This window comes from Streptomyces sp. CB02400 (assembly GCF_001905725.1).
GTDB classification, from domain to species: Bacteria; Actinomycetota; Actinomycetes; order Streptomycetales; family Streptomycetaceae; genus Streptomyces; species Streptomyces atrovirens.
In genome coordinates, this window is sequence record NZ_LIWB01000003.1 from 204,499 (window position 1) to 433,584 (window position 229,086).

Genomic DNA, 229,086 nt, shown 5'->3' on the forward strand with positions numbered 1-229,086 from the left:
ACTCCTCCACGACCTGCACCTCCTCACGACGAAGCCCTTCCTCTACGTCTTCAACGTCGACGAGGACGAGCTGACCGACGAGGACTTCAAGAACGAGCAGCGCGCCCTGGTCGCCCCCGCCGAGGCGATCTTCCTCAACGCCAAGCTGGAGGCGGACCTCGCCGAGCTGGACGAGGAGGACGCGATGGAGCTGCTGGAGTCCGTCGGCGCCGAGGAGCCCGGCCTCGCCACCCTCGCCCACGTCGGCTTCCGCACCCTCGGCCTGCAGACCTACCTCACGGCCGGCCCGAAGGAATCCCGCGCCTGGACCATCAAGAAGGGCGCCACCGCCCCCGAGGCCGCCGGTGTCATCCACACCGACTTCCAGAAGGGCTTCATCAAGGCGGAGGTCATCTCCTTCGACGACCTGGTCGAAACCGGCTCGGTCACCGAGGCCCGCGCCAAGGGCAAGGCCCGCATGGAGGGCAAGGACTACGTGATGCAGGACGGGGACGTGGTGGAGTTCCGCTTCAACGTCTGACGTCCCGTCAAGAGGTGTGCCCGGCCAGCTCGCCGGCGTCCGGGCGTGAGCTTCTGTTCGCAGGGAGACGTAGCCCCGTGACGAGGGGGCGGTGGCAAGCCGGGCCGGCGGAGCCGGCGTGACAGTGACGCCGCCTCGGTCCTTGACGACCTCCGCAGAAGGGTCGCACAGGAGTGTCAGATCCTCGGGGTCGGACGTGCCGGTGGTCGTGAACCTTTGGTGGTGGACAGCTCCTACGGCCCCGGCTGTTCCGCGCCGCCTTCTCCCGCATCCGGGAAATCCGCGCACAGGGGCGCCTGACCTGCGGCAGCGCAGGCCAGGCGCCCCGTCCGATGGGACATCGGCACCTTGCCAGGACTGGACGGGCACCCCCTCCGGGGCCGGAGCGGGGTGGCAGGATGCGGGGACTGCGGGAGAGGGGCGGGACGCGTGGGGCGTGGCGAGCGTGGCACGGTCGCGAGGGGAGCGCGGCTGTACGAGGCGGCGCAGGCGTTGGCCGGTGATCACGGCAGGGCGGTCGGGACGGTACGGGCGGCGCTCAAGCCGATTCACGACGCGGCGGTCGCGCGGGAGCTCGACGCCATCCCCGTCGCCCGGCTGCAGGACGTGACCGAAGGACGCCTGCGGCTGGGAAGCGTCGAGAAGAACGGCCTTGGCACGGTGGGCCGTGTTCTCGAAGCGGGTCCCTATCGGTTGCGGCAGATTCCCGGTGTCGGGCAGCGCACTGTCGACCAGGTCCTCGCCGCCGCTCGCCGGCTGTCCGAAGCGGTGCACGAGACGGTGGCCGTCCACATCGACGTGGACCGGCCGGAGCCGAGCACCACCGCGCTCGTCATGGCTCTGCACGTACTGGTGGAAGCCGGCCCGGACGCCCGGCGCGCGGTCGACCGAGCCGCAGCCCTGTCGGAACGGCTCGGCCCGTTGCTGGCCGACGCGAGGCCCGCCACCGGGCGTTTCAGAATGCTGCTGGCCGGCCGGGAGAAGAAGGCACGTGCCCTGGCGGCGGTCACCGAGATCCGCTCACTGGTGGACGAAGCGGAGCAGGCCGGTCTGCCCGAGCTGCTCGCCCAGGCCTCGGTGGACCTGCTGCGTGGGCCTTCGTCCGACATCGCGGCATGGGTGGACTTCGAACTCCGCTCCGCGGAGTACTACAGCCTGCTCGCCGAGATCTCCGGGCGGCTGCCGGATGCGGCAGCCGCCGAGGGGTTCCTGCCGGAGGAGATCGCCGAGCGGGTACGGACGCAACAGCTCGACGACTCGCGCCGGAGGGTCTCCCTGCGCGGTTACCAGGCGTTCGGCGCGCGATTCGTCCTTGCGCAGCGCAAGGTGATACTCGGCGACGAGATGGGTCTCGGGAAGACCATCCAGGCGATTGCCGTGCTGGCACACCTGGCCGCCGAGGGGCAGAGCCATTTCATGGTCGTCTGCCCGGCGAGCGTTCTCGTGAACTGGACCCGGGAGATCGAGGCCCGCAGCGCGCTTCGAGTCATGGTGCTCCACGGCCCCGACCGGCACCACGCGTTCGCCGACTGGAAGGGGCGGGGCGGGGTGGGGGTGACCACGTTCGACGCCCTGCGCGGCTTTCCGGCGCCGGGCGGTGGGGAGGTCGGACTGCTCGTCGTCGACGAGGCGCACTCCGTGAAGAACCCGAAGACCAAGCGGTCCCAGACGGTCGCCCTGTGGACGGAGCGTTGTGAGCGCGGCCTCTTCATGACCGGAACCCCGATGGAAAACCGGGTCGCGGAGTTCCGCAACTTGGTCCGGATGCTCGACGAAGAGGTGGCGGACTCCCTCGGCGAGCGGGACGCCCTGGCCGGATCGGTCGCCTTCCGCAAGGCCGTCGCCCCGGTCTACCTGAGGCGCAATCAGGAAGACGTGCTGACGGAACTCCCGAGTCTTCAGCAGACCGACGAGTGGGAGGAACTGAGCGCGTCGGACGAGGAGGCATACCGCGAAGCCGTGCGTGCGGGCAACTTCATGGCGATGCGCAGGGCCGCGTACACGCGCCCCGAGAAGTCGGCCAAGCTGGACCGGCTCCGCGAGCTCGTTCAGGAGGCGGGTGAGAACGGGCAGAAGACAGTGGTCTTCTCCAATTTCAAGGACGTGCTGGGCGTGGTGCGGGCGGCGCTCGCTGTGGGCCCCACTGCCGGTGTCCCGGTGCTCGGTCCGCTCACCGGCAGCGTCCCGGCCGGGCGGAGGCAGCAGATCGTCGACGACTTCACCGGGGTCTCGGGGCCGGCGGTGCTCTTGGCACAGATCCAGGCGGCCGGCGTCGGCCTCAATATGCAGGCTGCCTCCGTCGTCATCATCTGTGAACCGCAGATCAAGCCGACCATCGAACACCAGGCGGTGGCCCGGGCCCACCGCATGGGCCAGGTCAGGTCGGTCCACGTGCATCGTCTTCTCGCCACCGGGGGAGTGGACGAACGCATGGTGAGGATGCTGGAGGAGAAGACCCGCCTGTTCGATGCCTACGCCCGCCGCAGCGCCGTGGCCGAAGCCACCCCGGACGCGGTCGACGTGTCGGACACCGAGCTGGCCCGCCGGATCGTCGAGGAGGAGCAGGCGCGTCTGGGGATGACTAACGGGAGGTCCACGGCAGCCGAGTGAGGGGCCCTCCGGTCCGCGACCAGTCCACAGGTCGGGTTCAGGCCGCGGGCGTTCCGTTTCGACGTGTGGCGGGCGCTCTGTCCCCTCCCGTCGATCACCGATGATCAGGAAAGGGCTTCCTTGCCGTGATGTGAGGTGAAGGAAAGCCCGGAGAGCCGACCGCCTGACGGATCAGCTCGCGTACTCGTCGTCCCCATCCCATGCGGGAGGCGCGGCGGGCCGGCGCCCACCCGGGACGGATGGCACGCGGGCCCTGCCCAGCCGCAGGTGATGACGTAGAGGCGGTGGAGAACGGCCGTACGGCCATGCGCTGCCCACCAGCAGGTTCCAGAGCTTCGTCGGCGGCAGCGGGTGCCTGACCGCTGAGTTTCAGGCCGAGGTCGATCAGCGCTCCTGTGCCCGCCGAGAGAACTGCCCGGCGCCCGACGAGCCAGATGGTCGGGGTGGCGGGGGTTTCGGCGGTGTCCGAGTCGCTCCCAGGGCGGACGGCCAGGCGCCACAGCTCGCCGTTCGCGCCGAGGAAGGCGTTGTACCGCCGGGCCAGTTCGGGGGACGCGGAGCGCTCCCCGCGCTCGACCTTGCTCATCATCACCCTCCCCCTTGAACAGTGACCGTGAGAACCGCGTGCCCTCACGGGAACTCTCGTTCAGCGGTCATCGGCTGACGCGAAGACCGATGACAGGCACCCGTTGTGAAGGGCCCGTTTCGCTTCGCGTCCGAGAGAGTCTGGCGCGAGGTGCGCCTCGGGAATCGGGGTTCGGCGGGGTTGCCTGTCGCCTCTTCCTTTCTCCGTCCGTTCCTCCTCACAAGCCGCTTCGGCCACGCTCGGGAGAGGGTGATCGAGAACGGCAGGGTGAGACTTTGCCGACCGCACCTGGAGTGATGGCCTCCTGTTGCTCGACGAGGTCATTCACTAACATGCATGTTGCTAACATTCTGGTTAGTTACATACGTGGAGGTGGGGGCATGGTGGACTTCGTGGGTCGTCGGCAGGAACTGGCGGCGTTGGAGCGAGAGCTGCGGAAGGTGGCGGCAGGGGTCGGCGGGGAGCGGCCCGGTCGGTGCGTGATGTTGCGTGGGCGGCGCCGGGTGGGCAAGTCGCGGCTGGTCGAGCGGTTCGCGGAGCGCTCTGGGGCCCCGTTCTTGTTTTATGCGGCGACCGGTGCGTCCCCTGATGATGATCTTGCACGGCTCGCCCGGGACGCCCAGGCATCGACGCTGCCGATGGCGCGGCTCGTGGCCGCCGCGCGGCCGGAGAGCTGGGACGCCGCGTTCGATGTGCTGGCAGCGGCGCTGCCCGCCGACCGGGCGAGCGTGCTGGTCATCGACGAGGTGCCGTACCTGATGGACACCGGCGGTGCCTTTGAGGGGATGCTGCAACGGGCCTGGGACCGGGTGCTGGAGGCCAAGCCGGTGCTGCTGGTCCTCATCGGTTCCGATCTGTCGATGATGGAGGCCCTGAACAGCTACGGGCGTCCCTTCCATCAGCGCGGCCGGGAGATGGTGCTGGGACCCCTGAACCCCGCCGAGGTGGGGCAGATGCTCGGGTTGGAACCGGCGGAAGCCTTCGATGCCGCGCTGGTCACCGGCGGGCTGCCGCTGGTCTGCGCGGAGTGGCCGCGAGGCGCGGGACTGTGGGACTTCCTCGGAGAGGCGCTGAGCGACCCGGTCTCGGCCCTGCTGGTGTCGGCCGAGCGCTCGCTGGCTGCCGAATTCCCCCCGCAGGCTCAGGCACGTACGGTGCTGGCGGCCATCGGCAGTGGCGAGCGGACTTTCACCAACATCGCCCGTGCGGCCGGGGGAATCGGGGCCACGCCGCTGCAGCGAGCCCTGGAACTGCTCACGAACAAGCGGATCATCGCTGCGGAGCTGCCCGTGTCGCCGCGTCCGTCGAAGGATCGCCGCTACCGGGTGGCAGATCCCTACCTGCGCTTCTGGCTGCACCTGCTCGGCCCGTCCATGGAAGAGATCGAGCGTGGGCGGGGCGACCTGGCCTTGGCCCGCATCCGGGAGAACTGGACCAGTTGGCGCGGTCGGGCCGTCGAGCCCCTTGTCCGCGAGGCCCTGGCGCGGATGCTGCCCGATGACAGGCTGCCCGCGGCCCCCGCAGTGGGCGGCTACTGGACCCGCACCAACGACGTCGAGATCGACATCGTCGGGGCGGACCGCGCCCCCATCGCCAAGGAACTGCTTTTCGTCGGCTCCATCAAGTGGCTGGAGCAGTCGCCCTTCGACCGGCATGACCTGGCAGCCCTCCATCGGCACCGGGCCGCCCTCACCGGCGAACCCGTTCCAGTCGTGGCGGTCTCGCGCAGCGGTGTCGACTGTCCGGGGCTCGACACCTCCTACGGCCCCGGCGATTTGCTGACCGCCTGGCCGCTGTGAGCGGCGAACGGCAGGTGAGGAGCGGGAACTGGTGAGTGCGATCAGGCTGCGAAAGCCGGAGACGCCTCGCGGACCTCGGCCCGTAGCCGGCGTTCCTGAGGCCTCTCGTACTTCGTCGCGGATCCCCTTCCGGGAAGACTTCGTGTTTCCGCAGGTCACATGAGTCATGGTGGAGCGGTCTTCTCGCTACTGCTTCCTTCCGCTCGAGGTCGTGATGTCCGTCGACGTATGTACGCCGGGCTTCTCCTCTCGGCAGGACCCGCAGTGGTTCTTTCACCGCGGTGACGGCACGGCGTTCATGGGGGTGGTCTGCCGAGGCGGTGGAGAGCTTTCTGGGTGCTCTGGACAGGTACGGCCAGCCCACCGGCTACCTCTTCATGTGCCGCGTGTGCGGTCGATGTGCGGCCGCCCCGGCCGTAGGACGCGCTGTTCAGTTCGCGACAGCGCGGGTGGCCCGAGTCCTTCCTCGTCACGTAGCGCTCGATTACGTAGCCGTAGCCGATCTCCTCGGGGTGCTGGAACGCCATCGGTCACCTCTCCGAGTACAGGTCGGTACGGTCGATCCAGGTGGGGGCGACGAAGATGCTGTCGCCGGCGGGGGCTTCGGAGGCTTCCAGCAGGGACCAGGTGCGGGACTCTTCGACCAGGTGCTCCCAGGGCGCGGTCCAGTCGAGTTCCCAGTCCAGGTTGGGGCCGGAGACGCCGTATGTGCCGCTGGCGTCCACCCGCCAGAACTGGGAGTAGAGGATCACCTGGGCGTGGTCGGCCAGGTCGTCGATGATCTCGGTGAAGTGGGCCGAGGGCCAGCCAGGGGCGTTGTCCGCGGCGGTGGCTCGTAGGCGCGCGGTGAGCGGTGGGACGACGGGGGTGCGTGCGCCGAGTTCGGTCAGGGCCCAGCGGATGCCGCCCGGCTCGCTCCAGTCCGGTGGCGTCGCCCGTTCCAGGCAGGCGCGGTAGGCGCGGCGCAAGGGCTCGACCGCGCCGTCGATCTTCAGGCTCGCCAGGGTCATCGCCGCCCATTCCCGGACGGTGGACTCGTCGCTGTCCAGGAGGGCGATCAGGGCGGGGCCGCAGCGTGGGTCCGCCACCTCTTCGAAGATCTCGATGGCGGTCAGCTGCCCGAAGCCGCCGAGGGAGGGCAGTCCGTCGATGATGGCGGGGATGGCCTCGGAGCCGATGTCGATCAGTTCTGCGCGGGCGTCGTACGACGGGCCGGTCGAGTCGTCGAGCTGCTGGATGAGTCTCTCGATGTGGGTGGTCATGGGTGGTCCCGGCGCCAGCATGCAGGTCAGAAGGGGCCCAGCTCTTCGGAATCGGGCCCCTGGGTTTTCCCGTGCCGGATCGGTGCCGGGTCTCCCACGGTGGGCTCCGGCGGGCCTGCCGAGTGCCTGACGATGCGTCGGGAACGGATCTGCTTCACTTCCTGGTCGAGGGCCCAGGCGTCGGCGACCGGGCCGAGGTGGCCGAGCTTGTCGGGATTGATGACGGAGGGCATCGGCGTCGATCATCATACGGACGACCCTAGAAGGTGACCTGAGCCGGAAAACGGGAACGAGCTCCTGCCGAAGAGCCTCCGGCTCAGGTCACCGGGACGTGTCCGGGCGATCCTCGACGGCACGTGCTACGAGGTCGTGGATCATGAAATCCCCTGGTCCGCAGTTCTCCTTGAGGCGGGCGAGATCGCCGGGGCCGAACCAGTCGTAGGCGGAATGCCTGGACCATTCCAGCCTGGGGTGGTCCAGGTCGCCGTCGACCTCGACCAGGTAGTCGGCCTCGTGCCGCAGGCCACCGCCGTCGTTCCCCGTCCAGGTCGTGGTGCCGAGCAACCGCCGCACGTGGGTCGGGCGCCAGCCGGTCTCCTCCTCGATTTCGCGTGCGAGAGCCGCCAGGAGCGTTTCCCCCTCCTCGACATGACCGCCCACGATGTCCCAGGCACCGGGAAACAGGCGACGGTCCGAACTCCGCTTCTGGGCGAAGGCGTGACCCTCCCGGTTGAGGATGACAGCACCGACGGTCCAGACCTCGTCCGCGCCGGGGGCGGGCACCTCGACATCATCGCTGACGGTGAACGACCGTTTGTGAGTGGGCATGACCGGTAGCGTAGAGCCGGCCCTTGCGCGGCTTGCCGGTTTCGGCGTGGTCGGTGGCAGCGAGCAGCCGCCGGAGAGCGGGCCGCCAACGACGCGGACGTCAGCCGCCGCACCGCACCAACCGATCACGAACCAGGAGCGACACCATGGGGTGGGACAACCGCCGCGTCGTCATCACGGCCGCCGGACGGGACTTCGGGCGAACCCTGGCCATCCGCCTCGCGGACCTCGGCGCCGAGGTCTTCCTCTCGGCACGCCACCTCGCCGCCGCCCGACGAGTCCGCGACGAGATCCGCGACCGCGGCCATCAGCGGGTGCACGCCTTCGCCTGCGACCTGACGGACCCCGCCTCCATCCGCGACTTCGCTACCGGCGTCGCGGAACACACGGACCGTATCGACGTACTCGTCAACAACGGCTCGCGCTACCTCGAAGGGCCGGACCTGCTGTCCGCGACCGACGCCGACGTCGTCGACACCATCGCCTCCGGCGCCACCGGCACCGTCCTGACCACGAAGAGCTTCCTCCCCCTCCTGCTCAACTCGGAGACACCGGATGTCGTGACGATGGTCTCCGCATGCGGAACACCGGGCCACCACCGGTCGGACGCGCACGACGCCTTCTACGCGGCCAAGAGCGCCCAGGCAGGGTTCACCGACATCCTCTCCAAGCGCCTGCGTCCTCAAGGAGTCCGGGTGATCTCGCTCTACCCGCCCGACTTCGTCAACCCCGACCCGCTCTCCGAGGAGTGGGAGACCACACCACGCGAGGCCGAGAGCGCCCTCACCGCGCACTCGCTCGTGGAGTGCGTCCTCTTCGCCGTCGCCCAGCCCCGCGACTGCTTCATCAAGGCGTTCCACTTCGAACAGGTCTGACCCGTGCACCCGCATGCCGACGCACGACAACCGGCGTCAGGTCCGAAAAGTCCACCGCCGATGGCTTCCGGCCACGAGGGCGTGCTCTTCTGCCTCCTCCTGCCGCCGGGCGCCGGCCCACCCGAGTCGTTTCAGCGTAGGTGAAGGCGCCGGCCGACCGCCTCGACCAGTGTGTGATGGTTGCCGTCGGCGGCCGGTCCCATGACCCGGCAGCGCAGTTCCAGTTCCCGTACGCCGTCGAGCTGTCCGGTCCCGACGCGCAGGCGGACCTCGAAGGTGCGACTCGAGCCCGGCGGGAGAGTCCCCGTCGGTACGTTCATCTCTCGGGACGTGTCCAGCGCATGCCATGTGCCGCTGTCGCGCCACTGGGCCCGGAATGCCGACAGGACGTGCCGGAGGCCGGTTCCGGCGGGACAGCGCTCCGGATCCGGCTCGCACGTGAGTTCCAGTCGCATGCGGGTGGCGGGGACATCACTGCGCGCGTGATTGGTGATCGTGTACTTGACCGACTTCCACTCGCCGTCGCGCCGCATCGTGGGAACGTCGTCCGCCGGCTGGTCGGCAGCGGTCGCCACGATGGTGAGAGCGGTCATGCCGACGCGCAGGTGCTCGCGGCCGAGGGTGTGGCTGCCGTCGCGCACTGTGATGTCCACGGGGATGGCGGTGCCCTGCTCGGCAGGGCGTGCGTGCGGATCCATCCGCAGCGACGCCAGATTTTGACCAGGGAGGACATCCAGGGGGAAGGAGCCGGTGGCGTCGTGTGCGTGTGTGGTCAGCGTGACCGGACGCCAGGTGTGGATGCCGGACCTCTGCTCCAGTGTCGGCGGAGGGTCTTGGGGATCGGCGCGGCCGACACGGACGTGCACCACGACGTCGCGTTCTGCCCGGCTGGTGATGTCCAGGCTCACCGTGGGGCGGGTTTCGGCGTCGTTGGACAGTGAGCTGTCGGGGCCGGCCGAGAACCGCCATGAGGGTGTGGCCGTCACGTTCTCCGGCACGGCAGGGCCGCCTCCCTGACCGGTGCAGGCCGCTGTGCAGATGAGTGCGGTGGTGACGCCCGCCCAACGCCGACTTCTCACTGTTCCCCCTTCGGCACGCCCTTGCAGGAACGAGTCTCCGACACTGTCCGGGGGCGCGTTGCGCCACCCGACCGGCACAGGGCTCCCCGCGCCCCTCGCCATGCCCTCGGCCGAACGCGAGTTGACCCTCCCCCTACGTCAGGCTTGAGGCTGTGTACCGGCGAAAGGGCAGGTGGATGAGCTACTCCGTGGGGCAGGTCGCGGCCATGGCCGGTGTGACGGTGCGGACGCTGCACCACTACGACAAGGCGGGACTGCTCTCACCCGGCGAGCGCAGCCACGCCGGTTACCGGCTCTACAGTGAGGCCGACCTGGTCCGTCTCCAGCAGATCCTCTTCTACCGTGAGCTCGGCTTCCCGCTTGAGGAGATCGCCGCGATCTTCGAGGATCCGCAGGCCAACGCCCTGGAGCGGCTGCTTGCCCGGCAGCGGCAGCTGAACCAGGAGATCGCCAGACTGCAGCGGCTGGCCAAGGTGGCGGAACGGGCGATAGAGGTCCAGAAGACCGGGGTGCCCCTGACACCCGAGGAACGCTCCGAGGTCTTCGGTGAGGTCGCCTTCGACCTGAGCTATGCCACCGAGGCAGAGCTGAAGTGGGCGCACTCGCAAGGACAGCGCGAGGCGATGGCGCGCGCGACCGCCCACACCAAGGAGGACTGGCGCCGGCTCATGGGCGAGGCCGCTGCCTGGCGCGCGGAGTTGCTCGCGGCCTTCGACGAGGGGGAGCCGAGCGATGGCGAGCGGGCCATGGACCTCGCCGAGGAACACCGCTTGCACATCACACGCTGGTTCACCTCCTGCCCGCCCGACATGCACCGGCGCATCGCGGACGATTTCGTCGCCGACTCGCGCGCGTTCGCTCTGGTCGTTCCGCCCTCGCAGCAACGGCCGGGCCTGGCCGCCTACACGCGTGACGCCGTCTACGCCAACGCGGCCCGTCACGTAGGTGACGGCACCGATTCCGGGGAGGACCGATGAGGATCATGATCGCCGCGGCCGGATCGCGCGGCGACGTCGCGCCCTACACCGGCCTGGGCGCCGAACTGCGCCGGGCCGGGTACGACGTCGCCCTCGCCGCCACCGACACCTTCGCGCCCCTCGCACGCGACGCGGGGCTGGAATTCCGCAGCCTGCCCGCCGACACACGCATGCGCGGCGGCGGCACCGGCAGGCGTGAACTGATGCGCACCGCCGCCGCGTTCATCACCGAACTGGGTCAGGGCTTCGCCGACATGGTGGACAAAGGCACGGACCTGCTCCTGCTGTCGACCACCACGGCCCCGCTCGGCTGGCACCTCGCCGAGGCCACAGGCACACCGAGCCTCGGCGTGTACCTCCAGCCCACCGCGCCGACAGGCGACTTCCCACCCGTCGTGACCGGTTCTCGCTCACTGGGCCGACTCGCCAACCGGGCAACCGGACGCTTCGCACTGCGGATGGCCGACCGCGTCTACGAACAGGCGGTCGCACAGCTGCGCCACCGCCTCCAGCTGCCCCCGGCCTCCCCCTCCGAGACGCGCCGACGACAGGAACAGGCGAACTGGCCCATCCTGCACGGCTTCAGCACGGCCCTGGTGCCCCGTCCCTCCGACTGGCGCCCCGGCCTGGAGGTCGTGGGCAACTGGTGGCCCCATCACGATCCGGCCGAGCGGCTGCCGTCCGGCCTCGAGGACTTCCTGTCCGCCGGACCCCGGCCCGTCCTCGTCGGCTTCGGGAGCATGGCGTCCGGCGACGGGGAACGGCTGAGCGAGATCGCTGTGCGAGCCCTGCGCCGTGCCGGGCTGCGCGGCATCCTCCAGGCCGGCAGCGCCGGACTCACCGCCGACGGGGACGACGTGCTCACCATCGGGGACGTACCGCACGCCCTGCTGTTTCCACGGCTGGCCGCGGTGGTCCACCATGGCGGGGCCGGCACCTCCGCCGCCGCGCTGCGTGCCGGAGTGCCCGCGGTCCCCGTGCCGGTCACCGCGGACCAGCCGTTCTGGGCGAGGCGACTCGCCGCCCTCGGAGCCGCCACCGCCCCCATCCCCTTCCGGTCCCTCACCGCCGAACGGCTGGCCGACTCCCTCGGCCAAGCGGTGAAGCAGCAGGCACACAGCCGAGCCGCCGCAAGAGCGTCACAACATCTGGCGACCGAGAACGGAGCACGGCAGACACTCGACGCCGTCCGGCGACTGACCGAGGGATGACACCCCGGGCTTCCGGACCGCCCGACGCCGGCGGGCAGGAACCGGCGGTGCCGGGCGACCTACCGTACGCGCAGCTCACGAGGGAGGCCGACCCGTTCAGGGTCGACCCCCCTTGCCGCGGCGGTGCTGACCTGTGAGCACCTCTCAGCACCTCTTGCCGCCCGTGCGCCGGACGGATGTCAGCCGCTGACGGTGATGTTCGAGCTGCCGCTGCTCTGGTAGCCCTCGGTCGCCATGACCATGTAGTACCTGAACTGGCCGAGGTTCATGCCCGCGCGGGCCCAGGCGTCGAAGTGGTTGCCGGTGGTGATGGTGCCGGAGCCGCTGGTCACCTTCGACTGGCGGACGCTCCAGTACTGGTCGAAGGTGCGGGTGCCCTCGACGGAGGGGGCGTTGTACCGCGTCGTCTTGTAGATGTCGTACGTGCCGCCGTCGCTGCGGACGGTGCCCCTGTGCTCGCCGGTGGGCCGGTAGCTGCCCCAGTTGTCGACGATGTAGTACTCGACCAGCGGGTTCGAGGTCCAGCCGTAGAGACAGCCGTAGCCGTTGCCCGACGGGTTGAAGTACCCGGTGTAACGGACCGTCCTGCGCCCGCCGTTGGCCCAGCCCTTGCCCGCGACGAAGTTGCCGCAGTTGGTCCACCTGGTGCTGTAGCTGCCGCCGCCGTTGAGGGTCATGGAGACCGAGCCGCCGCCGTCGGTCCAGAACGTGTAGTACATCCCGTCGGTACCGGTCTGGTTGGTGGTGATGGTGGTGGCGGCGTGGGCGGTGCCGGGCAGCAGGAGCCCGGACGCGGTGGCCAGCGTGGCGGCGCCGGCGCCACCGAGGAAGCCCCGACGGCTCAGGCCGGGGGGAATGATCGCCTGCTGGGTCTGGTCCTGCTGCGTGCCGTCCTGGTGCATGCTGTTTCCTTCCGATCAAGGCAGGTGGGGGCCGCGCGGCCTTCTGCCGCCCGGCGGCCTTGCATGGAACGCGGCGGGGGGCGCCCACCGTTGTGCGGTACCGAGCGACCAGGCCCTCGTCGCGGGACGCGAGGGGAACGCGGTCTTCTGCTTCGGCGGCCTCAGTTTTCTGAGAGCTTCATGTTCCTGTCAATACTTTCGGCGTTCTTTCGGAAACATGTTCGCGCTCGAAGAGATGCTTGATGAATGCGTCTTACCTGTTCAAGTCGCCGATACCGTGAATCGACGGGCAGGGTGGAGAAGGGTTCGAGTGGGGATGGGGCGCAAGCGCGTGAGGTCGATCCGAAAGTTTCGAAGGTGAGGGGGAAGCTCCGGCGCTCCGTCGGCGTGCCGGCGTCGGCAGGTGGCGGCGTTGTCGTGGACGGTTCCGCTTCCGTAGTTCCGTCAGACGGAGACCCCGAGGTCTCGACGGGAGCGGATGTCCCGGAGACACGCCATCGGCGTGCCGTTCCACCGGGACATCCGCTCCCGTCGACGTCCTGGAGCCGGATTCGCCGACCGCATCCCTGAAGGGGCGGGCCCCACCGCCGTGCCCGTGCCGCCCCGGTGCTAACCCGCGACCGCCCGCAGGGCCGCCTCCCGCACACGGGCGGTCGCGTGTTCGGGCAGGTACCGGCCGGCGTGCAGCCGGCTCGCGGCGATGGTCGTCGCGTCCCTGCGGGCCCGGTCGGTGAGCAGGTCCGCGCAGTGCCGGGCCAGGTCCTCGGCGGTGTCGGCGAGGGCCAGGTGCTCACCGGGGACCACGTCGAGGCCCTCGGCGCCGATCGTGGTGCTGACCACCGGCACGCCGTGCGCGAACGCCTCGAGGATCTTGATGCGGGTGCCGCTGCCCACGCGCAGCGGGACCACGACCAGGTCGGCGGCGCGCAGGTGGGGCGCCATGCTCGGGACCGCGCCGGTGACCTCGACGTGCGGGCCCGCCAGCGCGGCGACGTCCGGGGTGGACGCGCCCACCAGCACGACCGTCGCGTCCGGCACCCGCTCGCGGATCAGCGGCAGGATCTCACCGGTCAGCCAGGCGGCGGCGTCCGCGTTGGGCGCCCAGTCGAAGGAACCCTGGAACAGGATGGTCGCGCCGCGGCCGGTGCGCGGCGGCCCCGGCGGGCGGGCGGGGTAGGTGTTCGGCACCACCACCGTCCGCCCCGTGCCCAGCCGGGCGGCGTCGGGGGCGCAGGCGACCACGGCCACGTCCGCCTCCCGCGCCACCCGCCGGTGGACGCGGCCCCACCAGGCGATCGAACGCCGTGCCTGCACGCGCTGCCACGGCGTCAGCGGCACGCCCCACACGCCCTGACCGAGCCGCGACCAGCGGCGGATCAGCACGTCCTCGAAGTCGTCCACGTCGACGACGGTGCGGCCGGTGAACCGTCCGCGCAGCGGCAGCCAGGCGCGTTCCCGGTTGAACCACACCAGGTCGTAGCGGGTGCCGGTCGACCAGCCGGGCAGGACGGGCGCGAGCGTGCGCCGCTGGTGACCGGCGTAGGCGGCGGACGGCCCGCGCGCGGCGATCTCCAGGAAGGCGCGGGCGCCCGTGTACGGCGGTACGGCGGCGACCCCGGTGCGGGCGAAGCGGACGGTCTCGTCCGGCGGCGGTACGGTGTCCGGCGGCGCGAGGAAGAGCGCGTCCACGGGACCCAGTGCGGCCAGCGCCCCGGTGACCAGGTCCATCCGCTGCACCGCGCCGCCGGCGGGGCGGCGGGGCAGGACGTCGCTGACGAACAACGACCGGATCACCGGACGGCCCTCCCGTCCGGCCGCGCCACCGGGCCGGCGTCCCCGTCGGGGCCGGCCCGCGGCGCGGTCACCGCGTGCCGGGTGGCCAGCAGCGTGTAGCCCAGTCCCACGGCCCAGCCGATCACCGTCGCCCACATGATGCCGTCGACCCCCCACGCGTGGCCCAGCGCGTACGACAACGGCAGCCGGACCGCGCCCAGCGACGCCACCGTGCAGATCAGCGGCACGACGGTGCGGGCGATGCCGTTGAACCAGCCGTGCAGCACGACCGTCAGCGTGTAGCACAGGAAGAACGGCGCCGTGATGAGGATGTACCGCTCGGTCACCAGCCGGGTCTCGGCGCTGCCGGAGAACAGCGCGGCGATCGGCCCGCGTCCGACGAGCAGCAGCAGGGACACCGCCGCGGTGAGCGCGACGCCCAGCCACACGGAGCGACGGACCCCCTCGCGGACCCGCGCGGCCCGGCCGGCGCCGGTGTTCTGCGCGGTGAACACCATCAGCGCGCCGGACAGGTTGAGGAAGAGCACGCTGGTCAGCAGCTCCAGCCGGGCGACGACGGTCAGCGCCGCGAGGGCCTCCTCGCCGAACGGCGTGATGATCCACACCAGCACCAGCACGCCGACGCCGATCAGCAGGTACTGCACGGCCATCGGGGTGCCGATCCGCAGACCGCGCCGCACCTCGGCGCGCACCGAGGCGGCCGTGACCGCGGTCGGCCCGGCTGTCCCGTCCGCCCCGGCCGGCCGCGGCCGGCGCTGCTCGCGCACCAGGCGGGTCAGGCCGACCACCGCGGTCAGCGCGTTGGAGGCCACCACGGCCAGCGCCGCACCCGCCATCCCGAGCCGCCAGGGACCCACGAACAGCCAGGCGAACACCGCGTTCAGCACGCTCGCGGCGATCATCAAGGCGGTGGCCCGGCGGACGTCGCCACGGCCGGTCAGCACCGCGCACACCGCGCCGAGCGCGTAGACCGCGACCATGCCCGAGCACAGCGTCACCACGAAGGCGCGGGCCTCGGCGGCGACCTCGCCGGTCACGCCCGTCAGCGCCAGCAGCGGCTCCGCGGCCAGGACCGCGACCGCGGCGCAGAGCGCCGACCACACCGCGGTGCAGGCCGCCAGCGCCAGCAGCGCGCTCGGATCGTCGCGCCGCCCGGCGCCGGCGAGGTGCCCGAGCCGTACGGTGAACGCGCCGGAGACACCGGTGAACAGCGAGGTCAGGATCGCGTACAGCGGCTGTGCCGCGCCCAGCGCGGCCAGCCCGGTGACGCCCACGTACCGGCCGACGACCGCGCTGTCGACCAGCAGGTAGCCCTGCTGGAGCAGATTGGCCAGGGCCAGCGGGGCCGCGATGCCGACGATGCCGGTCAGGACCGGGCCCCGCGTCAGGTCCGGCACGTCAGTCTCCGGGCGCGGTCAGCAGCTCGTCGAGCCACGCGTCGTCGTCGCCGTCGTCGTCGTCCGGCGTGCCCGTGTCGTACTTGTTCTCGATGAGCCGGGCGACGGCGGCCACGGTGCGCTCGCTCATCAGGTCGACGGCGTCGAACTGACGGCCCAGGCAGGCGGAGATGCTGTTGCCGACGGTCAGCGCCATGATCGAGTCGGCGCCCAGGTCCCGGAAGTCGGCGTGGACGTCGATCACCGGGTGACCGAGGGTGTGCGCCAGGCAGCGGCCCACCATCCGTTCCCGGTCGGTGTACCCGTCGTCCGGACGCCCGGTGAGCCGCACCTCGGTGGACTCCACGGCCTCGCGTACGCGGGCGAGGCTCTGCCTGGACCGCTCCTCGAGCGCCGCCAGCCCCGTCTCGATCTTGCCCTCGATGTCCGCGGACAGGGCGACGTGGTACGTCGGCAGTACGCTCATCAGGTCGCTGCCGTAGTTGATCTCACCGGCGAAGAACCCCGTCCGGTCCCCGCGCAGCGCCGCGTCGATCAGGCCGAGGCCGGTACGGGTGCGCAGCGACCGGAACACCAGGTCCTCGCTGACGCCGGTGGCGACCGCCATGCCGACCTCCCGCCAGGCCACCCAGTCGACGCTGACCACGCGGTGCTCCGGTGTGTTCAGCGTGCGGGCCAGGTGGTCCAGGTAGAAGTTGGCGGCCGCGTAGTCGGCCTGCCCGAGGGCCGGGAACACCGCGGCCACCGAGGACATGTGCAGCACGAAGTCGGGCCGGTCGTCCCGGGTCAGGTGGTGCAGCAGGAACGCGCCGCGCAGCTTCGGCCGCAGGACGGACGCGAACCCGTCGGCGTCCCGGTACGCGATGAGGTTGTCGCCGGGCACGCCGGCGGCGTGCACGATGCCGTCCACCCGGCCGTGCGCGGCGCGGATCGTGGCCAGCACGTCCGCCAGCGCGGCCTCGTCGGCGACGTCGGCGGCCACCGGGTGCACGCCGGCGCCGAGCGCGGCGATCTCGCGGACCGCCGTGACGCGCGCCGCGGCGGGGTGCTGCGGGTCGGCGGCGACCGCGTCCCACTCGGCCTCGGGCGGCAGGGCGGTGCGGCCGAGGAGGTACAGGTGGACGCCGGGGGCGCCGGCCGCGAAGTGCCGGGCCGTCTCCAGGCCGATGCCGCCGAGACCGCCGGTGATCAGGTACGCGCCGCCGGGCCGCAGGTACGCGTCGCGGACCGCCGGGATCTCCGGCAGCTCGGCGAAGGACTCGCGGTACTTGTCCGTGCCGCGCAGCGCGTACACGCCGGCCTGCGCGGCGAGGATCTCCGTGCGCAGCAGCGCGGCCGGCACCGCGTCGTCGACGTCGAGCAGCCGGACGGTCACGTACGGGTACTCCCGGCCGATCGCCTTGGCCAGTCCGGCGAGCGCCGCGTGTTCCGCGACCGCACCCGTCTCGCCGGGCACGACCGCCAGCGCCCGCCGGGTCAGCACCACGAGGTCGACCGCCGCGCTCGCGTGCATCAGCGCCTTCGCCAGCCGGAAGAGGCCGGTCAGGTGCTCGTCGACGCGGCGGTCCAGTTCCGCGGGACCGTCCGCCGGTTCGGCGTCGAAGGCGAGCGCGTACACCAGGTGGGTGTAGCCCTCGTCGACGAGCTCCTCGGCGAGCCGGTCCGGGTCGGCGTCCGCGGCGCCCGGCGTGCGCAGCACCGCGTCCGGCGGCAGGGCGGCGGCCACGGTGCCGGCCGCGTCCGGACCCACCAGCGCCATCACGCGGGCCGACGGGTCGCCGGACCCGGCGAGCGGCGCCGGCGCGAATCCCACCTCGTGCGTCAGCGGGTGCTCGGTCCGCGGCGCGGCCAGCGCGAACCGGTCGCGCCAGGTGTCGGGGAAGTCGACCCAGGCGCGGGTCTCGTCGAACTCGTACGGCGGCAGGTGCACGGTCCGCGGACCCGGCCCGTGGTACTGCGCCCGCAGGTCGAGGTCGGCGCCGGCGGTCCAGGCGCGGGCGGCGTCGGTGCCGGCGGCGTCCGGCACCTCGCCGGCCTCGGTGGCCGCCAGCGCCGCCCGCAGCGCGGCCAGGTCGGCGACCGTGTAGGCGAGCCGGTGCCGGTGTCCGGCGCGGGAGACGTTCGACGTCCAGCACACGTCCCGGACGCTCCCGTCGATCCGGCCGTCGTCGATCGCCTCGCGGTAGCGGGTGACCAGCCGGCCGAGCGACGCCGGGCTCTGCGCGCTGAGCGTGAACAGGTAGGGCGGCCGGCCCTCGCCGGACTGGGCCGGCGCCGCGGTGAACTCCTCCAGCACGACGTGCGCGTTGGTCCCGCCGAGGCCGAAGGCGCTGACCCCGGCGCGGCGGGGCCCGTCCCCTTCCGGCCACGCGTGTGCTTCCCGCGGTACGTACACCGGGCCGTCGTCGAGGTCGATCGCGGTGTTCGGCCGTTCGTAGTTGGCCAGGGGCGGGATCACGCGGTGCCGCAGCGCGAGCGCGGCCTTGATCACGCCCATCACGCCCGAGCCCTCGAAGAGGTGGCCGATGTTCGCCTTCACCGTGCCCACAGCGCAGAAGCGCCGGTCGTCGGTCCGGGCGGCGAACGCCCGCCGCAGCCCCTCGAACTCGATCGGGTCGCCGACCTTGGTGGCGGTGCCGTGCACCTCCAGGTAGCCGATCGTGCGGGGATCCACGCCCGCGTCCCGCCACGCGGCCTCCAGCAGGTCGGCCTGGGCGCGGGAGTCCGGCGCGGTCATCATCTCGGACCTGCCGTCGTGGTTGACCGCGCTGCCCTTGACGACCGCGTACACCTGGTCGCCGTCGGCCAGCGCCCGGTCCAGCCGCTTGAGCACGACCGCCCCGGACCCCTCGCCGAAGCCGGTGCCGTCCGCGCCCTCGTCGAACGTACGGGTCACGCCGTCGGACGACTCGATGCCGATCCGGGTGTGCGGGTGCCGCACCGGCGCCATCACGATCCGGGTGCCGGCGACCACGGCCATCTCGCAGTCGCCCAGCAGCAGCGCGGACCTGGCCTGGTGCAGCGCCAGCAGCGACGCCGAGCAGGCACTGTCGATCACCATGCTGGGGCCGCGCAGGTCGAGCAGGTACGAGAGCCGGTTGGCCAGCATCGTGACGATGTTGCCGGTGATGCCGAGCTGTCCCAGCGCGGGGTCGATGCGGCAGAAGTAGTCCAGGTACGACCCGCCGGGGTTGCCGGCGTAGCCGACGTACACGCCGGTGCGGCTGCCGGCCAGCCGCTCGCCGGTGTAGCCGGCGTCCTCCAGCGCGCGGTACATCGTGCGCAGGACCAGCCGCTGGTGCGGGTCGGTGACCGCGGCCTGCTTCGGGGTCATGCCGAAGAAGGCGTGGTCGAACAGGTCCACCCGGTCCAGGAAGCTGCCGTCGTGGAACTCGACCCGCTCCTCGGCGTCCGGCACCAGCGCCGACTCCCAGTGGTAGCGCAGGTACTCCTCGATCTCCCGGCGCCGGTGCGCCGGGAACGGCCGGGTGAGGCTGCGGCCGGTGCGGACGATGTCCCAGAACGCGTGCTGGTCCGGTGCGTCCGGCACTTCGACGGACAGTCCGACGACAGCGATGTCCGTGGTCATACGAGTTCCTCCGTCGGCTGTGCGGCGATCCGTGCGATGAAGGCGGTGAGGGTGGTGCCGTTGACCTCGTCGAAGTGGTCGACGCCGGCCGCGCGCAGGGCCCGGACCGTGCGCACCCACTCCACCGGGCGGTGGATCTGCCCGCTGAGCAGCCGGACCGCCTGGTCCGGGGCGAACTCCGTGCCGGTGACGCTGGACATCACCGGCGTGTGCCCGGCGCGGAATTCGTACTCGCGCAGGACCGTCGCGAACGCCCGGCCGGCCGAGGCCATGAGGGGCGTGTGGAACGGGCCGCTGACGGACACCGGCAGGACCCGGGCGCCCTGGCCGCGCAGTGCCTTGACCGCGAGCGCCAGCTGCGGCCGGTCCCCGGCCACCGTCACCTGCCGGTCGCTGTTGCGGTTGGCGACGTGCACCAGGTTGAGCCCGGCGCCGTGCAGGGTCGCCTCGACCCGCGCCGGGCTCGGCCCGACCACCGCGACCATCGCGCCGCGGGTGACGCCGGCCATCAGCTCGGCGCGGCGCCGGACCAGCGCCAGGCCGTCCATCAGGTCGATGACGCCGGCGGCCACCAGCGCGTTGAGCTCGCCCAGGCTGTGCCCGGCGAAGTAGCCGTACCGCCGGCCGGCGCGTTCGAGGTCCATCCAGGACAGCGCGTTGACGAGGAAGACGGCCGGCTGCGCGTAGCGGGTGTCGGCGAGCCGGTCGTCGGGGTCGTCGCGGCACAGGTCCGCCACGGAGTAGCCGAGTAACTCGGTCGCGGCCGCGGTCTCCCGCGGATATCGCTCGAACAGTTCCCCTCCCATCCCTCTGCGCTGTACGCCTTGGCCGGGGAAGACCAGACAGTGCATGCGTGGACGCTCCTTCACTCAAGCGGTCGGTGCGGGGACGCTGCGGTAGCGCAGGCCGTGGTGGCCGCCGCGCAGGGTCTCCCGGGTGAACACCCGGGCCGACGGGCCCGGTCCGAAGTCGACGATCTGGTCGGGCCGGCAGTCCTCGATCGCGGCGCGGACCGTGCCGGGCCAGTCCAGCGGGCGGCACACCGCGTGGGCGAGGACGTCCGGCAACAGGTCACCGCGGTGCTGGAGGTTGACCGGCGCGTCGGCGACGTACACCGGTACGGCCAGCCGGTCGCCGGTGAGCGGGAACGTCATGAAGTGCCGCTCCTCCAGCGTCGCGCGCACCGCCGGCTCCAGGAGCGGAGTGTGGAACGGCGCGGTGCTGCGCAGGTGGGTCCACCGCACCCCCGGCTCGGCCAGTCGCCGCGCGTGCCTCGCCCGGAAGCCGGCGAGGTCGGCCGGGTCCCCGGCCAGCACGTGCGAGCGGCCGGAGTTCGCGAGGGCCAGGTGCACCGGGGAGTCCGTCACCAGCGCGCGCAGCTCCTCGGCCGGCACGCCCGTCACGGCCGCCATCGGTGTGGCCGCACCCTTCCGCGGCGGTGTCAGCTGATGGCAGCGGATCAGCGTCAGCGCGGTCATCGCGATCACGTCGTGGCAGAGCGCCGTGTACTGCCGGCGGTCGGTCACCCTCAGTCCCGCGACCATCGCGCCGATCAGGCCCAGGCTGTGGCCGATGGCGGCCACCGGCGCGGACCGGTCGCCGTCCGCGCGGCCGACGGCGGGTTGCAGCAGGCACAGTTGGTAGATGTGGGCGCACAGACCGTCCACGATGGAGTGTTCCAGGGCGCCCGCGTCCGGTGGGTCGCCGCGCAGCCAGGCGGTCAGCGGGATGCCGCCGGGCAGCTCCCGGCGGCAGGTGTCCGGGCCGACGTGGTCGAGCACGCGCGCCACCGCCTCGGCCGCGGCGGTGAAGTATCGCGCGTTCTCCGGCCGCGCGTACAGCGCCCGCAGTGCGGCGAGCGGCGGGCCCTGCACGCCCGCCATGCCGCTGAACAGGTATAACCGTCGCACTTCTCTTCCCCGTGTGAGGCGATTACCGGCCACTGGCCGGGACCGGCAGGATCTGCGGGAGGGCGGCCGCCTCGTCGACGAGGAGCCGCGCCGCCCGCTGTTCGTGCAGTCGCAGCTGCGTGAGGCCGCGGCGGATCCGGTCCGCCGGCAGGGCGGGCAGCCCGGCCTGGAAGGCGGTGACCCGGTCCGACAGCACGGTGGCCAGTTGCGCGACGCGGGCGTAGGCGGCGCGGACCCGCTCGCTGTGCTCGGTGAGCGCCAGGAACCGGCAGAACAGGGTCCGCGAACCGGCCAGCAGCGCCATGCTGTTGACGCCGGGCGCGCGATAGGTGGCGGCGACCGACGTGCGTTCCACGACGAGGTTGTCACCGATGACGTCGTAGAGCTCGAAGCCGTCGCGGAAGCCGGCCAGGAACGCGCGGTAGGCGTCCTCGAACCCGTCCCGGTCGGGCTCGGCCACCTGCCGGACGGTGGCGCAGCCGGTGAACCAGCGTTCGGGTTCCCGGGCGTAGCCGTCGCGCAGCACGTCCCATCCCACGGTCAGCGGGAAGTACTCGTGGTCGTCGGCGGTGTTGTCGACCAGCAGGACGTCGGTGCCGCTCGCCCCGCAGACGAGGAACGAGTGCAGGAGCCGGTACTCCTCGGGGAGCGTGCCGGCCCGGCGCATGAACTCCACCCAGTGGGGGAAGTGGTGCCGGGGCGCGTAGAAGAACACCGGCTGTCCCGCGGCGAGGAGGTCGGTCAGGCCGGACTCGAAGCGGGCCAGGTCCACGGTCCCGGCCGAGAGCACCTCGAACCCGAGCAGGCGCAGGTCGTCGTCGTTCACGTACGGAGTGTCGAACGCCCAGCGGTCCCCGCCGCGCAGGTGGCAGTGGCGGTGGACGGCCGAAGTGGAGCCCAGGGCCCGGTACATCAGAAGGTCGGACCAGGGGGTGCGGCCGCCGACATACGCGAGGAGCTGGGTCTTGCGGCAGTGCAGGTGGTTGTTGGGGTCCCGGGTGCGGATCCGGTCCAGGCCCGGTAACTCGATCATCTGGTCGACGGACAACAGCGTAAACCTCCGTTCGGCGACGCCTTCGCCGCGGATGCCGGAGCGAGGAGTGCCGTACTCCGGCGGGTTCGATCCGTCACGCGGGACGGCGGCGCCGTGGTGGGCGATGGGCTCAGTTGGGCCGTGCACGACGATGTGCGGATGCCCTTCGCGGCGCGCGCCGGGGATTCCCGCCATTGGGCGATCTCCGGCGAGGCGCGCGGAAACAACGAGCAGACGGGTCCTGCGGGACCCGGTAGGCGAAACATTCGAGGTCGATGCGGATGACATTCGACTGTTCGCCTGGCATTCAGCATCATGCCAGTCCCCCCGGTACCGGTCAATAAAAGTCATATGATTTGGCTTGTACCGGAGTTGAGCCCAGGTCAACCTGGTGGAGATGTCGATGCGGGTGCCGCGCCGGAGGGTGAGGGATGGCCATCTCCCCGGACGTGCGCCCGGGTGGAGCGGGAACTCGCGCGCCGTTTCAATCGAAAGTTTTGTTGGTCCTTACGAATGTGTCGAGTCGTCCTCGGTTCCACCGAGCCGCAGGCGCTCTCCGTCCGGTCGGCCACCTGACGGACGGCCCGCTCCACGAGGGCCGAGCGGCCCGGTCGGAAACAGAGAAGCCAGGACGTGGATTCCGGGGCCGGGGTCCTCCCCGTACAGGGCGTCGAACGTGCCGTACTGGACCGGGACGCGGAGTTCGTCGGCGGACGTCGCGAGAGGTACGGCGAGTTCGGGGAGGCCGTGGGTCAACCGGCCCCGGCTGCCGCCCGCTTCGACGTCGTGCGGGGAGCACTGGAGGAACGGCCGTACTTCGTCGGTTCGACGCCCTCGCTCGGCGCGGTGCCGTCCGGGTCCAGGCACAGGATGAAGTCCCGGATGACGAGGGCGGGGTCGGTCGCCGGGGACGGCCGGTCGCCGCGTGCCACCTGCTCCGCCGGCGCCGGCGCGGTCACGGCGCCGACCGGTTCGTCGGGGTGCGGGCGGGCGACCACCAGGACGTGGCGCGGCCCGTGTCCCACGGACGGCGTCCGGATCGGGCGGCCCGCGCGGGACGTCCGATCCGGCGCAGGCGGCAGGTCTTTGGGAACCGGGCAGTCAGCCGTCGCGCCGACCCGGTGACCTCCGGGACCGTGAGGCAGCGGTCCGTCATGCGCGTCGGCGTTCGCTCACCGGGCCAGTGCTGTCGACGCCGACCGGTGTCCGACGTCACGTCACGCCGCTCAGGCGAGTTCCGGTTGTGGTTTCCGTTGCCGCTCCGGTGCGGTCGTCGCCTCCCACAGCGCGGTGGTGCGCGCATAGCCGTAGACCACCGAGGTCATCGCCAGGACGAGAAGGGGGCCGAACGCCCACGGGTACTCGGCCATCCGCTGCGGCAGCCAGCGGTACGACACCAGGAGCACGGTGAAGACCGTCGTGCCGTAGGCGACCAGCCAGGTGGCCGACCGGTCCCAGCCGCGTGCGAGCGAGCGCATCGCCGCCTCGATCGTGAGGGCGAACACCACACCGGCGACGAGGTCCACGCCGTAGTGGTAGCCGAAGCCCAGCGTCGCCGAGAGGGTGGCGACCAGCCAGAACGTGCCCGCGTACCGCATCGCCCGCGAGCCCTTGCGGGTATGGACGAAGAGGGTGACGGCCCACGCGGTGTGCAGGCTGGGCATGCAGTTGCGCGGGGTGATCTCGTCGAACGGGATCGGGTGCGGGGTGCCGATGGACGGCAGGGTGTCCGGCCACAGGTGCCCCACCGCCCACTGGCCGCCGTCGGCGCCGTAGGCGTAGACCGGCCCGACGACCGGGAAGATCATGTAGATGGCCGGTCCGAGCAGGCCGATGACCAGGAAGGTGCGCACCAGGTGGTGGGCCGGGAAGCGGCGCTCCACCGCCACGTGGCGCAGCTGGTACAGCCCGACGAGCGCCGCCGCCAGCGGGAGCTGGCCGTAGACCACGTGGAGAAGGAAGGGGCCGATCGGTTCCGTCGCCTCGACGATCCGGCCGGCCAGCCACGACGGGTCGCCCAGCGCGCGGTCGGCGAGCGCGACGTACGGGTCGAGCACCGTCGGGCGGGTCTTCGAGGTGATGAGCAGCCAGGTGTCGCCCGTCTTGTGGCCGGCCACCAGGAGCAGGCCGAGACCGGTGCCCTTCAGCAGCAGCAGGCGTTCCGGCCCGGTACGGCGGGTGACGGCGACGACCGCGATGCCCAGGACCACCCACAGCGCGCCGTTGCCGAAGTTCATCTCGGCGTCGGCCGCCCACCGCACCAGGAAGAAGACGACGTCGATGCCGATCGCCGCTGCCGCCGCGACGAGCCGCTGCCGCCAGGTGAGCACCACCATCGCCAGCGCGAGACCGGCGTACAGCAGCGGTCCCGAATCGGGGGCGAAGATCACCTCGCGTGCGTGGTGGGTGATCGGCCCCGGCAGGCCGTAGCGGCGCGCGGTGAATTCCAGCGCTATGAGGAATCCGAGGGTCGCGACACCCGCGGCCGCCCACAGCATCGCCCGCGGCTGACGTATGTGCGCCGGTATTCGGCTTGGTTCCGTTTTCACTGCCTGGTCTATGGGTGAAGATCGGGTGATCGTGTGATCGTCCTGAGTCCGCACATGCTAACGGCACCCTGTGGGCTCGATGTGGGTCAGGGCCGTCCTCGCCCGGACCGCGGCTGCCCCGTCGCCCGGCGGCACGCCTCCGCGTACCCCCGGACCAGGGGACGGGAGCCGTCCTCCACCCGCCAGGCCAGGACGTACCGGCTCGGGGAGAGGCCGTGGACCGGGCGGGTCGTGACGCCGCCGAGGGAGATCAGGGGGGCGTTGCCCGCGGCCACCAGGCAGATGCCGAGGCCGGCCACCAGGGCCTCGTAGGTCTCCTCCGTGCCGGCGATCTCCGCGCCGACGCGGGGCGGGCCGCCGGGGCGTTCGTCGAGGGCGAGCCAGTGGTCGCGCAGGACGCCCGCGCTCGGGGGCAACGCCAGGAACGGTTCGCCGGCGAGGTCCGCGAGCGTGAGGTCCGTACGGGCGGCCAGGGGGTGCGTCTCGGGGAGGGCGACCAGGCGCGGCTCCTCGGCGACCACCGTCCAGCCGTAGCGGCCGGCGTCGGGCAGCGGCAGCCAGACGAACGCCACGTCCGCCTCGCCGCCCGCGAGCCCCGCCGTCGGGTCCTCCCAGCCGACCTGCCGCAGCCGGACCGCGGCGTCCGGGTGCGCGGCGGTGAAGCGGGAGCGGATCGCCGGGAGCAGGCCACCGCGGCCGGGGCTGGTGCTCATGCCCACGACCAGCGTGCTGCGCTGGGCCGCCCGCGCCCGCTCCACCGCCGTGGCCGCCTCCTCCCAGCCCTCCAGTACGCGCCGGGCGTGCGGCAGCAGTGCCGTACCGGCGGTGGTGAGCGCCACGCCCCGCCGGTCGCGCCGGAACAGCTCGACGCCCAGTTGCCGCTCCAGCGCGCGTATCTGCTTGCTCAGCGCGGGCTGTGACACGTACATGCGCTCGGCCGCACGGGTGAAGTGCAGCTCCTCCGCCACGGCCAGGAAGTAGCGCAGATCCCGCAGGTGAACGTCCGTCCTCATAACCATCGGTTGTCAGCGTAGGTCTTGGACGGGCAACCCGCCCCGGCGGCAGGGTGGTTCACACAAACCGAAGGGCAGTCGAGGCACGAGGAGCCGGGATGAACAAGGTGTGGCTGATCACGGGGGCCAGCAGCGGGTTCGGGCGGGCGATCGCCGAGGCGGCCCTCGCCGACGGCGATGTGGTGATCGGCGCGGTCCGCCGGCCCGAGCTGCTGGACGACCTCGTCGCCGCCCACCCCGACCAGGTGGAGTCGCTGCGCCTGGACGTCGCCGACGTCGAGGACGCCGAGGCCGCGGTGCGGGACGTGGTGGCGCGGCACGGCCGGATCGACGTCCTGGTCAACAACGCGGGCCGGACCCATGTCGGGGCGTTCGAGGAGACCGCCGACGACGAGCTGCGCGAGCTGTTCGACGTGCACGTCCTCGGCCCCGCCGCGCTGGTGCGGGCCGTGCTGCCGAGCATGCGGGAGCGGCGCTCGGGGGTGATCGTGCAGATGAGCAGCATGGGCGGGCAGTTGTCCTTCGCCGGTTTCGCGGCGTACAGCGGGACCAAGTTCGCGCTGGAGGGCATGTCGGAGGCGCTCGCGGACGAGGTGCGGGAGTTCGGCATCAAGGTGCTGATCGTCGAGCCGGGGTCGTTCCGGACCGGTCTGTTCGAGACGAGCCGGGCCGGGGTCAGCCCGGACAGTGGCCTTTACGCCAAGGTCGGCGAGACCCGTTCCGCCGTCGCCGGCGGTGACGGCACCCAGCCCGGCGATCCCGCGAGGGCGGCGGACGTGATCCTGGCCGCCCTGGAGGCGCCGGACACCCCCCTGCGGCTGCCGCTCGGCGCCGACGGCGTCGACGGGGTCCTCGCGCACCTCGACCAGGTCCGCGCGGAGGTCCTGGCCTGGGAGAAGCTCGCCCGCGCCACGGCCTTCGACGGCTGACGGAAGCCCGCGCGGAACCGGGCGGCCCGCCCGCGGGAGGCGGGCCGCCCGTCGCCGTGCCGTCGGGGGCGCGGCCATGACGTCGGTGCAGGGCCCTTGTGTTATTCCTGTGGAACCCTCAATCTTTCGGCTGACGCACGGACTTGGCCACCACGTTTGACATGATCCTGTCAGTGGCTGGTTTGCTTCGCCACCCGCGCGGCAGTGCGTCGACCGCACGACACCCCCACAGCACACGCACCACCGACTGAGGAGGAACCCTCACATGGCAGTGATGCGTCACCCCCGGCGAAGACTGGCCGCCCTCGGCGCCGCGACCACCGCGGCCCTCGTCACGAGTCTCGTCTCCGCCCTCCCCGCGGGCGCGGCCCCGGCCGCCCCCGAAGGCCGCATCCAGTACGCGGGCGCCGCGAACGCCGTCGCCGGCAGCTACATCGTGACCCTGAAGGCGGACGAGGCCCGCTCCGGCTCCGCCGAGGGCCGCGCCCTGGCGAAGAAGTACGGCGCCGACATCGAGCGCACGTACACCAAGGCCCTGAACGGCTACGAGGTCGAGGCGTCCGAGACCGAGGCGAAACGTCTCGCCGCCGACCCGGCCGTCGCCTCCGTGGTCCAGAACCGCACCTTCCACATCACCGGCACCCAGCCGAACCCGCCGTCCTGGGGCCTGGACCGGATCGACCAGCGGAACCTCCCGCTGAACGGCTCGTACACCTACCCCGACTCCGCCGGGGAGGGCGTGACCGCGTACGTCATCGACACCGGCGTCCGCATCACCCACGACGACTTCGGCGGCCGCGCCTCCTACGGCTACGACGCCATCGACGACGACAACACCGCCCAGGACGGCCACGGCCACGGCACCCACGTCGCCGGCACGGTCGCGGGCGGCTCCTACGGCGTGGCCAAGCAGGCGGAGATCGTCGCCGTCCGGGTGCTGAACAACTCCGGCTCGGGCACCACCGCCCAGGTCGTCGCCGGCATCGACTGGGTGACGCAGAACGCGGTCAAGCCGGCCGTCGCCAACATGTCCCTCGGCGGCGGCGCCGACAGCGCCCTCGACGCGGCCGTGCGCAATGCCGTCGCCTCCGGCATCACCTTCGTCGTCGCGGCCGGCAACGAGTCCACCAACGCCTCCACCAAGTCCCCGGCCCGGGTGACCGAGGCGATCACCGTCGGCGCCACCACGTCCGGCGACTCGCGCGCCAGCTACTCCAACTACGGCTCCGTCCTGGACATCTTCGCGCCGGGCTCCTCCATCACCTCCGCCTGGCGCACCAGCGACACGGCCACCAACACCATCTCCGGCACGTCCATGGCGAGCCCGCACGTCGCCGGGGCCGCCGCCCTCCACCTGGCCGACAACCCCTCGGCCACCCCCGCCCAGGTCTCCTCCGCCCTGACCTCCGCCGCCACCACCGGCGTCGTCGGCAGCCCGGGCAGCGGATCACCCAACCGCCTGCTGTACGTCGGCGAGGGGGACACCACCCCGCCCCCGACCGGTGACCGTTTCGAGAACACCGATGACGTCACCATCTCCGACAACTCCACCGTCGAGTCCCCGGTGACCGTCTCCGGCGTCTCGGGCAACGCGCCCTCGAACCTGGCCGTCGACGTCGACATCACCCACACCTACATCGGCGACCTCCAGGTCCAGCTGATCGCCCCCGACGGCACGGCGTACACGCTGAAGTCGTACGGCACCGGCGGCAGCGCGAACGACATCGACACCACCTACACCGTCGACGCCTCCGCGGAGCCGGCCAACGGCACCTGGAAGCTGCGCGTCAGCGACAACGCGTGGTGGGACAGCGGGCGGCTGAACGGCTGGGCGCTGCAGTTCTAGCACCGGGCGACACCGCTCACCGCGCATGACCCTCGTCCCCGGGGAAGGGGCTCCCCGGGGACGAGGCCTGCCGTCCCGCGCCTACGATGCGGCTCGTGTCCATACCTCCGCCCTACGGGCCCCCGCAGGAACCTCAGGGCCCCCAGGGTCAGCACCCCGCTCCCCAGGGCCAGGTCCCGTATCCGCCGCCGCAGTTCACCTACGGCGGCGGGCCCGGTCTCGCGCCGTACGGGCTCTACGGGCCGTACGGTCCCCGGCCGCCGGCCGTCGTCAACGGTGTCGCCGTCGCCGCCCTGGTGTTCGGCGTGCTGTGCCTGGTGCCGGCCGTCGGGCTGGTGCTGGGGCTGGTCGCGCTGCGGCAGATCAAGCGGCGGGGGGAGCGGGGGCGGGGGATGGCGATCGCCGGAACCGCGCTGTCGTCGCTCGGGCTCGCGCTGTGGGTGGCGGCCCTCGCCTCCGGTGTCCTGACCGACGTCTGGGAGGGCATCAAGGACGGGGCGCGCGACAACAGCGTCCTCGCCCTGGCCAAGGGCGAGTGCTTCGACTCGCCCGGTGGGCTGGAGGGCTGGGCCGCCGACGCCGACCGGGTGTCCTGCGCGCGGGAGCACGACGGTGAGGTCTTCGCCGTCGTCCGCCTCCCCGGCGACCGCTATCCGGGCGACGGCGGTCTCACCGACACCGCCGACGAGCGGTGCTACGACCTCCGGGACGCCTACGTCATGGACGGCTGGGCGCTGCCCGCCACCGTGAGCGTGTACTACCTCGTCCCGTCCCGGGAGAGCTGGCGCTACGGCGACCGCGAGATCACCTGCGTCTTCGGCAATCAGGACCCGCAGAAGACCCTCACAGGGTCGCTGCGCCGGGACGGGACCACCCTCGACGCGCACCAACTGGCCTATCTGGAGGCCGAGGCGGTCCTCGACGCGGCGCTGGACGAGACCCCCGAGTCGGAGTACCCCGAGGACGACCTGCCGGAACACACGAAGTGGGCGGCGAAGGTCGCGGACGCGCTCGCCGAGGAGGCCCGGATGCTGCGTGCGCACGAGTGGCCCGCCGCCGCCGAACAGGCGGTGGGGGACCTCGCCGCCGACCTGGAGGAGGCGGAAGGGGCGTGGGCGAAGGCCGCCGAGGCCGACGACGCGGACACGTACGTCGAGCACGCCGACGCGGGCTGGGAGGTGACCGACCCTTACGTCTCGGTCACCGCGCGCCATGCCCTGGGGCTGACCTCCACGCCGCCCGAGTACGACGAGGAGGTCGAGCGCGACACCGGCGACGGCGGAATGAAGGTGTGAGAGCCGCCATAGCGGGGAGAAAGTGCCTGCGTAAAGCCCTCACCCGGCAGATGTCATCACATCGAGTGATTCTCTGGCCTTTGCTTGCCTGGGACAACCTACGGTTGCCACGCTGTTGCTGTCTGTACAAGCTGATGGGAGCGGCCCGTGACATTCGGTGAGCAGCCGGCGTACCTGCGTGTCGCGGGTGATCTCCGCAAGAAGATCGTCGACGGCCGGCTGCCGCCGCACACGCGGCTCCCCTCCCAGGCGAGGATCCGCGAGGAGTACGGCGTCTCGGACACGGTCGCGCTGGAGGCGCGCAAGGTCCTCATGGCGGAGGGGCTCGTCGAGGGCCGCTCCGGCTCGGGGACGTACGTGCGCGAGCGTCCGGTGCCCCGGCGGGTGGCCCGCTCCGGGTTCCGTCCGGAGCGGGGGGCCACGCCGTTCCGTCAGGAGCAGGCCGACGCGGGCGTCCGGGGCACCTGGGAGTCCAGCAGCGAGCAGGCCGAGGCCCCCGGCGCCGTCGCCGAGCGGCTCGGCATCGAGCCCGGCGACCGCGTGATGCGCACCAAGTACCTCTTCCGGGAGGCCGGTGAGCCGATGATGCTCTCCACCTCCTGGGAGCCGCTCGCCCTCACCGGCCGGACCCCCGTGATGCTGCCCGAGGAGGGGCCGCTCGGCGGCATGGGCGTCGTCGAGCGCATGCGCGCCATCGACGTGATCGTGGACAACGTCACCGAGGAGGTCGGCGCGCGTCCCGGCCTCGCCGAGGAACTGGTGCTGCTGGGCGGCGTCCCCGGGCATGTCGTCCTGGTCATCGAGCGCACCTACTTCGCCTCGGGCCGGCCGGTCGAGACCGCCGATGTGATCATCCCGGCCGACCGCTACCGGGCCGCCTACCACCTCCCGGTGAAGTAGCGAACCCGACGGGGACGGGGACGGGCTCGCCCGCCCCCGCCGCTTTTCCTTCTCTGGGGGCGATCCGCCGTGCCCCTGGCCCTCGGCGCCCCCGCGGAGACTCCCCGTACCCCGAGGGAGGCGGCCTACCACCACCCCGCCCCTCGGCCCTCTGCGCTCCCGGCGGGCTTTCCGAGGGGTGATCCTCGGCCGTCGGTTCTCCGTGCTTCCGGTGAAGCCCCTTACGCCCTCGGGGACCTGGTCCTCGGCCCTCCGTGCTCCTGTCGAGGCCCTCTCCGGGTGATCCTCGCGCGCCTTCGCGCGCCCTTCCGCGCCCCCGGTTCGTCTCCGCTCCGGCGTGCCGCCCGTGGCGTCGTCGCCCCCGTGCCGTAGCAATCTGGCCGTTCTCCCAGGTCGCCCCGGAGCGCGGCGTGCCGGGTGTCGTGCCGCTGACCGGACGTGTCGGCCTTCCCGCACGGCGCGTCCGCCGCCGTGCGCCCCCTGCGTTCTGGCTGGTTGCGTGCCTCTTTGTGAAAAGGCGTATTCGCTCAGTGAAGGTAAGGCGTAGGCTCGGGCATATGCGGACTGGGGTTTCCTTATCGGGCGGGGCGCGGCACCGGCCGCGGACGGGAAGTGGAGGGGAGCGATGAACGACGGCACGGTGACTCTTCCCTGGCTCGTCGTACGTCAGGACGACAACGGCAATCGCTACCGAGTGGGCAGGTACGCGACCCGCGCCGAGGCCGAGAGGATCGCGGACAGCCTCGACGGGCGCGGACACAAGCAGCTCTACTGGGTCGAGCGGATCAGTCAGAACGGAACGTCCGCCGACTGACCCGGACCGCCGGCGGGCCCCTGCCCGCACCTCCCGTAGGCTCCGGCGCATGAGCGAGCGGATCGTGGTGGTCGGTGCGGCCCTGTGGCACGAGGGGCGGCTGCTCGCCGCCCGCCGGAGCGCACCCGCCGAACTGGCCGGGCGCTGGGAGCTGCCCGGCGGCAAGGTCGAACCGGGCGAGACCCCCGAGGCGGCCGTCGTACGGGAGCTGCGCGAGGAACTCGGGATCGACGCCGAGGCCGTGGAGCGCGTCCCGGGGGAGTGGCCGCTGCGGACGCCGTACGTGATGCGGGTGTGGACCGCGCGCCTGCGCCCCGGCTCCGCCGCGCCCCGGCCCCTGGAGGACCACGACGAGCTGCGCTGGCTCACCCCCGACCGGATCTGGGACGTCGACTGGCTCGACCACGACGTGCCCGCCGTCGGCGACACCCTCACGCACCTCGGCCTCCGGGAGGGCGTGTGAAGCGTGAGTCCGGCGTGCGGAGGCAGGGGTGACGGTGCGTGGGCGCCTTTCCGCGCCGCTCGTGCCACGATGCGCCGTCGGGCGCGGTACTCCGTCCGGGATATCGGGTATGTGCCCATTAACCCCATGAAACCGGACATGGGTGGACTCCCTCGGCGGGGAAGTGATCCGCGTGAGCGACACCGACGGCGACCACGCCGCGTGGACCTTCTCCGCGGACCTGGGAACCGTACGCGCCGCCCGCCGCGCCGTCCGTGACCAACTGCGCCTCTGGGACCTCGACAGCGTCGGCGACCTCGCGGCCCTGCTGGTCAGCGAACTGGTCACCAACGCCCTGCGGCACGCCACCGCCCCCGTCGGCGTACGCCTGACACGCCCCACGGACCGCGCCGGTGTCCTCCTGGTGGAGGTCTCCGACCCCCTCCCCGAGCCCCCGCACGAACGCGCCGCCCGACCCGAGGACGAGGGCGGACGCGGGCTGCAACTGCTGGCCTCCGCCTCCCACCGCTGGGGCACCCGGCCGGGTGCCGCCGGCAAGACCGTGTGGTTCGAACTCGCGGTGCCGAGATGAGGGATCGCACGCCCGTTCACGGTGTACGCGCCCGCCACTTCCGTCGAGTGACCGGTTCGGGGCTGTGGAGGTTGTCGAAGAGGGGGGTTCGACGACGTGTCCGCTGGTTAGAAGACTGGAAGTGTTCTCACGGCGCGGACCGAAAAGCATCGGGACCGTGCTGTGATCGTGAACACCGTGTTGTGCGGCGCCGTAGTGCTGGATACTGCGGGCAGCCGCCCCCGGTGACCGGTGCCGGACGCGGTGAGCTGGAGGGGACGGTTCGCGTGAGCGAGATACCAGCGAAGGCCACGGAGTCCGAGGACTCGTCGGGCGGCGCGAGGAGCGGGGCCGCGGACGGCCCCGTCTTCGGCGATGCTCCGTCCGCCGACGCGATGTGGCAGAGCAGTCCGCCCGGCTCCATCTACGACTACATCAAGGTCGCCTCGTTCTCCATCGGCCCGGACGGGCTGGTCGACCAGTGGAGCCTGCGCGCCGAGCAGATCTTCGGCATCCCCGCCGAGCGTGCCGTCGGCACGGACCCCATCGAGGCGTTCATCGAGCCCGTCCGGCGGGAGCGCGGCCAGCGCAAGATGGCCGAGATCCTCGACGGCCGGGAGTGGACCGGAGTGGTGCCCTTCCGGCTGCCGGCCACCATGGTGGCGGACGAGCGCGACCGGGAGGGCCTCGCCGAGGTCTACGTCATGCCGACGCGGACCGAGGAGGGGGAGAAGGCCGCCGTCTGCATCGTCGTCGACGTCCGCACCCTGCGCCGTATCGAGACCGACCTCGCCGCCTCGCAGGCCATATTCGGCCAATCTCCGTTCGGCTTCCTGCTGATCGACCCCGACCTGCGGGTACGCCGCGCCAACCAGCGGTTCGCGTCCATCTTCGGCGGCACCCCCGCCGACCACCGCGGCAAGGGCGTGCACGACTACCTGCCGCGCGGGGAGGCCGAGCGGGTCGCCGCGACCCTGCGCCGGGTCCTGGAGTCCGGCGACTCCATCACGGACATGCACGTCACGGGCTTCGTGCCGGGCTCCGACGAGCGCCGCCACTGGTCCGTCAACCTCTACCGCGTGCACAGCGGCAGCGGCCGGCCCATCGGCGTCGCCTGGCTCGGAACCGACATCACCGCCCGTCGCGCGGCCGCCCGGGAGGCCGCCGCCGCACGGCGCAATCTCGCCCTCCTCAACGAGGCGGGCGCCCGGATCGGCAACTCCCTGGACCTGGAGACGACCGCCCGCGAACTCCTCGACGTCGTCGTCCCCGGCTTCTGCGACCTGGCCACCGTCGACCTGTACCAGGGCCTGCTGGCCGGTGACGAGACCCCGCCGGGGCTCGCCGACGGCAGCGCGGAGGTGCGTCGCGTCGCCTTCGCCAGCGCCGTGTCCGACGCGCCGTTCAGCGTCACCGGGGAGCCGGTGAAGCTGGGCGCCGTCCACCACTACCCGTTCAACTCGCCCTGCGCGGACGCCCTGCGCACCGCCCGACCGCAGAGCGTCCCCGGCGGGGACGGCGGCCTGGTGCAGTCCACGCTCGCCGTGCCGATGGTCGCCCACGACACGGTCGTGGGACTCGCGCAGTTCGCCCGCACCAAGGGCAGCGAGCCGTTCGGCGACCGCGACCGCGAACTCGCGGTGGAGCTGGCCGCCCGTGCCGCCGTCTGCATCGACAACGCCCGCCTCTACCGGCGTGAGCACGAACGCGCGTTGATACTGCAACGCTCGCTGCTCCCGCCCGGCGACCCGGAGGCGTCCGGCCTCGACATCGCCTGCCGCTACCTGCCCGGCAGCGTGGCCACCGGCCGGCCCAGCGAGGTCGGCGGCGACTGGTTCGACGTCATCGAACTGCCCGGCCACCGCACCGCGCTGGTCGTCGGCGACGTCATGGGGCGCGGTCTGCGCGCGGCCGTCGCGATGGGCGAACTGCGCACCGCCGTACGGACCCTGGCCCAGCTCGACCTGGAACCCGCCGAGGTGCTCTCCCAGTTGGACGAGATCGCCCGGGGCCTCGGTGCCCCCGGAGGCGTCCAGCAGGCCACCCGGGCCGCCCGCCGCCCCCGCGAGGCCGACCTCTCCGAGGTCTACCTGGCGACCTGCGTCTACGCCGTCTACGACTCGGTGACCAGGCGCTGCACCTTCGCCAACGCGGGCCATCTGCCGCCCGTCCTGGTCGAACCCGGCGAGCCCGCGCTGATGCTGGACGTGCCGCCCGGGATGCCGCTCGGCGTCGGCGGCGAACCCTTCGAGGAGGTGGAGGTCGAACTGCCCGAAGGCGCCCTTCTCGCGCTCTACACGGATGGACTGGTCGAAAGCCGCGACCACCCCCTCGACGAGGGCCTCCAGGCCTTCGTGCACGCCCTGAGGGACCCCTCCGCACCCCTGGAGGACGTCTGCGACCACGTCCTCAACACCCTCGACACCCACCACGGCGAGGACGACATCGCCCTGCTGATGGCCCGCGTCCAGGGACTGCCCGCCGAGTCCGTCGGCGACTGGACCCTGCCCCGCGAGCCCCGCAGCGTGGGCCGCGCCCGCGAGTACGCCCGCGCGCAGCTGCTCGGCTGGGACATGGAGCCCCTGGTCGACACCACGGAACTCCTGGTCAGCGAGCTGGTCACCAACGCCCTGCGGTACGGCGAGGGGGAGATCAGACTCCGTCTCCTCCTCGACCGCACCCTGGTCTGCGAGGTCTGGGACGCGGGCCTGGTCCAGCCCCGCCGCCGCCGCGCCCGCGACACCGACGAGGGCGGCCGGGGCCTCCAGCTCGTCGGCCTGCTCAGCGCGGCCTGGGGCTCCCGCCGCACCCCCCGAGGCAAGACGGTCTGGTTCGAACTCCCCCTCCCCGGCACCGACACCACCCTCACCGACCCGGCGGAGGCGCTGCTGAGCCTGTTCTGACGGCCCGTCGGCGCGGCGCGTACGCTCGCGCCATGCACATCACCCCGACCGCCCCGGTACGCCTGACGGCCGGTCCCCTCACCCTGCGCCCCTGGGCGCCCGAGGACGTGGCCGTCCTGGCCGGGCTGTACGAGGACGAGGCGATGCGCCGTTGGGCGAGCGCGCCCGTGCACGACGTGGCGAGCGCGGCGCGCTGGGTGGCCGAGCAGCGGCGCGGCTGGGAGACCGGCGAACGCCTCGCGTTCGCCGTGGAGGAGACGGAGGCGTCCGACGCCCGGCCGGCGGGCCATGTCGTACTCAAACGGCCGGCCGCGACCGCCGCCACGGCCGAGGTCGGTTACTGGACGGCGGCCCACGCGCGGGGCAGGGGAGTGGCCCCGCGAGCCCTGGCGGCCCTGGCCGACTGGGCCTTCACCACCTTCGCCCGGGAGGGCCTGACCCGCCTGGACCTGCTGCACCAGGTCGACAACACGGCCTCCTGCCGGGTCGCCGAGAAGAGCGGCTTCGTCCTGTCCGGCCTGCTCCCCGCCGCCCCGCCGGCCTTCCCCCTCGACGGCCACCAGCACATACGGCGGGCGCCCCGCGCCACATGATCGCAACCGGAACACCCGTTCCCCTCGTCCTCCCCCTCAACATCAACCACGCGGCTGCCCAACGGGAGTCGACAGTCGAAGGGGAGCCGGCATGGACCGCACAGAGCCGCAGAAACCGGCGACCACGGCGGACGACCCGTCCCAGGAACCGACCCCCGACGCCGCACCGGAAGCCACGGAGGGCGGGATTCCCTCACCGGAGCCGGTCGGCGTGAGCACCCCGGACGACGCGGGCGACGAGGCTCCCCGGCGGAACACGGCCGAGGGCGGCTCACCACCTGGCGTGCCCTCGCGTGCCGAGCCGACGGGCGCACCGGGTGAGGCTTCCCCGTCGGGGCCGGTCGGAGCGGGCGATGCGGGCTCCCCGCGGGAGTCGGCCGACGGCGACTCCGCGGCAGCCCCCGACGGGCGGACCGGTACACGCCGCAGACCCTGGGTCCGCTGGGTCAGGCGTACCGTCCTCGCGGTCGCGCTCCTCCTGATCGTCCCCCTTCTCGCCGCCGAGACCGCCCTGCGCGTCAACTACATGGGAGACCCTGCGGACGGCACGTACACCCGCGACCGGGACGCCATGTGGCTGGGGCACGCCTGGGTCGACGGGCGGAAGAAGGACGCCGACGTCACCGCGCTGGCCCGCCGCCTCGAGGACACCGGGATCCGTGACCTGTACGTCCACTCCGGGCCGTTGGAGCACGACGGAACCCTGCCGAAGTCCAAGTACCCCCGCGCCCGTTGGCTGATCGACGCCGTGCACCGCGAGCTGCCCGGTGTCCGCGTCCAGGCCTTCCTCGGGGACGTCCTCGCCAACGGGGGCCCCGACGGCCTGCACCTGGACCGTGCCGCCACCCGCGCGGAAGTCGTCCGCAGCGCCGGTCAGGTCCTGGACGTGGGCTACGACGGCGTCCACCTCGACCTGGAGCCGCTGCACTCCGACGACCGGGACTACCTCTCCCTCCTGGACGACCTGCGCGCCGTCACCCGTGCCCGGGACGCCCAACTGTCCGTGGCCGCCCACCAGATCGACCCGCTCCCCGCCCTCCACTCCGTCTTCGGCGTCTTCACCGAACACCCCAAGTGGTGGTCGCAGGAGTTCTTCGGCCAGGTAGCCCGGCGCGTCGACCAGATCGCCGTGATGACGTACGACACCGCGCAGCCCCTGGAGGGCACCTACGGCGGCTTCGTGGCCCAGCAGACCTCCCTCGCCCTGGAGGTCACCCCGCCCACCACCCACCTGCTGATCGGCCTGCCCTTCTACCACGAGAGCAACTTCGACCACTGGGGCCACGCCGAGACCGTCGCCGCCGCCGTCCGCGGCGCCCGCCTCGGCCTCTCCCGGACGGACCCCGACCGGGAGCTCTTCGGCGTCGCCCCGTACATCGACTTCGCGGCGACGGAGACGAACTGGAAGGAGTACCGGGAGGGCTGGCTGCGCCCTAACGCCTCCTGATCTTCGACCCCAGCCACACCAGCGGGTCGTACTTGCGGTCCACCGCCCGTTCCTTCAGGGGGATCAGCGCGTTGTCCGTGATCCTGATGCCCTCGGGGCAGACCTCCGTACAGCACTTGGTGATGTTGCAGTAGCCGAGGCCGTGTTCGTCCTGGGCCGTGCGGCCCCGGTCCAGGCCGATGTCCTCGGCCGCGTCCAGCGGGTGCATGTCGAGTTCCGCGACCCGCATCAGGAAGCGCGGCCCGGCGAACGCCGGTTTGTTCTCCTCGTGGTCGCGGACCACATGACAGGTGTCCTGGCACAGGAAGCACTCGATGCACTTGCGGAACTCCTGCGACCGGTCCACGTCCTCCTGCATCATCCGGTACTCGCCCGGACCGACCCCGGCCGGCGGTACGAAGGCCGGGACCTCCCTGGCCTTGGTGTAGTTGAAACCGACGTCCGTCACCAGGTCCCGGATCACCGGGAAGGCCCGCAGCGGCGTCACGGTGATCGTCTCGTCCCGCTCGAACACCGACATCCGGGTCATGCACAGCAGCCGGGGCCGCCCGTTGATCTCCGCCGAGCACGAACCGCACTTGCCGGCCTTGCAGTTCCAGCGCACGGCGAGGTCGGGGGCCTGGGTGGCCTGGAGGCGGTGGATGATGTCGAGGACCACCTCGCCGTCGTTCACCTCGACCGCGAAGTCCTCCAGGCCACCGCCCTCGACGTCCCCGCGCCACACCTTGAAGCGGGCCTCGTAGCTGCTCACTCGTAGAGCTCCTCTTCGGCGAGGTACTTGACCAGCTCCTCCTTCTCGAAGAGGGCGAGCAGGTCGGGGCGGATGGGTTCGGTGGTCTCACGGGTGAGGGCGATCCGGCCGCGCGCCGCGTCGGCGGCGTCCGTGAGACCGTCCGTGGGGTCGCTGAGCGCGCACAGCAGGTTCACGTTGCGCCAGGACCGGTCCATCCCGGAGTGGTCCTCACGGGTGTGCCCGCCGCGCGACTCGGTGCGCTCCAGCGCCGCCCGGGCCACGCACTCGCTGACCAGCAGCATGTTCCTCAGGTCCAGGGCGAGGTGCCAGCCCGGGTTGAACTGCCGGTGCCCCTCGACGCCGGCCCGGCGGGCCCGTGCCCGCAGCTCGGCGAGCTTCTCCAGGGCCTGCTCCATCTCGTGCTCGCGGCGGATGATGCCGACCAGGTCGTTCATCGTCTGCTGGAGTTCCTGGTGCAGGGTGTACGGGTTCTCCGGCGGCCCCCCGTCCGGCTCCGCGCCCTCCGCGGAGAACGGGCGCAGGGCCTCCGCGGCGGCCGCGGCGACCTGTGCGTCGTCCACGCGGGGCCGCGCGGACCCGGCCCCGCTCGCGTACTCGGCCGCGTGCAGGCCCGCCCGGCGTCCGAAGACCAGCAGGTCGGACAGGGAGTTCCCGCCGAGCCGGTTGGAGCCGTGCATCCCGCCGGCCACCTCACCGGCCGCGAACAGCCCCGGCACCCCGCGCGCCGCCGCCGAGTCGGAGTCGACGGCGATGCCGCCCATCACGTAGTGACAGGTCGGCCCGACCTCCATCGCCTCCGCCGTGATGTCGACGTCCGCCAGCTCCTTGAACTGGTGGTACATCGACGGCAGCCGCCGCTTGATGACGTCGGCCGGCATCCGCGTGGACACGTCCAGGAAGACCCCGCCGTGCGGGGAGCCGCGCCCCGCCTTCACCTCGGCGTTGATCGCGCGGGCCACCTCGTCGCGGGGGAGCAGTTCGGGCGGGCGCCGGTTGTGGTCCGGGTCGTCGTACCAGCGGTCGCCCTCGTCCTCGGACTCGGCGTACTTCTCCTTGAAGACGTCCGGGATGTAGTCGAACATGAACCGCTTGCCCTCGGAGTTGCGCAGCACCCCGCCGTCCCCGCGCACCGACTCGGTGACGAGGATGCCCTTCACCGACGGCGGCCAGACCATCCCGGTCGGGTGGAACTGCACGAACTCCATGTTCAGCAGCGGGGCCCCGGCCAGCAGCGCCAGCGCGTGCCCGTCGCCGGTGTACTCCCACGAGTTCGACGTCACCTTGAACGACTTGCCGATGCCGCCGGTCGCGATCACCACGGCGGGCGCTTCCAGGACGAAGAAGCGGCCGGACTCACGCTCGTACCCGAAGACGCCGCTGACCCTCCCCCAGCCTTCGGCCGGGGGGACCCCCATCTCGCTTCGCTCGCCGTCCTTCAGCACGCGCGTGACCGTGCACTCCTGGAAGACCTTCAGCCGGGACTCGTACTCCCCGGTCTCGCGGAAGTCCTCCTGCTGGAGGGCGACGATCTTCTGCTGGAGGGTGCGGATCAGCTCCAGGCCGGTGCGGTCGCCCACATGCGCCAGGCGCGGGTACTCGTGGCCGCCGAAGTTGCGCTGTGAGATCCGGCCGTCCTTCGTACGGTCGAACAGCGCGCCCCAGGTCTCCAGCTCCCACACCCGCTGCGGCGCCTCCTGGGCGTGCAGCTCGGCCATCCGCCACTGGTTGAGGAACTTCCCGCCGCGCATGGTGTCGCGGAAGTGGACCTGCCAGTCGTCCCCGGCGTTGGCGTTGCCCATCGCCGCCGCGATGCCGCCCTCGGCCATCACGGTGTGCGCCTTGCCGAACAGCGACTTGCAGATCACCGCCGTACGGGCGCCCCGCTCGCGCGCCTCGATGGCGGCGCGCAGGCCCGCGCCGCCGGCACCGACCACGACGACGTCCCACTCCTGTCGGTCGACCACGGACATCAGTCACAGCCCCCAGCTAGAAGAAGCGCGGATCGTCGAAGACACCGGACGCGACGAGGTAGACGTAGAAGTCGGCGAGCGCCACGCTCAGCAGCGACGCCCAGGCGAGCTGCATGTGCCGGGCGTTCAGCCGGCCCACCACCTGCCACATCCGGTAGCGCACCGGATGCTTGGAGAAGTGCTTCAGCTTCCCGCCGACGATGTGCCGGCAGGAGTGGCAGGAGATGGTGTACGCCCAGATCAGCGCGATGTTGACCAGGAACACCAGGGTGCCCAGACCCATGTGGCCCCAGTTGTAGTGCTCGTCGCGGAAGGCGAGCACGGTGTCGTAGGTCAGGATGCCGGCGACCAGGATCGCCGCGTAGAAGAAGTACCGGTGGATGTTCTGCAGGATCAGCGGGAAGCGGGTCTCCCCGGTGTACCTGGCGTGCGGTTCGGCCACCGCGCAGGCCGGCGGGGACGCCCAGAAGCCCCGGTAGTAGGCCTTGCGGTAGTAGTAGCAGGTCAGCCGGAAGCCGAGCGGGAAGATCAGGATGATGATCGCCGGCGAGATGCCCCACCAGCTTCCGAACAGTTCCCAGTTCGGCCCGGCCCTCATCGGCTCGCAGTTCTCCGCGAGGCACGGCGAGTAGAACGGCGAGACGTACGGCGCCGCGTAGTAGTCGGCGTTGGCGAAGGCCCGCCAGGTCGAGTAGACGACGAAGGCGAGCAGCCCGGCCGCGGTGGCGGCCGGGGCCAGCCACCAGCGGTCGGTCCGCAGGTGCGGTGCGGCGATCGCGGCACGCGTACCGGTTCTCACACCGCCGCTTCGGGGATGGGGTTCGGTGGCAGGAGGTTCCGTGCCAGTGGCCACTTGTCCGCTCCGGTAGGGGTCAGGGGGGCGCCGCGATCGGCGGGGGGTCAGGGGGCGCGACGATCGCGGGCGCCGAGACCCTCGTCGTCCGTGTCCACCCACAGCGAGGGGTCGTACGGCGTGTCGGAGATGGTCACGAGATCGGGGCGCTTCTGCGCGGCCGCGACGGCGGGGGCCGTCTCCCGCAGCAGCGCGACGCTCTCGCGCAGGTGATTGGTGTCGGCGCGGACGCGGCGCATCTCCAGGCCGCCGCTGCCCATTTCCTTCTCCAGGCGCCCCACCGACCGGATCAGGTCGTCGAGACAGCGCTGGACCGATGTCAGTTCGTCGTGCACGGACATGACTTGCCCTCACTTCCGCGGGTCCTTCAGGCCCAAGGCGGCAACGTTCATGCGCCTGCGAGTGTTGCGCGTCACACCTTGCGCTGTGAAGGGATGTGCATCGATTGGCCGAGGCGCACGGGTGCACTCTTCGGTGCTTTGCGCCGCACGGGTGGGCTTGACACCCGTGGCCGCCGTGTCGCCCTGAGTTGCCGAACCCTTTCCTCTTCAGTGGGCCGCGTACATCGGATGAGCTCCAAATACCACCAAAAGTGATCGTAACGCCCGCGGCTTCCCGGAGGTACCCAGAGATGTCCCACGACGGCGTCGGCCCGCGCGCGGCTCTGCGCTCGCTGGCCTTCCTCACCGTTGGCGTGCTCGCGGTGCCCGCGCTGGCCGGATGCGGCTCCGACGACCCGGCGGGCAAGCCTCTCGCGGGAGCGGACATCGCACGCGCCGACCGGTCCGGGATCGCCGACGGGGGCACCCTGCGCTGGGCCGTGGACACCGTCCCGGACACCCTGAACACCTTCCAGTCGGACGCCGACGCCACCACCACCCGGATCGCCCAGGCCGTCCTGCCCTCGATGTACCGGATGGACGGCCGGGGCCGGCCGGTGCGCAACCCCGACTACCTGGAGTCCGCCGAGGTCGTCGACACCGAGCCCAGACAGGTGGTGCTCTACCGGCTCAACCAGCAGGCCGTCTGGAGCGACGGCCGCGAGATCGGCGCCGCCGACTTCGCCGCCCAGTGGCGCGCCCTGTCCGGCAAGGACACCGCCTACTGGACCGCCCGCAACGCCGGCTACGACCGCATCGAGAAGATCGAGCGGGGCAAGAACGACCTGGAGGTCAAGGTCACCTTCAGCCGTCCCTACGCCGACTGGAAGTCGCTGTTCACGCCGCTGTACCCGAAGGAGGTCATGGGCACCCCGGACTCCTTCAACGACGGGGCCCGCAAGAAGCTGAAGGTCACCGCCGGGCCCTTCACGGTGAAGAAGGTCGACACCGAGGAGGACGAGGTCACCCTCACCCGCAGCACGCGCTGGTGGGGCGACCCGGCGAGGCTCTCCACGATCGTGCTGCGGGCCGTGCCCCGCGACGAGCGGATCTCCGCGCTCAGTGCCGGCACCGTCGACCTGGCCGAGATCGACCCGGCCGCCGTCCGCCGCATCACCGCCGCCGCGCTGCCGCGGAGCGCGAGCAGCCCCCTGATGGGCCCCGGCGCCGAACAGTCCGCCGCGGACGCGCTGCGCTCCTGGGCCATCGCCAACGGCTCCGACGAGGAGGCCGCCGACGAGGAGATCTCCGCCCGCAAGAAGCTGCGCAAGAAGGCCGCGAAGTACGCCCGTCAGCAGAAGGCCCTCACCGGCTTCGAGGTGCGCAAGTCACTGGAGCCCGCCTACACCCAGCTCGCCCTCAACGGCGCCGACGGCCCCCTCGCCGACGAGCGGGTCCGCCGTGCCGTGGCCCGCGCACTGGACCGGAAGGCCATCGCCGAGGCGGTCCTGAAACCGCTCGGCCTGCCCGCCGAGCCCCTCGGCAGCCACCTCGCGCTGTCCGGCCAGGCCGCCTACGCCGACGGCAGCGGCGCCCTCGGCGAGCAGGACGCCAAGGAGGCACGGGCACTGCTCGCGGACGCCGGCTGGGTGCCGGGCGGCCCGGTGAAGAAGGAGAAGGACGAGGAGGAGGAGGCGGCCGGCTCGGAGGGCGAGAAGGGCGGGGACTCGGAGGAGGACACCGAGTCCGAGGGCGGCGACGACGGCACGTACATCGTCGGGGAGGACAACAAGGCCCCGCGGGACTCCGGCACGGGTGCCGGGCGTCTGGAGCGGGGTGGTGGCGACGACAAGGCCCCGCAGGGCTCAGGCACCGGTGCCGGGCGCCTGGAGCGGGGCGGCGACGGGGAGGACGACAAGGCCCCGCGGGACTCCGGTACCAGTACCAAGCAGCTGAAGCAGGGCGGGGCCCCCGGCGCCTACGCCCCCAAGGGCACCGCCGCCCCGGCCCGGGCCGAGAACGTCCGTGTCGCCAAGGACGGCAAGGCGCTCACCCTCCGCTTCGTCCTGCCTTCAGGGCCGGGCTCGGACACGCTGCGCACCGTGGCCGGCCGGATCTCGGAGATGCTGGAGCGGATCGGCATCGGCACGAAGATCACCAAGGTCGACGACGAGAGCTACTTCAAGGACCACATCGCGTCCGGCGAGTACGACCTCGCCCTGTACTCCTGGCCCGCGACCGCCTACCCCGCCACCGACGCCCGCCCCGTCCACGCCAAACCGGTCCCGGCCGCCGACGGCTCCCTGAACGTGGAACAGAACTACACCCGCGTCGGCACCGACCAGGTCGACCAGCTCTTCGACCAGGCCGTCACCACGCTCGACGCCGCCGAACGCCGCGCCCTGCTCCGCAAGGCGGACTCCCGCATCTGGGCGGCGGCCGGCTCCATCCCCCTCTACCAGCGCCCCCAGCTCACCGCCGCCCGCAAGAACCTGGCCAACGCCGGCGCGTTCGGATTCCGTACACCGGTGTACGAGGACATGGGCTTCCTGAAGAAGCCGGCGCGGGGGCCGGGCGCGGAGAGCGCCGGGCCGTCGGCCGGCGACTGACGCCGCACGGACGAGAAGCGGCACACCCCGTCGGGGGTGTGCCGCTTCTCGTGTGCGTCAGGCTCAGCCGTGCTTGGCGCGGCTCGCGGCGCGGGCGCGCTCGCGGGCGTCCAGGTTCACCTTGCGGATGCGGACCGCCTCCGGGGTGACCTCCACGCACTCGTCGTCGCGGCAGAACTCCAGGGACTGCTCCAGCGACAGCTTGCGCGGCGGCACGATCGACTCGGCCACATCGGCCGTGGACGACCGCATGTTGGTGAGCTTCTTCTCCTTGGTGATGTTGACGTCCATGTCGTCGGAGCGCGAGTTCTCGCCGACGATCATGCCCTCGTACACCTCGGTGCCGGGCTCGGTGAACAGCACGCCGCGCTCCTGGAGGTTGGTCATCGCGAACGCGGTGACCGCGCCGGCGCGGTCGGCGACCAGGGAGCCGTTGTTACGGGTGGTGAGCGTGCCGAACCAGGGCTCGTGGCCCTCGTGGATGGAGTGGCCGATGCCCGTGCCACGGGTCTGGGTCAGGAACTCCGTACGGAAGCCGATCAGACCGCGGGAGGGCACCACGAACTCCATGCGCACCCAGCCCGAGCCGTGGTTGGACATGTTGTCCATCCGGCCCTTGCGGACGCCCATGAGCTGCGTGACCGCGCCCATGTGCTCCTCGGGGACGTCGATCGTCATGCGCTCGACCGGCTCGTGGACCTTGCCGTCGATCTCCTTGGTGACGACCTGCGGCTTGCCGATGGTGAGCTCGAAGCCCTCGCGGCGCATCTGCTCGACCAGGATGGCCAGCGCCAGCTCGCCGCGGCCCTGCACCTCCCAGGCGTCGGGGCGGTCGGTGTCCAGGACGCGCAGCGAGACGTTGCCGATCAGCTCGCGGTCCAGGCGGTCCTTGACCTGGCGGGCGGTGACCTTGCGGTCCTTGACGGCCGCCTTGTTGTCGGCGCCCTTGCCGGTGCCGCCGCGGCCGACCAGCGGGGAGGTGTTGGTGCCGATGGTCATGGAGATCGCCGGCTCGTCCACCGTGATCAGCGGCAGCGGGACGGGGTTCTCGGTGTCCGCGAGGGTCTCGCCGATCATGATCTCCGGGATGCCGGCGACGGCGCAGATGTCACCGGGGCCGGCCTTCTCGGCGGGCTTGCGGGTGAGCGCCTCGGTCATCATCAGCTCGGAGATGCGCACGTTGGAGACGGACCCGTCGCGCTTCATCCAGGCGACCGTCTGCCCCTTCTTCAGCTCGCCCTGGTGGACGCGGAGCAGGGCGATACGGCCGAGGAAGTTGTCGGCGTCGAGGTTGGTGACGTGGGCCTGGAGCGGGGCGCCCTCGTCGTAGGTCGGGGCCGGGATGTGCTCCAGGATCGTGGAGAAGAACGGCTCCAGCGAGTCGGAGTCCGCCGGGACCGTGCCGTCCTCGGGCTTGGTGAGGGAGGCCACACCGTCCCGGCCGCAGGCGTAGACGATCGGAAACTCGATCTGCTCCTCGTCGGCGTCCAGGTCGAGGAAGAGGTCGTAGGTCTCGTTGACCACCTCGTCGATGCGGGCGTCCGGACGGTCCGTCTTGTTGATGCAGAGGATGATCGGCAGCCGCTGCTGGAGCGCCTTGCGCAGCACGAAGCGGGTCTGCGGCAGCGGGCCCTCGGAGGCGTCCACCAGCAGCACCACACCGTCGACCATCGACAGACCGCGCTCGACCTCGCCGCCGAAGTCGGCGTGGCCGGGGGTGTCGATGATGTTGATGGTGATGGGCTCCCCGCCGTCCTTGGGGTGGTACTTCACCGCCGTGTTCTTGGCGAGGATCGTGATGCCCTTCTCACGCTCCAGGTCGTTCGAGTCCATCATGCGGTCGTCGACCGAGTCGAGCTGGTGCGCGGCGAAGGCGCCGGCCTGCTTGAGCATGCCGTCCACGATGGTGGTCTTGCCGTGGTCGACGTGGGCGACGATGGCGACGTTGCGGATGTCGTGGCGCGTGGCCATAAAAGGCGTACTCCCGGAGTGCTGAGGAATGCCCCGCACGAGCGTCTGTGGTGTGCGGGCCCTGCCGGGCTGAACACGCCTCGGCCTCACCCCATGGTACGGGGCCGCCGGAGGGTCCGCCTTCGCGAGCCCGTGGGCCCTCTGTTACTCCTGGGAGCCGGGAGGACGCGTTCGGATATCGGAGTGCGCGCGAACACGTTTCGGACATGTAAAGAAAAAGCTGTACCTAATTGTCCGAATTGCCGTTTTCTCTCCAGAGGTGTCAAGCGCGCGTAGGTGTCAATCTTTGCAATTTTCGCTCAAAATATGAACGGTAGGGAGATCCCTATGCCTTCCGCCCTTGACGCGCGTTGACTGTCTTGGCGAAAGTTCCCCCAAACCACAGAACCTGCCGGTATCTGTGCTGCGCTCGACTCTCCAACCCCCCGGGGGACGAACACGATGACCAGTCCAATCAAGGCCGAGGACTCCGGGTCCGCGGCTGTCTTGGACCCTGAGCTCGCGGCGACCACCGAAAACGCGGTCGCCAAGAGTGAAAAGCAGCCCGAGGGTCGTTCCCCCGGCCAGTTGATGTGGCAGCGCTTCAAGCGCGACCGTACCGGAGTCGTCTCCGCGTGTGTGGTGATTTTCTTCTTCGTGGCCGCCGCGTGCGCCCCGCTGATCTCGAAGGTGTACGGCAAGGACCCGTACACCCTCTACGGTCAGGAGAACCCGGAGCTCCTCGACATGTTCACCATGCCGGCGAAGCCCTTCGGCGGCATGGACGGGGAGTTCTGGTTCGGCGTCGAGCCCGGTCTGGGCCGTGACGTGTTCACGCAGCTGCTGTACGGCATCCGGACCTCGCTCGCCACGGCGCTGGCCGCGACGATCCTGATGACGGTGCTGGGTGTGCTGATCGGCCTCGCCGGCGGCTACTTCGGCGGGAAGATCGACTACTGGCTCGGCCGGATCACCGACTTCTTCATGGCCCTGCCCAGCCAGCTCTTCTTCGTCGCCGCGATGCCCGTCATCACCACGGTGTTCGTCGCCCCGGACAAGGAGACGCCCACCTATGTGCGCACCTGCGCGATCATCATCGTGCTGTCCTTCCTGGGCTGGATGAGCATGGCGCGGATCGTCCGTGGCGCCACGCTCTCCCTGCGGGACCGGGAGTTCATCGAGGCGGCGCGGATCTCCGGGGCCTCGCCCTGGCGCATCATCCGCAAGGAGCTGCTGCCCAACATCGTCACGCCGACGCTGGTGCAGGCGACGCTCATGCTGCCCGCCACCATCCTCAGTATCGCGTTCCTCTCCTTCGTGGGTGTGGGCTACGTCGAACCCACGCCCGACTGGGGGCGGATGTTCGCCATCGGCGCCAACACCGTGGAGCAGGACCCGTACTACATGCTCTTCCCCGGAGTGGCCATGGTGATCTTCGTCGTGGCCTTCAACCTCCTCGGCGACTCGGTGCGGGACGCCTTCGATCCCAAGACGGGGCGCTGAGCCCACAGGGGAAATCCCCCCACACTCTCGCCCGGCCGGTCCCCGGCGCCGTACGGCCCGGTTCCGGCCATGTACCAGCAGTGCTCACTACTACAGGCAGGTGGATCCGTCCCCATGAGCATCTTCCGTAACCGTGCCGCCACGGCCGCGATCGTCGCGGTCGCCGCCGGCGCCCTGACCCTCACCGCCTGCGGTGGCGGCGGCAGCGACAGTCCGGCCAAGGACAACAGCAAGAAGAAAGAGGACGCCAAGTCGCAGTCGAAGCCGGTGCAGATCGGTGACGTGAAGGCGTCGACCGGTCCGGCTCCCGAGGTCCCGGGCGCCCAGCCGGGCGGCACCATGGCCGTCTACCAGGAGGACGACTTCTCCCACCTGGACCCGGGGCAGATCTACGTCTCGGACGGAAAGCTGCTCAGCCGCCTCATCTTCCGCGGTCTGACCCAGTACTCCGAGGACGACCAGGGCAACCTGACCGTCGTGGGCGACCTCGCCACCGACGCGGGCAAGGTCTCGGACGGCGGCAAGACCTGGACCTACACCCTCAAGGACAACCTGAAGGACGAGAACGGCAACCCGATCAACTCGGCGGACATCCGCCACACGATCGAGCGCCTGTACGCCACCTTCATCACCGACGGTCCGACCTACCTGCAGCAGTGGCTGTCCGGCGCCGGCACCACCTACCGCGACGCGTACGAGGGTCCGTTCAAGGGCAAGCACCTGCCGAACGACGTCCTGGAGACGCCGGACGACAAGACGGTCGTCTTCCACTTCAAGGACGCGCAGCCCGACCTCCCGCAGATGCTGACCATGCCCGGTTACAGCGTCGTCCCGGAGGAGACGGACACCAAGGAGAAGTACGACTCCGACCCGGTCGCCACGGGTCCGTACAAGATCGCCGACTTCAAGCCCGGCAAGTCCATGCAGCTGGTCAAGAACGCCGAGTGGGACGCGAAGTCCGACTCCGTGCGTCACCAGTACGTCGACGGTTTCAACATCTCGATGAACCACGACGACGAGGACCAGACCAAGACGCTCCTGGCCGACCAGGGCGAGGCCAAGAACGCGATGATGTTCACGGGCCAGGTCGCCACCACCCAGCTCCAGAAGGTGGTGAGCAACAAGGAGGCCATGAAGCGCACGGTCCAGGGCTACGCGCCCTACGTGTGGCAGCTGAACTTCAACATGGACCGCGTCAAGGACAAGAAGCTCCGTGACGCCATCACCCTCGCCATGCCCTCCACCTCGGTCTTCAAGGCCGACGGCGGCGCCTACGGCGGTGAGGTCGCCAACTCCCTGATGTCGCCGACGACTCCGGGTTACGACGAGTCCTTCGACCCGTTCAACCGTTCGAAGAAGCCCAACGGTGACATCGAGGCCGCCAAGAAGCTGATCAAGGAAGGCGGCTTCGAGGGCAAGAGCCTCGTCTACGCCTACGCCAACACGCCGGTCCGCCAGCAGCAGGCCGTCCTGATCACCGACGCCCTGGAGAAGATCGGTCTCGACATCCAGAAGAAGGAGATCGACGGCGCCACCTGGTACGAGCAGGTCGGCAAGGTCAAGAACGGCTACGACCTGTACATGACCGGCTGGGGCCAGGACTGGCCGTCCGCCTCCACGGTCGTCCCGCCGCTCTACGACGGCACGCAGATCCAGGACGGTTCGTCGAACTACTCGCACATCAACGACGACCACGTCAACTCGGAGATCCAGCGCATCCTGAAGATCACCGACACCACCGAGGCCACCAAGGCGTGGACCGAGCTGAGCGAGTACATCGCCAAGGAGATCAACCCGGCCGCCCCGATCTACTACACCAAGGTCTTCCAGATCTTCGGTTCGAACGTCGGCGGCATCCGCTACAGCTCCGACTCGAGCTACGTGGACGTCACCCGGGTCTTCCTCAAGAAGTAACCGCCGGCCCGGGATCCCGGTGGTGGGCGCGCGGCGGAGCGCCCACCACCGGGCCCCGGACGTCTCCAGACTCACCCTCCGAATTGCCGCCGTCCTGAGAGCAGCTTCCTGCCATGCTTCCATTCCTCATTCGCCGGACATTCGGCGCGGCGCTGATCCTGGTGTTGATCAGTGCGTTCACCTTCTTCATGTTCTTCGCGATCCCGCAGGACCCGGCGCTGCTGGCCTGTGGCAAGAACTGCACTCCGGACGCGCTGGAGATCATCCACAAGAACCTCGGCCTCGACCAGCCGGTCACCGTCCAGTACTGGAACTTCCTGATCGGCATCTTCGCCGGCCGTGACTTCGCCGTCGGCCACTGCGACGCCCCCTGCTTCGGTGTCTCCTTCGCCAACAACCAGAACGTCTGGGACACCATCGTCGACCGCTTCCCGCTGACGCTCTCGCTGACCGTCGGCAGCCTGCTGGTCTTCCTCGTCGTCGGCCTCGGCGCCGGCATGCTCGCCGCGAAGTACCGCGGCACCTGGGTGGACAAGACCTTCAGCTCCGGCTCGCTGGTCATCAGCTCCATGCAGATCTACTTCCTCGGCCCGCTGGTGCTGCTCGCCCTGGTCTACAGCACCGGATGGCTCGACAAGCCGAAGTACGTCCCCTTCTCCGAGGACCTCGGCGGCTGGTTCATGGGCCTGCTGATCCCCTGGGTCGTCATGGCGACCATCTTCACCGCCAACTACACTCGTATGAGCCGTTCCTCGATGATCGAGCAGCTCCAGGAAGAGCACGTGAAGGCGGCCCGAGCCAAGGGCATGTCGGGCAACTTCGTCTTCTTCCGCTACGCCTGGCGCGGCTCCCTCATCCCCATCGTCACCATCCTCGGCATCGACCTGTCCGCGCTGCTGTCGGGCGGCATGGTGACGGAGCTGACGTTCGGTCTGGCCGGTCTCGGCCGGCTCGCGCTGGACTCCGTCGTCGACAAGGACCTGCCGATGCTGATGGGCGTCATGCTGGTCAGCGCCGCGCTCATCATCCTCTTCAACCTGATCGTGGACGCTCTGTACGCCGTCATCGACCCGCGCGTGCGTCTGTCCTAGGAGAACCCACCGTGACCACTCAGACCAAGCCCGAAGAGGCTCCGGCCGCCGCCGCGGGGGAAGCCTTCCTCTCGGTGCGCGACCTCAAGGTCCACTTCTCCACCGACGACGGCATCGTCAAGGCGGTGGACGGGCTCTCCTTCGACCTGGAGCGCGGCAAGACCCTCGGCATCGTGGGCGAGTCCGGCTCCGGCAAGTCGGTGACCAACCTGGCCGTGCTCGGCCTGCACAACCGCAAGAAGACCGCCGTCGACGGAACGATCACGCTGGACGGCCAGGAGCTGACCACGGCCGGCGAGAAGCAGCTCGAGACGCTGCGCGGCAAGAAGATGGCGATGATCTTCCAGGACGCGCTGACCGCGCTGTCGCCGTACTACACGGTCGGCCGGCAGATCGGTGAGCCGTTCATGAAGCACACCGGCGCCTCCAAGAGGGACGCCCGGGTGCGCGCCATCGACCTGCTGGAGAAGGTCGGCATCCCGCACCCGCAGCAGCGGGTCGACGACTACCCGCACCAGTTCTCCGGCGGTATGCGCCAGCGCGCCATGATCGCCATGGCGCTCTCCTGCGACCCGGACCTGCTCATCGCCGACGAGCCGACCACGGCGCTCGACGTGACGGTGCAGGCGCAGATCCTCGACCTGCTCAAGGACCTGCAGCAGGAGTTCGGCTCCGCGATCATCATGATCACCCACGACCTCGGCGTGGTCGCCAACATGGCCGACGACATCCTGGTGATGTACGCCGGCCGTGCCGTGGAGCGCGGCTCGGTGCGCGAGGTGCTCAAGGCGCCTCAGCACCCGTACACCTGGGGCCTGCTGAGCTCGATGCCGAGGCTCTCCGGCTCCGTCGACGAGCCGCTGACGCCGATCCCGGGATCGCCGCCCTCCCTGCTCAACCCGCCCTCGGGCTGCCCGTTCCACCCGCGGTGCGGCTTCACCGACAAGGTCTCGGGGGACCGTTGTTCGGGCGAGCGCCCGCTGCTCGCCCAGGGGCGTGCCGCCGCCTGTCACCTGACGGCGGAGCAGCGGCAGCAGGTGTTCATCGAGAAGATTCAGCCCCGGCTGGGCTGAGCGGAAACCGGCGACTGGGGCATCACCATGAGCGACAACAGCAAGACGACCACGGCGGTCGCCGACACCGTCCCGCAGCAGCGGGACGGTGACAGCGCACCGCTGCTGAAGGTCAGCGGTCTGACGAAGCACTTCCCGATCAAGGGCGGCTTCCCGATCAAGCGCACCGTCGGCGCGGTCAAGGCCGTCGACGGCCTCGACTTCGAGGTCTTCCCGGGGGAGAGCCTCGGCCTCGTCGGCGAGTCCGGCTGCGGCAAGTCGACGACCGGCCGGCTGCTGACCCGGCTGTACGAGCCGACCACGGGCAGCATCGAGTACAAGGGCAAGGACATCAGCCGGGCCGGCCGCCGGGAGCTGGCGCCGATCAGGTCCGAGATCCAGATGATCTTCCAGGACCCGTACACGGCGCTGAACCCGCGGCAGACCGTGGGCACGATCATCTCGGGCCCGATGGAGATCAACGGGATCAACCCGCCGGGCGGCCGTGAGAAGCGGGTCCGGGAGCTCCTGGAGATCGTCGGTCTCAACCCGGAGCACTACAACCGCTTCCCGCACGAGTTCTCCGGCGGCCAGCGCCAGCGCATCGGTGTCGCGCGTGCCATCGCGCTGGAGCCGAAGCTGATCATCGCCGACGAGCCGGTCTCGGCCCTCGACGTGTCGATCCAGGCCCAGGTGGTGAACCTGCTGCAGGAGGTGCAGCGGGAGATGGGGATCGCCTTCGTCTTCATCGCCCACGACCTGGCGATCGTGCGGCACTTCTCGCAGCGTGTCGCGGTGATGTACCTCGGCAAGATCGTGGAGATCGCGGACCGCGACTCGATCTACAACGGCCCCCGTCACCCGTACACGCACGCGCTGCTGTCCGCCGTCCCGGACGCCGACATCGACGCGGAGAAGAGGGAGCGCATCCGTCTCGAGGGAGACGTGCCCTCGCCGATCTCCCCGCCGTCCGGCTGCCGCTTCCGCACCCGCTGCTGGAAGGCGCAGGACAAGTGCGCGACCGAGGAGCCGCCGCTGCTCCGGATCGAGGGCAGCAAGCCGGGGCACCTGACGGCCTGCCACTTCCCGGAGGAGCCCACGACCGAGGCCCGCGCCGAGGACGTGGTGATGGACCCGGGGCTGAAGGCGCTGGAGAAGAACGACGTGGCCAAGGCCTGACGTCGGTTCCCCGAAGGGACCCGGGGCACGGGTGCGGGAGCGCAGGACTCCCGCACCCGTGCCCTTTCGGCTGCCCTACTGCTGCCTTTTTGCCGCCTCTTCGGGCGTCTCATACGTACATACGGCTGGAGTCCCCCTCGTTCAGGCGCCGTACGTGTGCGTGATGAACCTTTTGTGCCGATATTGGCGTAAAGGGTCGGCGCACGTACGAGGAGGCACCCCATGCGCGGAGCCACGCACGCCCGATGGGCCGTCTGCGCGGTGGCGGTCGCCCTCGCCGCGACCGCCTGCGGAGGCGAGAGCAGCGCCGACGACGCCGGTGCCGTACTGAGCGCCTCCTGGGGCGACCCGCAGAACCCGCTGGAGCCGGCCAACACCAACGAGGTCCAGGGCGGCAAGGTCCTCGACATGATCTTCCGGGGGCTGAAGCGGTACGACCCGGTCACCGGCGAGGCGAAGGACATGCTCGCCGAGAGGATCGAGACCTCCGACTCGCAGAACTTCACCATCACGGTCAAGGACGGCTGGACCTTCAGCAACGGCGAGAAGGTCACCGCCCGGTCCTTCGTCGACGCCTGGAACTACGGCGCGAGCCTGAGGAACAACCAGCGCAACGCGTACTTCTTCGGCTACATCGAGGGCTACGACGAGGTCCACCCGGAGGACGGCGGCAAACAGACCGCCGACACCCTGTCCGGCCTGAAGGTCACGGGCGACCGCACCTTCACCGTCGCGCTCACCCAGAAGTTCTCGACCTTCCCCGACACCCTCGGCTACAACGCCTTCGCCCCGCTGCCCCGCGCCTTCTTCGACGACCACGACGCCTGGGTGAAGAAGCCCATCGGCAACGGCCCGTACCTGGTCGACTCGTACACGCGCGGCTCGCAGATGTCCCTGCGCACCCGGTCCGACTACCCCGGCCCCGACAAGGCCCGCAACGGCGGCGTCGACCTCAAGGTCTACACCGACAGCAACACCGCCTACACCGACCTGATGGCCGGCAACCTCGACCTGGTCGACGACGTCCCCGCCGCCCAGCTCAAGAACGTGAAGAGCGACCTCGGCGACCGCTACCTCAACACCCCCGCCGGCATCCTCCAGACCCTCGCCTTCCCCTACTACGACGACGCCTGGAACAGGCCCGGCGCGGAGAAGGTCCGCAAGGGCCTGTCCATGGCCATCGACCGCGAGCAGATCACCGACACGCTCTTCCACAGGACCCGCACCCCCGCCACCGACTGGACCTCCCCGGTCCTCGGCGAGGACGGCGGCTACCAGGCCGGCCTGTGCGGGGAGTTCTGCGAGTACGACCCGGACGAGGCCAAGAAGCTCATCCGGGAGGGCGGCGGGCTGCCCGGCGGCAAGGTGACCATCACCTACAACGCGGACACCGGCTCCCACCGCGCCTGGGTCGACGCCGTCTGCAACTCCATCAACAACGCGCTGGACGACGAGCGCGCCTGCGTCGCCGCACCGGTCGGCACCTTCGCCGACTACCGCAACCGGATCACCGGCCGCAAGATGAGCGGCCCGTTCCGCGCCGGCTGGCAGATGGACTACCCGCTCATCCAGAACTTCCTCCAGCCGCTCTACTACACGGGCGCCTCCTCCAACGACGGCAAGTGGTCCGACGAGCGGTTCGACGACCTCGTCGACCAGGCCAACCGGGAGACCGACCCCGCCAAGGCCGTCGGCCTGTTCCAGCAGGCCGAGAAGGTGGTCCGCGACAACATGGCCGCCATCCCGCTCTGGTACCAGAACGGCAGCGCCGGCTGGTCCGAACGGCTCTCCGACGTCAAGCTCAACCCCTTCAGCGTCCCCGTCTACGACCAGATCAAGGTGAGCTGAACCGCCATGGGACGCTACGTCGTCCAGCGGCTGCTCCAGATGATCCCGGTCTTCGTCGGGGCCACGCTGCTGATCTTCCTGATGGTCAACGTGATGGGCGACCCCGTCGCGGGCCTCTGTGGCGAACGCCGGTGCGACCCGGCGACGGCGGGACGGCTGCGGCAGGAGTTCGGCCTCGACCGGCCGGTCTGGCAGCAGTACCTGACCTACATGGGGAACGTCTTCACCGGCGACTTCGGCACCGCCTTCAACGGCCAGGAGGTCACCGAGCTGATGTCGACGGCGTTCCCCGTCACCATCCGCCTCACCCTGATCGCGATCGTCTTCGAGGTCGTCGTCGGCGTCACCCTCGGCGTGGTCACCGGACTGCGCCGGGGCCGCCCCGTCGACACCGGCGTCCTGCTGTTCACCCTCGTCGTCATCTCCGTGCCCACCTTCGTCACCGGTCTGCTGCTCCAACTGCTGCTCGGCGTGAAGTGGGACTGGATCCGGCCCTCGGTCTCCACCGAGGCGCCCTTCGCCGAACTGCTCCTGCCCGGCCTGGTCCTGGCCTCCGTCTCCCTCGCCTACGTCACCCGGCTGACCCGCACCTCCATCGCCGAGAACCGGCGTTCCGACTACGTCCGCACCGCCGTCGCCAAGGGCCTGCCCCGCCGCCGGGTGGTCGTGAGGCACCTGCTGCGCAACTCCCTCATCCCCGTGGTCACCTTCATCGGCGCGGACATCGGCTTCCTCATGGGCGGCGCGATCGTCACCGAGCGGATCTTCAACATCCACGGCGTCGGCTACCAGCTCTACCAGGGCATCCTGCGGCAGAGCACCCAGACCGTCGTCGGCTTCGTCACCGTGCTCGTGCTGGTCTTCCTGGTCGCCAACCTCGTCGTCGACCTCCTCTACGCCGTACTGGACCCGAGGATCCGCTATGCCTGAGCAGCACTACGAACCCGAGCCCGCCGTCGCGGGCGCCGCCATCGGCGGCACCGTGGACGTGGGCGTCGAGGAGGCCGAGACCCTGGAGAAGCGGCCGAAGGGCCGGGGCGGCCCCGGACCGCGGGACAGGCCCCGCTCCCTGTGGTCCGACGCCTGGCGCGACCTGCGCCGCAACCCCGTCTTCATCATCTCGGGTCTGGTCATCCTCTTCCTGGTCCTCATCTCCCTGTGGCCCTCGGCGATCGCCTCCGGCAGCCCCCTCAAGTGCGACCTGGCCAGGGCCCAGGAGGGTTCCCGGCCGGGCCACCCCTTCGGCTTCGACGGCCAGGGCTGCGACGTCTACACCCGCACCGTCCACGGCGCCCGTACGTCCGTCACGGTCGGCGTCCTGGCCACCCTGGGCGTCGCGGTCCTGGGCAGCGTCCTGGGCGCCCTGGCGGGCTTCTTCGGGGGCGTCTGGGACTCGGTCCTCTCCCGCGTCACCGACGTCTTCTTCGCCATCCCCGTCGTCCTCGGCGGACTGGTGCTGCTGTCGGTCATCACCAGCAACACCGTCTGGCCCGTCATCGGGTTCATCGTGCTGCTGGGCTGGCCGCAGATCTTCCGCATCGCCCGCGGCTCCGTCATCACCGTCAAACAGAACGACTACGTCCAGGCCGCGCGGGCCCTCGGCGCCTCCCCCTCCCGCCTGATGCTGCGGCACATCGCGCCCAACGCCGTCGCCCCGGTCATCGTCGTCGCGACCATCGCGCTCGGCACGTACATCGCCCTGGAGGCCACCCTGTCCTACCTCGGCGTCGGCCTGAAGCCGCCCAGCGTCTCCTGGGGCATCGACATCTCCGCCGCCTCCCCGTACGTCCGCAACGCCCCGCACGCGCTGCTGTGGCCCTCCGGGGCCCTCGCGATCACCGTCCTGGCGTTCATCATGCTCGGCGACGCGGTGCGCGACGCCCTCGACCCGAAGCTGAGGTGAGCGACCGTGCTGCTCGAAGTGCGCGACCTGCACGTGGAGTTCCACACCCGCGACGGGGTCGCCAAGGCCGTCGACGGAGTCGGCTACGGCGTGGACGCGGGCGAGACCCTGGCCGTGCTCGGCGAGTCCGGCTCCGGCAAGTCCGTGACCGCGCAGGCCGTCATGGGCATCCTCGACACGCCGCCCGGCCGGATCACCGGCGGCGAGGTGCTGTTCCAGGGCCGGGACCTGCTGAAACTGAAGGAGGAGGAACGCCGCAGGGTCCGGGGTGCCGAGATGGCGATGATCTTCCAGGACGCGCTGTCCTCCCTGAACCCCGTGCTCTCCGTCGGCGACCAGCTCGCCGAGATGTTCACCGTGCACCGGGGCATGTCCCGCAGGGACGCACGGGCGAAGGCGGTCGAGCTGATGGACCGGGTGCGCATCCCCGCCGCCCGGGAGCGGGTCGGGCAGTACCCGCACCAGTTCTCCGGCGGCATGCGCCAGCGCATCATGATCGCGATGGCGCTGGCCCTGGAACCCGCCCTGATCATCGCCGACGAACCCACCACCGCCCTCGACGTCACCGTCCAGGCCCAGGTCATGGAGCTGCTCTCGGAGCTTCAGCGCGAGTACGACATGGGCCTGATCCTCATCACCCACGACCTGGGCGTGGTCGCCGACGTCGCCGACCGCATCGCCGTGATGTACGCGGGCCGGATCGTCGAATCGGCCCCCGTGCACGACATCTACAAGGCCCCGGCGCACCCGTACACGCGCGGCCTGCTGGACTCCGTCCCCCGCCTGGACCTCAAGGGCCGGGAGCTCTACGCCATCAAGGGCCTGCCGCCCAACCTCACGCACGTCCCGCCGGGCTGCGCCTTCCACCCCCGCTGCCCGCTGGCCCGCGACGTCTGCCGCACCGACGAGCCACCGCTGTACGAGGTCTCGCCGACACGGGGGAGCGCCTGCCACTTCTGGAGGGAGTGCCTGAATGGCTGAGCCGGTCCTGGAGGTCAGCGACCTGGTCAAGCACTACCCGCTGACGCGGGGCGTCGTCTTCCGCAAGCAGGTCGGCGCCGTGCGGGCGGTCGACGGCGTGGACTTCGCGCTCGGCCGGGGCGAGACGCTGGGCATCGTCGGCGAGTCCGGCTGCGGCAAGTCCACGGTCGCGAAGATGCTGGTCAACCTCGAACGTCCGACGGCCGGTTCGATCCGCTACAAGGGCGAGGACATCACCAGGCTGTCGGGCCGGGCGCTGAAGGCCGTACGCCGCAACATCCAGATGGTGTTCCAGGATCCGTACACCTCCCTCAACCCCCGCATGACGGTGGGCGACATCGTCGGGGAGCCGTACGACATCCATCCCGAGGCGGCACCGAAGGGCGACCGGCGGAGGAGGGTCCAGGACCTGCTGGACGTCGTCGGCCTCGACCCGGAGTACGTCAACCGCTATCCGCACCAGTTCTCCGGCGGCCAGCGCCAGCGCATCGGCATCGCACGGGGCCTGGCGCTGCGCCCCGAGGTGATCGTCGCCGACGAACCGGTCTCCGCGCTGGACGTGTCGGTGCAGGCCCAGGTCGTCAACCTGATGGACCGGCTGCAGAGCGAGTTCGGTCTGGCGTACGTGTTCATCGCGCACGACCTGTCGATCGTCCGGCACATCTCCGACCGGGTCGGGGTGATGTACCTGGGCCGGATCGTGGAGACCGGCACGGACACCGAGATCTACGAACACCCCACGCACCCGTACACCCAGGCCCTGCTCTCCGCCGTGCCCGTGCCGGATCCGGAGGCGAGGGAACACCGCGAGCGGATCATCCTCAGCGGTGACGTCCCGTCGCCGACGGACATCCCCTCCGGCTGCCGCTTCCGCACCCGCTGCTGGAAGGCGCGGGAACGCTGCGCGCTGGAGGTGCCGGCGCTCGCGGTGCCCGAGTGGTTCCGCCCGGCAGGGGGGCCGGTGGCGCACGACTCGGCCTGCCACTTCGCGGAGGCCGTATCGATCAGGCGCTCCGCGCCGGGGGTCTCGGTCCCCGTGGAGGGGCACGGCAACGGGCCGGGATGACATGGCGCACCCCGGCCCGCTTACGGCACCCGCACGGCCGTACGCTGATCAGCGTGCCGTGTCCGTATATCGGTACCGCTTCCGTGAAGTTGCGTGTGTGTTAACGCGGTTCGTCCCCGTTTGCGAGACCCAGCGAGCGCTTGAGGAAGCCGAGCTGGAGCCGGAGCAGGTTCTCGGCGACCTCCTCCTGCGGGGTCATGTGGGTGACGCCGGACAGGGGCAGCACCTCGTGCGGCCGGCCGGCCGCCAGCAGCGCGGAGGAGAGCCGCAGGGAGTGGGCGACCACCACGTTGTCGTCCGCGAGGCCGTGGATGATCATCATCGAGCGGTGCGGTCCGGCGGCGTCGACCAGGCCCGCGTCGTCGATCACCGAGTTGCGGCGGTAGACCTCCGGCTGTTCGTCCGGGTGGCCGATGTAGCGCTCCTGGTAGTGGGTGTCGTACAGGCGCAGATCGGTGACCGGGGCGCCCACCACGGCCGCGTGGAAGACGTCGGGCCGGCGCAGGGCGGCGAGGGCCGCCAGGTAGCCGCCGAAGGACCAGCCCCGGATGGCGACCCGGTCCAGGTCGAGCGGGAAGTCGGCGGCGAGCGCCTGGAGGGCGTCCACCTGGTCCTGGACGACGAGGGCGGCGATGTCGTCCCGGACGGACTTCTCCCAGGCGGGCGAGCGGCCCGGCGTCCCGCGCCCGTCGGCGACGATCACCGCGAACCCCTGGTCGGCGAACCACTGCGAGGTCAGATGCGGATTGTGGGCGGCGAGCACCCGCTGCCCGTGCGGACCGCCATAGGGGTCCATGAGCACCGGCAGGGCGGTGTCACCGGCGTAGTCCCGGGGCATAAGCACGGCGCACGGAATTCGGCGTGCGCCCCCCTGGGTCAGGGTCACGCGGGGGGACATACCGGGGTCTTCGGCGTACGACGGGACAGTCGCCGTCGGTTTCCCGTCACGCAGCACCTGGACCCGCGAACCTGGCCGGTCCGGGACCGCCGAGACGAGCACGGTCACGCCCCCGGCGCGTACCGCCGAGTGCACACCGGGCTCCCGCGAGACGCGCTCCACGCCGAGTTCGTTCACCCGGTAGACGTGCACCTCGCCGATCTCGGGGTCGGCCGCCTCCTCGCCCGCCGACGCCGAGACCAGCACGTCGTCGTCGGAGACGTCCAGTACGGCACGGATGTGCAACTGCGCTCCGGTGAGCGGTCGTTCACCGACGGCGAGCCGTCGCGCACCCCCCTCGTCCGCGATCCGGACGAGCTGCCCGGAGGGGCTCCAGCACGGCACTCCGGGGAACAGTTCAAGCCAAATTGGATCTTCGTCGGCGTGCACCATCCGGGTCGCCCCCGAGCCCGGGTCCACGGCCAGGATCAGCGCGGCGCGCTGGTCGCGCGCCTGGACGAGCAGCAGCGGGGCACCCGCCGCTGACCAGTGCACATGTGCCAGATACGGGTAGCGCGCCCGGTCCCAGGAGACCTCGGTGCGCGTTCCGTCGAGGCCGATCACGAACAGCCGGACGTCCGCGTTCGGGGTGCCCGCCGCCGGGTACGCCACCCGCTGCGGCTCCCGCTCCGGATGCGCCGGGTCGGAGATCCACCAGCGCCGTACCGGCGTGTCGTCCACGCGCGCCACCAGCAGCCGGTCCGACTCCGGAGCCCACCAGAAGCCCCGCGAGCGGCCCATCTCCTCGGCCGCGACGAACTCGGCCAGACCGTAGGTGACACCCTCCGACTCCGGGGTGGCGAGGGCCCGTTCGTCCGCCCCCTCGGCCCCCACGACGCGCAGCGCGCCCCGGGAGGCGTAGGCGACGTACCGCCCGTCGGGTGACGGGCGCGGGTCGATCACCGGCCCCGGCACGCGCAGTTCACGTGCCGTCCCGGCCCGCAGTTCGGCCGTGAAAAGCCGCCCTGACAAGGCGAAAGACGCCAACTCGACGGCCGCGTCGGTGGCGTAGCCGACGATGCCGGCGCCGCCTTCGCGGCTCCGCTCGCGCCGTGCGCGCTCCTCGGCGGAGAGGTTCTCCGAGGCCCCGCCCAGGAGGGCGCGCGGGTCGGCCGCCACGCGCTCCCCGCCCCCTTCCGTATCGAGGACCCAGAGCGAATTGGCCCGGTCCGTACCGGAACCGGAGCGCAGGAACACGACACGTGAGCCGTCGGGAGCCACGCTGAACGAACGCGGCGCGCCGAGCGTGAAGCGCAGGGTACGGGCGTGCCGTCGGGGGAAGGAGTCAGCCTCGGTCGTCATGCCTTGACCATATTGGCCATGCGCCCCCTTGTGCGGCCGTGCGCCGACCGATGCGCACGTACGGATAGTTATGATCGTTAGCGCATAGTGGGTATGAACCTGCTGGCTGCTGTGTCGCTTTACCTGCCCCCATGTTCCTACGTCCCCCTACCCCGCGCCCTGGGACCTTTGGAGGTGAACCGCCGTGGCACTCTCGATTTCGGCGGTGGTGCTGCTGGCGATCATCGTCTTCCTGCTGATCAAGAAGTCGGGTCTGAAGGCGGGGCATGCCGTGGTGTGCATGCTGCTCGGCTTCTACCTCGCCTCGTCGACGATCGCCCCGACCATCAGCGAGCTGACGACGAACATCGCGGGGATGATCGGCAGCATCAACTTCTGAGCGCCGCCCCCTCGCGTGTTACCCGCCGGTAGGGAATGATGGCGGGCGATCATCCACGCGTTCAGGGGCGGAGCCGACGGTGACGACTTCCGAAGAACAGAGCGAGGCACGGACCAGGGTCCACGTCTTCCGGGACGACGCCCTGGGCGACCACGACGCGGTCGGCCTCGCCGCGGCGATCCGCCGGCGCGAGGTCGGCGCCGCCGAGGCCGCCCGGGACGCGGCGGCCCGGGTCAGGGCCGTCGAGCCACGGCTCAACGCGGTCCAGACGCACCTCGACGTCCCGGCCCACGGCTCCGGTGGCCTCCTGGCCGGTGTGCCGACCTTCGTCAAGGACAACACCGACTACCAGGGGCTGCCCACGGGCCACGGAAGCGCCGCGTTCGCGCCCCGCGCCGCCCGTCGGCACGCCCCGTTCGCCCGCCAGTTGCTGAGCACCGGTGTCACGGTGCTCGGCAAGACCCGGCTGCCCGAGTTCGGGTTCAGCCCCACCACGGAGTACGAGGGCGCCGAACCGGTCCGCAACCCGTGGCACACGGACCACTCGGCGGGCGGCTCGTCCGGCGGCAGCGCGGCGCTCGTCGCCGCCGGCGCGGTACCGATCGCGCACGCCAACGACGGCGGCGGTTCGATCCGCATCCCCGCCGCCTGCTGCGGCCTCGTCGGCCTGAAGCCCACCCGCGGCCGGATGGTGGCGAACGCGCAGGGCCGCCAGTTGCCGATCGACCTCGTCGTCGACGGCGTCCTGAGCCGATCGGTACGCGACAGCGCGGCGTTCCTGGCGGCAGCGGAGAAGCACTGGCGCAACCCGAAGCTGCCGCCCGTGGGCCTGGTCGAGGGCCCTTCGGACCGCCGCCTGCGCATCGGATTCCTGGTGGACTCCCCGAACGGCGTCCGCTCCGACGCGGACACCCGGGCGGCGGTGACGGAGACGGCCGAGCGCCTGGAACGGCTCGGCCACACCGTGGAACCGGTGGAACTCTCCATCGACCCGCACTTCACGGACGACTTCCTCACCTACTGGGGCCTGCTGTCGTTCCTGATCGGCGCCACCGGCAGGACGCTGGGCACGGACTTCGACCGTCGCCGCATGGACGGGCTGAGCCGGGGCCTGCGCGAGACGTACATGAGGGCCTGGCGGACCACACCGGCCGTACTGCGCCGGCTGAAGCGCACACGCGAGGCGTACGCGGCCGGGTTCCGGGGCCTCGACCTGCTCCTCTCCCCGGTCCTGGCCCACACCACCCCGCCGATCGGCCACCTCAGCCCGACCGTCCCCTACGCCACGCTGATCGAACGGCTGCTGAACTACGTGGCGTTCACCCCGGTCGACAATGTCGTCGGCACACCGTCGATCTCCGTACCGTCCGCGAGCGCGACACCGGACGGGCTGCCCATCGGCGTCATGTTCTCGGCCCGCCCGGGAGCGGAACGCACGCTGCTGGAGCTGGCGTTCGCCCTGGAGGCGGACCGGCCGTTCCGGCGCCTCCAGGACGTCTGAGGGGGTTCGGGTCAGCCCTCGACCGCGTACGGCAGGAAGCCGACCCATGCGGCGGGGGCGAAGGCCAGGTGGGGGCCTTCGGTGACCTTCGAGTCGCGGACGTGGACCGTGCCGGGCTCAGTGGCGATCTCAACGCAGGAGTCGCCCTCGCTGCTGCTGCTGTAGCTGCTCTTGAACCACGTTCCTGCCACTTCGACACACGAGTCGCCTTCGTTACCGTCGCTGTAGCTGCTCTTGAACCACGTGAGGCCCGAAGTGTGGTGATCGAAGACCTTGCGGATCATGTTTCCCCCAGCAGTTCCTCGATGAATGCCAGCGACTCCCGAGGTGGGAGAGCCTGCGCGCGGATGCTGCCATATCGTAGTTCGGCGATGCGGAGTTGCCGGACGTCCGAGACCGGGCGGCCGTTGAACGCTCCCTCGCAGCGTGCCACTGCTGAACCGTCCTCGAACTTCAGCAACTCGATCTTCCCGTCGAGGCCGGGGTGAGCCTCGCAGCGCGTCGGCATCACTTGAAGCGTTACACAACGCAGCCTGCCTACCTCAAGCAGGTGCTCCAGCTGTCCGCGCCACACCATTGTGCCTCCGAGTGGACGTCGTAGAGGGGCCTCTTCCAGGACGAAACTGAGCGTGGGTGCCGGATTTTTCTGGAAGATGGCTTGGCGATCCACGCGGGCAGCCACCATCCGCTCGATCTCGTCCTGGCTGTAAGCGGGTTGCCGTGACTCGAATGCTGCTCGTGCGTGATCGGGTGTCTGGAGAAGCCCGCTGATGCTGTGGCACACGTAGAGGCCGATCTCAACCGCTCGCCCCTCCAACTGTGCGAGATCCCGCACCTTCTTCGGGTACCGGACCTTCTTCACGTCCTCCTTCATCGCGGCGATGAGCCCACCGGCGTTCAACACCTCGTCCGCCGTGTCCAAGTACTCGGGCCTCGGGATCCGCTTCCCCGTCTCGATCTTGTACACGAGGTCCGCGCCGTATCCGGCCGCCACCGCGAAGTCGTTGACCCGCATCCCCGCCGCTTCCCGGCGAAGCCTCAACTGCCGTCCCACCGTGGCGACCACGGCGAGTGCCCAGTCGTCATCCGGGTCCACCTCCCACCCCGGCTCGTCCGTCTGCTCCGTCTCCGTTCCGACCCGCACCGCCTCATCGCTCACCGACATGTGTGCCCCTCCGTGATGCTGCGACGTACTGTTCCGACCTGTTCGCAGGAGCTACTTCGACAGTCTGGACAGAGCCCGTTGAATCTTGGACCGTAGCTCTACGTAACAGCGCAATTACACATCTCAGTATCTCCGGTCGGCCACGCTCGGTGATGTGAATCAGCAAACTCAGGGAATTGCCGAGCACGGGTCAGGACCCGAACCCGACGGCAGTGTCCGCAACTTCAGCATGCTGCTGTCGTCCACCCCGCGCGGTGCGCGGCTCGCCCGCCTGCTCGCGGTGGACACGCTCCGGAGCTGGGGGCTTCCGCACGAACGGGCGAGCCATGTCATCGCGGAACTGGCGGCCAACGCGGCCACCCACGGCCGCCTCCCCGGCCGCAGCTTCCGGCTCACGCTCTACGTGATCGGCGCCACGCTCCGTATCGAGGTCACCGACACGCGCGGTGACCGGATGCCCGCGCCGCAAGCGCCGGACGCTGCAGCCGAGTCGGGACGTGGCCTGATGCTCGTCGACGCGCTGGCGGATCGCTGGGGAGTGACCGAGGGGCGGTTCCCGCGCAAGACCGTGTGGGCCGAACTGAGCTTCACGCCACCGGAACCCGCACCTTCGTGCTCCGGTGTCGTCGACACCTGAAAGACAAAGAATCTCGGGGGAAAGCACCCCACCAAACCCCACCCATCCCGCCCGTGGTCGCGCTCACTCGGGCGGGTGAACATATCCGGTTCGGCTGGATTTCCGGGCCGCCCAGGCCCGACGCTCAGCGCAACGCACCACCGCAACCACAGACATGAGACGGCCCCCGCCGGGAGTGCAATCCCAATGCGAGGGCCTGACCACCAAGGAAGCTGGAACCTTCCCGATGGATACGCAAAACCCTAGCGTGCCCCCGCACGCCCAGGCCCGCCCTGCGGGCAACAAGCACCCGAACCGGGCCCACCGCACCACCGGCGGGCTCCGGCACGACAACACCCGCCACACCACCCGCTTCACGGTGATCGGCAACCACCTCGCCCAGCACCGGGAGCTCTCGCTCCTCGCCATCGGGCTCGGCACGCACCTCCAGTCACTGCCCGAGGGCGCCCCGGCCGACATCAAGAGCCTCGCCGCACGCTTCCCCGAGGGAGCCGCTCGTATCGCCGCCGCCCTGCGCGAACTGGAGACTCACGGCTACCTGCGCCGCGAACGCGTCCGCACCCCCACCGGCCGCATCGTGACCCGCACGACCTCGTGCAACCAGCCGATGGCGGCCCGGCACCCCGTCGAGGTTCCCTCCCGCACGGCAGCGGAACCGCAGAAGCAGGAGACGTGCGAGGAGAGCACGCCGCACAGGACGCGCGAGAAGCGAGCGCCCCGCAAGCCCCTCCCCGCCGTGCCGAGCCCTGCCCACCCCGCCCCCGCGCTCCTCCAGGCCGCCGCCGACCTCCTCGCGGACCTCCACCGCCACGACTCCCGGCTGCTCCTCTCCGCCTGCGACACGGCCCACCTGGCCCCCGGCGTCGCCGCCTGGCTGGAGCGGGACGTCACGCCCGCCGCAGTGCGCCGCACCCTGACCGCCGACCTGCCGCCCGAGGGCGTACGACGGCCCGCCGCCCTCCTGGCCCACCGCCTCGCCGACCAGCTCCCGCCCCCACCCCCGTTCCGTGCGCCGGCCGCCCCGCCACACGTACGGCACCCCCTGCAGAACTGCGACGGCTGCGACCACGCGTTCCGCGCACCCCACCCCGGCCTTTGCCGCGCCCCTGCACCTGCGTAAACGCCTTGAGAAGGTGATGCCGGAGGAGGTCGTCGCTCACACGGGGGAGCCCGACGTCGAAGACGAGTACGAGGGCATCATGCGACGCCCTGATGTGATGGTGATCGCGTGGACGGACATGGAGGTGCCAGGCAGCTTCGATCCCCGGACCCTCATCGCCGCCATCGAGGTCGTCTCCAGGTCCAACCCGGAGAACGACTGGGTGGGCAAGATGGGCGACTATCCGTTGATGGGCGTGCCGGTCTACGCGGTCTTCGATCCCCGCACCGGCACCGGCGCCGTCCTCACCGACATCCATGCCACCCCCGAAGGCCCTCGCTACGCGGTGCGCAAGGACTTCGTCCACGGCGAGGACGTCACCATCGGTGAGTGGACCATCGCCACGAGTGGCCTCCCGCGTTACCAGGACGGCGGCGCGGACGGGACCGGGTCCTGAAGGACGTGCTCAAGAGCAGGTGATCAATTCCAGGGGGCCGGCGGACACCCGGGAAGATCCTGCGCCCGCCGGCCCGTTCCGGCCGGTCCGGGCCGGCGCCTACGCGTCGGCCCCGTACGTCCCGTACTCCGGAAGGCCCGTCGACTCGTAGACGTGCACCGCGATTCCGCTCGGCGTCGTCTCGCTGTGCAGCAGGCGCAGGCCGGCCGGGGCGCCACCGTCCGGGAACAGACGTCGTCCGCTGCCCACGACCACCGGGGCGATCGCGAGCCGCAGTTCGTCGATCAGACCGGCGGCCAGCAGGGACTGGCCGAGCCGGGCGCTGCCGTGGATCTGGAGCTCGCGGCCGGGCTGCCGCTTCACTTCGGCCACCTGGGCGGGGATGTCGCCGGACAGGATCGTGGTCGGCTCCCACCCGGCCTCGGTCAGGCTCCGGGAGGCGACGTATTTCGGCGAGCCGTTCAGAATGCGGGCGCTCGGGTGGTCGGTCATCTGCGGCCAGTCCCGGGCGAAGTTCTCGTACGTACGGCGGCCGAACAGGAACGCGTCCGCTTCGGCGAGCCAGGCGGCGGCCATCCGGTCGAATGCCTCGTCCAGGTGCGGCACGAACCAGCCGCCCCGGGCGAACCCGTCGCTGGTGTCCTCGTCCGGGGAGCCGGGCCCCTGGGAGACGCCGTCCAGGGACAGGAACTCCTGCAGTACCAACCTCATAGCACACCGCTTTCTCTCGAACGGGAAACCTCCGTCCCCGCCCTTTCGGACTTCGGGCCGGGCGGAAACTCATCGGTCGTTCCGCGGCGTGTTCCCGGACGATCAAGAGGTGTCCGCGGAGGCGCGGACGCGGGCGTCCGAGATCATTCTGTGGCGAACAGCCCGGACCACCGCCGCACCGGACGAGCCGGTGCGGCAGGACGGGCCCGCGCGCCGCCCGGGAAGCCGGGTGACGGGAGCGCCCGGGGCGCGGACGATGAGGGCCCCGCGCCTCATAGGGTGGACCCCATGACGGAACTCCCCGACCGGCGTCTGCTGCTGGTGCACGCCCACCCGGACGACGAGTCGATCAACAACGGCGCGACCATGGCGCGGTACGCCGCCGAGGGCGCCCACGTGACGCTGGTCACCTGCACGCTCGGTGAGCGGGGCGAGGTCATTCCGCCCGAGCTGGGGCATCTGGGCGGGGCCGCCCTCGGCGGGCACCGGCTCGGGGAGCTGAAGGAAGCGATGCGGGCGCTGGGGGTCGAGGACTTCCGGCTGCTCGGCGGGGCCGGGCGGTACTGCGACTCCGGGATGATGGGGCTGCCCGACAACGACGACCCCGGCTGCTTCTGGCAGGCCGACGTCGATCAGGCGGCGGGGCTGCTCGCCGAGGTGATCCTCGAGATCCGACCCCAGGTCCTCGTCACCTACGACGACAACGGCGGCTACGGCCACCCCGACCACATCCAGGCCCACCGCGTCGCCATGCGCGCCGTCGAGCTCGCCGCCGAGCAGGGCTGGGACGTCCCCAAGGTCTACTGGAACCGGGTGCCCCGGTCCGTCGCCGAGCAGGCCTTCGCCCGCCTCGACGGCGATCTGCCCGGCCTGCCCTTCGAGAAGGCGGGCGTCCTCGACGACGTACCGGGTGTCGTCGACGACGGGCAGGTCACCACCGCGATCGACGGCACCGCGTACGCCGCCGCCAAGGCCGCCGCGATGCGCGCCCACGTCACCCAGATCACCGTGGCCGAACCGTACTTCGTGCTCTCCAACGAACTCGCCCAGCCGCTCTTCACCACCGAGTACTACGAGTTGGTGCGCGGCGAACGTCCCGAGGAGCGGGAGGGCGACCTGTTCGCCGGGACCGGGGAGGCGTCGTGAGCGACCGGTCGCCCTCCGCGCTCGCCCAGCCGCTGCGGCCGCCCTCCGCCGGACGGGTCGTCGCCTGTCTGGGACTGTTCCTGCTCGGCGCCGTGGTCGGTGCGGCCGGGGCGCTGGTGCAGCCCGCGTGGTTCCCCGGCGGGCTGCTGCTCGCCCTCGCCGGTGAGGCCGGGCTGGTCCTGGGGGCCACCCGCCTCCTCCGCAGCCGGGCCGGGGGCGCCTGGGCCGCCGGTGGCTGGATGCTCGTCGTCATCCTGCTCACCACCAGCCGCCCGGAAGGCGACTTCCTGTTCGCCGCGGGCGGCGGCTCCTATCTCTTCCTCCTCGGCGGCATCGCCGTGGCTGTGATCTGCGCCACCCTCGTCTCCGGGCGGCAACCGGACGGCCCTCCCGCCCGACTTGGCAAGTGACGTACCACTTCGCCGTGTCATGGGCGTGCGGGTCCGGTGTGGGTTTCCCCGGCGGTACTGGGATACGGGCCGGACATGGCCAGTAAGGTGGTGCGCGCCGCCGAGCCTCCCTCGAACCCTCGGCTTCGCCCGAGCTGGGAGGATCCCCACCGTGAGGTCGTGACGGGCGGCGGAGCCAACCGGGAGAACCTGCCTTGAGTCGTGAAACTGACACTCCGTCCTCCGGGCCCAACGGGCGCGGCGGAGCCGCCTACCCGTCGGGCACGCCGCCCTACGGGATTCCGGCGATTCCGGACGAGGGTACGGACGCGGGCCGTTCGGCCGCGCGGCCGGAGGAACGCAAGACCGAGACCACGCTGACGACGCGGATCCGCATCAACATCCCCGGATCGCGGCCCATTCCGCCGGTCGTCGTGCGCAAGCCCGTCATGGACGCGGAGGGCAAGGGCGGTACCACCGACGCCGAGGCGGCGGCGCCGTCCCCGGCTCCGGCCGCCGACGCGGCCGAGCCTCCCGCCCAGCCCGACCGGCCCGCGCAGGCCGACCGGCCGACGGCCGAGGAGAAGCCGGCCAGCGACTGGTTCGCGCCGCGCAAGTCGGGCGGGGGCAAGGGCGGTCCGGCCGGCGGCTCCGCCAACGGGGCCGGTGCCCCGAGCGGTTCGGGTCCCGCCGCGGGCGGTGCCCCGAAGGCCCCTTCCGCGCCCGGTGGCGCGCGGCCGGGTGGCGTCGTCGGCTCCATGGGCGCGCCGGGCGGTCCCCGTCCCGGCGGCGCGCAGGGTTCCGGACCCACCGGCGCGACCGGTGCGACCGGCGGGCCCGTGGCCCCCGGGCACGGCGGCGGCACCGGCTCCTTCGACGTGACCGAGGCGCTGGCCGCCGGGCCGGCGGGCCCCGGCACGCGTCCGGGTACGGGGCACAGTGACGAGCCGCGCCGCGACGACCTGCCGTTCTTCACGGACGAGGCTCCCCGGACTCCCCAGTCCGGCCGGCCCGGTCAGCGCGGCCCGCAGGGTCCCGCGGGCCCGACCACCGGACCGGCGACCGGCTCGAGCCCGGTCGCCCGCCAGGCGGGCAAGGGCTCCGGCGCTCCCGCCGTTCCCGGTGGTCCGGGCCTCCCTGCCCTCCCGGTCCGCCCCGGTGCCCAGTCGGGACAGGCGGGTCAGTCGGGTCAGGCGGGTCAGCCGGGCCAGGGGGCCCCCGGGCGCCCCGGTGCCCAGGCGTCCCAGGGCGCCCCCGCCGGCTTCGCCGGACAGGGCGGCAGCCCCGGCGTCCCCGGCGGCGGTCTGAGCGACGACACCGCGATCCTCACCCCGCAGAAGCCGGCCGAACCCGGCACCCCGGGCTACGGCCCCCGCCACGACAACGTCTCCGGGCACACCGTCACCAGCGGCATCCCGGTCGTCCCGCCGGGCGCGGACTTCAACGCCCCCGGCGGTCCGGCCGACGGCCCGCGGCCGCACACGCCCCCGAAGCTGCCCGAGCCGGTCTCCACGCCCCCGGCGAGCTCCTCGAAGCCGGCGAAGAAGAAGGGGCGCAACAAGCTCGTCCTGCTCTGCGGCTGCGTGGTCTTCCTCGCCGGTGTCGCCTACGGCGCCGGACTGCTGATGAACCGCTCCGACGTGCCCAAGGGCACCACCGTGCTCGGCGTCGACATCGGCGGCGGCACCCGGGACGAGGCCGTGAAGAAGCTCGACGCGGCCCTCGACGACCGGCTGAACCAGCCGCTGAAGCTGTCGGTCGACGGCAAGACCGTCGAGCTGGAGCCGGACAACGCGGGCCTGCAGTTCGACACCGACGCCACCGTCGGCGGGGCCGCGGGCAGCGACTACAACCCGGTCAACGTCATCGGCTCCCTCATCGGCAACGAGCGCGTCGTCGAGCCGGTCATGCCCGTCGACGAGGAGAAGCTGCACGCCGCCCTGGAGGAGGCCGCCGGCGGCTCCGGCTCGGTGACCGAGGGCTCGATCAAGTTCGAGTCCGGCAAGGCCGTCCCGGTGTACCCCAAGGGCGGCCAGGGCATCGACGTAGCCAAGGCGACCGACGTGGTGACGGAGGCGTACCGCACCCAGGTCGAGACCGGGAAGTCCGCCACGGTGAACGTCCCGACGACCGCCCAGCAGCCGAAGGTCACCAAGGCCGAGATCGACCGGATGATGAAGGAGTTCGCCGAGCCGGCGATGTCGGCCAACGTGATCGTGCGGACGGACGCCGCCCACTCCATCGAGTTCAGCCCGGAGAACTCCCTGTGGAAGTTCCTCGGGGTGAAGGCCGTCAACGGCAAGCTGGCGGAGAAGCCCGACCTGAAGGCCCTGCAGGAGCTGTACGGCCAGACGTTCGACGGTGTGCTCATCGCCCGGGGCAACGGCGAGAAGACGGCCGTCACCCCCCAAGACGTCTACGGCGCCCTCCGCCTGGCGCTGACCAGCAAGACCGACCGCGTCGCCGTCATCGAGACGAACCCGAGCTGACGCGATGCCCGGAGGCGGGCGCCCGGTGGATCACCGGGCGCCCGCGTTCCTGGTTGAGCAGTGCCCGCGTTCCTAGTTGAGCAGAGCCCGCGCCGCCTGTGCCTGGCCCCGGATCCGTTCCGCCGCCGGCCCGTCCACCGCCGCCACCAGCTCCGCGTACGCCTCCAGCTCCCGCGCGCCGTCCCGGAAGTCACCGCGCTGCACCAGAAGCTGCGCCCGCTCGTAGCGCAGCCGCGCCGGGTGCGAGGGGAGGAGCAGGGACAGGTCCACCGCCCACAGCCCCACACCCGAGTGCTCGGGACGCGCCGCCGACCACGCCCGGATGTTGTTCAGGATCCGCAGGACGACGTCCAGCGTCCCCGCCGGCGTCAGCATCGACGCGTCCAGCGGTGCCCCCGTCGCCCCGGTGACCAGCAGCTCCGCGTCGGCGCCGGTCAGCACCCGGCCCCCGTCGAAGGGGTCGGCGAGCACCTGCCCCTCGCCCGCCCCCGCCTCCCCGAAGCCGACGACGAAGTGCCCGGGGAGTGCCACCCCGTACACCGGCGCCCCCGCCCGCCGGGCCACCTCCATCCACACCACCGACAGCAGGATCGGCAGCCCGCGCCGCCGCCGCAGCACCTCGTGCAGCAGCGAGGACTCCAGCCGCTGGTAGTCGTCCGGAACGCCGTGGAAGCCGTACCGCTCGCCCAGCAGCTCCCGCAGCGCCAGCGCCCACGCGCGCGGCGAGCCGGGCCGGTAGGGCAGCTCACCGGCCAGCCGGTCCAGCTCCACCTCCACGGCGTCCATGCCCGCCTCGTCCAGCGCGCCGTCCGCCTCCGCGCCGACCAGCAGGCACAGCGTGGACAGGTCCGGCCGCTCGCAGCGGGCCTCCTCGGCGAACCGCCGGCGCAGTTCGGCGGAGCGCTCGGGCGATGGGGGGCGTGGAGCGCGCATACCCGGTTCGTGCCCGCTCACAGCGCTCCCTCACCCGCCGGAGCCGACGATTCCGGCGCGCGGTAGTGGTGGTACGCGTGGTGCGCGGAGAAACCCATGCGGTCGTACAGCGCCCGCGCCCCCGCGTTGTCGTCCTCGACCTGGAGCCAGGCCGCCGAGGCGCCCTCGTCCAGCGCCCGCCGGGCCAGCGCGGCCATCACGGCGGTCGCCAGCCCCCGCCGCCGCTGCGCCGGGTCCACCTCGACCGCCGCGAACCCGGCCCACCGCCCGTCCACGACACACCGTCCGATGGCGGCCGGCGCGTCCGCGTCGCCCGGCACGGTGGCGAACCACACCGAGGGCCCTCCTCCCAGCACCCGCAGCGCCACCTCGCTCACCCCCTTGCGCTGATACCGGGCCAGCCACGCCTCGTCGGCCTCCCGCGACAGCACGACCCCGGACGGCTCCCCGCCCAGGTCGGCGACCGGCGCCAGCGGACCCGTCCACAGCTCGGCGGTCACCTCCCGCACCCAGCCCCGCTGCTCCAGCTCCGCGCACAGCAGCTCCTGCGCCCCCTCGGCGCCGGTCGCGGTCTGCACGTACGCGGGCAGCCCCCGCGCGGCGTACCAGCGGCGTACGGCCGTCAGCGCGTCGTCGAGCGGCACGCCCGGGTCGCCGAGCGGCAGGACGGAGTTGGCCCGCCGCGTGAACCCCTCGGCGGCCCGCAGCTCCCACTCGCCCAGCCGCTCGCTCTCCACGGGCCGCCACGCCCGCGCGGAGACCCGCGCCAACTCCTCGTACGAGGCCGCGGGACCACGCCGACGCGCCGGTGCGGACGGCACGACCTTGCCCGCGACCAGCGCGGACTCCGCGATGCGGACGCTTTCCCCGCTCTTCTTTGTGATCCGCAGCACACCGTTGTCCCATGATGTGAGAACGCCGACCGTGTCGGTGAACTTCTCACCCGGGGGACCATGTTCGATCAAGCTCCGTACGGAGACCCGTTTTCCCACGTCAGCAGTGGTGATACGGACCTCGAGGCGCCCGGCGGCAGAGATTTCCACAGGTCAGTTCACCCCTCCTGTTCGGATCATGCCCAGGAACGGAGATACTAGGGGCGGGCATCGACGACGCCGCGCTCCCGCGCGCCAGGCGGCGGAGCCTGAGGAGGCCCGCCAGCGCCCTATCGAGGAGGAACGACAGCGTGACCTACGTCATCGCGCAGCCTTGTGTCGACGTGAAGGACAAGGCGTGCATCGAGGAGTGCCCGGTCGACTGCATCTACGAGGGCCAGCGGTCCTTGTACATCCACCCGGACGAATGCGTCGACTGTGGTGCCTGTGAGCCGGTCTGCCCGGTCGAGGCGATCTTCTACGAGGACGACACTCCGGAGGAGTGGAAGGACTACTACAAGGCGAACGTCGAGTTCTTCGACGAGCTCGGCTCGCCCGGCGGCGCCAGCAAGCTGGGTCTGATCGAGCGGGACCACCCGTTCATCGCCGCGCTGCCGCCGCAGGCGTAGCCCGTCCCGGTCCCGTACGGCCCGATCCCCGCGATCGCCGTACGGGGCCGAGGTGTTCGCCGGACCAGAAAGTGAGCCCGTACCCGTGTCCGCAGTCTCCGACCGGCTGCCCACCTTCCCCTGGGACAAGCTGGAGCCGTACAAGAAGACGGCCGCCGCGCACCCCGACGGCATCGTCGACCTCTCGGTCGGCACACCCGTCGACCCGGTGCCCGAGCCGATCCAGAAGGCCCTGATCGCCGCGGCGGACTCACCGGGCTATCCCACGGTCTGGGGCACCCCGGAACTGCGCGACGCGCTCACCCGCTGGACGGAGCGCCGGCTGGGCGCCCGCGGGGTCACCCACCACCACGTCCTGCCGATCGTCGGCTCCAAGGAACTGGTCGCCTGGCTCCCCACCCAGCTCGGACTCGGCCCCGGCGACAAGGTCGCCTTCCCGCGCCTGGCCTACCCGACGTACGAGGTCGGCGCCCGCCTCGCCCGCGCGGAGCACGTGGCGTACGACGACCCGACCGAGCTGGACCCGACGGGCCTGAAGCTGCTCTGGCTGAACTCCCCGTCCAACCCGACGGGCCGGGTGCTGTCCAAGGAGGAGCTGACCCGGATCGTCGCCTGGGCCCGTGAGCACGGCGTCCTCGTCTTCTCCGACGAGTGCTACATCGAGCTGGGCTGGGAGGCGGACCCGGTCTCGGTGCTGCACCCCGACGTCAACGGCGGGTCGTACGACGGCATCGTCTCGGTCCACTCCCTGTCCAAGCGGTCCAACCTCGCCGGTTACCGCGCCGCGTTCCTGGCCGGTGACCCGGCGGTCCTCGGTCCGCTGCTGCAGATCCGCAAGCACGGCGGGATGATGACCTCCGCGCCGACCCAGGCGGCCGTGGTCGCGGCCCTGGGCGACGACGAGCACGTCCGCGTCCAGCGGGAGCGCTACGCGGCCCGCCGCACCGTCCTGCGCGAGGCCCTGCTGGGCCACGGCTTCCGCATTGAGCACAGCGAGGCCAGCCTCTACCTGTGGGCGACCCGCGACGAGTCGTGCTGGACCACGGTCGCCCACCTCGCCGACCGGGGCATCCTGGTCGCCCCCGGCGACTTCTACGGCCCGGCGGGCGAGAACTTCGTCCGCGTGGCGCTCACCGCGACGGACGAACGCGTCCAAGCAGCGGTAACCCGCCTGACCACCTGAGCCACCCCGCCCCAGGCCCGCCCGGCTTGCCAGGCCCGCCAGGCCCGCCAGGCCCGCCATGCCTGTCCGGCCCGCCCCCTGGCCTGCCATGCCTGTCCGGCTCGCCAGGCCCGCCCGGCCTGGCGAGCCTGGCGGACCGCTCCCTGGCCTGCCCGCCCCGCCCCGGTTGTGGGCCTGCTCCCCACCCGCCCCGCCCCGGCCTGGCTGTGGGCAGTCGTTCCGCAGGGCGGAACGGGTGGGCACAGCCACCAACGCCGGGTACCGGTCGACACACGGTCACCGCACCGACGTGAACGACGGGGCCTGGGAACCCCCAGACCCCGTCGTCGTGACAAGCCGGCCGCAGGCCAGGCCTCAGCCGACCGGCAGCCCCTTCACGGGCGCACCCTTGGTGAGGGACCCGGCAGCCTTCTTCACGGTCTTACCGGCAGTCGGCGCCACCTTGTCGGCGTCACCCGTGGTCTTCGTGACGTCCTGCGTCACGTTGTCCACGGTGTCGCCGGCGGCCCCGTCCACAGCGGTCAGCCCGCCGAGGTTCGGCGCGGCCGGCAGCTCCGGGGCCGCACTGGCGGAACCGGCCGCGCCGACCCCGGCGGCCGCTCCCGCAGCAACGAGCAGCGCGGCACGGGCGATCCGACGGGTCAGGGGGAGGGACATGGTGCTCCTTCGACGGGAGAGAACGCTGACGCCGTGACTACCGTCCGACCGCCGGGAAGGTTGCGGCGGGGCAACGCAAAGAGTTGGTAATGCGTCGCATTATCGGCCGTACATGACGCCTGCGGGTGACTCCCCGCACGCCTGCGCGGTCGTACTCCCGCGCGGTCGCGCTACGGCATCGTCGTGATGGTCACGACCCCCGCACCGTCCGTGGACCCCGAGCCCTCCGCGTTCTTGCCGTCCACCGGCCGCCACTGGCTGTCGGAGTGCCCGGCCGTCCACTCCCGCCCCGCGTACGACACCCGCTTTATGCGCAGCTCGGAGGCGTTGGCCACGGCCCAGTGGGCCAGCTGCCAGCCACGCGCCCCGGCATCGGCGCCCTCCTCGGCGGTGACCGGAAGCCGCACGGTCCCCCCGCCGGAGGTGCCGGAGTCCACCGGAGCGCTCTCCGAGGGCGAGGGGGAGGGCGAGGGCGCAGCCCCCACCTCCGCCCCGGCCGGCTCCAGCGCGTCCCGCCCGAAGTCCCGCGCCAGCGCCGCCCGCACCGCGTCCGCACCCGCCGCCCGCGTCGCCGCCGGACGGCCCTCGCAGGTCAGCGTCGCCGCCGAGCGCCCGGTGAGGGCGGCGGCCAGCAGCGCGGCGTCCGGCTCGTGCTTGGCGTACGCCTGCGGGAAGCCGCTGCGCTGCACCCGCTGCGCGGCGACGGTGAGCGGCAGCCGGGTGTAGCCCGGCACCTCCTCCAGGTGCTCGTAGAACTTCCCCGCCGCGTACGTCGGGTCCATGATCTCCTTCGGCGTGCCCCAGCCCTGCGAGGGACGCTGCTGGAACAGGCCCAGCGAGTCACGGTCGCCGTGGTCGATGTTGCGCAGCGCCGACTCCTGCAGCGCGGTCGCCAGCGCGATCGTCACCGCCCGCTCGGGCAGCTCGCGCGCGGTGCCCACGGCGGTGATCGTCGCGGCGTTCACCGCCTGCTCGGGCGTGAACTCGTACGTCGCCCCGTCGCCCTTGCTCGATACGACCTTGCAGCCCGGAGCGCCTGTGCGGCCGGTGTCGTACTGCACCACGACGTATCCGGCGACCGCGGACAGCACCGTGAGGCCCGCACTCCAGCGGAGAAAACGGCCGCGACGTGTGCGCTTTGAAGGAAGGGACGGCTCTGGCACGCGTACAAGGTACTGGAGAGTACGGTTTCTTGTACGCCGGGTGCGGACAGTGGGTCGAAGCCCGCCGGGTTAGGGTCGACGGCATGGCCGACACCCCGCTTGACCTCACGCTGGACGCCGCGCGCCTGACCGCGCAGCTCGTCGACTTCCCCTCCGTCAGCGGCACCGAGAAGCCGCTCGCGGACGCGATCGAGAACGCGCTGCGCGCCCTGCCGCACCTCACGGTCGACCGCTACGGCAACAACGTCGTGGCCCGTACGCGGCTGGGGCGTCCGGAGCGGGTGATCCTCGCCGGCCACATCGACACGGTCCCGATCGCGGACAACGTCCCCTCCCGGCTCGACGCCGACGGCACGCTGTGGGGCTGCGGCACCTGCGACATGAAGTCCGGCGTGGCCGTCCAGCTGCGCATCGCGGCCACGGTCCCCGCGCCCAACCGCGACCTGACCTTCGTCTTCTACGACAACGAGGAGGTCGCCGCCGACCTCAACGGCCTGAAGCACGTGGCCGAGGCGCACCCCGAGTGGCTGGAGGGCGACTTCGCGGTGCTCCTCGAACCCTCCGACGGGCAGGTGGAGGGCGGCTGCCAGGGCACGCTGCGGGTGCTGCTGAAGACCACCGGTGAGCGCGCCCACTCCGCGCGGAGCTGGATGGGCTCCAACGCGATCCACGCCGCCGCCCCGATCCTCGCCCGCCTGGCCGCCTACGAACCGCGCTACCCGGTGATCGACGGACTGGAGTACCGCGAGGGCCTGAACGCGGTCGGCATCTCCGGGGGAGTGGCCGGCAACGTCATCCCGGACGAGTGCGTGGTCACCGTGAACTTCCGCTACGCCCCCGACCGCAGCGAGGAGGAGGCCCTCGCCCATGTCCGCGAGGTCTTCGCGGACTGCGGGGTGACGGACTTCGTCGTCGACGACCACAGCGGCGCGGCGCTGCCCGGCCTGTCCCACCCGGCCGCGGCGGCCTTCATCGAGGCGGTGGGCGGCACCCCGCAGCCCAAGTACGGCTGGACGGACGTCTCCCGCTTCTCGTCGCTGGGCGTCCCGGCGGTCAACTACGGTCCCGGCAACCCCCACTTGGCGCACAAGCGGGACGAGCGCGTGGACACCGCGAAGATCCTCGCGGGGGAGGAGCGGCTGCGGTCCTGGCTGACGGCGTGACGCGGACCGGGTTTGCGCCGCTGTGTTCCGGACATGCTCAGGTCCCTCGTACGTAACCCGTGTGGATCTACGCTGAGGTGGAACGACTGGCACGACGGAGGGAGCGCACATGGCTACCGGCAACCCCGAGGGGAAGCAGCAGCCGCCGGAGGAGAAGCGTCTGGGGCCGGTCCTCCGCCGGCGGGGCCAGGTGCAGGCGAGCACCACCGACCAGCGGCTGCTGGACGAGCGGGCGCCCACGGACTGGGTCCACACCGACCCCTGGCGGGTGCTGCGCATCCAGTCGGAGTTCATCGAGGGCTTCGGCACGCTCGCCGAACTCCCGCCCGCCATCAGCGTCTTCGGCTCGGCGCGCACACCGGTGGACTCGGCGGAGTACGAGGCGGGTGTCCGGCTGGGCCGGGGCCTGGTCGACGCGGGCTTCGCGGTGATCACCGGTGGCGGTCCGGGTGCCATGGAGGCGGCCAACAAGGGCGCGTGCGACGCGAAGGGCGTCTCGGTCGGCCTGGGCATCGAACTGCCCTTCGAGCAGGGGCTGAACCCCTATGTCGACATCGGCCTGAACTTCCGGTACTTCTTCGTCCGCAAGATGATGTTCGTCAAGTACGCCCAGGGCTTCGTGGTCCTGCCCGGCGGCCTCGGCACCCTGGACGAACTCTTCGAGGCCCTGACCCTCGTCCAGACCCAGAAGGTCACCCGCTTCCCCATCGTCCTGTTCGGCACGGACTACTGGGGCGGCCTGGTCGACTGGCTCCGCCACACGGTCATCGCCCAGGGCAAGGCGGCGGAGAAGGACCTGCTGCTGTTCCACGTCACGGACGACGTGGAGGAGGCGGTGGCCCTGGTCTCGAAGGAGGCGGGCCGCTAGAGGTCTTTTGAGGGGCGTCTTTCTGACGTACCGAGTCGGGTGGCCGGGTGGGCAAGGGCCGGAGGTCCGGGGGCGGAGCCCCCGGGACGGGACGGGAAGGGGCGGCGGGGGCGAAGAACCCCTACGCCAGCCCCCTCCGAGCAACAGCCGGCTCCCGCTCCCCGGCAATCGCCGACACCATGTCCAACACCTGCCGGGTCTCGGCAACCTCATGCACCCGGTACACCTGCGCCCCCAACCACGCGGACACCGCCGTAGTGGCCAACGTCCCCACCACCCGCTCCTTCACCGGCCGGTCCAGCGTCTCCCCCACGAAGTCCTTGTTGGACAAAGAAACAAGCACCGACCACCCGGTGGAGACCATCTCCCCCAACCGACGGGTCGCCTCGAGACTGTGCCGCGTGTTCTTCCCGAAGTCGTGCCCCGGATCGATCATCACCGACTCCCGGGGCACCCCCAGCGACACCGCCCGCTCCGCCAGCCCCACGGTCACGTCGAGAATGTCGGCCATGACGTCGTCGTACGTCACCCGGTGCGGCCGGGTCCGCGGCCGAGCGCCACCCGCGTGGGTGCACACCAGCCCCGCCCCGTACCGCGCGGCGACCTCCGCGAGCCGCGGATCGACCCCGCCCCACGCGTCGTTCAGTACGTCCGCGCCCGCCTCGCACACGGCCTCGCCGACCTCGTGCCGCCAGGTGTCCACGCTGATCACGACGTCCGGGAAGCGCCGCCGCACCTCGGCGACGAAGCCGACCGTCCGCCGCGCCTCCTCCTCGGCCGTGACCTCCTCGCCCGGCCCGGCCTTCACCCCGCCGATGTCGATGATCGCGGCACCCTCCGCCACCGCCTGCTCCACCCGCATCAGCGCCGGCTCGTCGCGGAACGTGGCGCCCTGGTCGTAGAAGGAGTCCGGGGTCCGGTTCACGATCGCCATGATGACCCGCTCGTGCGGTGCGAATTCCCGCCTGCCCAGCCTGAGCATCCCCTGTGACCTCTTCCTCGTACGATCCCGTCCGGGACAGCCTCCGAACGCCCGGCGGTCCCGACTGTCAGACTCGCATGGCACGATCGGAGCCACACATCCGACTCCGACCCGATCCGACTCATCCGACCGTGGGGGCCCCGGCGATGGTTATGTTCCTGTTCCTGGTCGTCGCGCTCGCCGTCGTGGTCGCCGCGGTGACCCTCGCCGTGGTGGGCGGCGGCGACAACGCCCCGCTGCCCGAGGCGGCCCCCGAGCGCCTGCGGGACGCCCTGCCGCCCGACCGGCCGGTCAACCGCGCGGACGTGGACGGCCTGCGCTTCCCGCTCGCCGCCCGCGGCTACCGCATGGCCGACGTGGACGACGCCCTCGGCCGCCTCGGCGCGGAGCTCGCCGAGCGCGACGACCGGATCGCCGACCTGGAGTCCGCGCTGGCCGGCGCCCGCGCCGCCGCGTCCCGCGTCTCCATGGACAAACCCACCCCGCACCACGAGGACGAACAGCCTTGAGCGATGAGGCGATCGTGAGCGACGAAGCGGCCGTGAGTGAGGGGGCGGCCGCCCCCGCCGGCCCGGACGGCCTCCCGCGCTGCCCGTGGGCGCTGTCCACCGCGGACTACGTGACGTACCACGACGAGGAGTGGGGCCGCCCGGTCCACGGCGACGACGCCCTCTTCGAGCGCCTCAGCCTGGAGGCGTTCCAGTCGGGCCTGTCCTGGATCACCATCCTGCGGCGCCGCCCCGGCTTCCGCGCCGCCTTCGCCGACTTCGAGATCGCCACGGTCGCGGAGTTCACCGACACCGACCGCGAGCGCCTGCTGGCCGACACGGGCATCATCCGCAACCGCGCCAAGATCGACGCGACCCTCGCCAACGCGCGCGAGCTGGCCGGGTGGGCGCCCGGCGAGCTGGACGCCCTGATCTGGTCCCACGCCCCCGACCCGGCCGGCCGCCCGGTACCGAGGACCCTGGCCGACGTCCCCGCGGTGACCCCGGAGTCGACGGCCCTGTCCAAGGCCCTGAAGAAGAGGGGCCTGCGTTTCGTAGGCCCGACCACGGCGTACGCCCTGATGCAGGCCTGCGGCCTGGTCAACGACCACTTGGAGACATGCGTGACGAGAAGCGCCCCTCAAGGGGCGCGGGGCCCTGTCGATCAGCGGCTCCGCCGCGGGGCGCGATCAACCACAACGAAGCCGCAGCCCCCGACGCAGCTGTAGCCCCGAGCTCACCGGAAACTCACCGGCCCAGGTACCGAGGCTTCTCCTTGTTCACGAACGCCCGCACCGCGATCGCGTGGTCCTCCGAGGACCCCGCCCGCGTCTGGAGCTCGTCCTCCTTCTCCAGCGCCTCCGCCAGCGAGTGGCTCAGCCCGTACGCCACGGACTCCTTCAGCGCCGCGTACGCCACCGTCGGCCCCTCGGCCAGCGCCCGCGCCACCTTCTCCGCCTCCGCGCGCAGCTCCGCCGCCGGGACCAGCCGGTTGGCGATGCCCAGTTCGTACGCCTCCTGCGCGGAGACGCTGCGCGGGAAGAGCAGCAGGTCGGTGGCGCGCCCGGGGCCGATCACGCGCGGCAGCGTCCAGGAGATCCCGGAGTCCGCGGTCAGCGCGACCCCGGCGAACGAGGTGTTGAACGCCGCCGTGTCCGCGACGATCCGGTAGTCCGCGGCCAGCGCGAAGCCGAAGCCGGCGCCCGCCGCGACCCCGTTCACCGCCGCGACCACCGGCTTCGCGGCCCCGGCGATCGCCTTCACGATCGGGTTGTAGTGCTCGCGCACCGTGCTCATCGTCTGCCCCGAACCGGTCTCCCGGTCCTCGACCAGCAGCCCGATGTGCTCCTTGAGGTCCTGGCCGACGCAGAACGCCCGGTCCCCGGCCGCGGTCAGCAGCACGGCCCGTACGGCGTCGTCGTCCGCGGCGGACCGGACCGCGTCCCGGAGGGCGACCTTCGCCGCGACGTTCAGCGCGTTCATCGCCTCCGGACGGTTGAGCGTGATCGTCGCGAGTCCGTCGCTCACCTCGTAGAGCACGGTGTCGGCCATGGCGTATCCCTCCGTGTGGCGGCTCGGGACCTACCGGCCGGTACGTCCCCGTCTGCAGGACAGCATGACGGAGATCACCGGCCGTGGCGGGCGACCGACGTGTGACCTGCGTCAAACAATTCCTGTCCGTTTCCGATCGGTGGACGTGTGTGCGGTGGCGCAGTATCGCAGTCACATCGCCGAATTGAGTGGTTTTGCTCGCGCGCGTTGCTCAAGCGATGCCGACCGATGTTGGTCATCGGGTCCCGCCATGCGGGATAATGGCCTGGAAGCAATGTGTTCGATGCCGGTGGCGTGTGTCCTGCTTCAAGGACCGCAGGTGCCCTTCAGTGGGCCGTCGGCTCAGACGGTTTAGCTGGGTTTCAGGAAGGGGAACGAGCATGGCGGCCATGAAGCCGCGGACGGGTGATGGCCCGCTCGAGGTGACCAAGGAGGGGCGGGGCATCGTCATGCGCGTTCCGCTCGAAGGCGGCGGTCGGCTCGTCGTCGAGCTGACCCCGGACGAGGCCGACGCGCTCGGCGACGCCCTCAAGAAGGTCGTCGGCTGACGCGCAAGCGACCATACCCTTTCAGCCGCCCCGGCGCCGCACGCGGTGCCGGGGCGGCTGTTTCGCGTACGGGCGGAAGGGCGCGGACCGTGTCCGCCGGTCACCGTCCGCCGGTCACCGTTTGACGGCGCAGAGCAGCCCGTCCCCCACCGGCAGCAGCGACGACACCAGTTCCGTGCTCTCGCGTACGGTCCGCACCAGCTCCCGCAGTCGCAGCACCTCCGTGGGCTGCGGTCCGGAGTCCACCGTGCGTCCGTTCGCGAAGAGCCCTTCGAAGGCGACCAGGCCTCCCGGGCGCAGCAGACGCAACGATTCGGCGAGATAGTCCTGGTACTCCTGCCGGTCGCCGTCGCAGAAGACCAGGTCGTAACCGGCGTCCGCGAGACGGGGCAGGACGTCCAGCGCGCGGCCCGGGATGAAGCGGGCCCTGTTCCCGGCGAAACCGGCGTCGCGGAACGCCTGGCGGGCGGACTGCTGGTGCTCCGGCTCCTGGTCGACCGTGGTCAGCACCCCGTCCGGCCGCATCCCGTGCAGCAGGTGGATCCCGGAGACTCCGCAGCCGGTGCCGATCTCCGCGACCGCCTTGGCGTCCACGCTGGCGGCGAGCAACCGCAGCGCCGCGCCCGTGCCGGGCGACACCGAGCGCAGCCCCGCGTCACGGGCCCGGTCACGGGCCCAGTGCAGCGCTTCGTCCTCGGCGACATAGGCGTCGGCGAACGCCCAGCTCGTCTGCCGGTTGGCGGTAATGACCCTCTCCTGTCCCCGTGGAAGCCTCGGCGTGACTGTATCCGTTGGCGTCGGGAACCCGCAGATGGGACCGGTCGTTTAAAGGGATGAGCAAGTGGCGTGTGCCGTGACGGGGGGCAGGCAGTGGACGAGGACGCCGAGCAAGTGCTGACGCAGCCGTACGAGCCGTGGCAGCCCAGATCAAATTCTCGTAAAACCGCTTATCCGGAGCTAACGGGCGAGGTGGCTATGGTAGGGGCTCCACTGGACACCACCAGAGCCGATAGGGGAGGTGCGGCTGCGCCTGTGGATCGCGCAGGAGTGCTGCGGCGCTTCCTCGGATCGGCGGGCAGGCCGAAATCCGTGAACAACACCGCTGCTGACCACGACCGCGCCGGCGACCCGGCCCAGACCGCGACTTTCTCCACCGACGCGGACGGGCAGGCGTGGACTCCGCCCACCTGGGAGGAGATCGTCAGCATGCACAGCGGCCGGGTCTACCGGCTCGCCTACCGCCTCACCGGCAACCAGCACGACGCCGAGGACCTCACCCAGGAGGTCTTCGTCCGCGTCTTCCGCTCCCTGTCGACGTACACGCCGGGCACCTTCGAGGGCTGGCTGCACCGCATCACCACCAACCTCTTCCTGGACATGGTCCGCCGCAAGCAGCGCATCCGCTTCGACGCGCTGGGCGACGACGCGGCCGAGCGGCTGCCCAGCAAGGAGCCCACGCCGCAGCAGGTGTTCAACGACGCCCACTTCGACGCGGACGTCCAGCAGGCCCTCGACACCCTCGCCCCCGAGTTCCGCGCCGCCGTCGTCCTGTGCGACATCGAAGGACTGTCGTACGAGGAGATCGCGGCCACCCTGGGCGTCAAGCTCGGCACCGTCCGGTCCCGGATCCACCGCGGCCGTTCCCAGCTGCGCAAGGCCCTCGCGCACCGCTCGCCCAAGGCGCGCGCGGAGCGCCGCTCCTTCGTGCCGCGTGTTCCCGCACTGGGAGGAGGGGGCGCGAGCGCGTGAGCGGTTCACAGCCGAAGTCTTCCGAGGGACACCTCGCAGAGCAGCACCTGGGAGACCGACTCTCCGCCCTGGTGGACGGAGAGCTCGGTCATGACGCGCGTGAGCGCGTACTGGCGCACGTCGCCACCTGCGCGAAGTGCAAGGCGGAGGTGGACGCGCAGCGCCGTCTGAAGAACGTGTTCGCGCAGGCGGCACCCCCGCCGCCCTCCGAGAGCTTCCTGGCCCGCCTCCAGGGACTGCCGGCCGGGGGCGACCCCGGCGACGGCGGCTCGCCGCTGGGCGGCGGAGGGCTGCCGGGTGGTACGTCGGGACGGTTCGGCGGGGGCTCCGGGGTCTTCGGGACCAGGCGGGGCGAGCGCTTCGAGTTCGCCTACGAGCCCGTCCGGCGGCACGGGTCCGCGCTGCCGGCCGCCGCGGGCGGCCGGGGCTTCGCCGTCCATGACGTCAGCCGCCACGAGACCGACCGGCCGTCCTCCCGCGGGCTGCGGTTCGCGTTCGTCGCCGCCGGGGCGGTGTCGCTGGCCGCGATCGCGCTCGGCGGGGTCACCGCCACGGGCACGCCCACCGACACGGAGGCGCGCGGCGCGGGCAAGGGCAGCAACGTCACGCCGATGCGCACACAGGGCACGGGCGCGGCGGTGCCCGAGTCCCAGCGGCGCCGCGGCGTGGGACCGCTGCTGGGCCAGGTGACGGGCCAGAGCGCGCCCGCAAACACCCCGGTCGCCCCGACCGCGGTCTCCGCGCCGCTGCTGCCCGGCATCCCGGCGCCGACGGAGCGCCACCCCACGCCGGGCACGCCGATGACGGGCGGTGCGACGGCCGTGTCCCCGCTGATACGACCGCTCAGCTCGACCCCGCCGCTCACCCTGACCACGTGGGCCGTCTCCGCCGGGCTCAGGGACCCCGGCCTCCTCACCGCGGGCACGACACCGGCTCCCACGCCCACGTCCCGCTGAACCGTTCGGTGCGCGGGGGCGCGCGAACCTGGTTGAATCCAGGGGGCGCGCCCAGGCCCAGCCGGGTGCCGAGCCTGTAGTTTCGCGGCCACCGCCGTCGCGCGGTGCCGTGTCCAGCCGTGGGGAGAGCATGAACGAGGGGAAGCCGGGCCCACCGGGGGAGGAGCCGACCACGCGTCCCGAGGGACACGACGGCGACTTCGAACTGGCCCGCCCGCACCGTGAGCCGGCCGCCGCCGGCGACGACCACGAGGGCGACTACGAACTGGACCGCCCCCTACGGCCCGAGGGCTCCGAGGGCCGACCTCCCGAGCCCGCTCCCGAAGCCCCCGAGCCTGTGGCCTCCGAGTCTGTGGCCCCCGACACACCGGTCCCGGCGCCCGGTGCCTCCGCCGCCGGACCCGTTGTCCCCGACGAGCCCGTCGGGGAGACGTCCTCGGCCGCTCCGGCCCGTGGGGCGTCCGGCACTTCGGTCGGGTCCGCGTCCCCGGCCGTCCCGGCTCCCGGTGCCTCCCTCGCGGAGACCGACACCTCCGTCGGCTCCTCGTTCTCGGCCGTCCCGGCCCGTGGGGCGTCCGGCACTTCGGTCGGGTCCGCGTCCCCGGCCGTCCCGGCTCCCGGTGCCTCCCTCGCGGAGACCGACACCTCCGTCGACTCCCCGTCCTCGGCCGTCCCCGCACCCGCGGTCTCCGATCCGCCGCCGGTGGCTTTCGAGCCCTCCGCCCCCGGGCAGCAGACGCCCCTGCACGACCCCGATCCCTACAGCACTCCGCCGTACGGCGAACCGGGCCCCTGGGCACCCGCCCCGCCCGTACAGCACCCGGCGACGACACCCGCGCACGGCATGGCGCTCGCGGCGCCTCCGCCGCCCCCGGACACGACGCCCCACACCGGCCCCGTACCGCAGGGCGCACCCCCGGCACCTCCCTCGGGCCTGGGCACAGCACCACACGGCACGCCCGCACCGCAGGGCACGTCCGCACCGCAGGACGCACCCCCGGCGTCTCCTTCGGGCCTGGACACAGCGCCGTACGGCACCCCCGCGCCGCACGCTGCCCCCACCATGACGGACATGGCGCCGCACGGTGCCCCCACGGCCCCCGTCATCCCCGCGCAAGCGCACCCGGACGCCCAGGTGCCCCCGGCCCAGGACACCCCGGCCGCCGACCCCTGGGGGCGTTACGACCCCTGGGCCGCTGCCGCCGCTGCCGCGCCGTTGCAGCAGGCCGGGCCCACCGTGGTCAGTGAGAAGCAGAAGCGCCGGCGGGCCCGACGGGTGCTCATCGGGGCCGCGTTGCTGCTCGCGCTCGTGTCCGGCGGCGTCGGCGGGATCATCGGCACGTATCTGGAGCGCAACGGCGGCGTGGGCACCGTGGAGCTGCCGCAGGCCGGCAAGGAGGCGTCGGGGCGCGACCCCGGCAGCGTCGCCGGAATCGCCGCACAGGCACTGCCCAGCGTCGTCACCCTGCACGTCAGCGGCGCCGGCGAAGCGGGCACCGGCACCGGCTTCGTGCTCGACGGGCGCGGCCACATCCTCACCAACGACCACGTCGTCGAACCCGCCGGGGACGACGGCGAGATCACCGTCACCTTCCACAGCGGCGACACCGCCGAAGCCACCGTCGTGGGCCGGGACAGCGGCTACGACCTCGCCGTCGTGAAGGTGAAGGGCGTCAGCGGCCTCACCCCCCTGCCGCTGGGCAACTCCGACAACGTGCGGGTCGGCGACCCCGTCGTCGCCATCGGCGCCCCCTTCGACCTGGCCGGCACCGTCACCTCCGGCATCATCAGCGCCAGGGAGCGGCCCATCACCGCCGGCGGCGAGGAGGGCGACGGCAGCGACGTGTCGTACGTCGACGCCCTGCAGACCGACGCGCCGATCAACCCCGGCAACTCCGGCGGCCCCCTGCTCGACGCCAAGGCCCGGGTGATCGGCATCAACTCGGCCATCCGCTCCGCCGGCGGCGGCGCCGACCCGGACGCCGGTCAGGCCGGCTCCATAGGACTCGGCTTCGCCATCCCCATCAACCAGGGCAAGCGCGTCGCCGAGGAGCTGATCAACACCGGGAAGGCGACCCACCCGGTGATCGGCATCACCCTCGACATGCAGTACGGCGGCGACGGCGCCCGTGTCGCGGAGAAGGGCAGCGACGGCGGACCCCCGGTCAGCACCGGCGGCCCCGGCGCCCGGGCCGGGATCAAGGCCGGCGACGTCATCACCGAGGTCGACGGCCGGCGCGTCCACTCCGGCGAGGAACTCATCGTCAAGACCCGTGCCCACCGCCCCGGCGACCGCCTCGAACTCACCCTGGAGCGGGACGGCGAGGAGCGGACGGTCACCCTGACGCTCGGTTCCTCGGAGGGCGACTGAGGCGGATGAGCCCCGGGACGGTACCGGACGCACGGGGTGGCCGGGTACCGTGGACCCGGCCCGGACCACGGAAGACCGCAGGCCGCCCCGGGGACCGAGGACCGAAGGCATCGCGAGGAGCTTCAGGTGTTCAATGACATAGGACCGCTCGAGCTGGTGACGCTCATCGTCCTCGCCGTGCTCGTCTTCGGTCCGGACAAGCTCCCCAAGGTCATCCAGGACGTGACGCGCACGATCCGGAAGATCCGGGACTTCTCGGAGAGCGCCAAGCAGGACATCCGGCAGGAACTCGGCCCGGAGTTCAAGGACTTCGAGTTCGAGGACCTCAACCCCAAGACGTTCATCCGCAAGCAGCTGGACAACGACGACCTAGGGCTCAAGGAGATCCGTAACGGCTTCGACCTGAAGAAGGAGATGGCCGAGGTCGCGGACGCCGTCCACGGCCGCGACACCGACTCCTCGTCCTCCGCCCCGTCCTCCTCCGGTGGCCGTGTGGACATGACCAAGAAGCCCGAGACGCCGTCGGCGGACGACCGCCCGCCCTTCGACGCGGACGCCACCTGAACCGTCCGGCGCCGGGGCGTACGCCCCCGCGTACGTGACGTGTCTCATACTCCACCCGGGCTGCGCACGGCCTGATCAGGGCGTCCGCACGGCCCACGCGCCGGGCTGTTTCCCAGCCCGTGCCGTCAAGGTGGCTATGCTGCCGAGTTGTTGTGTGGAACGGACGAGTACGCCCGAAGGGGGGCGGGCCGCCCGGTCCGACGAGAGCGAGGAGGCGTCCGGCCACATGGAGACGACGAGTTCGGCAGTCGCGCAGGCGCCGGCCGCGGAGGACGGAGAACCCGTTCCCTCCGCCCGGCGTACCGTCGACGGCTACCTGCGTGCGCCCTTCCCCTGGTACGGCCTCGACGAGGCCTTCACGGGGCAGCGCTGGCTGATGCAGGTCGGACTGGCGGCCGACGGAGCCGTCGAGCACGGATCGGTCGGGCACGGCGACGAGCCCTCGGTGCGCAGCGAGTACACGGCCGGGACCGACCAGGAGACCAAGGAGAAGTTCGCGGTCGTGGTGACCGTGGCCGCCAACCCGGTGCGCCGCAGCGCCGACGGCACCGGTCTGCTGGAGGCCACCTCGGTCTCCTCCGCCGCCTGGCTCGCCGGGGTGGGGCTGCTGTCCTTCACCTGGCCCGGCCAGATGGACCACTCCCTGCGCGACGACTGGCTGGACCAGCAGACGGAGACCGCCTGGGTCCTCGCGGACGACCTGGAGGGTGAGGACTGGTCGACGCTGTCCCTGCCCGTGGACGGGGTGCCGACGCCGTTCCACTACCGGGAGTCCGAGTTCGGCTGGGTGCTCGCGGGCTCCACGCAGGCGGGGGTGCACGTGGGCGCGTACGGCAGGGGCATGAGCGCGTACGGCCTCGGCTTCGCCGTGGTCAAGGACATCACCGCGTACGACGCCTGAGCGGGTACGTGTACGGAAGGGCGCCGCCCGGTACCGGACGGCGCCCTTGCGCGTGAGAGTCCTCAGAACTTGTTGCGCGGGGTGATCCCCAGGGACATGCCCGACAGGCCCCGCTGCCGCCCGCCCAGCTTGCCGGCGATCGAGCGGAGGGCCGAGCCCGCGGGGGAGTCCGGGTCGGACAGCACCACGGGCCTGCCCTCGTCGCCGCCCTCGCGCAGCCGGACGTCGATCGGGATGGCGCCGAGCACCGGCACGGTCGCACCGGTCGTCCGGGTCAGGCCGTCGGCGACCGTCTGGCCGCCGCCCGTGCCGAACACGTCGACCATCTCGCCGCAGTGCGGGCAGGGCAGCCCGGACATGTTCTCGACCACGCCGACGATCTTCTGGTGCGTCTGCACGGCGATGGACCCGGCCCGCTCGGCCACCTCGGCCGCCGCCTGCTGGGGCGTGGTGACGACGAGGATCTCGGCGTTCGGCACGAGCTGGGCCACGGAGATCGCGATGTCACCGGTGCCGGGCGGCAGGTCCAGCAGCAGCACGTCCAGGTCGCCCCAGTACACGTCCGCCAGGAACTGCTGGAGCGCGCGGTGCAGCATCGGGCCGCGCCACACCACCGGCGCGTTGCCCGGGGTGAACATGCCGATGGAGATGACCTTCACGCCGTTCGCCGACGGCGGCATGATCATGTTCTCGACCTGGGTGGGACGCCCGTCCGCGCCCAGCATGCGCGGCACCGAGTGGCCGTAGATGTCGGCGTCCACGACACCGACCTTCAGCCCGTCGGCCGCCATCGCCGCCGCCAGGTTCACCGTCACCGAGGACTTGCCGACGCCGCCCTTGCCGGACGCGACCGCGTAGACCCGGGTCAGGCTGCCCGGCTTGGCGAAGGGCACCTCGCGCTCGGTCTGGCCGCCGCGCAGCGCGGTCGCCAGTTCCTTGCGCTGCTCGTCGCTCATGACGTCCAGCGTCACGTCGACCCGGGTGACACCCTCGACCCGGGAGACCGCGTCCGTCACGCGCTGCGTGATCGTGTCCCGCATGGGACAGCCGGAGACCGTCAGGTACACGGTGACCGCGACCGCCCCGTCCGCCCCGATCTCCACCGATTTGACCATGCCGAGTTCGGTGATGGGCCGGTTGATCTCGGGGTCGTTCACCGTCGCCAGTGCCTCGCGCACCGCGTCTTCCGTAGCCATGAGAACGATGGTACGGCGCCGGGTACACCCGTCGGTAAGTACGTCAGTGGTCGTCTGCGTCACGTCCCGGCGGGTGTTCCGCCCGCATCGCCGGGAAAGAACCCTGATGGTCCTTGTGCCCGTTCTGCCGTCCCTCCAGCTCCTTGACCATGTCCTGGAGCTCGGAGCGGATCCAGTCCCGCGTGGCCACCTCCCCGAGTCCGATCCGCAGGGCGGCGATCTCCCGGGTCAGATACTCGGTGTCCGCGATCGACCGCTCGTTCTGCTTGCGGTCCTGCTCCAGGTTGACCCGGTCCCGGTCGTCCTGCCTGTTCTGCGCGAGCAGGATCAGGGGAGCGGCGTAGGAGGCCTGCAGGGACAGCATCAGCGTCAGGAAGATGAACGGGTACTCGTCGAAGCGCAGCTCCTTCGGCGCGGACACGTTCCACACCACCCACAGGATGATGACGAACGTCATCCAGACGATGAACCGCCCGGTGCCCAGGAACCGCGCGACGCTCTCCGAGAGCCGCCCGAAGGCCTCCGGGTCCCACTCGGGCAGGATGCGGCGCCTGGGAGGGCGCGGCTGGTCCAGACGGGGCGTGCGCGGCCGACCGGCGGCCGTGGCGCCCGCCGGTACGCGCTCGCGCACGCCGTCGCGCTCAGGAGCCATCGGTCACCACCCCCTCGTCCTCGTCGAGGTGGAACTCGGTCTCCCGCCAGTCGTCGGGCAGCATGTGGTCCAGTACGTCGTCCACCGTCACCGCGCCCAGCAGCGACCCCGACTCGTCGACCACGGGCGCCGCCACCATGTCGTACGTGGCGAAGAACCCGGCGACCACGGGCAGCGCCGCGTCCGGGTCCAGGGGCTGGAGGTCGTCGTCGAGGATCGAGCCGACCAGCGTGTACGGGGGGTCGCGCAGCAGGCGCTGGAAGTGGACCGTGCCCAGGTACTTGCCGGTGGGCGTCTCCTCCGGCGGGCGGCAGACGTAGACCTGCGCGGCGTGCGCGGGGGAGAGGTCCGGCTCGCGGATCCGGGCGAGGGCGTCCGCGACGGTCGCGTCGGGCCGCAGCACGATCGGCTCGGTCGTCATCAGACCGCCCGCCGTGTGCTCCTCGTACGACATCAGGCGCCGCATGTCGGCCGCGTCGGAGGGCTGCATCAGGCTCAGCAGCCGCTCCTTGTCCGCCTCAGGCAGCTCGCCCAGCAGGTCGGCCGCGTCGTCGGGGTCCATGGCCTCCAGGACGTCGGCGGCGCGCTCCTCCTTCAGCTTGCCGAGGATCTCGATCTGGTCGTCCTCGGGCAGCTCCTCCAGTACGTCGGCGAGCCGGTCGTCGTCGAGGGCGGCGGCCACCTCCGCGCGCCGTTTGGGGGAGAGGTGGTGCAGGACGTTGGCGAGGTCGGCGGGGCGGAGCTGTTCGAAGGTGGCGAGCAGGTTCTCGGCGCCCTGCCCCTGCTCCTCCAGGGAGAACCCGGTGACCGCGGACCACTCGACGGTCAGCGCCTCGCCCTTGCCGCGCCGGAACGCGCCGCCCTTCTTCCCCTTGCGCACGAAGACCCGGTCGATCTCCCACTCGCGGCGGGCCGGGAGCTGGTGCACCGAGAGGTCGAGGACGGTGACCTCCTCGCCGCTCTCCACGAGCGTCACCCGCCGGTCGAGCAGCTCACCGAAGACGAGCCGCTCGGTGGGCCGCTGCTCGAAGCGCCGCACGTTGAGCACCCCGGTCGTGATGACCTGGCCGGACTGCACGGCGGTCACCCGGTTCATGGGCAGGAAGATGCGGCGGCGGGTGGAGAGTTCGACCACCAGGCCGAGCAGCCTCGGCGGACGCCGGCCGGGCCGCAGGATGACGACCAGATCGCGCACGCGCCCCACCTGGTCGCCGGCCGGATCGAAGACGGCGACACCGGAGACGTGCGAGACGAAGAACCGGGGGGCGCCCCCTGCCATGGCCGCCACTCCTTTCCGTGCGGGGTCTTTCGTTGCCGTGTACTGCCTGCCGCGTCTGTTATCCGGATTGCCCGCTCGGGTGGGCTTCAGGCTAGCCCGTACCGATCATCCGTGCGCCGGCGGCCGGTCCGGACGGACTGGCTCCGTTCGGCCCGTCCGGCCCCGGTACTCTGCGGTACGCCGTTCAGGTCCCCCGTCAGAGAGGCAGCCCACCTGTGATTCCGATCTACCGGGGCCGTTCCCGCAGGGCCGCGCTGGCCGGCGCCGTGTGCGCGCTGCTCGTGACGGGGACGGCGCTCACGGGATGCTCCGAGGATCCGAACGAGGGCACCAACGGTGTCGGCAGACTGCCCGCCGACCAGATCCGGAGCAGATCCCAGAAGGCCGCCGAGTCGGTCGCCGCCGTACGGCTGCACGGCACCGTGGTCACCAGCGGACGCACGTACACGCTGGACATGCGGCTGAAGGAGCAGGGCGGCGTCGGCTCGGTCACCACCGAGGGCGAGACGTTTCGCCTGCTGCGGGTCGACGACGAGCTGTACCTGAAGGCCGGTGCCGAGTTCTGGGGTCACGAGGACGGCAAGGAGGACGACGGCGAGGCGGACGCGGCGGCGGCCGACACGCTCGCCGAGAAGTACGTGAAGGTGCCGCAGGACGATCCGTCGTACAAGAAGTTCATCGGCTTCACGGACAAGAACGTCCTCCTCGACGGCCTGCTGACCCTGCACGGCGAACTGGCCACGGACGGCCACCACGAGCAGTCGGGCGTACGCACCATCCGCGTCACCGGCGACGAGGGCTCCGGCGGCACCCTGGACGTCTCACTGGAGGGCAAGCCGTACCCGGTGCGCCTGGTACGCGCCGGCAAGGCGGGCACCCTCACGTTCTCCTCCTGGGGCACCGACTTCGACCTGAAGAAACCGTCCAAGGACGAGACCCTCGACTACGGCAAGCAGCTCCCGACGTCCTGAGGGGCGTCGTCCGGATCAGGCCGGCTCCGGGCGACGGCGCCTTGTGGCCGAGCCGCGCGGGGGTGGTGGGGACCCCTCCGGGGAGTGCGTGTCAGGGCCCGCGCCCCCGGCAAGACCCGAACGACGCCCCCTAGGCCCGCCGCTTCCTCTTCTTGAGCAGCAGCCGGGGGAGTCCCGCCGGGACGGGGTGCCGGGTCGTCGCCGGGGTCGGCAGGGGGGTCTCGGCCAGGGAGCCGTCGGGGAGCGGGGCCGTCGCCCCGGTCGGTTCCAGGCGCAGGACGCGGCACTCGCGGGCCCAGCGCCCGGTCATCGCCTCGCCGTCGGGCGCGTTGAGCCGCTTGCCCTTGAGCTCGGCGACCGCCGCCTCCCACTCCTCGGAGCCCGACGGCAGTTCCACGACCGTCGCCGTCCAGGAGACCAACCGGCCGCCCTTGTCCTTGCTGCGGACCGTCACCTCGGCGGACACACCGTCGGCCAGCCCCGGCAGCGGCTGCTCCCCGGGCCCGTCGCCGACCACGCACGCGGCACCCTCGTGCCACACGTGCCACAGCGCACGGGCCGCGGCGCCGGGTCCCTTGACCCAGACGAGGCCGGACTTCTTCGTGGCCTCCTCGATGAGGGCCCGGTCGAGCAGCGCACTTGTCATGGGGCCAGCCTATCCAGGCGCTCCCGGGGTGCTCAGAGCCAGCCGTTGCGCTTCAGCGTGCGGTGGATGCCCAGACAGATGGCCACCGTGACACTGAGGATCACCGGGTAGCCGTACCTCCAGTGGGTCTCCGGCATGTAGTCGAAGTTCATCCCGTACACCCCGCACACCATCGTCGGTACGGCGATGATCGCGGCCCACGAGGTGATCTTCCGCATGTCCTCGTTCTGCGCCACGGACGCCTGGGCGAGGTTGGCCTGGAGGATGGAGTTCAGCAGTTCGTCGAAGCCGATGACCTGCTCCTGCACCCGGGCCAGGTGGTCGGCCACGTCCCGGAAGTACTTCTGGATGTCCGGGTCGATCAGCCGCATCGGCCGCTCGCTCAGCAGCTGCATCGGCCGCAGCAGCGGCGACACGGCCCGCTTGAACTCCAGTACCTCACGCTTGAGTTGGTAGATCCGCCCGGCGTCGGTGCCGCGCGGGGTGCCCTTGCGGCCCGGCGAGAACACCTCCGTCTCGACCTCGTCGATGTCGTCCTGCACCGCGTCGGCCACCGCGATGTAGCCGTCCACCACATGGTCGGCGATGGCGTGCAGCACCGCCGAGGGGCCCTTGGCCAGCAGCTCGGGGTCGTCCTGGAGGCGGTGCCGCAGGGCCCGCAGGGAGCCCTGCCCGCCGTGCCGGACGGTGATGAAGAAGTCCCGGCCGGTGAAGCACATCACCTCACCGGTCTCGACGACCTCACTGCTGGCGGAGAGCTCGTCGTGGTCGACGTAGTGGACGGTCTTGAAGACCGTGAACAGGGAGTCGTCGTAGCGCTCCAGCTTGGGCCGCTGATGGGCCTGGACGGCGTCCTCCACGGCCAGCGGGTGCAGCCCGAACTCCCGGGCGATCCCGGCGAATTCGGCCTCGTTCGGCTCGTGCAGACCGATCCACACGAAGCCTCCGTCGCGGCGCACCAGCCGCATCGCCTCGTGCGGGGTGAGCGGGCCGCCCTCGGTGATGAGGCGGCGGCCGTCGCGGTAGACGGCGCAGTCGACGACGGCGGTGGTCGTCGCGGGGTCACGGGTGGCGTCGTACGGGCCGCTCTCCTTGCGCAGCGAGACACGGGAGGAGGGACGGACCACGGCGCGCAGGTCGCGGATCATCGACATGGCGGGCTCCTTCGCATACATGCAACGAAAGGCGCCGGAACGACGGGTGGAACAACCCGGAATGAGGACGTCCTGGACTGCGGATGTTTGGCGCGTCCACAAAGCGGGGAGCACCGCACCGTCGCGGTGGCGGGCTTCGTCGCTGATACAGCTACTGGGGCAGATCAGGCAGAACGAAACAAAGTGCTCTTCCGATGAAGACGCGCGGACGAAAGGCGGGAGCCAGACAGGAGCAGCTACATCAGCGGGCGGAAGAGCGGGTGCTACTGCACGGTCGACTTCGGTCCATGCCAGCCCCACCTCCTCCGGCCGGTCCCCCGTGAGGGACGATCCACGATCCCCTTGGGGGATTCCCCCCTCTGAACGGGGAGCGTCAAGGCGTTCGGGACGATCGGACGCTTCTGCGTGCTGCCCGAACCACCGGCCAAGCGTATCAGCCGACTGCCATGTCAAGGCTCTGCTTTGCCCGGTACTGACGAGTTCTATGCTCGCCGCATGGCTGATGTTCTTCCTCTGGTCGAGGCCCGGTTGCGTACGACGCTGGGCGAACCGGACGCCCGCGCGGCGGTCACCTTCCTGGGCACGGACCGCATCGAGGTGCTGCGCTTCCACGAGGGCGACCTCGTGCGCTACGCCACCCTCGGCATGTCCGCGCAGCCCATGACCGACCCCACGGCGGTGATCGCGGACCCGGTCAAGGGGCCGCGCGTCGAGCTGGTGCTGTCCGTCCGGGGCGGTGTCGCCGACACCGACAAGGTGCTCCGACCGCTCGCCGTGCTCGCCGCGTCCCCGCAGGTCGAGGGGGTGGTCGTGGCCCCCGGCGCCTCGCTGGACGTGGGTGAACCGCTGTGGCCCGGCGCCCCGTTCACCTCGGTGCTGGTCGCCGAGCCGGGCGGCCTGGTGGAGGACCTGGAGCTCGACGAACCCCTGGACCCCGTACGGTTCCTGCCGCTGCTGCCGATGACCCCGAACGAGGCCGCCTGGAAGCGGGTGCACGGCGCCCAGGCCCTCCAGGAGCGCTGGCTGAACCAGGGCACGGACCTGCGGGATCCGTCCCGCAGGTCCGTGCCGCTGGAGTGAGCGAGGTCACCAACCCGCGCCGGAAGCCGGTCAGTTGGCGAAGACGGTGACGCCGTCCTCGGTGGCGTGGCGCGGTTGCGGTTCCTCTGCTTCATGGCTGAGCGCCCGGCGCCGTACGACGACCACCAGCGCGCCCAGCACCGCCGTGACCGCCGCGACCACGAACGGGATGTGGACGTCGGTCCACTCCTCGATCCTCGGTGCGAAGAAGGGCGCGGCGGCCGCCGCGAACCAGCGCACGAAGTTGTAGCCGGCGCTCGCCACCGGCCGGGGCGCGTCCGACACCCCGAGCGCCAGCTCGGTGTAGACCGTGTTGTTCGCACCGATGAGGGCGCCGGACAGGACGGTGCAGACGACGGCCGTGGTGTGGTCGCCGTAGCCGAGGACGAGCACGTCCACCGCGAGCAGCACCAGCGAGCCGCCCAGCACCTTCAGCGAGCCGAACCGCTTCTGCAGCCGGGGCGCCACGAGCACCGAGAAGACGGCGAGCAGCACGCCCCAGGCGAAGAACACCGCGCCCGACCGGTACGGGGACATGTTCAGCACGAACGGCGTGAAGGCCAGCACGGTGAAGAAGGTGTAGTTGTAGAAGAACGCCGAGACCGCCACGGACGCCAGTCCGCCGTGCCCGAGCGCCCTGAGCGGGTCGAGCAGCGAGGTCCTGCGGGCCGGCCTCGGCCGCTCCTTCAGGAACACCGCGATGCACAGGAAGCCGACCGCCATCAGAGCGGCCGTACCGAAGAACGGGTAGCGCCAGCTCGCGTCGCCGAGCAGCGCGCCCACCAGCGGCCCGCAGGCCATGCCGAGGCCGAGGGCGGACTCGTACAGCAGGATGGCCGCCGCGCTGCCGCCGGCCGCCGCGCCGACGATGACCGCGAGGGCCGTGGAGACGAACAGCGCGTTGCCGAGGCCCCAGCCCGCCCGGAAGCCGACCAGCTCGCCGACCGATCCCGAGGTCCCGGACAGTCCGGCGAAGACCACGACGAGCGCGAGTCCGAGCAGCAGGGTCTTCCGCCCGCCGATGCGGCTGGAGACGAAGCCGGTCACCAGCATCGCGAGCGCGGTGATGAGGAAGTACGAGGTGAAGAGCAGGGAGACCTGCCCGGCGGTGGCGTCGAGGCCCTTGGCGATGGAGGGCAGGATCGGGTCGACGAGCCCGATCCCCATGAAGGCGACGACGGACGCGCCGGCCGTCGCCCACACGGACTTCGGCTGGCGGAGGATGCCGCCCGATCCCGTGTCGAAGGGGTCGTTGGGGTCGTCCATGGGTGCTCCAATCCCGGACATGGGGCGGTTGGCTGACTCGCACACACGATAGATTAGCTAAGCTAATTAATGCAACATACATCTAGTTTCTCGCGTGGCCGGTTCCGCCCGGACGGGTGATCGTCCTTGACGTGGCGCGGCCGGGGTAGGACCGTGGGGCCCTATGAGGGGCGAACCCAGTTGCCCGAAGTGTGGTGGCCGGGTCAGGGCTCCCGGCCTCTTCTCGGATGCCTGGCAGTGCGCTGTGCACGGCACCGTGCACCCGCTGCAGCCCGTGATACCGCCGAGCGTCGAGGCCCTCGAAGTCGCCGTGCACCGCACGAAGGTGCCGGTGTGGATGCCGTGGCCGCTGCCGGTGGGCTGGCTGTTCACGGGCGTGGCCAGCGCGGGCGACGACCGAGGCGGGGGCCGGGCGACCGCCGTCGCGTGCACCGGTCCTGGACCGCTCGGCGGCATGGGTGAGCTCATCCTGGTCGCCGAGGAACTCGGCGTGGGCCTCGGCGCGCGGTACGCGGGCGTCGACGGTCCGGACCCGGGGCCGTACATGAACGTCGAGAAACCGCCCCAGGCCAAGGTGCTGGCCGCCGGCCGCCCGACCCCGCTCTGGCACGTCGCCAAGACGCCGGACGACCGCGCCGTCTTCGCGGGCGAGGCGCTCGGGATGTGGCTGTGGGCGGTGGTGTGGCCGGAGCAGTCCGGGCTGCTGATGTACGACGAGCTGGTCCTCGCCGACCTGCGGGACGCGGGAGCCGAGGTGGAACTGGTGCCCTGCGGCGCGCTGTCACCGCGCCTGCTGGAGGCATAGGTGCCTGGAGGCGCGGACGCCTGGAGGCATAGGCGCCTGGAGGCGTGGACGCCGCACAGCGGGCCGGTAGGGGGTGCACAGTGGGTTCGGGTGTGACAGGGGGCGTGCGGAAATCCGGTTATCCTGGAGCGTCCCCGTCCGCCCGTCACCGCTTGGAGTAATGCGTCGTGCGTATCGATCTGCACACCCACTCCACCGCGTCCGACGGTACGGACACGCCGGCCGAGCTGGTCCGCAAGGCGGCGGCCGCCGGTCTCGACGTCATCGCGCTGACCGACCACGACACCACCCGCGGGCACGCGGAGGCGCTCTCCGTGCTCCCGGAGGGGCTCACACTGGTCCCCGGAGCGGAACTTTCTTGCCGGCTCGACGGCATCGGCATGCACATGCTGGCCTACCTCTTCGACCCCGAGGAGCCCGCGCTGCTCGCCGAGCGCGAGCTGGTCCGGGACGACCGGGTGCCGCGGGCCCAGGGCATGATCGCCAAGCTGAACGCGCTGGGCGTGCCGGTCACCTGGGAGCAGGTGGCGCGGATCGCCGGCGACGGCTCGGTGGGCCGCCCGCACGTGGCCAGCGCACTCGTCGAGCTGGGTGTCGTGCCCACCGTGAGCGACGCGTTCACCCAGGAGTGGCTGGCCGACGGCGGCCGGGCCTACATGGAGAAGCACGAGACCGACCCCTTCGAGGCCCTGCGGCTGGTCAAGAACGCGGGCGGGGTCGCCGTCTTCGCGCACCCCGCCGCGAGCAAGCGGGGCAGGACCGTGCCGGAGTCCGCGATCGCCGAGCTGGCCGGGGCCGGCCTCGACGGCATCGAGGTCGACCACATGGACCACGACCCCGAGACCCGGGCGCGGCTGCGCGGCCTCGCCAAGGAACTGGGGCTCCTGGTGACCGGCTCCAGTGACTACCACGGCAGCCGGAAGACCTGTGTCCTCGGCGAGTTCATGACGGACCCCGAGGTGTACGGCGAGATCACGCGGCGCGCGACCGGGGCGTTCCCGGTGCCGGGGACCGGCGGAGCCTGAGGCTTCCCCCCTCCTCCCCGCACCCTTTACCCACTCGTTCCTCAGCAAGGCTGTCATGCTCGACATCGCCGTCTTCGGCTCTCTCTTCCTGACCCTTTTTGTCATCATGGATCCCCCTGGGATCACCCCGATCTTCCTCGCCCTGACCGCAGGCCGGCCGGCCAAGATGCAGAAGCGGATGGCCTTCCAGGCCGTCTGTGTGGCCGGTGGGGTGATCACCGTGTTCGGGCTGCTCGGCCACCAGATCCTCGCCTACCTGCACGTGTCGGTGCCCGCGCTGATGATCGCGGGCGGGCTGCTCCTCCTGCTGATCGCGCTGGACCTGCTCACCGGCAAGACCGACGAACCCAAGCAGACCAAGGACGTCAACGTCGCGCTGGTCCCGCTGGGCATGCCGCTGCTGGCGGGGCCCGGTGCGATCGTGTCGGTCATCCTCGCCGTGCAGAAGGCCGACGGCGTCGGCGGGCAGGTCTCGGTGTGGTCGGCGATCCTCGCCATCCACGTCGTGCTGTGGCTGGTGATGCGGTACTCGCTGCTGATCATCCGGGTCATCAAGGACGGCGGCGTGGTGCTGGTGACGCGCCTGGCCGGCATGATGCTCTCCGCGATCGCCGTGCAGCAGATCATCAACGGCGTCACCCAGGTGATCCAGGGCGGCTGAACCCGGCGCCGGACGCGCGGAGCCCCCGTACCGATGGCGGTACGGGGGCTCCGTGGCGTACGTCCTCGAGGGGCCGGCCCGTGCGGCCGGTGTCCCGTGTGCTGCGCGTTATGAGGCCGGGGTGTCGGCCGGGCGGATCCACAGGCGCTGTCCGATGGCGGCGGCCTGCTGAACGATGCGGTTGACGGAGGCGGCGTCCACGACGGTGGTGTCCACGGGCGTGCCGTCGACGTCGTCGAGTCGCATGATTTCGAAGCGCATGGGGCTTCTCCCTTCGTCTGGTCATCCTCCTGGAGGAGAACTACTCGGTGGGGCGGCGCACGGGCCGGTCGGGCCCGTGTTCCATGAAGGGTTCAACGGGATGCGTGATGCAAACATTCCCTACGCTAAAGAAATTTTTCGATCGACTAAATACTGACCGGTAAGGGTTTCGAAGGAGACCGACCGGGACCGGTTGTGTTCGTAGCGTGACCACCGGGACAATGGAGGCGATGAACGAAGACCTAGCGGCTCTGCACGCCCGTATCGACCGCACCAACGAGCTGCTCCAGCGCATGCTCGCCGAGGTGGCGAAGACGCCCTCGACCCACGCCATCTTCGTCGACGCGGGCTACCTGTACGCCGCCGCGGGACGGCTCGTGGCCGGGACGGAGGACCGCCGGGCCTTCGACCTCGACGCCGAGGGACTCATCGACGCGCTCATCGACCGCGCCCGCACCATCTTCGCGGACAGCAGGCTGCTGCGGGTCTACTGGTACGACGGGGCCAGACGCCGCATCCACACCGCCGAACAGCAGTCCATCGCCGAACTCCCGGACGTCAAGGTCCGCCTCGGCAACCTCAACGCCAACAACCAGCAGAAGGGCGTCGACTCCCTGATCCGCAGCGACCTGGAGTCACTGGCCCGGCACCGCGCCATCAGCGACGCGGCCCTGCTCGGCGGCGACGAGGACCTCGTCTCCGCGGTCGAGGCGGCCCAGGGGTACGGCGCCCGGGTGCACCTCTGGGGCATCGAGGCGCCCGAGGGCCGCAACCAGGCCGAGCCGCTGCTCTGGGAGGTCGACAGCCAGCGCACGCTCGACCTGGACTTCTTCAAGCCGTACGTCTCCCGGCGCACGGCACAGGCGTACGAACCCGCGACGGGCCGGCCCGCCCGCGAGGACGTCCGGTTCGTCGGCGCGCAGATCGCCGCGAAGTGGCTGGTCGCGCGGGGCCGGGACACGCTGGTGGAACTGCTTCCCGGCCACCCCTACCTGCCCGGATCCGTCGACCAGGACCTGCTGGTGGAGGCGGAGGGGCTGCTGCAGTACTCCCTGCGCGGCCAGGCGGACCTGCGACGCGCCCTGCGCGACGGGTTCTGGGACCACTTGCAGGCGCAGTACTGAGCAGTGCTAAGGGGTGGCCGCGAGCCCGTCCCAGAAGTCGGCGAGGGCGCGGGCGGTCGGCGCGGGACGGTCGGCGGCGGGTGAGTGCTCGGCCCCGTCGACGACGGTGCGGTGCGCCTTGAGGCGCAGGGCCATCTCGTCGAGGTCCGGCACCGGCCAGGTGTCGTCGCGCGCCCCCGAGAGGACGTGGAACGGCAGGGGCACGGCGGCCAGCTCCGCGACCCGGTCCGGTTCGGCACACAACTGGCGGCCGGTGGCGAGCAGTTGTGCGGGCTTGGTACGCAACCAGCGGCTGCGCAGGTGCTCCTGACCGCCGAGCCCGCGCGCCGGACCGCCCACCTCCTCGGGCGGGCCCATGGCCAGGATCGCCTCCCAGCACTCCTCCATCGACATCACCGCGAGCGCGTCCCGCAGCAGCTTCACGCGCTGCTCCTGGGAGACGGAGATCCGTGCGGGGCCGGAGGAGACGAGCGTGAGCGAGCGGAAGGGGGAGCGGTCGAGGAGGACGGCGGCACGGGCGATCTGGCCGCCGAACGAGTGCCCGACGAGGTGCACGGGCGCACCGACCGCGTTCGCCTGCGCGAGGACGTCCCGCGCCAACTCCTCCTGCGCGTACGCGGATTCGTCGTCCGCGGGTCCGTCCGACTCGTACTGGCCCCGTCCGTCCACGGCGACGGTGCGGTAGCCGCGCGCGGCGAGCGGCTCGTGCACCGGCGTGAAGTCCTCCTTGCTGCCGGTGTATCCGGGCAGCAGCAACGCGACCCCCCGCGCCGTGACTCCGGCGGCCGGTGGCACGTCCACGACGGCGAACTCCCCGCGTGGGGTACGGAGTCGGTGGGCGCGGGCGGAGGGGGAGTGGCTGGTCACGGGGGTGAGGGTAGCGGGTGGCGGACACGCCGACGGCCCGGCCCCACGGGTGTGGGACCGGGCCGTCGGTTCGTCGCGTCAGCCTTCCGCGGACTCCGCGGCGGCTGCCGTCTTGCGGGTCCGCCGGACCTTGGGCTTCGCCTCGTCCGCGGCCTGCGCCGGAATCTCGGCGACCTTGCGGGTACGACGCTGAGGCTTGGCCTCGGTGTCCTCGGCGACGGCCTCGGCCTTCTTGGCCGTGGCCTTCCGCGTACGGCGCGGCTCGGCCTCCGCCGCCTCGGCCTCGGCCTCCGGAACCGCCTGCGCCGGAATCCCGACGGCGACGGCCGGCTCCGACTCGGCGACCTTACGGGTCCGACGACGCGGCTTGGCCTCGACGGCTTCCACGGTGTCGACGGCGGCTTCGGCCTTCTTGGCCGCGGTCTTGCGGGTGCGGCGGGGCTTGGCCTCTTCGACTGCCTCGGTTGCCTCGGTGGTGCCCTCGGCGGTGTCGACCGCGGTCTCGGCCTTGGCTGCCGTCTTGCGCGTGCGGCGGGGCTTGGCCTCCTCGACCGTCTCGGCGCCACCCTCGACCGCGTCGACCGCGGTCTCGGCCTTCTTGGCCGCGGTCTTGCGGGTGCGGCGGGGCTTGGTTTCCGTCGCCTCGGCCGACTCGGTGCTGCCTTCGGCGGTGTCGACGGCGGCTTCGGCCTTCTTGGCCGTGGCCTTGCGGGTGCGGCGGGGCTTGGTCTCGGTCGCCTCGACCGGCTCGGTGGTGCCTTCGGCGGTGTCGACGGCGGCTTCGGCCTTCTTGGCCGCGGTCTTGCGGGTGCGGCGGGGCTTGGTTTCCGTCGCCTCGGCCGACTCGGCGCCACCCTCGACCGCGTCGACCGCGGTCTCGGCCTTCTTGGCCGCTGCCTTGCGCGTGCGGCGCGGCTTGGTCTCGGTCGCCTCGACCGGCTCGGTGGTGCCCTCGGCGGTGTCGACCGCGGTCTCGGCCTTGGCTGCCGTCTTGCGCGTGCGGCGCGGCTTGCTCTCCGTCGCCTCGGCCGGCTCGGTGGTCGCCTCCGCCGTGTCCACCGCTGCGGTGTCCGCGGTCTTGCGGGTGCGGCGGCGGCGCGGTTCGGTGGCCGGAGCCTCGGGCTCCGTGACGACCGGCGCTTCCGTGACGACCGGGGTCGCCACGGCTGCCGTGGTCTCCTCGGCCACCGGGGTGACGACGGCCGTCGCCGTGTCCGCCGCGCCTCGGCGCGTCCGGCGGCGGCGCGGCTTCGCGGGAGCCGTGTCGGCCTCCGCCGCCGTGCTCTCCGCCGTGTCGACGGCGGACCCCGCCGTCTCCACCGCGGTCGCCGCCCCGGCCGTGACCCCGCCGCGCGTACGGCGACGGCGGCGCGGGGTGCGGGCGGCCGTGTCGGCCTCCGCTGCCTCGCCGGCGCCTTCGGCGGCCGGGCCCGCAGGCTGCTGCGCCGCCTCGTCCAGCGCCGCACCGCCCCGCGTACGGCGGCGGCGTCGCGGCGTACGGGTCGAGGTCTCGCGCTCGGCGGGACGGGAGCCGTCGTGCCCGCCCCGGCCACCGCGTCCGCGCGGTGCACGCCCGCCCGGCTCGCCCAGGTCCTCCAGCTCCTCCGCGTCCAGCCCGGCGCGCGTACGCTCCGAGCGCGGCAGGATGCCCTTGGTGCCCTCGGGGATGCCGAGGTCCGCGAACAGGTGCGGGGAGGTGGAGTACGTCTCCGCCGGGTCGCCGAAGCCCAGGTCCAGCGCCTTGTTGATCAGCTGCCAGCGCGGGATGTCGTCCCAGTCGACCAGCGTGATCGCCGTACCCTTCGCCCCCGCGCGGCCGGTGCGGCCGATGCGGTGCAGATACGTCTTCTCGTCCTCGGGGGACTGGTAGTTGATGACGTGCGTCACGCCCTCGACGTCGATGCCGCGGGCGGCGACGTCGGTGCAGACCAGCACGTCCACCTTGCCGTTGCGGAACGCGCGCAGCGCCTGCTCGCGGGCGCCCTGGCCGAGGTCGCCGTGGACCGCGCCGGAGGCGAAGCCGCGCTGCTTGAGCTGGTCGGCGAGGTCGGCGGCGGTGCGCTTGGTGCGGCAGAAGACCATGGCCAGGCCGCGACCGTCGGCCTGCAGCATCCGCGCGACCATCTCGGGCTTGTCCATGTTGTGCGCGCGGTAGACGAACTGCGTGGTGTTCGCGACCGTCGCGCCCTCGTCGTCCGGCGCGGTGGCGCGGATGTGCGTCGGCTGCGACATGTAGCGCCGGGCCAGACCGATCACCGCGCCCGGCATGGTGGCCGAGAACAGCATGGTCTGGCGCTTGACCGGAAGGAAGTTGATGATCTTCTCGACGTCGGGCAGGAAGCCGAGGTCGAGCATCTCGTCGGCCTCGTCGAGGACGAGGGCCTTCACGTGCTTGAGGTCGAGCTTCTTCTGCCCGGCGAGGTCGAGCAGCCGGCCCGGGGTGCCGACGACCACGTCGACGCCCTTCTTCAGCGCCTCTACCTGCGGCTCGTAGGCCCGGCCGCCGTAGATCGCGGTGACGCGCACATTGCGCACCTTGCCGGCGGTGAGCAGGTCGTTGGTGACCTGCGTGCACAGCTCGCGCGTGGGGACGACGACCAGCGCCTGCGGCGCGTCGGTGAGGTCCTCGGGCTTCGCGCGGCCGGCCTCGACATCCGCGGGGACGGTGACGCGCTCGAGGAGCGGAAGGCCGAAGCCGAGCGTCTTTCCGGTGCCGGTCTTGGCCTGGCCGATGACGTCCGTGCCCGACAGGGCCACGGGGAGCGTCATCTCCTGGATGGGGAAGGGGGTGATGATGCCGACGGCCTCCAGGGCCTCGGCGGTCTCGGGGAGGATTCCGAGCTCTCGGAACGTCGTAGTCAGGGTGCTGCCTCTTCTGTGTGCGCGGTGCGAGGCGAGCGCGGGGGTCGTGTCGGGACCGTGCCGGGGACGTCGGCTGCCTTACGGGCGATGCCGTAGGGCACGGGACCACTGCCGACGCTCGAGCGCTCGTACCGCTGAGGGTCCCCCTCCGGAATCCGCACGCAGTGTGGCGTACGGCAAGGAGGGCTGTCGGGTCGGAGCCGATCGGGCCTCCGACCGGGCATCCTCATACATGCGGCCTGTCGAGTACGTCAGAGTGCTCAGCAGGCGCATTACCACCATACCCCGGATTCGCGCACACGCCATGGCCGATTTGGTCACGTAGTCGTCGTCACACTGATTGGGCGGGGCCCTCCGGGGCGTGGCAAGCGGGCTATTGTGCGCTTCATGACGAGCTCTGACAAGCCTGACAACGCCGCGGACACCCCCGACACCTCCGCCGCCGGACCCACCGGCGTCGCCGCCATGGACTGGGCGGCCGCCTCCGCCGACCCCCAGTACCGGGCCGCCGTCGTGGATCTGCTCGGCGCGCTCGCGTACGGCGAGCTGGCGGCGTTCGAGCGGCTCGCGGAGGACGCCAAGCTGGCGCCCACGCTGGCGGACAAGGCGGAGCTGGCGAAGATGGCGTCGGCCGAGTTCCACCACTTCGAGCGGTTGCGCGACCGGCTCGCCGGGATCGGCGAGGAGCCGACGCTCGCGATGGAGCCGTTCGTCGCCGCGTACGACGGTTTCCACAAGCAGACGGCGCCCTCCGACTGGCTGGAGGGGCTGGTCAAGGCGTACGTCGGCGACTCCATCGCCAGCGACTTCTACCGCGAGGTCGCGGCCCGCCTGGACTCCGACACCCGCGCCCTGGTGCTGGCCGTGCTCGACGACACCGGCCACGGCGGCTTCGCCGTCGAGAAGGTGCGCGCCGCGATCGACGCGGACCCGCGCGTGGGCGGACGGCTCGCGCTGTGGGCGCGGCGGCTGATGGGCGAGGCGCTGTCGCAGTCCCAGCGGGTGGTCGCCGACCGGGACGCGCTGTCGACCATGCTCGTGGGCGGCGTCGCGGACGGGTTCGACCTCGCCGAGGTCGGCAAGATGTTCTCCCGGATCACCGAGGCGCACACCAAGCGCATGGCGGCACTGGGGCTGGCGGCGTAGGCCTGACCCGACGGCGTGGGCGCCCATGAGGGACGCGGGGCCGCGTCGACATGCGGCTCCGCCGTGTGGGCGCGAAGGAGGCCTGGGCCTGAAGGGACGCGGGGAACTGCGCGAAGGGGGTCTGGGGGCGGAGCCCTCAGGAACGAAGGGGGTGCCTCCCGCTCGCGCGAAGTCGAGAGTGGGGGAGGGGAGGGGCGGCGGGGGCGAGAGAACGTTCAGCCGCCCGGGCAGCACGCGGCGCCACGGTCAAGCCGAGCGGGTTCCGGTGCCGTGCACCGCAGTGTCGGGGCTCGCGAGCCTGGCAGGGGCTGAACGACGCCTCTGGGTGCCGCACCCGGCCGGTTCACCCCCGCTGCCGCCAACGGCGGCCGGTCAGACGGTCGCCGACCGGCGCAGTCTTCCCGCCGGGCGCAGCAGCAGCGACAGGGACGCCACGGACACGATCACCGCGCCGAGCAGGACCGTCAGCATGTTCCCGGCGTCCAGCGCGGTGTGGATGAGGAAGGCGCCGAACAGCGCCCCGGCCACACCGGTCGGCAGGACCAGGGCGCGGGCGGGAAGACGATGCGGCAGGCGGCGGGTGGCCGCCCACGCCAGAGCCAGGCCGAGGATCGCGGAGCTGAGCGCTTCCAAGAGCATGTCGGGGTCCCTCCCACATGGCCGGCCTGCTCACATCGGTCGTAGCCCGGTTTACCCCTGACCTGCGGAATCCAATCCTCCCCTGTGGAGGACCTGTGCGCCGTCCGTGAACACGCGAAGGGCCCGGCGGTCTCGCACCGCCGGGCCCTTCACACGACCACTCGACTGCCGGGCACGCCTACAGCGCGCCGAAGCCCACCTTGCGCGGGGCCGGCTCGCCGATCTCGACGTAGGCGAGACGGTCGGCCGGGACCAGGATCTTGCGGCCGTGCTCGTCCACGAGGCTCAGCAGCTGCGACTTCCCGGCCAGCGCCTCGGCCACCACGCGCTCGACCTCCTCGGCGCTCTGACCGCTCTCCAGAACGATCTCGCGGGGCGCGTGCTGCACGCCGATCTTGACCTCCACGGCTATGTCCCTCCGACGGTCAGTGAAGTGCGCGACCTTCCGCGCCGTACCAGCACACATTAGCCCGGTGAGGGGACGTACACGCTGCGCCCGGCAACGCCAGGAGCGAACAGCCGACGGGAACAAACGGCCGCCGGCGTCCGCCCGCCCTCCTCAGTGGTGCTGTTCGCTGCCGTGCAGCGGGAATCCCGCGATGCCCCGCCAGGCCAGCGAGGCCAGCAGCTGCACCGCCTGGTCGCGCGGCACGCTGCGGTCGCTGTGCAGCCAGGAGCGCGCCACCACCTGGGCGAGACCGCCGAGCCCCGAGGCGAGCAGCATCGACTCCGCCCGCGACAGCCCGGTGTCCTCGGCGATCACGTCGCAGATCGCCTCCGCGCACTCGTTGGTCACCTTGTCGACGCGCTCGCGCACGGCGGGCTCGTTCGTCAGGTCCGACTCGAAGACCAGACGGAACGCGCCGCCGTCGTCCTCGACGTACGTGAAGTAGGCGTCCATGGTCGCCCGTACGCGCTGCTTGTTGTCCGACGTCGACGCCAGCGCGTGGCGCACCGACTGGATCAGGGCCTCGCAGTGCTGGTCCAGCAGGGCGAGATACAGATCGAGCTTGCCCGGGAAGTGCTGGTAGAGCACCGGCTTGCTGACGCCCGCGCGCTCGGCGATGTCGTCCATCGCGGCCGCGTGGTAGCCCTGCGCGACGAAGACTTCCTGGGCGGCGCCCAGCAGCTGGTTCCGTCGGGCACGGCGTGGCAGGCGTGTACCCCTCGGGCGTACCGCGTCTGTCTGCTCGATGGCTGTCACGCCGCCTCCCATTGTCGTCCACGTGCGGTGTGAGCCGCGCCGCCATCGTACTTTTCGGTAACCGTGGTGTGCGCGGTGAGAGCGCAGAATTTCACGGACCGGACGGCGGTGAAAGCCATACGGACGGTTTCAAAAGCTGTCAGAGCGGGCAAGAAGTTTCCTCCTCACTGCTCGACGACGGTCCTTGTCGGTGCGCTCGTCACCGGTAGTCGTCCTCGTCGAGAGAGACGACCCTGGCCTGTTCCATCAGGTCCGCCTCACTGGCGCGGCCGGGATCGACGCCGGTCATCGGGTCGTCGCGGTCCGGCTTCACCTCCGCGTGCTGCTCGGCCGCGTCGACCTCGGGTGCCTCGACGTCGAACTCCTCGCCCTCGCGGGCGTCCTCGTCCTCCGCGAACGTCTCGGGGTCGGTCGGATCTACGGCCATGCCGGGCTCCCTTCCTGCGAACATCTGCTGCGAACGCCCCCGAGGACTGCGGGGGCGATATGCGGGTGCCCTCCCTACGAGCCTAGGAGACACCCGATTCGGACGCTATGCGATCCGCGACCGGGACGTGACAGGGAGCGCACGGCGGGGCCCGCTCCTCGCGGCGGTGTGGAACCCGTCCCTCGCGACGGCTTGTGACGGCGAACACATGAACCAGTACGTGATCGTCTCGTAACATTGCCGCATGTCTTCGACCGAGCTGCCGTCCGTGCCGCCCGCAAACGTGCTTCCCGAGGCGGCGGCGGTCAGGGTCGCCGAGGGCGAGCGGCTCAGGTCGGTGGAGCTGCCCGGGGTCACCCTGTCGGTACGGTCCCGGCCGCCCGCGCGGGAGGGGCTGCCCCCCGCCCTCCACGTCCACGGACTCGGCGGTTCCTCGCTGAACTGGTCGGCGCTCATGCCGCTGCTGGACGACGTCGTCGACAGCGAGGCCGTCGACCTGCCGGGCTTCGGGGACTCACCGCCCCCGGACGACGGCGACTACTCCATCACCGCGCACGCACGCGCGGTGATCCGTTATCTCGACGCGACCGGCCGCGGCCCGGTGCACCTCTTCGGCAACTCGCTCGGCGGCGCGGTCGCGACCCGCGTCGCCGCCGTACGCCCCGATCTCGTCCGCACCCTCACGCTCGTGTCACCGGCCCTGCCGGAACTGCGGGTGCAGCGCACCGCCGTCCCCACGGGACTGCTGGCGGTGCCCGGCATCGCACCGCTGTTCACCCGGCTCACCCGTGAGTGGACGGCGGAACAGCGCGTCCGGGGCGTGCTGCGGCTCTGCTACGGCGACCCCGCGCGGGTGTCGCCGGAAGGGTTCCGCAACGCCGTACAGGAGATGGAGCGGCGGCTGCGGCTGCCGTACTTCTGGGACGCGATGGCGCGCTCCGCGCGGGGGCTCGTCAACGCGTACACGCTGGGCGGCCAGCACGGACTGTGGCGCCAGGCCGAGCGGGTGCTCGCGCCGACCCTGCTCGTCTACGGCGGCCGGGACCAGCTCGTCGGCTTCCGCATGGCCCAGCGGTCGGCACGCGCCTTCCGGGACTGCCGGCTGGTGACGATCCCGGACGCGGGGCACGTCGCGATGATGGAGTATCCCGAGACGGTGGCCCTCGCCTTCCGTGAACTCCTCGCGGACACAAAGGATTCGGCGGATCAGGTGGATACTGGTGAGCCGGGCGCGCAGGGCGCTCCGGGTTCACCCGCCGGCACCGGTGGGGGAACCACCGCCGAGAACATGAGGGGCTGAGGCGCGACGTGGGACGCCACAGCCGCCGTGGACCCGCCCCGAAGGGCGACGCCGCGGACAAGAGCGCCGTACGGGAAGGCCGTTCGGCGCCGGACGGTTCGTCAGGGCCCGGACAGGCGGGCAGACCGCGGCAGCCGAGCGGTCCGGCCCCGCGCCGAACGCCCTCGCCTCCACCGCAGCAGGGCCCGACCCAGGGTTACGGGACTCCTCCGGCGTACGGAACGGCGGGATACGGAACACCGGCCGGCGGAGCACCACGCTTCCCGGACGGGACGCCCGCGCACGGCGTCTCGGGTTTCCCGAACGGGGCACCTGCGCACGGTGCCCCGCGCTTCCCGGACGGAACGCCGGCCGGTGGTGCCCCGCGCTTCCCGGACGGGACGCCCGCACATGGCGTCCCGCGCTTCTCGGACGGCACGCCCGCGCACGGTGTCCCGAGCCTGCCGGACGGATGGCTCCCGGACGGCGCGCCCGCGCAGGGCGGCGTCCCGCGCCTGCCGGACGGAACCCCGGCGCACGGCTTTTCCCGGCTTCCCGACGGGACTCCCGCGCACGGGGTTTCCCGGCTTCCCGACGGAACCCCCGCGCACGGCGTCACCCAGGCCCGTGGTGGGCATCCGGAGCAGCGGGAACCCGGGGGCGGCTGGGGGACGTCGGACGGCCGTACGGCGGCCGGGGCCGGGTACGGCGTGCCGGCGGGGCCGGGTGCGTCCCTCCCACGGCAGCGGCAGGCGCCTCCCGGAGGACCGCGCCAGGACTACCTCGACGCCTTCGGCGAGGCCACCGACCGCTTCTCACCGAGCCCGTCCGCCTCCGCGCCCCGCACGCCGGACCCTTACGCCGCCGTCACCGACTGGAGCGCCGCCCCGGCCACCGGCATCCCCGCCGACCCCGATGACGACGACGCGCCGCCGACCGGGCAGCCCGCGCCGGCCAAGGGCGGCAAGGGGCGGACGTTCACCGGGATCGCGGCCGCCGCCGTCACGACCGTGCTGGCCGTCGTCGTGGCCGGGCAGGTCGCCGACGAACGCGACAGCACCGGCGGCGTACAGACGCAGGCCACCGGCGAACAGGCGCGCGACGTCCGGGACTCCGCCTCGCGCGGGGACGACCGGGAGACACCCTCCGCACCCAGCGCCGAACCGCTGACGTACGAGCAGAAGATGGACAAGAAGTACCCGTTGAGCGCCGCGCGCGGAGGCACGGGGAAGTTCGACGCGATCCCCGGCATCGACAAGGCTCCGGGCAAGGGGCAGAAGGTCACCTACCGCGTCGACGTGGAGCAGGGACTCGGCCTCGACGGCGAACTCTTCGCCGAGGCGGTCCAGAAGACGCTCAACGACGACCGCAGCTGGGCGCACAACGGCGCGCGCACCTTCGAGCGCGTCCACTCCGGCGAGGTCGATTTCGTGATCACCCTCGCCGGTCCCGACACGACCGCCGACTGGTGCGCCAAGTCCGGCCTGGACACCACCGTGGACAACGTCTCCTGCGACTCGGCGGCCACCGAACGCGTGATGATCAACGCGGACCGCTGGGCGCAGGGAGCGGACACCTACGGCGACGAGATCCACGCCTATCGCCAGATGCTGATCAACCACGAGATCGGCCACCGCCTGGGCTTCAACCACGTCACCTGTGACAAGGACGGCGACCTGGCCCCGGTCATGCAGCAGCAGACCAAGTTCCTCGACCACGACGGAATCAGCTGCCGCCCGAACGCATGGGCGTACCCGAAGAGCTGATCGCCTAGCGCGGCGAAACGCGCCCCGCGCGGGAAAGTTACGCCCGTTCACCCCTTTTGGTGGCGTGATGGACAACCGTCCATCACGCCACCTCCTTGTCCGCATACGTTCGTCCCGCTGCGAGCCGCCGGACCAACGTCGGCTCCTCATACGGGAGATCGGGGGTGCACACGTGCGCATCGGACTGCTTACGGAGGGTGGGTATCCGTACGTGGGCGGTGAGGGCGGACTCTGGTGCGACCGCTTGGTACGCGGACTCGACCGACACGAGTTCGACGTCTACGCGTTCAGCAGCGGCGAAGCCCAGGAGGACGCGGGCTGGGTCCCGCTGCCGCCCCAGGTCGGCCGGGTCCGCACCGCACCACTGTGGACGGCCGAGGACGACGGGGTGGTGTACGGCCGCCGCGCACGCCGGCGCTTCTCGGAGCACTACGGCGAACTGGCCGCCGCCCTCTGCGCCGCGACGGACCCCACCGCCCCCGACCCGGGGCCCGCGACACCTGAGGCGGACCGTTTCGCCACCGCTCTCCGGGGCCTCGCCGAACTCGCCCGCGACGAAGGCGGTCTGGTGGCCGCACTCCGCTCCGAGACGGCCGTACGCGCCCTGGAGCGCGCCTGTCGTGCGCCCGGCGCCCTGCGTACGGCGCGAGAGGCCCGCGTACCCGATCTGCTGGCCGTCGCCGCACACCTGGAGCGCGCCCTGCGCCCCCTCTCGCTCGACTGGTACGAGGAGGACGGGCTGGGCGCGGTGGACCTGTGCCACGCCGCCGCCGGCGGAGTGACGGCCCTTCCCGGCCTGCTCGCCCACCACTTCTTCGGCGTCCCCCTCCTCGTCACCGAGTACGGCGTACGCCTGCGGACGCACTACCTCACCCGCCCGGACGCCTCACCCGCGGTCCGCTCCCTGCTCGCCGCCTTCCACGGCAGGCTCGCCGCCGAGACCTACCGCCGGGCCGCGTTCATCACACCGGGCAACACGCACGCCCGCCGCTGGCAGGAGCGCTGCGGCGCCGACCGGGCGAAGCTCCGCACGGTGTACCCCGGCATGGACGCCGCGCCCTTCGCGGAGGCGGGGGAGTCCCCGGAGAGCGCGGACCCGCACACCCTCGTCTGGGTCGGCCGGGTGGAGCCCGCCAAGGACCTGGTCTCGCTGCTGCACGCCTTCGCGGAGATCCGCAAGAAGGAGCCGAAGACCCGGCTGCGGATCATCGGCGGTCCGGCGGACCCGGAGGGCGCCGCCTACCTCGGCCACTGCGAGGCACTGGCCGCGCAGCTCTTCCCTGACGAGGCCGAGGGTCCGCACTCCGTGGGCGCCAACCCGGTGTCCTTCGAGCGGATCGGCGGCCCGGAGCTGTCCACCCCCGCCGACGCGTACGCCTCGGGCGCCGTGACCGTCCTCTCCAGCGTCGTCGAGGGCTTCCCGGCCGGCCTCGTCGAGGCGATGCTCTGCGGGCGCGCGACGGTCTCCACGGACGTCGGCGCGGTCGTGGAGGCCATCGGCGGCACCGGTCTCGTCGTACCACCGCGCAATCCGCGGGCGCTCGCCGAGGCGTGCGTCTCCCTGCTGCGCGACCCCGAGCGCCGCGTACGCCTCGGCGCCGCCGCGCGCGCCCGCGCACTCGAGTTGTTCACCGTCGACCAGAACATCTCCGCCTTCCACGGCATCTACCTGGAGATCGTCGCGCGCACACCGGTCCGCCGTCCCCTCCTCGACGGCACCGGTGACCCCCTGCCCTTCGCCACCCCTGCCGAGGCCCACGTCCCCGGCCACTGGACCGACCCCGCCCCCCGCGCCGTCCCCACGTGGGCCATGGACACCCCGGTACCCGCGACGGAGACAGCCCGATGACCGACCTCGGCGAACTGAACCGCAGCACTCCGCCCGGCGCGGCCGACCCGGTCAAGGCGTTGTTGCACCGCCACCGCGACCTGTGCGAGCAGGCGGTGGACCCCCTGGAGATCGCGGCGGGCCTGGAGGCCCACGGCATCACCGACCGGACCGCCGCCCGCTTCCGCCACCGCGACGTCTTCTCCCTCGCGGAGGAGCTCTACGCCAGGGTCCCCCGCGACGACGCGCCACCCCGGCCCGCCCCGGCCACCACGAGTCCGAGGCCACGCGCCGGCTGGACCGTCCTCACCCTGCTCCCCGGCGCCCTGTGCGTGGCGACGGTGACCGCCCTGCGCCTCACCCACGGTCAGACCCGCCTCTACGTGGCGGCCACCGGCATCCTGGCCGTCACCCTCGCCCTGCGCGCGGCACTGCGCCGGGGCCCGCTGAGCGCCCGGTCCGACATCCCGCCCCGCTCCGCCACGGCGTCCTGGACCTGCTGGCTCCTCGGCTACGCCCTCCTGGGCGACGGACTGCTCGGTACGGCGGTCACCGGCGGCCCCGACGGCCTGCCCGACGGCACGGCGGAGGGGGACTGGCCGCTCACCGTCGCCCCGGTCGTGGCGCTCGCCCTGTCCTGCGCGCCCGCCGCCTGGACGGCCCACCTCTTCGCCGCCCGGGTCCGCCGCAGGCTGGCGTCGAGCCGTGGTCTGGAGGACTTCTCGGCTTCCGTACGGCCCGCACTCATCGGCGTGTTCGCCCTGTTCCTGGGCGCGGTGGCCGTTCTGCTCACGGTGACGTCCGAGCTCCTCGACGAGCCCCTCGCCCTGCCCCCGACGCTCGCCCTGGGCGGCCTCCTCTTCCTGGCCCGCCTCCTCACGGTCCACGGCTTCACCCACGCGCCGAGGGTGATCCTCACGGTCACGGCGACCGCTCAGGCGACGGCCCTGGCCACGCTCTTCGCGGCCCGGCTCCCCGGCTGCGACGCCCTGGCCACCCCGCTCCAGACCCTGACCACGGCCTGGAACCCCGCCGCCCTCCCCACCCTCACCTGTGGGACAGCGGCACTGACCCTGCTGATCCACGCCTCCCGCAAACTCACCCGGGCCTCGGCGCACATCAGCCCGGAGCCACGACGGTGACGTTGCGCGCGTTGATGTGGTCCGGTGCCGTACGGGGCGCCCCGTGTCGGTGTGGTCCGGGGTGGATCGCGCTGCCCGGCGCTTGCGGGGCGCCGTCGCGCCCACCAGTGCCGCCCCAGCGGCACGACTGCCCGTGGAGGGCGGGGCATGTGGCTGCCCGCGGGAACGGCGGGTGGCGGCACGACTGCCCGCGGTCCACGCGACGGGTGGCCGCGTACGGCGCGGAGGGGACGGTGCGGAGGCGGCCGCCCGCAGCGGCTGGCGCGTCCGCACCCCGCACCCCCTCCAGCAGGCCGATTCCGCGCCAGTCCGAGGACGGACACCCCCGACGCGGCCCCGCCCCACCCACCGCCCGTAGGCGCCCGCGCCGCAGCGACAACGCACTCGCGCTCACACCCGCACCCGCACCCGCACTCACACCCGCATCTGAAGGAGAACCCCACATGACCACCCCGGACGCCGAAGGAGTCGCCCGATGAGAGTCCTCCTGATCGGAGCCAACGGCTACATCGGCCGCTTCGTGGCCGACCGCCTCCTCGCCGACCCCGCCGTCCAGCTCACCGCCCTCGGCCGCGGCGACGACGCCGACGTCCGCTTCGACCTCGCCACCGGCAGTCCCGGCGCCCTCACCCGCTTCCTCGACGCCGTCCACCCCGGCGTGGTCGTCAACTGCGCCGGCACCACGAGAGGCGGCGCCCGCGAACTCACCCGGCACAACACCGTCGCCGTGGCCACCGTCTGCGAGGCCCTCCGCCGCAGCGGCTGCGGCGCACGGCTCGTACAGATCGGCTGCGGCTCGGAGTACGGCCCCAGCCAGCCCGGCTCGTCCACGGCGGAGGACGCCGTCCCCCGCCCCGGCGGCCCCTACGGCGTCAGCAAACTCGCCGCCACCGAGCTGGTCCTCGGCTCCGGCCTGGACGCCGTGGTCCTCCGGGTCTTCTCACCCGTCGGCCCCGGCACCCCCGCCGGCTCCCCCCTCGGCCGCCTCGCCGAGGCGATGCGCCGCGCCATGCAGTCCGGCGACAGCGAGCTGAAGCTCGGCGGTCTCGGCGCACAACGGGACTTCATTGACGTCCGCGACGTGGCCCGCGCCGTCCACGCCGCCTCCCTCTCCGCCGCGCAGGGCGTCATCAACATCGGCTCGGGCCGCGCCGTCCGCCTCCGCGACGCCGCCGGAATCCTCGCCAGGGTGGCCGGCTACGGCGGCGCCCTCAACGAACTGGACACCCCCCCGGGCCCGCACCCACCGCACGTACCCCACCTCACCCACACACCCCACCCCACCACCCCCATCCGCACCACGATCGGCCATCCCCGCCCCGACCCCGACCACCACACCGCCACCCCCGTCGCCTTCCCGTACCCCGACGGCTGCGGCAGCTGGCAGCAGGCCGACGTCCGCACCGCCCGCGACCGCCTCGGCTGGCGCCCCCGGATCAACCTCGAGGAGTCCCTCGCCGACATCTGGATGGAGGCGGCATGCCGTATCTGACCAGCGTCAAAGCCGGTACGGCGAGTACCGACGTCCGCACGGGCTTCGGTGTCCCCGGCCTCGCGCACCCCCTCGTCGCCCCGACCGAGTGGAGCGAACTCACCCGCCCGGGCATCCCCCTGCACTGGGTCGTCCTCGACGTGGCCGAAGGCCCCGGCACCCGACCCGACCCGCGGTGCCTGGAGGCGGCCGGCCGCCTCCGCAACGCCGGTGTCCGCGTCCTCGGCCACCTCGACACGGCGTACGGCCTCCGTACGTTCGGCGAGGTGCTCTCGGACGCCCACCGCTTCATGGACTGGTACCAGGTCGACGGCTTCCTGCTGGACCGCTGTCCCGCCGACCGAGCCGCACTCCCCGAGGTCCGGCGCACGATCACCACACTCCGGGCGCTCCATGACGCCCACATCGTCCTCGGCCACGGCACCCACCCGTACCCGGGATACGCCGAGCACGCCGACCAGCTGGTCACCTTCTCCGGCCCCTGGAACGACTACCGCTGGTCGCAGGTGGCGGAGTGGACCGCCGACCACCCGCCCGAACGCTTCTGCCACTTCGTGCACGGAGTGCCCCGCCCGCACCTGGACGAGGCCCTGCGCATCGCCCGCTGGCAGGGCGCCGCGACGATCTACTTCACGGACCACACCCACCACGCGGGTCACCGTGCCCGCGCTGCCCCCTGGGAGCCCCTGCCCGGCTACTGGGACGACATCGTCTCGCTTATCGGAACGGGTGTCTCGGAATGAAAAAGGCCATGGCACTGTTAGGCGAAGAACAACCGTAGTGATTGACCGACCAACGGAGTCCCCGTGTCGCTGCCACCCCTGGTCGAGCCGGCCCCCGAGCTCACCGTAGACGAGGTCCGCAGGTACTCCCGCCACCTGATCATCCCCGATGTGGGGATGGACGGGCAGAAGCGGCTGAAGAACGCCAAGGTGCTCTTTGTGGGCGCTGGTGGCCTGGGTTCGCCGGGTCTGATGTACATGGCCGCGGCGGGCGTGGGCACGCTCGGCATCGTGGAGTTCGACGAGGTCGACGAGTCGAACCTGCAGCGCCAGGTCATCCACAGCCAGTCCGACATCGGGCGCCCCAAGGCCGAGTCCGCGCGTGACACGATCAAGGGCATCAACCCGTACGTGAACGTGGTCCTCCACGAGGAGCGGCTCGAGGCCGACAACGTGAAGGACATCTTCAGCCAGTACGACCTGATCGTCGACGGCACGGACAACTTCGCGACCCGCTACCTGGTCAACGACGCCTGCGTGCTGCTGAACAAGCCGTACGTGTGGGGCTCGATCTACCGTTTCGACGGCCAGGCGTCGGTCTTCTGGTCCGAGCACGGCCCCTGCTACCGCTGCCTCTACCCGGAGCCCCCGCCCCCCGGCATGGTCCCCTCCTGCGCCGAGGGCGGCGTCCTGGGCGTGCTGTGCGCGTCCATCGGCTCCATCCAGGCCAACGAGGCGATCAAGCTGCTCGCCGGCATCGGTGAGCCGCTGGTCGGCCGGCTCATGATCTACGACGCCCTGGAGATGCAGTACCGCCAGGTCAAGGTCCGCAAGGACCCCGACTGCGCGATCTGCGGCGACAACCCGACCGTCACCGAGCTGATCGACTACGAAGCCTTCTGCGGCGTCGTCTCCGAGGAGGCCCAGGCGGCGGCCGCCGACTCCACGATCACTCCCAAGCAGCTCAAGGAGTGGATCGACGACGGCGAGAGCATCGAGCTCATCGACGTCCGCGAGCCGAACGAGTTCGAGATCGTGTCCATCCCGGGCGCCCGCCTGATCCCCAAGAACGAGTTCCTCATGGGCAACGCCCTGGAGAGCCTCCCGCAGGACAAGAAGATCGTCTTGAACTGCAAGACGGGTGTCCGCAGTGCGGAAGTCCTCGCCGTCCTGAAGTCCGCGGGCTTCGCCGACGCCGTCCACGTGGGCGGCGGCGTGATCGGCTGGGTCAACCAGATCGAGCCGGAGAAGCCGGTCTACTGACCGACCCCGGTACGAACACGAGCCGACGCGGGGGCTCCGGGCACCACGAGTGCGCGGAGCCCCCGTCGTCGTCATGAGCAGATCTTGCCGTCCTCGGGCACCGTGCCGTCCAGCAGGTACGCGTCCACCGTGGAGTCGACGCAGTCGCTCCCGCTGCCGTACGCGCCATGGCCCTCGCCCTTCCAGGTGAGCACCACACCGACGTCCTCGCCCAGCTCGTCCGCCATCTTCCGGGCGCCCTCGTACGGCGTGGCCGGGTCGCCGGTGTTGCCCACGACCAGGACCGGTGCCGCGCCCGGCGCGCTCACCTCCGGGGTGTCGAACTGGCCGGGAACCGGCCAGTCGTGGCACCAGCCGGCCGTGTCCCAGCCGAGGAAGGGCCCGAACACGGGCGAGAGCTCCTCGAACTCGGGCAGCAGCTCCTTCGCTTCCTCCAGGGTCGGCCGCTGCTTGTCGTCCAGGCACGATATGACCCGCTGGGAGTGGGTCGTCGTGCCGTAGCTTCCCGAGGCGTCACGTTCGTTGTAGCCGTCGGCCAGCGCCAGCAGCTCCGTGCCGTCGCCCTCCTCGGCCGCCTCCAGCGCGCTGGTCAGCACCGGCCAGCTGGTCTTGCTGTACAGGGGCAGGATGATGCCGGTCAGTGCCAGTGTCTGCGTCAGCTCGCGCCCGGACGACGACGTCGGCAGCGGGTCGGAGTCGATCCGCTCCAGCAGCTCCGCGATCTCCCGCGAACCCTCCTCGGGGTCCCGCCCGGTGGACTTCAGGTAGTTGTCGAGGGCCGTCTGGAAGCCCCGGGTCTGGTTCTTGGCGTGGCCCACGGTGTCGGCGCTCGGGTCGACCACCGCGTCGAGCGTCATCCGTCCCACCTTCTTCGGGAAGAGATGGGCGTAGACGCCGCCGAGTTCGGTGCCGTAGGAGATGCCGAAGTAGTTCAGCCGCTCGTCGCCGAGGGCCTGCCGGATGCGGTCCATGTCGCGAGCGGTGTCGGTGGTCGAGACGTGGGCCATCAGCTTCCCGGCGGTGTCCTGGCAGCCCTTGCCGAAGTCGGTGGCGTCCTGGAGGAACGTCCGCTCCTCGGCCGGTGTGTCCGGGGTGCCGTCCACCGACGACTCGGCGGCCTGGATGCTCTTGTCGTCGCGGCAGCGGATGCCCTCGCTGGCGGCGACCCCGCGCGGATCGAAGCTCACCAGGTCGTACCGCTCGCGCAGCTCGGAGGCCGTGGCGGCGTAGGACGGCATCATCGACACGCCGGACCCGCCCGGCCCGCCGAAGTTGAACAGCAGTGAGCCCAGGCGGTCGTCGCCCGTGGCCTCGGCCCGGATCAGCGCGAGCCCGATCGTGGAGCCGTCCGGCTTCGACCAGTCCAGCGGTACCCGGAGGGTGGCGCACTGCCACTCCTCGTCCGGTGCGGGGGCGTCCTCGGAGGCCTGGCAGCGCCCCCAGTCGAGTGCCGCCCCGCCGCTCTTGTTGTCGTCGTTGCCGGAGTCGTCGTCCGACGAGCCGCTGCCGCTGCAGCCGGCCGTCAGCAGCGCGGCGGCGACCGTCAGGGCCGTCCACCGTGTGAAACGGGTCATGTGCCATTTCCCCCCTCGCTGGCCGTCCGCACCGTGCCGCGGATGGCGGTCAGGCCATGGTAGGCAGATCCACCGCTCGCCGGGGCGACCTGTAGATAACGCTCTGACCTGCGGTTATGTGCTGGACCGCGGGTCCGCTCACGAACAGACGGTCCCGGACGCCGGTACCTTCCCGTCCAGGAGATAGCCGTGCACCACGTCCTGCACGCACGCGTTCTCGCTGTTGTAGGCCCCGTGCCCCTGCCCTTTGTACGTCAGCTCCACACCCACGCCCTCACCGAGCGCCCGCACCATCCTGCGCGCCCCCTCGTACGGGGTGGCCGGGTCGCCGGTGTTGCCGATCACCAGGATCGGAGCCGCGCCGGGGGCGTGGACATCCGGATGCTCGGCGGCCCCGGGCACCGCCCAGTCGGTGCAGCCGACCATTCCCCACGCCAGATACTCCCCGAACAGCGGGGACGCGGCCCGGAACTCGGACAGCCGGCGCTCCACGTCCTCAGGGGTGTAGCGGGGTTTGTCGTCGGCGCAGTTGATGGCCACGTTGGCCGGGACGAGGTTGCTGTACTCGCCGTTCTCGCCGCGCCCGTTCATCGAGTCGGAGAGCACCATCAGAATCGTCCCGTCACCGTCGTACGCCTGCTCGAGGCCGTCGGTGAGGAACTCCCAGAAGTCCTGGGAGTACAGGGCCTGCACGATCCCGTTGGTCGCGGCGGTCTGGGTCAGTTCGCGCGGGAAGACGCCGGGAATGGGCGTGCGGTCGAGGTCCTTCAGCAGTTCGGCGATACGGTCCTTCACGTCCTGCGCGCTGTCGCCGACGGGGCACTCCTCGGTCCTCGAGACGCAGTCCTCGGCGTAGTTGTCGAGTGCGAGCTGGAACCCCCGCGCCTGTGCGAGCGAGCCCTGTTCCGCGGTCTCCGTGGGGTCGACGACCGCGTCGAACACCGCGCGCCCCACCTTCTCCGGGAACAGGTGGGCGTAGACGCCGCCGAGTTCGGTGCCGTAGGAGATGCCGAAGTAGTGCAGTTTCTCGTCGCCGAGGACCTGGCGCAGCAGGTCCAGGTCGCGGGCGGCGTCCGTGGTGCGTACATGCGGCAGCACCCGCTCGGAGTTCTTCTCGCAAGCCGCGTTGAACTCCTCGGTGTCGTCCAGGAGTTCCGTGCGCTCGGCGGCGTCGTCGGGGGTGGCGTCCTGCTGGAAGTACGCGTCGAGTCGCTGGTCGTCCAGGCAGGTCACGGGTGCGCTGCGGCCGACCCCGCGGGGATCGAAGCTCACCAGGTCGTAGCGGGTGCGCAGGGTCGCGTAGTCGTCGCCGAACGCGGGCAGGGTGGTGACGCCGGAGCCGCCCGGGCCACCGAAGTTGAAGATCAGCGAGCCGATCCGTTCGCTCGCCGAGCCGCTCGACCTGACCCGGATCAGCGCGATGCCGATGGTGTCGCCCTCGGGGTCGTCCCAGTCCAGCGGCGCCTTCATGGTGGCGCAGCTCCACTCGCCCCGGCCGCCCGGCAGGGGCGACGGGGAGGAGCCCCCGCCCTGCGCCTCGGACGGAGCCGGGCAGTCCTTCCAGCTGAGCTGCTGCTCCGTCAGGTCCTCGGCCTTGTCGTCGTCCTCACCGCAGCCCGCCAGCAGCGCGGGCAGCAGTGCGGCGCAGACGGTCAGAGCGACGGCACGCAGACGGAAGGGGCGGGGCATGGTCCCATCCTGCGGTCGCCCGGAGCGGGACGCGCGGGACACGGGCCGTACGAGGTAAGGGGCCCTCGCTCACAAGGCCGCCTTGCGCGTGAGGTGGTTGAAGGCCAGCCAGCCCGGCAGCACCGGCAGCCAGAGCGTCAGGAGCCGGAAGAGCAGCACCGCCGGCGCGGCGACCTCCTTGGGAAGCCCGACCGCGATGAGACCGACCGTGAGGGTCGCCTCGACCGCGCCGACACCGCCCGGCGTCGGGGCCGCCGACCCCAGTGCGTTGCCGGCGAGGAAGACGACGGCGACACTGGCGATGCTGACCGAGGTCGTCTCGTCGCCGAACGCCCGGATCGAGGCGTCCAGGCACATCACGAAGCAGGCCGTCAGCAGCAGCATGCCGCCGATGCCGGTGATCAGCTTCTGCGGCCGCTGCAGCACGTCGAGCATGCGCGGCACGACACCCGCGAAGAGCGACCGCACGCGCGTGACGACGAATTTCCGCAGGAACGGCACCGAGGTCACCACGAGCACCAGCACCGCCACCGTCAGCAGGCCCCCGATCACCGCGCGGGACGGCGAGAGGGAGGGCGTCTTCTCGGTTCCGGTGAGATAGCCGAAGGCCAGCAGCATCAGGATGTGGCAGCCGAGCCCGAAGAGCTGCGACGCGCCGACGCTCGCCACCGCGAGCCCCGGCCGCACCCCCGCGCGCTGGAGGAACCGCGTGTTCAGGGCGACCCCGCCCACCGCGGCCGGAGCGACGATCTTCACGAACGACCCGGCGACCTGTGCCACCACGGTCCGCACGAACGGCACCCGCTCGGGTACGAACCCGAGGAGGGCCATGGCCGCCGCGACGTAACTGGCCGCCGAGAACAGCACCGCCGCGACCACCCAGCCCCATTCCGCGTTCTCGATCAGCGGGCCGAACTCGATGTGGGTGAGCTGCGTCAGCAGGAAGTACGCGCCGATCGCACCGGCGATGAAACTGATCAGGGTCCGTGGCCGGACCCGCTCCAGGCGGGCGGGTTCCACCGGGGCCTGCGGCCTGATCCGCAGCACCTCGTGCCGGATCTGGGTGAGCAGGTCCTCCTCGCGCGCCTCCTCCATGGCTTCGTCGACGGCCCGCTTCTCGGCCCGCTGCTCCGCGCGTACGGCCTTCTTGTCGGGCTTGTCGAGCACGACCTGGTGGGCGCCGTGCTCCGCGCGGGCCGGCTTGGACTGCCGGTAGGCCTCCAGGACCGCCTCGCGTTCGCGTTCCGCCCGCTCCCGGGCCAGCTGCCGCAGCGTCCCGCGCGTGGAGCGGCTCAGCGCGATGGGCTGGAGCATCGGCAGGCAGTCCGCCACGGTGTCGGGGCCGAGGACGCTCAGCGCGGAGGCCACCGCGCGTTCGGCACCCACCCTGAGACCCAGGGTCACCAGCAGCTGGGAGGTGTCCATGCGCAGCAGCAGATCGCCGGCCGCGATCTCGCCGCCGCGCAGATCGGTGAGGATCACCGTGCCGGAACGATCCACCAGGATGGCGTCGCCCACCAGCCGGCGGTGCGCGATACGGCGGGACTGCAGGGCCCGTACCTGGTGCCAGGTGTCGCGCAGCAGTTCGTCGGTGATCTCCTCGTCCGGCAGCGAGTCGAGGGTGCGCCCGCCGCTGTGCTCGTAGACGAGCATCACCGCGTCGGGGCCGAGTTCGGAGGTCGCGATCAGCTTGGGCGCGTTGGCGCCGGCCGCGATGGCCGCGTAGGCCAGCAGCGCCTCCTGCTCCAGTGCCTGGCGCAGCGACTGCAGGCTGCTGCGGGTGGCGAAGCCCCGCAGGGCCAGGTTGCGCCACGCGCGGTAGAAGAATCCCTGTGCCTGCTGTTCACGGTCGACCACCGTGACGTCCAGCGGCGGACCGTCCTCCAGGGTGACGAAGTACCGGCGCCCCCGGTCCCCGGCCTCGGAGGCGTCGCCGGACTCCACCCGGGACGCGGTCACGGGGCGGAAGCCGACGGTGCGCAGGCCCGCCATCAGGGTGCGGCCGGTGGGGCGCACATTGGGCGAACCGACCGCGTAGAGGGTGCCGTAGGCGACGGTCCAGCCGATCAGGACCGTCAGGATGATCGAGAACGGTGTGGTGTACCCGGTGACGAGCATCGAGAAGGCGTCGAGGAGCAGCACCACCCACAGCACCGCGCGCCACCGGGGTCTGCGGGACATCCCGACGGCCGTCATGTACGCGATCACCGGGGCCAGATAGCCGTGCACCGGGTCGGTCAGGGCGTGGATGTCGCCGGGGGAGGGCTGGGTGAGAGCCTCCTGGATCGAGTCCGGAGCGGCACGCGCGACCCACAGGTCGGTGGCGAGTGTCACACCGTGCGCGAGGACGGCGGCGAGCACGCCGTCGGCGATCCGCAGCCCGTCCCGTTTGATCAGCCGCTCGATGGCGAAGGCCACCGGCACCAGGAGGATCGCGATGCTGGAGGCCAGACCCGCGATCTTGATGAGCAGGTCGGGCGCCTGCCCGGTGCCCTTGTTGATGTCCTGCTCCAGGCCCGAGGTGGTGCCGTGGGCGAACGCGGCGATCGCCAGCAGCACCACGACGGCGAGCACGCCCGCCAGGAGCCGCATGAGGTCGGACGGGCGGTGCACCCGCGCGGGGAGCAGCGGCTCGTCGCCCTCCACCTCGTCGATGTGCGCCGTCTCGGGGGCCGTGGTGTCCGGGCGCGACGAGGCGTCAGGGGTGCCCTCCGTGTCCTCGGGGTGCGCGCCCTGCTGCTTCATCGTCTCTTCTCGATCTTGTATCACCAGTCACCGCCCGCACGATGGTGGCATGCCGTACCGGCACAAGGGGGCATCAGGGTCGGAACGCGGGCCGCACAGTCTGCCCGAAGCGCCGCTCCGGGGCGAGCCGTGCGCACGCGCGCGAACGCGTCACGTTGTCGGTGGGGTGGGGCAGGATGGGCCGGATGAGCCAGGAGAGCCTTCCGTCCGACGGCGGCCCGGAGCACCCGGACGCCCTGCCCGAGTACGCCGAGCGGGTCCTCGAGGTGACCGAGCTGATCCCACCGGGACGTGTCATGACATACGGGGACGTGGCCGAGTGGCTGGGGGAGGGCGGTCCCCGGCAGGTCGGGCGTGTGATGGCCCTGTACGGGGGAGCGGTGCCGTGGTGGCGTGTCGTCCGCGCGGACGGCGTGCTGCTGCCGGGCCACGAGCTGAGAGCCCTCGGCCACTACCGCGTGGAGGGCACGCCCCTGAAGGAGGCGGGCCGGGCCGCGGAGGGCCATGTGCCGCGCCTCGACATGAGGCGCGCGCGGTGGGACGGCGGCGGGTACACCGAAGGTCACACCTGACAGCTTCCGCCCTCGCGCACGCCGCCGTGCGACCTCTGATCCCTCGAGGTGATACAGGGCACATTCGTGGCATGACGTACGTTCGTGAGGCAAGGGACATGTGCGGCCGGAGTGCCCGGAGGGAAGAAGCGGAAAGCCTGCTTCCGCACTTTTCACCGGCGTAGCGTCGGCTGCGCGTGCCCCCTTCACCTCACGCCCACCGCCCCGCACGCGCGGCGAACGGCCCCCCAGCACACCCACCAGGACCGGCGAACCACGTGAGCTCCTCTTCCTCCACCAGCGGCCTGTCGCACCCCCAGGTGCGGCGGGGGAACCGTGGCGCTTATCGACTGGTGCGTACCCCGCCCGCTCGGGTGAATCCCCCTCGCATGGACGCCGCACAGCGCTCCGTGGTTGAGCACACGACCGGCCCGCTGCTCGTTCTCGCAGGTCCGGGCACCGGCAAGACCACCACCCTGGTCGAGTCCGTGGCCGCGCGGATCGCCCGTGGCGGGGACCCCGAGCGGATCCTGGTGCTGACGTTCAGCCGCAGGGCGGCCGTCGAGCTGCGCGACCGCATGGCCCTGCGCATCGGGGCCGCGCGCGCCCCGCAGGCGACCACCTTCCACTCGTTCTGCTACGCCCTGATCCGCGCCCACCAGGACAGTGACCTCTTCGTGGAGCCGCTGCGGCTGCTGTCGGGCCCCGAGCAGGACGTCACCGTCCGCGAGCTGCTCGCCGGCCAGGTGGACCTGGAGCGGCTCGGGCTCGCCCATGTGCGCTGGCCGGACGAGCTGCGCGCCTGCCTGACCACCCGCGGCTTCGCCGACGAGGTCCGCGCGGTGCTCGCCCGCAGCCGCGAGCTGGGGCTCGGCCCCGGGGCCCTGGACGCCTTCGCCCGCCGCATCGGGCGCCCCGACTGGCGCGCCGCCTCCGCCTTCCTCGCCGAGTACCTCGACGTCCTCGACCTGCAGGGCGTCCTCGACTACGCCGAACTGGTCCACCGCGCGGTGCTCCTCGCCGGCCGCCCGGAGACCGCCGGACAGCTGGCCGCGCGGTACGACGCCGTCTACGTCGACGAGTACCAGGACACCGATCCCGCCCAGGTACGGCTGCTGCGCGCCCTGGCCGGCGGACGCACCCTCGTCGCCTTCGGCGACCCCGACCAGTCGATCTACGCCTTCCGGGGCGCGGACGTGGGCGGCATCCTGGAGTTCCCGCACACCTTCCCCCGCGCGGACGGCCGCCCGGCCCCGGTCGAGGTGCTGCGCACCTCCCGGCGCTCCGGCGCCGCCCTGCTGGAGGCCACCCGGCGGGTGACCCGGCGCATGCCGCTGCCCCGCCTGCCCGCCGAGAAGGTCCGCGCCCACCGGGAGCTGACCCCGGACCGGGACGGCGGCCGGGTCGAGGTGTACACCTACCCGACGTCCGGCACGGAGCTGGACAACATCGCCGACATCCTGCGCCGGGCGCACCTGGAGGACGGCGTTCCCTGGAAGGACATGGCCGTCCTGGTCCGGGCCGGCGCCCGCACCCTCCCCGCCGTCCGCCGCGCGCTCACCTCGGCGGGCGTCCCCGTGGACGTCGACGGCAACGACCTGCCCCTGCGCCACGAACCCGCGGTGGCCCCGCTGCTGACGGCCCTGCGCGCGGTGGCGACGGCGGAGGCGGACGACCGGGAGGACGCGGGGGCCGGCCCCGAAGCGGAACCGTGCTGGCTCGACACCGAAACCGCCCTCGCCCTGCTCACCTCCCCCCTCGCCGGCATGGACGCCGCCGATCTGCGCCGCCTCGGACGGGCCCTGCGCGAGGAGGAGCGGGCCGGGGGCAACCCGCTGCCGCCGCCCTCGGACGAGCTGCTCGCGCGTGCGCTGGCCGAACCGGAGCGGCTCGCCGTGCACGACCCCGCCTACGCGCGGGGCGCCCAGCGTCTCGGCGGCCTGCTGCGCCGGGCCCGCGAGCGCCTGGCGGGCGGCGGTACGGCCGAGGAGGCCCTGTGGGACCTGTGGGACGGCACACCGTGGCCCGGGCGCCTGGAGCGCGCCGTCCGGCGCGGCGGCGCGGCCGGCCGCAACGCCGACCGGGACCTCGACGCCGTGTGCGCGCTGTTCGCGACCGCCGCCCGCGCGGAGGAACGCACCGGCGGCCGGGGCACCCTGAACTTCCTGGAGGAGATCGAGGCCCAGGACATCGCCGCCGACACCCTCACCCGGCGTGCCGCCCGCCCCGACGCCGTGCGCCTGATGACCGCGCACCGCTCCAAGGGCCTGGAGTGGCGCCTGGTCGTCGTGGCCGGCGTCCAGGAGGGCCTGTGGCCGGACCTGCGCCGCCGCGGCTCCCTGCTGGAGGCCGACCGGATCGGCCGCGACGGACTCGCCGAACCGCTCACTCCCGGCGCGCTGCTCGCCGAGGAGCGCCGCCTGTTCTACGTCGCGGCCACGCGCGCGCGTGAACGGCTCGTCGTGACGGCCGTGAAGGCGCCCGCCGACGACGGCGACCAGCCCTCCCGCTTCCTGACCGAACTCGGCGTCGAGCCCAAGGACGTCACCGGGCGCCCCCGCCGCCCCCTGGCCGTCGCCGCGCTCGTCGCCGAACTGCGCGCCACGACGGTCGACCCCCGGGTCTCCGGCACCCTGCGGGAGGCCGCCGCCCAGCGGCTGGCCCGGCTCGCCGCGCTCGCCGACGAGGACGGCCGCCCCCTGGTGCCGTCCGCGCACCCCTACCGCTGGTGGGGAATGTTCGAACCGACGGCGAGCAAGGTGCCGCTGCGCAACCGCGACCAGCCCGTCGTGCTCTCCGGCAGCGCCCTCGACCAGCTCGCCAACACCTGCGCCCTGCAGTGGTTCCTGGGCCGTGAGGTGAAGGCCGACGCGCCCGCGACCGCCGCCCAGGGCTTCGGCAACGTGGTGCACGTCCTCGCCGACGAGGTGGCCTCCGGGCACACCCCGGCCGACCTCGACGTCCTCATGGAGCGCCTCGACTCGGTGTGGAACGCGCTCGCCTTCGACGCGCCGTGGAAGTCGGCGCAGGAGAAGGAGCACGCGCGCGTGGCGCTCGAACGCTTCCTCGAGTGGCACGTCATGGACCGCGCCGGACGCACCCCGGTGGCCAGCGAGCACGACTTCGACGTCACCCTCGAAGCGGGCGACTACGAGGTCCGCATCCGCGGCCAGATGGACCGCGTCGAGACCGACGGCGAGGGACGCGCGTACGTCGTCGACTTCAAGACCGGCAAACAGGCGCCCAGCGCCAAGGAGGTGCAGCGCCACCCCCAGCTCGCCGTCTACCAGCTCGCCGTCGGGGAGGGCGCCGTCGACGACGTCTTCGACGGCGCGCGTCCCGAACCGGGCGGCGCCGAACTCGTCCAGCTGCGCCAGGGAGCCGCCAAGCGGGACGGCGGCGAGACCCTGCCCAAGGTCCAGGCCCAGGAGCCGCTCGAAGGGGAGTGGATCGGCGACCTGCTGGCCACGGCCGCCGGGAAGGTCCTCGACGAACGGTTCGGCCCGACCGCGGGCCAGCACTGCGCCCACTGCGCGTTCCGGGCCTCGTGCAGCGCCCGGCCCGAGGGCCGGCACGTGGTCGAGTGACCGGAGTGACGCATCGCACCACCCGCGCCGACCTGCGGTTCTCCGCTCCCGGAGCGCTCTGACGGCCCCCGCTGTCAGTACTCGCCGCTAGATTCTGCGTGTGCCCGCTCGAATCACCGATGCCGATCAGCTCAAGGAGCTCCTCGGCATCCCGTTCACCCCGGAGCAGACGGCCTGCATCATCGCGCCGCCCGCCCCGCAGGTGATCGTGGCCGGAGCCGGATCGGGCAAGACGACGGTGATGGCGGCCCGCGTGGTGTGGCTGGTCGGCACCGGCCAGGTCGCCCCCGAACAGGTACTCGGCCTCACCTTCACCAACAAGGCCGCCGGTGAACTCGCCGAACGCGTCCGCAAGGCACTGATCAAGGCCGGCGTCACCGACCCCGACGCCATCGACCCGGACAACCCCCCGGGCGAGCCCGTGATCTCCACGTACCACGCCTTCGCGGGCCGCCTCCTGACCGACCACGGACTGCGCGTCGGCCTCGAACCGACCTCCCGCCTCCTCGCCGACGCCACCCGTTACCAGCTCGCCGCGCGGGTCCTGCGCGAGGCCCCCGGCCTCTACCCGGCGCTCACCCGCTCCTTCCCCGACCTGGTCGGCGACCTCCTCACCCTCGACGCCGAGCTCGCCGAACACCTCGTACGGCCCGAGGACCTGCGCGCCCACGACGCCGAGCTGCTGCGCACCCTGGAGAACACCAGGCTCACCAACGCCGACCTGCGCAAGGTCCCCGAGGCGGCCGCCGCGCGGCGCGAACTCGCCGACCTCGTGCTGCGCTACCGGGCCGCCAAACGCGAACGCGACCTGCTCGACTTCGGCGACCAGATCGCCCTGTCCGCCCGGCTCGCCGCCCTCCCCGAGGTGGGCCGCGTCCTGCGCGACGAGTTCCGCGTGGTCCTCCTCGACGAGTACCAGGACACCTCCGTCGCCCAGCGCGTCCTGCTGGCCGGACTGTTCGGCGGCGGCACCGGCCACCCCGTGACCGCCGTCGGCGACCCCTGCCAGGCGATCTACGGCTGGCGCGGCGCCTCCGTCGCCAACCTCGACGACTTCCCCGAGCACTTCGCCCACGCCGACGGCCGCCCCGCCACCCGCCAGTCGCTCAGCGAGAACCGCCGCAGCGGCGGACGCCTCCTCGACCTCGCCAACGGCCTCGCCGAGCCGCTGCGCGCCATGCACGCGGGCGTGGAGGCCCTCCGCCCGGCGCCCGGCGCCGAACGCGACGGCACCGTCCGCTGCGCCCTGCTGCCCACCCACGCGGAGGAGATCGACTGGATCGCCGACTCCGTCGCCCACCTCGTGAACACCGGCAAGGCACCCGGCGAGATCGCCGTGCTGTGCCGCACGGCCGGCGACTTCGCCGAGATCCAGGGCGCCCTGGTCGCCAGGGACGTCCCCGTCGAGGTGGTCGGCCTGTCCGGGCTGCTGCACCTGCCCGAGATCGCCGACCTCGTCGCCGTCTGCGAGGTCCTCCAGGACCCCGGAGCCAACGCCTCCCTCGTACGGCTGCTGACCGGCCCGCGCTGGCGCATCGGCCCCCGTGACCTCGCCCTGCTGGGGCGGCGCGCACGACGGCTCGTCTCCCACGCGCGCGTGGACGGCGACGACGACCCCGACCGGCGGCTCGCCGAAGCCGTCGAGGGCGTCGACCCGGCCGAGGTGATCTCGCTCGCCGACGCCCTCGACACCTTCCTGGAGACACCGCTGGACGGCCGAGGGGACGACGACGGCCTGCCCTTCTCACCGGACGCCCGCGTACGCTTCGCCCGCCTGGCCACCGAACTGCGCGACCTGCGCCGCTCCCTCGCCGACCCCCTCATGGACGTCCTGCACCGCGTCCTCGCCGTCACCGGCCTGGAGGTCGAACTCTCCGCGTCCCCGCACGCCCTGGCCGCCCGCCGGCGCGAGACCCTCTCCAACTTCCTCGACATCGCCGCGTCCTTCGCCGCCGGCGACAACGAGGCCACCCTGCTCGCCTTCCTCGCCTTCCTGCGCACCGCCGCCCAGTACGAGAAGGGCCTCGACAACGCGCTGCCCGGCGGCGAGAACACCGTCAAGGTCCTCACCGCGCACAAGTCCAAGGGCCTCGAATGGGACGTCGTCGCCGTCCCCGGACTGGTCACCGGCACCTTCCCCAGCAGCCAGGGCCGCGAGAAGTGGACCGCGCAGGGCAAGGTGCTGCCGCACGGACTGCGCGGCGACGCCGACACCCTGCCCGACGTCGAGTCCTGGGACTCCCGTGGCCTGAAGGCCTTCCACGAGGCCATGAAGGAACACCAGCACACCGAGGAACTCCGCCTCGGCTACGTCACCTTCACCCGCCCCCGCTCCCTGCTCCTCGGCTCCGGCCACTGGTGGGGGCCCAGCCAGAAGAAACCGCGCGGCCCCTCCGACTTCCTCCACGCCCTCTACGCGCACTGCGCCGCCGGACACGGCGAGATCGAGGCGTGGGCCGACGAGCCCGCCGAGGGCGAGGAGAACCCCGCCCTGCACCGGGCCGGCGACGACCAGGTGTGGCCCCTGCCCCTCGACGCCGCCGCCCTCACCCGCCGCCGCGCGGCCGCCGACACCGTCCTCGCCCACCTCCACCGCCTCGCCGCCCACCCGGACGGCCCCGCCACGGCCGTACACGACCCCGACACCCACGACGACCCGGACTGGCCGCCACCGCCCGACGACGAGGACCCCCTCCCCGAGGAGGACCCCTTCGCGGACGCCGGCCCGGACGACTGGGACTCCTGGAGCACCGACCGCCCCACCGTCCCGCACCAGGCGACGGCCCCGGAACCCGCCGTACACCCCGGCCCGGCGGAGCCGGCCCACTCGCCGAGACCCCGTCTCACCCCCGAAGAGGCCCGCACCGTCGCCTCCTGGGACCGCGACCTCGACGCCCTCACCGGAGAGCTCCTGCACCTTCGTGAGAGCGTCACCGAGGTGCGGCTGCCCGCCTCGCTGACCGCCTCCGAGCTGCTGCGCCTGGCCGCCGACCCGGACGGCTTCGCCCAGGAACTGGCCCGCCCCATGCCCCGCCCACCGCGGCCCGCCGCGCGCCGCGGCACCCGCTTCCACGCCTGGGTCGAGGCACGCTTCGAGGAACTGACCCTGCCCATGCTCGACCCGGACGAGCTGCCCGGCGGCGACGCCGAGATCTCCGACGAACGCGACCTGGAGGCACTCAAGGAGGCCTTCGAACGCACCGAGTACGCCCACCGCACCCCCCACCGCGTGGAAGCCCCCTTCCAGCTGTCGATCGCCGGCCGCGTCGTCCGCGGCCGCATCGACGCCGTCTACCGGAAGGACGACGGGGACGGGACGACGTACGAGATCGTCGACTGGAAGACCGGCCGCGACCGCACCGCCGACCCGCTCCAGCTCGCCGTCTACCGGCTCGCCTGGGCCGAACAGCAGGGCGTCCCCCCGGAGACCGTCACGACCGCGTTCCTGTACGTACGCACCGGTGAGATCGTCCGCCCCGGCCCCCTGCCCGGCCGCGCGGAGCTGGAGCGGCTGCTGCTCGGGGAGCCGTCCGGTGAGATACCGCACTCCGAGGACACCGGCGCGGGCCGATAGGCTCGAGGACATGAGCCAGCCCGTTGACACTGCCGTCAGCGCCGTCCGTACGTACATCGCACAGCACCGCGTCGCCTTCCTCGACGACCTCACCGAGTGGCTGCGCATCCCGTCCGTCTCGGCCCAGCCCGACCACGCGCCCGACGTGCGCCACAGCGCCGACTGGCTCGCCGCCAAACTCAAGGAGACCGGCTTCCCGACCGCCGAGGTCTGGCCCACCCCCGGCGCCCCGGCCGTCTACGCCGAATGGCCCTCCGCCGACCCGGAGGCGCCCACCGTGCTGGTCTACGGCCACCACGACGTGCAGCCCGCGGCCCGCGAGGACGGCTGGGACAGCGAGCCCTTCGAACCCGTCGTCCGGGACGGCCGCCTCTACGCGCGCGGCGCGGCCGACGACAAGGGCCAGGTGTTCTTTCACACCCTCGGCGTCCGGGCCCACCTCGCCGCCACCGGCCGCACCACCCCGGCCGTCCACCTGAAACTGCTGATCGAGGGCGAGGAGGAATCCGGCTCCCCGCACTTCCGCGCGCTCGTCGAAGAGCACGCGGACCGGCTCACCGCCGACGCCGTGATCGTCTCCGACACCGGCATGTGGTCCGAGGACACCCCCACCGTGTGCACCGGCATGCGTGGCCTCGCCGAGTGCGAGATCCGGCTGTACGGCCCCGACCAGGACGTCCACTCCGGTTCCTTCGGGGGCGCGGTGCCCAACCCGGCCACCGCCGTCGCCCGTCTGGTGGCCGCCCTGCACGACGAGCACGCGCGCGTGGCGATCCCCGGCTTCTACGACGGTGTCGTCGAGCTCACCGACCGAGAACGCGAACTCTTCGCCGAGCTGCCCTTCGACGAAGACCAGTGGCTGCGCACCGCCAAGTCCCACGGCACCCGCGGCGAAGCCGGATACAGCACCCTGGAACGCGTCTGGGCCCGCCCCACCGCCGAGGTCAACGGCATCGGCGGCGGCTACCAGGGCCCCGGAAGCAAGACGATCATCCCGTCCTCCGCCATGGTGAAGCTGTCCTTCCGGCTCGTCGCCGGCCAGGACCCCGAGCACGTGCGCGAGGCCGTCGGCGCCTGGGTGCCCGGAGAGCTCCCCGACGGCATCCGCCACGAGATCACCTTCAGCCCCGCCACCCGTCCCTGCCTGACGCCACTGGACCACCCGGCCCTGCAGTCCGTGGTCCGCGCGATGGGCCGCGCCTTCGGCACACCCGTCCGCTTCACCCGCGAGGGCGGCTCCGGACCGGCCGCCGACCTCCAGGACGTCCTCGGCGCACCGGTGCTGTTCCTCGGCATCTCCGTCCCGTCCGACGGCTGGCACGCCCCCGACGAGAAGGTCGACCTGGACCTGCTCCTCAAAGGCGTCGAGACCAGCGCGTACCTGTGGGGCGACCTCGCCGAGCACTGGCGGCACGCCCCCTGACCTCGCACACCGTCCGAACCGGACGCCCGCGCGGGGCACACTGGAAGGGACCCGCCGCGCCCCGCAGGACCCGGTCCCTCCCGCCGCACGTCCCGCCGAACCGCCCGCCGACCCAATCCGTTCCACCGGGGGAGTTGGAAGCACCCGTGACCACCTGGACCGACCACACCGCCGACCGACCCATCTCGCTCACCGCCCCGAGCGGCATCGACCGCGCCGCCCACCACCGGCTCGACGAGGCATGGCTCGCGGCGGCGTGGAGCCACCCCTCGACCCGCTGCTTCGTGGTCTCCGGCGGCCAGGTCCTCATCGACGAGGCGGCGGACGGGCGTACCGAACTCGTCATGACCCCGTCCTTCGAGGCCCCGCTCACCGAGGCCCACCGCTACTTCCTGGGCATCGACGACGAGGGCGTCAGCTACTTCGCCCTCCAGAAGGACTCCCTTCCCGGCCGCATGGACGACTCCGCCCGCCCGGCGGGCCTGCGCGAGGCGGGACTGCTCCTGTCGCAGCGCGAGGCCGGCCTGATGGTGCACGCGGTCGCCCTGGAGAACTGGCAGCGGCTGCACCGCTTCTGCTCCCGCTGCGGCGAGCGCACCGTCATCGCCGCCGCCGGCCACATCCGCCGCTGCCCCGCCTGCGGCGCCGAGCACTACCCGCGCACCGACCCCGCGGTGATCATGGCCGTGGTCGACGACCAGGACCGCATCCTGCTCGGCCGCCAGGTCCACTGGCCCGAGGGCCGCTTCTCCACGCTCGCCGGATTCGTCGAACCGGGGGAGTCCATCGAGCAGTCGGTGCGCCGTGAGGTCCACGAGGAGGTCGGCATCGGCGTCGGCGAGGTCGAGTACGTCGCCAGCCAGCCCTGGCCCTTCCCGTCCAGCCTCATGCTGGGCTTCACCGCCCGGGCCACCTCGACCGAGATCGACGTCGACGGCGACGAGATCCACGAGGCCCGCTGGTTCTCCCGCGACGAACTCGGCGCCGCCTTCGAGTCCGGCGAGGTGCTCCCGCCGTACGGCATCTCGATCGCGGCCCGTCTGATCGAACGCTGGTACGGCAAGGACCTGCCGACCCGCAGCGCCTTCTGACCGGACGCCCAGCGCTCCGACGGGGCCCCGACGCCAAGCCGTCGGGGCCCCGTCCCGTGCACCGGCTACGCTGTCGGGCCGGGCGGAGCCCGTAGCGCAGAGGTCGTCGCGCGCGGTCTCCAAAACCGCGAGGACGCCGGTTCGAATCCGGCCGGTTCCGCCTTCCCCGCACCCCCGAAGACACGTCGGCCCCCTCCGGTGACCTCGACCGGAGGGGGCGCGGCGCCGGGGAACGTCAGACCGCGAGAGCCTGCTTCACCTGGGCGAGACTCGGGTTCGTCATCACGACCTCGTCGCCACCGGCGGAGGGAACCACTCGTACCGTGGGCACCGTCTGGTTTCCGCCGTTCGCCTTCTCCACGAAGGCCGCGGAGTCCGGGTCCTGCTCGATGTTGATCTCGGTGTACGCGATGCCCTCACGGTCCAGCTGGCTCTTCAGCCGACGGCAGTAGCCGCACCACGTGGTGCTGTACATCGTCACAGTGCCCTGCATGCCTCTCGCGCTCCTTCGGCGGTTCGGGGAAGTCCTCGTCGTGGGAGGAACGTACGGGAGAGCACCGGCATTCCCGCCGGGTGGCCGCACGAGCCCCACGTGATGCCTGCCGCATTAGTACGACTACGGGGGCCTCCCTGTGGACAACCGGCTCGCCTGTCTCCGGCGACCTGGCAGCATGGCTGTGTGACAGCAGCAACGCACTCCACTCTCTTCCCGCAGGTACCGGACTCGGCCGACGCGGTGCTCGAAGGGCTCGACCCCGAGCAGCGCGCCGTGGCCACCGCCCTGCAGGGTCCGGTGTGCGTGCTGGCGGGCGCCGGCACCGGCAAGACCCGGGCGATCACCCACCGGATCGCCTACGGGGTGCGCGCGGGCGTCCTCCAGCCCTCCAGCGTGCTCGCCGTCACCTTCACCAACCGCGCCGCCGGAGAGATGCGCGGCCGGCTGCGCCAGCTCGGTGCCGTCGGTGTCCAGGCCCGCACCTTCCACTCCGCGGCACTGCGCCAGTTGCAGTACTTCTGGCCGAAAGCGATCGGCGGTTCCCTGCCCCGGCTCGTCGACCGCAAGATCCAGCTGGTCGCCGACGCGGCCGCCGCCTGCCGTATCCGGCTCGACCGGGGCGAGCTGCGGGACGTCACCGCGGAGATCGAATGGTCCAAGGTCACCCAGACCGTCCCGGCCGACTACGCGGCCGCCGCCGCCAAGGCCGGCCGGGAGTCCCCCCGTGACCCCGCCGAGATCGCCCAGCTCTACTCCGCCTACGAGGACCTCAAGCGCGAGCGTGCCGTCATCGACTTCGAGGACGTGCTGCTGCTGACCGTCGCCGTCCTGCAGGACCGGCACGACATCGCCGAGCAGGTCCGCGCCCAGTACCAGCACTTCGTCGTCGACGAGTACCAGGACGTCAGCCCGCTCCAGCAGCGGCTGCTGGAACTGTGGCTCGGCGAGCGGGAGAACCTGTGCGTGGTCGGCGACGCCAGCCAGACGATCTATTCATTCACGGGCGCAACCCCCGACCATCTGCTCGACTTCCGCACCCGCCACCCCGGGGCCACCGTCGTCAAGCTGGTCCGCGACTACCGCTCGACCCCCCAGGTCGTCCGCCTGGCGAACGGCCTGCTCGCCCAGGCCCGTGGCCGGGCCGCCGACCACCGGCTGGAACTGGTCTCCCAGCGCGCCGCGGGGACCGAGCCGGTCTTCACCGAGTACCCCGACGAGCCCGCCGAGGCGGAGGGCGCCGCCCGTCGCATCCGTGAGCTGATCGACGCCGGGGTCCCGGCGAGCGAGATCGCCGTCCTGTTCCGGACGAACGCCCAGTCCGAGACCTACGAGCAGGCCCTCGCCGATGTCGGCGTGCCCTACCAGCTACGGGGTGCCGAGCGGTTCTTCGACCGTCCCGAGGTGCGCAAGGCCGGCATCGCCCTGCGCGGCGCGGCCCGCTTCGGCGGCAACGACACCCTCCTCGACGACGCCCCCGACCTGCCCTCCCAGGTGCGCGCCGTGCTCTCGGGCGAGGGCTGGACGACCCAGCCCCCGGCCGGCTCCGGAGCGGTCCGGGAACGCTGGGAGTCACTGGCCGCGCTGGTGCATCTCGCCCAGGACTTCGCCGCCGCCAGACCCGGCGCCACCCTCGCCGACCTCGTCGCCGAACTCGACGAGCGGGCCGGCGCCCAGCACGCCCCGACCGTGCAGGGCGTCACCCTCGCCTCGCTGCACTCGGCCAAGGGCCTGGAGTGGGACGTCGTCTTCCTGGTCGGTGTCGCCGAGGGCATGATGCCGATCACCTACGCAAAGACCGACGAGCAGATCGAGGAGGAGCGCCGCCTCCTCTACGTCGGTGTCACCCGCGCCCGTGAGCGTCTCCAGCTCTCCTGGGCGCTCTCCCGTTCACCCGGCAGCCGGCCGAACCGTCGCCCCAGCCGCTTCCTCCACGGACTGCGCCCCGGCTCGAACGCCGCCGGGGGCCGGGGCGGCGCGGCCGGCGCGGGAGGTGTGGAGCGCGGCTCGTTCGGGACGGCGTCCGCCTCGGTCGTCCCGGGTCCGAGACGCGGACAGCGCAGCCCCGCCCGCTGCCGGGTGTGCGGCCGCACGCTGACCGACGCGGGCGAGATGAAGCTGATGCGCTGCGAGGACTGCCCCACGGACATGGACGAGGGCCTGTACGAGCGGCTCCGTGAGTGGCGCGCCGGCCAGGCGGGGCGCAGCGGGCAGCCGGCCTTCTGCGTCTTCACCGACAAGACGCTGATGGCCATCGCCGAGACGGTCCCCGACGACGAGCACGCACTGGCCAGGATCCCCGGGGTGGGGATGCGCAAGCTGGGCCGCTACGGAGCCGATGTTCTGGCCATCTGCGCAGGTCGCGACATCGACGAGGAACGGGATCAGGACTGATCCGAACTCGTCGGAAAAATAGTTTGCGCATGCCCCGGCAATCCCCATAGGTTCTTAGGCACGGGAACGGCGGCCTTCTCCAAGGCCCCGATTCCGTGTTGTACTTGCATATCCGCGGACTGGTTCACCCCGGTCCCCTAGACGCCGAGAGGAGGCGAGTCCAGTGATCAGCATCAACATCAGCTCCATCGTCAAACTGACCGATCGCTCGGCCGTCTCCCTGTGCATGCTCGGCGCCTCGAACCAGGGCACCGGTCTGTCCGGCATCCATGCCGCACGTCTGGTGTCCTCCCTCGCTCCCGCGGCTCCTGCCGTCCGTGAGCGCGATGAGCGACCGACCGAGGCACTGGAAGCGGTAGTGGCACAGGCGAAGGCCTATGCCTTTGCGGCAGCCGGTGCCGGATTCCGGAAGCAGACGACGCAGCACCACCTGATGTGGGCCTTCCGTGGGCCAGAACCCTGGAGTGATCCAGCCTGATGCGATCAGGCCGGCGCCTTCAGGGCCGCGGAACCCCATCCGGGATCCGCGGCCCTTCTGTTTTCCCTCAAGCGGGGAGAGCGAAGCGCCTCGGGGCAAGAAAAGAACCCGGTACCAGCCGCCACCCGGCCAACAGGCCGGAAACGACCAGACGAGGAAGACGAACCGTGCAACTCGAAGCGCACGTCCCGTCCGTACCGCCTTCCGACACGATCCCCAAGCCCGGCTCCACGGAGGACCCGACCTTGACTCCGCTCACCGCGCTCACCGCGCTCGACGACGCCATCGAGAACCTCGGCGTGCCCGTCCCGTGCCGCTCCTACGACCCGGAGGTCTTCTTCGCCGAGTCGCCGGCGGACGTCGAGTACGCCAAGTCCCTCTGCCGCACCTGCCCGCTGATCGAGGCCTGCCTCGCCGGCGCCAAGGAGCGGCGTGAGCCCTGGGGCGTCTGGGGCGGCGAGCTGTTCGTCCAGGGAGTTGTCGTCGCCCGCAAGCGGCCGCGTGGCCGCCCGCGCAAGAACCCGGTCACGGCATGAACACCCCAGGAACGATCGACCGCCCCCTCACGCACGACCCCCAGAAGCAGGCCCCGATGATGCCGTCCGCTCACGAGCCCGCGGGCTCCGCGACCGAAGACTTCACCACCAGCGGTGCGAACGACTCGCGCCAGAACAGGACCCGAGAGATGCAACTCATCCCAGAAGCCCTGGCCCGTGCGCATATGCACGAGCGACTGCAGGAGGCGCAGCGGGAGCGCCAGGCCACCAGCCTGGTGACCGCTCGCCGGATGCAGCGCCGGGCCGAGCGCGCCTCCCGGCGCGCCCGCCGCGCGCTCGCCATGGCGGTCATGCAGTAACCGATCCCACCTGAAGCGGTGGCCTCCCCAGCCGGAGGCACAGCTCTCCCCGCGGGGGCCGGTCCGTGCGAACGGACCGGCCCCCGCTGCGCGTTCGTGCCGGGCGGGCCGTCGGGAACGGCGTTATCGTCGCCGGGTGACGAGTCATCCCGATGGCAGCGACGACGACGGCTCCGCGGCGGAGCCGGAGCCGCTGGTGTGCGCGCGCTGCGGCACCCGCGCCGAGGGGCCGCGGCCGACCTGGACCTTCTCCGTGGAGGACGGCGCCCGCCGTCACTACTGCGAGGCGTGCTCCCGCGACAACCTGCGGGCGATCGAGGGCCGCCTGGACTCGCAGTGGTGGTAGAGGCCGGCAGGCGAAGCGCCCGCCGCGTCCGTCATGCCTGGGCGGCCGGTTCCTCCGCCGCCGGTTCCTCCGGGACGAAACCCGGCAGCCACTCCTCCAGCTCCTCCCGTAGCCGCACCGTCGCACCGAGCTGACAGAGCACGCCGATCGTGCTCAGGGTCACCCGGTGGATCAACAGGTAGGCCGGGGGAAGGTTGAGCTGCTTGGCCAGCTGGGAGGCGGGGGAGCGGGGGTCGGCTATCCGGGCCGCCTGGCTCCGCATCCAGCCGCGGGTGAAGGTGAACTCGTCGGCCGCGGCCGGCTCGATGATCGGCAGGAGGTAGTCGAGGACGGTGTCGGGGTCCAGCTCGATCGACTCCTTGACGAAGCCCTCGGCGCAGAGCATCTCGTAGACGGCCTCCGCCTCTCCGTCCAGCGTCATCCGCAGGGCCTCGCCGATGGGCTCGGGCAGCCCGCCCGGGAGCCGGTCGACGGTGCCGAAGTCCAGCACGCCCAGACGCCAGTCGTCCTCGCCCTGCGGCCCGCCGGGCAGCAGACGGAAGTTGCCGGGATGCGGATCGGCGTGCAGCAGACCGGTGCGCGCGGGACCGGAGAACAGGAAGCGGGCCAGGAGCTGGCCGGCCCGGTCGCGCTGTGCCTCCGTGCCGTCCGAGATGATCTCCGACAGCGGTATGCCGTCCATCCACTCGGTGATCAGCACCTGCTCGCACTGGTGGACCACATCCGGCACGACGACGTCGGGGTCGTCCGTGAACTCCTCGGCGTGGGCCCGCTGGGCCTGGGCCTCCAGGCCGTAGTCCAGCTCTTCGGAGACCCGGTCCTTGAGCTCCGTGATCAGCGGCTTGACGTCCATGCCGGGGATGAGCGGACCCAGCAGACGGGCGAAGCGGCTCAGCTGGTTCAGGTCGGACAGCAGGGCCTCGCCGGCGCCCGGGTACTGCACCTTGACCGCCACCTCGCGGCCGTCGTGCCACACCGCCCGGTGCACCTGGCCGATCGAGGCCGCGGCGGACGGCTTGTCCTCGAACTCCAGGAACAGCTCCTGCCAGCCTTCGCCCAGCCGCTCCGCCAGCACCGCGTGGACGGTACGGGTGGGCATCGGCGGGGCTGCCTCCTGCAGCTTGGTCAGCGCCGCCCGGTAGGGACCGGCGACCTCCTCCGGCAGGGCCGACTCGAAGACCGACAGGGCCTGGCCGAACTTCATCGCGCCGCCCTTGAGCTCGCCGAGCACCTTGAAGAGCTGCTCGGCGGTGCGCTGCTGGAGCTCGCGGCCGACAAGCTCCGCGGACTCGCCCACGATCCGCTTGCCGAGTCCCCAGGTAGCCCGCCCGGCGAAGCCGAGCGGGAGCGCGGCCAGTTTGGCGGTCCGGGTGACCGCCTTCCGGGGAAGATCAGACATGCGCCCTCCAAGTCCCTGCCGGCCGTTTCGCGTCCGCCTCGCGGCGCCACTCCTCCGACGGCCCGTGCACGGCCATTGTCTCGTGCGACCCCCCGTCCCCGGGGGTGTGTTCTCCCTTACCTTTTTCCGGACCTTTGCGTGCGGCTCCGCACGAGCAGGCCGGGTGAGGCCGGACCGGACGCGCATGCCAGCGCAGAGCGGGGAGGGAGACCTCCCAGCGTGCGCCGGCGCTGGACGGGACCCGGCCGTCCAGGAAGGCGAGCGCGTGGGCGGCCGCCAGCCCGGCCACCGTCGTGGCCAGCGTCAGGTCGCAGGCGCCCACCCGGCGCTGCCGCCCGGAGCGCCACTGGGCGGCCAGGCGCGGCCAGGTCGGGTCCCGGTCGGTGCGGTCCTGCTGGAGACAGCCCGCACAGCTCGTCTCGCCGGGCAGGACCAGCGGGCCGACCACACCGGTCCCCTCCACGACACCGGCGTAGAGATGGGGTGTGCCCGAGGACACGAGGGTTTCGGCGGCCGCCGGGTCGGGTGCGTGCACGGCGACGTCGTCCCGCGGGGCGAGGACGACCAGACCGAAACCGGGGTCGCCCCCTTCGAGGGGAGACCGGGCGGTCCGGCGCGGCGGGCGGTCCGGGGCGGCCCGGCGTACCGCGCGGCGGGCCGCCTCGTCCCTGCGGTCGCCGACGGCCTCGGCGGGCAGCCCGCCCGGCACGACGTCCCACGGCTCGACCTGCCCGACGTCGCGCACGTCGACCTCGCCCACTCCGGCCCCCGACAGCAGCGCCGCGAGGGCGGTGCCCACCCGGCCCGCGCCTCTCACCTGCACCCGCACACTGCGGCGTGCCGCCAGCCGGCGCAGCGGATCGCCCGGTCCGGAGGTGGTCAGGGCGAGGGCCGCCAGGTCCGGACGGAGCCGGTCGAGGACCTCCGGTTTCTCCCGCAGGGTCTCGGCGGCCGGCCCGCCGCCGCGCGAGTCGTCCAGCAGCCCGGCCCGCGACAGCCGGCGTACCAGCCGGTCGACATGGCCCTCGGGCAGGTCCATGCGCCGTGCCTCCTCCCGCAGGAGCTCCAGCCCGCGGGTGCCGTCGAGCAGGTCGAGGAAGCTGCCCGTGGCCGTGTCCACCGGGCCCAGCGTCAACGCGTGTGCCGGCGTCATCCCGAACTGCACGGTGTTGAGATCGCGCCATCCGCGCCGCAGCGCGGGCTTGACCATCGGATGCATGACAGACCCCCCGTATGTCCTGGATCGTCCCCGTTGGGCGGTCGAGCCCTTCGCGGCTCGTCCGACGCATGCCAGCATGCCGGGACGGGCCGGAGGCCGCCGAAAGTTGTCCACAGGCGGCGGGATTCATCGTACAAATCCGGCGCCCGGTGGGGGATCGCCGTGGAACCGTCCCGGAGCCAAGACTTCCCCGTGTGCAGCGGGTACCGTCGGGGCGTGCCCGCCGACCCACTGCACCGCGCCGGAAAGTCACAGCGCAGCACGACGAGCCAGCCGACGAACGGCTCACGGGCGAGCGCGATCGAGGTCCGCAGGAGCGCCCGCCGCCGCAGAACGGTCTCCGCGTACCGCGAGGGCGATCGCACCGTCGTGCTCATCCCCGCCCGGATGTCCGAGGCGGAGGAGCAGCGCTGGGTGACCGTCATGCTCGACAAGCTGGCCGCACAGGAGAGCAGGCGGACACTCGGGGACACGGAGCTGGCCGAGCGCGCCCGGCGGCTGTCCGAACAGTACTTCGACGGGCGGGCCCGGCCCGACTCGGTGCGCTGGGTCACCAACCAGAACACGCGCTGGGGCTCGTGCACCCCGTCCGACGGAAGCATCCGGCTGTCGCACCGGCTGCAGGGCATGCCCGAGTACGTCGTCGACTACGTCCTCTGCCATGAGCTGGCGCACCTGCTGGTGCCCGGGCACGGCCCGCGTTTCTGGCGGCTGCTGGAGGCGTATCCGAAGACCGAGCGGGCCCGTGGCTATCTCGAAGGGGTGGTCGCGGCCGAGCGGCTGCCGCATGTGCCGGGTGCGCGCAATGCGTGAGCGCCTGCCCGAGGTGAGCGCAGGGTAGGCCCGCGCGCGCGCGTTGTGTACCGGGTCTGTACCGACTTCACCCGGTGTCCGAATTTGCCGTTAGCCTGGCGCGACGCACTCACATTCGGGATGGGGGACGGTCGTACGTATGGCCAGGGAATTCCAACGCGGCCACAAGGCCAGGATCAGTGACCTCACGGCGGGGACGGATCTGTACGTAGGCGTGCAGATCTCCGGCCCGGGGCTGACCTTCGACATCAGCTGCTTCGGTCTCGACGCCGACGAACGGCTCTCCGACGACCGTTACTTCATCTTCTACAACCAGCCGAAGTCCCCCGAGGAGTCCGTTCAGCTCCTGGGTGCCCAGGCGGGCGACACCGAGTCGTTCCGCGTGACGCTGGACCGGATCCCGCAGCAGATCAGGAAGCTGTCCTTCACGGCGACCCTCGACGGCGCCGGGCAGATGTCACAGGTCGGTCCCGGGTACATCCGTATCGTCGCGGGCGGCGAGGAAGTGGCCCGGTACCCGTTCAGCGGCTCGGAGTTCTCCACCGAGCGGGCCGTGATGCTGGGTGACTTCTACTTCAAGGACGTCTGGCGGTTCGCCGCCGTCGGACAGGGCTTCGACGGCGGGCTCGACGCGCTGCTGCGGAACTTCGGCGGCGAGGTGGCCGAGGACGAGCCGGCCGCCCCCCAGCAGCAGCCGGGGGTCGACGGAGCCGCGCCCGGTTTCGCCCCGCCCGCCCAGGCCGCCGCGCCGCCCGCGTTCGGCGTACCCGGCGGAGCCGCGCCCGCCCCGGCCCCGGCTCCCGCCCCGGCCCCGGCTCCCGCGCCTGCTCCGGCCCCCGCGCCCCAGCCCGCCGCACAGGGCTTCGCGCCGCCGCCGGCCCCCGCACCTTCCGCGCCGCCGGTGCACACCGCGCCGACCATCGTCGCCCCCATGCACACCCCGCCCGGCGGCTCCCCGGTGCCGCCCCCGGCGCCGGCGCCCGCGCCCTACGGCCAGCCGGGCCAGCAGCCGCCGCCGTACGGCCAGCCCGCTCCGCCGCCCCAGGGCTACGGACAGCCCCAGGCACCGCAGGCACCCGCCCCGCCGCCCGGCTACGGACAGCCCACGCCCCCTCCGGGCTACGGCCAGCAGCCCCCGCCCGGACAACCGCCGGGTCAGCAGGCCCCGTACGGGGCGCCCCAGGGCGCACCGCAGAGCCCCGGCGTGCTCGGCGCGCTCCAGAAGTTCAAGGAGACACCCACCGGGCAGCGCTGGACCCAGCAGAACAAGAAGCTGGTCCGCGTCGACCTGGGCATCGGCGGACAGCCCGTGCTGGCCCGGCAGGGCAGCATGGTGCTCTACCAGGGCAAGGTCGACTTCAGCTACAAGGGCGCCGGCTTCTCCGGCCGCATCGTCGGCAACGCCACCGGCCAGGAGATGCAGCTGATGCGCTGCACCGGCCAGGGCCAGGTGTTCTTCGCCGAGAACTCCACGATGCTGCACCCGATCGAGCTCCAGGGCGACGCCGTGTGCGTCTCCGCCGAGAACGTCCTCGCCTTCGACGAGAGCCTGCAGTACGAGGTCCGCCGCATCGAGGGGCACGGCATCCCCGGCGGCGCGCTGTTCACGATGCAGTTCCAGGGGACCGGCACCATCGTCGTCAAGACCCACGGCACGCCCGTGGTGCTGCCGGTCACGCCCACCACGTTCGCCGACTGCAACGCCGTGGTCGCCTGGTCGGCCGCCTCCCAGGTGGTCGTCTCCAGCCAGGTGCGGATGCGCCGCAACTCCTACCCGGGCGACACCGGGGAGAGCGTGAACCTCCAGTTCAGGGGCGCACCCGGCAACTTCATCGTCGTCCAGCCGTACGAGATCTAAAGGGAGCCCGTCATGAACCAGCCACTCGCGGGCTACGCCCCCGCCCCCGTCACCGCTCGCATGGAGAACCACGGCAACCACATGGCGAAGATCGCCATGCAGACCGGGAACGATCTCCTCGCGCGTGTCGGATCGATGGTCGCCTACGAAGGGTTCGTCCAGTACGAGCCCAACCCGCCCGCCGTGCGCCAGATCGCCAAGGACTGGCTCACCGGTGAGGGCGCGCCGCTGATGAAGTGCTCCGGCGACGGCCTGCTCTACCTCGCCGACTACGGCGCCAACGTCGTCGTGATCAACCTCAACGGCGACGGCATCTCCGTCAACGCCACCAACCTGCTCGCCTTCGACGCCCACCTCACCTGGGGCGTGGAGCGGGTCAAGGGCCTGGCGAAGTTCGCCGGACAGGGCCTGTGGAACACCAAGATCTCCGGGCAGGGCTGGGTCGCGCTGACCTCGCGCGGCAAGCCGATCGTCGTGGACTGCGGTGGCGGCGACGACGAGACGTACGTCGACCCGGACGCCCTGGTCGCCTGGTCCCCGAACCTCAAGGTGAAGGGCAAGCGCAGCTTCCGGGCCCAGTCGCTGATCGGCCGCGGCAGCGGAGAGGCCTACCAGATGGCCTTCTCCGGTCAGGGCATCGTCGTCGTCCAGCCCAGTGAGGACAGCACCGACCGTCTCCGGGTCCGGGGCTGAGGGGGAGCAACAACACCATGCAGAGCCCGCTTTTCGCCTTCAACGACCAGCAGACCCAGGAGCGCTGGAGCCTGCAGAACCAGCAGATGCTCCGCGTCGCCCTGGAGGGCCACGACGACATCCTCGCCCGCAAGGGCACCATGGTCGCCTACCAGGGACTCGTCGAGTTCGACGCCGAGTTCCAGGGCAACAGCGCGTCACGCGCGCGTGCGCAGACCGGTGAGGGACTCGACCTGATGCGCTGCCACGGGCAGGGCACGGTCTACCTCGCCAACCTCGCCCAGCGCATCCACGTCATGGAGGTGGAGCAGGACGGGCTGACGGTCGACAGCAGCTATGTGCTCGCGATGGACTCCTCGCTGCACCACGAGGTGATCGCCGTCGACAGCCTGTACGGCATCTCCGGCTCCGGGAAGTACCAGCTCAACATCACCGGCAACGGCAGGGTCGCCCTGATGACCTCGGGCATGCCGCTGCTGATGCAGGTGACGCCGGACAAGTACGTCAACTGCGACGCCGACGCGATCGTCGCCTGGTCCACGTCCCTGCGCGTGCAGATGCAGGCCCAGACCCACTCCTCCGGGGTGTGGCGACGCCGCGGCAACACCGGTGAGGGCTGGGAGCTCAGCTTCATGGGCAGCGGCTTCGCGCTCGTCCAGCCCAGCGAGCTGCTGCCGCCGCAGAACGCCCAGATCGGCTCGGGCGTCGCCGCCCAGTACGGCATGGGACAGCAGGGGGCCCGCGGCCAGAACCAGGGCAACGTCTGGAGTTGAACGCACAGGTGAGGGGCGGCCGCAAGGCGGCCGCCCCTCACCCCTGTGTCAGACGCCCAGTCTCGTCCGGGTCGCTTCCACCAAACGGGTGACCGAGGTGTCGGCCACGTCCGGCACCTCGTCGTACGGGAACCAGCGCAGGTCGAGGGACTCGTCGCTGATCGCCTCGACGGCTCCGGACGGAGCCAGCGCCGCGTACTGGACGTCCAGATGCCAGGCACACGGCGTGTGATGACGGTCCAGACGCACGGGGCCACCGGGGACCAGGGACAGTCCCGCGATGCCGGACTCCTCCGTCGCCTCCCGCAGGGCCGCCGCCGCGAGCGAGACGTCACCCGGCTCGCAGTGCCCGCCCATCTGGAGCCACATCCGCAGCTTCCGGTGCAGGGTCAGCAGTACCCGGCCCCGCTCGGGATCGATCACCAGGCCGCTCGCCGTGATGTGACCGTCCGTACAGGCCTTCCACATGCCGTCCGGATGCGCCGCGAGATGGTCCAGATAGGTCTGGCGCAGCTCGGGCTGGTCCTCGTACTCCTTGAGCACGAGGACCGCGTCGTCGTGAAGGCTCACTCGGCGTCGTCGCCCTTGCTCTCGCCCTCGTCCTCGGCCTCGTCCTTCTTCTTGAGGTCGGGCTTGCCGGCGGCCTCGCCGAGCATCTTGTCCAGCTCGGAGAAGTCGATCTGCTCGCGGTGCACGAAACCGTCCGGGTCGTCCAGGTCGGTCGCCGTCGGCAGCATGTCCGGGTGCGCCCACAGGGCGTCCCGGCCGTCGACCCCGCGCGCGTCGGTGAGCGAGGCCCACAGGCGCGAGGCGTCGCGCAGCCGGCGCGGGCGCAGCTCCAGACCGATCAGCGTGGCGAACGTCTGCTCCGCCGGGCCACCCGAGGCGCGGCGGCGGCGCAGCGTCTCGCGCAGCGCGTCGGCCGACGACAGCCGCGGCTTGGCCGCGGCGTGCACCACGGCGTCCACCCAGCCCTCGACGAGCGCCAGTGCCGTCTCCAGACGGGCCAGGGCGGCCTTCTGCTCCGGTGTGTCCTCCGGCTGGAACATGCCCTGCTGGAGGGCCTCCTGCAGCTGCTCGGGGTTCTGCGGGTCGAACTGGCCGACGACGTCCTCGAGCTTGCCGGTGTCGACCTTGATGCCGCGCGCGTAGCCGTCCACGGCACCGAACAGGTGCGAGCGCAGCCACGGGACGTGCGCGAACAGGCGGTGGTGGGCGGCCTCGCGCAGGGCGAGATACAGCCGCACCTCCTCCTGGGGGACGCCCAGGTCCTTGCCGAACGTCTCGATGTTCAGCGGCAGCAGCGCGGCCCGCCCGGCCGGGCCCAGCGGCAGGCCGATGTCGGACGAGCCGACGACCTCACCGGCGAGCACACCGACGGCCTGCCCGATCTGCGTGCCGAACATGGCGCCGCCCATGGAGCGCATCATGCCGATCAGCGGGCCGGCCATGGCCTGCATCTCCTCCGGCAGCACATCGCCCATCGCGTTCCCGACGCGCTCGGCCACCGGGTCGACCAGTTCCCGCCACGCCGGAAGGGTGGCCTCCACCCACTCCGCGCGGCTCCAGGCCACGGCGGAGCCGGCGCCCGAGGGCAGGGAGGTCGCGTCGTCCAGCCACAGGTCGGCCAGACGGACCGCTTCCTCCACGGCCCTGCGGTCGGCGGGCCCGACGCTCGCGTCCTTCGAGCCCTCCGCGGTGCCCTGCGAGACGGTCTGCCGGGCGATCTGCTTGGCCATGTCCCAGTTCACCGGCCCGCCCTCGTAGGAGAGCATCTGGCCGAGCTGCTGGAACGCCGCGCCCAGGTCGTTGGGGTTCAGCGACCCGAACATCGCGGCGAACGGATTGTCCGCGCCAGGGCCGCCAAAGCCTCCGGCTCCGGGCATGCCGAAGCCGAACGGGTTGGCCGGGCCCTGACCACCACCGCTCTGCGGGTCCTTCTTCTTGCCCTCGTCGCCGTCGTCCGGCTCCTCCGGCGGAAGGCCGAATCCGAATGGGGTGTCACTCACGGGTTTCCTCGGCTGGTAGGGCCACCGGTTCTTTCCGGCGGCACGGCTGCCCGACAACACCACCCAGCGTAGACACCTGAAGCGGTTCGGGCCTCGGTGCTTCGCCGACAGAAGGCCTGCGGCAGGATGGATGCCACCTGGTACGTACGCGTCGCTCGCGCCCGTACTGAAGACAACCGCTGGAGACGCCCGGTGAGTTCCCCAGATCCACAGGTTCGCGCAGCGCGAAACAAGTCAACCGGTGCCGCGGCACGCGGCCCCGTCGTCGCGGTCACCGGTGCCGCGTCCGGCATCGGCGCGCTGCTCACCGCGCGGCTCGCCGCCTCGGAGGAGGTCAAGCAGGTCATCGCCATCGACGAGCGGCGCGGCGAGTGCGCCGAGGCGCGCTGGCACATCCTGGACGTACGGGACCCGGCCATCGCGGACAAGCTGCGCGGGGCCGACGCGGTGGTCCATCTCGCGCTCGACCTCGATCTGGAGACCGATGCCGCCGCCCGGACGGCCTACAACGTGCGGGGCACGCAGACGGTGCTGACGGCCGCCGCGGCCGCCGGGGTGCACCGAGTGGTGCTGTGCACGTCGACGATGGTCTACGGGGCGCTGCCGGACAACGAGCTGCCGCTGTCCGAGGACGCGGAGCTGCGGGCCACGGCGGAGGCCACGGGGGTCGGCGACCTCCTGGAGATCGAGCGGCTCGCGCGCCGGGCGCCCAGGGCGCACCCGGGGCTCAATGTCACGGTCGTGCGCCCCGCCGTGCTGGTGGGAGGCACCGACACCGCGCTGACCAGGTACTTCGAGTCGCCCAGGCTGCTCGTGGTGGCCGGGTCGCGGCCCGCGTGGCAGTTCTGTCACGTCCAGGATCTGTGCAGCGCCCTGGAGTACGCCGTCCTGGAGAAGGTCGACGGTGAGCTGGCCGTCGGCTGCGACGGATGGCTGGAGCAGGAGGAGGTCGAGGAGCTCAGCGGGATCCGGCGGATGGAGCTGCCGTCGGCGGTCGCGCTCGGCGCGGCGGCCCGGCTGCACCGGATCGGGCTCACCCCGTCCCCGGCCGGGGACCTGGCCTACACGATGTACCCCTGGGTGGTGAGCGGGAGCCGGCTGCACGACGTCGGGTGGCGGCCCGCGCACACCAACGAGGAGGTGCTCGCGGAGCTGCTGGAGGAGGTGTCCGGCAGGCACACGGTCGCCGGCCGGCGACTGGGGCGCAAGGACGCGACGGCGGCGGGCGCCGCGGGAGCGACGGTGGCCCTGCTGGGCGCGGCCGCGGTGGTACGACGGGCGCGCAAGGCCCGGCGCCGGATCTGACGGGCCTCCTGCGGGAAGCCGCCTCCTGTAGGAAGCTCCGAACGGGCACGCGCGCGTGCCGGGCGATGACGCTGTTCCGCGTTGTCGCCGGGGTGGGGCACGATGGAGACATGGCATCCACGCACGATCACCCGGGTGAGCAGGCCGCACAGGACCCGATCAAGCTGATCTCGATCCGCGACACGCCGCTGTCCGTGGACGAGGTCCTCCACGCGGTCGGGGACGACGCGGCCGGCGGGACGGCGCTGTTCGTCGGGACCGTGCGCAACCACGACGGGGGCGCCGACGTCGACGAACTCGGCTATTCGTGCCACCCCGGCGCCGAGGACGAGATGCGGCGGATCGCCGAGAAGGTCGCCGCCGAGTACCCCGTCCGGGCACTGGCCGCCGTGCACCGGGTGGGAGACCTCCGGGTCGGTGACCTCGCCGTGGTCGTCGGCGTGTCGTGCCCGCACCGGGGGGAGGCCTTCGAGGCCTGCCGGAAGCTGATCGACGACCTCAAGCACGAGGTGCCCATCTGGAAGCACCAGCGGTTCTCGGACGGCACAGAGGAATGGGTCGGCGCATAGCGCCGTCGTTGAGGGGTGGTGGTCGGGCGACGGGAGGGCGGGTGGGCGCCTGCTGAGGCGACCATGACAGACCCCCGGACCTCCGGTTGCGTAACCCCACCCCTGGCGTGAGCGTTGTCACTGCGGATGGTTAATCTGCTGATCAGTCAGTGTTGCGGACGCTCATGGGGTTGGGAGGTCGGCATGGCGGCACTCGCCTGGTTGCTGATTCCGCTGGTGGCCGCGATCGGAGCGGGACTGTGGGGCAGTTGGGCCAATCGCACCCGCAAGGTGCGGAGCGACGGCCCCGAACTCATCGGTTACGCCCGGTTCCGCGAGGCCATGGAAAAGCCGCGCTCGGGTAGCTGAAGGCCAAAGAACAGCAGGTCACGGCGTACGGAGTGAGCAGGGCCGCCCGTCCGGGCGGCCCTGACGGTGCGCTGACAGGCCTGTCCCGTACTGTCGAGGCATGCCACGCCGCACCGCGACGATGCTCGCCTCCACCCTGATGCTGATCGCGCTCCTGTGCGCGGGAGTGTTCATCCCCGTGCCCTACTCGGAGATGTCCCCGGGGCCGACGGTGAACACGCTGGGCGAGCACGACGGCGAGCCGGTGCTGCGGATCTCCGGGCACAAGACCTATCCGACGGACGGTCACCTCAACATGACCACGGTGCGGGTCACCAGCGCCGACTACCGGATGAACCTCGTCGAGGCCGTCTACGGATGGCTCGCGCACGACAACAAGGTCGTCCCGCACGAGACCCTCTACCCCGACGGCAAGACGGAGGAGGAGTCCACCCAGGAGAACGCCGAGGAGTTCAGCCAGTCCCAGGAGAGCGCCAAGGTCGCGGCCCTGAAGGAACTCGACGTCCCGGTGAAGTCCTGGGTGATCGTCTCCACGGTGGTCAAGGGGTCCCCGTCCGAGGGCAAGCTGCACGCGGGCGACGTGATCAAGACCGTCGACGGCGAGGCGGTGAAGGAACCGGCCGACGTCGCCGAGCGGGTGACCGAGCACAAGCCGGGCGAGGACGTCGTCTTCACCATCGTGCCGGCCGAGGAGCAGGCCGCCGCCGAGAAGGAGAACCGGACGGCGACGAAGACCAAGAAGGTGACGATCACCACCACGACCTCCGAGGACGGCGGCGAGAAGCGCGCCATCGTCGGGATCTCCGCCGGGACCGACCACACCTTCCCGTTCAGCATCGACATCAAGCTCGCCGACGTCGGCGGGCCGAGCGCGGGCCTGATGTTCGCGCTCGGCATCTACGACAAGCTCACCCCGGGCAGCCTGACCGGCGGCGAGTTCGTCGCCGGCACCGGCACCATCGACGACGACGGCAAGGTGGGGCCGATCGGCGGGATCCAGATGAAGACGGTCGGCGCGCGCGACAAGGGCGCCGAGTACTTCCTCACGCCCGCCGACAACTGCGCGTCCGCCGCCAAGGACACCCCCGAGGGCCTCACCCTCGTGAAGGTCGACACCATCGACGACGCCCTGGGCGCCCTGGAGGACATCCGCTCCGGCGACACCGCGGACCTGCCGAAGTGCACGGCCTCCTGACCGGCCCCGCTACTCCTCGAACGTCGCCGTCAGCGCCTGAGCCAGGCCCGGCACCAGCTCGGAGCCGGTGAGGACCTCCGTGGCGGAGTCCTTCTCACGCAGCCGCAGGGCCGACTCGCGGGCCCCGTCGCGCAGCACCGCGACCGTCATCCGGACCTCCTGACGCTCCGGGTGCCGCGCCACCCACTTCGTCAGCGCGGCCTCGTCCAGGTCCTTGGGGACCTGGGCCTCGGCCGACGGCGGCAGCATCAGCCGCTCCACGGTCAGGGCACAGCCGGTCACCGCGTCGGGCCAGGCGATGGTGCCCAGGAACTCGTCGAGCGGCTTGCCCGTTGGAATCTCGTCCTGCTCGATCGGGGTGAGAGCGGTTGTCTCCTGTTCGTCGCCCAGACCGAGCCGGTCCGCGAGCGAGGGCTGTTCGGCCCGCAGCCGGGCGGTGTCGACGAGGGCGAACAGGCGGGCGGGCTGGTCCCAGCCGAGGCCGGAGACGTACTCGTCGATCTCGAGCACGGCCCGGGTGAGCGGGTTGGCCGCCATGGGTGTGTTGGACATGGTCACAATCCTCTCTCGTTCCTGGCCGGAATCGGGAACCGAGTAAAGCGTGAGTAAGTTGCATAGGTGTGGGCCTGCGATCACGGGGGACCACACACGGTCCGTGAAGACGCGGGCCTGACGAATCAACAGCGAACTTCGAGGTGCCTACCTTGGCTTTCCAGATGCCGGACCGCGGCGGAGGCCCGACGGGGCCACGGATCAGAGTGGGCCGCCCGTCCCGGCGGGTCCGGACCCTGCTCATGACACTGGGCGTCCTGGCCGTCCTCGGCATGGTGTTCACCATGTTCGCGGGCTTCTGGACCGACTGGCTGTGGTATCGCTCGGTCAACTACTCGTCGGTGTTCACGACGACCCTGTGGACCAAGATCGGGCTGTTCTTCGTCTTCGGTCTGCTGATGGCCCTCGCGGTCGGCTTCAACATCTGGCTGGCACACCGCATGCGGCCGCCGCTGAGCGCCATGTCGATGGAGCAGCAGAACCTAGACCGGTACCGGATGGGCATCGCCCCGTACAAGAAGTGGCTGCTGCTCGGCATCACCGCGCTGGTGGGCCTGATCGCCGGCGCCTCGGCGTCGAGCCAGTGGCGGACCTGGCTGATGTGGGTCAACGGCGTGTCCTTCGGCCAGAAGGACCCGCAGTTCAAGCTCGACGTCTCCTTCTACGCCTTCGACCTGCCCTGGTACCGGTTCCTGCTCGGCTTCGGCTTCGCCGCCACGATCCTGGCGCTGATCGCCGCCGCGCTCACCCACTACCTGTACGGCGGACTGCGCGTCACCAGCCCGGGCGCGCGCGCCACGGCCGCGGCCACCGGACACCTGTCGGTGCTCCTCGGTGTCTTCGTCGCCCTGAAGGCGGTCGCCTACTGGCTCGACCGGTACGGACTGGCGGTGAAGTCCAGCGACTTCAAGGCCACCGACAACTGGACGGGCCTCAGGTACGTCGACGCCAACGCCTACCTGCCGGCCAAGACGATCCTGTTCTGCATCGCCGTGATCTGCGCGCTGCTGTTCTTCGCCACCCTGTGGCGGCGCACCTGGCAGCTGCCCGTGATCGGCTTCGGCCTGATGGTGCTGTCGGCGATCCTCATCGGCGGTCTGTACCCGGCGATCGTGCAGAAGTTCCAGGTCCAGCCGAACGAGCAGGCCAAGGAAGCGCCGTACGTCGAGAAGAACCTCAAGGCCACGCGTGAGGCCTACGGCATCGACGACTCCAAGGTCACCGACTACCCGGGCACGAGCCAGACCGAGGACAAGACCCAGCTGCGGGACGACGTCACCGACACGGCGAGCATCCGGATCATGGACCCGAACATCGTCTCGCCGACGTTCCAGCAGCTCCAGCAGATCAGGAACTACTACGCGTTCCCGACCAACCTGGACGTCGACCGGTACGCCGTCGACGGCGAGGAGCAGGACACGGTCATCGGTCTGCGCGAGCTGAACCTGGACGGCATCCCCAAGCGGAACTGGATCAACGACCACTTCCGCTACACCCACGGATACGGTGTCGTCGCGGCCGAGGGCACCAGCGTGGACTCCGGCGGCCGTCCGAACTTCATCGAGTCCGACCTGCCCTCCAAGGGCGAACTCCCGGAGTACGAGCAGCGCGTCTACTACGGCGAGCGCACCACCACGTACTCGATCGTCGGCGGTCCCCAGAAGGAGATCGACTACTCCGACGACAGCGGCGAGAAGACGTACAGCTACAAGGGCGACAGCGGGATCGACCTCGAGAACCCGATCAACCGGGCCGCCTACGCGGTCGCGTTCAGCGAGCCGCAGATCCTGTACTCCGGGGCGATCGGCGAGGGATCGCGGATCCTGTACAACCGCACGCCCAAGGAGCGCGTCGAGGCGATCGCCCCGTGGCTGACCATCGACGGCGACGCCTACCCGGCGGTCGTGGACGGCCGTATCCAGTGGATCGTCGACGCCTACACCACCACCAACGGCTATCCGTACGCGTCGCGGACGACCCTCGGCGACACCACGGCCGACTCGCTGACCGCCACCAACGACCAGCGCGCGGTGGTGGCCCAGCAGAACCAGGTCAACTACATCCGCAACTCGGTGAAGGCGACCGTCGACGCGTACAGCGGCGAGGTCAAGCTCTACCAGTGGGACACCCAGGACCCCGTCCTGAAGACCTGGATGAAGGCCTTCCCGGACACGGTGCAGCCGAAGACCGAGATCTCCAGCGCGCTGATGGCCCATCTGCGGTATCCGCAGGACCTGTTCAAGGTGCAGCGCGAACTGCTGACCCGCTACCACGTGAAGGACGCCACCACGTTCCTCTCGGGCAGCGAGGTGTGGGAAGTACCGGACGACCCGACCAACAAGACGGGCGACGCGGTGCCTCCGTACTACCTGAGCATGAAGATGCCCGACCAGCAGGAGCAGACCTTCTCGCTCACCACGACGTTCACACCGAACGGCCGTGACAACCTCAGTGCCTTCATGGCGGTGAACGCCGATCCGGGCACCGAGGACTACGGCAAGATCAGAGTGCTGAAACTGCCGACCAGCACCACGGCCGCCGGACCCAAACAGGTCCAGAGCCAGTTCAACTCCGAACAGAACATCGCCGAGTCCATCAGGCTGCTGAGAGGCGGCGACTCCGAGGTCGAGTACGGCAACCTGCTGGCCGTCCCCCTCGACGGCGGACTGCTCTACGTGGAGCCGGTCTACGTACGCGGTGGTGGGCTGAAGTACCCGCTGCTGCGGAAGGTGCTGGTGACCTACGGAGGCCAGACCGCCTTCGAGGACACCCTCGACCAGGCCCTCAACAAGATCTTCGGGGGTGAGGGCACGACCACCGAGCCACCACCGGGCGAGGACGAGGGAACCGGCGAGGAGGAAGGCACGACGCCGCCGCCGACGTCCGACAACCCCACGGTCCAGGAGGCGCTGAACGACGCCCAGAAGGCCTTCGAGGCCGGCCAGGAAGCCCTGAAGAAGAACGACTGGGAGGCCTACGGCAAGGCACAGAAGGACCTGGAGGACGCGCTGCGCAAGGCCGAGGAGGCCCAGTCGGCCGAAGGAGGTGGCGGCGCCGGCGGCGGGGAGAGCAGCCCCAGTCCCGACGCGAGTCCGAGCAGTTAGCGAGCAGGCTGGTCAAACGCCCGTCCCGCGCCGTGCTACGGTTGCAACACAACGGCGCGGGGTGGAGCAGCTCGGTAGCTCGCTGGGCTCATAACCCAGAGGTCGCAGGTTCAAATCCTGTCCCCGCTACTCACGTCGCGAAGTCGGCGACATCAAAGGCCCGGATTCCTCAAGGAATCCGGGCCTTTGTGATGGGCGAACGCATGTGCCTGGGCGGTTGACGGCCGTGCCGCCGACGGGAGTTGGCCGATCTGTGTTTGACTTGTCTCTCTGTGGGCATGTCGACAAAACGCTGTAGTGACCTCACTGACTGCGGTATACCAGGTGTACCCAGGTTGCAGGTGGTGCGACGATGGATGTTATGGGGGACAAGGCAACTCTGTTCGAGACAGGGCGTTTTGTGAAGTCCTCCTCTCAGGAGGAACCCCGAGACGAGACGGGGGAGGCCGCCGACGAGGCGGCCGAGGAGCTGCGTCAGCGGCTCGCCGCCGAGGCCGGCGACGTCGAGGCGATGAGCGTCCTCGGCGCCATGCTGCTGCGCCGCGGTGATCTCGACGGAGCCGAACCCCATCTGCGTGCCGCCACCACCGCGGGCGACCGCGCCGCCGCCAACAACCTGGGTGTCCTGCTGCACCAGCGGGGCTACGCCGACGAGGCCGCCGGCTGGTGGCGGATCGCCGCCGTGGCCGGCTCCACCGCGGCGGCCCACGCGCTCGGCCGCCACCACCGGGAGCGCGGGGACGAACCCGCCGCCGAGTACTGGCTGCGCCAGTCCGCCGAGCAGGGCCACACCCTCGGCGCGTACGCCCTCGCCGACCTGCTGGAACACCGTGGGGACACGGCCGGGGCCGAGCGCTGGATGCGGGCCGCCGCCGAGCGTGGGCACCGGGAAGGGGCGTACCGGCTGGCCCGCGCGCTGGACCGTGGGGCCGCGCGGGAGAGCGACGACGGCGCCGCCGCGCTGGTACGGGAGGCCGAGCAGTGGTACCGGCAGGCCGCCGCGCGGGGACACCGCCGGGCCGCGCTGCACCTCGGGGCGATCCTGGAGCGGCGCGGCGAGCTCAAGGAGGCCGGCCGCTGGTACCTGACCTCCGCCAAGGACGGCGAGACCCGGGCCGCCTGCGCGCTCGGCTTCCTGCTGCGCGACGCCGGGGACACCGAGAACGCCGCCGTGTGGTGGCTGCGGGCCGCGCAGGACGGCGACGGCAACGCCGCCAACGCGCTGGGCGCGCTGCACGCCGAGCGGGGCGAGACCCAGACCGCCGAGCGCTGGTACCGGGCCGCGATGGACGCCGGTGACATCAACGGCGCGTACAACCTCGGGCTGCTCTGCGCCGACCAGGGCCGGACCGGCCCGGCCGAGCAGTGGTACCGCCGGGCCGCGTACGCCGGTCACCGCGAGGCGGCGAACGCGCTGGCGATCCTGCTGCTGCGGGCCGGGGACGAGACCGGCGCGGAGCCGTGGTTCTCCAAGGCCGCGGAGACCGGCAGCGTGGACGCCGCCTTCAACCTCGGCATCCTGCACGCGGGCCGGGGCGAGGAGCGGTCCGCGCTGCGCTGGTACGAGCGGGCGGCCGCCGCCGGGCACATGGAGGCGGCGCTCCAGGTCGGGATGGCGCGGCTGCGGGAGGGCGAGGAGGGCGAGGCGGAGCGGTTCCTGCGGTGTGCGGCGGGCGGGGGGAGCGCCGAGGCGGCGTACCGGCTGGCGACGGTGCTGGATGCCCGTAGGCCGCCGGAGCCGGCGCACGAGCTGGGGGAGCCGGTGAACCGGCGCAGCGAGTGCGAGGAGTGGTACGAGCGGGCGGCCTCGCAGGGGCACCGGCGGGCGCAGGTGCGGGTCGGGATGCTCGCGGCGGCACGGGGGGATGTCGTCGAGGCGGCGCGGTGGTACCGGGAGGCGGCGGAGGCCGGGTCGCGGAACGGGGCGTTCAATCTGGGGTTGCTGCTGGCTCGTGAGGGGAGTGAGCCGGAGGCGGTCGTGTGGTGGACCCGGGCGGCCGATGCGGGGCACGGTCGGGCGGCGTTGCGGCTCGCGCTGGTCTGTGCGCGGCGGGGGGAGCTTGCGGAGGGGCAGCGGTGGGCGGAGCGGGCGGCTGCGCTGGGGCCTCCGGCGGTTACGGAGCGGGCGGCGCGGTTGCGGGACGCGTTGCGGGAGGAACTGTCCGCCTGAGGGCTGGGCGGGGTGGGTCGCGCGGCCCGGCGTGTGCGGGGTGCCTCCCCCGCTCTCGGCTTCTCCCCCACTCTCGGCTTCTCCCCCGCTCTCGGCTTCTCCCCCGCTCTCGGCTTCTCCCCCGCTCTCGGCTTCGCTCGAGCGGGAGGTACCCCCATGAGCGGGAGGTACCCCCACCGCCCACCCGTGCCGCCCTGGGGGTGCCTCCCAGGCCCTTGAGGCATTGGGGGAGGCACGACTGCCCGCGGATGGCGGGGCATGCGACTGCCGGGGCGGGGAGCCGCCCCAGCGGTGCGACTGTCCGCAGTGGAGGGGTGTCCTGCGCGGCCCCAGGGGCCGCGTCGTCGTCGGCGACGACGAACCGCACCTGGCGTACCGCCGCCCGACGCGACTGCCCGCAGTTACGGGCGGGAACGGATTTGCTTCTGTTGGATGTCTTGACGTAGTGTTCCATTCATCGACGCGGGGTGGAGCAGCTCGGTAGCTCGCTGGGCTCATAACCCAGAGGTCGCAGGTTCAAATCCTGTCCCCGCTACTGAAGGCCGAGGGCCGGAATCCGACAGGGTTCCGGCCCTCGGCTTTTAGCCCCGGCATCCATCGGATGCCGGGGCTTTCGTTCAAGCGTGTGTGTGCCGCCTACGCCGCCGCGCAGTTCGGGCAGACTCCGCGGTACGTCACCTCGACGTCGGAGACCGTGAAGCCGAAGCGCTCCGTGTCGGGGAGGTCGGCCAGCGGGTTGCCGGTCGGGTGGACGTCGCGGATCGCGCCGCACTGCGCGCACACCAGGTGGTGGTGCGGGCGGTGCGCGTTGGGGTCGTACCGCTTGGCCCGCTTGTCCGTGGCGACCTCCAGCACCTCACCGAGCGAGACCAGCTCGCCCAGGGTGTTGTAGACGGTCGCCCGGGAGATCTCGGGCAGCTTGGCGACAGCCCTGGAGTGCACCTCGTCGGCCGTCAGGTGGACGTGTTCGCCGTCGAGGACCTCGGCTACGACACGGCGCTGCGCGGTCATCCGCCATCCACGTCCACGGAGCCGTTCCAAAAGGTCACTCATAGGCACCAGCCTAACAGCAGGGGGACAAAGATCCCGAACGGGTGTGACTTTGGAGCTTTACTTGACTTAGACATTGTCCATTGTAGGATCGGGATCGGATTTGGCCAAGGCACAGGTTGGTCAGTGATGACGCAGGAGGCGTACGTGACGCAGGGACCGCTTACTACGGAGGCCGGTGCTCCGGTTGCCGACAACCAGAACAGCGAGACCGCGGGCGTCGGTGGCCCGGTCCTCGTTCAGGACCAGCTCCTTCTGGAGAAGCTGGCCCACTTCAACCGTGAGCGCATCCCGGAGCGTGTGGTGCACGCCCGCGGCGCCGGTGCCTACGGCACCTTCACGGTGACCGCCGACGTCACGCGGTACACGCGGGCCGCGTTCCTCTCCGAGGTCGGCAAGGAGACGGAGACCTTCCTCCGCTTCTCGACGGTGGCCGGCAACCTGGGCGCCGCGGACGCCGTGCGCGACCCGCGCGGTTTCGCGCTGAAGTTCTACACCGAGGAGGGCAACTACGACCTCGTCGGCAACAACACCCCGGTGTTCTTCATCCGGGACGCGATCAAGTTCCCGGACTTCATCCACACCCAGAAGCGCGACCCGTACACGGGCTCGACGGAGGCGGACAACGTCTTCGACTTCTGGGGTCTGTCGCCCGAGTCCACGCACCAGGTGACCTGGCTGTTCGGTGACCGCGGCATCCCGGCGTCGTACCGCCACATGGACGGCTTCGGTTCGCACACCTACCAGTGGAACAACGAGGCCGGCGAGGTCTTCTGGGTCAAGTACCACTTCAAGACGGACCAGGGCATCAAGAACCTGACCGCCGAGGAGGCCGAGATCCTCGCGGGCAAGGACCCCGACTCCCACCAGCGGGACCTGCGCGAGGCCATCGAGCGCGGCGAGTTCCCGTCCTGGACCGTCTACGTCCAGGTGATGCCGGCGGCCGAGGCGGCCACGTACCGCTTCAACCCGTTCGACCTGACCAAGGTCTGGCCGCACGCGGACTACCCGCTGATCGAGTTCGGCAAGCTGGAGCTCAACCGCAACCCGCAGAACATCTTCGCCGAGGTCGAGCAGTCCATCTTCAGCCCCGCCCACTTCGTGCCGGGCATCGGCCCCTCCCCGGACAAGATGCTCCAGGGCCGCCTCTTCGGGTACGGCGACGCCCACCGCTACCGCGTCGGCATCAACGCCGACCACCTGCCGGTGAACCGCCCGCACGCCACCGAGGCGCGCACCAACTCCCGTGACGGCTACCTGTACGACGGCCGCCACGGGGGCGCGAAGAACTACGAGCCGAACAGCTTCGGCGGTCCGACCCAGACGGGCCGCTCGCCGTGGCAGCCCATCGCGGTCACCGGTGTCACCGGTGAGACGGTCACGCCCGTCCACGCCGAGGACAACGACTTCGTCCAGGCGGGCAACCTGTACCGGCTGATGACGGAGGAGGAGAAGGAGCGCCTGGTGAACAACCTGGCGAACGCCATCTCCGGGGTCACGCGCGACGACATCGCCGAGCGCGCGATCAACAACTTCCGTCAGGCGGACGAGGACTTCGGCAAGCGGCTGGAGGCCGCGGTCCAGGCCCTGCGCGGCTGATTCCAGCGCTGGACCGCTTGTCGAAACACGGGCCGGACTCCCTCGCGGGGTCCGGCCCGTCCCGCATGCCACTACGCCGGTACCCGCTGGGCCGGCGGCCGCTGAGGTGCCCAGCAGCGGATGATGTCGCGGACCGAGACGATGCCGGCCGGCTCGTCCCGGTCGAGGACGATCAGATGGCGGAAACCGCCGTGGGCCATGGTGACGGCGGCCTCCTCCAGGGTCCAGGACGGAGCGGCGAACACGACGTCGGTGGTGGTGTGGGCGTGGGCGCGCTCGGTGTCGGGGTCCTGGCCGAGCCCGACGGAGTTGAGGACGTCCCGCTCGGTGAGGATGCCGATGCCGGTGCCGTCGGGATCGAGGACCACGGCCGCGCCCACCCGGCGGGCGGACATCAGGGCGGCGGCCTGGCGCAGGGTGTGGGCGGGGCCGATGGTGAGGACCAAGGTGCTCATGGCGTCACGGACGAGCATGGATGGAGCCACCTCCTACCGGAAAACGCGAGGTCGTGGGCGTGGGAGCCCGTTCGTTCGCGATTTCACAAGTTCACAAGTGGGGGAACTCTCAGAGTGGCAGGCAAAGCGGGGGTCAACAAGAGGGCGCGTGCGGCCGATCGGGGGCGCGCACGCTCGGCCCGTGCTGCTCAGTAACGCTGGTTGAGGTACCCCAGCAACTCGTCGTGCAGCAGCCCGTTCGACGCGGCCGCGTTGCCGCTGTGCGGTCCGGGGCGGCCGTCGAGCCCGGTGAAACTGCCGCCCGCCTCCGTGACCACGATCGCGGTGGCCGCCATGTCCCACAGGGACAGCTCCGGCTCGGCGCACAGGTCCACCGACCCCTCGGCGACCATCATGTACGGCCAGAAGTCGCCGTACGCGCGCGTGCGCCACACCTCGCGGGTCAGGTCGAGGAAGCCGTCCAGACGCCCCTGCTCCTCCCAGCCGCTGAGCGAGGAGTACGCGAAGGAGGCGTCGGAGAGCCGGGAGACGCGGGAGACGTGCAGCCGGGAGGCCGACGACAGACTGCGGCCGGCGAAGGCGCCGTGCCCCTGCGCGGCCCACCAGCGGCGGCCGAGGGCTGGGGCGGAGACGACCCCGACGACCGGCTGGAAGCCCCCCTCACCGGCCTCCATCAGGGAGATCAGCGTGGCCCACACGGGCACCCCGCGCACGTAGTTCTTGGTGCCGTCGATCGGGTCGATCACCCAGCGCCGGGGTCCCGTGCCCTCCACCCCGTACTCCTCGCCCAGCACCGCGTCCCTCGGGCGGGCGCGCTTGAGGTGGCCGCGGATGAGTTCCTCGGCGGCCTTGTCCGCCTCACTCACCGGCGTCATGTCCGGTTTGGTCTCCACCTTGAGGTCGAGAGCCTTGAACCGTTCCATCGTCGCGGCGTCGGCGGCGTCCGCCAGGACATGGGCGAGACGCAGGTCGTCGAGGTAGTCGGGCATGCAACGAACGGTATCTGCCGTGATCGGTGCGGGGCCACCGGGGGCGGCTCCCGCGGACCCTTGACAGTGCCCGACGGCGCGTCAAATCTAACCGCAGGGTCGGCCGCTCGCCCCGAGGGAGGCGAAGATGCCTGCAGCGCGGGAATCTCTGCTGGACGCCGCTTACACGGCACTGGCGCGTCGCCCGTGGTCCGCGGTGCGGATGGTGGACGTGGCCGCCGCGGCCGGGGTCTCCCGCCAGACGCTGTACAACGAGTTCGGCAGCAAGGACGGCCTCGCCCGGGCCCTCGTCCGCAGGGAGGCCGACGGCTACCTCGCCGGCGTCGACCGCGCCCTCACCGGCCCCGCGGACCCGCGCGACCGGCTGACCGCGACCGCCGAGTGGACCACCGCGAGCGCCCGTGAGAACACCCTGGTCCGCGCCATGCTCACCGGCTGCTGGGGCGAACGCCTGCCCGCCCCGGGCCTCGCGGCCGTGACGTCCGGATCCGCCGCGCCCGCGCAGCGCCGCGCCGACGGCCCGCTGCCCTCACCCGCCGACCTCGTCGCCCTCGTCCGCGACCGTGCCGTCGCAGTCCTGGCCGGCCCCGGCGTCCCCCGGTCCGACACCGCCGACCTGGCCCGCTCCTGCGAGCTGGTGATCCGCCTCGCCCTGTCCTGCGTCACCGCGCCCCCGGCCGACACCGGCGTCGCCGACCTGGTGCGCGGCGCCCTGCACCGCCAGCCGGTGGTGCCGTAGCGGGGCGGTCAGTGCGCGGACCCCGACAACTGCAGCCCGATCACGCCGACGATCACGAACGTGATCGACACGATCTTCAGCGTCGACACCAGGTCCCCGAGGAACACCATCCCGTAGATGGCCGTCCCCGCCGCGCCGATGCCCGTCCACACCGCGTACGCGGGCCCCACGTCCAGCTTCTTCAGCGCCAGGGTCAGCAGCCCGAAGCTGCCCAGCGCGAACGCGCAGAACGCGATGGTCGGCCACAGCCGGGTGAAGCCGTGCGACAGCTTCAGACACACGGCGAAGCCGGTCTCGAGCAACCCGGCCACTATGACCAGCAGCCACGCCATGTGTCGTCCTCCCGCATTCCCCACGTACAGTGACCGCTTCGTCAGGTTCGACAGGTTCGGGTCCGGCTCGGTGCGATTATGCACTTACCGTCCGGAGGCCACGACAAACAACGCGGAGGTCAGTCGCCCTCCGTGCGCTCCCGCGTCGAGAGCAGCCGCCGCAGCGAGTACAACCGCGCCGGGTCCGCGTGCCCCTCGGCCACCCACGCGTCCAGCGCGCAGTCCGGCTCGTCGTGACTGCACGCGCGCGGACATCCCTCCGTGCCCGGCTCGAGATCGGGGAAGGCGTGGATCACCCGGGACGGGTCGACGTGGTGGAGCCCGAAGGACCGCACCCCCGGCGTGTCGATCACCCAGCCCTCGGCGCCCGACAACGGCAGCGCCAGCGCGGACGTCGTCGTGTGCCGACCCCGCCCGGTCACCGCGTTGACATGTCCGGTCGTACGCCGTCGTTCCTCCGGCACCAGCGCGTTGACCAGCGTCGTCTTGCCGACTCCGGAGTGCCCCACGAACGCGGTGATCCGGCCGTCCAGCTGCTCCCGCACCCGGTCCGCCGCCTCGCCGCTCTCCAGCTCCGCGCGGCTGGTCACGACGTACGGGATGTCGAGGTCGCCGTACAGCTCCAGCAGCTTGTCCGGCGGCGCGAGGTCCGACTTGGTCAGCACCAGCAGCGGCTCCAGGCCACCGTCGTACGCCGCGACCAGGCAGCGGTCGATCAGCCGCGGACGGGGTTCGGGGTCGGCGAGGGCGGTGACGACGGCGAGCTGGTCGGCGTTGGCGACGACGACCCGCTCGTAGGGGTCGTCGTCGTCCGCGGTACGGCGCAGCACCGACGCGCGCTCCTCGATCCGTACGATCCGCGCGAGCGTGTCCTTCTTCCCGGACAGGTCGCCCACGAGCGCCACCCGGTCACCGACCACCGCCGCCTTGCGGCCCAGCTCACGGGCCTTCATCGCCAGTACGACCCGGTCCTCGACGAGGCAGGTCAGCCGGCCCCGGTCGACGGTGAGGACCAGGCCCGGGGCCGCGTCCTCGTGCTTGGGCCGGATGTGGGTGCGCGGCCGGTTGCCCTTGCGGTTGGGGCGGGAGCGGATGTCGTCCTCGTCGGTGTGCTTGCCGTAGCGGCGCATGGTGAACCCCTACGCCCCGAGCATCCCGGTCCACAGCTCGGGGAAGTCCGGCAGGGTCTTCGCCGTGGTGGCCACGTTCTCGATCTGCACGCCCTCGACCGCGAGGCCGATGATCGCGCCGGCGGTGGCCATGCGGTGGTCCTCGTAGGTGTGGAAGACACCGCCGTGCAGCCGGCGCGGGCGGATGTGCAGACCGTCGGCGGTCTCGGTGACGTCGCCGCCGAGTTCGTTGATCTCCTTGGTCAGCGCGGCCAGCCGGTCCGTCTCGTGCAGCCGGAGGTGGGCCACGCCCCGCAGGGTCGACGGTGAGTCCGCGAGCGCCGCCACGGCCGCGATCCCGGGCGTCAGCTCGCCGACCTCGCCGAGGTCCACGTCGATGCCGTGGACCGCCCCGGAGCCGGTGAAGACCAGCCCGATCTCGGTCAGCTCGCAGGAACCGCCCATCTCGGTGAAGATCTCCCGCAGCCGGTCACCGGGCTGGGTGGTACGGGCCGGCCAGTCCGGGATCACGACCTTGCCGCCGGTCACCAGCGCCGCCGCCAGGAACGGCTGGGCGTTGGACAGGTCCGGCTCGACGGTCAGGTCCCGGCCCAGCAGGGCGCCCGGCGTGACCCGCCAGACGTTCGGCTCGCCGCCCGACTCGGGGGTGTCCACCTGGGCACCCACCGCGCGGAGCATGTCGACGGTCATCCGGATGTGCGGCAGGGACGGCAGCGTCGCCCCGGTGTGGCGGACCTCGACGCCCTGGTTGAAGCGCGGCGCGGACAGCAGCAGGGCGCTGACGAACTGGGAGGACGAGGACGCGTCGACCTCCACGGTGCCGCCGTCCAGGGCGCCGCCGCCGTGCACGGTCATCGGCAGCGCGCCGCGGTCCTCGTCGTCGATCCGGGCACCCAGGTGGCGCAGCGCGTCGATGGCGCCGTTCAGGGGACGCTCGTACGAGCGGGGGTCGCCGTCGAAGCGGACGGGGCCGTCGGCGAGGGTGGCGACCGGGGGCAGGAACCGCATCACCGTGCCGGCGTTGCCGACGTCGACGGTGGCCGGGCCGCGCAGGCCCGTGGGGAGCACCCGCCAGGCCTCGCCGGTGCCGTCCGGGCCGACGCCCTCCTCGATCTCCACGCCCATCGCGCGCAGGGCGCCGGCCATCAGCAGGGTGTCGCGGGAACGCAGCGGGCGGCGCAGCCAGCCCGGCTCGGAGGCGAGGGCGGCGAGGACGAGGGCACGGTTGGTGACCGACTTGGACCCGGGCACGTGGACCGTCGCGTCGACGGCTCCGCTCGCGTGCGGGGCGGGCCAGAGGGCGGTGTGTGCGGGGTTTCGGGCCATGGGGCCCACTCTATAAGGAGGGGGGCTGTGCAGGCCGCTTGTCGGCTGCGGGTCCGTTCTGGCTGGTCGCGCAGTTCCCCGCGCCCCTTCGGGGAGCTGTCCGCGGCCTGGCCGACAGGCGCTGTGGCCTACAGCTCCAGGAGCCACCGACCGCCGCCCAGCAACGCGCACAGTGACACCGCGTGGAACAGGAACAGCCACAGGCCCGCCGGGACGTGGGTCAGCCTCGACAGTTGGTCCGCGTCCGAGTCGGGTGCGCCGCCGTGGGAGCGTTTGGCCTGGAGTTCGAAGGCCGGGCGCACTCCGCCGAGGAGCAGGAACCAGACCACGGCGTACGCGAACGCCGCCTGCACCTGGGGTCCGGTCAGCCAGGACACCAGGACGAAGGTGCCGCCGGTGACGACCACGGTCAGCGCGCCGTACGCGTTGCGGATCATCACCAGCATCGCCAGCAGCAGCACCGTGGCCAGCCACAGCAGCAGCGTGATGCGGCCGGCGCCGAGCAGTGCGGCGCCGCCCAGGCCCAGCAGCGGGGGAGCGGTGTAGCCGGCGGCGGCCGTGAGGATCATGCCGATGCCGTGCGGCTTTCCGCGGCTGACGGTCAGACCGCTGGTGTCCGAGTGCAGACGTATCCCCGTCAGCGTGCGGCCGGTGAGCAGCGCCACCAGACCGTGCCCGCCCTCGTGGGCGATCGTGACGGCGTTCCGGGACAGCCGCCACAGCCCCTGCGGTACGACGACGGCGGCCGCGGCGACCAGTGTGGCGACGACCACCCACACATCCGGGTCGGGCTGGGTGCCGGAGACCTCGTCCCAGAGGGAGGCGAGTGAGGCGGACGCGGTACTGACCATGCTTTCCATCTGTTTCCGATTGCTCCCTCTACGCGTACGGAGTCTGGCAGTGTTGCACGTATGTGCGGACGTTATGCAGCGAGTCGCAGGCCCGAGGATCTCGCGGGAATCTTTGAAATCGACAAGTGGGAGCCGGAGGAGACTCTGGAGCCCGACTACAACGTGGCGCCGACCAAGGAGGTCTACGCCGTCCTCGACCGTGCTCTGAAAGACGTGGCGGACCCGCGCCCGGTTCGGCAGCTCCGGAAGCTGAAGTGGGGCCTGGTGCCCTCCTGGTCCAAGACGCCCGAGGGCGCCGCCCGGATGATCAACGCCCGCGCGGAGACCGTCCACGAGAAGCCGTCCTACCGCCGCGCCTTCTCCTCCCGGCGCTGCATCCTGCCCGCCGACGGCTACTACGAGTGGGTCACCGGCAAGCAGGAGCGGGACCTGGAGGTCGAGGGGAAGAAGAAGCGGCCCCGCAAGCAGCCCTACTTCGTGACGCCGGCCGACGGCTCGGTGTTCGCCATGGCCGGGCTGTACGAGTTCTGGCGGGACAAGACGCTGCCGGACGACCACCCCCGGGCCTGGTGGGTGACGTGCTCCGTCATCACCACCGAGGCGGAGACCGACCCGCTCGCCGTGTCACCGGCGGACGGCCCGCACACCCTCGCCGGGATCCACCCGCGGATGCCGCTGATGCTCACACCGGACCGCTGGGACGCCTGGCTCGATCCCGCCCGCACCGACGTCGGCGAACTGCGCGAGCTGCTCGCCCCGCCGCCCTCCGGCCTGATGCGCGCCTACCCGGTCCCCACGGCCGTCAGCAACGTCCGCAACAACGGACCGGAGCTGCTGGAAGAGCTGGCCGCGCCGGAAGAGGGCACACTCTTCTGACGTGACCCCCGACACGGCAGACACGACCGACGCGACCGATACGACCGGCACGACCGAGACCGTCGAGACGGACGCCGGCACCGCCCGCATCACCTGGCACCCCGCCCGGCGCCGCGCCCGCCTCGTCCTCGCGGTGAGCCACGGCGCCGGCGGCGGCATCGAGGCCCGGGACCTGAAGGCGCTCGCCGCCGGGCTGCCCGCACACGGCGTGACCGTCGCCCTGGTCGAACAGCCCTGGCGGGTGGCCGGCAAGAAGATGGCCCCCGCGCCGAAGACCCTCGACACCGGCTGGCGCGGCATCTGGCCCGCGCTGGCGAAGCCGGGCCTGCCGGTGATCTCGGGCGGACGCAGCGCCGGCGCCCGCGTCGCCTGCCGCACCGCCACGGAGCTCGGCGCCCACGCCGTACTCGCCCTGAGCTTCCCCCTGCATCCGCCGGGCAGGCCCGAGAAGTCCCGCGCCGACGAACTGCTCGGCGCGGGGGTGCCCACCCTCGTCGTCCAGGGCGGCAACGACCCGTTCGGCAGGCCCGGGGAGTTCCCCGAGTACGGGAGGGGCCGCGCGCAGCGCGTCGGTGCAAGGGCGGTGGTGGGAGACGGGTGGGCGTACGAACTGGTCGAGGTGCCCCACGGCGATCACGGCTTCGCCGTGCCCAAGCGGGCGGACCTCACGCAGGAGGAGGCCGTGACGGTGATCACGGACGCGGTCGTGCGGTGGACCGGCACACTCGGGTGAGGCCCGGGAATGCCCGGACGGCTCCCGCTGTTGGGACGGACGTACATGCCGGTCAACGGCATCACCGTCGTAGGAGAGGAAGTCCGCCGCATGGGTTCGACCTTCTGCCCGAGCCGCAGCAGCAGCCGCCCCGACCTGGACTGGACGGTGCTGCACGCGGCCAAGACCGCCCCTATTCGGGCGGCGGGTGGACCGGATCGTCGTCTATCCTCCGATTCGGGTGAGACCGCCTTCGGTCTCACGACAACTCTGGAGGAGGTGGGTCCGGTTCCCGGTACCGACGCAGGGACCGAACACGGCCAGGCGGAGCAGCCCGAGGGCCAGGGCAGCACGGGCGCGGAGTCGACCGCGGAGCGCAGCGCGCGCTTCGAGCGGGACGCGCTCGAGTTCCTCGACCAGATGTACTCGGCCGCCCTGCGCATGACGCGCAACCCGGCCGACGCGGAGGACCTGGTGCAGGAGACGTACGCCAAGGCGTACGCGTCCTTCCACCAGTTCCGTGAGGGCACCAACCTCAAGGCGTGGCTGTACCGGATCCTCACCAACACCTTCATCAACTCGTACCGCAAGAAGCAGCGCGAACCCCAGCGCAGCGCGGCCGAGGAGATCGAGGACTGGCAGCTCGCGCGCGCCGAGTCGCACATGTCCACGGGTCTGCGCTCCGCGGAGTCGCAGGCGCTGGACCACCTGCCCGACTCGGACGTCAAGGAAGCGCTCCAGGCGATCCCGGAGGAGTTCCGCATCGCGGTGTACCTCGCCGATGTGGAGGGCTTTGCCTACAAGGAGATCGCGGACATCATGGGGACACCCATCGGTACGGTGATGTCCCGGCTGCACCGTGGCCGCCGTCAGCTGCGCGGCATGCTGGAGGACTACGCGCGTGAGCGCGGACTGGTCCCGGCCGGCGTCGGAGAGTCGAACGAAGCGAAAGGCTCGGGGTCATGAGCTGCGGAGAGCCGCACGAGACGGATTGCAGCGAAATCCTCGATCATCTCTACGAGTTCCTCGACCGTGAGATGCCGGATTCCGACTGTGTGAAGTTCGAGCACCACTTCGAGGAATGCTCGCCGTGCCTGGAGAAGTACGGGCTCGAGCAGGCGGTGAAGAAGCTGGTCAAGCGCTGCTGCGGACAGGACGACGTGCCGGGCGACCTGCGCTCCAAGGTCATGGGCCGGCTCGACCTGATCCGCTCCGGCCAGGCCGTCCCCGACCAGGACATCACGGCCTCGCCGGCCGCACCGCAGGAGTCCTGACACTCCGCGGTCCCCCGGCCCCTGTGTCACTCGAACGTGCTAATCCGCGGGTTATCGGCCCGTGGAGGCACCCCCCGCCGTCCTAGGCTCCAGAGCCTGGCAGGTAGCAGGTCGGGTGTCGGCGGGCACGGTCGGGGAGGGGCACATGGAGGCGTTACCGGCACGGGTCCGCGCGTATGTCGCCTGTGTCACCGTGCTGGGCCTGCTCTGTCCGCTGTCGCTGGTTCCCTCCGTCCCGGTGTCCCCGCCGGGCGGTGCCCGCTTCTCCTGGTGGGCGGTAGCCCTGCTCGCCGTGCTGTACGCGGGCTGCGAGCGCCTCGCCCGATCGCGTCTGGTCGCCGCCCCGCACCCGGGCGGAACCTTTCACCCCGTCCTGCTCGCCGGGGCCTTCCTGCTGCCACCGCCCGCCGCGGCGCTGGTCGCGCTCCTCGGGGCGCTGCTGCTCCCCGTGGAACAACGCCCGTACCTGGCGCGCAGGCTCTGGCGGGCCGGCAGGCTGGTGCTCGCCGTATGGGCCGCGAGCCGGGTCCATCTGGCGGTCGGCGGCCGGGACGCGGTGGCGGACTGCGACGTCCCGGCCGCGCTCGGCACGGCCGGGGTCGCGGTGCTGGTGTTCTGCCTGGTGCTCACCCTGCTGGACGGCGGCATTCCCGCGTCGGCGCCCGGCGTGCTCCCGCGCGGGAGGCGGATCCCGGCGCCGGCCGCCTGGTGGCGGCTGTTCCTCGGGTCGCTGGCCCCGATCACCGTGCACGGCCTCGCCGGGCTCATGATGGCGCTGCTGTGGCGCAGCCCCTACGGTCCCGTGGCCGCGCTGCTGGTGCTGCTGCCGATGGGCGTCTCCTGGTGGGCGTTCGCCCAGTACCACCGGGAGCGGGCCGCCCATCAGGCGACGATCCGCGCCCTCGTCCAGGCCGTCGACATCAAGGACGGCTACACGCGCGGGCACAGCGAACGCGTCGGACGGGCGTCCATGATGATCGCGCGGGAACTCGGCATGGACGACGAGCGCGTCGAGGTGCTCCGCTTCGCGGGCATCCTGCACGACGTCGGCAAGCTCGGCGTGCCCACCCGGCTGCTCACCAAGAACGGCCCGCTGACCCCCGAGGAGCGCCGGGTGATCGAACTGCACCCCGAGTACGGGCACGAGATGGTGCGGGGCATCTCCTTCCTCGGCGAGGCCCGCGCGGCGGTGCTGCACCACCACGAACGGCTGGACGGCACCGGCTACCCCTACGGGCTGGCGGGCGGTCAGATCCCGGAGTCCGCGCGGGTGGTCGCCGTCGCCGACGCCTTCGACGCGATGACCTCCACCCGCTCCTACAGCAGGGCACGGCCCGTGCCCGTGGCGCTGGAGGAACTCCGGCGGTGCGCCGGCGCCCACTTCGACCCACGGATGGTGACCGCGCTGGTCCGGGCGATCGGCCGATCCGGCTGGCACCCGGCGGTGACCGCCGACGAAACACGACCCGCCCCCGGTGACACCCGGCCCGCCCCCGACGGCCCCCGGCCCATCGCCGGTACCCCCGGACCCGCTACGGGCGACATCCGATCGGCCCCCGACGGCACGCGGCCCACCTCCGGTGGCACGCGGCCGATCGCCGATGCCTTCCGGCCCGCCACGGGCGACATCCGGTCGGCCTCCGACGGCACGCGGCCCGCCGACGGCGGCACGCCGTCCGCCGCCGATGGCACTCGGTCCGCCACCGGTGGCATACGGCCCGCGGCCGTGCCCGGACCCGCCGCACCGGTCGCCGGCCGGCCCGGAGCGCGTCGATGAGGCCCCGGCTCCACACCGTCGTGCACCTGTGCGCCGCCGTCCTCGCCGCCGGTTCCCTGGGCAGCACGCTCTACAACGGCGTCGAGGACCGCGGTACGGCCCTCGCCTTCGGGGTGCTCATCGCCTTCGGCGAGCTCACCCGGCGCAACGGGACGCGGATCAGGGAGGCCGCGCCGCTCGCCGCCGCGGGTTCACTGGCGTACGCGCTGCTCGGTGAGACCGCGGGCCGGCCCACCCACCACGGCGCCGCCCAGGTCGTCACCGTGGTGCTCGCCGCGTCCCTGCTCGGCAGCGTGCCGCACGTCGGGCGCGGTGAAGGACCCGCCCTCGACCCGTCGGCCCGCAGGGTACTGACCGTCGGGTTCGTCGCCGTGTGCTTCCAGCCGCTGTACAACCGGGGCACCTTCGACGGCTGGGGCGGCCCCGCCCACGCGCTGCTCCTGCTCGCCCTGCTCTCCCTCACCGCGCTGTGCGACGCCGTGCTCGCCGCCGCGCCGGCCCACTCCCGCACCGGGTGGCCCTTCCTGCCGACGCTGCGCGACGAGTTGCGGGCCGTGCCCGGCATCGGGGCCGCGGTCATCGCCACGGGCGCGGTGATGGCGCTCGGAGTCGCGGTCGTGGGGCTGTGGGCACTGCCCGTCTTCTCCGTGCCCCTGCTGCTCGCACAGCTCTCCTACCGGCGGTACGCCGCCGTGCGCGCCACCTACCGGCAGACCATCACCTCCCTCGCGCGGGCCACCGAGATCGCCGGATACACCCCGGCCGGGCACGCCCGCCGGGTCGCCGCGCTCAGCCGGGCGGTGGGCCGGGACCTCGGGCTGACCGAACCCGAACTGACCGTGCTGGAGTACGCCGCCCTGATGCACGACATCGGTCAGCTCAGCCTCGTCGACCCGGTCCCCGACGGCGCCACCGCCGTCCTGCCGGTCACCGAACAGCGGCGGATCGCGCTGCTCGGCGGCGCCGTGGTGCGCCAGACCGGGGTGGACCCGCGCGTGGCCGCGATCGTCGAACGCCAGGCAGACCCGCACCGGGAACAGCCACTCGCCGCACGTATCGTCCGGGTGGTCAACGCGTACGAGGAGAAGTCCCGGGAAGGAGGACCCGGCGGGCCGCTGACCGCGCTGGAGGAACTGCGCCTGGGAACCGCCGGGGAGTACGCGCCGGAGGTGGTCGAAGCACTGGCCCGGGTGCTGTCACGGAACACGGAGGGGACGCGTGAACACCAGGGCCGAGCGTGGCGAGGGCCACGAACGGGACTGTCTGACCCCGGCCGAGGCTGGGTAACCCATGGGTAATGAGCGCCCTCGCGGCCGTACGTGGTTGGATGCGAAGGAGAGGGTGTCCGGGGGCGCGGACAGGTACGGCCAGCCCACCGACGGAACTGGCAGGCGGGAATCGTGAGGATCTTCGGCAAGGGACGGCACCGGCCCTCCGCCTCCTGGCGGCAGGCCACGGACCGTGCGTTCACGCTCATCGGCGACGGCCGGTACGAGGACGCGGGCGCGCTGCTGACCCGTGCCGCCGACCTGGAGCCCTGGTTGTCGGAGTCCTGGTTCAACCTCGCGCTGCTGCACAAGTTCCGGCACGACTGGGAGCAGGCGCGGTCGGCCGGTCTGCGGGCCGTGGCGCTGCTCGACCGCGACACGGGCGCTCCCGACTGGTGGAACGTCGGCATCGCCGCCACCGCCCTGCAGGACTGGCCGCTGGCCCGGCGGGCCTGGCAGGCCTACGGGCTCAAGGTGCCCGGCCCGGCCACCGACTCCGGCGAGCCCCTCGGCATGGAGCTGGGCAGCGCGGCCGTACGGCTGTCCCCGGAGGGGGAGGCGGAGGTGGTGTGGGGGCGGCGCCTGGACCCCGCCCGGATCGAGGTGCTGTCCATTCCGCTGCCGTCCTCCGGGCGCCGCTGGGGCGAGGTCGTCCTGCACGACGGCGTGCCGCACGGGGAGCGGAGCACCGCCGCCGGGCACACCTACCCGGTGTTCGACGAGATCGAGTTGTGGGCGCCCTCGCCGGTGCCGACCTGGGTGGTGCTGCTGGAGGCCGCGACCGAGGCCGACCGGGACGCGCTGGAGCAGCTGGCCTCCGACGCCGGGTTCGCGGCCGAGGACTGGTCGTCCTCCGTACGGCTGCTGTGCCGGATGTGCTCGGAGTCGCGGATGCCGTCGGACGAGGGGGAGGGCGAGCATCTGGATCCGCACGATCACAGTGAGCCGGGGCATCCGGGGCCGCTGGGGCATCGTACGGACGGGCAGTTGTGGGTGCCGGAGCGGGAATGTGGCGTGGCCGCCCCTGCCTCTCTTGTACGGGGGTTGCTGGACGGGTGGGTTGCGGACAGTCCGGACTCGCGGGACTGGCGGGATCTTGAAGAGGTTTGCTGAGCTCGTTGACCGAGTGCGGGTCCGTTGTGGTTGATCGCGCCCACGCGGCGGAGCCGCATACCGATACAGTCCCGCGCCCCTGAGGGGGCGCTTCACCGTACCCTTGTTCAGATCACAACCCCGGTTTTACTCAGGAAGGCACACGTCGGTCATGGCTCAGCAGGACACCGATCAGCAGCACGCGGGCGTGCTCCCCGTCGACGGCGAGGGGTACGTCATCGACACGGAGGACTGCGAGGAGCGCGAGACGGCGTGGCGGGAGCGCGGTACCTCGCGCCCGATCACCGTGGTCGGCAACCCGGTGCTGCACCAGGAGTGCGAGGACGTCACGGACTTCGGCGACGAGTTCCAGCAGCTGGTCGCCGACATGTTCGCCAGCCAGCGCACCGCCGAGGGCGTGGGCCTGGCCGCCAACCAGATCGGCGTGGGCAAGAAGGTCTTCGTCTACGACTGCCCGGACGACGAGGGCGTGCGGCACGTCGGTGTGATCTGCAACCCCAAGCTGGTCGAACTGCCCGCCGAGCAGCGCCGGCTGGACGACAGCAACGAGGGCTGCCTGTCGGTGCCCACGGCGTACATGCCGCTGGCCCGCCCCGACTACGCCGAAGTGACCGGCCAGGACGAGAAGGGCAACCCCGTCCACGTACGCGGCACCGGCTACTTCGCACGGTGTTTGCAGCACGAGACCGACCACCTCTACGGCTACCTCTACATCGACCGGCTGTCCAAGCGTGAACGCAAGGACGCACTGCGGCAGATGGCCGAGAACGAGCCGCGTTACCCCGTGGTGGCCAACGACTGACCGGCCCTCGGGGGCCCTCGGGGCCTCTCCCTCTCCTCGCGAACGGCGTCCGATCGAGCACCTTTTCGATCGGACGCCGTTCGTCTGTGCGACCTCCGTAGTAGCGAAAGAAGCAAATCCGTTCCCAGAACGGTCAGTTGTGGTGCTGAATGGAGGTGCGGGGATACGCACGGCGTGCGCCCGGCTCGGGGGCGGGCGCACGCCGACTGGCGGCAGAGAGGGGATTGTTCGTGCATGCTTTGTCACACGGCACCACATCGACACCGACCACCATCGCAGTTCCACCGGCGCTGTCTCTTCCGGTGATCGAGGCGGCGTTTCCCCGGCGACTCCACCCGTATTGGCCCCGACTTCAACAGGCGACCAGGGCGTGGCTGCTCGAAAAGCGGCTCATGCCGGCGGACAAGGTGGAGGAATATGCCGATGGCCTGTGCTACACCGATCTTATGGCGGGCTACTACATAGGCGCCCCCGACGACGTCCTGCAGGCGATAGCGGACTACAGCGCGTGGTTCTTCGTCTGGGACGACCGGCACGACCGCGACATCGTGCACGGCCGCTCCGCCGCCTGGCTGAGGCTGAAGGACCGGCTGCACAGGGCCCTCGACAGCCCCGGTGACCACCTGGACCACGAGGATCCGGTGGTGGCGGGGCTCGCGGACAGCGTGGAGCGGCTGTACGCGTTCCTGCCGGGCGGCTGGAACGACCGGTTCGCCCGGCACTTCCACGAGGTGATCGAGGCGTACGACCGGGAGTTCCACAACCGTACGGAGGGGATCGTCCCCACCGTCGAGGAATACCTGGAACTGCGCCGGCTCACCTTCGCGCACTGGATCTGGACGGATCTCCTGGAGCCGAGCGCGGGAAGTGAACTGCCGGACGGGATAAGGAAATACCCCGCCTACCGGAAGGCGGCACTGCTCAGTCAGGAATTCGCCGCCTGGTACAACGACCTCTGTTCCCTGCCGAAGGAAATAGCGGGCAGCGAGGTGCACAACCTCGGCATCAGCCTCATCATCCACGAGAAACTCACACTCGAAGAGGCGATCACGGAAGTGAGGCGCCGCGTCGAGGAATGCATCAGCGAATTCCAGGACGCCGAACGGGAAGCCCTGCACTTCGCGGACACCCTCGACGACGGCACGGTGGGAGGAAAGGAAACGAGTGCCGCCGTACGCGCCTGCGTCGGCAATATGCGGAACTGGTTCAGCTCCGTCTACTGGTTCCACCACGAGTCCGGCCGGTACCGGGTCGAGAGCTGGGACGACCGGTCCACACCCCCGTACGTCGACAACGAAACGGCAGGTGAGTCATGACCGTCGAGTCGGTGAACCCCGAAACGGCCGGGGAGACCGGACTGCGCGAGCCTCCCGTGGCCGGCGGAGGCGTCCCCGTCCTGGGCCACGGCTGGAAACTGGCGCGCGATCCGCTGTCCTTCATGTCCCGGCTGCGCGACCACGGCGACGTCGTGCGCCTCAAGCTGGGACCGAAGACGGTGTACGCCGTCACCACCCCCGCCCTCACCGGGGCGGTGGCGCTGAGCCCCGACTACATCATCGCCGGACCGCTCTGGGAGTCCCTGGAGGACCTGCTCGGCAAGGAGGGCGTCGCCACCTCCAACGGCCCGCTGCACCGGCGCCAGCGCCGCACCATCCAGCCCGCGTTCAGGCTCGACGCCATCCCCGCGTACGGGCCGGTCATGGCGGAGGAGGCGTACGCGCTCGTGGAGCGCTGGAGCCGCGGCGAGACGCTGGACGTCACGACGGAGTCCTTCCGCGCGGCCGTCCGGGTCGCCGCGCGCTGCCTGATGCGCGGCAGTTACATGGACGCCCGGGCGGAGCGCATCTGCGCCGACCTCACCACGCTGTTCGGCGGGATGTACCAGCGCATGGTGGTACCGCTCGGACCGCTCTACAAGGTGCCGCTTCCGGCCAACCGGGAATTCAACCGCGCGCTGGCCGATTTGCATGTCCTGGTCGACGAGATCGTCGCCGACCGACGGGCAGGCGGTCAAAAACCGAACGATTTGCTGACGGCTTTGCTGGAGGCGGAGGACGAGAATGGCGAGCCCATAGGGGAGCAGGAGATCCACGACCAGGTCCTCGCCATAATCACCGCCGGCAGCGAAACCGTCGGATCCACGATCATGTCGCTCCTCCTGGTTCTCACCGAGCACCCGGAACTCGGCGACAAGATCCGCGACGAGGTGAAATCCGTCGTGGGTGACCGACCGGTCGCATTCGAAGACGTCCGGAAGCTGACGTACACCGCGAATGTCGTCACCGAGACCCTGCGGTTGTATCCGGCCGTATGGATATTGACGCGCCGCGCGGTGACCGACACGGAACTCGGCGGATACCGCATTCCCGAGGGCGCGGACCTCATCTACAGTCCGTACGCGATCCAGCGCGACCGGCGGTCGTACGGGCGGCACGAGGAGTTCGACCCCGACCGCTGGCTCCCCGAGCGGGCGGGGGACGTGCCCAAGTACGCGATGAGTCCGTTCAGCGTGGGCAACCGCAAGTGCCCCAGCGACCACTTCTCGATGGCCGAGCTCACGCTCATCACCGCGGTGGTCGCCTCCGCGTACCGCTTCGACCACGCGCCCGGCTCCGACGCCAAGCCCCGGATCGGCATCACGCTCCGGCCGCGCCGCCTGATGCTGCGGGCGGTGCCCCGCTGACCCCACGCCCGGCCGCGCGTTCAGGCGGCCTGAGGGCCCCTGAACGCGCGCCGGTAGGCCTGGGGCGTCGTACCGACGGTGCGGACGAAGTGGTGGCGCAGCGCCGCCGCGTTGCCGAAGCCGGTACGGCCCGCGATCGCGTCCACCGTCTCGTCCGTCGCCTCCAGCAGACGCTGGGCCAGCAGCACCCGCTGACGCAGGATCCAGCGGTAGGGCGTGGTGCCGGTCTCCTGCTGGAAGCGGCGGGCGAAGGTGCGCGGCGACATGTGGGCGCGGGCGGCGAGCTGCTCGACGGTGGTCTCCTCGTCGAGATGCCGCTCCATCCACACCAGCACCTCGGAGACGGTGTCGCCCCCGGACCGCGGCAGCGGGCGCTCGATGTACTGGGCCTGCCCGCCGTCGCGGTGCGGGGGCACCACCATGCGCCGGGCGATCTTGTTGGCGACCTCCGGACCCTGCTCCTTGCGCACCAGATGCAGACAGGCGTCGATGCCGGCGGCGGTGCCCGCGGAGGTGATCACCGGGTCCTCGTCGACGTAGAGCACATCCGGCTCGACCGTCAGATGGGGATACTTCCTGGTCAGCGCCTCCACGTGCTTCCAGTGGGCGGCGGCACGCCGGCCGTCGAGGAGTCCGGCGGCGGCGAGCACGAACACCCCGGAGCAGACGCTGAGCACCCGCGCACCCCGGTCCACCCCTCTGCGCAGGGCGCCCAGCAGCTCGGGCGGGAACTCCCGGGACACATAGGAGGAACCGGCGGGCACGGCGATGAGGTCCGCCGTCTCCAGACGTTCCAGACCGTGCTCGACCTGGAGGGAGAAGCCCGTGTTGGTGCGCACCGCCGGGCCGTCGGCCGAGGCGACGGCGAAGTCGTAGACCGGCAGGTCGTCGTCGCTGCGGTCGACGCCGAAGACCTCGCAGACGACACCGAGTTCGAAGGGGTTCACACCGTCGAGGAGGACGGCGGCCACGTTCTGGAGCATGGCTCCAGTGTGCCGCGCCCTTGGCAGTAAATCGAGGGTGTACGGCAGTCCTGCCACTGCCGGTAAGGAGCATCAGGCGCGACAGTGGTGTCCATGGATACGACGCGGATACAAGCACTGACCTCGATGGTGGCCGTCCTCGGCCTGTTCGTCTTCATGACCCTGCCCGCCCTGATCGGCATCGCGCGCGAGCGGCGGATCGACCGGCAGATCAAGCGGGCCGAGGCCGCCCGCGCCGCCACCGGGCGCCGCGAGGAGCCGGTGGCCTCGCGCCCGGCGGCCTCACGTCCGGCGACGGGTGCCGCCCCGCACCGCACCGCACGAGCGGCGTGACGGCGAGGCGGCACCCGGGCGCACGGCTGTCTAGAAGTCCTCGTCCAGGTCGACCGTGCCTTCCACGGCGACCTGGTACGCGGACGGCCGCCGCTCGAAGAAGTTCGTCAGCTCCTGGACGCCCTGGAGCTCCATGAAGGAGAACGGGTTCTCCGAGCCGTACACCGGCGCGAAGCCCAGCCGGACCAGCCGCTGGTCGGCGACGCACTCCAGGTACTGCCGCATCGACTCGGTGTTCATGCCCGGCAGCCCGTCCCCGCACAGGTCCCGCGCGAACTGGAGTTCCGCCTCGACCGCCTCGCGCAGCATGTCGGTGACCTGCTGCCCGAGCTGCTCGTCGAACAGCTCCGGCTCCTCCTTGCGCACGGTGTCGACCACGTCGAAGGCGAAGGACATGTGCATCGTCTCGTCCCGGAACACCCAGTTGGTGCCGGTCGCCAGCCCGTGCAGCAGACCCCGGCCGCGGAACCAGTAGACGTAGGCGAACGCCCCGTAGAAGAACAGGCCCTCGATGCACGCGGCGAAGCAGATGAGGTTCAGCAGGAAGCGGCGGCGGTCGGCCCGCGTCTCCAGCCGGTCGATCTGCTCCACCGAGTCCATCCACTTGAAGCAGAACTCGGCCTTCTCCCGGATGGACGGGATGTTCTCCACGGCCGCGAAGGCCGCCGCCCGGTCCTCCGGGTCGGGCAGATAGGTGTCAAGGAGCGTCAGATAGAACTGGACGTGCACCGCCTCCTCGAAGAGCTGCCGCGACAGGTACAGCCGCGCCTCCGGGGAGTTGATGTGCTTGTAGAGCGTCAGCACCAGGTTGTTCGCCACGATCGAGTCGCCCGTCGCGAAGAACGCGACCAGCCGGCCGATCAGGTGCTGTTCCTCCGGGCTGAGCTTCGCCAGGTCGGCGACGTCCGAGTGGAGGTCGACCTCCTCCACGTGCCAGGTGTTCTTGATGGCGTCCCGGTAGCGCTCGTAGAAGTCGGGGTAGCGCATGGGGCGGAGAGTCAGCTCGAAGCCCGGGTCGAGCAGGTTCTTCGTTGTGCTGGTCATTACTGGCAGGCCTCGCAGGACTCGGGGTTTTCCAGGGAGCAGGCGACGGCCTCGGGGTCGGCCGTCTGCTGGACGGGGGCGGTGGCGCGCGCCGCGCGGGCGATCCGGGTCGCCGGGCGGGAGCGCAGGTAGTACGTGGTCTTCAGGCCCTGCTTCCAGGCGTAGGCGTACATCGAGGAGAGCTTCCCGATGGTCGGCGTCTCCAGGAACAGGTTGAGCGACTGCGCCTGGTCCAGGAACGGGGTGCGGGCGGCGGCCATGTCGATCAGACCGCGCTGCGGAATCTCCCAGGCGGTGCGGTACAGCCGCCGCACGTCCCCGGGGATCCACGCGAAGTCCTGCACCGAGCCGTTGGCTTCGCGCAGCGCCTCACGGGTCCGCGCGTCCCACACGCCCAGCCGCTTCAGGTCGTCCACCAGGTACGAGTTGACCTGGAGGAACTCCCCGGACAGCGTCTCGCGCTTGAACAGGTTGGACACCTGCGGCTCGATGCACTCGTACACGCCCGCGATCGACGCGATGGTGGCGGTGGGCGCGATCGCCAGGAGCAGCGAGTTGCGCATCCCGGTGGCCGCGATCCGCGTCCGCAGCGCCGCCCAGCGCTCCGGCCAGGAGAGCTCGGCGTCGTAGTGGTCGGGGTGCAGCACGCCCCGGGCGGTACGGGTCTTCTCCCACGCCGGGAGCGGGCCGCTGCGCTCGGCGAGGTCGGCGGAGGTCTCGTACGCGGCGAGCATGATCCGCTCGGCGATCCTCGTGGACAGTGCCTTCGCCTCCGGGGAGTCGAAGGGCAGCCGCAGCTTGAAGAAGACGTCCTGCAGGCCCATGGCGCCGAGACCGACGGGGCGCCACTTGGCGTTGGAGCGGCCCGCCTGCTCGGTCGGATAGAAGTTGATGTCGACGACCCGGTCGAGGAACGTCACGGCGGTGCGCACCGTCTCGTCGAGGCGCTCCCAGTCGATGTCCCCCCGGTCCACGAAGGCGCCGAGGTTGACCGATCCCAGGTTGCAGACCGCCGTCTCCCCGTCGTCGGTGACCTCCAGGATCTCCGTGCAGAGGTTCGAGGAGTGGATGACGTGGCCCGGCTCGGCGGTCTGGTTCGCCGTGCGGTTGGCGGCGTCCTTGAAGGTCATCCAGCCGTTGCCGGTCTGCGCGAGGGTGCGCATCATGCGGCCGTACAGCTCGCGGGCCGGGAGGGTCTTCCTCGCCAGGCCCTTCGCCTCGGCGGCCCGGTACGCCGCGTCGAACTCCTCGCCCCACAGGTCGACCAGTCCGGGCACGTCCGCCGGCGAGAACAGCGACCAGGGCGCGTCGGCGTTCACCCGGCGCATGAACTCGTCCGGCACCCAGTGCGCGAGGTTCAGGTTGTGCGTACGGCGGGCGTCCTCGCCGGTGTTGTCACGCAGCTCCAGGAACTCCTCGATGTCGGAGTGCCAGGTCTCCAGGTAGACCGCCGCGGCGCCCTTGCGCCGGCCGCCCTGGTTCACGGCGGCGACCGAGGCGTCCAGCGTCTTCAGGAACGGGACGATGCCGTTGGAGTGCCCGTTGGTCCCGCGGATCAGCGAACCCCGGGCGCGGACGCGGGAGTAGGACAGGCCGATGCCGCCGGCGTGCTTCGAGAGGCGGGCGACCTGGTGGTAGCGGTCGTAGATGGAGTCCAGCTCGTCCTTGGGGGAGTCGAGGAGGTAGCAGGACGACATCTGCGGGTGGCGCGTGCCGGAGTTGAACAGCGTGGGGGAGGAGGGCAGGTAGTCCAGGCGGCTCATCAGCCCGTACAGCGCGGCGACCTCGTCCACGGAGCGGGCGCTGTCGTCCTCGGCGAGACCGCTGGCGACCCGCAGCAGGAAGTGCTGGGGCGTCTCGACGACCTTGCGGGTGACCGGGTGCCGCAGCAGGTAGCGGCTGTGCAGGGTGCGCAGGCCGAAGTAGCCGAAGCGGTCGTCGGCCCCGCTGTCGATCAGCGCGTCCAGGCGGGCGGCGTGCAGCCGGACGAACGCGGCGGTCCGGTCGGCGATCAGCCCCTCGCGGTGCCCGGTCGCGACGGACCCGGTGAACGAGGTGACGCCCTGCGAGGCGGCCTCGGCGCGGATGGAGATGGTCAGCAGCCGGGCGGCGAGCCGGGAGTAGGCCGGGTCCTCGGAGATGAGCCCGGCCGCCGCCTCGGTGGCCAGCTCCCGCAGCTCCGCCGCGTCGGCGGAAGCGGACCGGCCGCGCAGCGCGGCGGCGGCGACCCGGCCGGGGTCGGCGTCGGGCAGGTCGGCGGTCAGCTCGGTCAGGGTCCGCAGCAGCGCGGCACCGGGGCCGCCGCTCTCCTCGGGCACGTCGATCGCTGAGGCCGGATCGGCTGGCGCGATGGTCACGTGGGGCTCTCCCTCGCTCGGCACGGGGGCCTCGAAGAGCGCAGGGGGCAGTACACGAGCGCACGCGGCGTCGCGTCCACCGGCCCATTCCGCGAGGCCCGGACGTCAGGGCACCCGGACCGGACGGCCGGGCGCACTGTCGGCAGGTCCTCGGACTGACGCCCATGCGCACGCGTACGCGGGCATGGGTACACCGTTGCGGGACAGTTCCGGATTCGCACCGGATTCCCCTGCGGCGACAGCGAGCATGAGCATACATCTTGTGCCGGGTGTCGCCGACAACCCCATATGTTGTGTCGCGGAGGTGTCAGAGCGTCAACTCGTAGGTGAGGAGGGTGAGGTCCGCGTGCTCCGGCAGGGGGCCCCAGTCGCGCTCGGGGGTGCGGGTGAATCCCAGCCGCTCGTAGATGCGGTGGGCGGAGTGCATGGTGCGCTGGGTCGACAGCAGGATCCGTACGCAGCCCTCGGTGGCCCGCGCCCGGTCGACGCAGGCACGCACCAGGGCCTCCCCGGCGCCCCGGCCCCGGCCCGCGCGGGCGACCGCGAGCATCCGGATCTCCGCCTCGCCCGGCCCTGCTATGTCGGCCATCGGACCGGGGCCCGGCACGAAGGTCACCCCGCCCAGCACCGCCCCGTTCTCCACGGCGACCAGCACCTCGGCGGCGGCTGCCCGCTTCCCCACGTTCCGCAGCTCACCGAGGTACGCGTCGCTCTCCCCGAAGTCGAGCAGCCCGTCCAGCAGGTAGGCCTGCGCGGTGATCTCACCGAGTTCCGCGTGCTCGCCGGGCTCCACCGGCCGGATGACGATGTCCATGAGGGGAGTGTGCCGGACGGGTACGACAACGGGCCGCCGGATTTCTCCGGCGGCCCGTCGCTCACGGTGTGTACGGCGTCAGTGCGCACTGCCCGCCGTGGCCGGCGGAAGCTCCACCTGGACACCGGGGTCGCCCGCGTCCGCCGTGTAGTCCTGCGGCTTGGTCTCGTCGATGCCCTCGGGGGCCTTGACGGCCCGGAAGACGAAGGTCAGGACGACCGTGACCAGGACGTTGAGCACGAACGCGGTGAGGCCGATGTAGCCGATCTCGCCGATGCCCGGGATCTCCTTCGACGACCCGCCGAAGTGCTTCTGCGTCGGCGAGGCCACCCCGTACGCGGCGGCCGTGCCGTAGACCATGCCGACCGCCCAGCCGCCGATCAGCGCCCAGCGGTGGAACCAGCGGGTGAACAGGCCGCCCACCAGCGCCGGGAAGGTCTGCAGGATCCAGATGCCGCCGAGGAGCTGGAAGTTGATCGCGACCGTCTTGTCCATGGTCAGGACGAAGGCCAGCGCGCCCACCTTCACCAGCAGGGACACCAGCTTGGAGACCTTGGTCTCCTGCGCCGGGGTGGCGTCCGGCTTGATGAAGTCCTTGTAGATGTTGCGGGTGAAGAGGTTCGCCGCCGCGATCGACATGATCGCCGCCGGCACCAGCGCGCCGATGCCGATCGCCGCGAAGGCCACGCCCGCGAACCAGTCCGGGAACATGTTCTCGAACAGCTGCGGGATCGCCAGCTGGCCGTTGCTGACCTTGACCCCGGCCGCGATCGCCATGAAGCCCAGCAGCGCCAGCAGGCCCAGCATCAGGGAGTACAGCGGCAGGATCGTGGTGTTGCGGCGGATCACCTCACGGCTGCGCGAGGACAGCGTCGCGGTGATCGAGTGCGGGTACATGAACAGCGCGAGCGCCGAGCCCAGTGCCAGCGTGGCGTACGTCCACTGGCTCGTCCCGGCCGGTACCAGACCGCCCGCGCCCGCTTCGGTGAACTTGTCGTTCGCCGAGGCGAAGATCTCGTCGAAGCCGCCCAGCTTGATCGGGATGTAGATGATCGCCACCGCGATCACGATGTAGATCAGCGTGTCCTTGACGAACGCGATCAGCGCGGGGGCCCGCAGACCCGACGAGTACGTGTACGCCGCCAGCACACCGAAGGCGATCAGCAGCGGCAGGTCCTTGACGAACCAGTTGGTGTCCTCGCCGCCGCCGACGCCCATCACGTCCAGCACGGCCTGGATGCCGACCAGCTGGAGCGCGATGTACGGCATCGTGGCCAGGATGCCGGTGACCGCGACGGCCAGCGACAGCCCCTTCGAGCCGAACCGGCCGCGCACGAAGTCGGACGTCGTGACGTAGCCGTGTTTGTGCGACACCGACCACAGCCGGGGCAGGAAGGTGAAGATCAGCGGGTAGACCAGGATCGTGTACGGCACCGCGAAGAAGCCGGCCGCGCCCGCCGCGTAGATCGCCGCCGGTACGGCCACGAACGTGTACGCGGTGTACAGGTCGCCGCCGAGCAGGAACCAGGTGACCCAGGTCCCGAAGGACCGGCCGCCCAGGCCCCACTCGTCGAGGCTGTGCTCGTTCTCGGCCTTGCGCCAGCGCGCGGCCATGAAGCCCATCGCCGTGACCAGCAGGAAGAAGAAGATGAAGACGGCGAGTGCCACGCCGTTCACGCCGTCGTTCACTGCGACGCACCGCCCTTCGCGGCCGAGCGGGCGCGCTGGTCACGCTGCCAGAGCTTGTACGCGATCATCGTCAGGACGGTGGAGACCAGCACCCACAGCATCTGGTACCAGTAGAAGAACGGGATGCCGATGAACAGCGGGTCGGTCTTCGCGTAGGACCCGACCCACAGCATGGCCACGAACGGTGCGACGAGACAGAGGGCGATGACGACGCGCATGGGCGTCACCACCGGCCCTCCGCTGGTTTCTGGGGCTTGTGACATCAGACGGTTCCCGTCCCCTCACTGATCACCGGCGTCAATGCGCGGAAATGTAGGTCAGGGCGCGGCGCGGTCGTAACCCCTCGTCCGCATAGCGGTACCCAGGCGCCGCTCAACCGAGAGGCAACAGCAACGAAAACCTTGTCAACCGCCCGCTTCGTCGGGTTTTGCGGGCCCGCTCAGGACCACCCAGGACCCACCCAGGGCCCGCTCAGGGCCTGGTCCGAGTCTGCCGCGGGCCTGCTGCGGGTTCAGTCCTGGGGGCGCTTCAGGCGTGCGACGAACTTGTACCGGTCGCCCCGGTACACCGACCGCACCCACTCCACCGGCTGTCCGTCCCGGTCCCGCGAGTGCCGGGACAGCATCAGCATCGGCAGACCGACGTCGGTGCCGAGCAGGCCGGCCTCGCGCGGGGTGGCCAGGGACGTCTCGATGGTCTCCTCGGCCTCCGCGAGATGGACGTCGTACACCTCGGCCAGGGCGGTGTAGAGGGAGGTGTACTTCGTCAGGCTGCGGCGCAGCGCGGGGAAGCGCTTGGCGCTCAGGTGGGTGGTCTCGATGGCCATCGGCTCGCCGTTGGCCATGCGCAGCCGCTCGATGCGCAGCACCCGCCCGCCGGCCGTGATGTCGAGCAGCTCGGCGAGCCGGTCGTCGGCGGTGATGTAGCCGAGGTCCAGCAGCTGCGAGGTGGGCTCCAGGCCCTGGGCGCGCATGTCCTCGGTGTACGACGTGAGCTGGAGCGCCTGGGAGACCTTGGGCTTGGCGACGAAGGTCCCCTTGCCCTGGATGCGTTCGAGGCGCCCCTCGACGACCAGCTCCGAGAGCGCCTGGCGCACGGTGGTGCGCGAGGTGTCGAACTCCGCCGCCAGGGTGCGCTCGGGCGGGACCGGAGTGCCGGGCGGCGCCGTCTCGGTCATGTCGAGCAGGTGCTTCTTCAGCCGGTAGTACTTGGGCACACGCGCGGTACGGACCGTGGTCCCACCCTCGTTCTCCGCACTGCTGACGTCGGTGCTCATGCTCTGCCTTCCCGGCTCCGGGTGCCGAAACGACCGACATCCCCATCGGCCGCGGCTGACATCGTGGCACGGCTCGGGGCGGGGGTGTGCCCCGCACGCTCCGTGATCCCCTTTGTATACCCCTGGGGCGGGGGCTGGTCCAGACCACGGAGGGCGGTCAGATCCCCTGCCACTCCGGCTTGTTGGCGTAGGTGTGCCGGAAGTAGTCGGCGAGCTTCAGCTTGGCGGCGGCGGCCTCGTCGACTACCACCGTGGCGTGCGGGTGCAGCTGGAGCGCGGACGCCGGGCACACCGCCGCCACCGGCCCCTCGACGGTCGCGGCGACCGCGTCCGCCTTGCCCTCGCCGGTGGCGAGCAGGACCAGGTGGCGGGCCTCCAGGATGGTGCCGATGCCCTGGGTGATGACGTGGTGCGGGACCTGGTCGATGTCGCCGTCGAAGAAGCGGGCGTTGTCCACCCGGGTCTGCTCGGTCAACGTCTTGATCCGGGTGCGGGAGGCGAGCGAGGAGCACGGTTCGTTGAACCCGATGTGCCCGTCCGTGCCGATCCCGAGGAGCTGGAGGTCCACGCCGCCGGCCCCGGCCAGCTCCCTGTCGTACGCCTCGCACGCGCCCTGCACGTCCTCGGCGGTGCCGTCGGGGCCCATGAAGGCGTCCATCCCGATCCCGAGCGGCTCCAGCACCTCGCGCCGCAGCACCGAGCGGTAGGACTCGGGGTGGTCGGCGGGCAGTCCCACGTACTCGTCGAGCTGGGCGATCCGGGCCCGGGAGGTGTCCACCGCGCCGGAGTCCACCTGGGCCGCCAGCGCCTGGTAGACGGGCAGCGGCGTCGAACCGGTCGCCACGCCCAGCAGGGCGTCGGGCTTGCGTCGCAGGAGCTGTGCCATGGCCCCGGCGATGAGCTCGCCGCCCGCCTTGGCGTCCGCAACGATGACAACTTCCACGGTGGGCCTGCCGATCTTGAGGAGGACTCGACTGGGACCGGATCCGCGAGCACGGATCCGTAAGGTGGTGCAATGTGGTTTAGACCAATCTCAATCTAACAGAGCGGGTGCGGTGGCCGCGCGCCGAAATTGCCATGTCCGACCGGCCCCGTGCGGGAACCCCACGGGTTAGGCTGCGTGACGGACGCCCGTGCGGCACCGATGAGATGAACGGCGTCCGACGCGATTGGTCCGACGCATTTACAGGGACAGTGGTCTAGTCCACAATGCGTAGCAGGGCACACCAAGCCTGCCTTCCCCGCACAGGAAGGCGGAACCGAGGAACCGGAGCTCTCTGCCCTGACTGCCCCGGCTCCTCATCCCTCGGCCGACCGGGACCGCACACCCCACGGCCGATGTTGCTCCGGGCTGCGGTGCCGGGAGGGTTGAGGGTCCCTCTCAGGCGCCGCGGCCCGCGGGTGCTCCGCGGCCCCGCAGACCGCCGGGTACGCTCGCTGACGTGCCCTCCATGAACGAACTCGTACGCCAGCACACCGCCCTCGACGACACCGATCTCGAGTGGCTCCATCTGCTGGTCTCGGAGTGGCAGCTGCTCTCCGACCTCTCCTTCGCCGACCTGGTCCTGTGGGTCCCCACCCGCGACGGCACCCGCTATGTCTCCGTCGCCCAGATGCGGCCCAACACCGGCCCGACCTCCTACCAGGACGACATGGTCGGCCACCTCGTCCCGCGCGGACGCCGCCCCATGCTGGACGCGGCCCTGGACGAGGGCCGGATCGTGCGCGAGGGGGACCCGGAGTGGCGCGAGGAGGTTCCCGTACGGGTCGAGTCCATCCCCGTACGGCGTGAGGGGCGCGTCCTCGGGGTCATCGCGCGCAACACCAACCTGCTCACCGTGCGCACCCCGAGCCGGCTGGAGCTCACCTACCTCCAGAGCGCCTCGGACCTCGCGCAGATGATCGCGGCCGGCTCCTTCCCGTTCGCGAACCAGCAGCTCGAGATGGACGCCTCGCCCCGCGTCGGCGACGGGCTGATCCGGCTCGACGCCGACGGCATCGTCCAGTACGCCTCCCCGAACGCCCTGTCCGCGTACCACCGCATGGGTCTCGCCGCCGACCTGGTGGGTCATCACCTCGGACGGACCACCGCCGAACTGGCCCCCTCCCGCGGTCCTGTGGACGAGGCGCTGGCCAAGGTCGCCAGCGGCTGGGCGCCGCGCGAGTTCGAGATCGAGGCGCACGACGGGGTGATCCAGTTCCGGGCGATCCCGCTCAAACCGAAGGGGACGCGCATCGGTTCGCTGGTGCTGCTCCGTGACGTCACGGAACTTCGCCGCCGCGAACGCGAGTTGATCACCAAGGACGCGACCATCCGGGAGATCCACCACCGGGTGAAGAACAACCTCCAGACGGTGGCGGCGCTGCTGCGCCTCCAGGCACGGCGCATCGGGTCCGAGCGCGGCCGTGCGGCCCTGGAGGAGGCGGTGCGCCGGGTGGGATCCATCGCGATCGTGCACGAGACGCTGTCCCAGAACCTGGACGAGCGGGTGGAGTTCGACGAGATCGCCGACCGCGTCCTCGCGATGGTCGCCGAGATCTCCCCGGGCAAGGTCACCGGCCGGCGCACGGGCCGCTTCGGCATACTCGACGCCGAGGTCGCCACCCCGCTGTCGATGGTGCTGACCGAGGTGCTGCAGAACGCCCTGGAGCACGGCTTCTGCGAGGGCGAGACCGGCACCGTGGAGGTGTCGGCGGTGCGCGGCGGCACCACGAAGGAGACCCGTCTGCTGGTCACCGTGCAGGACGACGGCGTGGGCCTGCCCGAGGGCTTCGACCCGCACACCGCGGGCAACCTCGGTCTGCAGATCGTACGGACCCTGGTGGAGGGCGAGTTGGGCGGCACCTTCGACATGGTGCCGGCGCCGGAGCGGGGGACCAGGGTGATCCTGGACATCCCGGTGCAGTCGGACAAGTAACGGGAGCGGACGGGCGCGGGCGGCGCGGACCTGCACGGACGTGTACGGACGGCAAAGAGCCCCGGACCGCTGAAAGCGGCCGGGGCTCTTGCTCAACTGCGCGCTGCGGCTCGGGGGCGGGAGATGCGTACGCGCCGTACGCGCCGCCAAGCTCAGGCTGTCAGCAGGGGTGGGTTGTCAGGCGGAGGCCTGACGGGCCCGGTTGCGGGCGGCACGGCGCTTCATCGCGCGACGCTCGTCCTCGCTGAGACCACCCCAGACGCCGCTGTCCTGACCGGACTCGAGTGCCCACTGCAGGCAGCTCTCGATCACCGGGCAGCGACGGCAGACGGCCTTGGCTTCCTCGATCTGCAGCAGCGCAGGACCGGTGTTGCCGATGGGGAAGAAGAGCTCGGGGTCTTCCTCGCGGCAAACGGCGTTGTGACGCCAGTCCATGGCTGCTACCTCTCCTGGGTATGTAATGCGATTGCTTGTGAATGTGAACGCTTTCACGAATCCCCCGACAAGGGAAGGGCCGACCGCCAGGTTCCCCGGCGTTGGGTCCTTGGATTTGAAGAGGGGTTCCGGTGATCTGTGGAGGCCGGTGTTGCGGGCCGTCCCGATCGCCAAGAAGAGACTCGCAAACCTCGGCGACGGATACAACCCCTTCCGGAAAGTTTTTTTTGATTCTTCGGTGTCGACTAGGTCACAGCCGTACTTCCATGGGGTGGATCCTGGCCTAAACGTTCGACTGAAAGGACTTTGGCCCTTTCTGCTCACACAATCACACGCAGTGCACGGCGTACGCCTGTGAACGTCACGCTGGTTCGTAGCCCCAGGTGGTCACCGTCCATCTGGAGGGGCAGCGGCACCTTCGAATGCAAGGTGAAGCGCGTCAGATCGTGCCGGGAGACCGCATGCCTGCCGCGGGGGCCGCGCTCCGGGGACGAAGTGAGCAACTGGGTGCCATACCGGGCAACCGCGGCGGTGGACAGCCGGCTCAGACCGAAGAGATCGAGGCCCGTATCGAACGAGGCCTTAGGTGACGCGTAGATCGGGCGATTGCCGAGAAACGTCCACGGCGAGGTGTTCGAGACTATGGAGAGCACCAGATCGGTGACCGGTTCCTCGCCCGGGTGCTCCAGGGTGATCACCCCGCGCCGCCGGTGCGGCTCGCCGAGGAGCTGACGGACCACCTGGCGCATGTACAGCGCGTGGGTCGACTTCCTGCCGCGCTCCCGCTGCTGCTCCACCCGGCCGACCACGCCGGCGTCGAAGCCCAGCCCCGCGTTGAAGGTGAACCAGCGGGCCGGTACGGCCTCGTCGTCCGAGCCCGGCGTGCCCGAGGTCAGACCCAGGCCGACGGTGCGCTCGCGGCCCTCGCGCAGCGCGTCCAGCAGGACGCCGGTGGCCTCCACGGGCTGGTTCGGCAGGCCCAGCGCGCGGGCGAAGACATTGGTGGAGCCGCCGGGGACCACGGCGAGACCGGGCAGGTGCTCCGGGTCGGGCCCCGCGTGCAGCAGACCGTTGACGACCTCGTTGACCGTGCCGTCCCCGCCGAGGGCCACCACCAGGTCGATGTCGTCGCTCTGCGCGGCCTGCCGGCCGAGGTCGCGCGCGTGCCCGCGGTACTCGGTGGTGACCGCCTCCAGCTTCATCTCGCTGGCGAGCGCGTGGATCAGCACATCGCGCGTGCGCGCACTGGTGGTGGTTGCCGCCGGGTTGACCACGAGAAGTGCACGCATGACGTGCAGGGTACCTACTGAGCGGTACCGGGCCCAGACCGAGTCGGGGGCGGAGGGGGAGACGGGGCGTGAACCTCGACACGGGGGCGCGCACGGCGAGGGCTACCCTTCAGGGGTGAGCAGCGAGCAGACCCCCACCACCACCCCGGACGCCACCGGCCCCCGCCCGCGCCGTCTGACGTACGCCGCGGCGCTGGCCGCCCTGGAGGGGCTCGCGCTGGTGGCCGGCGGGGTGTGGATGTCGGTCCTCGCCCTCACCGGCGAACCGGACGACCGTCAACAGGCGATCACCGGCGGGGTGACGCTGATCGTGCTCGCGCTGCTCCCGCTGCTCGCCGCGCGGGGACTGTTCGCCCGGCGGAGCTGGAGCCGCGGCCCCGCCGTCATCACGCAGATCATCGCGCTGCCGGTGGCCTACAACCTGCTGCGCTCCGACAGCGTGGCCATCCCCGCCGGAATCGCGCTCGCCGTCGTGGCCGGCACCGCGCTCGTCCTGCTGGTCAACCCCGAGACGACCCAGGCCCTCGGCATCCGGGGGCCCGGGAACGCCGAGAAGTAGCGCCCGCTCCCGGACCCTGCCGGGGTCGCGGGATCCGGCGCGCACCCTCCCGGAGAGGGACCCCAGCGGCGTTGTCGTCGGGTGCCGACTTCCTCACGCTCGACTGCTCCCCACTCTCGGCTTCGCTCGAGCGGGGGGACCCCATGCGCGGGAGGGAGCCCCACAGCCCCCGCTCGGCCCGGCTGCGAGGCGCCGTCACCTGGGGCCGGCCTGATCCGGTGGGCAGGCCCCGGCGCCCCGGCGCCCGCAGCGGGTCACTCCTCCACGAGCAGCTTCTCCCGGAGCTGGGCCAGGGTGCGGGCCAGCAGCCGGGAGACGTGCATCTGCGAGATGCCGACCTCCTGCGCGATCTGCGACTGGGTCATGTTGCCGAAGAAGCGCAGCAGCAGGATCCGCTTCTCGCGCGGCGGAAGGTCCTCCAGCAGCGGCTTGAGCGACTCCCGGTACTCCACGCCCTCCAGCGCCTCGTCCTCGGCACCGAGGGTGTCGGCGACCGCCGGGGACTCGTCGTCGGTGTCGGGGACGTCCAGGGACAGCGTGGAGTACGCGTTCGCGGACTCCAGGCCCTCCAGGACCTCCTCCTCGGAGATGGCCAGCTTCTCGGCCAGCTCGTGCACCGTGGGGGAGCGGCCGTGGAGCTGGGACAGCTCCGCCGTGGCCGTGGTGAGCGCCAGCCGCAGCTCCTGCAGCCGGCGCGGCACGCGCACCGCCCAGCCCTTGTCGCGGAAGTGCCGCTTGATCTCGCCGACGACCGTCGGGGTCGCGTACGTCGAGAACTCCACGCCCCGGTCGGGGTCGAAGCGGTCGACCGACTTGATCAGCCCGATGGTGGCGACCTGGGTGAGGTCGTCCAGCGGCTCACCGCGGTTGCGGAAGCGGCGCGCGAGGTGCTCGACGAGCGGCAGATGCATGCGCACCAGGCGGTTGCGCAGCTCCGCGTACTCGGGAGTGCCGTCCTGCAGCGTGCGCAGCTCGAGGAACATGGCGCGCGCCCCGCTGCGGTCCTGCGGGTTGTGGTGCGCGTGCCCGCCCTGGGTGCCCGGAGCACCGGGGGTGCTCCGCGCGCCCCGGGCGGCGGGCGCCCGCGGCGCCTCGTCCTCGGCGTGTCGCTCGTGCTCGCTCATCGTCCCGCCCGTCGCCCTTCCCCGAGCGCTCGCCTCGTCCCCCGCTGCCGGCCTGGCCCTGGCGGGGGCGCCCCCCTGGCCCGGAGCGACCCCGGCCGGCCCGGCCGCGGGCGTGCCCCGCGCGGCACCGCCGGACTGCCCGCCGCCCGGGGCGACGGTCTCCGTGGAGTCGTCCTCCGGATGCGGCCGGGCCTGCTCGGGGATGCCGTCGATGCCGTCCGGCACGCGCTCGGCCGGCAGCTCCCGTGTGCCGCGTTCTTCGTCCCGCACCGGCCCGTCCTCGCTCCTCACGCCGGCCCGGGTCCCGCGCCGCGCTGTTTGTAGAGGCTGATCGACACGGTCTTGTCCTCGTCCACGGCGGAGGAGACCTTGCCCGCGAGCGCGGACAGGACGGTCCAGGCGAAGGTGTCCCGCGAAGGGGCGTGACCGTCCGTGGTCGGCGCCGAGACGGTCACCTCGAGCGAGTCGTCGACGAGCCGGAAGACACAGCTGAGCACCGAACCCGGCACGGCCTGCTGGAGCAGGATCGCGCAGGCCTCGTCGACCGCGATGCGCAGGTCCTCGATCTCGTCGAGGGTGAAGTCCAAACGGGCCGCGAGGCCGGCCGTGGCCGTACGCAGCACCGACAGGTAGGCCCCCGCGGCCGGCAGCCGGACTTCCACGAAGTCCTGGGTCGCGGGCTCGCCTGCGATCTGGGACACCCTCACCTCCAAGGTGGTACAAGCGTTTCAGGGCCTGGTTCGCCCCCGGGTAACGCGCTACGTGGTTCAGCGGTGACGCTATCGCGCTCTCGACGGTCCTGTCCCCGGGACCCCGACCCGTATGCTGTCACTCATAGTAAAACTATGAATACGCTCCGTGGCTAGGGGTCTGCGGCTCCCAAATGGGAAGAGCGCGCGCCGCATTGACGTACCCAGACGTCAGACGGTCGAACCGTCCGGCACCGGGGTCACTCCGGGTCACACCAGTACGTGGTCCACGAAGCACCAGCGCCAGTCCTCGCCGGGCTCATGGGTCCGCATCACGGGGTGGCCGGTTTCCCTGTGGTGTTCCGTGGCGTGCCGGTTCGGCGAGGAGTCGCAGCACCCGACGTGGCCGCAGGTGAGGCAGAGGCGCAGCTGCACCGGATCAGTGCCGTCCCGCAGGCACTCCGGACACGTCTCACCGAGCGGGACGGGTTCCGGATGCGGCAGCGCGTCGGCGTGCGTGCACTGTTTCATGATTGCCAGATTACGACGCCCGCGCGGGGAGCCGCGCGGAAAAACGAGGGTGGGCCGGACATGGATGTGATGCCGCTGCTGTTGCTGGTGGCGGGCAGCGCCGCGATCGCCGCGGCCGCCCGGCGCACCCCGGTGCCGCCACCGCTGCTGCTGGTCGCCGCCGGACTGGCGGTCAGCTACCTCCCCGGCGTGCCCGAGTACACGCTCGATCCGCACATCGTCCTGCCGCTCATCCTGCCCCCGCTGCTGCACACGGCGGCCACCGACAGCTCCTACCTCGACCTGCGGGCGCAACTGCGGCCGGTGGCGCTGCTGTCGGTGGGGTACGTGCTGTTCGCGACGTTCGCCGTCGGCTGGCTCCTGTACCTGATCGTGCCGGGCCTGCCGCTGACCGCGGCGCTGGTGTTCGGCGCCGTGGTGGCTCCGCCGGACGCGGTCGCGGCGACGGCGGTGGCACGCCGGGTGGGCCTGCCGTCCCGGATCACCACCATCCTCCAGGGCGAGTCCCTGCTGAACGACGCCACCGCGATCACCGCGTTCCGGGTGGCCGTGGCGGCCGCGGTCGGCGAGGGCGCCACCTGGGCCGGGGGAGTCGGCGAGTTCCTGCTCGCCGCGGTCGGCGGGCTGGCGGTCGGCCTGGTGCTGATGGCACCGCTGCACTGGCTGCGCACCCACGTGAAGGAGGCGCTGCTGCAGAACACGCTCTCCCTGCTGATCCCGTTCGTCGCCTACGCCGCCGCCGAGCAGGTGCACGCCTCCGGAGTCATCGCCGTGGTGGTCGTCGCCCTCTACCTGGGGCACCGCGCGTGGGAGGTCGACTTCGCCACCCGCCTCCAGGAGGACGCGGTGTGGAAGATGGTCGCGTTCGTCCTGGAGTCCGCGGTGTTCGCGCTGATCGGACTGCAACTGCCCGTCGTCCTGAGAGGACTCGGCGAGTACGAGGGCGTCGACGCCGCCTGGTACGCGGTCGCCGTCTTCGTGGTGGTTGTCGTGATCCGGTTCCTCTGGGTGTACCCGGCGACCTGGCTGCCGCCGATGCTGTCGGCGAAGATCAGGGAACGCGAGGGGAGCCCCGGCTGGAAGGCGCCGTTCGTCATCGCCTGGGCCGGAATGCGGGGCGTGGTCTCGCTGGCCATCGCCTTCTCGATCCCGGTCGCCGCCGAGGGCGAGGACTTCCCGCAGCGCAACCTGCTGCTCTTCCTGACCTTCACCACCGTCATCGGCACCCTGGTCGTGCAAGGGCTGACGCTGCCCCCGCTGATCCGGGTGCTCAAGCTCCCCGGACGCGACGCGCAGGCCGAGACCCTGGCCGAGGCCAACGCCCAGGCGCAGGCCTCCCGGATCGCCGAGCAGCGCCTGGACGAGCTCCTCGCCGACGAGCGCAACGCCCTGCCCGCACCGCTCGCCGAACGTCTGCGCACCGTCCTGGAGCGCCGCCGCAACGCCGTCTGGGAACGGCTCGGGCAGGTCAACCCGGTCACCGGGGAGTCGGTGGACGACACCTACCGGAGGCTGTCACGGGAGATGATCAGCGCGGAGCGCGAGGTGTTCGTCCGACTGCGCGACGGCCGTTACATCGACGACGAGATGCTGCGCACGCTGCTGCGCCGACTGGACCTGGAGGAGGCGGCGGCGTTCCGGGAGACGACCTAGCCGCCTGGGGCCCGTCCGGCGGATCGAGCCGGAGGGAACCGGCGGCGCCTTGCGGCCCAGGTGAGTGGGGTCCGGCGCGCCGCAGACGGACGTGCCGGACTGCGCGTCTCCGGCATGATCCGCCGGACCGGCCCTAGAGGAAGGGCCGTCCGGTGATCACCGCGGCGACCGTGCTCCCGCGCGGGAACGCGTCCTCCTCCGCCAGGGCGACAAGGGCGTAAAGCAACTTGGCGACATAGAGACGTTCGACCGGGATGCCGTGGCGGTGCTCGAAGTCCTCGGCGAACGCGTCGAGTTCCGGGGGGACACGGGCGTAGCCGCCGAAGTGGAAGCGGTCGTCGAGGCTCCAGTCGCCGCGCGGGCCGTCGAACGCCTCGCTCTGCAGGGCCCGTATGTCATCGGTCAGGAAGCCGCCCTTGAGCACGGGTATGCCCAGTGCGCGCGTCCCGTCGCCGAGCCCGGCGGCCAGTCCGGCCAGCGTGCCGCCGGTGCCGCAGGCCACCGCCGCCACGTCCGCCCGGCCGGCCAGCTCCTCCCCGAGCGCCCGGCAGCCGCGCACGGCGGCGGGGTTGCTGCCGCCCTCGGGCACGACGTACGCGTCCTCGGCGTCCGCCGCGCGGAGCACGGCCGCCAGGGTCTCCGGCTCGGTCTTGCGGCGGTACGTCGACCGGTCGACGAAGTGCAGCCGCATCCCGTCGGCCGCGCACCGGGCCAGCGAGGGATTGAGGGGGCGGCCGGCGAGTTCCTGCCCGCGCACCACGCCGACCGTGCGCAGGCCGAGCAGCCGGCCGGCGGCGGCCGTGGCGCGCAGGTGGTTGGAGTACGCGCCGCCGAAGGTGAGCACGGTCCGTCCGGCCGCCTCGTCGAGGTTCGGCGCGAGCTTGCGCCACTTGTTGCCGACCAGTTCGGGGTGGATCAGATCGTCCCGCTTCAGCAGGAGCCGCACCCCGTGCCGCTCGAACCGCTGGTCCGTGACCTCCCGCAGCGGGGAGGGCAGCCGTGGGCGCAGGCCCGCGAGGGCGTCGCGGGGGTCGGGGTCGTCGGAGCCGGTCACCGGGCCATTGTCGCCTGCGGCTCCTCGCGGCCTCGGCGGCGCCTGCCGCCGCGGTCGCGGAGCACGTCGATCAGGGAGGGGCCGCCCCGCAGGCACCACAGCGCGATCACCGGGTCGCAGATCGCGCAGCCCAGGGACGACGTGTGGGCGAACGGGATGATGGGGTTGCCCTTGATGTGGTGGACGACGTCCCACGCGGTGTGCAGCAGCCAGCCGACGCCGATGAACGTCCAGGAGTCCAGGCCGCGGAACGCGACATAGGTGACCAGCGCCGTGAAGGCGAACTCCCAGCCGCCCAGCCCGCCGCCGCTGAGGTAGGCGGCGCCCGCACCGGCGACCATGAGGGCGTTCAGGCGCCGCCGGTGCGGTTCACGGACGAGGGACATCAGCAGGGCGTAGAGGACACCGATGCCGACCGGGGCGACGTACTGCATGGCGAGGCCTTTTCCTGGGACCGTCAGGGACGTTTCACCACGCTAGGAGCGGGCCGCCACGGGCCCCAGGGGAGCGAGCGACAGGTTCCAACGGGTTGTCGCCAGCCAGGCCGTGCGCCGTCGCGCCCGTGCGCCCGCACGTCACTTCAGCCGGTCGCCGATCCGTTTCCTCATCGAGCCCATCGTGAACCCGCGCGGGTCCACCTTCCCCGGCTGCCACTCCCTGTGCCCGATCACCGACCGTTCGTTCCAGCCGTGATGACGGCACACGGCGGCCGCGGCCCTCTCGATGGCCTCCAGCTGGGCCGCCGGCCAGGGGTCCTCGCCGTCGCCGAGGTTCTCGCACTCGAAGCCGTAGAAGTGCCGGTTGCCGTCGGTGTTCGCCTCGTTGTCCTTCGGCAGCTCCCTTTCGGCGATCACCGCGCGGAGCACGTCGTCGTCGCCGAGCCCGGCGTGGTTGGCCCTGCCGTAGCCGACGAGGTGGACCCGGCCGTCCTTGGTGATGACGCCGTGGCACAGGGGCCCGGGCAGACCCTCGTAGCCCTTGCGGCAGATGTCGACCGTGCGGGCGCTGCCCTTGGTCACGGTGTGGTGGATCATCACGCCGTGCACCGGGCCCCAGGGGCCCTTGTGGTTGCGGTTGTGGTCGCGCCAGTCGCCGACCTCGACGACCGTGAGACCTTCCGCCTTCAGAGCGCGCAGGAACGCGCTCGCGGACATGGGTGGGGCCATGACCGCCCTCCTTCGTGCCGGGCGGCGGCCGCCCTTCGCAACCGCTCGCTACCGGGCCTATACCTAAAAGGAGCGAGTTCAACTACTCGTCCGTCTCCTGTGCGAGCCGATCCGGACAATTTCCTTCCGGTACGGTGCCGTCGAACGAGTGCTCATGCCTGCCCAGTCCTCCCAAGATCCAATCCCGCTCGATCGGGTAATGGTGCGCGCACGCTGCGTAAGGAAGGCTTGATCGCGCAATGCCACGCCCGGCGCGGCCGGGTGCGGGATCACCATTGGGGAGGGCAATTCTCTATGTCGGTAGGCGAAGAGGTCCGCACGGAGCAGGCCAGGCAGCAGCAGAGCCTCGGTACGGCGGCCGCGCGGAACCTGGCCACCACGACCAAGTCCGTGCCGCAGATGCAGGAGATCAGCTCACGCTGGCTGCTGCGCATGCTGCCCTGGGCCGACGTGCAGGGCGGTACATACCGTGTCAACCGGCGGCTGACGTACGCCGTGGGTGATGGCCGGATCACGTTCGTGAAGACCGGCGACCGCGTCGAGATCATCCCCGCGGAGCTGGGCGAGCTTCCGGTGCTGCGGTCGTACGAGGACGAGGAGGTGCTGACCGAGCTGGCCGCCCGCTGCCGGCAGCAGGAGATCGAGGCCGGTCAGGTCATCGCCTCCTTCGGCAGCCCGGCCGACGAGGTGTACCTGCTGGCGCACGGCAGGGTGGAGCGGGTCGGCACCGGCCCCTACGGCGACGACGAGTCCCTCGGAGTCCTCGCCGACGGCGCCTACTTCGGCGAACAGGCGCTGCTGGGCGAGGACGCCATCTGGGAGTACACCGCCCGCGCCCTCACCGCCTGCACCGTGCTCGTGCTGCCGCGCGAGGCCGTCGAACAGGTCGCCGAGCGGTCGGACACCCTGCGCGAACACCTCAGCCGGCGGCTCACGGTCCCCGGGCAGCGCACCAACAAATACGGCGAGAAGGAGATCGACCTCTCGGCCGGTCACAGCGGAGAGCCGGACATCCCGCACACCTTCGTCGACTACGAGGCCAGGCCGCGCGAGTACGAACTCAGCGTCGCCCAGACCGTGCTGCGCATCCACACCCGCGTGGCCGACCTCTACAACCAGCCCATGAACCAGACGGAGCAGCAGATCCGGCTGACCGTCGAGGCACTGAAGGAGCGCCAGGAGCACGAACTCGTCAACAACCGCGACTTCGGCCTGCTCCACAACTGCGAGTACGACCAGCGGATCCAGCCGCACAACGGCGTGCCGAGCCCCGACGACATGGACGAACTGCTCAGCAGGCGGCGCGGGACCAGGCTGCTGCTCGCCCACCCGCGCGCGATCGCCGCGTTCGGCCGCGAGCTCAACAAGCGGGGACTCGTCCCCGAGACCATCGACATGGGCGGCAACCGCATCCCCACCTGGCGGGGGGTGCCGATCTTCCCGTGCAACAAGATCCCGGTGACCGAGGCCCGGACGACCTCCATCATCGCCCTGCGTACCGGTGAGGAGGAGCAGGGCGTCATCGGACTGCGGGCCGCCGGCATCCCCGACGAGATCGAGCCGAGTCTGTCCGTGCGGTTCATGGGCATCAACGAACAGGCCATCATCAAGTACCTGGTCACGGCCTACTACTCGGCCGCGGTCCTGGTGCCGGACGCGCTCGGCGTCCTGGAGAACGTCGAGATCGGCCGTTGGTGACGACCTGCCGCCGGCTCCCGCCCCGCACGCCGTGTCCCCGCCCGCCCGGGCGGGTACACCTCGGAGGTACGCGCTCGACGGGTGCGGAAGCGCCACACCTCCGCTCCTTCACCGAGCCGGTCCCAGGGGGAAGCCGATGACGGAGTCCATCACGGAGCCGAAGACGGGGCTCACGGCGGAGAGCACGGCCGAGATGCCGGCGGTGCCAGAGCAACGGCCCGGTGACGGGCACGAGGCGACGATGCTGCTGGAGCGGGCGCGGGCCGCGGTCGACCCGGTGCTGCGGGCCGCCCTCGGCTCGCTGCCCGGCCCGATGCGCCGCGTCGCGCTCTACCACTTCGGCTGGGAACAGGCGGACGGCACCCCTGCCGGGGGCGGTTCGGGCAAGGCGATCCGCCCCGCCCTGGTGCTCGCCGCGGCCTCCGCCCTGGGCGGGCCCGTGGCCCGGGCGTCCGCTGTACGGGCGGCTGCCGCCGTGGAACTGATCCACAACTTCACGCTGTTGCACGACGACGTGATGGACCGGGACACCACCCGTCGCCACCGGCCCACCGCCTGGACGGTGTTCGGGGACGCCGACGCGATCCTCGCCGGGGACGCCCTCCAGGCGCTCGCCCTGCGGCTGCTCGCCGTGGATCCCCATCCGGCGGCCTCGGCGGCGGCGGCCCGGCTCGCGGACTGCGTGGTCGAGCTGTGCGCGGGGCAGCACGCCGACACGGCCATGGAGCAGCGGGGCCCCGACGAGGTCACCCTCGCCGAGACGCTCGCCATGGCCGAGGCCAAGACCGGCGCCCTGCTCGGCTGCGCCTGTGCGATCGGGGCGCTGTACGCGGACGCCCAGGACGCGGACGTGGTGGCGCTGGACGGGTTCGGCCGGGAGGCGGGACTGGCCTTCCAGCTCATCGACGACGTGATCGGCATATGGGGCGATCCGCGCCGCACCGGCAAGCCGGCCGGCGCGGATCTGGCCGCCCGCAAGAAGTCGTTGCCGGTGGTCGCCGCGCTCACCTCCGGCACTCCGGAGGCCGCCGAACTCGCCGCCGTGTACGCGACCCCGCATCACAAGGAGGACGACCTGGAGGAGATCGCGCTGGCCGTGGAGCGGGCGGGCGGCCGGGACTGGGCGCAGACCCAGGCGGCCGACCGGATGGCCCGGGCGATGCAGGAAGTGGCCCGCGCGGTCCCCGATCCGGAGGCGGCGGGCGGGCTGCTGGCCCTGGCCGAGTTCGTGACACGGCGCACCACCTGACGGCCCTTCGGCCGTCTCCCCGGCCCCGGAGCCACGGTGCCGTGCGGCTCCTGACCCCGCACGGCACCGTGGTCCCGGCCCGGCGGGTCCCGCACTTCCCCACGATGTGCGGGGCCCGCCCTCCCCGCGCCCGTCCCGCACTAGGCTCAACGCCCGTACGTTCAGCGACGGTTGAGACGAAGGGGCGGACATGGGTGTGGCGATCCGGACGGCTGGGGGCGGAGACCGGGAGCTGATCGTCCGGCTCCTGGACGAGGCGTTCCAGGACGACCCGGTCAGTGGCTGGGTCTTCCCCGGCGACGAGTACCGCCGTACGACGCACCACAGGCTCATGGCGGCCTTCACCGACGTCGTGCTCGCCGAGGGGCGTGTCGACCTCGCCGAGGACGGCTCGGCGTGCGCGCTGTGGATGTCCGTACCGGCGGACGACCCCGGGCACGGCGAGGAACAGCCGGACGACGACGGTTTCGCGCGGATGCGGCAGGCCGTCGACCCGGACAACGAGCGGGTGGAGCTGATCGGCCGGCTCACCGCGGGCATCCACCCCTCGGGACGGGCCCACGCGTACCTGTGGATGATCGGCGTGGCACCCGGCCGCCAGGGCGAGGGGCTCGGCACCGCGCTGATCGGCTCCGTCCTCGACCGCTGCGACCGGGAGGGGCTGGCGGCGTACCTGGAGGCGAGCAGCGAGCGCAGTGTCCGGCTGTACCGGCGCCTCGGCTTCGAGCCGGCCGGTGAGCCCCTGGCCCTCCCGGACGGCCCGTACATGTGGCCCATGTGGCGCGAACCCCGCACCACCGGCTGACGGACCGGCCGGTCCGGGGCCGGGGAGCCGGCGGTCGGCGGGTCCGGGACCCCGAAAGGGACGTTCGGCCCTGGCCGCCGGCGCGCGTCAGGACTTCACTGGCTCGCGGGTAGCGCCCGCCGGCCGTACCGAGGGATCCGGCGGGTGTCGGACGACGAGGCCGGCGGGGGCGTGACGATGACAACGACGGGCGACGACGGCACGACGGGCGGGAACATCGCGGTGGTGGGGCACGCCGACCTGACCCCGGACACGCTCCTGCTGGTGGAGTCCGCGTTGCGGACCCGGCTGGCGCGGCGGCCCGCCCCGGCCGTGGCCATGGTGCGCACCGGCGCGGGAACGCCGCTGGCGTCCGGCCGGGCCGCGCGGGCGTCGGGGTGCCCGCTGGCCGTGGTGCTCCCCACACGTATCGGGGTGCCCGCCCTGCCGCCCCGGCGGGACCGGATGGCGGCCGGTGAACTGCTCACCCTCGCCGACGAGGTGCGCCTGCTGACCTACGACCCGGTGGACCGCGACTCCTGCATCGGCGCGGACGAACGGCTCGTCGCCTCCAGCGGTCTCCTCCTGGCCGTCTGGGACGGTTCCCCGTCCAACGGCCGCGACGCCACCGCCCACCTGGTGACCTACGCCCGCGCCCGGGGCGTCCCCGTGGAGATCGTGTGGCCCGCGGGGGCCGCCCGGGAAGCGCCGTCAGCCCTCCGCGCGGAGGGCTGACGGCGGCAACAGGGACCATTGGCCCCTGCCCGGAGACCCTCGCAGGGACCCTTCGACCCATGTGGACCCCTCTCCCCGCCGCCGATCATGGGCGCGCGAAACAGCCTGGGGAGGAAGACGTCCGGTGGACGAGATACGCATGGAGAAGGTCAAAGCCGCGGAGGACGGACGGCCCCGTCCGGTGCCGCCGCCCGAAGGGACCGCCGCCGGGGCACCCGCGGTGCGCCGGGCCGCGTGGGTGGACTGGCTGACCACCACCGACCACAAGAAGATCGGCACGCTGTACCTGGTCAGCGCGTTCGTGTTCTTCATCGTCGGCGGGGTCATGGCGCTGATGATGCGCGCGGAACTCGCCCGGCCGGGCCTGCAGATCATGTCGAACGAGCAGTTCAACCAGGCGTTCACGATGCACGGCTCGATCATGCTGCTGATGTTCGCGATGCCGCTGTTCACGGGCTTCGCCAACTGGATCATGCCGCTGCAGATCGGCGCGCCCGACGTGGCGTTCCCCCGGCTGAACATGCTGGCCTTCTGGCTGTTCCTGTTCGGCTCCTCGATCGCCGCCGCCGGTTTCCTCACCCCGGGAGGAGCCGCCGACTTCGGCTGGTTCCTGTACGCCCCGCTGTCGAACGCGGTCTACTCACCGGGCATCGGCGCCGACCTGTGGATCATGGGCGTGGCCCTCTCCGGCTTCGGCTCGATCCTGGGCGCGGTCAACTTCATCACCACGATCATCTGCATGCGCGCACCCGGCATGACGATGTTCCGCATGCCGATCTTCACCTGGAACGTGCTGCTGACGGCGCTGCTGGTGCTGATCGTGTTCCCGGTGCTGGCGGCGGCGCTGTTCGCGCTGGAGTGCGACCGGAAGTTCGGCAGCCACATCTTCGACTCGGCCAACGGCGGGGCGCTGCTGTGGCAGCACCTGTTCTGGTTCTTCGGCCATCCCGAGGTGTACATCCTGGCGCTGCCGTTCTTCGGCATCATCTCCGAGGTGATCCCGGTCTTCTCGCGCAAGCCGATGTTCGGCTACATGGGCCTGATCGGCGCGACCATCGCCATCGCCGGCCTCTCGGTGACCGTGTGGGCCCACCACATGTACGTCACCGGCGGTGTGCTGCTGCCGTTCTTCGCCTTCATGACGATGCTGATCGCGGTGCCGACGGGCGTGAAGTTCTTCAACTGGATCGGCACCATGTGGAAGGGGTCGTTGAGTTTCGAGACCCCGATGCTGTGGACGCTGGGCTTCCTGATCACCTTCACCTTCGGTGGTCTGACCGGTGTCATCCTGGCCTCGCCGCCGCTGGACTTCCACGTCTCCGACAGCTACTTCGTGGTGGCGCACTTCCACTACGTGGTCTTCGGCACGGTCGTCTTCGCGATGTTCGCCGGATTCCACTTCTGGTGGCCGAAGTTCACCGGCAAGATGCTCGACGAACGCCTCGGCAAGATCACCTTCTGGACCCTCACGGCCGGTTTCCACCTGACCTTCCTGGTCCAGCACTGGCTGGGCGTCGAGGGCATGCCCCGCCGCTACGCCGACTACCTCGCCGCCGACGGCTTCACCGCCCTGAACACCCTGTCCTCCATCGGGTCGTTCCTGCTCGGCCTGTCGATCCTGCCGTTCTTCTACAACATCTGGAAGACGGCCAAGTGCGGCGAGCCGGTCGGCGTCGACGACCCCTGGGGTTACAGCCGCTCCCTGGAGTGGGCGACCTCCTGCCCGCCCCCGCGCCACAACTTCACCACCCTGCCCAAGATCCGCAGCGAGTCCCCGGCGTTCGACCTGCACCACCCCGAGATCGCCGCGCTCGAATCGGCGAGGTGAGTCATGCCGCAGCCCGTACTGGCGCTGGGGTGCGCGGTGGTGACGGCCGCCGGATCGGTCTGGTACCTGCCGGCCCTCACCGACCTGCGCGCCGGAGCCGACCGGCCGCTGTCCCGCCGTACGGCGGCGCTCGCCTGCCTGACCGGCTGGGGCACCCTCGGGACGGTCGCCTCGGTGCTGCTCGTGGCCACGGCGTGGTGGGTGCCGGTGGGGGTGGCGGTCGTGGGTGGTACGGCCGCTGCCGCCCTGTGGACCGATGCCGCCGTGCGGCGCGCCGGTGAGCAGCGGGAGGCGGCCCGGCAGTGGGCACAGCTGCCGCACGCCCCGCTGCCCGCCGACGCCCACCGCTCCCGCGGAGCGGTCGCCGCCCTGGCCGTCGCCGGTCCGGTCGCGGGAGCGGCGGCCGTCGCCGTCCCCGGAGTGTTCGTCACGGTCCCGGCCCTGGTCGTGGGCCTCTTCCTGGTGATCGCCGTACGACACACCCGTATGGTCCGCCGTACGACGGCGAGCCGCGGACACCCCAGGTCCTAGGCGTCCAGGTCACCCATATGCGGAATCCCTCCACCCACTTGCCCCTGATCCGGTGAACCTCCTTGCACCACTACGACTGAAGTACTACAACTGAAGTTGTACAGACGAAGGCAGTCCACGGAAAGAGGCCGCGTTGCGAAAGCTCACGTACTACATCGCCTGCTCCATCGACGGCTTCATCGGGGACCCGGAGGGCGACGCGTCGGCGATGTACGCCTTCGTCGACGAGGAGTTCCTCGGCTTCCTCGTGTCGGAGTACCCGGAGACCATCGCGAGCCCTGTCCGTCGGCAGATGAACATCGACGACCTGCCGAACAAGCGGTTCGACACGATCGTCCAGGGCAGGGGCAGCTACGACCTGGCCCTGAAGGAAGGCATCACCAGCCCCTACGCCCACCTGCGTGAATACGTCGCCTCCCGCACGCTGGGGGAGTCGCCCGACCCCAACGTCGAGATCATCGCGGACGACCTGGTCGGCCGGGTGCGCGCGCTGAAGGCGGAGGACGGCGCGTACGACATCTACCTGTGCGGCGGGGCCAGGATCGCCGGCGAACTGGCCGACGAGATCGACGAGTTGGTCATCAAGACGTACCCCGTCGTGCAGGGCTCCGGCATGCCGATGTTCGACTCCGGCTTCGCGATCACGCAGTTCGCGCTGGAGTCGGTGCGCTCGTTCGGCAACGGTGCGCTGGTGCGGACGTACAGCAGGAAGCGCTGAACCCGCTCCTGGCCTACCCTGGGGGCATGGACAGCGAACAACCCGTCTGTCCCGTCTGCGGGCAGCCGGTGGAGACGGTGGTCCGGCGCCACAAGACGCTGGGCGCGTGGGTCCCGGTGTGGACGCACGGCCCGTGCCGCAACCCGGGGTGCCGGGAATCCCGCTCCCACGAAGCAGAAGCAGGGGAAGCCCGGAAGGAATCCGTGAACCGGGCACCCACCAAGCGCTAGCGTTGCGGCATGGGCGTGGTGTGGCGGTGGGGCGTGGGCGTCTGGACGGCCGTCGTGATCGTCGGGGGCGGACTGACCCTGTGGCTGCAGGACGAGACCGAACCGCCGCCTCCGGTCGGCTGGGAAAGGACGGAGCCGGACCCGAGCCCCCACTTCCCGGAGTGCCCGGTACCCGAGCTGCCGCCGGACGCCGAGGACGGCCTGGTGGCCGTCGTCTGCCCCCTCACCACCGACTAGTCCGACCGGCGGGCCAGTCCCCCCGTCTCCGGATCACGGCCGGTCAGGCAGTACGTACCGCCCGCCGGGTCCCTCATCACCGTCCAGTGGCCGAACGCGGCCACGCACACCGCACCCAGCTCCTCGTGCCGCGCCCGGCTCGCCCCGATGTCGGCACAGGCGAGGTCCGGATGGGCGGAGACCGGCCGTTCCTCCTCCAGTCGCTGGAGGAGGATGCGCACGGGCAGCCCGGCCGGCGGCCTGACCACATGGAACTCCGGGAGCGAACCGGGCACCGCGTCCCAGCCGGGCAACAGCCCGCTCCAGAAGGCGACTTCCGTGTCGTAGGCGGACGGCGGGAGATCGAGGCACACCTGGTCCAGACGGCTGCCGTGCACGACGGGCGGTCGTACCGACTCCCCGTGCCAGGGCACCGCGCAGAACAACTGCCCCGCGGGCGACCGCAGTACGGCCCACCCCTCGTGCTCACCGACCGTCTCCGCGCCCAGCCGCGACGCGTGCGCCACGAACTCCGGCACGTCGTCCACGGAGAAGTCGAGATGGGCGCCGCCCCCGCCCGAGACGACTCCCTGAAGCTTGACGCAGGCGTCGGCGCCGTCCGCCAGCAGGGTCACGAACTCCCCGTCCTCCCCGCGGACTTCGGACAGCCGTGTGCCCGTGACCGCCGTCCAGAACTCGGCGGCCGGGCCGGCCTGAAGGGCGGGTCGGTCGATGAAGGCGTACGTCCAGCGGATGCTCATCGCCCGATCGTAGAGCGCTACGCCACTACCTGGGCCTGGGCCGTTCCATGAACCGCAGCATGTTCCCCGCCGGGTCACGGAACGCGCAGTCACGCACCCCGTACGGCTGGTCCACCGGCTCCTGGAGCACATCCACACCGGCGGCGCGGACGCGCTCGAAGAGGGCGTCGCAGTCGGTGGTGGTGAAGTTGACCCCGCGCAGCATGCCCTTGGCCAACAGTTCGGCCATCGCCTGCTTGTCACCGGGGGAGGCGTCCGGGTTCGCGGCGGGCGGCTCCAGCACGATCTCCACGTCCGGCTGCTCCGGCGAGGCGACCGTCACCCAGCGCATCCCCTCGAACCCCACGTCGTTGCGGACCTCGAGACCGAGCACGTCACGGTAGAAGACCAGAGCCTTGTCGTGGTCGTCGACGGCGATGAAGCACTGGGCGAGCCGTACGTCGTTTCCTGTGTCCATGCGCCCACGTTAAAAGGTTTCGCTCGGATCGACCCGCGCCCGGCCCCGGACCGGCCGGGTGTACATCCGCGCCACGCACGGCGGAATGACCGCGCTCTCCTCGTGCGACCGGGCCCGGTACGCGCTCGGCGTCTCCCCGACCAGCTCGGTGAACCGCGAGCTGAACGACCCGAGCGAGGTGCAGCCGACCGCCATGCACACCTCCGTCACCGTGAGATCGCCCCGCCGCAGCAGCGCCTTGGCACGCTCGACGCGCCGGGTCATGAGATAGGCGTACGGCGTCTGCCCGTACGCCTCGCGGAAGCTGCGCTGGAAGTGCCCGGCCGACATCAGCGCGGTCCGCGCCAGCTCCGGGACGTCGAGCGGCTCGGCGTACTCCCGGTCCATCCGGTCCCGGGCCCGCCGCAGCCGCACCAGATCCTCCAGCTCCATCCGCCCAGCATCCCACGTCCCGCGTGACCGCGGCAGCCGTCCCGCGTACGCCGAAGGGCCCCGGCCGCACAGAAACGGCACAGGACCCTTCGAGTTGTCCGCGAACCCGCGATGGTGCACCGATCGCCGGTCGTCACGCGGGTCGGGCCGGGTCAGGCCTTCTTCGTCTCCCAGAAGATCTTGTCGATCTGGGCGATGTAGTCCAGCGCCTTCTGGCCGGTGGCCGGGTCCGTCGACGCCTTGGCGGCCGAGAGGGCCTTCAGGGTGTCGTTGACCAGCTGGTGCAGCTCCGGGTACTTCTCGAAGTGCGGGGGCTTGAAGTAGTCGCTCCACAGCACGGAGACGTGGTGCTTCGCCAGCTCGGCGCGCTGCTCCTTGATGACCGTGGCGCGGGCCTGGAAGTGCGGGTCGTCGTTGCCGGCCATCTTCTCCTGGACGGCCTTCACCGACTCCGCCTCGATGCGGGCCTGGGCCGGGTCGTACACGCCGCAGGGCAGGTCGCAGTGGGCGCTGACCTTGACCTTGGGGGCAAACAGGCGGGAAAGCATGGAGCGTTTCCTTCCTCGTGATCGTCTTCTCACACTGGACATTACTCCGTGACGGACGGCTTTTCGCGGGTGCCCCCGCGGGCTTAGGACAAAAGTCCGGGGTCACACTGAGACTGGTGGAGGAAGAACCGGGGAGGTGCCGGGTGATGCCGGAGCTGTCGCAGGACGCCGAGCGGGCGAGGGCGCCGCTGCCCTTCGGGGTGGCCGAGGTGACCGGGCCGTCCATGGTGCCCACGCTGCACCACGGGGACCGGCTCCTGGTGCACTACGGCGCCCGGGTCAAACGCGGGGACGTGATCGTGCTGCGGCATCCGTTCCAGCAGGACCTGCTCGTCGTCAAGCGGGCCGCCGAGCGGCGTGGCGGCGGCTGGTGGGTGCTCGGGGACAACGCGTTCGCGGGCGGCGACAGCACCGACTACGGGGTGGTGCCCGACGAGCTGGTGCTGGGCCGGGTCCGGTTCCGTTACCGGCCGCGCGGCTCCGAGCGGCGTTCGCCGCTGGCCGTGGTGGGCTGGGCGCTGTCGTCGGCCCGGCCCGTGCTCTCCGGCCGGTCGGCCTCCAGGCGTTTGCGGGCGCGGTAGGCGGCCACGTTGGCGCGGGTGGCGCAGCGGTCGGAGCAGTAGCGGCGGGAGCGGTTGGTGGAGGTGTCCAGGTAGGCGTTGCGGCAGGGCGACGCCTCGCACAGGCCGAGGCGGTCCACGCCGTACTCGGTGAGGTGGAAGGCCAGGCCCATCGCGGCGATGGCGGCGTAGCCGGCGGTGGCGTTGGACGGGTGGTCGGCCAGGTGCATGTGCCACAGCGGGCGGCCGTCGTCGTCGCGGAAGTCGTGGCCGGAGATCTGCGGGCTGACCGGGAACTCCAGCAGCAGTGAGTTCAGCAGGTCGACGGCGAGGGTCTCGTCGCCGCCGTCCGCCGCCTCGAAGACCGAGCGGAGCCTGGCACGGACCGAGCGGAACCGCGTCACATCGGCGTCGGTGGTGCGCCGGGCGGCCGACTGGTTGGCGCCGAACAGATCGCGGACGGCCTCGACGGAGGTGAGCGTGTCCTTGCCCCGGGCCGGTTCCTCGGTGTTGACGAGGCGTACGGCGTAATCCGAGTAATAGGCCAGTTCCACTTGTAGTCCTTACGCAGGGGATCTATCGTCAGGAGCGCGGTCTTGTAATGGACGATTCCGCACCCAGGGTATTACGGGACGTATGCGAGGGAGGCGTTCGATGACGGACGCGGACACCACCACGGCCGCCGCCGACTGGCGGGCCTGGCAGGAGAGCTGGGACCGGCAGCAGGAGTGGTACATGCCGGACCGTGAGGAACGCTTCCGGGTCATGCTCGACATGGTGGAGGCCCTCGTCGGCACCGCACCGCGCGTGCTCGACCTCGCCTGCGGCACGGGCAGCATCACCGCCCGGCTGTTCGACCGGTTCCCGGACGCCACCAGCACCGGCGTCGACCTGGACCCGGCGCTGCTCGCCATCGCGGAGGGCACGTTCGAGGGGGACGAGCGGGTCTCCTTCGTGACGGCCGACCTCAAGGACCCCGAGTGGCCGGCGGAACTGCCGTACGACTCCTACGACGCCGTGCTGACCGCGACCGCCCTCCACTGGCTGCACCGGGAACCCCTCGCGGATCTCTACGGGCACATCGCGGGGCTCGTCCGCGACGGCGGTGTCTTCATGAACGCGGACCACATGATCGACGACACGACGCCCCGGATCAACGCGGCCGAGCGCGCCCTGCGCCACGCCCGCATGGATCAGGCCAAGCGGGACGGCGCCCTCGACTGGACCCAGTGGTGGCAGCTCGCGGCGGAGGACCCGGTCCTCGCCGGACCGACGGCCCGCCGCTTCGAGATCTACGGTGAGCACGCCGACGGTGACATGCCGCCGGCCGCGTGGCACGCGCGCGTGCTGCGCGAGAAGGGGTTCGGCGAGGCGCGGGCGGTGTGGTGCTCGCCGTCGGACACCCTGCTGCTGGCGCTGAAGTAGCCGGAGGGGAACGCGAAGGGGCGGTACGGAAGTCCGTACCGCCCCTTCGCCGTGCGCGCTCGTCCGCGGTCAGAGCACCTTGGACAGGAACGACTTGGTGCGGTCGTGCTGCGGGTTCGTCAGCACCTCGCGCGGGTGGCCGGACTCGACGACCACGCCGTCGTCCATGAACACCAGCGAGTCGCCCACCTCCCGGGCGAAGCCCATCTCGTGGGTGACGACGATCATCGTCATGCCGTCCTCGGCGAGGTCGCGCATGACGTCGAGGACCTCGCCGACGAGCTCCGGGTCGAGCGCCGACGTGGGCTCGTCGAAGAGCATCAGCTTGGGCTGCATCGCCAGCGCGCGGGCGATGGCGACGCGCTGCTGCTGACCGCCGGAGAGCTGGGCGGGGTAGTGGCCCTTGCGGTCGCCGAGGCCGACCCGGTCGAGCAGCCGCTCCGCGCGCTCCCGGGCCACGGCCCTGGTCTCGCGCTTGACCTGGACCGGGGCCTCCATGACGTTCTCCAGCGCCGTCATGTGGGGGAAGAGGTTGAAGCGCTGGAACACCATGCCGATGTCCCGTCGCTGCGCCGCGACCTCCTTCTCCTTGAGCTCGTAGAGCTTGTCGCCCTTCTGCCGGTAGCCGACCAGCTCGCCGTCGACGGACAGCCGGCCGGCGCTGATCTTCTCCAGGTGGTTGATGCACCGCAGGAAGGTGGACTTGCCGGAGCCGGACGGGCCGATCAGGCAGAACACCTCCCGCGCGTTCACCTCCAGGTCGATGCCCTTGAGGATGTGCGCGAGGCCGAAGGACTTGTGCACGCCCTCCGCCTTGACCATCGGGTGACCGCTCGGGCCGCTCACCACGTCCTTGCCGATCTTGCTCATCGGGTCACCTCCGGGCGGCCGAAGGAGTTGAACAGGCGGAGGTTCTTCTTCAGGCGCTGCAGCGGCGTCGGCGGCAGATTACGCGTCGAGCCACGGGCGTAGCGGCGCTCCAGGTAGTACTGGCCGACGCTGAAGACGCTGGTGAGGGCCAGGTACCAGATGGACGCCACGAAGTACATCTCGACCACCGCCAGCGAGGTGCTGGAGACGTCGGTGGACCGCTTGATGAGTTCGTTGAACTGCACCGCGTAGGCGAGCGACGAGGTCTTCAGCATGTTGATGAACTCGTTGCCCGTCGGCGGCACGATCACCCGCATCGCCTGTGGGAGCACCACCCGGCGCAGCGTCTTGGACTGGGTCATGCCCAGCGCGTGGGACGCCTCCGTCTGTCCCTCGTCGACGGACTGGATGCCCGCGCGGACGATCTCGGACATGTACGCGGCCTCGTTGAGGCCGAGACCCAGCAGTGCCGCCAGGAACGGCGTCATCACCTGGTTCATCTCGTCCTTGTAGAACCCCAGGTTGAGCACGGGGAACACCAGCGCGATGTTGTACCAGATGAGCAGCTGGACCAGGACCGGCGTGCCGCGGAAGAACCAGACGTAGAAGTAGGCCACCGTGCTGGTGACCGGGTTCGACGACATCCGCATGACCGCGAGGATCACGCCCAGGACGAGGCCGAGCACCATGGCGAGCACGGAGATGTACAGCGTGTGCCAGGCGCCGGACAGGATCGTGCCGTCCGTGAGGTAGTCGGGGATGATGCCGTAGTTGATGTTCGCGTTGGAGAAGGCGATCCCGATCAGCACCAGGATGGCGACGACCACCGCGCCGGCCACCCAGCGGCCGTAGTGGCGCACCGGGATAGCCTTGATCTGCTCCGGCGGCACCGATGACGCCGGAACCTTGTCAACCGTGTCTGTCACAGCGACTGCCCTTCAGTGTTGCCGAGGTTCAGGAACCGCCGTTGATCTTCGCCTCGGTCACCGCACCGTCCGTGACGTTCCACTTCTCCAGGATCTTCGTGTACTCGCCGTTCTCGATGATGGCGTTCATGGCCGCCTGGAGGGCGTCCCGGAGCTGGGTGTCCTCCTTGCTGACGCCGATGCCGTACGGACCGGCCTCGATCTGCTCGCCGACGACCTCGAAGTCCTTGCCGCCGCCCGACGTCTTCGCGTTGTACGCCGCGACCGGGAAGTCGTTCAGGTCGGCGACGGACGCGCCCTGCTTCAGCCGGAGCAGCGCCTCGGGGTCGGTGTCGTAGGTCTGGAGCTTGATCGCCTTGTTGCCGTCCTCGGTGCACTTCTTGTTCTGCGCGTTCGCGATGCCCTCGGAGGTGGTGCCGCGCTGCAGCGCCACCACCTGGCCGCACAGGTCGTCCAGGGACTTGATGCCCTTGGGGTTGCCCTTCTGGACGAGGATCGACGTACCGGCGGTGAAGTAGTCGACGAAGTCGATGCCGTCGCCGGCCTTCTTGCCGGTGTCCGAGTCGATGCCGTTCTGGCGGTCCGCGGTGTCGTTCATCGCGGACATGATCACGTTGAAGCGGTCGGACTGCAGACCGACGATGAGCTGGTCGAACTTGCCGTTCTGGAAGTCGAACTCCACCCCGAGCTGCTTGCCCAGGGCCTCCGCGATGTCGGGGTCGATACCGACGGCCTTGCCGTCCTTCATGAACTCGACCGGCGGGTACGCGATGTCGGAGCCCACCTTGATGACGCCCGCCTTGCGGATGTCGGCCGGGAGCTTGTCGGCGAGCGGCGCGTTGGACGAGTCGGCGGTGTTGCTGTCGCTGCTCTTGTCCGTCTGGTCACCGCAGCCGGTGAGAATCAGTGCGCCTGCGACCGCGATCGCGCCGACCGCTGCAAGACGGGAACGCGCGGCGGTGGTACGACGGGTGGTGCTTGCGGTCATGGTGGGTTCCTCCGGCGGATGGGTGGAGATGCCGATGGGTGGGCCACTGCCGATGGGTACCGACAGCGCCGCAGGTCGACGAGAACACACGTCTTCGAGTGTCGCGACCTCGTGCGATTACGGCATCTTGCCATTCGGTCTGAGCCATTCAGGGGGCCCGCGATGTCAAAATCGGATAACGGGTGACACCCGAACCACACCACTCCGGGACATCTGACCGGACAGTCTGCGGGAATCATTCGTTCCGACCGGAAGATCTTCGGCTCATCCCAGGATTCGGACTCGCCCGCCGAGGTTTTTGTCGTGATTGTGGGCTTGCTCGTAGACCGTCCCGACCTTGTCCTGATATGGAGCGACAATTCGGAGCGGCGGCATGTGACCTTCGCGTTATGGACTCGTCGCCGACGGCGTCCGTCCGGTAAGAAGGTTCTTTACACCCCTCATCCGGGGCTCAGGGCGCGTGTGCGGCGCGCCCGTCGTGTTCGGCCCGTACGCATCAACCCTCCGGGCCTTGCGCGGTCCCGCCCACCCCTCACCAGGAGTGGCAACCCTCAAACCGTGAACAATTAAGGGGTAAAACCAAGTGGCAGCGGAGATTGTCAATCCTCGCAGCGACAGCGAAAGCCGGAACGGTCATACGGAGCAGGGCAACGGGGCCGAGCCCCTTGACTCCTTCGACCCGGCGTTCGCGCTGCACCGCGGCGGCAAGATGGCTGTGCAGGCCACCGTGCCGATCCGCGACAAGGACGATCTGTCCCTGGCTTACACGCCCGGCGTCGCGAAGGTGTGCAGCGCGATCGCCGAGCAGCCGGACCTCGTCCACGACTACACGTGGAAGTCGCAGGTCGTCGCCGTCGTGACGGACGGTACGGCCGTGCTGGGACTCGGTGACATCGGTCCCGAGGCCTCCCTCCCGGTGATGGAGGGCAAAGCCATCCTCTTCAAGCAGTTCGGTGGTGTGGACGCGGTCCCGATCGCCCTGAACTGCACCGACGTGGACGAGATCGTCGAGACCGTGGTCCGGCTCGCCCCGTCCTTCGGCGGGGTGAACCTGGAGGACATCTCCGCGCCCCGCTGCTTCGAGATCGAGAAGCGGCTGCAGGAGCGGCTGGACATCCCGGTCTTCCACGACGACCAGCACGGCACGGCGGTCGTGTCCCTGGCGGCGCTGCGGAACGCGGCGCGGCTGAGCGGACGGACGCTCGGTGAGCTGCGGGCCGTGATCTCGGGCGCGGGCGCCGCGGGTGTCGCGATCGCCAAGATGCTGATCGAGGCCGGTATCGGCGATGTCGCCGTGGCCGACCGCAAGGGCGTCGTGTCGCGGGACCGCGAGGACCTCACGCCGATCAAGGCGGAGCTGGCGTCGTTCACCAACAAGGCCGGCCTCTCCGGATCGCTGGAGTCGGCGCTGGCCGGTGCCGACGTCTTCATCGGCGTCTCCGGCGGCACGGTGCCGGAGCCGGCGGTGGCGTCGATGGCCGAGGGCGCGTTCGTCTTCGCCATGGCCAACCCCGACCCGGAGGTGCACCCGGAGGTCGCGCACAAGTACGCGGCGGTCGTGGCCACCGGGCGGTCGGACTTCCCGAACCAGATCAACAACGTGCTCGCGTTCCCCGGCATCTTCGCGGGGGCGCTCCAGGTGCGGGCCTCCCGGATCACCGAGGGGATGAAGCTGGCGGCGGCCGAGGCGCTGGCCTCGGTGGTCGGTGACGATCTCGCCGCCGACTACGTCATCCCGTCCCCGTTCGACGAGCGGGTCGCCCCCGCGGTGACGGCGGCGGTGGCCGCGGCCGCCCGGGCGGAGGGTGTCGCCCGCCGCTGAAGCGCGCGGATCGTCGGCCGGCCCCGTCCCCGAGTGGACGGGGCCGGTTTCTTTTTCCGGAGGCTTGGGCCGCCCGGGTGGCGGATCCCACCGTGTGGCAAGAGGGCGTGTCTCACAGCGGGGCCTGGTTCCTTCGGCGGGGCGGGGAACCTATCGTCAAGGTCATGTTCGCTGTCTACGCCGCCCGAATCGACCGCGACCAGCCGCTCGCGGGTCTGGAGACGGGAGAGCGTCCCGCTCCCGAGCCCCGGCCCGGCTGGAGCACCGTCACGGTCAAGGCCGCCTCCCTCAACCACCATGACCTCTGGTCCCTGCGGGGCGTGGGCCTCGCGGAGGACAAGCTGCCGATGATCCTCGGCTGCGACGCCGCCGGCGTCGACGAGGACGGCAACGAGGTCGTCCTGCACTCGGTGATCGGACAGAGCGGCCACGGGGTGGGTCCCCGCGAGCCCCGGTCCATCCTGACCGAGCGCTACCAGGGCACGTTCGCCGAACAGGTCGCCGTGCCCACCTGGAACGTCCTGCCCAAGCCGAAGGAGCTCTCCTTCGAGGAGGCCGCCTGTCTGCCGACCGCCTGGCTGACCGCGTACCGGATGCTGTTCACCAACGCCGGGGTGCGGCCCGGGGATTCCGTACTGGTGCAGGGGGCCGGGGGTGGCGTCGCCACCGCCGCGATCGTGCTCGGCAAGGCCGCGGGGCTGCGGGTCTTCGCCACCAGCCGGGACGAGGCCAAGCGGAAGCGGGCCCTGGAACTCGGGGCCGTGGAGGCCGTGGAGACCGGGGCGCGGCTGCCGCAGCGGGTCGACGCGGTGATCGAGACCGTGGGGGCGGCCACCTGGTCCCACTCGGTGAAGTCGCTGCGGCCCGGCGGCACGGTGGTCATCTCCGGTGCCACCAGTGGTGACCGACCCTCGCACGCCGAGCTGACCCGGATCTTCTTCCTGGAGCTCAAGGTCGTCGGGTCGACCATGGGCACCAAGGACGAGCTGGAGGACCTGCTCTCCTTCTGCGCCGCCACGGGGGTGCGTCCCGTCATCGACGAGGTGCTGCCCATGGACCGGGCCCGGGAGGGCTTCGAGCGGATGGATTCCGGCGGGCAGTTCGGCAAGATCGTGCTCACGAACCCCTGAGGGGGAGGCTCGCCTCGACGGCCGGCCCGGGTCTCCGGGCCGGCCGTCGGCATGTCAACCGGGGTTGACGGAGGCGGAGTGTCAACGTATGTTGACACCATGACTGAGGCAACCGACCTCGCCGAGCGGGCGGGCGATCGCGACCCACGGGTCGGCCTGCGGGCCGTCGCCGCCCTGCGCCGGCTGCTGGAGCAACTGGAGACCGTGCAGGTGCGCAACGCGCGCCATCAGGGCTGGTCGTGGCAGGAGATCGCCACCGAACTCGGAGTCAGCAGGCAGGCCGTGCACAAGAAGTACGGGAGGCATTGATGTTCGAGCGGTTCACCAAGGACGCCCGCGATGTGGTGAAGGGGGCGGTCGGGCACGCGGAGGAGGCGGGGGCCGAGCGGGTCGGTGCCGAGCATCTGCTGCTGGCCCTGCTCGACCGGGAAGGGAGCCGGGCCTCGTTCGCGCTGGCCGCCCTCGGTGCCGGTGAGCGACGGGAGTCGGTGCGGGCGGCGCTGGGGGAGGCGCGGCGGCGGGCCGGGCTGACGCAGGCCGAGACCGACGCCCTCGCCGGGCTCGGCATCGACGTGTCGGAGATCGTGGCCCGGGTGGAGGAGGTGCACGGGGCCGGGGCGATGTCCGGCGACCGGAAGGCCGGGGGCCGGAGGTCGGGACACCGGCCCTTCGACCGCGCGGCCAAGGACGTCCTCACGGGCGCCCTGCGCGCCGCCACCGCCCTGCGCGACCGCCGTATCGGCGACGAGCACCTTCTGCTCGCCCTGACGACCCGCCCCGGCGTCCCCGCCGAGGTCCTCGCCGACCACGGCGTGACGCACGAGTCCGTGACCCGGGTCCTCCACGGGGGCGGCGAGGCCAAGGCGGGCTGACCCCGGCGCAGACCCAGCCCGAGGCGGAGTGACCCGAGCCGGTCCGGTCGGGGCCGGGGTGTCCCGCCGGGCCTGGGTTCGTCGGGGGGTGGGTGGGCCCGGAGGGCTTCGGCCTGGTCTGGGCGGGCGGGTCGGTCTTGCGGCCACGGCCGGGCTTTATCGGGCCTGGTGTGTTTCCGTCGGGCCGGGCTTTCGCCGAGGTGGGTGGGCCCGGAGGGCTTCGGCTCTGTTCGGGTGGGCAGGGCGGTTGTGGGGCCATGGTCGGGTTCGGTGCGTTCCTGCCGGGATCGTCAGAGGGGCACCGGTCAGATCAGCGATCCGTAGTGGTTCTGCGGCAGATTGTCACGCGCACGCCCGGCGCCCAGGCGACGTCGGGCACCCTCCTCGGTGAGGTCGCGAGAGCTCACCGACCAGCGTCCGGAGGGACGTGTCACGAGGGCTGACGACTCCCGCTGTTCAGCACCGGGGCACGAAGGCGATCGGCTTGTGTCCCTGAGCGACACAGGGGATCACTGAGCCGACCAGAGACGCTTACCGCTTCGGCGTGCGCAGGATCACCCCGATGTGGGCCGCTGCCGTGGACAGGTGGCGGCGGGCGTCGCGGAGTTGGTCCGGGGTGACTCCGTGGTCGCGGGCCGCGTCGCGGATGTCGTCCCGGAAGCGGTCCAGCAGGCGGTCGAGGTCGCGGGCCGGGTCGCCGGTGGAGTCCGCGGTGTCCTCGTGCGCCCAGGCCGGGGTGTAGTCGGCGGGGAAGTCCTCGGGTGTCTCGGAGTACGACGGCTCCGAGGTCTTGCCGGAGGTTCCCGCGCCGGTGCGGCCGAAGGCGAAGTCCTTGCCGAATCCGCTCATCTCCTTGGCCAGTTCACCGAGGCCCTCCCGCAGGCCCGTCGGCCAGTCGCCCCGGGCGAAGTGGTCCTGCACCTGCTCCTGGACCTGGCGCACGATGCGCTGCACCTCCTCCTGGGCCCTGTCCTGGGCCTCCTTGGCCTGGCGGCGGGCGCGCTGGGCCTCCTCGCGGGAGCGGCGGCTCTCGTCCTTGGCGCGGCGGGCCTGTTCCTTCCACTCCTGCTTGGCGCGGCGCATCTCCTCCTTGGCCGCCTGCCAGGCGTCCTTGTTGCCGAAGACCCCGAAGTCGCCGAAAGCGCCTTCCTCCTCGGTGGACGCCCCGCCCGTACGGTTCTGGCGGGCCTTGCCGGCCGCGGCCCGCATCTCGCGGCGCAGATCGCCCGCCGCGCCGCTGACGTCGGCCCGGATCTCGGCGGCCAGCTCGGCGACCGACTCCCGGATCTCCAGTTCCAGATCGGCCAGTTCGCCGCTGCGGTCGGCCAGTTCGGCGCGGCCGGCGTCCGTGATGGAGTACACCTTGCGGCCGCCCTCGGTGGTGTGGGTGACCAGGCCCTCCGCCTCCAGCTTGGCCAGGCGAGGGTAGACCGTGCCCGCCGACGGCGCGTACAGCCCCTGGAAGCGCTCTTCGAGGAGGCGGATCACCTCGTAGCCGTGGCGCGGGGCCTCGTCCAGCAGCTTCAGCAGGTAGAGGCGGAGGCGTCCGTGGGCGAAGACGGGGGGCATGTCAGAGCACCTTCTTGTCGGTCGTACCGGCATTGTCTCCCGTGCCGTCCCGCGGTTCGGGCTCGTCCTCCGCGGCCGGGCGGCGCAGCAGGGCGATGGAGCCGGAGACGGTGGTGGCGCGCAGTTTGCCGCTGCCCGCGCCCAGACGGCCGGTGAGCTTGTGGGCGCCCCACATGCCCTGTACCCGGAGGTCGTCGAAGGCGTTGGAGATCGCGCCGCTCGCGGTGTTGGCCTCCACCTCGGCGTCCGCCGGGTCCGGCAGCCGGATGGCGATCTCGCCCGAGACGCTGGTCAGCTTGACGTCGGTGGGGCCGTCGGGGTCGAGGTCCACGATCATGGAGCCGCTGACCGTGTCCGCCCGTACGGAGGAGCCGGAGCCCTCGACGACGGTGAGGTCGCCGGAGACGGAGGCGAAGCGGAGGTCGCCGGTGACGGACTGGGCCTCCACGTTCCCCGAGACGGTGTCCGCGTGGACCGGGCCGGACAGGGCGACCAGGGTGGTGTCGCCGGCGACGCCCTTCACCGCGGCGGGGCCGTGGATGCCGGAGACCACGGCGCCGGCGCCGACCACGCCCACCTCGACCCGGGTCCGGGCCGGGACGGCCAGGGAGACCACCGCGCTGCGGCGCCAGCCCTTGGGGTCCAGCCACTTGAGGAAGCCCTTCCAGGGGAGGTCGTCGTAGGCGACCGTGAGGGTGCCGTCCCGCTGGGTGACCACGAGGGGTGGGCCGTCGATCTCGGAGACCTGGAGGTGGGCGGAGGGGTCGTCGGTGCCGACGATGTTCACGGTGCCGTTGACGATGCGGACGTGCAGGTTGCTCACGGGGGTGTCGAAGGTGAGCTTTGTGGGTTCCGCGACGGACCATTCGGGCATGGAGGGACCTCCTGGGAACGTAGCGGTCGACGGCGACGCGGCATATCGCGTCTTACGTGATTCACGATATATCGCGGCAGGGGAAAGTCAAGACACTCGTCCCGGTGATCCGTCGGCTTGTGAGTCGTGGGTGTGCCGAGGGTGATGTGGCGCCGGTGCTGGTGCGGGGGCGGGGAGTGTTCGCGCAGCCCGGCGCTTGCGGGGTGCCGTCGCGTCCACCCGTGCCGCCCCAGCGGCACGACTGCCCGCGGAGCGCGGGGCGACGGCAGCGACTGCCCGAGGGTCGCGGGGCGGCGGCAGCGACTGCCCGAGGGTCGCGGGGCGACGGCAGCGACTGCCCGAGGGAGCGCGAATGCCTGCGGGAACGCGGCTGCTCGCGGCCGATGCGGTGTGGGGGTGGGTGTGGTCAGGGTGACGGGGCACTGCCCCCGATGGGGACTACTCCTCGTCCTCGTCGTCCAGGCGGGCCAGCCAGGTGGCCAGGCGTTCCACCGGGACCTCGAAGTCGGGGTTGAGGTCGACGAAGGTGCGGAGCTGTTCGGCCAGCCACTCGAAGGTGACCTCCTCCTCCCCGCGCCGCTTCTCCAGTTCCTCGATGCCACGGTCCGTGAAGTACATGAGGTCAAGGATATGTGCGGGAAAACGGGCGGGCCGCACCCCCCGTGAGAGGGGTGCGGCCCGCGCGCGTACCGCTGCCGGTTACGCCTCGAAGACCTCGCGCACCAGCTGCTCCTGCTCGGCCTGGTGGCGCTTCGCGGAGCCGACCGCCGGGGACGAGCCGTGCGGCCGCGAGATGCGGCGCAGACGCTCGTCGTGCGGGACGTCGGCGCCGACCGCCAGGTCGAGGTGGTCGATCAGGTTGAGCGCGATGAACGGCCAGGCACCCTGGTTCGCCGGCTCCTCCTGGGCCCACAGGTACTTCTCGGCGTTCGGGTACTTCTTGATCTCCGCCTGGAGCTCCGCACCCGGCAGCGGGTACAGGCGCTCGATGCGGATGATCGCGGTGTCCGTCGCGCCGCGCTTCTGCCGCTCGGCCTCCAGGTCGTAGTAGACCTTGCCGGCGGTGAAGACGACCTTCTTGACCGCGGCCGGGTCGACCGAGGCGTCGCCGATGACCGGGCGGAACTGGCCGGTGGTGAACTCCTCCGCCTTCGAGGCCGCGGCCTTCAGGCGCAGCATCGACTTCGGGGTGAAGACGACCAGCGGCTTGTGGTGCGGGTTGTGCACCTGCCACCGCAGGAGGTGGAAGTAGTTCGACGGCGAGGTCGGCATCGCGACCGTCATGTTGTTCTGGGCGCAGAGCTGCAGGAACCGCTCCGGGCGGGCCGAGGAGTGGTCCGGTCCCTGGCCCTCGTAGCCGTGCGGGAGGAGCAGGACCACACCGGAGGTCTGGCTCCACTTCTGCTCCGCCGACGAGATGAACTCGTCCACGACCGTCTGCGCGCCGTTGACGAAGTCGCCGAACTGCGCCTCCCACAGCACGAGCGCGTCGGGGCGGGCCAGCGAGTAGCCGTACTCGAAGCCCATCGCCGCGTACTCGGACAGCAGGGAGTTGTAGACGTTGAGCCGCGACTGGTCCTCGGAGAGGTACTGCAGCGGCGTGTACTCCTCGCCCGTGCTGCGGTCGATGATGACCGCGTGGCGCTGGCCGAAGGTGCCGCGCTGGGAGTCCTGGCCGGCGAGCCGGACCGGGACGCCCTCGAGGAGCAGGGAGCCGAAGGCGAGGGTCTCGCCCATGCCCCAGTCGATCGTGCCGTCCTCGACCATCGCCGCCCGGCGCTGGAGCTGCGGCAGCAGACGCGGGTGGACGGTGATGTGGTCGGGGATGTTGACCTGGGACTCGGCGATCCGCTTGACGGTCTCCGTGGTCACCGCGGTGTTCACGGCGACCGGGAACTCGGCCTGCGGGTCCGAGGGCTCGACCGTGGCCGGCTGCGAGGTGGCCTCGCGGACCTCCGTGAAGACCTTCTCGAGCTGGCCCTGGTAGTCCTGGAGCGCCTGCTCGGCCTCTTCCAGGGTGATGTCGCCGCGACCGATGAGGGACTCGGTGTAGAGCTTGCGCACCGAGCGCTTCTTGTCGATCAGGTCGTACATCAGCGGCTGAGTGAAGGCCGGGTTGTCCGACTCGTTGTGACCGCGGCGGCGGTAGCAGATGAGGTCGATCACCACGTCCTTGTTGAACGCCTGGCGGAACTCGAAGGCCAGCCGCGCGACGCGGACCACGGCCTCCGGGTCGTCGCCGTTCACGTGGAAGATCGGGGCCTCGATCATGCGGGCCACGTCCGTCGCGTACATCGACGAGCGCGACGACTCCGGGGCGGCGGTGAAGCCGACCTGGTTGTTGATGACGACGTGGACCGTGCCGCCGGTGCGGTAGCCGCGCAGCTGCGACATGTTCAGGGTCTCGGCCACCACGCCCTGGCCCGCGAAGGCCGCGTCGCCGTGGATCGCCACCGGCAGGACGGTGAAGTCCGTGCCGCCCTTGCCGATGATGTCCTGCTTGGCGCGGGAGACGCCCTCCAGGACCGGGTCGACCGCCTCCAGGTGCGAGGGGTTCGCGACCAGGGAGACCTTGATCTGCTCGCCGTCCAGGCCGGTGAAGGTGCCCTCGGCGCCCAGGTGGTACTTCACGTCGCCGGAGCCGTGCATCGACTTCGGGTCGAGGTTGCCCTCGAACTCGCGGAAGATCTGCGCGTACGACTTGCCGACGATGTTCGCCAGCACGTTCAGCCGGCCGCGGTGGGCCATGCCGATGACGACCTCGTCCAGGCGGGACTCGGCGGCCGAGTCCAGCACCGCGTCGAGCAGCGGGATGACGGACTCGCCGCCCTCCAGCGAGAAGCGCTTCTGGCCGACGTACTTCGTCTGCAGGAAGGTCTCGAAGGCCTCCGCCGCGTTCAGCCGGCGCAGGATGCGCAGCTGCTCCTCGCGCTCCGGCTTGGTGTGCGAGCGCTCGATGCGGTCCTGGATCCACTTGCGCTGCTTGGGGTCCTGGATGTGCATGAACTCGACGCCGGTGGTGCGGCAGTACGAGTCGCGCAGCACGCCGAGGATGTCGCGCAGCTTCATCAGGGACTTGCCGGCGAAGCCGCCGACGGCGAACTCGCGCTCCAGGTCCCACAGGGTGAGGCCGTGCTCGACGATGTCCAGGTCGGGGTGCTTGCGCTGGCGGTACTCCAGCGGGTCGGTGTCGGCCATGACGTGGCCGCGGACCCGGTAGGAGTGGATCAGCTCGAAGACGCGGGCGGCCTTGGTGACGTCGTCGTCGTGGGAGGCGTCGATGTCCTTGAGCCAGCGGACCGGCTCGTAGGGGATGCGCAGCGCCTCGAAGATCTCGTCGTAGAAGTTCTTCTCGCCGAGCAGGAGGTTGGCGACCGCGCGCAGGAACTCGCCGGAGGCGGCGCCCTGGATCACCCGGTGGTCGTAGGTCGACGTGAGCGTCATGACCTTGGAGATGCCGAGCTTGTTCAGGGTGTCCTGGGAGGTGCCCTGGAACTCCGCCGGGTAGTCCATGGAGCCGACGCCCATGATCACCGACTGGCCGGGCATCAGGCGCGGCACGGAGTGGACGGTGCCGAGGCCGCCGGGGTTGGTCAGGGAGACCGTGACACCGGTGAAGTCGTCCATCGTCAGCTTGTTGTCGCGGGCGCGACGGACGATGTCCTCGTAGGCCTGCCAGAACTCGAAGAAGTTCAGCGTCTCGGCCTTCTTGATGGCCGCGACGACCAGCTGGCGGTCGCCGTTGGGCTTCACCAGGTCGATGGCCAGACCGAGGTTGACGTGCTCCGGCTTCACCAGGGTCGGCTTGCCGTCCACCCGCGCGAACGAGTGGTTCATCGCCGGCATGGCCTTGATGGCCTGCACCATCGCGTAGCCGATGAGGTGCGTGAAGGAGATCTTCCCGCCCCGGGCCCGCTTGAGGTGGTTGTTGATGACGATGCGGTTGTCGAACAGCAGCTTCACCGGGACCGCGCGCACGGACGTGGCCGTGGGCAGCTCCAGCGAGGCGTCCATGTTCTTCGCCACGGCGGCGGACGGGCCGCGCAGGGTGACCTGCTCGGGGCCGGCCTTGGCCTCGGTGGCAGACGTTCGCGCGGCGTCAGCCGCTCCGGTGGAGCCGGTGCTCGCACCGGGCTTCGGCTTCGCGGCGGCGGGCGCGGCAGGCGCGGCGGCCTTCGCCGGGGCGGGGGCCGGAGCCTGGGCCGGGGCGGCGGGCGCCTTGGCGGCCGGCTGAGCGGCGGGTGCGGCGGCGGGCCGCGCGGCCGCCGGAGCGGGCGCGGCGGGCTGGGCCGGGGCGGCCGGCTGAGCCGGGGTGGTGGTGGTTCCCGCGGCCCCCGCGGCCGCGGTACCCGCCGGAGCCGAGGTCGCAGGCGCGCCCGGCTTGTAGTCGGCGAAGAAGTCCCACCAGGCTCGGTCCACCGAGTTCGGGTCCTGGAGGTACTGCTGGTAGATCTCGTCGACGAGCCATTCGTTGGCACCGAAGGCCGCAGCGGGGTTCTTACCCGCTTGGTCGGTGTCGGTCGAGATGCTCGAGTTACTGGGGGACTGTGGCGACACGGCGTCAACCGCCCTCTTCCGCTTCGCAAGATGATGGACAGCGGAAATAAAGGCTACGCCCCCGAGAGCGAGAAGGTCAGGCCGGGCCCGTCCATCGTCGTGTAAGTCACATCGCGGCGGGTGTTTCGGCGCGGGAAATGGCGGGAAACAACCCTGGTTCCGAGTCTCCGGGCCGCTTCAGGGATCGCTCGGACGGGCCCCGGCGCGCAGCTCGCGCGGGCCTCTGCCTGATCACACGTGTCCGTCAGGACGAACGCCGGTGGATCTTGCGGCTCCGCTTCGAACTTTACGTCAACTCGGTACGGATGACGCTCCCGGAAGAGTGATGAGAATCCGGCAGCCCCGCTCGGATTCGGCCACTCCGATCCGGCCGCCGTGCAGATCGACGGCCCAGCGGGCGATCGCCAGGCCGAGACCGGTGCCGCCGTCGCTGCCCGGACCGTGCGGCCGGTTGACGTTGCCCCGGTTGAACCGCTCGAAGACGCGGTGCCACTCGGTCCGCGGAATGCCGGGCCCCTCGTCCAGCACCTCCAGCTCCAGCGACTCCGGCTGGTCCCCGCGCCGCGCCCGGACCGTCACCCGGCCGTGCGGCGGGCTGTGCTTGACCGCGTTGTCGATGAGGTTGGCGACGACCTGGTGGATGCGCTCGGGGTCGGCGTGCGCGACGAGCTCCAGCGGCGACACGTCGAGGTGCAGATGGACGTCCGTACGGGTGTGGCTGCCCGATCCTGAGGCCATGCCCGCGCGGGCCGTGGAGACCATGTTGGCCTCCTTCAGCACCCCGGACAGGTACGGCCACACCTCGAACCGCCGCTTCCTCAGCGGCACCACGCCGTTGTCCAGGCGGGACAGGTCGAGGAGCGTCTCCACGAGGCGGCCCAGCCGCTCGGTCTGCTTCAGGGCCGTGCGCATCGTCTCGGGGTCGGCCTCGGTGATGCCGTCGACGATGTTCTCCAGCACCGCGCGCAGACCCGCGATGGGCGTGCGCAGCTCGTGCGAGACGTTGGCGACCAGCTCCTTGCGCTGGCGGTCCTGGGCCTCCAGCTCGTCGGCCATGACGTTGATCGTCCGGGCCAGGTCGCCGAGCTCGTCCCAGCGGTTCTCGCGCACCCGGCGGGTGTAGTCGCCGTGCGAGATGGAACGGGCCACGGCGTTCATGTCGTCCAGCGGCGCGGTGAGCGAGTGCGCCACGAACTGCGTGATGAGCAGCGTCGCGATCATCGAGAAGATCGTGATGAAGCGCAGCTCCGTCTTGGTGTGCACGGCGATCACCGACAGTCCCGTGGTGATCAGGACCGAGACGACGACCAGCGCACCCAGCTTGGTCTTGATCGAGAACGGGCGTACACCACCCCAGGGCTGCCGCGCCCCGGGGCCTCTGCGTCCGGCCGGACCGTCGCTCATGGCGTCGGCGTCTCCAGGGCGTAGCCCACGCCGTGCACGGTGCGGATGCGCTCGGCGCCGATCTTCCGGCGCAGCGCCTTGATGTGGCTGTCGACCGTGCGGGTGCCGGAGGCGTCCGCCCAGTCCCACACCTCGGCCAGCAGCTGCTCACGGGAGAGCACCGCGCGGGGCGTGTTCGCCAGGCACACCAGGAGGTCGAACTCGGTGGGCGTCAGATGGACGTCCTCGCTGCGCACCCGCACCCTGCGCTGCGCGTGGTCGATCTCCAGCTCGCCCAGGCGCAGGATGCCGCTGCGCGGGGTCGTCGCCGCGAGGGCGGCCCGCTCCATGCGGCGCAGCAGTACGTGCACGCGGGCCGCCAGCTCCCGCATGGAGAAGGGCTTCGTCATGTAGTCGTCGGCGCCGACGCCCAGCCCGACCAGCATGTCGGTCTCGTCGTCACGCGCGGTGAGCATCAGCACCGGCACCGGCCGCTGGGCCTGTACGCGCCGGCAGACCTCCAGGCCGTCGAAGCCGGGCAGCATGATGTCGAGGATCAGCAGGTCGGGCTGCCAGGCCTCCGCCGTGTCCACCGCGGACGGGCCGTCGCCCGCCGTTTGCACCAGGAATCCCTCGGCGCGCAGGCGAGTCGCGATGGCGTCCACGATCGTCGCGTCGTCCTCGACCACCAGGACCCGGCGCTGGGCGCCGGGGGTGGTCGTGGCCGTGCCGTTGTGGGAGGTCTGTGTCTGCTCCATCGCCCGCCCCTGAGGTGTGCTTTTTCCGGAATCCGTGGGGTGATCCGTCGTCTGCGCATCACTGCGATTGACGCTTGAATGACCGCGTCAGGGCAGCAGCGTACGGGGATTCACCGCGGCTTTGCTATCCAGGGCGGACGCCGAGGTGCACGACGTCCGGAACGCCCCGGGCAACGGGGATCTCTTCGGTACGCACCTGTTGGAACCCGGCATTCCGCAAGGTTCCCTCGAATTCCGGGGACGGCTTCGCCGACCATACGGCGAGTACCCCGCCCGGCCTCAACACCCTTGCGCAGGCGGCCAGTCCGGCCGCCGAGTAGAGCCCGTCGTTGTCCTCGGTGACGGTCCAGTCGGGCCCGTTGTCGATGTCGAGGCAGAGCGCGTCGAACGTGTCCGATGTCTCATCGAGGTAACGGACGAGGTCCGCCTCGACGATCTCCGTACGCGGGTCGGCGAGGGCCCGCGCGGAGAGCCCGGACAGCGGTCCCGCGCGGTGCCACTCGATGATCGCCGGTTCGCGTTCCACCACGGCGATCCGTCCCCAGCGGGGCTGCCCGGTGGCGTGTGCGAGCGAGAAGCCGACCCCGAGGCCGCCGATCAGGACGTGCGGGCCGGTCCCCGGTCTGTGCCCCGCGCGGGCGTCGAGGGCGGCCAGGGCGGCGTCGACGAGCCGCCGCTCCGAACGGCCGTCGGAGGTGTCCATCAGGAAGCAGCCGTTGGCGATGATCTGCAGCAGGTCACCGTGTCTGCGCAGCACGACCTCGCCGTACGGGCCCTCGCGGCGGTCCAGGACTTCGGGGGGTTCGGGAATGTCGTACGGGGTGGACATGCGTTCATCCTGACAGCTCCCTTTCCGCGGCGGTCAGGGGCTTCGGCGCCCCGGAACGGTGATCGCTCAGAGCGAACGCGACTCCGGGAACATTCGGCGGCTCACAAGCATTGAGTCGGCATAGCTCAACTTGACTGCCGAAGGGGAGATCATGGCTGCTGAGTCCACACCGCTCGCCCTGCCTGTGTTGCCGCTCGACGACGAGGTCGTGCTGCCCGGGATGGTGGTTCCGCTGGACCTGAGCGATTCCGAGGTGCGCGCCGCGGTGGAGGCCGCCCAGGCCGCCGCCCGCACCGCACCGGGAAAGCCCAAGGTGCTCCTGGTGCCACGCGTCGACGGGACCTACGCCGGCACCGGCGTGCTGGGCACGGTCGAGCAGGTCGGCCGGCTGGCCGACGGCGATCCCGGCGCCCTGATCCGCGGCCGGGGCCGCGTGCGCATCGGCGCCGGGACCACCGGGCCGGGCGCGGCGCTGTGGGTGGAGGGCACCCGCATCGACGAGAGCGTGCCCGAGCCGCTGCCGGGGCACGTGACCGAGCTGGTCAAGGAGTACAAGGCGCTCGCCACCGCCTGGCTGCGCAAGCGTGGCGCCTGGCAGGTCGTCGACCGGGTCCAGGCCATCGACGACGTCTCCGCGCTCGCCGACAACTCCGGCTACTCGCCGTTCCTGACCACCGAGCAGAAGACCGCCCTGCTGGAGACCACCGACCCGGTGGCCCGCCTGAAGCTCGCCACGCAGCAGCTGCGCGACCACCTCGCCGAGCAGGACGTCGCCGAGACCATCGCCAAGGACGTCCAGGAGGGCGTCGACAAGCAGCAGCGCGAGTTCCTGCTGCGCCGCCAGCTCGAAGCCGTACGCAAGGAGCTGCGCGAGCTCAACGGCGAGCAGGAGGGCGAGGAGTCCGACGACTACCGGGCCCGCGTCGAGGCCGCCGACCTGCCGGAGAAGGTCCGTGAGGCCGCGCTCAAGGAGGTCGACAAGCTGGAGCGCTCCTCCGACCAGTCGCCCGAGGGCTCCTGGATCCGCACCTGGCTCGACACGGTCCTGGAGATGCCGTGGAGCGAGCGCACCGAGGACGCGTACGACATCCAGGGCGCCCAGGCGGTCCTCGACGCCGAGCACGCGGGCCTGGAGGACGTGAAGGAGCGGATCACCGAGTACCTGGCGGTGCGCAAGCGGCGCAGCGACCGGGGCCTGGGCGTCGTCGGCGGACGGCGCGGCGGTGCCGTGCTGGCCCTGGTGGGTCCGCCCGGCGTCGGCAAGACGTCCCTCGGCGAGTCCGTCGCCCACGCGATGGGCCGCAAGTTCGTCCGCGTCGCCCTCGGCGGCGTCCGCGACGAGGCCGAGATCCGCGGCCACCGCCGTACGTACGTCGGTGCCCTGCCCGGCCGGATCGTGCGGGCGATCAAGGAGGCCGGGTCGATGAACCCGGTCGTGCTCCTCGACGAGATCGACAAGGTGGGCTCCGACTTCCGGGGCGACCCGGCCGCGGCCCTGCTCGAAGTCCTCGACCCGGCGCAGAACCACACCTTCCGGGACCACTACCTGGAGGTCGAGCTCGACCTGTCCGACGTGGTCTTCCTCGCGACGGCCAACGTCCTGGAGGCCATCCCGGAGGCCCTGCTCGACCGCATGGAGCTGGTCCGCCTCGACGGCTACACCGAGGACGAGAAGGTCGTCATCGCCCGCGACCACCTGCTCCCGCGCCAGCTCGAGCGCGCCGGACTGGCCGAGGACGAGGTGACGCTCGACGAGGGCGCGCTGCGCAAGCTGGCCGGCGAGTACACGCGCGAGGCGGGCGTGCGCACCCTGGAGCGGTCCATCGCGCGGCTGCTGCGCAAGGTCGCAGCCCAGCATGAACTGGGTGAGCGGAAGCTGCCCTTCACCGTGACCGGGGACGATCTGCGGGGCCTGATCGGCCGGCCGCACCACGTGCCCGAGTCCGCCCAGGACCCGGCCGAGCGCCGTACCGCCGTCCCCGGTGTCGCCACCGGGCTCGCGGTGACCGGCGCCGGCGGAGACGTCCTCTACGTGGAGGCGTCCCTGGCCGACCCGGAGACGGGCGCGGCGGGGTTGACCCTGACCGGCCAGCTCGGTGACGTGATGAAGGAGTCCGCGCAGATCGCGCTGAGCTTCCTGCGCAGCCACGGCGCCGAACTGGAACTGCCGGTGGGCGACCTGAAGGACCGGGGCGCGCACATCCACTTCCCGGCGGGCGCGGTGCCCAAGGACGGCCCGAGCGCGGGCGTCACCATGACCACCGCCCTGGCCTCGCTGCTCTCCGGCCGGCTGGTCCGCACCGACGTGGCGATGACCGGTGAGGTCTCGCTGACCGGGCGGGTGCTGCCGATCGGCGGGGTGAAGCAGAAGCTGCTCGCCGCGCACCGCGCGGGGATCACCACCGTCATCATCCCCAAGCGCAACGAGCCCGACCTGGACGACGTCCCGGCGGAGGTGCTGGACAAGCTCGACGTCCACGCCGTCACCGACGTCCGCCAGGTCCTGGAACTGGCGCTGTCGCCCGCGACGAACGGGGCGGTGCCGGAGGTTCCGGTCGCGGCGTGACGGACGCGGCCGGATGAGGGAAGGCCCGGGTCCCGTGAGGGAGGCCCGGGCCTTCACCGCGCCCGGCCGCTGTCGGCGAATCCGCAGACCACTCCCGGACGCGGGCCCTGGAGCCACGACGGGAGCGGATCTCCCGGCGACGCGCCGCAGGCGGGCCGTTCCGGTGGGAGATCCGCTCCCCTCGGCGTCCTGCCGCCGGATTCGCCGACGGCTTCCGTGCCGCCCGGCAGGGACCGGCCGGGTCAGCCCAGGGCGAAGGTCCGCACCCGGTCCAGGGTGCCGTTGAAGAGGTCGTGGTCCCCGACGGTCGGGCCGGTCGAGGTGTACTGCCACATCGTGTACGTGCTCCAGCCCGCGGGCAGTTCGCCCACGGTGGAGGCGTACCGGGCGATCCACAGCGGAGTGGTGGCGGCGAAGCCGGCGTAGTTGCCGGTGCACTGCTTCCACCAGCTGGTGGCCGTGTAGATGACGGCGTCCCGGCCGGTGCGGTACCGGTACTGGTCCAGGAAGTCGCGGATCCAGCTCACCATCGCGCTCTGCGACTTGCCGTAGCAGGCGTCGCCGTACGGGTTCCACTCGATGTCGAGCACGCCCGGCAGGGTCCGCCCGTCCGCCGACCAGCCGCCGCCGCGGTTGACGAAGTAGTCGGCCTGGGCGGCGCCGCTCGCCGTGTCGGGCGTGCCGAAGTGGTAGGCGCCGCGGACCATGCCGACGTCGTACGAGCCGTCGTACTGCTGCGGGTGGTACGGGTTGGTGTAGTACGTCCCCTCCGTGGCCTTGGCGTAGGCCCAGCGGACCCCGCTGTTCCACAGGGTCGTCCAGGCGACGTCGCCCTGGTGGCTGGAGACGTCCACGCCCTCCGTCCGGGTGGAGCGGACGGTGGGGAGGCCGCCGCTGCCGTCGTGGGCGGCGACGCCCATGCCCATGTGGGCGGAGCCGCGCGGAGGCGCGGTGGGGGCGGATCCGGCCGCGGCGGCCGGGCGGGGGAGGGAGAGCACCGCGAGCAGGACCGCGCCGGCGGTCGCGAGCGCGCGTATGCGGAGGAGGCCGGATCTGTGCACAGGCATGACGCATCTCCGAAAGGTCGGTGTGGGGTGAACCCGGAATGTGACCCATGTCCCATGTGGTGGGTATGCCACGCAATCCTCCGGTAAGGAGACTGCGCACGTGGACCACGACGGGGGCGGGCGTCCTCCCCCACTGTCCGGAAGGCGTGGGAGGTGCCCCCGGCCGCCGTTGGTCTACGCCTGCGAAATACTGGTGGAGCTGCGGCGACGTCGCCACTTGGCGGGAAACTTTCAGAACCGGAAAACCGAAGCAGGGGCAGACGTGCACGAACAAGGACACCGCGGCGAAGAGCGCGCCGCCTCCCCGGAGCCCGCGCCGGGTGTGGACCAGCCGGGATTCCTCGCGCTGGAACGCGAGTTGACGGTGCTGCTGCGGCGTGCCCGGGCCAGCCAGGGGGAGATGGCCCGCGCGGTCCATCCCGACCTGGAGCCGTCCGCGTACGGGCTGCTGGTCCGTCTGGATGAGTGCGGCCGGCAGCGGGCCACCGAGCTCGCCGCCTACATCGGCGTCGGCAAGGCGACGATGTCGCGCCAGCTTCGCGCGCTGGAGCAGCTCGGCCTCGTCGCCCGCGAGCCGGACCCCGCCGACGGCCGCGCCTGGCTGATCGCCCTCACGCGGGAGGGCCACGAACGGGTCCGCAGGGTCCGCGAGGCCCGCCGCGCGCGCTACGCCGGCCGGCTCGCCGACTGGGACCCCGACGAGGTCACGGAACTCGCCCGGCTGCTGAACCAGCTCAACCGGGGCATGGAGAAGTGACCCCGTACGGGCTACCGCCAACGGGGTGACAGCTCGGCGTACACCACCGTCGCGTCGTCGTGCGTCTTGCCGCGGCGCGGCGGTACCCGGTCCGCGTCCGCCCGCTCCAGGGCCCGTACGCGCTCCACCAGGGACCGGGCGCCCTCCTTGCGGACCAGGGTGAGGCAGTCCGCCCAGTCGCCCTCGTGGAACCTCTCCACCCAGCGCGCCGCGCCGTCCGTCAGGGCGGCCAGGGCGCGCACCCCGTCGCGCGGCAGCGAACCGGTGACCGCGCGGGAGGCCACCGAGGGATCCGCCGCCGCCGTGAAGAAGCCGCCCTCCTTGTTGCGCAGCGTGGTGTCCACCAGGGTGTGGGAGGCCAGGGCCGAGCGGGGCAGCCGGTCCAGCCGGTCGTCCAGGAACGGGGTGACCGCCCCGTCGGGGGACTCGACGAGCAGGGCCGAGTCGGACAGCACCAGGTAGTCCACCGAGGCCGGTGACCAGCGGGCCAGCACCACGGTCGCCTGCGGCGTACGGGGGTGAGAAAGGTCACAGGTTGCCGCGTGGTCGGCAGCGGTACGCGCGAGGGCGCGGGAGAGCAGCTCGGCCAGCGGAACATCCGGGAGGGAAACGGTCAGTTCGGTCAGCGCCCCGCCCAGCCGCGCGGTGAACCAGGGCACGGAATGCAGGCATCCGCCGCCGTCCCCCGGTGGCGTGACCCCGTCCAGCACCACGAGCGAACCGCCCTGTCCGGAGGCCGGAAGCCCGACGCTCGCGAAGTCCTCGTTGGGGCGGCCGGGATCACCGGGCTCCGAAACAAGCTCCGTACGCATCCCGCCAGTCTGCACGACCCCTTCACGAGGGTCGCGAAAGGCCCTCGCCGGTCGCCGGATCCGCGCAGCCGCGCAGGTCAGGCGCCTGGTTTGGGAGGGAATACAGTGCTCCGGGAAGACGTGGCGGCGAATATTGCCACCGCCCGCCGCAGACGTCCAACCGGCGTGCCGCGCGGGGCCGCTGCGGGAGCCGGCGGAACTTGCCCCTCAACTCACCTCCGG

205 protein-coding genes, 3 tRNA genes, 2 pseudogenes and 1 riboswitch (1 of these 211 only partly in view) are annotated in these 229,086 nt (G+C 71.5%); of the genes and pseudogenes, 117 read left to right on the forward strand and 93 right to left on the reverse strand.

From position 1 onward, the window contains the following. Both ychF and AMK33_RS09040 read left to right on the forward strand, forming a co-directional pair. Positions 1-520: the end of a redox-regulated ATPase YchF gene (gene ychF, locus AMK33_RS09035; RefSeq protein WP_073932258.1), read on the forward strand. Its footprint begins 569 nt before the window's first position; only the last 520 of its 1,089 coding nucleotides appear in the window; the start codon falls outside the window, past its left edge; it ends in the stop codon at positions 518-520. Positions 521-949: 429 nt separating this feature from the next. Next, the gene (locus AMK33_RS09040; protein WP_107425064.1) at positions 950-3,130 is read left to right on the forward strand and encodes a DEAD/DEAH box helicase; all 2,181 of its coding nucleotides are present in this window, start codon (positions 950-952) and stop codon (positions 3,128-3,130) included. Positions 3,131-3,224: 94 nt separating this feature from the next. On the opposite strand, the gene AMK33_RS43240 is transcribed toward AMK33_RS09040, so the two are convergent. Then, positions 3,225-3,716, reverse strand: a complete 492-nt coding sequence (locus AMK33_RS43240) for a hypothetical protein (protein ID WP_201262992.1) — start codon at positions 3,714-3,716, stop codon at positions 3,225-3,227. A 380-nt stretch (positions 3,717-4,096) separates the two neighbouring features. On the opposite strand from AMK33_RS43240, the gene AMK33_RS09050 reads away from it, so the two are divergent. Next, positions 4,097-5,515 carry an ATP-binding protein gene (locus AMK33_RS09050; protein WP_073932259.1) on the forward strand — a complete coding sequence of 473 codons (1,419 nt, stop codon included), beginning with the start codon at positions 4,097-4,099 and terminating at the stop codon, positions 5,513-5,515. Between the two features lie 530 nt (positions 5,516-6,045). Here AMK33_RS09050 and AMK33_RS09060 read toward each other — a convergent pair. From AMK33_RS09060 to AMK33_RS09070, 3 genes are all read right to left on the reverse strand, one after another. Beyond that, a complete protein-coding gene (locus AMK33_RS09060) occupies positions 6,046-6,777 on the reverse strand; it encodes a HEAT repeat domain-containing protein (RefSeq protein WP_073932261.1) in 732 nt (243 codons plus the stop codon). A gap of 26 nt (positions 6,778-6,803) precedes the next feature. Beyond that, a complete protein-coding gene (locus AMK33_RS43245; RefSeq protein WP_073932262.1) occupies positions 6,804-7,010 on the reverse strand; it encodes a hypothetical protein in 207 nt (68 codons plus the stop codon). An 88-nt stretch (positions 7,011-7,098) separates the two neighbouring features. Beyond that, complete coding sequence (locus AMK33_RS09070) at positions 7,099-7,605, reverse strand: NUDIX hydrolase (RefSeq protein WP_073932263.1); 507 nt, start codon at positions 7,603-7,605, stop codon at positions 7,099-7,101. 146 nt (positions 7,606-7,751) lie between these two features. On the opposite strand from AMK33_RS09070, the gene AMK33_RS09075 reads away from it, so the two are divergent. After that, positions 7,752-8,480, forward strand: a complete 729-nt coding sequence (locus AMK33_RS09075) for an SDR family oxidoreductase (protein ID WP_073932264.1) — start codon at positions 7,752-7,754, stop codon at positions 8,478-8,480. 131 nt (positions 8,481-8,611) lie between these two features. On the opposite strand, the gene AMK33_RS09080 is transcribed toward AMK33_RS09075, so the two are convergent. Next, a complete protein-coding gene (locus tag AMK33_RS09080; protein WP_073932265.1) occupies positions 8,612-9,478 on the reverse strand; it encodes a hypothetical protein in 867 nt (288 codons plus the stop codon). Between the two features lie 257 nt (positions 9,479-9,735). Here AMK33_RS09080 and AMK33_RS09085 point away from each other — a divergent pair, with 257 nt between their 5' ends. Beyond that, positions 9,736-10,536 (forward strand): MerR family transcriptional regulator, encoded by an 801-nt coding sequence (locus tag AMK33_RS09085; protein ID WP_073932266.1) that lies wholly within the window; start codon positions 9,736-9,738, stop codon positions 10,534-10,536. Then, a complete protein-coding gene (locus tag AMK33_RS09090) occupies positions 10,533-11,747 on the forward strand; it encodes a glycosyltransferase (protein WP_073932267.1) in 1,215 nt (404 codons plus the stop codon). The genes AMK33_RS09085 and AMK33_RS09090 overlap by 4 nt, the downstream gene beginning before the upstream one ends. A 179-nt stretch (positions 11,748-11,926) precedes the next feature. On the opposite strand, the gene AMK33_RS09095 is transcribed toward AMK33_RS09090, so the two are convergent. From AMK33_RS09095 to AMK33_RS09140, 10 genes are all read right to left on the reverse strand, one after another. Then, positions 11,927-12,649, reverse strand: coding sequence for a glycoside hydrolase family 11 protein (locus tag AMK33_RS09095; protein ID WP_073932268.1), 723 nt, complete (start codon positions 12,647-12,649; stop codon positions 11,927-11,929). Positions 12,650-13,258: 609 nt separating this feature from the next. Continuing rightward, entirely contained in the window at positions 13,259-14,443 is a 1,185-nt protein-coding gene (locus tag AMK33_RS09100) for a glycosyltransferase (RefSeq protein WP_073932269.1), read from the reverse strand. Further along, positions 14,440-15,840, reverse strand: a complete 1,401-nt coding sequence (locus tag AMK33_RS09105) for an MATE family efflux transporter (RefSeq protein WP_073932270.1) — start codon at positions 15,838-15,840, stop codon at positions 14,440-14,442. The genes AMK33_RS09100 and AMK33_RS09105 overlap by 4 nt, the downstream gene beginning before the upstream one ends. A 1-nt stretch (position 15,841) precedes the next feature. After that, positions 15,842-19,429, reverse strand: coding sequence for an SDR family NAD(P)-dependent oxidoreductase (locus AMK33_RS09110; protein ID WP_073932271.1), 3,588 nt, complete (start codon positions 19,427-19,429; stop codon positions 15,842-15,844). Then, a complete protein-coding gene (locus tag AMK33_RS09115; RefSeq protein ID WP_073932272.1) occupies positions 19,426-20,280 on the reverse strand; it encodes an ACP S-malonyltransferase in 855 nt (284 codons plus the stop codon). The genes AMK33_RS09110 and AMK33_RS09115 overlap by 4 nt, the downstream gene beginning before the upstream one ends. Positions 20,281-20,298: 18 nt before the next feature. Beyond that, complete coding sequence (locus AMK33_RS09120) at positions 20,299-21,339, reverse strand: ACP S-malonyltransferase (RefSeq protein ID WP_143203813.1); 1,041 nt, start codon at positions 21,337-21,339, stop codon at positions 20,299-20,301. Positions 21,340-21,361: 22 nt separating this feature from the next. Further along, positions 21,362-22,567 (reverse strand): hypothetical protein, encoded by a 1,206-nt coding sequence (locus tag AMK33_RS09125; protein WP_143203814.1) that lies wholly within the window; start codon positions 22,565-22,567, stop codon positions 21,362-21,364. 557 nt (positions 22,568-23,124) lie between these two features. Beyond that, the gene (locus tag AMK33_RS44885; protein ID WP_073932275.1) at positions 23,125-23,397 is read right to left on the reverse strand and encodes a hypothetical protein; all 273 of its coding nucleotides are present in this window, start codon (positions 23,395-23,397) and stop codon (positions 23,125-23,127) included. A 201-nt stretch (positions 23,398-23,598) separates the two neighbouring features. Continuing rightward, positions 23,599-24,870 (reverse strand): phosphatase PAP2 family protein, encoded by a 1,272-nt coding sequence (locus AMK33_RS09135; RefSeq protein ID WP_073932276.1) that lies wholly within the window; start codon positions 24,868-24,870, stop codon positions 23,599-23,601. 137 nt (positions 24,871-25,007) lie between these two features. Then, entirely contained in the window at positions 25,008-25,940 is a 933-nt protein-coding gene (locus AMK33_RS09140; RefSeq protein ID WP_073932277.1) for a LysR family transcriptional regulator, read from the reverse strand. A 92-nt stretch (positions 25,941-26,032) separates the two neighbouring features. Here AMK33_RS09140 and AMK33_RS09145 point away from each other — a divergent pair, with 92 nt between their 5' ends. The 10 genes from AMK33_RS09145 (at position 26,033) to AMK33_RS09190 (ending at position 37,674) form a co-directional block, all read left to right on the forward strand. After that, positions 26,033-26,863, forward strand: coding sequence for an oxidoreductase (locus AMK33_RS09145; RefSeq protein ID WP_073932278.1), 831 nt, complete (start codon positions 26,033-26,035; stop codon positions 26,861-26,863). A gap of 265 nt (positions 26,864-27,128) precedes the next feature. After that, the gene (locus tag AMK33_RS09150; protein WP_073932279.1) at positions 27,129-28,709 is read left to right on the forward strand and encodes a S8 family peptidase; all 1,581 of its coding nucleotides are present in this window, start codon (positions 27,129-27,131) and stop codon (positions 28,707-28,709) included. 95 nt (positions 28,710-28,804) lie between these two features. Further along, positions 28,805-30,004, forward strand: coding sequence for a DUF4190 domain-containing protein (locus AMK33_RS09155; RefSeq protein ID WP_073932589.1), 1,200 nt, complete (start codon positions 28,805-28,807; stop codon positions 30,002-30,004). A gap of 147 nt (positions 30,005-30,151) precedes the next feature. After that, on the forward strand, positions 30,152-30,904 hold the full coding sequence (locus AMK33_RS09160; RefSeq protein WP_073932280.1) for a GntR family transcriptional regulator: 753 nt from the start codon (positions 30,152-30,154) through the stop codon (positions 30,902-30,904). A gap of 625 nt (positions 30,905-31,529) precedes the next feature. Beyond that, the gene (locus AMK33_RS09165) at positions 31,530-31,718 is read left to right on the forward strand and encodes an SPOR domain-containing protein (protein WP_073932281.1); all 189 of its coding nucleotides are present in this window, start codon (positions 31,530-31,532) and stop codon (positions 31,716-31,718) included. 49 nt (positions 31,719-31,767) lie between these two features. Further along, entirely contained in the window at positions 31,768-32,181 is a 414-nt protein-coding gene (locus tag AMK33_RS09170; RefSeq protein ID WP_073932282.1) for a (deoxy)nucleoside triphosphate pyrophosphohydrolase, read from the forward strand. A gap of 142 nt (positions 32,182-32,323) precedes the next feature. Further along, positions 32,324-32,752 (forward strand): ATP-binding protein, encoded by a 429-nt coding sequence (locus AMK33_RS09175; RefSeq protein ID WP_073932283.1) that lies wholly within the window; start codon positions 32,324-32,326, stop codon positions 32,750-32,752. 266 nt (positions 32,753-33,018) lie between these two features. Beyond that, complete coding sequence (locus tag AMK33_RS09180; protein ID WP_073932284.1) at positions 33,019-35,634, forward strand: SpoIIE family protein phosphatase; 2,616 nt, start codon at positions 33,019-33,021, stop codon at positions 35,632-35,634. Positions 35,635-35,666: 32 nt separating this feature from the next. Next, on the forward strand, positions 35,667-36,227 hold the full coding sequence (locus AMK33_RS09185) for a GNAT family N-acetyltransferase (RefSeq protein WP_073932285.1): 561 nt from the start codon (positions 35,667-35,669) through the stop codon (positions 36,225-36,227). Positions 36,228-36,318: 91 nt separating this feature from the next. Beyond that, positions 36,319-37,674, forward strand: coding sequence for a glycoside hydrolase family 18 protein (locus tag AMK33_RS09190; protein WP_235618027.1), 1,356 nt, complete (start codon positions 36,319-36,321; stop codon positions 37,672-37,674). Here AMK33_RS09190 and AMK33_RS09195 read toward each other — a convergent pair. From AMK33_RS09195 to AMK33_RS09210, 4 genes are read right to left on the reverse strand one after another with little or no spacing between them, the layout of a single operon-like run. Continuing rightward, a complete protein-coding gene (locus tag AMK33_RS09195; RefSeq protein WP_073932286.1) occupies positions 37,661-38,425 on the reverse strand; it encodes a succinate dehydrogenase/fumarate reductase iron-sulfur subunit in 765 nt (254 codons plus the stop codon). The two genes, AMK33_RS09190 and AMK33_RS09195, sit on opposite strands and share 14 nt — an antisense overlap. Further along, positions 38,422-40,398 (reverse strand): fumarate reductase/succinate dehydrogenase flavoprotein subunit, encoded by a 1,977-nt coding sequence (locus AMK33_RS09200; protein ID WP_073932287.1) that lies wholly within the window; start codon positions 40,396-40,398, stop codon positions 38,422-38,424. The genes AMK33_RS09195 and AMK33_RS09200 overlap by 4 nt, the downstream gene beginning before the upstream one ends. A 16-nt stretch (positions 40,399-40,414) precedes the next feature. Then, the gene (locus tag AMK33_RS09205; RefSeq protein WP_073932288.1) at positions 40,415-41,251 is read right to left on the reverse strand and encodes a hypothetical protein; all 837 of its coding nucleotides are present in this window, start codon (positions 41,249-41,251) and stop codon (positions 40,415-40,417) included. Between the two features lie 47 nt (positions 41,252-41,298). After that, the gene (locus AMK33_RS09210) at positions 41,299-41,592 is read right to left on the reverse strand and encodes a hypothetical protein (protein WP_073932289.1); all 294 of its coding nucleotides are present in this window, start codon (positions 41,590-41,592) and stop codon (positions 41,299-41,301) included. Positions 41,593-41,882: 290 nt separating this feature from the next. Between AMK33_RS09210 and AMK33_RS09215 the strand changes: the two genes are divergently transcribed. Next, positions 41,883-44,180 carry an ABC transporter family substrate-binding protein gene (locus AMK33_RS09215; protein ID WP_073932290.1) on the forward strand — a complete coding sequence of 766 codons (2,298 nt, stop codon included), beginning with the start codon at positions 41,883-41,885 and terminating at the stop codon, positions 44,178-44,180. Positions 44,181-44,243: 63 nt separating this feature from the next. Here the strand turns inward: AMK33_RS09215 and typA are convergent, their stop codons facing one another. Then, entirely contained in the window at positions 44,244-46,151 is a 1,908-nt protein-coding gene (gene typA / locus AMK33_RS09220) for a translational GTPase TypA (protein WP_073932291.1), read from the reverse strand. 441 nt (positions 46,152-46,592) lie between these two features. Between typA and AMK33_RS09225 the strand changes: the two genes are divergently transcribed. The 10 genes from AMK33_RS09225 (at position 46,593) to AMK33_RS09270 (ending at position 58,667) form a co-directional block, all read left to right on the forward strand. Next, a complete protein-coding gene (locus AMK33_RS09225) occupies positions 46,593-47,633 on the forward strand; it encodes an ABC transporter permease (RefSeq protein ID WP_073932292.1) in 1,041 nt (346 codons plus the stop codon). Positions 47,634-47,747: 114 nt separating this feature from the next. Continuing rightward, positions 47,748-49,547: an ABC transporter substrate-binding protein gene (locus tag AMK33_RS09230; protein ID WP_073932293.1), complete on the forward strand. Its 1,800-nt coding sequence runs from the start codon at positions 47,748-47,750 to the stop codon at positions 49,545-49,547. A 113-nt stretch (positions 49,548-49,660) separates the two neighbouring features. Further along, a complete protein-coding gene (locus AMK33_RS09235; RefSeq protein ID WP_073932294.1) occupies positions 49,661-50,638 on the forward strand; it encodes an ABC transporter permease in 978 nt (325 codons plus the stop codon). Positions 50,639-50,649: 11 nt separating this feature from the next. Then, positions 50,650-51,711 (forward strand): ABC transporter ATP-binding protein, encoded by a 1,062-nt coding sequence (locus AMK33_RS09240; RefSeq protein WP_073932295.1) that lies wholly within the window; start codon positions 50,650-50,652, stop codon positions 51,709-51,711. Positions 51,712-51,738: 27 nt separating this feature from the next. Then, positions 51,739-52,869: an ABC transporter ATP-binding protein gene (locus tag AMK33_RS09245; protein ID WP_073932296.1), complete on the forward strand. Its 1,131-nt coding sequence runs from the start codon at positions 51,739-51,741 to the stop codon at positions 52,867-52,869. Between the two features lie 222 nt (positions 52,870-53,091). Further along, positions 53,092-54,717 carry a peptide ABC transporter substrate-binding protein gene (locus AMK33_RS09250; protein WP_073932297.1) on the forward strand — a complete coding sequence of 542 codons (1,626 nt, stop codon included), beginning with the start codon at positions 53,092-53,094 and terminating at the stop codon, positions 54,715-54,717. A gap of 6 nt (positions 54,718-54,723) precedes the next feature. Continuing rightward, positions 54,724-55,647: an ABC transporter permease gene (locus AMK33_RS09255; protein WP_073932298.1), complete on the forward strand. Its 924-nt coding sequence runs from the start codon at positions 54,724-54,726 to the stop codon at positions 55,645-55,647. Continuing rightward, positions 55,640-56,620: an ABC transporter permease gene (locus tag AMK33_RS09260; protein ID WP_201262993.1), complete on the forward strand. Its 981-nt coding sequence runs from the start codon at positions 55,640-55,642 to the stop codon at positions 56,618-56,620. Before AMK33_RS09255 ends, AMK33_RS09260 begins: the two co-directional genes overlap by 8 nt. Before the next feature lie 6 nt (positions 56,621-56,626). Further along, positions 56,627-57,601 (forward strand): ABC transporter ATP-binding protein, encoded by a 975-nt coding sequence (locus tag AMK33_RS09265; RefSeq protein ID WP_073932299.1) that lies wholly within the window; start codon positions 56,627-56,629, stop codon positions 57,599-57,601. Next, on the forward strand, positions 57,594-58,667 hold the full coding sequence (locus tag AMK33_RS09270) for an ABC transporter ATP-binding protein (RefSeq protein WP_073932300.1): 1,074 nt from the start codon (positions 57,594-57,596) through the stop codon (positions 58,665-58,667). The genes AMK33_RS09265 and AMK33_RS09270 overlap by 8 nt, the downstream gene beginning before the upstream one ends. 100 nt (positions 58,668-58,767) lie before the next feature. On the opposite strand, the gene AMK33_RS09275 is transcribed toward AMK33_RS09270, so the two are convergent. Beyond that, positions 58,768-60,906, reverse strand: coding sequence for a S9 family peptidase (locus tag AMK33_RS09275; protein ID WP_073932301.1), 2,139 nt, complete (start codon positions 60,904-60,906; stop codon positions 58,768-58,770). A 184-nt stretch (positions 60,907-61,090) separates the two neighbouring features. Here AMK33_RS09275 and AMK33_RS09280 point away from each other — a divergent pair, with 184 nt between their 5' ends. Both AMK33_RS09280 and AMK33_RS09285 read left to right on the forward strand, forming a co-directional pair. Next, complete coding sequence (locus tag AMK33_RS09280; RefSeq protein WP_030860044.1) at positions 61,091-61,285, forward strand: hypothetical protein; 195 nt, start codon at positions 61,091-61,093, stop codon at positions 61,283-61,285. A gap of 79 nt (positions 61,286-61,364) precedes the next feature. Continuing rightward, positions 61,365-62,786 (forward strand): amidase, encoded by a 1,422-nt coding sequence (locus AMK33_RS09285; protein WP_073932302.1) that lies wholly within the window; start codon positions 61,365-61,367, stop codon positions 62,784-62,786. Positions 62,787-62,797: 11 nt separating this feature from the next. Here the strand turns inward: AMK33_RS09285 and AMK33_RS09290 are convergent, their stop codons facing one another. Together AMK33_RS09290 and AMK33_RS09295 are read right to left on the reverse strand one after the other, a co-directional pair. After that, complete coding sequence (locus AMK33_RS09290; RefSeq protein WP_073932303.1) at positions 62,798-63,070, reverse strand: DUF397 domain-containing protein; 273 nt, start codon at positions 63,068-63,070, stop codon at positions 62,798-62,800. After that, a complete protein-coding gene (locus AMK33_RS09295) occupies positions 63,067-63,951 on the reverse strand; it encodes a helix-turn-helix domain-containing protein (RefSeq protein ID WP_073932304.1) in 885 nt (294 codons plus the stop codon). Before AMK33_RS09295 ends, AMK33_RS09290 begins: the two co-directional genes overlap by 4 nt. 154 nt (positions 63,952-64,105) lie before the next feature. Between AMK33_RS09295 and AMK33_RS09300 the strand changes: the two genes are divergently transcribed. The 3 genes and pseudogenes from AMK33_RS09300 to AMK33_RS09310 form a co-directional block, all read left to right on the forward strand. Beyond that, on the forward strand, positions 64,106-64,588 hold the full coding sequence (locus tag AMK33_RS09300) for an ATP-binding protein (protein ID WP_073932305.1): 483 nt from the start codon (positions 64,106-64,108) through the stop codon (positions 64,586-64,588). Positions 64,589-64,814: 226 nt separating this feature from the next. Beyond that, positions 64,815-65,708 carry a helix-turn-helix domain-containing protein gene (locus tag AMK33_RS09305; RefSeq protein WP_201262994.1) on the forward strand — a complete coding sequence of 298 codons (894 nt, stop codon included), beginning with the start codon at positions 64,815-64,817 and terminating at the stop codon, positions 65,706-65,708. Further along, positions 65,695-66,144: pseudogene (locus tag AMK33_RS09310) on the forward strand (Uma2 family endonuclease); the annotation flags it as partial. The gene AMK33_RS09305 and the pseudogene AMK33_RS09310, both read left to right, overlap by 14 nt. Positions 66,145-66,243: 99 nt before the next feature. Here the strand turns inward: AMK33_RS09310 and AMK33_RS09315 are convergent. Continuing rightward, positions 66,244-66,855 carry a dihydrofolate reductase family protein gene (locus tag AMK33_RS09315; protein ID WP_073932307.1) on the reverse strand — a complete coding sequence of 204 codons (612 nt, stop codon included), beginning with the start codon at positions 66,853-66,855 and terminating at the stop codon, positions 66,244-66,246. Positions 66,856-67,143: 288 nt separating this feature from the next. On the opposite strand from AMK33_RS09315, the gene mshB reads away from it, so the two are divergent. From mshB to AMK33_RS09330, 3 genes are all read left to right on the forward strand, one after another. Continuing rightward, a complete protein-coding gene (mshB, locus tag AMK33_RS09320) occupies positions 67,144-68,001 on the forward strand; it encodes an N-acetyl-1-D-myo-inositol-2-amino-2-deoxy-alpha-D-glucopyranoside deacetylase (protein ID WP_073932308.1) in 858 nt (285 codons plus the stop codon). Continuing rightward, positions 67,998-68,411 carry a DUF6113 family protein gene (locus tag AMK33_RS09325; protein WP_073932309.1) on the forward strand — a complete coding sequence of 138 codons (414 nt, stop codon included), beginning with the start codon at positions 67,998-68,000 and terminating at the stop codon, positions 68,409-68,411. Before mshB ends, AMK33_RS09325 begins: the two co-directional genes overlap by 4 nt. 194 nt (positions 68,412-68,605) lie before the next feature. Continuing rightward, entirely contained in the window at positions 68,606-70,879 is a 2,274-nt protein-coding gene (locus AMK33_RS09330; RefSeq protein ID WP_073932310.1) for a hypothetical protein, read from the forward strand. Between the two features lie 72 nt (positions 70,880-70,951). On the opposite strand, the gene AMK33_RS09335 is transcribed toward AMK33_RS09330, so the two are convergent. Then, positions 70,952-71,812, reverse strand: a complete 861-nt coding sequence (locus tag AMK33_RS09335; protein ID WP_073932311.1) for a transglutaminase-like domain-containing protein — start codon at positions 71,810-71,812, stop codon at positions 70,952-70,954. 17 nt (positions 71,813-71,829) lie between these two features. Further along, the gene (locus AMK33_RS09340; RefSeq protein ID WP_073932312.1) at positions 71,830-72,855 is read right to left on the reverse strand and encodes a GNAT family N-acetyltransferase; all 1,026 of its coding nucleotides are present in this window, start codon (positions 72,853-72,855) and stop codon (positions 71,830-71,832) included. 140 nt (positions 72,856-72,995) lie between these two features. Here AMK33_RS09340 and fdxA point away from each other — a divergent pair, with 140 nt between their 5' ends. Then, positions 72,996-73,313, forward strand: coding sequence for a ferredoxin (fdxA, locus tag AMK33_RS09345; RefSeq protein WP_004926152.1), 318 nt, complete (start codon positions 72,996-72,998; stop codon positions 73,311-73,313). 85 nt (positions 73,314-73,398) lie between these two features. Next, on the forward strand, positions 73,399-74,496 hold the full coding sequence (locus AMK33_RS09350; protein ID WP_073932313.1) for a bifunctional succinyldiaminopimelate transaminase/glutamate-prephenate aminotransferase: 1,098 nt from the start codon (positions 73,399-73,401) through the stop codon (positions 74,494-74,496). Between the two features lie 354 nt (positions 74,497-74,850). On the opposite strand, the gene AMK33_RS09355 is transcribed toward AMK33_RS09350, so the two are convergent. Together AMK33_RS09355 and AMK33_RS09360 are read right to left on the reverse strand one after the other, a co-directional pair. Next, positions 74,851-75,153, reverse strand: a complete 303-nt coding sequence (locus AMK33_RS09355; protein WP_073932314.1) for an ATP-binding protein — start codon at positions 75,151-75,153, stop codon at positions 74,851-74,853. Positions 75,154-75,323: 170 nt separating this feature from the next. Beyond that, positions 75,324-76,316 carry a heavy metal transporter gene (locus tag AMK33_RS09360; RefSeq protein WP_079194799.1) on the reverse strand — a complete coding sequence of 331 codons (993 nt, stop codon included), beginning with the start codon at positions 76,314-76,316 and terminating at the stop codon, positions 75,324-75,326. Between the two features lie 83 nt (positions 76,317-76,399). Between AMK33_RS09360 and dapE the strand changes: the two genes are divergently transcribed. Both dapE and AMK33_RS09370 read left to right on the forward strand, forming a co-directional pair. Beyond that, positions 76,400-77,479 (forward strand): succinyl-diaminopimelate desuccinylase, encoded by a 1,080-nt coding sequence (dapE, locus tag AMK33_RS09365; protein WP_073932316.1) that lies wholly within the window; start codon positions 76,400-76,402, stop codon positions 77,477-77,479. Positions 77,480-77,588: 109 nt separating this feature from the next. Beyond that, positions 77,589-78,347, forward strand: a complete 759-nt coding sequence (locus AMK33_RS09370; RefSeq protein ID WP_073932317.1) for a TIGR00730 family Rossman fold protein — start codon at positions 77,589-77,591, stop codon at positions 78,345-78,347. A gap of 121 nt (positions 78,348-78,468) precedes the next feature. Here AMK33_RS09370 and folP read toward each other — a convergent pair whose 3' ends face one another. Continuing rightward, on the reverse strand, positions 78,469-79,329 hold the full coding sequence (gene folP, locus AMK33_RS09375; RefSeq protein WP_073932318.1) for a dihydropteroate synthase: 861 nt from the start codon (positions 79,327-79,329) through the stop codon (positions 78,469-78,471). Positions 79,330-79,475: 146 nt separating this feature from the next. Between folP and AMK33_RS09380 the strand changes: the two genes are divergently transcribed. Together AMK33_RS09380 and AMK33_RS09385 are read left to right on the forward strand one after the other, a co-directional pair. Next, the gene (locus AMK33_RS09380) at positions 79,476-79,838 is read left to right on the forward strand and encodes a DivIVA domain-containing protein (RefSeq protein WP_107425066.1); all 363 of its coding nucleotides are present in this window, start codon (positions 79,476-79,478) and stop codon (positions 79,836-79,838) included. A gap of 32 nt (positions 79,839-79,870) precedes the next feature. Beyond that, positions 79,871-80,545, forward strand: a complete 675-nt coding sequence (locus tag AMK33_RS09385) for a DNA-3-methyladenine glycosylase I (RefSeq protein ID WP_327379031.1) — start codon at positions 79,871-79,873, stop codon at positions 80,543-80,545. Between the two features lie 19 nt (positions 80,546-80,564). Here AMK33_RS09385 and AMK33_RS09390 read toward each other — a convergent pair whose 3' ends face one another. After that, a complete protein-coding gene (locus AMK33_RS09390; protein ID WP_073932320.1) occupies positions 80,565-81,368 on the reverse strand; it encodes an enoyl-CoA hydratase/isomerase family protein in 804 nt (267 codons plus the stop codon). Between the two features lie 380 nt (positions 81,369-81,748). Between AMK33_RS09390 and AMK33_RS09395 the strand changes: the two genes are divergently transcribed. Further along, positions 81,749-81,916, forward strand: coding sequence for a DUF3117 domain-containing protein (locus AMK33_RS09395; protein ID WP_003966491.1), 168 nt, complete (start codon positions 81,749-81,751; stop codon positions 81,914-81,916). Positions 81,917-82,030: 114 nt separating this feature from the next. Here AMK33_RS09395 and AMK33_RS09400 read toward each other — a convergent pair whose 3' ends face one another. After that, a complete protein-coding gene (locus AMK33_RS09400) occupies positions 82,031-82,729 on the reverse strand; it encodes an O-methyltransferase (RefSeq protein ID WP_073932321.1) in 699 nt (232 codons plus the stop codon). 276 nt (positions 82,730-83,005) lie between these two features. On the opposite strand from AMK33_RS09400, the gene sigE reads away from it, so the two are divergent. From sigE to AMK33_RS09425, 5 genes are all read left to right on the forward strand, one after another. Next, the gene (sigE, locus tag AMK33_RS09405) at positions 83,006-83,665 is read left to right on the forward strand and encodes an RNA polymerase sigma factor SigE (RefSeq protein WP_073932592.1); all 660 of its coding nucleotides are present in this window, start codon (positions 83,006-83,008) and stop codon (positions 83,663-83,665) included. Next, positions 83,662-84,621 carry an anti-sigma factor family protein gene (locus AMK33_RS09410; RefSeq protein ID WP_073932322.1) on the forward strand — a complete coding sequence of 320 codons (960 nt, stop codon included), beginning with the start codon at positions 83,662-83,664 and terminating at the stop codon, positions 84,619-84,621. The genes sigE and AMK33_RS09410 overlap by 4 nt, the downstream gene beginning before the upstream one ends. A gap of 130 nt (positions 84,622-84,751) precedes the next feature. After that, entirely contained in the window at positions 84,752-86,992 is a 2,241-nt protein-coding gene (locus tag AMK33_RS43745) for a S1C family serine protease (RefSeq protein ID WP_235618028.1), read from the forward strand. Positions 86,993-87,118: 126 nt separating this feature from the next. Further along, positions 87,119-87,556, forward strand: a complete 438-nt coding sequence (locus tag AMK33_RS09420) for a sec-independent translocase (protein WP_073932323.1) — start codon at positions 87,119-87,121, stop codon at positions 87,554-87,556. A gap of 226 nt (positions 87,557-87,782) precedes the next feature. Beyond that, positions 87,783-88,457: a hypothetical protein gene (locus AMK33_RS09425; RefSeq protein ID WP_073932324.1), complete on the forward strand. Its 675-nt coding sequence runs from the start codon at positions 87,783-87,785 to the stop codon at positions 88,455-88,457. A gap of 62 nt (positions 88,458-88,519) precedes the next feature. On the opposite strand, the gene AMK33_RS09430 is transcribed toward AMK33_RS09425, so the two are convergent. From AMK33_RS09430 to AMK33_RS09440, 3 genes are read right to left on the reverse strand one after another with little or no spacing between them, the layout of a single operon-like run. After that, on the reverse strand, positions 88,520-89,653 hold the full coding sequence (locus AMK33_RS09430; protein ID WP_073932325.1) for an Mrp/NBP35 family ATP-binding protein: 1,134 nt from the start codon (positions 89,651-89,653) through the stop codon (positions 88,520-88,522). Positions 89,654-89,696: 43 nt separating this feature from the next. Further along, positions 89,697-90,305 (reverse strand): DUF1003 domain-containing protein, encoded by a 609-nt coding sequence (locus tag AMK33_RS09435; RefSeq protein WP_073932326.1) that lies wholly within the window; start codon positions 90,303-90,305, stop codon positions 89,697-89,699. Then, entirely contained in the window at positions 90,295-91,584 is a 1,290-nt protein-coding gene (locus AMK33_RS09440; RefSeq protein ID WP_073932327.1) for a magnesium transporter MgtE N-terminal domain-containing protein, read from the reverse strand. Before AMK33_RS09440 ends, AMK33_RS09435 begins: the two co-directional genes overlap by 11 nt. A gap of 215 nt (positions 91,585-91,799) precedes the next feature. Here AMK33_RS09440 and AMK33_RS09445 point away from each other — a divergent pair, with 215 nt between their 5' ends. Continuing rightward, positions 91,800-92,555, forward strand: a complete 756-nt coding sequence (locus tag AMK33_RS09445) for a hypothetical protein (protein ID WP_073932328.1) — start codon at positions 91,800-91,802, stop codon at positions 92,553-92,555. A 130-nt stretch (positions 92,556-92,685) separates the two neighbouring features. Here the strand turns inward: AMK33_RS09445 and AMK33_RS09450 are convergent, their stop codons facing one another. Together AMK33_RS09450 and AMK33_RS09455 are read right to left on the reverse strand one after the other, a co-directional pair. After that, positions 92,686-93,201: a hypothetical protein gene (locus AMK33_RS09450; protein WP_073932329.1), complete on the reverse strand. Its 516-nt coding sequence runs from the start codon at positions 93,199-93,201 to the stop codon at positions 92,686-92,688. Positions 93,202-93,233: 32 nt separating this feature from the next. Further along, positions 93,234-94,355: a magnesium and cobalt transport protein CorA gene (locus tag AMK33_RS09455; RefSeq protein WP_073932330.1), complete on the reverse strand. Its 1,122-nt coding sequence runs from the start codon at positions 94,353-94,355 to the stop codon at positions 93,234-93,236. A 495-nt stretch (positions 94,356-94,850) separates the two neighbouring features. Between AMK33_RS09455 and AMK33_RS09460 the strand changes: the two genes are divergently transcribed. Continuing rightward, a complete protein-coding gene (locus AMK33_RS09460) occupies positions 94,851-95,435 on the forward strand; it encodes a suppressor of fused domain protein (protein WP_073932331.1) in 585 nt (194 codons plus the stop codon). Positions 95,436-95,465: 30 nt separating this feature from the next. On the opposite strand, the gene AMK33_RS09465 is transcribed toward AMK33_RS09460, so the two are convergent. Next, on the reverse strand, positions 95,466-96,701 hold the full coding sequence (locus AMK33_RS09465) for an MFS transporter (RefSeq protein ID WP_073932332.1): 1,236 nt from the start codon (positions 96,699-96,701) through the stop codon (positions 95,466-95,468). A 163-nt stretch (positions 96,702-96,864) separates the two neighbouring features. On the opposite strand from AMK33_RS09465, the gene AMK33_RS09470 reads away from it, so the two are divergent. The 3 genes from AMK33_RS09470 (at position 96,865) to AMK33_RS09480 (ending at position 99,192) form a co-directional block, all read left to right on the forward strand. Further along, on the forward strand, positions 96,865-97,506 hold the full coding sequence (locus AMK33_RS09470; RefSeq protein WP_073932333.1) for a DUF6758 family protein: 642 nt from the start codon (positions 96,865-96,867) through the stop codon (positions 97,504-97,506). Positions 97,507-97,673: 167 nt separating this feature from the next. Further along, complete coding sequence (locus AMK33_RS09475; RefSeq protein ID WP_073932334.1) at positions 97,674-98,531, forward strand: PHP domain-containing protein; 858 nt, start codon at positions 97,674-97,676, stop codon at positions 98,529-98,531. Between the two features lie 55 nt (positions 98,532-98,586). Beyond that, entirely contained in the window at positions 98,587-99,192 is a 606-nt protein-coding gene (locus AMK33_RS09480; protein ID WP_073932335.1) for a MarC family protein, read from the forward strand. Positions 99,193-99,300: 108 nt separating this feature from the next. Here AMK33_RS09480 and AMK33_RS41285 read toward each other — a convergent pair whose 3' ends face one another. After that, positions 99,301-99,453, reverse strand: a complete 153-nt coding sequence (locus AMK33_RS41285; protein WP_106979586.1) for a hypothetical protein — start codon at positions 99,451-99,453, stop codon at positions 99,301-99,303. A 221-nt stretch (positions 99,454-99,674) separates the two neighbouring features. Here AMK33_RS41285 and AMK33_RS09485 point away from each other — a divergent pair, with 221 nt between their 5' ends. Next, positions 99,675-100,577: an NYN domain-containing protein gene (locus AMK33_RS09485; protein WP_073932336.1), complete on the forward strand. Its 903-nt coding sequence runs from the start codon at positions 99,675-99,677 to the stop codon at positions 100,575-100,577. 6 nt (positions 100,578-100,583) lie between these two features. Here the strand turns inward: AMK33_RS09485 and AMK33_RS09490 are convergent, their stop codons facing one another. Both AMK33_RS09490 and AMK33_RS09495 read right to left on the reverse strand, forming a co-directional pair. Beyond that, positions 100,584-101,444, reverse strand: coding sequence for an alpha/beta fold hydrolase (locus AMK33_RS09490; protein ID WP_073932337.1), 861 nt, complete (start codon positions 101,442-101,444; stop codon positions 100,584-100,586). A 78-nt stretch (positions 101,445-101,522) separates the two neighbouring features. Continuing rightward, positions 101,523-104,213, reverse strand: a complete 2,691-nt coding sequence (locus AMK33_RS09495; RefSeq protein ID WP_073932338.1) for a DEAD/DEAH box helicase — start codon at positions 104,211-104,213, stop codon at positions 101,523-101,525. Between the two features lie 480 nt (positions 104,214-104,693). Here AMK33_RS09495 and AMK33_RS09505 point away from each other — a divergent pair, with 480 nt between their 5' ends. Further along, positions 104,694-105,452 carry a ferritin-like domain-containing protein gene (locus AMK33_RS09505; RefSeq protein WP_073932340.1) on the forward strand — a complete coding sequence of 253 codons (759 nt, stop codon included), beginning with the start codon at positions 104,694-104,696 and terminating at the stop codon, positions 105,450-105,452. Between the two features lie 372 nt (positions 105,453-105,824). Here AMK33_RS09505 and AMK33_RS09510 read toward each other — a convergent pair whose 3' ends face one another. From AMK33_RS09510 to AMK33_RS09525, 4 genes are all read right to left on the reverse strand, one after another. Continuing rightward, positions 105,825-106,091, reverse strand: a complete 267-nt coding sequence (locus AMK33_RS09510; protein ID WP_073932341.1) for a hypothetical protein — start codon at positions 106,089-106,091, stop codon at positions 105,825-105,827. 178 nt (positions 106,092-106,269) lie between these two features. Next, entirely contained in the window at positions 106,270-106,497 is a 228-nt protein-coding gene (locus tag AMK33_RS09515; RefSeq protein ID WP_019522837.1) for a DUF3107 domain-containing protein, read from the reverse strand. Between the two features lie 153 nt (positions 106,498-106,650). Beyond that, positions 106,651-107,295 (reverse strand): TetR/AcrR family transcriptional regulator, encoded by a 645-nt coding sequence (locus tag AMK33_RS09520; protein WP_030860135.1) that lies wholly within the window; start codon positions 107,293-107,295, stop codon positions 106,651-106,653. A gap of 199 nt (positions 107,296-107,494) precedes the next feature. Next, complete coding sequence (locus AMK33_RS09525) at positions 107,495-107,722, reverse strand: hypothetical protein (protein WP_073932342.1); 228 nt, start codon at positions 107,720-107,722, stop codon at positions 107,495-107,497. 244 nt (positions 107,723-107,966) lie between these two features. Here AMK33_RS09525 and AMK33_RS09530 point away from each other — a divergent pair, with 244 nt between their 5' ends. From AMK33_RS09530 to moeZ, 7 genes are all read left to right on the forward strand, one after another. Then, positions 107,967-109,022 carry an alpha/beta fold hydrolase gene (locus tag AMK33_RS09530; RefSeq protein WP_073932343.1) on the forward strand — a complete coding sequence of 352 codons (1,056 nt, stop codon included), beginning with the start codon at positions 107,967-107,969 and terminating at the stop codon, positions 109,020-109,022. A gap of 8 nt (positions 109,023-109,030) precedes the next feature. Beyond that, entirely contained in the window at positions 109,031-110,767 is a 1,737-nt protein-coding gene (locus AMK33_RS09535; protein WP_073932344.1) for a DUF3152 domain-containing protein, read from the forward strand. Positions 110,768-110,939: 172 nt separating this feature from the next. Then, positions 110,940-112,616, forward strand: a complete 1,677-nt coding sequence (locus AMK33_RS09540; protein WP_073932345.1) for a DUF3492 domain-containing protein — start codon at positions 110,940-110,942, stop codon at positions 112,614-112,616. Then, positions 112,613-113,737 (forward strand): hypothetical protein, encoded by a 1,125-nt coding sequence (locus AMK33_RS09545; protein WP_073932346.1) that lies wholly within the window; start codon positions 112,613-112,615, stop codon positions 113,735-113,737. Before AMK33_RS09540 ends, AMK33_RS09545 begins: the two co-directional genes overlap by 4 nt. A 475-nt stretch (positions 113,738-114,212) precedes the next feature. Beyond that, positions 114,213-115,229, forward strand: coding sequence for an NAD-dependent epimerase/dehydratase (locus AMK33_RS09550; RefSeq protein WP_073932347.1), 1,017 nt, complete (start codon positions 114,213-114,215; stop codon positions 115,227-115,229). After that, positions 115,217-115,972 (forward strand): spherulation-specific family 4 protein, encoded by a 756-nt coding sequence (locus tag AMK33_RS09555; protein WP_073932348.1) that lies wholly within the window; start codon positions 115,217-115,219, stop codon positions 115,970-115,972. The genes AMK33_RS09550 and AMK33_RS09555 overlap by 13 nt, the downstream gene beginning before the upstream one ends. A gap of 63 nt (positions 115,973-116,035) precedes the next feature. Further along, positions 116,036-117,214: an adenylyltransferase/sulfurtransferase MoeZ gene (moeZ, locus tag AMK33_RS09560; RefSeq protein ID WP_073932349.1), complete on the forward strand. Its 1,179-nt coding sequence runs from the start codon at positions 116,036-116,038 to the stop codon at positions 117,212-117,214. Between the two features lie 71 nt (positions 117,215-117,285). Here the strand turns inward: moeZ and AMK33_RS09565 are convergent, their stop codons facing one another. The 3 genes from AMK33_RS09565 to AMK33_RS09575 all read right to left on the reverse strand — a co-directional run bounded on the left by AMK33_RS09565 (position 117,286) and on the right by AMK33_RS09575 (position 123,222). Continuing rightward, positions 117,286-118,788 (reverse strand): alpha/beta hydrolase, encoded by a 1,503-nt coding sequence (locus AMK33_RS09565; protein ID WP_073932350.1) that lies wholly within the window; start codon positions 118,786-118,788, stop codon positions 117,286-117,288. 138 nt (positions 118,789-118,926) lie between these two features. Continuing rightward, a complete protein-coding gene (locus AMK33_RS09570) occupies positions 118,927-120,477 on the reverse strand; it encodes an alpha/beta hydrolase (protein ID WP_073932351.1) in 1,551 nt (516 codons plus the stop codon). Between the two features lie 69 nt (positions 120,478-120,546). Next, positions 120,547-123,222, reverse strand: coding sequence for a lysylphosphatidylglycerol synthase transmembrane domain-containing protein (locus tag AMK33_RS09575; RefSeq protein WP_073932352.1), 2,676 nt, complete (start codon positions 123,220-123,222; stop codon positions 120,547-120,549). 185 nt (positions 123,223-123,407) lie between these two features. Between AMK33_RS09575 and AMK33_RS09580 the strand changes: the two genes are divergently transcribed. The 6 genes from AMK33_RS09580 to AMK33_RS09605 all read left to right on the forward strand — a co-directional run bounded on the left by AMK33_RS09580 (position 123,408) and on the right by AMK33_RS09605 (position 133,608). Beyond that, entirely contained in the window at positions 123,408-123,794 is a 387-nt protein-coding gene (locus AMK33_RS09580; RefSeq protein ID WP_073932353.1) for an MGMT family protein, read from the forward strand. Between the two features lie 257 nt (positions 123,795-124,051). Next, positions 124,052-127,360, forward strand: a complete 3,309-nt coding sequence (locus tag AMK33_RS09585) for an ATP-dependent helicase (RefSeq protein WP_073932354.1) — start codon at positions 124,052-124,054, stop codon at positions 127,358-127,360. A 100-nt stretch (positions 127,361-127,460) separates the two neighbouring features. Beyond that, positions 127,461-130,934 carry an ATP-dependent DNA helicase gene (locus AMK33_RS09590; RefSeq protein WP_073932355.1) on the forward strand — a complete coding sequence of 1,158 codons (3,474 nt, stop codon included), beginning with the start codon at positions 127,461-127,463 and terminating at the stop codon, positions 130,932-130,934. Between the two features lie 10 nt (positions 130,935-130,944). Then, complete coding sequence (locus AMK33_RS09595) at positions 130,945-132,357, forward strand: dipeptidase (protein WP_073932356.1); 1,413 nt, start codon at positions 130,945-130,947, stop codon at positions 132,355-132,357. 146 nt (positions 132,358-132,503) lie between these two features. Then, the gene (gene nudC, locus AMK33_RS09600; protein WP_073932357.1) at positions 132,504-133,448 is read left to right on the forward strand and encodes an NAD(+) diphosphatase; all 945 of its coding nucleotides are present in this window, start codon (positions 132,504-132,506) and stop codon (positions 133,446-133,448) included. Between the two features lie 84 nt (positions 133,449-133,532). Next, positions 133,533-133,608: transfer RNA gene (locus tag AMK33_RS09605), tRNA-Trp, on the forward strand. Between the two features lie 75 nt (positions 133,609-133,683). Here the strand turns inward: AMK33_RS09605 and AMK33_RS09610 are convergent. Further along, a complete protein-coding gene (locus tag AMK33_RS09610; protein WP_073932358.1) occupies positions 133,684-133,941 on the reverse strand; it encodes a mycoredoxin in 258 nt (85 codons plus the stop codon). 102 nt (positions 133,942-134,043) lie between these two features. On the opposite strand from AMK33_RS09610, the gene AMK33_RS09615 reads away from it, so the two are divergent. From AMK33_RS09615 to AMK33_RS09635, 5 genes are all read left to right on the forward strand, one after another. Further along, on the forward strand, positions 134,044-136,335 hold the full coding sequence (locus tag AMK33_RS09615) for an ATP-dependent DNA helicase UvrD2 (protein WP_073932359.1): 2,292 nt from the start codon (positions 134,044-134,046) through the stop codon (positions 136,333-136,335). A 163-nt stretch (positions 136,336-136,498) separates the two neighbouring features. Then, positions 136,499-136,813 (forward strand): hypothetical protein, encoded by a 315-nt coding sequence (locus AMK33_RS09620; RefSeq protein ID WP_073932360.1) that lies wholly within the window; start codon positions 136,499-136,501, stop codon positions 136,811-136,813. Positions 136,814-136,980: 167 nt separating this feature from the next. Next, positions 136,981-137,349 carry a WhiB family transcriptional regulator gene (locus AMK33_RS09625; RefSeq protein ID WP_073932361.1) on the forward strand — a complete coding sequence of 123 codons (369 nt, stop codon included), beginning with the start codon at positions 136,981-136,983 and terminating at the stop codon, positions 137,347-137,349. Continuing rightward, positions 137,346-137,669, forward strand: a complete 324-nt coding sequence (locus tag AMK33_RS09630) for a hypothetical protein (protein ID WP_073932362.1) — start codon at positions 137,346-137,348, stop codon at positions 137,667-137,669. The genes AMK33_RS09625 and AMK33_RS09630 overlap by 4 nt, the downstream gene beginning before the upstream one ends. 136 nt (positions 137,670-137,805) lie before the next feature. Continuing rightward, positions 137,806-138,015, forward strand: a complete 210-nt coding sequence (locus AMK33_RS09635) for a hypothetical protein (protein WP_073932363.1) — start codon at positions 137,806-137,808, stop codon at positions 138,013-138,015. A 31-nt stretch (positions 138,016-138,046) separates the two neighbouring features. On the opposite strand, the gene AMK33_RS09640 is transcribed toward AMK33_RS09635, so the two are convergent. Further along, complete coding sequence (locus tag AMK33_RS09640; protein WP_073932364.1) at positions 138,047-139,414, reverse strand: ABC1 kinase family protein; 1,368 nt, start codon at positions 139,412-139,414, stop codon at positions 138,047-138,049. Then, on the reverse strand, positions 139,407-140,633 hold the full coding sequence (locus AMK33_RS09645) for a TOMM precursor leader peptide-binding protein (RefSeq protein ID WP_073932365.1): 1,227 nt from the start codon (positions 140,631-140,633) through the stop codon (positions 139,407-139,409). Before AMK33_RS09645 ends, AMK33_RS09640 begins: the two co-directional genes overlap by 8 nt. 216 nt (positions 140,634-140,849) lie before the next feature. Here AMK33_RS09645 and AMK33_RS09650 point away from each other — a divergent pair, with 216 nt between their 5' ends. From AMK33_RS09650 to AMK33_RS09665, 4 genes are all read left to right on the forward strand, one after another. Continuing rightward, complete coding sequence (locus tag AMK33_RS09650) at positions 140,850-141,446, forward strand: M48 metallopeptidase family protein (protein WP_073932366.1); 597 nt, start codon at positions 140,850-140,852, stop codon at positions 141,444-141,446. Between the two features lie 139 nt (positions 141,447-141,585). Further along, positions 141,586-143,304, forward strand: coding sequence for a TerD family protein (locus AMK33_RS09655; protein WP_073932367.1), 1,719 nt, complete (start codon positions 141,586-141,588; stop codon positions 143,302-143,304). Between the two features lie 12 nt (positions 143,305-143,316). After that, on the forward strand, positions 143,317-143,997 hold the full coding sequence (locus AMK33_RS09660; RefSeq protein WP_073932368.1) for an AIM24 family protein: 681 nt from the start codon (positions 143,317-143,319) through the stop codon (positions 143,995-143,997). A gap of 17 nt (positions 143,998-144,014) precedes the next feature. After that, positions 144,015-144,770: an AIM24 family protein gene (locus AMK33_RS09665; protein WP_073932369.1), complete on the forward strand. Its 756-nt coding sequence runs from the start codon at positions 144,015-144,017 to the stop codon at positions 144,768-144,770. 48 nt (positions 144,771-144,818) lie between these two features. On the opposite strand, the gene AMK33_RS09670 is transcribed toward AMK33_RS09665, so the two are convergent. Beyond that, a complete protein-coding gene (locus AMK33_RS09670; RefSeq protein WP_073932370.1) occupies positions 144,819-145,340 on the reverse strand; it encodes an NUDIX hydrolase in 522 nt (173 codons plus the stop codon). Then, a complete protein-coding gene (locus AMK33_RS09675; RefSeq protein WP_073932371.1) occupies positions 145,337-146,779 on the reverse strand; it encodes a zinc-dependent metalloprotease in 1,443 nt (480 codons plus the stop codon). The genes AMK33_RS09670 and AMK33_RS09675 overlap by 4 nt, the downstream gene beginning before the upstream one ends. A 192-nt stretch (positions 146,780-146,971) precedes the next feature. On the opposite strand from AMK33_RS09675, the gene AMK33_RS09680 reads away from it, so the two are divergent. The 4 genes from AMK33_RS09680 to AMK33_RS09690 all read left to right on the forward strand — a co-directional run bounded on the left by AMK33_RS09680 (position 146,972) and on the right by AMK33_RS09690 (position 150,196). Then, the gene (locus tag AMK33_RS09680; RefSeq protein WP_073932372.1) at positions 146,972-148,084 is read left to right on the forward strand and encodes an SDR family oxidoreductase; all 1,113 of its coding nucleotides are present in this window, start codon (positions 146,972-146,974) and stop codon (positions 148,082-148,084) included. A 110-nt stretch (positions 148,085-148,194) separates the two neighbouring features. Continuing rightward, on the forward strand, positions 148,195-148,653 hold the full coding sequence (locus AMK33_RS09685) for a molybdenum cofactor biosynthesis protein MoaE (protein ID WP_073932373.1): 459 nt from the start codon (positions 148,195-148,197) through the stop codon (positions 148,651-148,653). A 183-nt stretch (positions 148,654-148,836) separates the two neighbouring features. Then, positions 148,837-149,001, forward strand: coding sequence for a hypothetical protein (locus AMK33_RS42795; protein ID WP_167748556.1), 165 nt, complete (start codon positions 148,837-148,839; stop codon positions 148,999-149,001). A 100-nt stretch (positions 149,002-149,101) separates the two neighbouring features. After that, entirely contained in the window at positions 149,102-150,196 is a 1,095-nt protein-coding gene (locus AMK33_RS09690) for a YlbL family protein (protein WP_073932374.1), read from the forward strand. Positions 150,197-150,205: 9 nt separating this feature from the next. Here the strand turns inward: AMK33_RS09690 and AMK33_RS09695 are convergent, their stop codons facing one another. After that, positions 150,206-150,748 carry a PPA1309 family protein gene (locus tag AMK33_RS09695; RefSeq protein WP_073932594.1) on the reverse strand — a complete coding sequence of 181 codons (543 nt, stop codon included), beginning with the start codon at positions 150,746-150,748 and terminating at the stop codon, positions 150,206-150,208. A gap of 164 nt (positions 150,749-150,912) precedes the next feature. Here AMK33_RS09695 and AMK33_RS09700 point away from each other — a divergent pair, with 164 nt between their 5' ends. From AMK33_RS09700 to AMK33_RS09715, 4 genes are all read left to right on the forward strand, one after another. Then, positions 150,913-153,852 (forward strand): UPF0182 family membrane protein, encoded by a 2,940-nt coding sequence (locus tag AMK33_RS09700; protein WP_235618037.1) that lies wholly within the window; start codon positions 150,913-150,915, stop codon positions 153,850-153,852. Between the two features lie 55 nt (positions 153,853-153,907). Then, positions 153,908-153,981, forward strand: a tRNA-Met gene (locus AMK33_RS09705). Between the two features lie 223 nt (positions 153,982-154,204). Beyond that, on the forward strand, positions 154,205-156,022 hold the full coding sequence (locus AMK33_RS09710; RefSeq protein WP_201262997.1) for a tetratricopeptide repeat protein: 1,818 nt from the start codon (positions 154,205-154,207) through the stop codon (positions 156,020-156,022). Positions 156,023-156,483: 461 nt separating this feature from the next. Continuing rightward, a tRNA-Met gene (locus AMK33_RS09715) sits at positions 156,484-156,557 on the forward strand. Between the two features lie 101 nt (positions 156,558-156,658). Here the strand turns inward: AMK33_RS09715 and AMK33_RS09720 are convergent. Then, positions 156,659-157,075, reverse strand: coding sequence for a Fur family transcriptional regulator (locus tag AMK33_RS09720; RefSeq protein ID WP_073932377.1), 417 nt, complete (start codon positions 157,073-157,075; stop codon positions 156,659-156,661). A 144-nt stretch (positions 157,076-157,219) separates the two neighbouring features. Here AMK33_RS09720 and AMK33_RS09725 point away from each other — a divergent pair, with 144 nt between their 5' ends. Next, on the forward strand, positions 157,220-158,671 hold the full coding sequence (locus AMK33_RS09725) for a catalase (RefSeq protein ID WP_235618030.1): 1,452 nt from the start codon (positions 157,220-157,222) through the stop codon (positions 158,669-158,671). Between the two features lie 71 nt (positions 158,672-158,742). Here the strand turns inward: AMK33_RS09725 and AMK33_RS09730 are convergent, their stop codons facing one another. Next, positions 158,743-159,144 (reverse strand): CBS domain-containing protein, encoded by a 402-nt coding sequence (locus AMK33_RS09730; RefSeq protein ID WP_073932379.1) that lies wholly within the window; start codon positions 159,142-159,144, stop codon positions 158,743-158,745. Between the two features lie 170 nt (positions 159,145-159,314). Continuing rightward, positions 159,315-160,115 (reverse strand): histidinol-phosphatase, encoded by an 801-nt coding sequence (gene hisN, locus AMK33_RS09735; RefSeq protein WP_073932380.1) that lies wholly within the window; start codon positions 160,113-160,115, stop codon positions 159,315-159,317. A gap of 127 nt (positions 160,116-160,242) precedes the next feature. Between hisN and AMK33_RS09740 the strand changes: the two genes are divergently transcribed. Then, positions 160,243-160,854: a TetR/AcrR family transcriptional regulator gene (locus AMK33_RS09740; protein ID WP_073932381.1), complete on the forward strand. Its 612-nt coding sequence runs from the start codon at positions 160,243-160,245 to the stop codon at positions 160,852-160,854. 8 nt (positions 160,855-160,862) lie between these two features. On the opposite strand, the gene AMK33_RS09745 is transcribed toward AMK33_RS09740, so the two are convergent. From AMK33_RS09745 to AMK33_RS09760, 4 genes are all read right to left on the reverse strand, one after another. Continuing rightward, positions 160,863-161,186, reverse strand: coding sequence for a DMT family transporter (locus AMK33_RS09745; RefSeq protein ID WP_048455705.1), 324 nt, complete (start codon positions 161,184-161,186; stop codon positions 160,863-160,865). 119 nt (positions 161,187-161,305) lie between these two features. Continuing rightward, the gene (gene rsgA / locus AMK33_RS09750) at positions 161,306-162,316 is read right to left on the reverse strand and encodes a ribosome small subunit-dependent GTPase A (RefSeq protein ID WP_073932382.1); all 1,011 of its coding nucleotides are present in this window, start codon (positions 162,314-162,316) and stop codon (positions 161,306-161,308) included. 9 nt (positions 162,317-162,325) lie between these two features. Beyond that, positions 162,326-163,642: a 3-phosphoshikimate 1-carboxyvinyltransferase gene (gene aroA, locus AMK33_RS09755; protein WP_073932383.1), complete on the reverse strand. Its 1,317-nt coding sequence runs from the start codon at positions 163,640-163,642 to the stop codon at positions 162,326-162,328. Positions 163,643-163,770: 128 nt separating this feature from the next. After that, positions 163,771-164,493 carry a M50 family metallopeptidase gene (locus AMK33_RS09760; RefSeq protein WP_073932384.1) on the reverse strand — a complete coding sequence of 241 codons (723 nt, stop codon included), beginning with the start codon at positions 164,491-164,493 and terminating at the stop codon, positions 163,771-163,773. Between the two features lie 60 nt (positions 164,494-164,553). Between AMK33_RS09760 and AMK33_RS09765 the strand changes: the two genes are divergently transcribed. The 10 genes and pseudogenes from AMK33_RS09765 to AMK33_RS09810 all read left to right on the forward strand — a co-directional run bounded on the left by AMK33_RS09765 (position 164,554) and on the right by AMK33_RS09810 (position 174,998). Then, entirely contained in the window at positions 164,554-165,369 is an 816-nt protein-coding gene (locus AMK33_RS09765; protein ID WP_073932385.1) for an SOS response-associated peptidase, read from the forward strand. 1 nt (position 165,370) lies between these two features. Next, a complete protein-coding gene (locus AMK33_RS09770) occupies positions 165,371-166,102 on the forward strand; it encodes an alpha/beta hydrolase family protein (protein WP_073932386.1) in 732 nt (243 codons plus the stop codon). Positions 166,103-166,360: 258 nt separating this feature from the next. Then, complete coding sequence (sigR, locus tag AMK33_RS09775) at positions 166,361-167,047, forward strand: RNA polymerase sigma factor SigR (protein WP_201263010.1); 687 nt, start codon at positions 166,361-166,363, stop codon at positions 167,045-167,047. After that, positions 167,044-167,355 carry a mycothiol system anti-sigma-R factor gene (rsrA, locus tag AMK33_RS09780; protein ID WP_030860228.1) on the forward strand — a complete coding sequence of 104 codons (312 nt, stop codon included), beginning with the start codon at positions 167,044-167,046 and terminating at the stop codon, positions 167,353-167,355. The genes sigR and rsrA overlap by 4 nt, the downstream gene beginning before the upstream one ends. Positions 167,356-167,500: 145 nt before the next feature. Then, positions 167,501-168,883: pseudogene (locus AMK33_RS09785) on the forward strand (HD-GYP domain-containing protein); the annotation flags it as partial. 245 nt (positions 168,884-169,128) lie between these two features. Then, entirely contained in the window at positions 169,129-170,430 is a 1,302-nt protein-coding gene (locus AMK33_RS09790) for an HD-GYP domain-containing protein (RefSeq protein ID WP_073932387.1), read from the forward strand. A 102-nt stretch (positions 170,431-170,532) separates the two neighbouring features. Next, entirely contained in the window at positions 170,533-171,513 is a 981-nt protein-coding gene (locus AMK33_RS09795; protein WP_030860234.1) for a tetratricopeptide repeat protein, read from the forward strand. A 151-nt stretch (positions 171,514-171,664) separates the two neighbouring features. Beyond that, positions 171,665-172,315, forward strand: coding sequence for a peptide deformylase (gene def, locus AMK33_RS09800; RefSeq protein WP_073932388.1), 651 nt, complete (start codon positions 171,665-171,667; stop codon positions 172,313-172,315). Between the two features lie 230 nt (positions 172,316-172,545). Next, positions 172,546-173,631 (forward strand): epi-isozizaene synthase, encoded by a 1,086-nt coding sequence (gene cyc1 / locus AMK33_RS09805; protein WP_073932596.1) that lies wholly within the window; start codon positions 172,546-172,548, stop codon positions 173,629-173,631. Next, positions 173,628-174,998 (forward strand): bifunctional albaflavenone monooxygenase/terpene synthase, encoded by a 1,371-nt coding sequence (locus tag AMK33_RS09810; RefSeq protein ID WP_073932389.1) that lies wholly within the window; start codon positions 173,628-173,630, stop codon positions 174,996-174,998. Before cyc1 ends, AMK33_RS09810 begins: the two co-directional genes overlap by 4 nt. Positions 174,999-175,018: 20 nt before the next feature. Here the strand turns inward: AMK33_RS09810 and AMK33_RS09815 are convergent, their stop codons facing one another. After that, positions 175,019-175,981, reverse strand: a complete 963-nt coding sequence (locus tag AMK33_RS09815; RefSeq protein WP_073932390.1) for a GlxA family transcriptional regulator — start codon at positions 175,979-175,981, stop codon at positions 175,019-175,021. Between the two features lie 93 nt (positions 175,982-176,074). On the opposite strand from AMK33_RS09815, the gene AMK33_RS09820 reads away from it, so the two are divergent. Beyond that, positions 176,075-176,314, forward strand: a complete 240-nt coding sequence (locus tag AMK33_RS09820; protein ID WP_073932391.1) for a hypothetical protein — start codon at positions 176,075-176,077, stop codon at positions 176,312-176,314. Between the two features lie 30 nt (positions 176,315-176,344). Here the strand turns inward: AMK33_RS09820 and AMK33_RS09825 are convergent, their stop codons facing one another. The 7 genes from AMK33_RS09825 to nagB form a co-directional block, all read right to left on the reverse strand. Further along, positions 176,345-177,358, reverse strand: a complete 1,014-nt coding sequence (locus AMK33_RS09825; RefSeq protein ID WP_073932392.1) for a ribonucleotide-diphosphate reductase subunit beta — start codon at positions 177,356-177,358, stop codon at positions 176,345-176,347. After that, entirely contained in the window at positions 177,358-179,715 is a 2,358-nt protein-coding gene (locus tag AMK33_RS09830) for a ribonucleoside-diphosphate reductase subunit alpha (RefSeq protein ID WP_073932393.1), read from the reverse strand. Before AMK33_RS09830 ends, AMK33_RS09825 begins: the two co-directional genes overlap by 1 nt. Before the next feature lie 124 nt (positions 179,716-179,839). Then, positions 179,840-180,010, reverse strand: a riboswitch (cobalamin riboswitch). A gap of 12 nt (positions 180,011-180,022) precedes the next feature. Beyond that, entirely contained in the window at positions 180,023-180,529 is a 507-nt protein-coding gene (locus AMK33_RS09835) for a GNAT family N-acetyltransferase (protein ID WP_073932394.1), read from the reverse strand. Between the two features lie 78 nt (positions 180,530-180,607). Beyond that, positions 180,608-182,218 carry a monocarboxylate uptake permease MctP gene (mctP, locus tag AMK33_RS09840; protein WP_073932395.1) on the reverse strand — a complete coding sequence of 537 codons (1,611 nt, stop codon included), beginning with the start codon at positions 182,216-182,218 and terminating at the stop codon, positions 180,608-180,610. Further along, complete coding sequence (locus AMK33_RS09845) at positions 182,215-182,481, reverse strand: DUF3311 domain-containing protein (protein ID WP_201262998.1); 267 nt, start codon at positions 182,479-182,481, stop codon at positions 182,215-182,217. The genes mctP and AMK33_RS09845 overlap by 4 nt, the downstream gene beginning before the upstream one ends. Positions 182,482-182,729: 248 nt before the next feature. Then, positions 182,730-183,494, reverse strand: a complete 765-nt coding sequence (locus AMK33_RS09850) for a GntR family transcriptional regulator (RefSeq protein ID WP_073932397.1) — start codon at positions 183,492-183,494, stop codon at positions 182,730-182,732. A 157-nt stretch (positions 183,495-183,651) separates the two neighbouring features. Continuing rightward, complete coding sequence (nagB, locus tag AMK33_RS09855; protein WP_073932398.1) at positions 183,652-184,437, reverse strand: glucosamine-6-phosphate deaminase; 786 nt, start codon at positions 184,435-184,437, stop codon at positions 183,652-183,654. Positions 184,438-184,936: 499 nt separating this feature from the next. Here nagB and AMK33_RS09860 point away from each other — a divergent pair, with 499 nt between their 5' ends. Beyond that, positions 184,937-186,412 (forward strand): sensor histidine kinase, encoded by a 1,476-nt coding sequence (locus AMK33_RS09860; protein ID WP_073932399.1) that lies wholly within the window; start codon positions 184,937-184,939, stop codon positions 186,410-186,412. A gap of 177 nt (positions 186,413-186,589) precedes the next feature. Here the strand turns inward: AMK33_RS09860 and AMK33_RS09865 are convergent, their stop codons facing one another. Together AMK33_RS09865 and AMK33_RS09870 are read right to left on the reverse strand one after the other, a co-directional pair. Further along, positions 186,590-186,847 (reverse strand): WhiB family transcriptional regulator, encoded by a 258-nt coding sequence (locus tag AMK33_RS09865; protein ID WP_030219886.1) that lies wholly within the window; start codon positions 186,845-186,847, stop codon positions 186,590-186,592. 320 nt (positions 186,848-187,167) lie between these two features. Continuing rightward, entirely contained in the window at positions 187,168-188,136 is a 969-nt protein-coding gene (locus AMK33_RS09870; RefSeq protein WP_073932400.1) for a diacylglycerol/lipid kinase family protein, read from the reverse strand. A gap of 115 nt (positions 188,137-188,251) precedes the next feature. Between AMK33_RS09870 and AMK33_RS09875 the strand changes: the two genes are divergently transcribed. Then, on the forward strand, positions 188,252-188,695 hold the full coding sequence (locus AMK33_RS09875) for a hypothetical protein (RefSeq protein ID WP_073932401.1): 444 nt from the start codon (positions 188,252-188,254) through the stop codon (positions 188,693-188,695). A 254-nt stretch (positions 188,696-188,949) separates the two neighbouring features. Here AMK33_RS09875 and AMK33_RS09880 read toward each other — a convergent pair whose 3' ends face one another. From AMK33_RS09880 to AMK33_RS09890, 3 genes are all read right to left on the reverse strand, one after another. After that, positions 188,950-190,089, reverse strand: a complete 1,140-nt coding sequence (locus AMK33_RS09880; protein WP_073932402.1) for an RNA polymerase sigma factor SigF — start codon at positions 190,087-190,089, stop codon at positions 188,950-188,952. A 17-nt stretch (positions 190,090-190,106) separates the two neighbouring features. Next, complete coding sequence (locus AMK33_RS09885) at positions 190,107-190,520, reverse strand: anti-sigma regulatory factor (RefSeq protein ID WP_004925829.1); 414 nt, start codon at positions 190,518-190,520, stop codon at positions 190,107-190,109. A gap of 258 nt (positions 190,521-190,778) precedes the next feature. Continuing rightward, on the reverse strand, positions 190,779-191,039 hold the full coding sequence (locus AMK33_RS09890) for a UBP-type zinc finger domain-containing protein (protein ID WP_030219872.1): 261 nt from the start codon (positions 191,037-191,039) through the stop codon (positions 190,779-190,781). Positions 191,040-191,099: 60 nt separating this feature from the next. Between AMK33_RS09890 and AMK33_RS09895 the strand changes: the two genes are divergently transcribed. Further along, complete coding sequence (locus tag AMK33_RS09895; RefSeq protein WP_073932403.1) at positions 191,100-192,692, forward strand: Na+/H+ antiporter; 1,593 nt, start codon at positions 191,100-191,102, stop codon at positions 192,690-192,692. A gap of 133 nt (positions 192,693-192,825) precedes the next feature. Here AMK33_RS09895 and AMK33_RS09900 read toward each other — a convergent pair whose 3' ends face one another. The 3 genes from AMK33_RS09900 to AMK33_RS09910 all read right to left on the reverse strand — a co-directional run bounded on the left by AMK33_RS09900 (position 192,826) and on the right by AMK33_RS09910 (position 194,912). Then, positions 192,826-193,746 carry a 1-aminocyclopropane-1-carboxylate deaminase/D-cysteine desulfhydrase gene (locus AMK33_RS09900; RefSeq protein WP_073932404.1) on the reverse strand — a complete coding sequence of 307 codons (921 nt, stop codon included), beginning with the start codon at positions 193,744-193,746 and terminating at the stop codon, positions 192,826-192,828. Then, a complete protein-coding gene (locus tag AMK33_RS09905; protein ID WP_073932405.1) occupies positions 193,743-194,180 on the reverse strand; it encodes a DUF6010 family protein in 438 nt (145 codons plus the stop codon). The genes AMK33_RS09900 and AMK33_RS09905 overlap by 4 nt, the downstream gene beginning before the upstream one ends. Before the next feature lie 141 nt (positions 194,181-194,321). Continuing rightward, complete coding sequence (locus AMK33_RS09910; RefSeq protein ID WP_201262999.1) at positions 194,322-194,912, reverse strand: N-acetylmuramoyl-L-alanine amidase; 591 nt, start codon at positions 194,910-194,912, stop codon at positions 194,322-194,324. 294 nt (positions 194,913-195,206) lie between these two features. Between AMK33_RS09910 and AMK33_RS09915 the strand changes: the two genes are divergently transcribed. The 9 genes from AMK33_RS09915 (at position 195,207) to AMK33_RS09955 (ending at position 202,922) form a co-directional block, all read left to right on the forward strand. Beyond that, a complete protein-coding gene (locus tag AMK33_RS09915; protein ID WP_073932407.1) occupies positions 195,207-196,610 on the forward strand; it encodes a family 2B encapsulin nanocompartment shell protein in 1,404 nt (467 codons plus the stop codon). A 193-nt stretch (positions 196,611-196,803) separates the two neighbouring features. Next, entirely contained in the window at positions 196,804-197,859 is a 1,056-nt protein-coding gene (locus AMK33_RS09920; RefSeq protein WP_235618039.1) for a family 2 encapsulin nanocompartment cargo protein polyprenyl transferase, read from the forward strand. A gap of 190 nt (positions 197,860-198,049) precedes the next feature. Continuing rightward, positions 198,050-198,664, forward strand: a complete 615-nt coding sequence (locus tag AMK33_RS09925) for a GNAT family N-acetyltransferase (RefSeq protein ID WP_073932409.1) — start codon at positions 198,050-198,052, stop codon at positions 198,662-198,664. A gap of 177 nt (positions 198,665-198,841) precedes the next feature. Further along, the gene (locus AMK33_RS09930; RefSeq protein WP_073932597.1) at positions 198,842-199,378 is read left to right on the forward strand and encodes a hypothetical protein; all 537 of its coding nucleotides are present in this window, start codon (positions 198,842-198,844) and stop codon (positions 199,376-199,378) included. Positions 199,379-199,517: 139 nt separating this feature from the next. Beyond that, positions 199,518-201,206 carry an aa3-type cytochrome oxidase subunit I gene (gene ctaD, locus AMK33_RS09935; protein WP_443030910.1) on the forward strand — a complete coding sequence of 563 codons (1,689 nt, stop codon included), beginning with the start codon at positions 199,518-199,520 and terminating at the stop codon, positions 201,204-201,206. Positions 201,207-201,209: 3 nt separating this feature from the next. Continuing rightward, on the forward strand, positions 201,210-201,737 hold the full coding sequence (locus AMK33_RS09940) for a hypothetical protein (RefSeq protein WP_073932411.1): 528 nt from the start codon (positions 201,210-201,212) through the stop codon (positions 201,735-201,737). 133 nt (positions 201,738-201,870) lie between these two features. Next, positions 201,871-202,455: a dihydrofolate reductase family protein gene (locus AMK33_RS09945; protein ID WP_073932412.1), complete on the forward strand. Its 585-nt coding sequence runs from the start codon at positions 201,871-201,873 to the stop codon at positions 202,453-202,455. Positions 202,456-202,481: 26 nt separating this feature from the next. After that, positions 202,482-202,685, forward strand: a complete 204-nt coding sequence (locus tag AMK33_RS43750; protein WP_073932413.1) for a hypothetical protein — start codon at positions 202,482-202,484, stop codon at positions 202,683-202,685. A 9-nt stretch (positions 202,686-202,694) separates the two neighbouring features. Next, positions 202,695-202,922 carry a hypothetical protein gene (locus AMK33_RS09955; protein ID WP_073932414.1) on the forward strand — a complete coding sequence of 76 codons (228 nt, stop codon included), beginning with the start codon at positions 202,695-202,697 and terminating at the stop codon, positions 202,920-202,922. Here AMK33_RS09955 and AMK33_RS09960 read toward each other — a convergent pair. The 4 genes from AMK33_RS09960 to sodN form a co-directional block, all read right to left on the reverse strand. Then, positions 202,919-203,662: a VOC family protein gene (locus tag AMK33_RS09960; protein ID WP_073932415.1), complete on the reverse strand. Its 744-nt coding sequence runs from the start codon at positions 203,660-203,662 to the stop codon at positions 202,919-202,921. The genes AMK33_RS09955 and AMK33_RS09960 overlap by 4 nt on opposite strands. Positions 203,663-203,687: 25 nt before the next feature. Beyond that, entirely contained in the window at positions 203,688-204,119 is a 432-nt protein-coding gene (locus AMK33_RS09965; protein ID WP_073932416.1) for a VOC family protein, read from the reverse strand. Between the two features lie 9 nt (positions 204,120-204,128). Then, positions 204,129-204,551 carry a helix-turn-helix domain-containing protein gene (locus AMK33_RS09970; RefSeq protein WP_073932417.1) on the reverse strand — a complete coding sequence of 141 codons (423 nt, stop codon included), beginning with the start codon at positions 204,549-204,551 and terminating at the stop codon, positions 204,129-204,131. Between the two features lie 152 nt (positions 204,552-204,703). Then, entirely contained in the window at positions 204,704-205,099 is a 396-nt protein-coding gene (gene sodN / locus AMK33_RS09975) for a superoxide dismutase, Ni (RefSeq protein ID WP_004983535.1), read from the reverse strand. A gap of 146 nt (positions 205,100-205,245) precedes the next feature. Between sodN and sodX the strand changes: the two genes are divergently transcribed. Next, on the forward strand, positions 205,246-205,680 hold the full coding sequence (gene sodX / locus AMK33_RS09980) for a nickel-type superoxide dismutase maturation protease (RefSeq protein WP_073932418.1): 435 nt from the start codon (positions 205,246-205,248) through the stop codon (positions 205,678-205,680). On the opposite strand, the gene AMK33_RS09985 is transcribed toward sodX, so the two are convergent. Beyond that, positions 205,563-206,213: a CGNR zinc finger domain-containing protein gene (locus tag AMK33_RS09985; RefSeq protein WP_073932419.1), complete on the reverse strand. Its 651-nt coding sequence runs from the start codon at positions 206,211-206,213 to the stop codon at positions 205,563-205,565. The two genes, sodX and AMK33_RS09985, sit on opposite strands and share 118 nt — an antisense overlap. A 100-nt stretch (positions 206,214-206,313) precedes the next feature. On the opposite strand from AMK33_RS09985, the gene AMK33_RS09990 reads away from it, so the two are divergent. Then, complete coding sequence (locus tag AMK33_RS09990; RefSeq protein WP_073932420.1) at positions 206,314-207,084, forward strand: class I SAM-dependent methyltransferase; 771 nt, start codon at positions 206,314-206,316, stop codon at positions 207,082-207,084. A 69-nt stretch (positions 207,085-207,153) separates the two neighbouring features. On the opposite strand, the gene AMK33_RS09995 is transcribed toward AMK33_RS09990, so the two are convergent. From AMK33_RS09995 to AMK33_RS10005, 3 genes are read right to left on the reverse strand one after another with little or no spacing between them, the layout of a single operon-like run. Next, positions 207,154-207,954 (reverse strand): amino acid ABC transporter ATP-binding protein, encoded by an 801-nt coding sequence (locus AMK33_RS09995; RefSeq protein WP_073932421.1) that lies wholly within the window; start codon positions 207,952-207,954, stop codon positions 207,154-207,156. Further along, positions 207,951-208,880 (reverse strand): amino acid ABC transporter permease, encoded by a 930-nt coding sequence (locus AMK33_RS10000; protein WP_073932422.1) that lies wholly within the window; start codon positions 208,878-208,880, stop codon positions 207,951-207,953. The genes AMK33_RS09995 and AMK33_RS10000 overlap by 4 nt, the downstream gene beginning before the upstream one ends. 28 nt (positions 208,881-208,908) lie before the next feature. Further along, positions 208,909-209,868, reverse strand: coding sequence for an ABC transporter substrate-binding protein (locus AMK33_RS10005; RefSeq protein ID WP_073932423.1), 960 nt, complete (start codon positions 209,866-209,868; stop codon positions 208,909-208,911). A 583-nt stretch (positions 209,869-210,451) separates the two neighbouring features. On the opposite strand from AMK33_RS10005, the gene AMK33_RS10010 reads away from it, so the two are divergent. From AMK33_RS10010 to AMK33_RS10025, 4 genes are all read left to right on the forward strand, one after another. Continuing rightward, positions 210,452-211,690, forward strand: a complete 1,239-nt coding sequence (locus tag AMK33_RS10010) for an NAD(P)-dependent malic enzyme (protein ID WP_073932424.1) — start codon at positions 210,452-210,454, stop codon at positions 211,688-211,690. A gap of 164 nt (positions 211,691-211,854) precedes the next feature. Further along, positions 211,855-212,820, forward strand: a complete 966-nt coding sequence (locus AMK33_RS10015) for a zinc-binding dehydrogenase (protein ID WP_073932425.1) — start codon at positions 211,855-211,857, stop codon at positions 212,818-212,820. A gap of 99 nt (positions 212,821-212,919) precedes the next feature. Continuing rightward, positions 212,920-213,129, forward strand: a complete 210-nt coding sequence (locus AMK33_RS10020; protein ID WP_030219802.1) for an HTH domain-containing protein — start codon at positions 212,920-212,922, stop codon at positions 213,127-213,129. Continuing rightward, positions 213,129-213,692: a Clp protease N-terminal domain-containing protein gene (locus tag AMK33_RS10025; protein ID WP_073932426.1), complete on the forward strand. Its 564-nt coding sequence runs from the start codon at positions 213,129-213,131 to the stop codon at positions 213,690-213,692. The genes AMK33_RS10020 and AMK33_RS10025 overlap by 1 nt, the downstream gene beginning before the upstream one ends. A 531-nt stretch (positions 213,693-214,223) precedes the next feature. Here AMK33_RS10025 and AMK33_RS10030 read toward each other — a convergent pair. The 7 genes from AMK33_RS10030 to AMK33_RS10060 form a co-directional block, all read right to left on the reverse strand. Next, a complete protein-coding gene (locus AMK33_RS10030) occupies positions 214,224-215,261 on the reverse strand; it encodes a helix-turn-helix transcriptional regulator (protein WP_073932427.1) in 1,038 nt (345 codons plus the stop codon). 1 nt (position 215,262) lies between these two features. Further along, positions 215,263-216,135, reverse strand: coding sequence for a DUF4097 family beta strand repeat-containing protein (locus AMK33_RS10035; RefSeq protein WP_073932428.1), 873 nt, complete (start codon positions 216,133-216,135; stop codon positions 215,263-215,265). A gap of 438 nt (positions 216,136-216,573) precedes the next feature. Next, positions 216,574-216,753: a DUF6104 family protein gene (locus AMK33_RS10040; protein ID WP_023586593.1), complete on the reverse strand. Its 180-nt coding sequence runs from the start codon at positions 216,751-216,753 to the stop codon at positions 216,574-216,576. Positions 216,754-216,834: 81 nt separating this feature from the next. Further along, the gene (locus tag AMK33_RS10045) at positions 216,835-220,692 is read right to left on the reverse strand and encodes a multifunctional oxoglutarate decarboxylase/oxoglutarate dehydrogenase thiamine pyrophosphate-binding subunit/dihydrolipoyllysine-residue succinyltransferase subunit (RefSeq protein WP_073932429.1); all 3,858 of its coding nucleotides are present in this window, start codon (positions 220,690-220,692) and stop codon (positions 216,835-216,837) included. 291 nt (positions 220,693-220,983) lie between these two features. Beyond that, positions 220,984-222,096, reverse strand: a complete 1,113-nt coding sequence (locus AMK33_RS10050; protein WP_073932430.1) for a HAMP domain-containing sensor histidine kinase — start codon at positions 222,094-222,096, stop codon at positions 220,984-220,986. Continuing rightward, on the reverse strand, positions 222,093-222,833 hold the full coding sequence (locus AMK33_RS10055) for a response regulator transcription factor (RefSeq protein WP_028959305.1): 741 nt from the start codon (positions 222,831-222,833) through the stop codon (positions 222,093-222,095). Before AMK33_RS10055 ends, AMK33_RS10050 begins: the two co-directional genes overlap by 4 nt. Before the next feature lie 124 nt (positions 222,834-222,957). Continuing rightward, positions 222,958-223,662: a spermidine synthase gene (locus AMK33_RS10060; protein ID WP_073932431.1), complete on the reverse strand. Its 705-nt coding sequence runs from the start codon at positions 223,660-223,662 to the stop codon at positions 222,958-222,960. Between the two features lie 151 nt (positions 223,663-223,813). Between AMK33_RS10060 and lon the strand changes: the two genes are divergently transcribed. Further along, on the forward strand, positions 223,814-226,228 hold the full coding sequence (gene lon, locus AMK33_RS10065) for an endopeptidase La (RefSeq protein WP_073932432.1): 2,415 nt from the start codon (positions 223,814-223,816) through the stop codon (positions 226,226-226,228). 242 nt (positions 226,229-226,470) lie between these two features. Here lon and AMK33_RS10070 read toward each other — a convergent pair whose 3' ends face one another. Next, the gene (locus AMK33_RS10070) at positions 226,471-227,295 is read right to left on the reverse strand and encodes a lysozyme (protein ID WP_073932433.1); all 825 of its coding nucleotides are present in this window, start codon (positions 227,293-227,295) and stop codon (positions 226,471-226,473) included. Between the two features lie 262 nt (positions 227,296-227,557). Between AMK33_RS10070 and AMK33_RS10075 the strand changes: the two genes are divergently transcribed. Continuing rightward, positions 227,558-228,052, forward strand: a complete 495-nt coding sequence (locus tag AMK33_RS10075; protein ID WP_073932434.1) for a MarR family winged helix-turn-helix transcriptional regulator — start codon at positions 227,558-227,560, stop codon at positions 228,050-228,052. Positions 228,053-228,063: 11 nt separating this feature from the next. Here AMK33_RS10075 and AMK33_RS10080 read toward each other — a convergent pair whose 3' ends face one another. Next, complete coding sequence (locus AMK33_RS10080) at positions 228,064-228,864, reverse strand: protein phosphatase 2C domain-containing protein (RefSeq protein WP_073932435.1); 801 nt, start codon at positions 228,862-228,864, stop codon at positions 228,064-228,066. Positions 228,865-229,086: the final 222 nt, after the last annotated feature.

Bases quoted from the DNA above. Each gene is read 5' to 3' on its own strand.
- AMK33_RS43240 (WP_201262992.1), bottom strand. From the start codon at position 3,716: ATGAGCAAGGTCGAGCGCGGGGAGCGCTCCGCGTCCCCCGAACTGGCC.
- AMK33_RS09050 (WP_073932259.1), top strand. From the start codon at position 4,097: ATGGTGGACTTCGTGGGTCGTCGGCAGGAACTGGCGGCGTTGGAGCGA.
- AMK33_RS09060 (WP_073932261.1), bottom strand. From the start codon at position 6,777: ATGACCACCCACATCGAGAGACTCATCCAGCAGCTCGACGACTCGACC.
- AMK33_RS43245 (WP_073932262.1), bottom strand. From the start codon at position 7,010: ATGCCCTCCGTCATCAATCCCGACAAGCTCGGCCACCTCGGCCCGGTC.
- AMK33_RS09070 (WP_073932263.1), bottom strand. From the start codon at position 7,605: ATGCCCACTCACAAACGGTCGTTCACCGTCAGCGATGATGTCGAGGTG.
- AMK33_RS09075 (WP_073932264.1), top strand. From the start codon at position 7,752: ATGGGGTGGGACAACCGCCGCGTCGTCATCACGGCCGCCGGACGGGAC.
- AMK33_RS09085 (WP_073932266.1), top strand. From the start codon at position 9,736: ATGAGCTACTCCGTGGGGCAGGTCGCGGCCATGGCCGGTGTGACGGTG.
- AMK33_RS09090 (WP_073932267.1), top strand. From the start codon at position 10,533: ATGAGGATCATGATCGCCGCGGCCGGATCGCGCGGCGACGTCGCGCCC.
- AMK33_RS09095 (WP_073932268.1), bottom strand. From the start codon at position 12,649: ATGCACCAGGACGGCACGCAGCAGGACCAGACCCAGCAGGCGATCATT.
- AMK33_RS09110 (WP_073932271.1), bottom strand. From the start codon at position 19,429: ATGACCACGGACATCGCTGTCGTCGGACTGTCCGTCGAAGTGCCGGAC.
- AMK33_RS09115 (WP_073932272.1), bottom strand. From the start codon at position 20,280: ATGCACTGTCTGGTCTTCCCCGGCCAAGGCGTACAGCGCAGAGGGATG.
- AMK33_RS09125 (WP_143203814.1), bottom strand. From the start codon at position 22,567: ATGGCGGGAATCCCCGGCGCGCGCCGCGAAGGGCATCCGCACATCGTC.
- AMK33_RS09135 (WP_073932276.1), bottom strand. From the start codon at position 24,870: ATGCTGTGGGCGGCCGCGGGTGTCGCGACCCTCGGATTCCTCATAGCG.
- AMK33_RS09140 (WP_073932277.1), bottom strand. From the start codon at position 25,940: ATGGTTATGAGGACGGACGTTCACCTGCGGGATCTGCGCTACTTCCTG.
- AMK33_RS09145 (WP_073932278.1), top strand. From the start codon at position 26,033: ATGAACAAGGTGTGGCTGATCACGGGGGCCAGCAGCGGGTTCGGGCGG.
- AMK33_RS09150 (WP_073932279.1), top strand. From the start codon at position 27,129: ATGGCAGTGATGCGTCACCCCCGGCGAAGACTGGCCGCCCTCGGCGCC.
- AMK33_RS09165 (WP_073932281.1), top strand. From the start codon at position 31,530: ATGAACGACGGCACGGTGACTCTTCCCTGGCTCGTCGTACGTCAGGAC.
- AMK33_RS09170 (WP_073932282.1), top strand. From the start codon at position 31,768: ATGAGCGAGCGGATCGTGGTGGTCGGTGCGGCCCTGTGGCACGAGGGG.
- AMK33_RS09185 (WP_073932285.1), top strand. From the start codon at position 35,667: ATGCACATCACCCCGACCGCCCCGGTACGCCTGACGGCCGGTCCCCTC.
- AMK33_RS09190 (WP_235618027.1), top strand. From the start codon at position 36,319: ATGGACCGCACAGAGCCGCAGAAACCGGCGACCACGGCGGACGACCCG.
- AMK33_RS09200 (WP_073932287.1), bottom strand. From the start codon at position 40,398: ATGTCCGTGGTCGACCGACAGGAGTGGGACGTCGTCGTGGTCGGTGCC.
- AMK33_RS09210 (WP_073932289.1), bottom strand. From the start codon at position 41,592: ATGTCCGTGCACGACGAACTGACATCGGTCCAGCGCTGTCTCGACGAC.
- AMK33_RS09215 (WP_073932290.1), top strand. From the start codon at position 41,883: ATGTCCCACGACGGCGTCGGCCCGCGCGCGGCTCTGCGCTCGCTGGCC.
- typA (WP_073932291.1), bottom strand. From the start codon at position 46,151: ATGGCCACGCGCCACGACATCCGCAACGTCGCCATCGTCGCCCACGTC.
- AMK33_RS09225 (WP_073932292.1), top strand. From the start codon at position 46,593: ATGACCAGTCCAATCAAGGCCGAGGACTCCGGGTCCGCGGCTGTCTTG.
- AMK33_RS09230 (WP_073932293.1), top strand. From the start codon at position 47,748: ATGAGCATCTTCCGTAACCGTGCCGCCACGGCCGCGATCGTCGCGGTC.
- AMK33_RS09235 (WP_073932294.1), top strand. From the start codon at position 49,661: ATGCTTCCATTCCTCATTCGCCGGACATTCGGCGCGGCGCTGATCCTG.
- AMK33_RS09245 (WP_073932296.1), top strand. From the start codon at position 51,739: ATGAGCGACAACAGCAAGACGACCACGGCGGTCGCCGACACCGTCCCG.
- AMK33_RS09250 (WP_073932297.1), top strand. From the start codon at position 53,092: ATGCGCGGAGCCACGCACGCCCGATGGGCCGTCTGCGCGGTGGCGGTC.
- AMK33_RS09255 (WP_073932298.1), top strand. From the start codon at position 54,724: ATGGGACGCTACGTCGTCCAGCGGCTGCTCCAGATGATCCCGGTCTTC.
- AMK33_RS09260 (WP_201262993.1), top strand. From the start codon at position 55,640: ATGCCTGAGCAGCACTACGAACCCGAGCCCGCCGTCGCGGGCGCCGCC.
- AMK33_RS09270 (WP_073932300.1), top strand. From the start codon at position 57,594: ATGGCTGAGCCGGTCCTGGAGGTCAGCGACCTGGTCAAGCACTACCCG.
- AMK33_RS09275 (WP_073932301.1), bottom strand. From the start codon at position 60,906: ATGACGACCGAGGCTGACTCCTTCCCCCGACGGCACGCCCGTACCCTG.
- AMK33_RS09290 (WP_073932303.1), bottom strand. From the start codon at position 63,070: ATGATCCGCAAGGTCTTCGATCACCACACTTCGGGCCTCACGTGGTTC.
- AMK33_RS09295 (WP_073932304.1), bottom strand. From the start codon at position 63,951: ATGTCGGTGAGCGATGAGGCGGTGCGGGTCGGAACGGAGACGGAGCAG.
- AMK33_RS09305 (WP_201262994.1), top strand. From the start codon at position 64,815: ATGGATACGCAAAACCCTAGCGTGCCCCCGCACGCCCAGGCCCGCCCT.
- AMK33_RS09315 (WP_073932307.1), bottom strand. From the start codon at position 66,855: ATGAGGTTGGTACTGCAGGAGTTCCTGTCCCTGGACGGCGTCTCCCAG.
- mshB (WP_073932308.1), top strand. From the start codon at position 67,144: ATGACGGAACTCCCCGACCGGCGTCTGCTGCTGGTGCACGCCCACCCG.
- AMK33_RS09335 (WP_073932311.1), bottom strand. From the start codon at position 71,812: ATGCGCGCTCCACGCCCCCCATCGCCCGAGCGCTCCGCCGAACTGCGC.
- AMK33_RS09355 (WP_073932314.1), bottom strand. From the start codon at position 75,153: ATGTCCCTCCCCCTGACCCGTCGGATCGCCCGTGCCGCGCTGCTCGTT.
- dapE (WP_073932316.1), top strand. From the start codon at position 76,400: ATGGCCGACACCCCGCTTGACCTCACGCTGGACGCCGCGCGCCTGACC.
- AMK33_RS09370 (WP_073932317.1), top strand. From the start codon at position 77,589: ATGGCTACCGGCAACCCCGAGGGGAAGCAGCAGCCGCCGGAGGAGAAG.
- folP (WP_073932318.1), bottom strand. From the start codon at position 79,329: ATGCTCAGGCTGGGCAGGCGGGAATTCGCACCGCACGAGCGGGTCATC.
- AMK33_RS09380 (WP_107425066.1), top strand. From the start codon at position 79,476: ATGGTTATGTTCCTGTTCCTGGTCGTCGCGCTCGCCGTCGTGGTCGCC.
- AMK33_RS09390 (WP_073932320.1), bottom strand. From the start codon at position 81,368: ATGGCCGACACCGTGCTCTACGAGGTGAGCGACGGACTCGCGACGATC.
- AMK33_RS09395 (WP_003966491.1), top strand. From the start codon at position 81,749: ATGGCGGCCATGAAGCCGCGGACGGGTGATGGCCCGCTCGAGGTGACC.
- AMK33_RS43745 (WP_235618028.1), top strand. From the start codon at position 84,752: ATGAACGAGGGGAAGCCGGGCCCACCGGGGGAGGAGCCGACCACGCGT.
- AMK33_RS09425 (WP_073932324.1), top strand. From the start codon at position 87,783: ATGGAGACGACGAGTTCGGCAGTCGCGCAGGCGCCGGCCGCGGAGGAC.
- AMK33_RS09430 (WP_073932325.1), bottom strand. From the start codon at position 89,653: ATGGCTACGGAAGACGCGGTGCGCGAGGCACTGGCGACGGTGAACGAC.
- AMK33_RS09435 (WP_073932326.1), bottom strand. From the start codon at position 90,305: ATGGCTCCTGAGCGCGACGGCGTGCGCGAGCGCGTACCGGCGGGCGCC.
- AMK33_RS09440 (WP_073932327.1), bottom strand. From the start codon at position 91,584: ATGGCAGGGGGCGCCCCCCGGTTCTTCGTCTCGCACGTCTCCGGTGTC.
- AMK33_RS09450 (WP_073932329.1), bottom strand. From the start codon at position 93,201: ATGACAAGTGCGCTGCTCGACCGGGCCCTCATCGAGGAGGCCACGAAG.
- AMK33_RS09455 (WP_073932330.1), bottom strand. From the start codon at position 94,355: ATGTCGATGATCCGCGACCTGCGCGCCGTGGTCCGTCCCTCCTCCCGT.
- AMK33_RS09460 (WP_073932331.1), top strand. From the start codon at position 94,851: ATGGCTGATGTTCTTCCTCTGGTCGAGGCCCGGTTGCGTACGACGCTG.
- AMK33_RS09465 (WP_073932332.1), bottom strand. From the start codon at position 96,701: ATGGACGACCCCAACGACCCCTTCGACACGGGATCGGGCGGCATCCTC.
- AMK33_RS09470 (WP_073932333.1), top strand. From the start codon at position 96,865: ATGAGGGGCGAACCCAGTTGCCCGAAGTGTGGTGGCCGGGTCAGGGCT.
- AMK33_RS09480 (WP_073932335.1), top strand. From the start codon at position 98,587: ATGCTCGACATCGCCGTCTTCGGCTCTCTCTTCCTGACCCTTTTTGTC.
- AMK33_RS41285 (WP_106979586.1), bottom strand. From the start codon at position 99,453: ATGCGCTTCGAAATCATGCGACTCGACGACGTCGACGGCACGCCCGTG.
- AMK33_RS09485 (WP_073932336.1), top strand. From the start codon at position 99,675: ATGGAGGCGATGAACGAAGACCTAGCGGCTCTGCACGCCCGTATCGAC.
- AMK33_RS09495 (WP_073932338.1), bottom strand. From the start codon at position 104,213: ATGACGCTCCCCGTGGCCCTGTCGGGCACGGACGTCATCGGCCAGGCC.
- AMK33_RS09505 (WP_073932340.1), top strand. From the start codon at position 104,694: ATGACGAGCTCTGACAAGCCTGACAACGCCGCGGACACCCCCGACACC.
- AMK33_RS09510 (WP_073932341.1), bottom strand. From the start codon at position 106,091: ATGCTCTTGGAAGCGCTCAGCTCCGCGATCCTCGGCCTGGCTCTGGCG.
- AMK33_RS09525 (WP_073932342.1), bottom strand. From the start codon at position 107,722: ATGGCCGTAGATCCGACCGACCCCGAGACGTTCGCGGAGGACGAGGAC.
- AMK33_RS09530 (WP_073932343.1), top strand. From the start codon at position 107,967: ATGTCTTCGACCGAGCTGCCGTCCGTGCCGCCCGCAAACGTGCTTCCC.
- AMK33_RS09545 (WP_073932346.1), top strand. From the start codon at position 112,613: ATGACCGACCTCGGCGAACTGAACCGCAGCACTCCGCCCGGCGCGGCC.
- AMK33_RS09550 (WP_073932347.1), top strand. From the start codon at position 114,213: ATGAGAGTCCTCCTGATCGGAGCCAACGGCTACATCGGCCGCTTCGTG.
- AMK33_RS09555 (WP_073932348.1), top strand. From the start codon at position 115,217: ATGCCGTATCTGACCAGCGTCAAAGCCGGTACGGCGAGTACCGACGTC.
- AMK33_RS09565 (WP_073932350.1), bottom strand. From the start codon at position 118,788: ATGACCCGTTTCACACGGTGGACGGCCCTGACGGTCGCCGCCGCGCTG.
- AMK33_RS09570 (WP_073932351.1), bottom strand. From the start codon at position 120,477: ATGCCCCGCCCCTTCCGTCTGCGTGCCGTCGCTCTGACCGTCTGCGCC.
- AMK33_RS09575 (WP_073932352.1), bottom strand. From the start codon at position 123,222: ATGAAGCAGCAGGGCGCGCACCCCGAGGACACGGAGGGCACCCCTGAC.
- AMK33_RS09580 (WP_073932353.1), top strand. From the start codon at position 123,408: ATGAGCCAGGAGAGCCTTCCGTCCGACGGCGGCCCGGAGCACCCGGAC.
- AMK33_RS09595 (WP_073932356.1), top strand. From the start codon at position 130,945: ATGAGCCAGCCCGTTGACACTGCCGTCAGCGCCGTCCGTACGTACATC.
- AMK33_RS09610 (WP_073932358.1), bottom strand. From the start codon at position 133,941: ATGCAGGGCACTGTGACGATGTACAGCACCACGTGGTGCGGCTACTGC.
- AMK33_RS09615 (WP_073932359.1), top strand. From the start codon at position 134,044: ATGCCTGCCGCATTAGTACGACTACGGGGGCCTCCCTGTGGACAACCG.
- AMK33_RS09630 (WP_073932362.1), top strand. From the start codon at position 137,346: ATGAACACCCCAGGAACGATCGACCGCCCCCTCACGCACGACCCCCAG.
- AMK33_RS09640 (WP_073932364.1), bottom strand. From the start codon at position 139,414: ATGTCTGATCTTCCCCGGAAGGCGGTCACCCGGACCGCCAAACTGGCC.
- AMK33_RS09645 (WP_073932365.1), bottom strand. From the start codon at position 140,633: ATGCATCCGATGGTCAAGCCCGCGCTGCGGCGCGGATGGCGCGATCTC.
- AMK33_RS09655 (WP_073932367.1), top strand. From the start codon at position 141,586: ATGGCCAGGGAATTCCAACGCGGCCACAAGGCCAGGATCAGTGACCTC.
- AMK33_RS09660 (WP_073932368.1), top strand. From the start codon at position 143,317: ATGAACCAGCCACTCGCGGGCTACGCCCCCGCCCCCGTCACCGCTCGC.
- AMK33_RS09665 (WP_073932369.1), top strand. From the start codon at position 144,015: ATGCAGAGCCCGCTTTTCGCCTTCAACGACCAGCAGACCCAGGAGCGC.
- AMK33_RS09685 (WP_073932373.1), top strand. From the start codon at position 148,195: ATGGCATCCACGCACGATCACCCGGGTGAGCAGGCCGCACAGGACCCG.
- AMK33_RS42795 (WP_167748556.1), top strand. From the start codon at position 148,837: ATGGCGGCACTCGCCTGGTTGCTGATTCCGCTGGTGGCCGCGATCGGA.
- AMK33_RS09690 (WP_073932374.1), top strand. From the start codon at position 149,102: ATGCCACGCCGCACCGCGACGATGCTCGCCTCCACCCTGATGCTGATC.
- AMK33_RS09695 (WP_073932594.1), bottom strand. From the start codon at position 150,748: ATGTCCAACACACCCATGGCGGCCAACCCGCTCACCCGGGCCGTGCTC.
- AMK33_RS09700 (WP_235618037.1), top strand. From the start codon at position 150,913: ATGCCGGACCGCGGCGGAGGCCCGACGGGGCCACGGATCAGAGTGGGC.
- AMK33_RS09710 (WP_201262997.1), top strand. From the start codon at position 154,205: ATGGATGTTATGGGGGACAAGGCAACTCTGTTCGAGACAGGGCGTTTT.
- AMK33_RS09720 (WP_073932377.1), bottom strand. From the start codon at position 157,075: ATGAGTGACCTTTTGGAACGGCTCCGTGGACGTGGATGGCGGATGACC.
- AMK33_RS09730 (WP_073932379.1), bottom strand. From the start codon at position 159,144: ATGCTCGTCCGTGACGCCATGAGCACCTTGGTCCTCACCATCGGCCCC.
- hisN (WP_073932380.1), bottom strand. From the start codon at position 160,115: ATGCCCGACTACCTCGACGACCTGCGTCTCGCCCATGTCCTGGCGGAC.
- AMK33_RS09740 (WP_073932381.1), top strand. From the start codon at position 160,243: ATGCCTGCAGCGCGGGAATCTCTGCTGGACGCCGCTTACACGGCACTG.
- AMK33_RS09745 (WP_048455705.1), bottom strand. From the start codon at position 161,186: ATGGCGTGGCTGCTGGTCATAGTGGCCGGGTTGCTCGAGACCGGCTTC.
- rsgA (WP_073932382.1), bottom strand. From the start codon at position 162,316: ATGCGCCGCTACGGCAAGCACACCGACGAGGACGACATCCGCTCCCGC.
- aroA (WP_073932383.1), bottom strand. From the start codon at position 163,642: ATGGCCCGAAACCCCGCACACACCGCCCTCTGGCCCGCCCCGCACGCG.
- AMK33_RS09760 (WP_073932384.1), bottom strand. From the start codon at position 164,493: ATGGTCAGTACCGCGTCCGCCTCACTCGCCTCCCTCTGGGACGAGGTC.
- AMK33_RS09765 (WP_073932385.1), top strand. From the start codon at position 164,554: ATGTGCGGACGTTATGCAGCGAGTCGCAGGCCCGAGGATCTCGCGGGA.
- rsrA (WP_030860228.1), top strand. From the start codon at position 167,044: ATGAGCTGCGGAGAGCCGCACGAGACGGATTGCAGCGAAATCCTCGAT.
- AMK33_RS09790 (WP_073932387.1), top strand. From the start codon at position 169,129: ATGAGGCCCCGGCTCCACACCGTCGTGCACCTGTGCGCCGCCGTCCTC.
- def (WP_073932388.1), top strand. From the start codon at position 171,665: ATGGCTCAGCAGGACACCGATCAGCAGCACGCGGGCGTGCTCCCCGTC.
- AMK33_RS09810 (WP_073932389.1), top strand. From the start codon at position 173,628: ATGACCGTCGAGTCGGTGAACCCCGAAACGGCCGGGGAGACCGGACTG.
- AMK33_RS09815 (WP_073932390.1), bottom strand. From the start codon at position 175,981: ATGCTCCAGAACGTGGCCGCCGTCCTCCTCGACGGTGTGAACCCCTTC.
- AMK33_RS09820 (WP_073932391.1), top strand. From the start codon at position 176,075: ATGGATACGACGCGGATACAAGCACTGACCTCGATGGTGGCCGTCCTC.
- AMK33_RS09825 (WP_073932392.1), bottom strand. From the start codon at position 177,358: ATGACCAGCACAACGAAGAACCTGCTCGACCCGGGCTTCGAGCTGACT.
- AMK33_RS09835 (WP_073932394.1), bottom strand. From the start codon at position 180,529: ATGGACATCGTCATCCGGCCGGTGGAGCCCGGCGAGCACGCGGAACTC.
- AMK33_RS09845 (WP_201262998.1), bottom strand. From the start codon at position 182,481: ATGTCACAAGCCCCAGAAACCAGCGGAGGGCCGGTGGTGACGCCCATG.
- AMK33_RS09850 (WP_073932397.1), bottom strand. From the start codon at position 183,494: ATGAGCACCGACGTCAGCAGTGCGGAGAACGAGGGTGGGACCACGGTC.
- AMK33_RS09865 (WP_030219886.1), bottom strand. From the start codon at position 186,847: ATGGACTGGCGTCACAACGCCGTTTGCCGCGAGGAAGACCCCGAGCTC.
- AMK33_RS09870 (WP_073932400.1), bottom strand. From the start codon at position 188,136: ATGCGTGCACTTCTCGTGGTCAACCCGGCGGCAACCACCACCAGTGCG.
- AMK33_RS09890 (WP_030219872.1), bottom strand. From the start codon at position 191,039: ATGAAACAGTGCACGCACGCCGACGCGCTGCCGCATCCGGAACCCGTC.
- AMK33_RS09895 (WP_073932403.1), top strand. From the start codon at position 191,100: ATGGATGTGATGCCGCTGCTGTTGCTGGTGGCGGGCAGCGCCGCGATC.
- AMK33_RS09905 (WP_073932405.1), bottom strand. From the start codon at position 194,180: ATGCAGTACGTCGCCCCGGTCGGCATCGGTGTCCTCTACGCCCTGCTG.
- AMK33_RS09910 (WP_201262999.1), bottom strand. From the start codon at position 194,912: ATGGCCCCACCCATGTCCGCGAGCGCGTTCCTGCGCGCTCTGAAGGCG.
- AMK33_RS09915 (WP_073932407.1), top strand. From the start codon at position 195,207: ATGTCGGTAGGCGAAGAGGTCCGCACGGAGCAGGCCAGGCAGCAGCAG.
- AMK33_RS09920 (WP_235618039.1), top strand. From the start codon at position 196,804: ATGCCGGCGGTGCCAGAGCAACGGCCCGGTGACGGGCACGAGGCGACG.
- AMK33_RS09925 (WP_073932409.1), top strand. From the start codon at position 198,050: ATGGGTGTGGCGATCCGGACGGCTGGGGGCGGAGACCGGGAGCTGATC.
- AMK33_RS09930 (WP_073932597.1), top strand. From the start codon at position 198,842: ATGACAACGACGGGCGACGACGGCACGACGGGCGGGAACATCGCGGTG.
- ctaD (WP_443030910.1), top strand. From the start codon at position 199,518: ATGGAGAAGGTCAAAGCCGCGGAGGACGGACGGCCCCGTCCGGTGCCG.
- AMK33_RS09940 (WP_073932411.1), top strand. From the start codon at position 201,210: ATGCCGCAGCCCGTACTGGCGCTGGGGTGCGCGGTGGTGACGGCCGCC.
- AMK33_RS43750 (WP_073932413.1), top strand. From the start codon at position 202,482: ATGGACAGCGAACAACCCGTCTGTCCCGTCTGCGGGCAGCCGGTGGAG.
- AMK33_RS09955 (WP_073932414.1), top strand. From the start codon at position 202,695: ATGGGCGTGGTGTGGCGGTGGGGCGTGGGCGTCTGGACGGCCGTCGTG.
- AMK33_RS09960 (WP_073932415.1), bottom strand. From the start codon at position 203,662: ATGAGCATCCGCTGGACGTACGCCTTCATCGACCGACCCGCCCTTCAG.
- AMK33_RS09965 (WP_073932416.1), bottom strand. From the start codon at position 204,119: ATGGACACAGGAAACGACGTACGGCTCGCCCAGTGCTTCATCGCCGTC.
- AMK33_RS09970 (WP_073932417.1), bottom strand. From the start codon at position 204,551: ATGGAGCTGGAGGATCTGGTGCGGCTGCGGCGGGCCCGGGACCGGATG.
- sodN (WP_004983535.1), bottom strand. From the start codon at position 205,099: ATGCTTTCCCGCCTGTTTGCCCCCAAGGTCAAGGTCAGCGCCCACTGC.
- sodX (WP_073932418.1), top strand. From the start codon at position 205,246: ATGCCGGAGCTGTCGCAGGACGCCGAGCGGGCGAGGGCGCCGCTGCCC.
- AMK33_RS09990 (WP_073932420.1), top strand. From the start codon at position 206,314: ATGACGGACGCGGACACCACCACGGCCGCCGCCGACTGGCGGGCCTGG.
- AMK33_RS09995 (WP_073932421.1), bottom strand. From the start codon at position 207,954: ATGAGCAAGATCGGCAAGGACGTGGTGAGCGGCCCGAGCGGTCACCCG.
- AMK33_RS10005 (WP_073932423.1), bottom strand. From the start codon at position 209,868: ATGACCGCAAGCACCACCCGTCGTACCACCGCCGCGCGTTCCCGTCTT.
- AMK33_RS10015 (WP_073932425.1), top strand. From the start codon at position 211,855: ATGTTCGCTGTCTACGCCGCCCGAATCGACCGCGACCAGCCGCTCGCG.
- AMK33_RS10020 (WP_030219802.1), top strand. From the start codon at position 212,920: ATGACTGAGGCAACCGACCTCGCCGAGCGGGCGGGCGATCGCGACCCA.
- AMK33_RS10025 (WP_073932426.1), top strand. From the start codon at position 213,129: ATGTTCGAGCGGTTCACCAAGGACGCCCGCGATGTGGTGAAGGGGGCG.
- AMK33_RS10030 (WP_073932427.1), bottom strand. From the start codon at position 215,261: ATGCCCCCCGTCTTCGCCCACGGACGCCTCCGCCTCTACCTGCTGAAG.
- AMK33_RS10035 (WP_073932428.1), bottom strand. From the start codon at position 216,135: ATGCCCGAATGGTCCGTCGCGGAACCCACAAAGCTCACCTTCGACACC.
- AMK33_RS10040 (WP_023586593.1), bottom strand. From the start codon at position 216,753: ATGTACTTCACGGACCGTGGCATCGAGGAACTGGAGAAGCGGCGCGGG.
- AMK33_RS10050 (WP_073932430.1), bottom strand. From the start codon at position 222,096: ATGAGCGACGGTCCGGCCGGACGCAGAGGCCCCGGGGCGCGGCAGCCC.
- AMK33_RS10055 (WP_028959305.1), bottom strand. From the start codon at position 222,833: ATGGAGCAGACACAGACCTCCCACAACGGCACGGCCACGACCACCCCC.
- AMK33_RS10060 (WP_073932431.1), bottom strand. From the start codon at position 223,662: ATGTCCACCCCGTACGACATTCCCGAACCCCCCGAAGTCCTGGACCGC.
- lon (WP_073932432.1), top strand. From the start codon at position 223,814: ATGGCTGCTGAGTCCACACCGCTCGCCCTGCCTGTGTTGCCGCTCGAC.
- AMK33_RS10070 (WP_073932433.1), bottom strand. From the start codon at position 227,295: ATGCCTGTGCACAGATCCGGCCTCCTCCGCATACGCGCGCTCGCGACC.
- AMK33_RS10080 (WP_073932435.1), bottom strand. From the start codon at position 228,864: ATGCGTACGGAGCTTGTTTCGGAGCCCGGTGATCCCGGCCGCCCCAAC.